The organism is Oribacterium sp. oral taxon 102, from assembly GCF_013394775.1.
Taxonomy (GTDB): Bacteria; Bacillota; Clostridia; order Lachnospirales; family Lachnospiraceae; genus Oribacterium.
Genome location: NZ_JABXYT010000001.1, coordinates 549,419 through 780,104, shown reverse-complemented (window position 1 = coordinate 780,104; position 230,686 = coordinate 549,419). Strand labels below are relative to the sequence as shown.

General features: G+C 54.0%; 209 protein-coding genes, 2 tRNA genes and 8 pseudogenes (2 of these 219 cut by a window edge). 33 read left to right on the top strand and 186 right to left on the bottom strand.

Translation table 11 applies throughout. The features are described from left to right. The 20 genes and pseudogenes from HW273_RS03620 to pflB all read right to left on the bottom strand — a co-directional run. Nucleotides 1-1,660 carry the 5' portion of a heparinase II/III domain-containing protein gene (locus HW273_RS03620; RefSeq protein WP_179010480.1) on the bottom strand. It extends 239 nt beyond the left edge of the window, so the window shows 1,660 of its 1,899 coding nt (coding positions 1-1,660); its start codon is at nt 1,658-1,660; the stop codon falls past the left edge of the window. 2 nt (nt 1,661-1,662) lie between these two features. Then, nucleotides 1,663-2,463, bottom strand: a complete 801-nt coding sequence (locus HW273_RS03615; protein ID WP_243206737.1) for a carbohydrate-binding protein — start codon at nt 2,461-2,463, stop codon at nt 1,663-1,665. Between the two features lie 111 nt (nt 2,464-2,574). Next, nucleotides 2,575-3,315, bottom strand: a pseudogene (locus HW273_RS03610) (N-acetylmuramoyl-L-alanine amidase family protein); the annotation flags it as partial. Nucleotides 3,316-3,521: 206 nt separating this feature from the next. Beyond that, entirely contained in the window at nt 3,522-4,364 is an 843-nt protein-coding gene (locus HW273_RS03605; protein ID WP_179010478.1) for an undecaprenyl-diphosphate phosphatase, read from the bottom strand. A 63-nt stretch (nt 4,365-4,427) separates the two neighbouring features. Next, a complete protein-coding gene (locus HW273_RS03600) occupies nt 4,428-5,096 on the bottom strand; it encodes a uracil-DNA glycosylase (RefSeq protein ID WP_179010477.1) in 669 nt (222 codons plus the stop codon). Then, nucleotides 5,089-5,799, bottom strand: coding sequence for a metallophosphoesterase family protein (locus HW273_RS03595; RefSeq protein WP_179010476.1), 711 nt, complete (start codon nt 5,797-5,799; stop codon nt 5,089-5,091). The genes HW273_RS03600 and HW273_RS03595 overlap by 8 nt, the downstream gene beginning before the upstream one ends. Then, a complete protein-coding gene (locus HW273_RS03590; protein WP_179010475.1) occupies nt 5,796-7,709 on the bottom strand; it encodes a BMP family ABC transporter substrate-binding protein in 1,914 nt (637 codons plus the stop codon). Before HW273_RS03590 ends, HW273_RS03595 begins: the two co-directional genes overlap by 4 nt. Nucleotides 7,710-7,871: 162 nt before the next feature. Then, nucleotides 7,872-9,068, bottom strand: coding sequence for an N-acetylmuramoyl-L-alanine amidase family protein (locus HW273_RS03585; protein ID WP_179010474.1), 1,197 nt, complete (start codon nt 9,066-9,068; stop codon nt 7,872-7,874). Between the two features lie 127 nt (nt 9,069-9,195). Continuing rightward, nucleotides 9,196-11,091, bottom strand: coding sequence for a phosphotransferase (locus HW273_RS03580; protein WP_179010473.1), 1,896 nt, complete (start codon nt 11,089-11,091; stop codon nt 9,196-9,198). A gap of 174 nt (nt 11,092-11,265) precedes the next feature. Then, complete coding sequence (locus tag HW273_RS03575) at nt 11,266-13,392, bottom strand: glutamine synthetase III family protein (protein WP_179010472.1); 2,127 nt, start codon at nt 13,390-13,392, stop codon at nt 11,266-11,268. Nucleotides 13,393-13,505: 113 nt separating this feature from the next. After that, on the bottom strand, nt 13,506-15,962 hold the full coding sequence (locus tag HW273_RS03570) for a glycogen/starch/alpha-glucan phosphorylase (RefSeq protein WP_179010471.1): 2,457 nt from the start codon (nt 15,960-15,962) through the stop codon (nt 13,506-13,508). Nucleotides 15,963-15,989: 27 nt separating this feature from the next. Then, on the bottom strand, nt 15,990-19,238 hold the full coding sequence (gene ileS / locus HW273_RS03565; RefSeq protein WP_179010470.1) for an isoleucine--tRNA ligase: 3,249 nt from the start codon (nt 19,236-19,238) through the stop codon (nt 15,990-15,992). 152 nt (nt 19,239-19,390) lie between these two features. After that, nucleotides 19,391-20,767 carry an MATE family efflux transporter gene (locus tag HW273_RS03560; protein ID WP_179010469.1) on the bottom strand — a complete coding sequence of 459 codons (1,377 nt, stop codon included), beginning with the start codon at nt 20,765-20,767 and terminating at the stop codon, nt 19,391-19,393. 111 nt (nt 20,768-20,878) lie between these two features. Then, nucleotides 20,879-21,277 carry a PTS transporter subunit EIIB gene (locus HW273_RS03555; protein ID WP_179010468.1) on the bottom strand — a complete coding sequence of 133 codons (399 nt, stop codon included), beginning with the start codon at nt 21,275-21,277 and terminating at the stop codon, nt 20,879-20,881. Between the two features lie 12 nt (nt 21,278-21,289). After that, nucleotides 21,290-22,201, bottom strand: coding sequence for a LysR family transcriptional regulator (locus tag HW273_RS03550; RefSeq protein WP_179010467.1), 912 nt, complete (start codon nt 22,199-22,201; stop codon nt 21,290-21,292). Beyond that, nucleotides 22,198-22,953: a cell wall-binding protein gene (locus tag HW273_RS03545; RefSeq protein ID WP_179010466.1), complete on the bottom strand. Its 756-nt coding sequence runs from the start codon at nt 22,951-22,953 to the stop codon at nt 22,198-22,200. Before HW273_RS03545 ends, HW273_RS03550 begins: the two co-directional genes overlap by 4 nt. Nucleotides 22,954-23,046: 93 nt before the next feature. After that, nucleotides 23,047-24,033 carry a diaminopimelate dehydrogenase gene (locus tag HW273_RS03540; RefSeq protein WP_179012418.1) on the bottom strand — a complete coding sequence of 329 codons (987 nt, stop codon included), beginning with the start codon at nt 24,031-24,033 and terminating at the stop codon, nt 23,047-23,049. Between the two features lie 123 nt (nt 24,034-24,156). Further along, nucleotides 24,157-25,515, bottom strand: a complete 1,359-nt coding sequence (gene mgtE / locus HW273_RS03535) for a magnesium transporter (RefSeq protein ID WP_330603921.1) — start codon at nt 25,513-25,515, stop codon at nt 24,157-24,159. A 368-nt stretch (nt 25,516-25,883) separates the two neighbouring features. Further along, nucleotides 25,884-26,618 carry a pyruvate formate-lyase-activating protein gene (pflA, locus tag HW273_RS03530; protein WP_179010465.1) on the bottom strand — a complete coding sequence of 245 codons (735 nt, stop codon included), beginning with the start codon at nt 26,616-26,618 and terminating at the stop codon, nt 25,884-25,886. A gap of 210 nt (nt 26,619-26,828) precedes the next feature. Continuing rightward, complete coding sequence (pflB, locus tag HW273_RS03525; RefSeq protein ID WP_179010464.1) at nt 26,829-29,075, bottom strand: formate C-acetyltransferase; 2,247 nt, start codon at nt 29,073-29,075, stop codon at nt 26,829-26,831. Between the two features lie 408 nt (nt 29,076-29,483). Between pflB and HW273_RS03520 the strand changes: the two genes are divergently transcribed. Beyond that, nucleotides 29,484-29,933, top strand: coding sequence for an RrF2 family transcriptional regulator (locus tag HW273_RS03520; RefSeq protein WP_179010463.1), 450 nt, complete (start codon nt 29,484-29,486; stop codon nt 29,931-29,933). A gap of 166 nt (nt 29,934-30,099) precedes the next feature. Here the strand turns inward: HW273_RS03520 and HW273_RS03515 are convergent. The 7 genes from HW273_RS03515 to HW273_RS03485 form a co-directional block, all read right to left on the bottom strand. Further along, a tRNA-Arg gene (locus HW273_RS03515) sits at nt 30,100-30,173 on the bottom strand. A gap of 64 nt (nt 30,174-30,237) precedes the next feature. After that, nucleotides 30,238-30,801, bottom strand: coding sequence for a DUF5662 family protein (locus tag HW273_RS03510; protein WP_179010462.1), 564 nt, complete (start codon nt 30,799-30,801; stop codon nt 30,238-30,240). Then, nucleotides 30,798-31,469, bottom strand: a complete 672-nt coding sequence (locus HW273_RS03505) for a phosphatase PAP2 family protein (protein WP_179010461.1) — start codon at nt 31,467-31,469, stop codon at nt 30,798-30,800. The genes HW273_RS03510 and HW273_RS03505 overlap by 4 nt, the downstream gene beginning before the upstream one ends. A gap of 98 nt (nt 31,470-31,567) precedes the next feature. Then, nucleotides 31,568-31,993, bottom strand: a complete 426-nt coding sequence (locus HW273_RS11780) for an RNHCP domain-containing protein (protein ID WP_243206822.1) — start codon at nt 31,991-31,993, stop codon at nt 31,568-31,570. Between the two features lie 259 nt (nt 31,994-32,252). After that, the gene (locus tag HW273_RS03495) at nt 32,253-32,855 is read right to left on the bottom strand and encodes an RluA family pseudouridine synthase (RefSeq protein ID WP_179010460.1); all 603 of its coding nucleotides are present in this window, start codon (nt 32,853-32,855) and stop codon (nt 32,253-32,255) included. A 186-nt stretch (nt 32,856-33,041) separates the two neighbouring features. Then, nucleotides 33,042-35,327, bottom strand: a complete 2,286-nt coding sequence (gene lon / locus HW273_RS03490; protein ID WP_179010459.1) for an endopeptidase La — start codon at nt 35,325-35,327, stop codon at nt 33,042-33,044. A gap of 124 nt (nt 35,328-35,451) precedes the next feature. Continuing rightward, nucleotides 35,452-36,060 (bottom strand): cysteine hydrolase family protein, encoded by a 609-nt coding sequence (locus HW273_RS03485; RefSeq protein ID WP_179010458.1) that lies wholly within the window; start codon nt 36,058-36,060, stop codon nt 35,452-35,454. A 94-nt stretch (nt 36,061-36,154) separates the two neighbouring features. Between HW273_RS03485 and HW273_RS03480 the strand changes: the two genes are divergently transcribed. The 3 genes from HW273_RS03480 to HW273_RS03470 all read left to right on the top strand — a co-directional run bounded on the left by HW273_RS03480 (nt 36,155) and on the right by HW273_RS03470 (nt 39,430). Next, nucleotides 36,155-36,757 carry an ECF transporter S component gene (locus tag HW273_RS03480; protein WP_179010457.1) on the top strand — a complete coding sequence of 201 codons (603 nt, stop codon included), beginning with the start codon at nt 36,155-36,157 and terminating at the stop codon, nt 36,755-36,757. Nucleotides 36,758-36,889: 132 nt separating this feature from the next. Next, nucleotides 36,890-37,660: an energy-coupling factor transporter transmembrane component T family protein gene (locus HW273_RS03475; protein ID WP_179010456.1), complete on the top strand. Its 771-nt coding sequence runs from the start codon at nt 36,890-36,892 to the stop codon at nt 37,658-37,660. 72 nt (nt 37,661-37,732) lie between these two features. Beyond that, a complete protein-coding gene (locus HW273_RS03470) occupies nt 37,733-39,430 on the top strand; it encodes an ABC transporter ATP-binding protein (protein ID WP_179010455.1) in 1,698 nt (565 codons plus the stop codon). 47 nt (nt 39,431-39,477) lie between these two features. Here the strand turns inward: HW273_RS03470 and HW273_RS03465 are convergent, their stop codons facing one another. The 9 genes and pseudogenes from HW273_RS03465 to HW273_RS03425 form a co-directional block, all read right to left on the bottom strand. Next, entirely contained in the window at nt 39,478-40,098 is a 621-nt protein-coding gene (locus tag HW273_RS03465) for a uridine kinase family protein (RefSeq protein WP_179010454.1), read from the bottom strand. A 163-nt stretch (nt 40,099-40,261) separates the two neighbouring features. Next, the gene (locus HW273_RS03460) at nt 40,262-41,635 is read right to left on the bottom strand and encodes a sodium-dependent transporter (RefSeq protein ID WP_179010453.1); all 1,374 of its coding nucleotides are present in this window, start codon (nt 41,633-41,635) and stop codon (nt 40,262-40,264) included. A 239-nt stretch (nt 41,636-41,874) separates the two neighbouring features. After that, nucleotides 41,875-44,610 carry an Ig-like domain-containing protein gene (locus HW273_RS11670; protein WP_179010452.1) on the bottom strand — a complete coding sequence of 912 codons (2,736 nt, stop codon included), beginning with the start codon at nt 44,608-44,610 and terminating at the stop codon, nt 41,875-41,877. Nucleotides 44,611-45,059: 449 nt separating this feature from the next. Continuing rightward, nucleotides 45,060-46,622 carry a hypothetical protein gene (locus tag HW273_RS03450; protein ID WP_179010451.1) on the bottom strand — a complete coding sequence of 521 codons (1,563 nt, stop codon included), beginning with the start codon at nt 46,620-46,622 and terminating at the stop codon, nt 45,060-45,062. A 283-nt stretch (nt 46,623-46,905) separates the two neighbouring features. Beyond that, nucleotides 46,906-47,776, bottom strand: a pseudogene (locus tag HW273_RS03445) (KilA-N domain-containing protein). A 67-nt stretch (nt 47,777-47,843) separates the two neighbouring features. Further along, on the bottom strand, nt 47,844-49,532 hold the full coding sequence (locus HW273_RS03440; RefSeq protein WP_179010450.1) for an O-antigen ligase family protein: 1,689 nt from the start codon (nt 49,530-49,532) through the stop codon (nt 47,844-47,846). 57 nt (nt 49,533-49,589) lie between these two features. Continuing rightward, nucleotides 49,590-51,479, bottom strand: coding sequence for an LCP family protein (locus HW273_RS03435; protein WP_179010449.1), 1,890 nt, complete (start codon nt 51,477-51,479; stop codon nt 49,590-49,592). An 18-nt stretch (nt 51,480-51,497) separates the two neighbouring features. After that, on the bottom strand, nt 51,498-52,913 hold the full coding sequence (locus HW273_RS03430) for an undecaprenyl-phosphate glucose phosphotransferase (protein ID WP_179010448.1): 1,416 nt from the start codon (nt 52,911-52,913) through the stop codon (nt 51,498-51,500). Nucleotides 52,914-52,960: 47 nt separating this feature from the next. After that, the gene (locus HW273_RS03425; RefSeq protein WP_179010447.1) at nt 52,961-54,055 is read right to left on the bottom strand and encodes a hypothetical protein; all 1,095 of its coding nucleotides are present in this window, start codon (nt 54,053-54,055) and stop codon (nt 52,961-52,963) included. Nucleotides 54,056-54,299: 244 nt separating this feature from the next. Between HW273_RS03425 and HW273_RS03420 the strand changes: the two genes are divergently transcribed. Continuing rightward, nucleotides 54,300-54,563, top strand: coding sequence for a hypothetical protein (locus HW273_RS03420; RefSeq protein ID WP_179010446.1), 264 nt, complete (start codon nt 54,300-54,302; stop codon nt 54,561-54,563). A 45-nt stretch (nt 54,564-54,608) separates the two neighbouring features. On the opposite strand, the gene HW273_RS03415 is transcribed toward HW273_RS03420, so the two are convergent. The 6 genes from HW273_RS03415 to HW273_RS03390 all read right to left on the bottom strand — a co-directional run bounded on the left by HW273_RS03415 (nt 54,609) and on the right by HW273_RS03390 (nt 59,435). After that, complete coding sequence (locus HW273_RS03415; protein WP_179010445.1) at nt 54,609-54,986, bottom strand: desulfoferrodoxin family protein; 378 nt, start codon at nt 54,984-54,986, stop codon at nt 54,609-54,611. 124 nt (nt 54,987-55,110) lie between these two features. After that, the gene (locus HW273_RS03410) at nt 55,111-55,797 is read right to left on the bottom strand and encodes a YjjG family noncanonical pyrimidine nucleotidase (protein ID WP_179010444.1); all 687 of its coding nucleotides are present in this window, start codon (nt 55,795-55,797) and stop codon (nt 55,111-55,113) included. Between the two features lie 8 nt (nt 55,798-55,805). Beyond that, nucleotides 55,806-57,152 (bottom strand): glucose-6-phosphate isomerase, encoded by a 1,347-nt coding sequence (locus tag HW273_RS03405; protein WP_179010443.1) that lies wholly within the window; start codon nt 57,150-57,152, stop codon nt 55,806-55,808. Nucleotides 57,153-57,209: 57 nt separating this feature from the next. Continuing rightward, nucleotides 57,210-57,914 (bottom strand): 5'-methylthioadenosine/adenosylhomocysteine nucleosidase, encoded by a 705-nt coding sequence (locus tag HW273_RS03400; RefSeq protein ID WP_179010442.1) that lies wholly within the window; start codon nt 57,912-57,914, stop codon nt 57,210-57,212. Nucleotides 57,915-57,942: 28 nt separating this feature from the next. Beyond that, nucleotides 57,943-59,019: an undecaprenyldiphospho-muramoylpentapeptide beta-N-acetylglucosaminyltransferase gene (locus HW273_RS03395; RefSeq protein WP_179010441.1), complete on the bottom strand. Its 1,077-nt coding sequence runs from the start codon at nt 59,017-59,019 to the stop codon at nt 57,943-57,945. Beyond that, nucleotides 59,016-59,435: an HIT family protein gene (locus HW273_RS03390; protein WP_179010440.1), complete on the bottom strand. Its 420-nt coding sequence runs from the start codon at nt 59,433-59,435 to the stop codon at nt 59,016-59,018. The genes HW273_RS03395 and HW273_RS03390 overlap by 4 nt, the downstream gene beginning before the upstream one ends. Nucleotides 59,436-59,781: 346 nt before the next feature. On the opposite strand from HW273_RS03390, the gene HW273_RS03385 reads away from it, so the two are divergent. Then, nucleotides 59,782-59,961, top strand: a complete 180-nt coding sequence (locus tag HW273_RS03385) for a DUF4250 domain-containing protein (protein WP_179010439.1) — start codon at nt 59,782-59,784, stop codon at nt 59,959-59,961. Between the two features lie 18 nt (nt 59,962-59,979). Continuing rightward, nucleotides 59,980-60,435: a D-aminoacyl-tRNA deacylase gene (dtd, locus tag HW273_RS03380; RefSeq protein ID WP_179010438.1), complete on the top strand. Its 456-nt coding sequence runs from the start codon at nt 59,980-59,982 to the stop codon at nt 60,433-60,435. A gap of 88 nt (nt 60,436-60,523) precedes the next feature. Here dtd and HW273_RS03375 read toward each other — a convergent pair whose 3' ends face one another. The 5 genes from HW273_RS03375 to hcp all read right to left on the bottom strand — a co-directional run bounded on the left by HW273_RS03375 (nt 60,524) and on the right by hcp (nt 66,209). Further along, nucleotides 60,524-61,417 carry an LptM family lipoprotein gene (locus tag HW273_RS03375; RefSeq protein ID WP_179010437.1) on the bottom strand — a complete coding sequence of 298 codons (894 nt, stop codon included), beginning with the start codon at nt 61,415-61,417 and terminating at the stop codon, nt 60,524-60,526. Between the two features lie 137 nt (nt 61,418-61,554). Continuing rightward, on the bottom strand, nt 61,555-62,871 hold the full coding sequence (locus HW273_RS03370; protein WP_179010436.1) for a replication-associated recombination protein A: 1,317 nt from the start codon (nt 62,869-62,871) through the stop codon (nt 61,555-61,557). A gap of 196 nt (nt 62,872-63,067) precedes the next feature. After that, the gene (locus tag HW273_RS03365; RefSeq protein WP_179010435.1) at nt 63,068-63,631 is read right to left on the bottom strand and encodes a GNAT family N-acetyltransferase; all 564 of its coding nucleotides are present in this window, start codon (nt 63,629-63,631) and stop codon (nt 63,068-63,070) included. 236 nt (nt 63,632-63,867) lie between these two features. Beyond that, nucleotides 63,868-64,467 carry a uracil-DNA glycosylase family protein gene (locus HW273_RS03360; protein ID WP_179010434.1) on the bottom strand — a complete coding sequence of 200 codons (600 nt, stop codon included), beginning with the start codon at nt 64,465-64,467 and terminating at the stop codon, nt 63,868-63,870. Nucleotides 64,468-64,571: 104 nt separating this feature from the next. Beyond that, a complete protein-coding gene (hcp, locus tag HW273_RS03355; protein WP_179010433.1) occupies nt 64,572-66,209 on the bottom strand; it encodes a hydroxylamine reductase in 1,638 nt (545 codons plus the stop codon). 222 nt (nt 66,210-66,431) lie between these two features. Between hcp and HW273_RS03350 the strand changes: the two genes are divergently transcribed. After that, nucleotides 66,432-67,106: a Crp/Fnr family transcriptional regulator gene (locus HW273_RS03350; protein WP_243206736.1), complete on the top strand. Its 675-nt coding sequence runs from the start codon at nt 66,432-66,434 to the stop codon at nt 67,104-67,106. Nucleotides 67,107-67,116: 10 nt separating this feature from the next. On the opposite strand, the gene HW273_RS03345 is transcribed toward HW273_RS03350, so the two are convergent. From HW273_RS03345 to HW273_RS03335, 3 genes are all read right to left on the bottom strand, one after another. Next, on the bottom strand, nt 67,117-67,746 hold the full coding sequence (locus HW273_RS03345) for a YczE/YyaS/YitT family protein (RefSeq protein ID WP_243206735.1): 630 nt from the start codon (nt 67,744-67,746) through the stop codon (nt 67,117-67,119). 165 nt (nt 67,747-67,911) lie between these two features. Further along, a complete protein-coding gene (locus HW273_RS03340; RefSeq protein ID WP_179010431.1) occupies nt 67,912-69,009 on the bottom strand; it encodes a sugar kinase in 1,098 nt (365 codons plus the stop codon). A gap of 280 nt (nt 69,010-69,289) precedes the next feature. Next, entirely contained in the window at nt 69,290-69,751 is a 462-nt protein-coding gene (locus HW273_RS03335) for a DUF6553 family protein (RefSeq protein ID WP_179010430.1), read from the bottom strand. A gap of 303 nt (nt 69,752-70,054) precedes the next feature. Here HW273_RS03335 and citX point away from each other — a divergent pair, with 303 nt between their 5' ends. Next, nucleotides 70,055-70,564 carry a citrate lyase holo-[acyl-carrier protein] synthase gene (gene citX / locus HW273_RS03330; RefSeq protein ID WP_179010429.1) on the top strand — a complete coding sequence of 170 codons (510 nt, stop codon included), beginning with the start codon at nt 70,055-70,057 and terminating at the stop codon, nt 70,562-70,564. Between the two features lie 7 nt (nt 70,565-70,571). Here citX and HW273_RS03325 read toward each other — a convergent pair whose 3' ends face one another. Next, nucleotides 70,572-71,405, bottom strand: a complete 834-nt coding sequence (locus tag HW273_RS03325) for a pectinesterase family protein (protein ID WP_179010428.1) — start codon at nt 71,403-71,405, stop codon at nt 70,572-70,574. A 669-nt stretch (nt 71,406-72,074) separates the two neighbouring features. Between HW273_RS03325 and HW273_RS03320 the strand changes: the two genes are divergently transcribed. Genes HW273_RS03320 through HW273_RS03310 form a run of 3 tightly spaced genes read left to right on the top strand, consistent with a single transcriptional unit; the run spans nt 72,075 to nt 76,609 of the window. Further along, nucleotides 72,075-72,791, top strand: coding sequence for a response regulator transcription factor (locus HW273_RS03320; RefSeq protein ID WP_179010427.1), 717 nt, complete (start codon nt 72,075-72,077; stop codon nt 72,789-72,791). Continuing rightward, nucleotides 72,792-74,936 carry a sensor histidine kinase gene (locus HW273_RS03315; protein WP_179010426.1) on the top strand — a complete coding sequence of 715 codons (2,145 nt, stop codon included), beginning with the start codon at nt 72,792-72,794 and terminating at the stop codon, nt 74,934-74,936. It begins immediately after the preceding gene. A 20-nt stretch (nt 74,937-74,956) separates the two neighbouring features. Further along, nucleotides 74,957-76,609: a D-alanyl-D-alanine carboxypeptidase family protein gene (locus tag HW273_RS03310; RefSeq protein WP_243206734.1), complete on the top strand. Its 1,653-nt coding sequence runs from the start codon at nt 74,957-74,959 to the stop codon at nt 76,607-76,609. Nucleotides 76,610-76,629: 20 nt separating this feature from the next. Here the strand turns inward: HW273_RS03310 and truA are convergent, their stop codons facing one another. From truA to HW273_RS02990, 64 genes are all read right to left on the bottom strand, one after another. After that, the gene (truA, locus tag HW273_RS03305) at nt 76,630-77,394 is read right to left on the bottom strand and encodes a tRNA pseudouridine(38-40) synthase TruA (RefSeq protein ID WP_179010425.1); all 765 of its coding nucleotides are present in this window, start codon (nt 77,392-77,394) and stop codon (nt 76,630-76,632) included. 187 nt (nt 77,395-77,581) lie between these two features. Beyond that, nucleotides 77,582-78,388, bottom strand: a complete 807-nt coding sequence (locus tag HW273_RS03300) for an energy-coupling factor transporter transmembrane component T family protein (RefSeq protein WP_179010424.1) — start codon at nt 78,386-78,388, stop codon at nt 77,582-77,584. After that, nucleotides 78,373-80,256 carry an energy-coupling factor transporter ATPase gene (locus tag HW273_RS03295; RefSeq protein WP_179010423.1) on the bottom strand — a complete coding sequence of 628 codons (1,884 nt, stop codon included), beginning with the start codon at nt 80,254-80,256 and terminating at the stop codon, nt 78,373-78,375. The genes HW273_RS03300 and HW273_RS03295 overlap by 16 nt, the downstream gene beginning before the upstream one ends. Nucleotides 80,257-80,409: 153 nt before the next feature. After that, nucleotides 80,410-81,714: an N-acetylmuramoyl-L-alanine amidase family protein gene (locus tag HW273_RS03290; protein WP_179010422.1), complete on the bottom strand. Its 1,305-nt coding sequence runs from the start codon at nt 81,712-81,714 to the stop codon at nt 80,410-80,412. Nucleotides 81,715-81,931: 217 nt separating this feature from the next. After that, entirely contained in the window at nt 81,932-82,468 is a 537-nt protein-coding gene (locus tag HW273_RS03285) for a bL17 family ribosomal protein (RefSeq protein ID WP_179010421.1), read from the bottom strand. Between the two features lie 42 nt (nt 82,469-82,510). Beyond that, nucleotides 82,511-83,461 carry a DNA-directed RNA polymerase subunit alpha gene (locus HW273_RS03280; protein ID WP_179010420.1) on the bottom strand — a complete coding sequence of 317 codons (951 nt, stop codon included), beginning with the start codon at nt 83,459-83,461 and terminating at the stop codon, nt 82,511-82,513. A gap of 26 nt (nt 83,462-83,487) precedes the next feature. After that, the gene (rpsD, locus tag HW273_RS03275) at nt 83,488-84,081 is read right to left on the bottom strand and encodes a 30S ribosomal protein S4 (RefSeq protein ID WP_179010419.1); all 594 of its coding nucleotides are present in this window, start codon (nt 84,079-84,081) and stop codon (nt 83,488-83,490) included. An 82-nt stretch (nt 84,082-84,163) separates the two neighbouring features. After that, nucleotides 84,164-84,562 carry a 30S ribosomal protein S11 gene (gene rpsK / locus HW273_RS03270; protein WP_179010418.1) on the bottom strand — a complete coding sequence of 133 codons (399 nt, stop codon included), beginning with the start codon at nt 84,560-84,562 and terminating at the stop codon, nt 84,164-84,166. Between the two features lie 91 nt (nt 84,563-84,653). Continuing rightward, entirely contained in the window at nt 84,654-85,022 is a 369-nt protein-coding gene (rpsM, locus tag HW273_RS03265; protein WP_179010417.1) for a 30S ribosomal protein S13, read from the bottom strand. 22 nt (nt 85,023-85,044) lie between these two features. Beyond that, nucleotides 85,045-85,158: a 50S ribosomal protein L36 gene (rpmJ, locus tag HW273_RS03260; RefSeq protein WP_003022746.1), complete on the bottom strand. Its 114-nt coding sequence runs from the start codon at nt 85,156-85,158 to the stop codon at nt 85,045-85,047. Between the two features lie 114 nt (nt 85,159-85,272). Next, nucleotides 85,273-85,491 (bottom strand): translation initiation factor IF-1, encoded by a 219-nt coding sequence (infA, locus tag HW273_RS03255; protein ID WP_179010416.1) that lies wholly within the window; start codon nt 85,489-85,491, stop codon nt 85,273-85,275. A 13-nt stretch (nt 85,492-85,504) separates the two neighbouring features. After that, on the bottom strand, nt 85,505-86,257 hold the full coding sequence (gene map / locus HW273_RS03250; RefSeq protein ID WP_179010415.1) for a type I methionyl aminopeptidase: 753 nt from the start codon (nt 86,255-86,257) through the stop codon (nt 85,505-85,507). Nucleotides 86,258-86,316: 59 nt separating this feature from the next. Beyond that, nucleotides 86,317-86,958 (bottom strand): adenylate kinase, encoded by a 642-nt coding sequence (locus tag HW273_RS03245; RefSeq protein WP_179010414.1) that lies wholly within the window; start codon nt 86,956-86,958, stop codon nt 86,317-86,319. A gap of 129 nt (nt 86,959-87,087) precedes the next feature. Further along, nucleotides 87,088-88,428 carry a preprotein translocase subunit SecY gene (secY, locus tag HW273_RS03240; RefSeq protein ID WP_179010413.1) on the bottom strand — a complete coding sequence of 447 codons (1,341 nt, stop codon included), beginning with the start codon at nt 88,426-88,428 and terminating at the stop codon, nt 87,088-87,090. Further along, a complete protein-coding gene (rplO, locus tag HW273_RS03235; RefSeq protein WP_179010412.1) occupies nt 88,428-88,871 on the bottom strand; it encodes a 50S ribosomal protein L15 in 444 nt (147 codons plus the stop codon). The genes secY and rplO overlap by 1 nt, the downstream gene beginning before the upstream one ends. Nucleotides 88,872-88,882: 11 nt before the next feature. Next, nucleotides 88,883-89,065, bottom strand: coding sequence for a 50S ribosomal protein L30 (rpmD, locus tag HW273_RS03230; protein WP_179010411.1), 183 nt, complete (start codon nt 89,063-89,065; stop codon nt 88,883-88,885). Between the two features lie 17 nt (nt 89,066-89,082). Beyond that, nucleotides 89,083-89,592 (bottom strand): 30S ribosomal protein S5, encoded by a 510-nt coding sequence (gene rpsE / locus HW273_RS03225; RefSeq protein WP_179010410.1) that lies wholly within the window; start codon nt 89,590-89,592, stop codon nt 89,083-89,085. A gap of 18 nt (nt 89,593-89,610) precedes the next feature. Next, nucleotides 89,611-89,973 carry a 50S ribosomal protein L18 gene (rplR, locus tag HW273_RS03220; RefSeq protein WP_179010409.1) on the bottom strand — a complete coding sequence of 121 codons (363 nt, stop codon included), beginning with the start codon at nt 89,971-89,973 and terminating at the stop codon, nt 89,611-89,613. 18 nt (nt 89,974-89,991) lie between these two features. Continuing rightward, the gene (gene rplF / locus HW273_RS03215; protein ID WP_179010408.1) at nt 89,992-90,534 is read right to left on the bottom strand and encodes a 50S ribosomal protein L6; all 543 of its coding nucleotides are present in this window, start codon (nt 90,532-90,534) and stop codon (nt 89,992-89,994) included. Between the two features lie 54 nt (nt 90,535-90,588). Beyond that, a complete protein-coding gene (gene rpsH / locus HW273_RS03210; RefSeq protein WP_179010407.1) occupies nt 90,589-90,990 on the bottom strand; it encodes a 30S ribosomal protein S8 in 402 nt (133 codons plus the stop codon). Nucleotides 90,991-91,420: 430 nt separating this feature from the next. Continuing rightward, a complete protein-coding gene (locus tag HW273_RS03205; protein WP_179010406.1) occupies nt 91,421-91,606 on the bottom strand; it encodes a type Z 30S ribosomal protein S14 in 186 nt (61 codons plus the stop codon). Between the two features lie 14 nt (nt 91,607-91,620). After that, a complete protein-coding gene (gene rplE, locus HW273_RS03200; RefSeq protein WP_179010405.1) occupies nt 91,621-92,160 on the bottom strand; it encodes a 50S ribosomal protein L5 in 540 nt (179 codons plus the stop codon). 19 nt (nt 92,161-92,179) lie between these two features. Next, nucleotides 92,180-92,485: a 50S ribosomal protein L24 gene (gene rplX, locus HW273_RS03195; RefSeq protein ID WP_179010404.1), complete on the bottom strand. Its 306-nt coding sequence runs from the start codon at nt 92,483-92,485 to the stop codon at nt 92,180-92,182. A 12-nt stretch (nt 92,486-92,497) separates the two neighbouring features. After that, nucleotides 92,498-92,866 (bottom strand): 50S ribosomal protein L14, encoded by a 369-nt coding sequence (gene rplN / locus HW273_RS03190; RefSeq protein WP_179010403.1) that lies wholly within the window; start codon nt 92,864-92,866, stop codon nt 92,498-92,500. Nucleotides 92,867-92,889: 23 nt separating this feature from the next. Next, the gene (gene rpsQ / locus HW273_RS03185; protein WP_179010402.1) at nt 92,890-93,144 is read right to left on the bottom strand and encodes a 30S ribosomal protein S17; all 255 of its coding nucleotides are present in this window, start codon (nt 93,142-93,144) and stop codon (nt 92,890-92,892) included. 17 nt (nt 93,145-93,161) lie between these two features. Continuing rightward, nucleotides 93,162-93,365: a 50S ribosomal protein L29 gene (rpmC, locus tag HW273_RS03180; protein WP_179010401.1), complete on the bottom strand. Its 204-nt coding sequence runs from the start codon at nt 93,363-93,365 to the stop codon at nt 93,162-93,164. Continuing rightward, the gene (gene rplP, locus HW273_RS03175; protein ID WP_179010400.1) at nt 93,365-93,793 is read right to left on the bottom strand and encodes a 50S ribosomal protein L16; all 429 of its coding nucleotides are present in this window, start codon (nt 93,791-93,793) and stop codon (nt 93,365-93,367) included. Before rplP ends, rpmC begins: the two co-directional genes overlap by 1 nt. A gap of 2 nt (nt 93,794-93,795) precedes the next feature. Next, nucleotides 93,796-94,458, bottom strand: a complete 663-nt coding sequence (gene rpsC / locus HW273_RS03170) for a 30S ribosomal protein S3 (protein WP_179010399.1) — start codon at nt 94,456-94,458, stop codon at nt 93,796-93,798. An 11-nt stretch (nt 94,459-94,469) separates the two neighbouring features. Then, nucleotides 94,470-94,859 (bottom strand): 50S ribosomal protein L22, encoded by a 390-nt coding sequence (gene rplV / locus HW273_RS03165; RefSeq protein WP_179010398.1) that lies wholly within the window; start codon nt 94,857-94,859, stop codon nt 94,470-94,472. Between the two features lie 25 nt (nt 94,860-94,884). Next, a complete protein-coding gene (gene rpsS / locus HW273_RS03160) occupies nt 94,885-95,157 on the bottom strand; it encodes a 30S ribosomal protein S19 (RefSeq protein WP_179010397.1) in 273 nt (90 codons plus the stop codon). Between the two features lie 19 nt (nt 95,158-95,176). Further along, complete coding sequence (gene rplB / locus HW273_RS03155) at nt 95,177-96,022, bottom strand: 50S ribosomal protein L2 (protein ID WP_179010396.1); 846 nt, start codon at nt 96,020-96,022, stop codon at nt 95,177-95,179. Nucleotides 96,023-96,098: 76 nt separating this feature from the next. Continuing rightward, a complete protein-coding gene (gene rplW / locus HW273_RS03150) occupies nt 96,099-96,398 on the bottom strand; it encodes a 50S ribosomal protein L23 (RefSeq protein WP_179010395.1) in 300 nt (99 codons plus the stop codon). After that, nucleotides 96,398-97,018, bottom strand: a complete 621-nt coding sequence (rplD, locus tag HW273_RS03145; protein ID WP_179010394.1) for a 50S ribosomal protein L4 — start codon at nt 97,016-97,018, stop codon at nt 96,398-96,400. Before rplD ends, rplW begins: the two co-directional genes overlap by 1 nt. A 25-nt stretch (nt 97,019-97,043) precedes the next feature. After that, complete coding sequence (gene rplC, locus HW273_RS03140; RefSeq protein WP_179010393.1) at nt 97,044-97,673, bottom strand: 50S ribosomal protein L3; 630 nt, start codon at nt 97,671-97,673, stop codon at nt 97,044-97,046. Between the two features lie 43 nt (nt 97,674-97,716). Then, nucleotides 97,717-98,034 carry a 30S ribosomal protein S10 gene (gene rpsJ, locus HW273_RS03135; RefSeq protein ID WP_179010392.1) on the bottom strand — a complete coding sequence of 106 codons (318 nt, stop codon included), beginning with the start codon at nt 98,032-98,034 and terminating at the stop codon, nt 97,717-97,719. A gap of 495 nt (nt 98,035-98,529) precedes the next feature. Then, the gene (locus HW273_RS03130) at nt 98,530-99,759 is read right to left on the bottom strand and encodes a cell wall-binding protein (protein WP_179010391.1); all 1,230 of its coding nucleotides are present in this window, start codon (nt 99,757-99,759) and stop codon (nt 98,530-98,532) included. Nucleotides 99,760-99,904: 145 nt separating this feature from the next. Beyond that, nucleotides 99,905-103,330, bottom strand: coding sequence for a right-handed parallel beta-helix repeat-containing protein (locus tag HW273_RS03125; RefSeq protein WP_179010390.1), 3,426 nt, complete (start codon nt 103,328-103,330; stop codon nt 99,905-99,907). Further along, the gene (locus HW273_RS03120) at nt 103,312-103,536 is read right to left on the bottom strand and encodes a hypothetical protein (protein ID WP_179010389.1); all 225 of its coding nucleotides are present in this window, start codon (nt 103,534-103,536) and stop codon (nt 103,312-103,314) included. Before HW273_RS03120 ends, HW273_RS03125 begins: the two co-directional genes overlap by 19 nt. Before the next feature lie 315 nt (nt 103,537-103,851). Beyond that, nucleotides 103,852-104,856, bottom strand: coding sequence for a class I SAM-dependent methyltransferase (locus tag HW273_RS03115; protein WP_179010388.1), 1,005 nt, complete (start codon nt 104,854-104,856; stop codon nt 103,852-103,854). Nucleotides 104,857-104,975: 119 nt separating this feature from the next. Further along, on the bottom strand, nt 104,976-106,007 hold the full coding sequence (locus tag HW273_RS03110) for an acyltransferase family protein (RefSeq protein WP_179010387.1): 1,032 nt from the start codon (nt 106,005-106,007) through the stop codon (nt 104,976-104,978). 6 nt (nt 106,008-106,013) lie between these two features. Continuing rightward, nucleotides 106,014-107,231 (bottom strand): ribose-phosphate pyrophosphokinase, encoded by a 1,218-nt coding sequence (locus HW273_RS03105; RefSeq protein ID WP_179010386.1) that lies wholly within the window; start codon nt 107,229-107,231, stop codon nt 106,014-106,016. A 173-nt stretch (nt 107,232-107,404) separates the two neighbouring features. Continuing rightward, nucleotides 107,405-108,367: an ATP-binding protein gene (locus HW273_RS03100; RefSeq protein WP_179010385.1), complete on the bottom strand. Its 963-nt coding sequence runs from the start codon at nt 108,365-108,367 to the stop codon at nt 107,405-107,407. Continuing rightward, nucleotides 108,354-109,097 (bottom strand): DnaD domain-containing protein, encoded by a 744-nt coding sequence (locus tag HW273_RS03095; protein WP_179010384.1) that lies wholly within the window; start codon nt 109,095-109,097, stop codon nt 108,354-108,356. Before HW273_RS03095 ends, HW273_RS03100 begins: the two co-directional genes overlap by 14 nt. A 447-nt stretch (nt 109,098-109,544) precedes the next feature. Beyond that, entirely contained in the window at nt 109,545-110,120 is a 576-nt protein-coding gene (locus tag HW273_RS03090) for a TetR/AcrR family transcriptional regulator (protein WP_179010383.1), read from the bottom strand. 200 nt (nt 110,121-110,320) lie between these two features. Continuing rightward, nucleotides 110,321-111,106, bottom strand: coding sequence for a carboxyltransferase subunit alpha (accA, locus tag HW273_RS03085; RefSeq protein ID WP_179010382.1), 786 nt, complete (start codon nt 111,104-111,106; stop codon nt 110,321-110,323). Further along, the gene (locus HW273_RS03080; protein WP_179010381.1) at nt 111,103-111,975 is read right to left on the bottom strand and encodes an acetyl-CoA carboxylase carboxyltransferase subunit beta; all 873 of its coding nucleotides are present in this window, start codon (nt 111,973-111,975) and stop codon (nt 111,103-111,105) included. The genes accA and HW273_RS03080 overlap by 4 nt, the downstream gene beginning before the upstream one ends. A 14-nt stretch (nt 111,976-111,989) precedes the next feature. Then, nucleotides 111,990-113,294 (bottom strand): acetyl-CoA carboxylase biotin carboxylase subunit, encoded by a 1,305-nt coding sequence (locus HW273_RS03075; protein WP_179010380.1) that lies wholly within the window; start codon nt 113,292-113,294, stop codon nt 111,990-111,992. Then, a complete protein-coding gene (locus tag HW273_RS03070) occupies nt 113,269-113,715 on the bottom strand; it encodes a 3-hydroxyacyl-ACP dehydratase FabZ family protein (RefSeq protein ID WP_179010379.1) in 447 nt (148 codons plus the stop codon). The genes HW273_RS03075 and HW273_RS03070 overlap by 26 nt, the downstream gene beginning before the upstream one ends. Next, complete coding sequence (locus HW273_RS03065) at nt 113,712-114,137, bottom strand: acetyl-CoA carboxylase biotin carboxyl carrier protein (protein ID WP_179010378.1); 426 nt, start codon at nt 114,135-114,137, stop codon at nt 113,712-113,714. The genes HW273_RS03070 and HW273_RS03065 overlap by 4 nt, the downstream gene beginning before the upstream one ends. Before the next feature lie 29 nt (nt 114,138-114,166). Then, nucleotides 114,167-115,393, bottom strand: coding sequence for a beta-ketoacyl-ACP synthase II (gene fabF / locus HW273_RS03060; RefSeq protein ID WP_179010377.1), 1,227 nt, complete (start codon nt 115,391-115,393; stop codon nt 114,167-114,169). Between the two features lie 101 nt (nt 115,394-115,494). Next, a complete protein-coding gene (locus tag HW273_RS03055) occupies nt 115,495-116,229 on the bottom strand; it encodes a 3-oxoacyl-ACP reductase family protein (protein ID WP_179010376.1) in 735 nt (244 codons plus the stop codon). A 14-nt stretch (nt 116,230-116,243) separates the two neighbouring features. Then, the gene (locus HW273_RS03050) at nt 116,244-117,155 is read right to left on the bottom strand and encodes an ACP S-malonyltransferase (protein ID WP_179010375.1); all 912 of its coding nucleotides are present in this window, start codon (nt 117,153-117,155) and stop codon (nt 116,244-116,246) included. 47 nt (nt 117,156-117,202) lie between these two features. Next, nucleotides 117,203-118,150 (bottom strand): enoyl-[acyl-carrier-protein] reductase FabK, encoded by a 948-nt coding sequence (gene fabK / locus HW273_RS03045; RefSeq protein ID WP_179010374.1) that lies wholly within the window; start codon nt 118,148-118,150, stop codon nt 117,203-117,205. Beyond that, nucleotides 118,147-118,374: an acyl carrier protein gene (locus tag HW273_RS03040; protein ID WP_179010373.1), complete on the bottom strand. Its 228-nt coding sequence runs from the start codon at nt 118,372-118,374 to the stop codon at nt 118,147-118,149. The genes fabK and HW273_RS03040 overlap by 4 nt, the downstream gene beginning before the upstream one ends. A gap of 325 nt (nt 118,375-118,699) precedes the next feature. Further along, entirely contained in the window at nt 118,700-119,050 is a 351-nt protein-coding gene (locus HW273_RS11850) for an ATP-binding cassette domain-containing protein (protein ID WP_179010372.1), read from the bottom strand. 262 nt (nt 119,051-119,312) lie between these two features. After that, the gene (locus HW273_RS03030) at nt 119,313-121,382 is read right to left on the bottom strand and encodes a hypothetical protein (RefSeq protein WP_179010371.1); all 2,070 of its coding nucleotides are present in this window, start codon (nt 121,380-121,382) and stop codon (nt 119,313-119,315) included. A gap of 138 nt (nt 121,383-121,520) precedes the next feature. Then, complete coding sequence (locus HW273_RS03025; protein WP_179010370.1) at nt 121,521-122,969, bottom strand: serine hydrolase domain-containing protein; 1,449 nt, start codon at nt 122,967-122,969, stop codon at nt 121,521-121,523. Nucleotides 122,970-123,482: 513 nt separating this feature from the next. Beyond that, nucleotides 123,483-124,844 (bottom strand): ABC transporter substrate-binding protein, encoded by a 1,362-nt coding sequence (locus HW273_RS03020; RefSeq protein WP_179010369.1) that lies wholly within the window; start codon nt 124,842-124,844, stop codon nt 123,483-123,485. 30 nt (nt 124,845-124,874) lie between these two features. Next, entirely contained in the window at nt 124,875-125,717 is an 843-nt protein-coding gene (locus tag HW273_RS03015) for a carbohydrate ABC transporter permease (RefSeq protein ID WP_179010368.1), read from the bottom strand. 1 nt (nt 125,718) lies between these two features. After that, entirely contained in the window at nt 125,719-126,597 is an 879-nt protein-coding gene (locus tag HW273_RS03010) for a carbohydrate ABC transporter permease (RefSeq protein ID WP_179010367.1), read from the bottom strand. 170 nt (nt 126,598-126,767) lie between these two features. Further along, complete coding sequence (locus HW273_RS03005) at nt 126,768-128,387, bottom strand: response regulator transcription factor (protein WP_179010366.1); 1,620 nt, start codon at nt 128,385-128,387, stop codon at nt 126,768-126,770. Between the two features lie 20 nt (nt 128,388-128,407). Next, entirely contained in the window at nt 128,408-130,195 is a 1,788-nt protein-coding gene (locus HW273_RS03000) for a sensor histidine kinase (RefSeq protein WP_179010365.1), read from the bottom strand. Nucleotides 130,196-130,583: 388 nt separating this feature from the next. Beyond that, nucleotides 130,584-130,712, bottom strand: a complete 129-nt coding sequence (locus HW273_RS02995; protein ID WP_243206733.1) for a helix-turn-helix domain-containing protein — start codon at nt 130,710-130,712, stop codon at nt 130,584-130,586. A 63-nt stretch (nt 130,713-130,775) separates the two neighbouring features. Beyond that, nucleotides 130,776-131,450 carry a beta-L-arabinofuranosidase domain-containing protein gene (locus HW273_RS02990; protein WP_179010364.1) on the bottom strand — a complete coding sequence of 225 codons (675 nt, stop codon included), beginning with the start codon at nt 131,448-131,450 and terminating at the stop codon, nt 130,776-130,778. A 105-nt stretch (nt 131,451-131,555) separates the two neighbouring features. On the opposite strand from HW273_RS02990, the gene HW273_RS02985 reads away from it, so the two are divergent. After that, nucleotides 131,556-131,849, top strand: a complete 294-nt coding sequence (locus tag HW273_RS02985) for a transposase (protein WP_021667285.1) — start codon at nt 131,556-131,558, stop codon at nt 131,847-131,849. A gap of 32 nt (nt 131,850-131,881) precedes the next feature. Beyond that, nucleotides 131,882-132,766: an IS3 family transposase gene (locus HW273_RS02980; RefSeq protein WP_330603908.1), complete on the top strand. Its 885-nt coding sequence runs from the start codon at nt 131,882-131,884 to the stop codon at nt 132,764-132,766. Between the two features lie 145 nt (nt 132,767-132,911). On the opposite strand, the gene HW273_RS02975 is transcribed toward HW273_RS02980, so the two are convergent. From HW273_RS02975 to HW273_RS02950, 6 genes are all read right to left on the bottom strand, one after another. Beyond that, nucleotides 132,912-133,427: a helix-turn-helix domain-containing protein gene (locus HW273_RS02975; protein WP_330603906.1), complete on the bottom strand. Its 516-nt coding sequence runs from the start codon at nt 133,425-133,427 to the stop codon at nt 132,912-132,914. A 299-nt stretch (nt 133,428-133,726) separates the two neighbouring features. Beyond that, nucleotides 133,727-135,196, bottom strand: coding sequence for a glycoside hydrolase family 32 protein (locus HW273_RS02970; RefSeq protein WP_179010363.1), 1,470 nt, complete (start codon nt 135,194-135,196; stop codon nt 133,727-133,729). Then, nucleotides 135,193-137,670 carry a GH116 family glycosyl-hydrolase gene (locus HW273_RS02965; RefSeq protein ID WP_179010362.1) on the bottom strand — a complete coding sequence of 826 codons (2,478 nt, stop codon included), beginning with the start codon at nt 137,668-137,670 and terminating at the stop codon, nt 135,193-135,195. Before HW273_RS02965 ends, HW273_RS02970 begins: the two co-directional genes overlap by 4 nt. Nucleotides 137,671-137,698: 28 nt before the next feature. Then, the gene (locus tag HW273_RS02960; protein ID WP_179010361.1) at nt 137,699-138,583 is read right to left on the bottom strand and encodes a carbohydrate ABC transporter permease; all 885 of its coding nucleotides are present in this window, start codon (nt 138,581-138,583) and stop codon (nt 137,699-137,701) included. Next, nucleotides 138,576-139,472, bottom strand: coding sequence for a carbohydrate ABC transporter permease (locus HW273_RS02955; RefSeq protein ID WP_179010360.1), 897 nt, complete (start codon nt 139,470-139,472; stop codon nt 138,576-138,578). Before HW273_RS02955 ends, HW273_RS02960 begins: the two co-directional genes overlap by 8 nt. A 107-nt stretch (nt 139,473-139,579) precedes the next feature. Beyond that, the gene (locus HW273_RS02950) at nt 139,580-140,887 is read right to left on the bottom strand and encodes an ABC transporter substrate-binding protein (protein ID WP_179010359.1); all 1,308 of its coding nucleotides are present in this window, start codon (nt 140,885-140,887) and stop codon (nt 139,580-139,582) included. 399 nt (nt 140,888-141,286) lie between these two features. Between HW273_RS02950 and HW273_RS02945 the strand changes: the two genes are divergently transcribed. Both HW273_RS02945 and HW273_RS02940 read left to right on the top strand, forming a co-directional pair. Then, nucleotides 141,287-142,771 (top strand): IS1634 family transposase, encoded by a 1,485-nt coding sequence (locus tag HW273_RS02945; RefSeq protein WP_179010358.1) that lies wholly within the window; start codon nt 141,287-141,289, stop codon nt 142,769-142,771. Between the two features lie 120 nt (nt 142,772-142,891). Beyond that, entirely contained in the window at nt 142,892-144,094 is a 1,203-nt protein-coding gene (locus tag HW273_RS02940; protein WP_179010357.1) for an IS256 family transposase, read from the top strand. A 14-nt stretch (nt 144,095-144,108) separates the two neighbouring features. Here the strand turns inward: HW273_RS02940 and HW273_RS02935 are convergent, their stop codons facing one another. The 9 genes and pseudogenes from HW273_RS02935 to HW273_RS02900 all read right to left on the bottom strand — a co-directional run bounded on the left by HW273_RS02935 (nt 144,109) and on the right by HW273_RS02900 (nt 151,211). After that, nucleotides 144,109-145,122, bottom strand: coding sequence for a LacI family DNA-binding transcriptional regulator (locus tag HW273_RS02935; RefSeq protein WP_179010356.1), 1,014 nt, complete (start codon nt 145,120-145,122; stop codon nt 144,109-144,111). 397 nt (nt 145,123-145,519) lie between these two features. Further along, the gene (locus HW273_RS11845; RefSeq protein ID WP_179009553.1) at nt 145,520-145,813 is read right to left on the bottom strand and encodes a hypothetical protein; all 294 of its coding nucleotides are present in this window, start codon (nt 145,811-145,813) and stop codon (nt 145,520-145,522) included. Nucleotides 145,814-146,176: 363 nt separating this feature from the next. Then, nucleotides 146,177-146,401, bottom strand: a pseudogene (locus HW273_RS02925) (integrase core domain-containing protein); the annotation flags it as partial. Between the two features lie 200 nt (nt 146,402-146,601). After that, nucleotides 146,602-146,763: an IS3 family transposase gene (locus HW273_RS11765; RefSeq protein ID WP_334298199.1), complete on the bottom strand. Its 162-nt coding sequence runs from the start codon at nt 146,761-146,763 to the stop codon at nt 146,602-146,604. After that, a complete protein-coding gene (locus tag HW273_RS02920; RefSeq protein WP_330603874.1) occupies nt 146,760-147,488 on the bottom strand; it encodes an IS3 family transposase in 729 nt (242 codons plus the stop codon). Before HW273_RS02920 ends, HW273_RS11765 begins: the two co-directional genes overlap by 4 nt. Before the next feature lie 32 nt (nt 147,489-147,520). Beyond that, the gene (locus HW273_RS02915; protein ID WP_021667285.1) at nt 147,521-147,814 is read right to left on the bottom strand and encodes a transposase; all 294 of its coding nucleotides are present in this window, start codon (nt 147,812-147,814) and stop codon (nt 147,521-147,523) included. A 91-nt stretch (nt 147,815-147,905) separates the two neighbouring features. After that, nucleotides 147,906-149,240 carry a virulence-associated E family protein gene (locus tag HW273_RS02910; RefSeq protein ID WP_243206732.1) on the bottom strand — a complete coding sequence of 445 codons (1,335 nt, stop codon included), beginning with the start codon at nt 149,238-149,240 and terminating at the stop codon, nt 147,906-147,908. Then, nucleotides 149,146-149,883 carry a CHC2 zinc finger domain-containing protein gene (locus HW273_RS02905; protein WP_243206731.1) on the bottom strand — a complete coding sequence of 246 codons (738 nt, stop codon included), beginning with the start codon at nt 149,881-149,883 and terminating at the stop codon, nt 149,146-149,148. Before HW273_RS02905 ends, HW273_RS02910 begins: the two co-directional genes overlap by 95 nt. Nucleotides 149,884-149,960: 77 nt before the next feature. Then, nucleotides 149,961-151,211, bottom strand: coding sequence for a serine/arginine repetitive matrix protein 2 (locus HW273_RS02900; protein WP_179010354.1), 1,251 nt, complete (start codon nt 151,209-151,211; stop codon nt 149,961-149,963). A gap of 606 nt (nt 151,212-151,817) precedes the next feature. Between HW273_RS02900 and HW273_RS02895 the strand changes: the two genes are divergently transcribed. Further along, nucleotides 151,818-152,051, top strand: coding sequence for a helix-turn-helix domain-containing protein (locus HW273_RS02895; protein WP_179010353.1), 234 nt, complete (start codon nt 151,818-151,820; stop codon nt 152,049-152,051). Nucleotides 152,052-152,054: 3 nt separating this feature from the next. After that, nucleotides 152,055-152,621: a hypothetical protein gene (locus tag HW273_RS02890; protein ID WP_179010352.1), complete on the top strand. Its 567-nt coding sequence runs from the start codon at nt 152,055-152,057 to the stop codon at nt 152,619-152,621. On the opposite strand, the gene HW273_RS02885 is transcribed toward HW273_RS02890, so the two are convergent. The 6 genes and pseudogenes from HW273_RS02885 to HW273_RS02860 form a co-directional block, all read right to left on the bottom strand. After that, complete coding sequence (locus tag HW273_RS02885; RefSeq protein ID WP_179010351.1) at nt 152,604-154,772, bottom strand: TaqI-like C-terminal specificity domain-containing protein; 2,169 nt, start codon at nt 154,770-154,772, stop codon at nt 152,604-152,606. The two genes, HW273_RS02890 and HW273_RS02885, sit on opposite strands and share 18 nt — an antisense overlap. Before the next feature lie 60 nt (nt 154,773-154,832). Further along, nucleotides 154,833-155,117, bottom strand: coding sequence for a molecular chaperone (locus tag HW273_RS02880; protein ID WP_179010350.1), 285 nt, complete (start codon nt 155,115-155,117; stop codon nt 154,833-154,835). A 106-nt stretch (nt 155,118-155,223) separates the two neighbouring features. Further along, entirely contained in the window at nt 155,224-155,523 is a 300-nt protein-coding gene (locus HW273_RS02875) for a hypothetical protein (protein WP_179010349.1), read from the bottom strand. Nucleotides 155,524-155,684: 161 nt separating this feature from the next. Further along, a pseudogene (locus HW273_RS02870) lies at nt 155,685-157,441 on the bottom strand (recombinase family protein); the annotation flags it as partial. Between the two features lie 15 nt (nt 157,442-157,456). Next, nucleotides 157,457-158,674 carry a type IV secretory system conjugative DNA transfer family protein gene (locus tag HW273_RS02865; protein WP_179010348.1) on the bottom strand — a complete coding sequence of 406 codons (1,218 nt, stop codon included), beginning with the start codon at nt 158,672-158,674 and terminating at the stop codon, nt 157,457-157,459. Between the two features lie 18 nt (nt 158,675-158,692). Continuing rightward, complete coding sequence (locus HW273_RS02860; protein ID WP_179010347.1) at nt 158,693-159,868, bottom strand: hypothetical protein; 1,176 nt, start codon at nt 159,866-159,868, stop codon at nt 158,693-158,695. Nucleotides 159,869-159,989: 121 nt separating this feature from the next. Between HW273_RS02860 and HW273_RS02855 the strand changes: the two genes are divergently transcribed. Next, the gene (locus HW273_RS02855) at nt 159,990-160,202 is read left to right on the top strand and encodes a hypothetical protein (RefSeq protein ID WP_179010346.1); all 213 of its coding nucleotides are present in this window, start codon (nt 159,990-159,992) and stop codon (nt 160,200-160,202) included. A 39-nt stretch (nt 160,203-160,241) separates the two neighbouring features. On the opposite strand, the pseudogene lysS reads toward HW273_RS02855, so the two are convergent. The 11 genes and pseudogenes from lysS to hprK all read right to left on the bottom strand — a co-directional run. Then, nucleotides 160,242-161,750 (bottom strand): annotated as a pseudogene (gene lysS, locus HW273_RS02850) (lysine--tRNA ligase); the annotation flags it as partial. Between the two features lie 54 nt (nt 161,751-161,804). Continuing rightward, entirely contained in the window at nt 161,805-162,287 is a 483-nt protein-coding gene (gene greA / locus HW273_RS02845; protein WP_179010344.1) for a transcription elongation factor GreA, read from the bottom strand. Between the two features lie 127 nt (nt 162,288-162,414). Next, nucleotides 162,415-163,422 carry a tRNA dihydrouridine synthase DusB gene (gene dusB / locus HW273_RS02840; RefSeq protein ID WP_279287545.1) on the bottom strand — a complete coding sequence of 336 codons (1,008 nt, stop codon included), beginning with the start codon at nt 163,420-163,422 and terminating at the stop codon, nt 162,415-162,417. Next, complete coding sequence (locus HW273_RS02835; protein WP_179010343.1) at nt 163,419-163,790, bottom strand: DUF6145 family protein; 372 nt, start codon at nt 163,788-163,790, stop codon at nt 163,419-163,421. The genes dusB and HW273_RS02835 overlap by 4 nt, the downstream gene beginning before the upstream one ends. Nucleotides 163,791-163,915: 125 nt before the next feature. Then, a complete protein-coding gene (pfkA, locus tag HW273_RS02830; RefSeq protein WP_179010342.1) occupies nt 163,916-164,893 on the bottom strand; it encodes a 6-phosphofructokinase in 978 nt (325 codons plus the stop codon). Nucleotides 164,894-164,972: 79 nt separating this feature from the next. Then, nucleotides 164,973-168,452: a DNA polymerase III subunit alpha gene (locus tag HW273_RS02825; RefSeq protein ID WP_179010341.1), complete on the bottom strand. Its 3,480-nt coding sequence runs from the start codon at nt 168,450-168,452 to the stop codon at nt 164,973-164,975. 307 nt (nt 168,453-168,759) lie between these two features. Continuing rightward, nucleotides 168,760-169,023 (bottom strand): HPr family phosphocarrier protein, encoded by a 264-nt coding sequence (locus HW273_RS02820; RefSeq protein ID WP_179010340.1) that lies wholly within the window; start codon nt 169,021-169,023, stop codon nt 168,760-168,762. A 34-nt stretch (nt 169,024-169,057) separates the two neighbouring features. After that, nucleotides 169,058-169,678, bottom strand: coding sequence for a DNA-binding protein WhiA (gene whiA / locus HW273_RS02815; protein WP_243206728.1), 621 nt, complete (start codon nt 169,676-169,678; stop codon nt 169,058-169,060). A 74-nt stretch (nt 169,679-169,752) separates the two neighbouring features. Then, entirely contained in the window at nt 169,753-170,589 is an 837-nt protein-coding gene (rapZ, locus tag HW273_RS02810) for an RNase adapter RapZ (RefSeq protein ID WP_207718961.1), read from the bottom strand. Between the two features lie 11 nt (nt 170,590-170,600). Then, the gene (gene murB / locus HW273_RS02805; RefSeq protein WP_179010337.1) at nt 170,601-171,470 is read right to left on the bottom strand and encodes a UDP-N-acetylmuramate dehydrogenase; all 870 of its coding nucleotides are present in this window, start codon (nt 171,468-171,470) and stop codon (nt 170,601-170,603) included. A 308-nt stretch (nt 171,471-171,778) separates the two neighbouring features. Next, on the bottom strand, nt 171,779-172,750 hold the full coding sequence (gene hprK / locus HW273_RS02800) for an HPr(Ser) kinase/phosphatase (protein WP_330603902.1): 972 nt from the start codon (nt 172,748-172,750) through the stop codon (nt 171,779-171,781). Nucleotides 172,751-173,084: 334 nt separating this feature from the next. Between hprK and murI the strand changes: the two genes are divergently transcribed. Beyond that, entirely contained in the window at nt 173,085-173,891 is an 807-nt protein-coding gene (gene murI / locus HW273_RS02795; RefSeq protein ID WP_179010336.1) for a glutamate racemase, read from the top strand. 150 nt (nt 173,892-174,041) lie between these two features. Here murI and HW273_RS02790 read toward each other — a convergent pair. Next, nucleotides 174,042-174,113, bottom strand: a tRNA-Gln gene (locus HW273_RS02790). A 275-nt stretch (nt 174,114-174,388) separates the two neighbouring features. Between HW273_RS02790 and HW273_RS02785 the strand changes: the two genes are divergently transcribed. Beyond that, nucleotides 174,389-174,835: a flavodoxin domain-containing protein gene (locus HW273_RS02785; protein WP_179010335.1), complete on the top strand. Its 447-nt coding sequence runs from the start codon at nt 174,389-174,391 to the stop codon at nt 174,833-174,835. A 113-nt stretch (nt 174,836-174,948) separates the two neighbouring features. Here the strand turns inward: HW273_RS02785 and HW273_RS02780 are convergent, their stop codons facing one another. The 5 genes and pseudogenes from HW273_RS02780 to HW273_RS11840 form a co-directional block, all read right to left on the bottom strand. Next, on the bottom strand, nt 174,949-176,274 hold the full coding sequence (locus HW273_RS02780) for a hypothetical protein (RefSeq protein ID WP_179010334.1): 1,326 nt from the start codon (nt 176,272-176,274) through the stop codon (nt 174,949-174,951). Further along, the gene (locus HW273_RS02775; RefSeq protein ID WP_179010333.1) at nt 176,261-177,799 is read right to left on the bottom strand and encodes a flippase; all 1,539 of its coding nucleotides are present in this window, start codon (nt 177,797-177,799) and stop codon (nt 176,261-176,263) included. The genes HW273_RS02780 and HW273_RS02775 overlap by 14 nt, the downstream gene beginning before the upstream one ends. 4 nt (nt 177,800-177,803) lie before the next feature. After that, nucleotides 177,804-178,880, bottom strand: a complete 1,077-nt coding sequence (locus HW273_RS02770; protein ID WP_179010332.1) for a glycosyltransferase family 2 protein — start codon at nt 178,878-178,880, stop codon at nt 177,804-177,806. Between the two features lie 37 nt (nt 178,881-178,917). Next, a complete protein-coding gene (locus tag HW273_RS02765) occupies nt 178,918-180,279 on the bottom strand; it encodes an exopolysaccharide biosynthesis polyprenyl glycosylphosphotransferase (RefSeq protein ID WP_179010331.1) in 1,362 nt (453 codons plus the stop codon). A gap of 42 nt (nt 180,280-180,321) precedes the next feature. Beyond that, nucleotides 180,322-180,660, bottom strand: a pseudogene (locus tag HW273_RS11840) (IS1096 element passenger TnpR family protein). A 681-nt stretch (nt 180,661-181,341) separates the two neighbouring features. Here HW273_RS11840 and HW273_RS11835 point away from each other — a divergent pair. From HW273_RS11835 to HW273_RS02730, 6 genes are all read left to right on the top strand, one after another. Beyond that, nucleotides 181,342-181,644, top strand: a complete 303-nt coding sequence (locus tag HW273_RS11835) for a UPF0236 family transposase-like protein (RefSeq protein ID WP_179010330.1) — start codon at nt 181,342-181,344, stop codon at nt 181,642-181,644. Nucleotides 181,645-181,809: 165 nt separating this feature from the next. Next, entirely contained in the window at nt 181,810-182,589 is a 780-nt protein-coding gene (locus HW273_RS02750) for an ABC transporter ATP-binding protein (protein ID WP_179010329.1), read from the top strand. Continuing rightward, nucleotides 182,579-184,705: an ABC transporter permease gene (locus tag HW273_RS02745; RefSeq protein ID WP_179010328.1), complete on the top strand. Its 2,127-nt coding sequence runs from the start codon at nt 182,579-182,581 to the stop codon at nt 184,703-184,705. The genes HW273_RS02750 and HW273_RS02745 overlap by 11 nt, the downstream gene beginning before the upstream one ends. A 24-nt stretch (nt 184,706-184,729) precedes the next feature. Further along, nucleotides 184,730-185,410, top strand: a complete 681-nt coding sequence (locus HW273_RS02740) for a response regulator transcription factor (RefSeq protein ID WP_179010327.1) — start codon at nt 184,730-184,732, stop codon at nt 185,408-185,410. 70 nt (nt 185,411-185,480) lie between these two features. Continuing rightward, nucleotides 185,481-186,440, top strand: coding sequence for a sensor histidine kinase (locus tag HW273_RS02735; RefSeq protein WP_243206727.1), 960 nt, complete (start codon nt 185,481-185,483; stop codon nt 186,438-186,440). A gap of 17 nt (nt 186,441-186,457) precedes the next feature. Further along, nucleotides 186,458-186,868, top strand: coding sequence for a hypothetical protein (locus HW273_RS02730; protein WP_179010325.1), 411 nt, complete (start codon nt 186,458-186,460; stop codon nt 186,866-186,868). Between the two features lie 333 nt (nt 186,869-187,201). Here the strand turns inward: HW273_RS02730 and HW273_RS02725 are convergent. The 15 genes and pseudogenes from HW273_RS02725 to mtaB all read right to left on the bottom strand — a co-directional run. After that, nucleotides 187,202-187,372: pseudogene (locus tag HW273_RS02725) on the bottom strand (transposase); the annotation flags it as partial. 76 nt (nt 187,373-187,448) lie between these two features. After that, the gene (locus tag HW273_RS02720) at nt 187,449-188,585 is read right to left on the bottom strand and encodes a cation diffusion facilitator family transporter (protein WP_179010324.1); all 1,137 of its coding nucleotides are present in this window, start codon (nt 188,583-188,585) and stop codon (nt 187,449-187,451) included. 275 nt (nt 188,586-188,860) lie between these two features. Continuing rightward, nucleotides 188,861-190,402, bottom strand: a complete 1,542-nt coding sequence (guaA, locus tag HW273_RS02715) for a glutamine-hydrolyzing GMP synthase (protein ID WP_179010323.1) — start codon at nt 190,400-190,402, stop codon at nt 188,861-188,863. A gap of 315 nt (nt 190,403-190,717) precedes the next feature. Continuing rightward, nucleotides 190,718-191,365 (bottom strand): DNA repair protein RecO, encoded by a 648-nt coding sequence (gene recO / locus HW273_RS02710; RefSeq protein ID WP_179010322.1) that lies wholly within the window; start codon nt 191,363-191,365, stop codon nt 190,718-190,720. After that, nucleotides 191,366-192,274, bottom strand: a complete 909-nt coding sequence (gene era, locus HW273_RS02705) for a GTPase Era (protein ID WP_179010321.1) — start codon at nt 192,272-192,274, stop codon at nt 191,366-191,368. A gap of 25 nt (nt 192,275-192,299) precedes the next feature. Beyond that, entirely contained in the window at nt 192,300-195,242 is a 2,943-nt protein-coding gene (locus HW273_RS02700) for an insulinase family protein (RefSeq protein WP_179010320.1), read from the bottom strand. 141 nt (nt 195,243-195,383) lie between these two features. Beyond that, entirely contained in the window at nt 195,384-196,244 is an 861-nt protein-coding gene (locus HW273_RS02695; RefSeq protein ID WP_179010319.1) for a YdcF family protein, read from the bottom strand. 22 nt (nt 196,245-196,266) lie between these two features. Beyond that, nucleotides 196,267-197,499: a peptidase U32 family protein gene (locus HW273_RS02690; protein WP_179010318.1), complete on the bottom strand. Its 1,233-nt coding sequence runs from the start codon at nt 197,497-197,499 to the stop codon at nt 196,267-196,269. A 50-nt stretch (nt 197,500-197,549) separates the two neighbouring features. Next, nucleotides 197,550-198,200, bottom strand: coding sequence for an O-methyltransferase (locus HW273_RS02685; RefSeq protein ID WP_179010317.1), 651 nt, complete (start codon nt 198,198-198,200; stop codon nt 197,550-197,552). A 16-nt stretch (nt 198,201-198,216) separates the two neighbouring features. After that, complete coding sequence (locus HW273_RS02680; RefSeq protein ID WP_179010316.1) at nt 198,217-198,714, bottom strand: endolytic transglycosylase MltG; 498 nt, start codon at nt 198,712-198,714, stop codon at nt 198,217-198,219. Then, a complete protein-coding gene (locus HW273_RS02675) occupies nt 198,714-200,420 on the bottom strand; it encodes a ribonuclease J (RefSeq protein WP_179012401.1) in 1,707 nt (568 codons plus the stop codon). Before HW273_RS02675 ends, HW273_RS02680 begins: the two co-directional genes overlap by 1 nt. A 229-nt stretch (nt 200,421-200,649) precedes the next feature. Then, on the bottom strand, nt 200,650-200,916 hold the full coding sequence (locus HW273_RS02670) for a DUF1292 domain-containing protein (protein WP_179010315.1): 267 nt from the start codon (nt 200,914-200,916) through the stop codon (nt 200,650-200,652). Nucleotides 200,917-200,922: 6 nt separating this feature from the next. After that, the gene (ruvX, locus tag HW273_RS02665) at nt 200,923-201,381 is read right to left on the bottom strand and encodes a Holliday junction resolvase RuvX (RefSeq protein WP_179010314.1); all 459 of its coding nucleotides are present in this window, start codon (nt 201,379-201,381) and stop codon (nt 200,923-200,925) included. Nucleotides 201,382-201,609: 228 nt separating this feature from the next. Then, nucleotides 201,610-201,873: an IreB family regulatory phosphoprotein gene (locus HW273_RS02660; RefSeq protein ID WP_179010313.1), complete on the bottom strand. Its 264-nt coding sequence runs from the start codon at nt 201,871-201,873 to the stop codon at nt 201,610-201,612. A gap of 41 nt (nt 201,874-201,914) precedes the next feature. Then, nucleotides 201,915-203,291 carry a tRNA (N(6)-L-threonylcarbamoyladenosine(37)-C(2))-methylthiotransferase MtaB gene (gene mtaB, locus HW273_RS02655; RefSeq protein ID WP_179010312.1) on the bottom strand — a complete coding sequence of 459 codons (1,377 nt, stop codon included), beginning with the start codon at nt 203,289-203,291 and terminating at the stop codon, nt 201,915-201,917. A 119-nt stretch (nt 203,292-203,410) separates the two neighbouring features. Between mtaB and HW273_RS02650 the strand changes: the two genes are divergently transcribed. Together HW273_RS02650 and thiI are read left to right on the top strand one after the other, a co-directional pair. Beyond that, the gene (locus HW273_RS02650) at nt 203,411-203,653 is read left to right on the top strand and encodes an HPr family phosphocarrier protein (RefSeq protein ID WP_179010311.1); all 243 of its coding nucleotides are present in this window, start codon (nt 203,411-203,413) and stop codon (nt 203,651-203,653) included. Between the two features lie 86 nt (nt 203,654-203,739). Then, nucleotides 203,740-204,936 carry a tRNA uracil 4-sulfurtransferase ThiI gene (thiI, locus tag HW273_RS02645; RefSeq protein ID WP_179010310.1) on the top strand — a complete coding sequence of 399 codons (1,197 nt, stop codon included), beginning with the start codon at nt 203,740-203,742 and terminating at the stop codon, nt 204,934-204,936. A 357-nt stretch (nt 204,937-205,293) separates the two neighbouring features. Here the strand turns inward: thiI and prmA are convergent, their stop codons facing one another. The 10 genes from prmA to holA all read right to left on the bottom strand — a co-directional run bounded on the left by prmA (nt 205,294) and on the right by holA (nt 216,452). After that, nucleotides 205,294-206,376, bottom strand: coding sequence for a 50S ribosomal protein L11 methyltransferase (gene prmA / locus HW273_RS02640; RefSeq protein ID WP_179010309.1), 1,083 nt, complete (start codon nt 206,374-206,376; stop codon nt 205,294-205,296). 197 nt (nt 206,377-206,573) lie between these two features. After that, the gene (locus HW273_RS02635) at nt 206,574-207,731 is read right to left on the bottom strand and encodes a cysteine desulfurase family protein (protein WP_179010308.1); all 1,158 of its coding nucleotides are present in this window, start codon (nt 207,729-207,731) and stop codon (nt 206,574-206,576) included. Beyond that, entirely contained in the window at nt 207,728-208,516 is a 789-nt protein-coding gene (locus HW273_RS02630) for a 16S rRNA (uracil(1498)-N(3))-methyltransferase (RefSeq protein WP_179010307.1), read from the bottom strand. Before HW273_RS02630 ends, HW273_RS02635 begins: the two co-directional genes overlap by 4 nt. Before the next feature lie 278 nt (nt 208,517-208,794). After that, nucleotides 208,795-209,922, bottom strand: a complete 1,128-nt coding sequence (gene dnaJ / locus HW273_RS02625) for a molecular chaperone DnaJ (protein WP_179010306.1) — start codon at nt 209,920-209,922, stop codon at nt 208,795-208,797. 122 nt (nt 209,923-210,044) lie between these two features. Next, complete coding sequence (gene dnaK / locus HW273_RS02620; protein ID WP_179010305.1) at nt 210,045-211,907, bottom strand: molecular chaperone DnaK; 1,863 nt, start codon at nt 211,905-211,907, stop codon at nt 210,045-210,047. Between the two features lie 44 nt (nt 211,908-211,951). Then, nucleotides 211,952-212,593, bottom strand: coding sequence for a nucleotide exchange factor GrpE (gene grpE / locus HW273_RS02615; protein WP_330603896.1), 642 nt, complete (start codon nt 212,591-212,593; stop codon nt 211,952-211,954). A 28-nt stretch (nt 212,594-212,621) separates the two neighbouring features. Next, entirely contained in the window at nt 212,622-213,650 is a 1,029-nt protein-coding gene (gene hrcA, locus HW273_RS02610) for a heat-inducible transcriptional repressor HrcA (protein WP_442950858.1), read from the bottom strand. Nucleotides 213,651-213,837: 187 nt separating this feature from the next. Next, the gene (locus HW273_RS02605) at nt 213,838-214,353 is read right to left on the bottom strand and encodes a 3D domain-containing protein (RefSeq protein WP_243206726.1); all 516 of its coding nucleotides are present in this window, start codon (nt 214,351-214,353) and stop codon (nt 213,838-213,840) included. 179 nt (nt 214,354-214,532) lie between these two features. After that, on the bottom strand, nt 214,533-215,096 hold the full coding sequence (locus tag HW273_RS02600; RefSeq protein WP_243206725.1) for a 3D domain-containing protein: 564 nt from the start codon (nt 215,094-215,096) through the stop codon (nt 214,533-214,535). Between the two features lie 342 nt (nt 215,097-215,438). Continuing rightward, a complete protein-coding gene (holA, locus tag HW273_RS02595) occupies nt 215,439-216,452 on the bottom strand; it encodes a DNA polymerase III subunit delta (protein WP_179010302.1) in 1,014 nt (337 codons plus the stop codon). Nucleotides 216,453-216,841: 389 nt separating this feature from the next. Between holA and hemW the strand changes: the two genes are divergently transcribed. The 3 genes and pseudogenes from hemW to HW273_RS02580 all read left to right on the top strand — a co-directional run bounded on the left by hemW (nt 216,842) and on the right by HW273_RS02580 (nt 218,903). Next, entirely contained in the window at nt 216,842-218,011 is a 1,170-nt protein-coding gene (hemW, locus tag HW273_RS02590) for a radical SAM family heme chaperone HemW (RefSeq protein WP_179010301.1), read from the top strand. Between the two features lie 111 nt (nt 218,012-218,122). Next, a pseudogene (locus HW273_RS11830) lies at nt 218,123-218,203 on the top strand (BhlA/UviB family holin-like peptide); the annotation flags it as partial. Nucleotides 218,204-218,405: 202 nt separating this feature from the next. Then, complete coding sequence (locus tag HW273_RS02580) at nt 218,406-218,903, top strand: CHAP domain-containing protein (protein WP_243206724.1); 498 nt, start codon at nt 218,406-218,408, stop codon at nt 218,901-218,903. Nucleotides 218,904-218,982: 79 nt separating this feature from the next. On the opposite strand, the gene HW273_RS02575 is transcribed toward HW273_RS02580, so the two are convergent. The 4 genes from HW273_RS02575 to rpsT all read right to left on the bottom strand — a co-directional run bounded on the left by HW273_RS02575 (nt 218,983) and on the right by rpsT (nt 224,955). Next, nucleotides 218,983-220,626, bottom strand: coding sequence for an N-acetylmuramoyl-L-alanine amidase family protein (locus HW273_RS02575; RefSeq protein ID WP_179010300.1), 1,644 nt, complete (start codon nt 220,624-220,626; stop codon nt 218,983-218,985). Between the two features lie 146 nt (nt 220,627-220,772). After that, a complete protein-coding gene (locus HW273_RS02570) occupies nt 220,773-221,831 on the bottom strand; it encodes a branched-chain amino acid aminotransferase (RefSeq protein ID WP_179010299.1) in 1,059 nt (352 codons plus the stop codon). Between the two features lie 181 nt (nt 221,832-222,012). Next, on the bottom strand, nt 222,013-224,526 hold the full coding sequence (locus HW273_RS02565) for a ComEC/Rec2 family competence protein (protein WP_179010298.1): 2,514 nt from the start codon (nt 224,524-224,526) through the stop codon (nt 222,013-222,015). A 165-nt stretch (nt 224,527-224,691) separates the two neighbouring features. Further along, the gene (gene rpsT / locus HW273_RS02560) at nt 224,692-224,955 is read right to left on the bottom strand and encodes a 30S ribosomal protein S20 (protein ID WP_179010297.1); all 264 of its coding nucleotides are present in this window, start codon (nt 224,953-224,955) and stop codon (nt 224,692-224,694) included. A gap of 258 nt (nt 224,956-225,213) precedes the next feature. On the opposite strand from rpsT, the gene lepA reads away from it, so the two are divergent. Further along, entirely contained in the window at nt 225,214-227,028 is a 1,815-nt protein-coding gene (lepA, locus tag HW273_RS02555; protein WP_179010296.1) for a translation elongation factor 4, read from the top strand. Between the two features lie 156 nt (nt 227,029-227,184). Here the strand turns inward: lepA and HW273_RS02550 are convergent, their stop codons facing one another. The 4 genes from HW273_RS02550 to HW273_RS02535 form a co-directional block, all read right to left on the bottom strand. Further along, the gene (locus HW273_RS02550; RefSeq protein WP_179010295.1) at nt 227,185-228,078 is read right to left on the bottom strand and encodes a DegV family protein; all 894 of its coding nucleotides are present in this window, start codon (nt 228,076-228,078) and stop codon (nt 227,185-227,187) included. Nucleotides 228,079-228,139: 61 nt separating this feature from the next. After that, nucleotides 228,140-229,687, bottom strand: a complete 1,548-nt coding sequence (gene gpmI, locus HW273_RS02545; RefSeq protein ID WP_179010294.1) for a 2,3-bisphosphoglycerate-independent phosphoglycerate mutase — start codon at nt 229,685-229,687, stop codon at nt 228,140-228,142. A 184-nt stretch (nt 229,688-229,871) separates the two neighbouring features. Then, on the bottom strand, nt 229,872-230,414 hold the full coding sequence (locus HW273_RS02540) for an NADH peroxidase (protein ID WP_179010293.1): 543 nt from the start codon (nt 230,412-230,414) through the stop codon (nt 229,872-229,874). Nucleotides 230,415-230,535: 121 nt separating this feature from the next. Beyond that, nucleotides 230,536-230,686 carry the end of a Fur family transcriptional regulator gene (locus HW273_RS02535; protein WP_179012397.1) on the bottom strand. The gene runs 236 nt beyond the window's last position, so only the last 151 of its 387 coding nucleotides appear in the window; the start codon falls outside the window, past its right edge; it ends in the stop codon at nt 230,536-230,538.

The following is a 230,686-nucleotide window of genomic DNA, read 5'->3' as shown; positions in this document are numbered from 1 at the left end:
CGCTGCCTCTGTAGTGATCCCGCAGGCAAATCCCCTCTCCCTTTCGAAAGGAAACACTGCGCCGGTAGCTCTGTACCAAAGAACTGCCATAGGCGCCCGCAAGCTCCATAGCAATCCGGCTTTCTGCATCTCCGAGCTGCCATTCTACCTCCCGCGCGGCGAATTCCGCACCAGCTCTTTGCTGAATTTCTCTTTCCTCCGGTGCGGAAATACCGGCATCCTCTTCCCGCAGATAGAAGCTCGGCAGATTATGATATTTCGACTGCATTGTCCAAATCTGATAACGCTCCGCCGAGAAGGTCTTCCGCGTATAGGTCTCTACGCCGATATCGATCAGGAGAGGCTTCCCGTCCCGATAGAGCGTGACTGAGCCGCAGTCATTATGATTGTGCGCATCTGCATTATTCCCCGCCTTCACCGCAAGCGTATAGCGTGCATCCCGTGTGAGGAAGAGCCCAACGCTCTCATAAAAGCAATCTGCCGGAGGCTCTGCCGATTCAGGCGCATATTCGAGCATTTCTCTCTCTGAGGAGAGCTGCAGGAGATGATAGTAGAGGTTTTCCTCATTACAGAGAAGCCTGCCGTTTCTATCCTCTCCCGATGGCTCGAAGCCGCTTCTCCGATAGTCCTCCGCAGCAAAACGGGCATAGCCCTCATTGCCTGTCGCCCGCGCGAAGAGGAAATCCCGCGCAGTCCGAGAGCCTGCATGGGGAGAGCAGTCTGCGAAATTGAAATATCTGCCGGAGCCGACATAGACATTCCGGATATAATTTCCGATCTGGTAGAGCAAAGGGCTGTGAAACACAGGCATAGACGCATCTCCCAGAATCCGGCACAGGAGCCGCAGCGCGCCATAGAGGCAGAGGCCGGCATGACCGTAATACTCCGCACCCTCACTGCAGCAGCCGTCATCCCCGTACTCGTCCAGAAAAAAATCGAGAGACAGCGCTGCCTGCCGAAGCTCTGCCTCTCCCGCCTCCAACCGCTCCCGCGTAAACAATGCAAGCAGCACATTCTGCGTAATCCACGGCGTCCAGTTCAGCATCGGACTCTTCCCATCTCCCATCCACCAGAAGTGATAGCTTCGGTAGGGATGCAGGATCCGCTCCCGGATACGCTGGGAAACCAGCTCTGAAATGAAAGGGCTGATCTCCCGGAGCCTCGGTCGGAGCAGCTGCTCGGCGACTCCTATGATCGCCGCCGTCTCCGCTGCGAAGAGATCGATGACCGGGTGTGCCGCATCCTGTAATGGGTACTGCTTCTCGTCCCGGACATAGGAATTATGCGCCGGAAGGCACCAGCCGGTCTCCTCGAGGAGCAGATAAAGTCCGTCCAGAATCGGGGACAGGAAGCGCCCTCTGTTTTCCATGCACTCCGACAGCACCAGTGTCGTGAGCTTCTGCCGCCTGGAGAAGTATTTCCGTTCAAAGCCCTCCCGCTCCCCGCTCTCTGAAAAGCACAGATAGTCGCTCGCGAGAAGCTGCGCCCACGGCTCTGCCGCCGCTTCCTCCCCCGTGCGGATCTGCGCCGCACGGTATTCCGGCGTAATCCCGTCCCAGAAGCGTCTCTCTCCGATGTCCGGGAAGGAAAGCGCGCGCGGCACGATTTCACCGGAAAGCATATCCTCTGCCAATGTACAGTGCTCTCTTCGATATGGCATACTCAGCCCTCGCTTTCCTCTCCGATCAATTCAATCTGCGTCAGTGCCGGAAACGGACTCGGCTCTGAAGACTGCCTGAGCCCCCGGAGCAAAACCCATTTCACGCGCCGTCTGTCCAGCCCCGAAAAGATGTGCGGTGCTCCGAGGGACTTCTCCATCCTGAGCGCTTCCTCTGTCCCATCGGAAAAGCAGAGACAGGCGGCAGTCCACCAGTTATCATGCGGAAAATCCGCCCGCGTATACAGCCGAGCCTCCCGGATATCCACCGCTCTCCCAAAGTCAATCCGAATCTCCGCATCCGCTCTCCGGTTGATCCCCCACGAGCTGTAGGGCCACTCTCCGTGTCCCTGTACCGCAACGATCCCGTCAATCGCATTTCTTGCCGCAAACACCGCTTCGCCGCGGGTCTCGACATTTGCCGAAGCATGGGGATACACCCCCTCGACTTCATGCCTGTCAAAGGGATTTCTCGCCAAATTCCGCATTCCCCCTGTCTCCCAGCGCTCGGCAAGGCAAATTCGAATATAATGACGACTCCCGCTGAATGCACGCGGGTCATAGCTCTCCCGCTCTTCATAGAAGGGCACCGGATAGCGAATACAGTCCGTCCTCACATAGACCAGCGCCTCCCCGACCGCATTGTCCACTGTGATCCGGTAGAAACGAGCCCGTTCCAGCCCGGAGAATTCGATCACATCATTCCTCCGATACTCCCCTGTGTAGCAAAGGGTAAGCTCCCTCTCCCCCTCCGCGCTCTGCTTTGCGACATTGTCCCATGTATTATAGATCCTGACCCGCAGCATAAAAGCCTATCCTCCCGTCGTTTGCTTCCGCCAATTATAGCGGATGCTATGTGATGGGAACATAGACTTTTTTTCGGATTCGTTATTCTTTTTTTACATCCGGCGCTGGGATCAGAAGCCGTAGTAGCGATTCACGCCAGCAGTCAGCCCCTCCGCGAACTTCTCAAGCCTCGCCCTGCCGTGCTCCGTCGCCTTGTCTCCGAGCTCGATGTCCACCGAGGGAATCGTGGAATAGGCGGTCTGAGTCAAATCCATATCCATGGAGCCGCCGGAAAAGATCTTCACATTCTGCTCGCGAAGCCCCTCCACGAGACTTTCCCCGAGCCTTTCGTGCTTCTTCCAGGTGGAGGCGACCGGCTCCATGCTCTTCAGCCCCTCCGGCACCGACATATAGAAGGCTCCCTTATCCTTTTCGGTCGAGTCGAAGTGAATCGCGATATGGCAGTCTGCCTTGTTGTTGGAAATGACGGTTCGCGCCACATTGTCGAGCTGCACGTCCTCTCCCGTACGGAGCATCAGCACATCATAGCCCTCCGCAAGGAGCTGCTGCCCGAAAATATGCGCCAGCTCCAGATTGACCTCCGCCTCGGTCTTCCCGTCCGGAAAGGTCATCCCGGAGGAAACCGCCACGGCGCTGGTCGCGCCCGCCTTCGTCGTTCCGCCGGTCAGCTTCGCGCTGCCGTCCGGATGGCAGAGCGTCTTCACCGAAGCGCCGCCCTTCGTGCCGTGTCCGGCATTGACAGCGATGGTAATCCCCTTCGGCGCAGCGCTGTCCGTCGTATACAGCACCGCCTTGCCGGTATTGATCTTCGCATTCGAAGCATATTTCCAATCCAAATTCAGCCCGATCTCTGTCGCGGCGAGGCTCTGAAACGCCATCGATACGGAAAAAGCGGCGGCAAGCACCGCCATCGTCCATTTTCTCATTTTATCCTCTTCCCTTAAAAGCCCGTCCCGGATACCGCGGCATCCGATGCTATGAAAAGTCTAGCGCAATTCCCGGCGCAGTGCAACGGACATTCGCTTACGCCGCTCTTAAGGAATTCTTACGACAGCACTCATCCCGTCAGTCGGGAAACCAGAAACCAGAGCAGCACGAGGATGCCCAGCACGATTCGGTAATAGCCGAAGATCGCAAAGGAATGATTCCGGATATAGCGCATCAGGAAGTTAATGCAGTAGAGGCTCACCAGAAATGCTACGAGGCAGGCAAGCAGCAGATACAGCCATTGGCTTCCGGAAAAGAGCAGACCGTGCTTCACCAGCTTCAGAAGACTCGCGCCGAACATCACCGGCACGCTCAGGAAGAAGGAAAACTCCGCCGCCGGAATCCGCGCTACGCCCAGCAGCATCGCGCCGAGTATGGTCGCGCCGGAGCGGGAGGTGCCCGGGATCAGCGCGAGGCACTGGAACAGACCGATCAGAAAGGCAGTTCGGAGATCCAGCTCATGAAGGCTCTCCACCGTGAATTCCTTCGTTTCATTCTGCCGCTCCAGCACGAGGAAGAAGATGCCGTAGAGAATCAGCATCAGCGCCACGACGAAGCCGTTATAGAGATATTTATCGAGGATGTCGTCGAAGAGCAGCCCCAGCACTGCCGCCGGAACGCAGGCAGCGATGATCTTGATCCAGAGCTGCATCTTCGACGGGAGCAGACCGACCCTGCCGCTCCTCCGAGAGCGCGCAAGGGGCCAGAGCTGATGGAAGAAGCGGAACAGCACCGCGAGGATCGCTCCCAGCTGAATCACCACCAGAAAAACCGAGACGAAATCCTCCGGCTGATGCAGATGAATGATCTCATTCACGAGGATCATGTGTCCGGTCGAGGAAATCGGCAGCCACTCGGTGAAGCCCTCTACCATTCCCAAGATGATTACTTTCAGAATCTCAATAATGTTCATATTTTTCCTTCTATAAAAAAGTTATCCGGCAGGACGAGCCTCCTGCCCTCTGAAGCAGCTGCGCTATCTGTTTTCGATCTGCCAGTTGATCGGCGAAAGTCCTTGCTCTGTGAGGTAACGATTCGTCTTCGAAAACGGCTTCGAGCCGAAGAAGCCGCGGTAGGCGCTCAGCGGGCTCGGATGCGGTGCCTTCAGCACCAGATGCTTCGGATTATGAAGCATCTCCGCCTTTTTCTGCGCAGGACTGCCCCAGAGGATGAATACCATCGGACGATCCTGCTCCGCAAGCACCCGGATCGCCGCATCCGTGAACTCCTCCCATCCGATCCCCCGATGGGAATTCGCCTCATGGGCACGAACCGTGAGCACTGTATTCAGCAGCATCACGCCCTGCTCCGCCCATGCCCGAAGATACCCGTTGTTCGGGATATAACAGCCCAGATCGTCATGGAGCTCCTGATAAATATTTTTCAGAGAGGGCGGGATCTCCACCCCCGGCTTGACTGAGAAGCTGAGTCCATGCGCCTGCCCCACATTATGATAGGGATCCTGCCCCAGAATCACGACCTTCACCTCGGAGAGGGGCGTGAAACGGAAGGCGTTGAAAATATCCCCCGCATCCGGAAAGATCCGCCGCGTCTCATACTCCCGCTTCACTGTATTGTAGAGCCGTCGGTAATACGGCTTCGCAAACTCCGCCTTCATCGGCGGCAGCCAGTCATTGTCAATCATGCTCTCCTCCAAAACTTACATGGGAGCTCCTCCGCTCTCTCTGCTGCGAAACCTGCTTGTAGAGGTCATAGAGCAGCGAGCCGGTCTTTCCCTCCGCCGGATATTCGTCCTTTCCGATCTCCAGAATATATTTCTCATAGGCGTTGATAATCCGTGTCCCGCACGAATGTGCCCGTTCCCGCCGGAAGTCCCCGTAGCTGGCATGGACATGCCCGTGCACCATATATTTCGGATGATAGCGGCGTAGAAGCTCCTCGAAGCAGACGAAGCCCTGATGCGGAAGATCCGGGAGATCCCCGTAGCCCTTTGCCGGCGCGTGCGTCACCAGGAGATCGAAGCCATTCTTCAGCGCGATATCCCGCCGAACCCGCTGCACCCGCTTCGCCATCTCCCGCTCCGAATACATGTACACTCCGTTCCCGTAGCGCATGGAGCCGCCCAGCCCGAGGATCCGAAGCCCATGGAAGTCATAGACCCGATCCTCGATGCATTCACAGCCGAGCGGCGGACGGTAATCGTAGCTGCTATCATGGTTTCCATGCACATAGAGCAGCGGCGCTCTCCCCATCGTCACCAGAAACTGCAGATATTCCGGACACAGGTCACCGCATGAAACAATCAGATCTATCCCCTGCAGCTTCGACTTATCAAAATAATCCCAGAGGGACTTGGATTCCTCATCCGCAATGAACAGTATCCTCATGTCAGAAAGCCTCCCGCCCGAATCAGCTCCTGCACCGGCTCCGTAAACTCCGTGAGCTTCGGCAGCTCGCCGATGACATTGTCGTTCAGCCAGCGCATATTCACGATTTCCTCCGCACCGAGACTGCCCGCCGCGTCGTCCTGGATCAGCCCCTCCTGACTGTGCAGCTCGCCATGGAACGGGCTGAGCCGCTCCAGAATGATCTCTCTCCTGAGAAGCTCAATCAGCTTCCGCGAGCTGTAGTTCAGCTCTCCCGAGAGCAGGATGTCGATGACCCCCTCCCGAAGTCCGTACCAATAGTTGAGCGCCTGATGCGATCTGGCGAGCCGGCTCTCCTCGAAGGAGCCCTCCATGACGGAATTGACCAGAAGCTCGTAATACTTCCCCCAGTCGAATACCGGCGCTGCGAGATTGGTCACGAGCTCCCCGTCCACGGAAATATAAAGCCCGTATTCCCGGGAGGGTCTGTCTGCGCGGGAGAATTCCTGCCCGGAAATCGTCGTGATGCCCTTCTCCCGGAAGTACCGCTTCCAGTCGTCGTCCCGCCTGCCTCTCCAGCGGAGGTGCACACGTGCCCAAGGGTTGATCAGCTGTGCACCGAGCGCGAAGGCATTGATATTCGCGAGCGTGCCGTAGAGCGGGCAAAGCTCCGCATAGCCGATGTCATTGCCCTCCGTCACCGACGCCGCCAGCGCGCCCATCAGGTATTTCGCCTCGTACATCCTGCCGTAATAGCTCCGGATCGAATTGTAGGAGGCATGCACCGAACAGTTCAGGATGCGGATGTCCGGATACGCGATCGCCATCTTGACCGCCACCTCCATCATCGTTCCCGCCGTCGTGAAGATAATGTCGGCGCCCCGCTCCGCGGCGTTCCGGATCGCAGCGCTGACCGCCGCTTCATCCCGGCAATTCTCATACTTCCAGGTCTCCACCCGCTCCCGGAATTTCTCATTCAGATAGTTTCTTCCCAGCTCATGCGCATAGGTCCAGCTCGAAACCTCGATGTCCTGCTCGTAGAGAAAGGCGATCCGCAGAGGCTGCTTCCGCACCGCCAGCGGCGCGGACAGAAACGGAAGCGCGCTGCCGCTCCGCCGAACCTCGGTAGGAGTCTGCACCAGCGTGACCTCTCCGGCAGACTTCAGGTACTCCTTCCATACCTTCTCGATATTCTCCTGAATCTCCTGCGTTCCTCCGTCCCGGAGACTGGCGAAGCCATAGACATTCAGATAGATCAGAAAGGCGTCTCCCGCCGTGATCTCGAGCTTCCCGCCGCCCCGCTCCGTATATTGCTCCCGAAAGCGCTCGAAGCTTGCGTGTACATCCTTGCGAAGCTCCTCCGGCCACAGCTCCCCCGGCTCCATGCCGCAGAGCTTCTGGAGCCGCTCGTAGCCTCCCGGCTCGGAGAACGTGATGGAATACATTCGCGCAGCACGAAAAAACTCCACGAATTCATAGTAGAGCCGGTTTTCCTTCTCTTCCGTCCGAACCGGCATGACCCGGATCACATTCGCGGGAATGGAGCCTGCCTTATTGTACTTCATCACGGAAACCCGCTTGTTTCCCTCCTGTACGTAGAACTTGCGTAGATACTCATAGACCAGAATCGGATCGCGTATCCCCTCGTTCACCGCAGACTCATAGAGGTGCGTCCACTTCATCGCGAATTCCGTACGAACCCCCAGAAGCGGCATGAAATTGTCCGCGAAGGCCTGCTGCCGTCCCGCAGTTTTCGTCCCGACGATATCGTCGATCGGGATCTCCAACACGCCCAGCCGGTTCTCCCCCTGTACATCCTCCGGCTTCACGATATCGTCCAATGCCGGCAGGTACGGATATTTCCCGAACAGAACCGCGCGCCGATACGCCCAGTCCCCCAGCTTCTTCGCCTCCTGATATTCCTCCGTCATTTGCCGTCCCCCTCCTGCGGATATATACCAGTATAACACATTTCCGCAGCACAAACGAAAGAAAAAAGGAGAAAGGATCCATTCCTGTATCCCTTCTCCTGCTCTGTTTGCAGCAGTATCGCCCTCTGTCTGAACCAAGGATATCCGCCAGGCTCCCTGCCTTTACTTCGGGCCTGTCGTGCTGCCTTCGATCAGCGCACCGGTATTCCCGCTGTTTCCGGAGCTGCTGTGGATCGCGGGGTTCGTCGTCCCGTTCGGTGCACTGCCGGTATTTCCGCCCGGTACTGTCGTCACATTCGAGCCGGCGCTCGTCCCTCCCGGCACAACGGCTGTGCCATTTCCCGATGCGCCCGGCCCTGTGCGCTGGTCAGCGGCATTGGTTTCACCTGCCCCGCCGGGGGTGACTGTGGTCGTAGTCGTGGTGGTCGTAGTTGTTGTGGTGGTTGTACCCCCGCCGTTTGGCGTACTGCTGCCGCTGCTGGACTGCGGCGCGTTCGCCTGCGTAGAGGAAACATTCGCCGGAGCTGTGATCGCCGCACCGCTGCTGTCGAAGCTGTAGTTCGTACCGCCGATATCCAGCGTCGTGTTCGCCGCCATTTTGCCGTCACTTAGATAGTAATAGCGGCTGCCGTCCTGCAGCCAGCCCTTCACCATCCTGCCATTGCCGGTGAAGTAGTACCAGTCATTCTCGATCTTCTGCCAGCCGGTGCTCATGATCCCGTTGTTCGGGTTCATGTAATACTTATTGCCCTCGGTGTCCGTCTTCCAGCCGGTCTCCATCTGCCCGTCGCTGCCGTTCAGATAGTAGTAGCTGTTGTCCTGCTTGTACCAGCCGGTATCCATCGCGCCGTCTGTGCCGAAATGGTACCACTTCTCCTTCAGCTTGACCCAGGTATTCGAGAGCATCACGCCGTCCTCTGTGCCGAAGTAATACCATTTTTTATTGATCTGCCGCCAGCCCGTCGCCATAACGCCGCTCGCCTTCAGATAATACCAGACGGTCGCACCGTTCCGCTCCGTCTTCAGCCAGCCGGTCTGCATCACACCGTCGGAACGGAGATAGTACCAGTCTGTGCCGATCTGACGCCAGCCCGTCGCCATCAGCCCGGAGTCGCGGAAATAGTGCCAGTTATTGTTGATCTTCTTCCAGCCCGTCACCGTATAGCCGTCGGAGCCGATATAATAGTAGCCGGAAGAGGTATGAATCCACTTCCCGGTAATCCGCTTGTTCGTGGAATCATCGACATAATAGTATTTCCCATTCTCCTGTCCCCAGCCTGCGTACGCTGCGCCGGACCATGCCGACAGCGAAAGCGCCGTACACAGCAGCAGGGCGGAAAGCCGTCTCGAAAGTCTCATCTCATTCCCTCCAAACCATCCAGGAAAGCAACTCCTCAGATTCTGAATTCTCTATTCATAAGATAGCACACTCTCCGCTGTCTGTCCCTTTCTTTCCCCTTAATTTTTCTGATTTTTCTGTAAGATTTCATCCGAGTCTGCCATGCTCCGTGAGCCGCCGGTACGCATTCTTGAAGTAGCGGTACATCCGGAGCGTATACTCCCCGAAGCTCTCCCCGAGGGAGATTTTATACATACCCCAGAGCGCCCAAAGCAGCCCCCCCAGTCCCATATATGCCGTGACGATATCCGACAGCTCCGGAAACGCCGCTCCCTGCACGGCAATCCCCCGCTCGGGGAATGTCTTCTCTCCCGGAAGGGCCGTCTCCGCTGCGCCGGAGAGCGGTGCAGCGAGGTAATCCGCGAGCAGCTCCTCCGCCTCTGCGAAGCTCATGTAGGAATAAATTGCCGACATCGCGATATCGATGAGGGGATCCGCCATACCGCTGTACTCCCAGTCGATCATCCGGAGCCCTTCTCCGGTGAAGAGAAAATTGTCCTGCACCGAGTCGATGTGGCAAATCGTCCTCTCGCGGGAGAGCCCGTCCAGATAGGCGAGCACCGAGTCTGCCTGCATCCGGATCTTCGGATAGTCCTCGAAGCCGATCTCATGTCCGTTTCGGAGACAAAGCGCCTCGTAATGCCGGAGCCGCTCCCGAATATCGAAGGCATGGGGAAGTGAGATGCCGGAATTATGCAGACGCTTCAGCATCGCCATACAGGCGTATCTCTCTTCCGGCTTCGAGAAATCCGCATTCCGCGCGCCTTCATAATAGCGGGACAGCTTATAGCCGCTCTTCCGGTCGAAATAGACAATATCCTCCGTGATGCCGAGCGCCGACACCGCCTCGTAGACCGCTGCCTCCTCCTCCCGCTTGATGAGCTGCTCCGTGCCCGGCCCCGGAATCCGGCAGATATAGGACTGTCCGCGGTATCCTGCCGAGGCGGAACGCTCCGAAACGGAGAAAAGCCACGACTTGTTGGTCATCCCTGCCTTCAGGCAGCGAATGTTGATAATGTCCGATTCGGGAATCCCCATGCCGCGGGACACCAGCCGCATCGCCTCTGAGCCGGAATGATGCAGATACCTCTCGTCAAATTCCCGCAGCTCCTCCAGATTCTCAAATTCATAGATGACGTTCTCCTCCTGCATATTCGCATGAAGCTCCGGCAGTCTCCGGAGATTCCGGATCAGCACATCCTCCCAGTAGAACTGCTCCGTGCCCGGCATCCGGTAATACGCCGCGGCGAGCGGCAGGAACGCCTCCGTGAACTCCCGCGTGAGGTAGACCGGACCGTACATGCACCACTGATTCTCTCCTCCGACCCTTACTTCCCGGATCACCCGATTCTTGCCGAAGTCTATCGCCCACTCCCGGGTCTCTCCCGCCATGAAGCTCGCCGCGTACCAGCTGCAGGGCTCATAGCTATGATAGAGATTCTCCCGCAGCCAGTTGTCGGAGGAGAGGATGTAGCAATTCTTCCCGCGAAGAAAGTCCGCCGCATGACAGACCGTCGCCAGCGTATTCTTCACAGCATACTCCGGATTGTAGATCAGCTTCAGATCATACTTGTCTACAAGATAGTCGAACTTCTCCTTCAGATAGCCGACCATGATCGCGATGTCGGTGATCCCCGCCTCGTGGAGCTGCCGGATCTGCCGCTCGATCATCCGCTCTCCGAGCACCTCCAGAAGCCCCTTCGGCGTCTCATAGGTAAGCGGCACGAAGCGGGAGCCGAAGCCGGAGGCGAGAATCAGGGCGGCATCGACCCGATACCCCCCGAGCAGCTCCCTCCCCTTCGCACTGACACAGAGTCTGCCGCGCTTCGTCCCCTCCTCCCGGAGAAGATAGCCGTCCGCAATACCCGCTGCGACACGCTGGTTCAGCTTTCCCAGAGAGATCCTGAGAAGCTTCGCCAGCTCCCGCTGCGTACACTCCGGCTTCTCCAGAAGCGTCCGCAGTACCATGATCAGCTCATTCATCGCCGTCTCTTCTCCTTGTTTCTGTGTTTTCCTTGTATTTTTGTTCATATTTTATATCTCATCCAACTTTTTGAACATTCTAGCACTGAAAGACCGGAAATGCAAGCGGATGATTTGAAAGCCATATGCGGAATGTGCATGTATACACACAGAACACCCCCCGTATGCTATGTCCTACTGCTCCGAGACCTCGAAGATCAGGTCGCCGTAGGACGGGAAGGGCCAAAGATCCTTGTCCACGATCCCCTCCAGCTGATCTGCCGGCGCACGGAGCGCCTCCATGTCCGCCGCCACAAGGTCGTGGTAGGCATGCGCCCGTTCCTCGGCATCCCGGATCCGGAGGGAGCGCTCCACATCAAAGAGCAGCTGCTCCCTCCGATCCTGCAGCTCACGAAGGAGGCGGGAGGAGCGGGTCAGGAGCCCCAGCTGCACTGACACATCCGCCTCCGCGCAGGCGGCGCGCACCTTGTTGACGGAATCTGCGAGCCGTGTATTGTAGCGGATTACCGCCGGAATAATCTGCTTTCCGGCAATGTTGATCATCGCGCGCGCCTCGATATTGATAACCTTCGCATACTGCTCGAACTCCACCGCGCTGCGGCTCCGGAGCTCGCTCTCCGTATAGATGTCAAATTCGCTGAAAAGGCGAATCGCCTTCTCCGTCGTCAGCGCCGGGATCGCATCCACCATGGAGGGGAGATTCGGAAGGCCTCTCCGTGCCGCTTCGGCGACCCACTCCTCGGAATAGCCGTTGCCGTTGAAGATAATCCTCTCGTGCTTCGACAGGAGCTCCTTGATCAGGTCATGCAGCTCGAGCTGGAAATCCGCCGCGTTTTCCAGCCGATCCGCCGCCGCCTTGAACTGCTCCGCGACGATGGTATTCAGGATCGTATTCGTACTGGCAATGGAGTCCGAGGAGCCCACCATACGGAACTCGAACTTGTTGCCGGTGAAGGCAAAGGGCGAGGTCCGGTTCCGGTCCGTGACATCCGCGTCCAGATCCGGGAGCGTAGTCACACCGGTCTTCAGATTCTTCCCCCGCTTCGAATTCGTCGCATAGCCGGTGCCGATCAGCTGCTCCACGACATCCTCCAACTGCGTCCCGAGGAAAACCGAGATGATCGCGGGCGGTGCTTCGTCTGCGCCGAGACGGTGATCGTTTCCCACATCCGCTGCGGAGAGTCGGAGAAGGTCGGCATGAATATCCACCGCTGCCAGAATGCAGGACAGCACCAGCAGGAACTGGACGTTTTCATGCGGCGTGACGCCCGGATTCAGCAGATTGATGCCGTCGTCCGTCGTCAGCGACCAGTTATTGTGCTTGCCGGAGCCGTTCACACCCTCAAACGGTTTCTCATGCAGGAGGCATTCCAGTCCATGCCTGCCCGCCGCCTTTTTCAGCGTCTCCATCACGAGCTGATTATGATCCGCAGCGAGGTTCGCCTCGTCATAGATCGGCGCGAGCTCATGCTGTGCCGGAGCCGCCTCGTTGTGCTCCGTCTTCGCGCTGACGCCGAGCTTCCAGAGCTCGAGATCGACATCCCGCATAAAGGCGGCGATCCGCTTCCGGATCACGCCGAAGTAATGATCGTCCAGCTCCTGCCCCTTCGCCGGCATGACGCCGAAGAGCGTACGTCCGGTATAGATCAGATCCTTCCGTTTCAGATATTTCTCCCGGTCGATCAGGAAATACTCCTGCTCCGCACCGACGGAGGGCTTCACATTCTTTGAGCTGGTATTACCGAAGAGACGCAGCACCCGGAGCGCCTGCTCGTTGACCGCCTGCATGGAGCGGAGCAGCGGGGTCTTCTGATCCAGTGCTTCACCCGTATAGGAGCAGAACGCCGTCGGGATGCAGAGCGTCACCGCTTCTCCCTCCCGCCGGAGGAAGGCAGGGCTGGTGCAGTCCCATACGGTATAGCCGCGCGCCTCGAAGGTCGCACGCAGCCCGCCTGAGGGGAAGGAGGAGGCATCCGTCTCGCTCCGAACCAGCTCCTTGCCGGAGAACTCCATCATGACCTTGCCCTCGCTGTCCGGTGCGGAAATGAAGGAATCATGCTTCTCCGCCGTGATGCCGGTCAGCGGCTGGAACCAGTGCGTATAGTGCGTCGCTCCATTCTCGATCGCCCACTCCTTCATCGCCTGCGCGACAGAATCCGCAATCGTCGGATCCAGCTCATAGCCCTCGTTCACGGTCTTTTTCAGCCTCCGGTACACCTCCCTCGGAAGCCGTTCCCGCATGACCTTGTCATTGAACACATTCATGCCGAAAAGCTCTGTGACATTCACCCTCTCGCTCATCCTGTTCTCCTCTTCTCGCACAATAGAGACTTTCGGGAATAAATTTTACTTCATCTGCCGCAGTTCTGGCAAGACAAAAGAGGAACCCGCCCCACGGATTCCTCTTTTCACGCTTATTTTTCGAGCTTCAGCCGATCCAGCTTCCAGATGTCCCTGACATACTCCTCGATCGTTCTGTCAGAGGAGAACTTGCCGGCATTCGCGGTATTCAGGATCGCGGCTCTCGCCCACCATGCCTCGTCACCGAAGCGCTCGACCGCACGGCTCTGCGCCTCCGCATACGCCGGGAAATCCCGGAGGATGAAGTAGCGATCCGCTACATCCGACTCATTGGTATTCAGAAGCGAGTTGTAGAGCGGACGGAAGAGCTCCGGGTTCTCCGGGCTGTAATAGCCGTTCACGAGCTGCATCAGTACGCGGCGGATATCCTGGTTGGCATTGAAGATATCCATCGGCTTGTACTCGCCGCTATGCTCCAGCGCGATGACCTCGTCAGAGGACATACCGAAGATGAACGCGTTCTCCTCTCCCGCCTCCTTCACGATCTCGACATTCGCGCCGTCCATGGTGCCCAGCGTCAGCGCGCCGTTCAGCATCAGCTTCATATTCGAGGTGCCGGATGCCTCCTTGGATGCCGTGGAGATCTGCTCGGAGATGTCCGCCGCCGGAATGATGATCTCCGCGGAGGATACCTTGTAATCCTCAATGAATACGACCTTGATCCTGCCATGGATGCTCTCGTCGTTGTTGATGACCTCTGCCACATTATTGATCAGCTTGATCGTCAGCTTCGCAGTCCTGTAGCCTGCCGCCGCCTTCGCGCCGAAGATATAGGTGTGCGGCGTAAACTCCATATCCGGATGATCCTTCAGCTGATTGTAGACGTACATCACATGCAGGATATTAAGGAGCTGGCGCTTGTACTCGTGAAGCCGCTTCACCATGACGTCGAAAATCGAGTTTACATCGACCTGAACACCGTTGTGCTCGAGGATATAGCGCGCGAGCCGCTCCTTATTGTGACGCTTGATCGCCATGAACTCCGCCTGCGCCTTCCTGTCCTCGGCGTAGATCGTGAGCTTCCTAAGGCGCGGGAGATCCGTCACCCACTCTGTCCCGATCTTGTCGTCGATCCACGCGGCAAGCTCCGGATTGGCATGCAGCAGCCATCTCCTCTGCGTGATGCCGTTCGTCTTGTTGGAGAATTTCTCCGGGTAGAGCTCATAGAAGTCCTTGAGCTCCTGCTTCTCCAGAATCTCCGTGTGCAGCTTCGCCACGCCGTTCACGGCATGCCCGCCGACGATCGCCAGATGCGCCATCTTGACCTGCCCGTCATAGATGACCGCCATCGCACGGATCTTCTCCTCCGCATTCTCCGGATACCTCGCACGGATCTCTTCGCAGAAGCGGCGATTGATCTCCTCTACAATCTGGTAAATACGCGGAAGCAGCTTGGAGAAGAGCTCGATCGGCCACTTCTCGAGCGCCTCCGCCATGATCGTGTGATTCGTATAGGCGCAGGTCTTCGTCGTGATATCCCAGGCGAGATCCCAGTCCAGATCATAGTCGTCCATCAGCACGCGCATCAGCTCCGCCACGGCGACCGTCGGGTGCGTGTCGTTCATCTGGAATGCCGCCTTCTCATAGAGCTTCGTCACATCCCCGTTGTGCTTGTCGGCATACTCCTTCACCGCGGTCTGTACGGAGGCACTGATGAAGAAATACTGCTGACGGAGGCGGAGCTCCTTGCCCGCATAGTGATTGTCGTTCGGATAGAGCACCTCGACGATATTCCGCGCCATATTCTCCGACTCGACCGCCTTCTGGTAATTTCCCTTATCGAACTCCTCCAGATGGAAGACATCCTTTGCCTGCGCATCCCATACCCGAAGCGTATCCACGACATGATTGTTGTATCCCACCACCGGCGTATCATACGGAATGGCGATCACAGACTGGTATCCCCTCTGTACGAAGCGAAGCTTACCGTCTTCGTTCACCGTCTCGACCCAGCCGCCGAAGCGCACCTCCTTCGAGAGCTCTGCACGGCGGATCTCGAAGGGGTTTCCATCCTTCAGCCAGTCGTCCGGCTCCTCCTTCTGATAGCCATCCACGATCCGCTGCTTGAACATCCCGTACTTATAACGGATGCCGCAGCCGCATGCCCAGTAGCCGAGCGTCGCGAGCGAGTCCAGGAAGCAGGCGGCGAGTCTGCCGAGTCCGCCGTTGCCGAGCGCCCAGTCCGGCTCCTCGTCCTCCAGCGCATTTAAGTCCAGCCCCAGCTCGGAGATCACCTCGCGGATTCCCTCATGCGCACAGAGATTCAGGATATTGTTGCCGAGCGCACGCCCCATCAGAAACTCCATCGAGAGGTAGTACACTCTCTTGGCATCCTGCTTCTCCGCCGCCCTCTGGGTACGCATCCAGTCATCGATGATCTGATCCTGCACCGCAGCGGCAACCGCCTGAAACGCCTCCTTCTGATCGAGATCCCGGAGATCCCTGCGGAAGAGCTTCCTTGCATTGCTCTCGATTTCCTTTTTAAATGCTGCCTTATCGAAGTTTTCCATGTCCTCGTCCCTCTCCTTCGTTCCTTCTCATGCCCTTCTGACCGTGAGCGTCACTTCCTCGCCGTTGATATCCCAGCTCTTCTGATGGCCCTCGATGCCGCTGTAAACCAGACTGTCGCAGAGCACTACCTGCCGGATCTCACTCTCATGCTTCCGGGAAAGCGCCGCGATTTTCTCATTTCCCGTCACCGATGCCTCGATGTGGTCCATCACCTCGAGACCTGCCTCCTTCCGCATGGTCTGGAGCTTCGATATCAGCTCGCGAACGAAGCCCTCCTCACGCAGCGCCTCCGTCAGATTCGTATCGAGCACGACCGTATAGCCGTTGCCCTCCTCCGTCACGAAGCCGTCTCTCTGGGAAACGCTGATCAGGAGATCCTCCTTCGTGAGCACTACCTCCTCCTGCTCTTCTGTGAAGCGCAGCTCTCCGGTCTCATTCAGCTCCTTCATCGCGCGCGCGCCGTCCATCTCCGTGAGATGAGCGCGGATCGCATTCAGAAGCTTGCCGTACTTCGGCCCGACGGTCTTCAGCTGCGGCTTGAAGCTGTATGCCGTGAAGGCAGAGAGCTCCTCCTCGAAATGAACTCTCTTCACATTGAGCTCAGAGCGCACAATCTCCATGAAAAAGCTGTCGAGCGGCTTCTCCGCCCTGACGTACAGATCTCCCAGCGGCTGCCGGTTCTTCACTGCCGCGGTGTTTCTCGCCGCACGACCGAGCTGTACGAGCTCACGCACCTCCTGCATGGATGCCTCCAGCCCGTCGTCGATCCGCGCCGGATCGGATATCGGATAATCGCAGAGATGTACGGATCTCGGCGCGTCCGGATTCACAGAGCATACGAGGTTCCGGTAGATACTCTCCGTGATAAACGGCACGAGCGGCGCTGCCAGCTTCGCGAAGCTTACCAGTGTCGTGTAGAGCGTCTCATAGGCATTGACCTTGTCCTGCTCCATCCCCTTCGCCCAGAAGCGCTCTCTGGACAGGCGGACATACCAGTTGCTCATATCATCCGCGAAATCCTGCAGCGCTGCCGCCGCCTCCGGTATCCGGAAGCCTGCGAGATCCTGATCCACCTCTCGGATCACGCTGTTCAGCCGGCTCAGAAGCCAGCGATCCATGACAGAGAGCCCCGATGTCTCCAGCGTGTATCTCGTCGGATCGAACTGATCGATATTCGCATAAAGCACGAAAAAGGCATAGGTATTCCAGAGTGTCGAGAGAAATTTGCGCTGTCCCTCCACCACTGCCTTGTCGTGGAAGCGGTTCGGCAGCCACGGCGCGGAATTCGTGTAGAAGAACCAGCGGATCGCATCCGCACCATGCTTCGTCAGTGCATCCATCGGATCGACCGCGTTGCCCTTCGACTTCGACATCTTCTGCCCGTTTTCATCCTGCACATGCCCGAGCACGAGGACATTCTCATACGGCGCCCTGTTGAACAGAATGGTGGACTCTGCCAGCAGGGAATAGAACCAGCCGCGGGTCTGATCCACCGCCTCGCAGATAAACTGCGCCGGGAACTGTGCCTCGAAGAGCTCCCTGTTTTCAAACGGATAATGGTGCTGCGCATAGGGCATGGCACCGGAATCGAACCAGCAGTCGATCACCTCCGGAACGCGGCGCATCTCCCCGCCGCAGTCCGGGCAGGTGCAGATAATCTGATCCACGTAGGGCTTGTGGAGCTCGATATGCTCATAGCCGACATAGTCCCTGCTGTAGCCCTTCTCTCCCTTTGCCTTCCATGCATCGAGCAGCTCCCGATAGTTTTTCCCCTTCTCGGAGAGCTCCCGGATCGAACCGATCGACTCCTTATGCCCGCATGCACTGCACTTCCAGATATTGAGCGGCGTGCCCCAGTAGCGATTCCGGGAAATGCCCCAGTCCTGTACATTCTCGATCCATGCGCCGAAGCGCCCCTTGCCGATCGACTCCGGAATCCAGTTAACGGTATTGTTGTTTCGGATGAGCGCGTCCTTCACCGCGGTCATTTTGATAAACCATGACTCTCTCGCATAGTAGATCAGCGGCGTGCCGCACCTCCAGCAGTGCGGATAGCTGTGCGTAAACTGCGGCGCGTCAAAGAGCAGCTTCCTCTCGGACAGCTCCCGAAGCACGGCAGGGTCGGCGGAAACTGCGCCCCGCGCTGTCTCCTCCTCGGTAGGCTTGCAGCGCATGCCGGCAAACGGCGTCTCCTCTGTCATCTCCCCCTTCTCGTTCACAAACTTCAGGAGCGGCAGGTCATATTCCCGTCCGACGCGCGCGTCATCCTCACCGAAAGCAGGGGCGATATGTACGATGCCGGTGCCGTCTTCTGCGCTGACATAGCTGTCCGCCACCACGAAATGCGCCCTCTTGTGCTGCTTCTCCGCCGCCTCCCGCGCACAGGCATAGAGCGGCACATAGGACATCCCGACCAGATCACTGCCAATACAGGTGGAAATCGTCTCATAGGCGGCATGGTCGTCGCTTGCAAGCGATCCGAGCACCCTGTCCAGAAGGCTCGTCGCCAGCACATAGGTATAGCCGTCGGCAGCTTTCACCTTCGAATACTCCAGCTCCGGATTGACGCAGAGCGCGGCATTGGACGGCAGCGTCCACGGTGTCGTCGTCCATGCGAGGAAGAAGAAATCCCCGTCCTTCGCCTGGAAGCGCACGATCGCAGAGCGCTCGTGCAGCTCCTTGTAGCCCTGCGCCACCTCATGAGAAGAGAGCGGCGTCCCGCAGCGCGGGCAGTAGGGCACCACCTTGAAGCCCTCATAGAGGAGCCCCTTCTTCCAGATCTCCTTCAGCGCCCACCACTCGGACTCGATGTAGTCGTCGTGATAGGTCACATAGGGATTCTCCATATCCGCCCAGAAGCCGACCTTATAGGAGAAATCCTCCCACATTCCCTTGTATTTCCAGACATTCTCCTTGCAGTGATCGATGAACGGCGCAATGCCATAATGCTCGATCTGCTCCTTGCCGTTGATGCCGATCTGCTTCTCGACCTCCAGCTCCACCGGGAGCCCATGCGTGTCCCAGCCCGCCTTCCGCGGCACCATGCGTCCCTTCATGGCATAATACCGGGGGATCATATCCTTGAAGGCACGGGTCTCCACATGTCCGATGTGCGGCTTGCCGTTCGCTGTCGGAGGCCCGTCATAAAATACATAAGAGGGGTCCGCCTCATGTGCCTTGATCGATTCCTCGAAAATCCCTTCGGATTTCCAGAAGTCCTCTACTTCCCTTTCCCTCTCAACAAAGTTCATGTCGGTATCAACTTTTTTAAACATTCCCCTCTCATCTCCCTAATATATAGTACAGTAAATCCGGCTTTGCCGGACACAGACTCCGTCCGTGCCAGATCGTTTCGCAGCTTCCTGACGGAAGCTGCCGCACTCTCGCATCGCTAATTTATATAGTATATCGGCACCTCCCCCAGAAATCAAGCCATACCGTCCTTTCGATCCGTCTGCGGGAAGCGCCTGCGGACGATCCGGAAGGTCAGGAAGTGGCAGAAGAGGGTCAGCGCCCAGCTCACCGGATAGCCGATATAGAGCCACGAGAGTGTATGAAAGAACGGCAGACGGAACAGGGTCATGATGTAGAGAATCCGCGTCCCGCAGGCGCCGAGAAAGCTCACCAGCATCGGCTCGAAGCTGTAGCCCATGCCGCGGAGGGAGCCCACCATCGTGTCCATCGCACCGCAGAGGAAGTAGGGTCCCGTGATGATCAAAAGCCTCTCCTTCCCATACGCCGCCACCGCCGGATCTGTCGTATAGAAGGAGAAGAGCTGCGAAGAAAACAGATTTGCCAGAAGCCCCAGCGCCAGTCCGATCACCGTTACCAGCCCAAGACACCTGTAGAGGATCGGATTGATCCGGCTGTACTTCCCCGCGCCGATATTCTGACTGCAGAAGGAGAGATTCGTCTGGTAAACCGAGTTCATCGAAATGTAGACGAAGCCCTCGATATTGGCACTGGCGGTCGAGCCTGCCATCGCGATGCTGCCAAAGGAATTGATCGCACTCTGAATAATGACGTTCGAAAGGCTGAACACCGTGCTCTGCAGGCCTGCAGGGAATCCGACCTTGAAGATCTCGAGAAGCTTCTGCCGGTTGATATGAAGCCGCCGAAGATCAAGGTGCAGCCGTCCCTCCTCCCGCGTTAGGATCACGAGGAGACATGCCGCAGAGAGCGCCTGCGACACTGAGGTCGCGATCGCAACCCCCGCGACGCCGATCCGCATCCCCAGTACGAAGAATAGATTCAGGAACACGTTGACGATCCCTGCAGCGAGCTGGAAGTAGAGCGGGCGCTTCGTATCTCCGACGGCACGGAAGATCGCGGAAATAAAATTATAGAGCATCACTGCCGGCATCCCGAGGAAGTAAATCCGAAGATAGCGCACAGAGTCCCCGATCACATCCTGCGGGGAACCCATCAGCTCCAGCATCGGACGCGCCAGCGCCGTGCCAAGCAGGATCAGCAGGACGCCGGAGAGTGCCGCCGTCAGCACCGCCGTCGAAATCGTCTCGGAAAGCGCCGTGTCCTTCCCTGCCGCATAATACCGCGCAACGCAGACGTTCACACCAACCGAAAGCCCGATGAAGAAATTGATCAGCAGATTGATCAGTGAGGCGGTCGAGCCGACTGCCGCCATCGCCTGCGGGCCGACGAAGCGTCCCACGACCACCACGTCCGCCGCGTTAAACAGGAGCTGCAGGATACCGGACGCGATCAGCGGCAGGCTGAACAGCACCAGCTTCGGCAGGATCGCGCCGCTCGTCATATCCATCTCATACTTTTTCGTCGCCGCCATCCCGCCTTCCTTTCCTGAAATCCCATGTCAGATTCATCCATGCCGCTGCCGACAGAAGCCGGAGCGGAGGAGATCCTTCGCTCCGGCTTCCGCCTGTCCGCCCTGTCCCGTTCAAAGCCCCGCGGCTTCCCGCAGCTGCTCCGCGAGCTCCCCCGCGCGCTCTCCTACGATGATATGCAGGAGCGTCTTCGAGGGACGGAGCACGCCGCCCACACCGCAATCCCGGAGCAGTGTCTCATTGACCGCAGAATACTGCGCGATCTCGATCCGAAGCCGCGCGCCATCCGCCGTGACGGAGCGGATATTCTCCCTTCCGCCGAGTCCTGGGAGCAGCTGCTGCGCCGTCTTCCCGAGATCCTTCGATTCCAGCGTGACATGCTGCCTTCCGCCCTTCGGTGGAAGATAGCGCCCCCGCTCTCTTCGGCTCCGGTATTTCACATAGAGGAAGCCGAGCAGAAATGCTGCGAGAAGCAATACCGCGAGAATCAGGATTTTCATGCTGCTTTCCATAGCGTCTCTCCCTTACAGTCGTTGATTTTCGTATCTTTGCAGCTCCGAAACATAGCGCCGTCCCAGCTCTGAAAGCGGCATCCTCCGCTTCTTGATGTAGCCGATCGTCATTTTCTCCTTCGTATCCAGCGGAACCGCCGTATACTCCGGACCGTTCAGCTCCTGACAGATGATGCCGGAGCAGAGCGTGTAGCCATTCAGCCCGAGCATGAGATTCAGCATTGTCGAGCGATCGTTGACCTTGATATGCTTCCTGTAATCGTAGGTGCTGAGCACCTCCTCCGCGAAGTAGAAGGAATTGCGTTCTCCCTGATCGAAGGAGCAGCAGGGATAGTCCCGGAGATCCTCCATAGAGATCAGCGCCTTCCCCGCGAGCGGATTGGACTTCGCCAGAAAAACGAAGATGTTGCAGTCAAAGAGCGGGATGAACTCCAGCGAAGCCTCCCGGAGGATCTTGCCGATGACCCTTGCATTGAAGTCGTTCCGGTAAAGCACCCCCAGCTCGCTGGTCTGGTTCTTCACATTCTCGATGACCTCCATCGTCTTCGTCTCATGCACCGCGAACTCATATTTATTGTCCGCCTCATACTGCCGCGCAAGTCGGATGAATGCCTCCACCGCGAAGGTATAATGCTGCATCGAGACGGAGAACTTCTTTTTCTGCGCCGTCCCCGCGAGATATTTGTCCTCCATGAGCTGATACTGCTCGGAGATCTGTCTGGCGTAGCCGAGGAACTCCTCTCCCTCCGAGGTCACGACGATCCCGCGGTTCGAGCGGCTGAAAATCTCGATCCCGACCTCCTTCTCCAGCGCCTTGATCGCAGCGGAGAGGCTGGGCTGGGTGAGGAAGAGCCGCTTCGCCGCCTCATTCATCGAGCCGCAGTCGGAAACCATGATGACCTGCCGAAGCTGCTGCAGCGTCATGGCTTACCCCTCTGCGAAATCCCCGTGATCAGCCCCGCCGGATCGAGGAAGACCCTCTCCCCGAGAAGCGTGCCGTTTTCGAGAAGCTCCGTCGCCCGAAACGTCGTGATTCGGTCACCGTCCCGCCGTTCCAGCACTGCATTCATTTCGAAGGCGCCGTCGCCGCTGTAAAGCAGCGCGCCGCTCTCCCTGTCATAGAGCGACAGGGTCTTGAAGATCAGGAAGCGCTTGCCGTTCCCGTTCTCCAGTACGACCTGTCCGGGACTGCCCAGCTCTGCCCGTGCGTCCGGATGCTCCTTCAGAACCCCGATATAGCGCGCGGTCTTCTCATTCAGCTCCTCTATGCCCTTGCCCCTCCGCATCCTCGATCCATAAATGCTGAGTCTCGTGCCGTCCGGCGTCGTCGTATCCGTGAGTGCTGCGCCATCCTCTCCGAGGTAGAAGCAGCCGACCCACTCGTTCCGCGCCATCCTGCCGTCGTCATGAAAGTAATAGAAGCTGCCATCCACGATCAGCCAGCCCGTCATCATACGGGAAGCCTCGGCATAGTACCATACATCTCCGTCAGCGTGGATCCAGCCGCTGTAGGGCGTCCTCTCATAATTCTCCGGAAGCGTATCCGGCTCCGTATAGAAGTACCATACGCCGTCCTTCTGCTCCCAGACATCTCGCGCGCGTCCCGTCACGGAAAAGAACAGGAGGCAGAGCATACATGCCCCCAGCATTCTCCCGATTTTCCAGCCTCTCTTCATCCTTTTCCTCCTGTCGAAGCATAGCGTATAGATCCGCCTTCCCCGAGAGCTATAGGACAGCCTCTCTTTCCGGAAGCCCCTCATCCTGTCCTGTCACAGCAGGCTGTGTCTCTGCTCCTCCGGGCTCTTCGGACTCAGATACTTCGGTGCAACATCGAAGACAGTGACTGCGCCCCGGAAGCCCTCTGCTGCCATCCTCGCGACCGCTCTTCCGTAGGCGGCGAGCACGGAGCCGGTGAACTCCGGGTTGGAATCCAGCGTCAGCCGGTACTCGATCAGCTCGTGATGCTCCCTCTCGAAGCCGGTCGCACCGGAACGCAGCACCAGACCGCCGTGCGGGAGCCCCCTGTGCTCACGATCCAGCTCCTCCTGCGAAATGAAATGTACGGTCGTATCATAGTCTGCGAAATAGTTCGGCATGGTCTTGATCTCCCGCTCGATCCGGGCAAGATCCGCTCCCTCCTCCGCTACGACGAAGCACTCCCGGAGATGCATCTCCCGCGCCGTAAGCTCCGGAGTCCTCCCGCTCCGAACCGCGTCCAGCGCGGACTCGATCGGAACAGTGTACTGCCGCGCATCCTTCACGCCCGCGATCCTGCGGAGCGCATCCGAATGCCCCTGTGAGACCCCCCTTCCCCAGAAGGTATAATGCTTCCCCTCCGGCAGTACCGCCTCCGCATAGAGCCGGTTCAGGGAGAACAGTCCCGGATCCCAGCCGCCGGAGATCATGGCGAGATGCCCGGATGCCTTCGCCGCCCTGTCCACCCTCTCGAAGTGAGAAGGAATATTGGCATGCGTGTCGAAGGAATCGATGACATTGAAATGCTGCGCATACTTCGGCGTCATTTCCGGAAGATCTGTCGCCGAGCCGCCGCAGAGCAGCAGTACATCGAGCTCCTCCCTGTAGTTCAGAGCATTTTCCGCACGATCAAGCCTCACGCCCTCCGTATGAATCGAAAGCGCCGCCGGATCTCTCCTCGTGAAGATCACGCGGAGCTCCAGATCCGGATTCTGCCGGATCGCGCTCTCCACACCGCGCGCCAGATTACCATAGCCCAAAATTCCCAGTCGAATCATAATGTACTCCTCTCTCTTCCCTACTGCCTGCGGCAAAGTCCGCAGTACCCTGTCGATTTTCTTCCTAAACTTATTCTCTGTCAATGCATTTTCTGCATACAGCTATCGTTTGTGCTTATATCTGCCCTAGCCTGCCCGGTGCAGCAGGAACACCGTCACCAGCTGGAAATAGATCCAGAGAGAAACGGTATCCACAATCGTCGTGATCAGCGGGCTCGCCATCACCGTCGGGTCGAGATGGATCCGATCGGCAAGCATCGGCAGCGCCGCACCGACCAGCTTCGCGAAGATCACCACCATTACCAGCGTCATGCAGATGATCGCAGCGATCAGCAGACTCAGGTGATCAAAGAGCAGGAGCTTCACGAAATTCGCCGCTGCAAGGCCCGCTCCGCAGAGAATCGCGACTCTCCCCTCCTTCCAGAGTACGGAAAAGAAGTCCTTAAACTCGATCTCCCGCAGGGAAAGTCCGCGGATGACCGAGGTCGAGGACTGCGAGCCGGCATTTCCGCCGGTATCCATCAGCATCGGAATGTAGGCGGTCAGCAGCACATAGGACGCCAGCGCATTCTCATAGCGCGAGATGATCGCACCGGTGAAGGTCGCAGAGACCATCAGCACCAGAAGCCACGGCATACGGTTTCGGAAGGTCTCGAGTATCCCCACGCGGAAATACGGCTTATCGGAGGGGATCATCGCCGCCATCTTCTCGATATCCTCGGTCGCCTCCTCCTCCATGATATCCATGACATCGTCGACCGTGATAATGCCGACCAGCCGGTTCTCATTGTCCACGACCGGCATGGTCGTGAAGTCGTACTTCTGGAACATCCGCGCTGCCTCCTCCTGGTCAGTGGAGGTCTTGATGCTGATGACATTCTCATTCATGATATCCCCGATGATCTCACCGGGCTGCTTGATCAGGAGATAACGGAGCGCTACGGTTCCGACCAGCAGGCGCTTCCGATCCAGCACATAGCAGACATTTACCGTCTCCGAATCGAGTCCCAGCACGCGGACGCGGGTGATCGCCTCCTGCACGGTCATATCCTTCTTCAGATCCACATACTCGACCGTCATGATCGAGCCCGCGGAGGAATCCGGGTACTGTAAGAGATGATTGATGTCTGAGCGGGTCTCCGGACTCGCATTCGCCAGGATCTTCTTTACAATGTTGGCAGGCATCTCCTCGAGAAGATCTGTCGCATCGTCCGCCATCAGGTTGTCGACGATACGGGACGCCTCGCTCGTGGACAGCGACATGATGATGTAGCGCTGATCCTCCACCTCCAAAAGCGCGAAGACGTCTGCCGCGATGCCCTTCGGGAGGATGCGGAAGATCTTCAGGCTGTCCTCATCCTCCATGTCATCCATGATCGCAGCGATATCCGCCTCGTTCATCTCCGACAGAATCCTGCGCAGCTTCTTGTACTGCTTTTCCTCTAAGAGCCTCTCCAGCTCCTTCCTGCCCATTTCCATTTCCATGACAAGCTCCTTTCGCGCACCATGAAAACGGCTCAGACGGCTATATGATAGGAAGCATTCCATCCTTGCGGGATCGCCTGCTTCCTATCATTCAGAACAGTCACTGTCCGACGGCTCCGATTTCGGTGCGAAGATAATCTGTGTTTACGCTGCGTTGTCGCGACAGGGGATTGTCACCATCCGCATGTGTCATATCTGTCACCTACCTTTCCCAGTCTTCCCCAATATACCGGCTCTGCTGTACGCAGCCGGAAAATGCTTACAAAAAAGCGACGGAGCCTGCGCTCCATCGCTTACTATAGCATAAATCAATTTTAAAGAAAACCCAAAGCTCCGAGTTTTCCTGATGGAAAACGACCGGAAAACCTCTACGCTCCAAGCAGCTCCCTCGCGCGTGCGACGGATTCTGCTGTCGGCGGCTCTACATCCTTCAGGGTATAGGGAATATGGAGGTTCTCGTACTTGAAGATGCCGAGCGTATGATAGGGGAGCACCTCGACCCTCTTCACCGTCTTCAGCGTGTCAATGAAGGCCCCGGTGCGCCGGAGCTCCTCCTCGCTGTCCGTAATGCCCGGCACGAGCACATGCCGGATCCACATATCCACACCCTGCTCGGAGAGGTAACGTGCACAATCCAGAATATTCCGGTTCGTCCAGCCGGTCAGCCATTTGTGCTTCTCCTCATCGATCTCCTTGATGTCCAGAAGCACCGTATCTGTCACGCGGATCAGCCGCTGAAAGGCCGAGAAAAAGGGCTCCTCCCGCGTGAAGGGCTGCGCCGAGGTATCGAGGCAGGTATTGATGCCCCTTGCCTTCGCCTTCTCGAAGAGCTCCGTCACGAAATCGATCTGCACCAGCGGATCGCCGCCGCTGACAGTGATGCCGCCGTCCTCTCCCCAGTACTCCCGATAGCGCTCCGCCTGATCCAGAAGCTCATCCGCCGTCCGCCAGTCCTTCGATTCAAGCTGCCATGTATCGGGATTGTGGCAGTAGCGGCAGCGCATGTGGCAGCCCTTCAGAAAAATGATAAAACGTGTTCCCGGCCCGTCTACCGAACCGAAGCTCTCGACGGAATGGATCGCCCCCCTGATCTGCTCTCCCATATTCTCCTCCTTACTCTCCTGTCTCCCTATGCCATCTGCCTGCGCCCTGCTGCATCACACGTCGGGAAGCGATGCGGCAAGGGCGCGAAGCAGCTGCCTCTGTTTTTACGAAGAGGAGCCGCCGAATCGGCGGCTCCTCTTCATTTTCAGCAATCAGAGATTTCCCGGCTGCTGCTATGCATTTCAGCTGAATCGGCCCGTATACTGGCCTTATAGAGACTTATGCTCTGTTCTCGAGATAACGTCGAGCTGCTGCTCTCTCGTCAGGTCGATGAACTTCACGGCATAGCCGGATACACGGATCGTGAAATTGGCATACTCCGGCTTCTCCGGGTGCTCCATCGCGTCTCTCAGCTTCTCCACGCCGAATACATTGACATTGAGGTGATGTGCGCCCTTCGCGAAATAGCCGTCCATAACACGGACAAGTGTCGCCGTCTCCTCATCCTCATTGTGTCCGAGTGCAGACGGATTGATGGTCTGCGTGTTCGAAATGCCGTCCAGCGCATACTCATACGGCAGCTTCGCCACAGAATTCAGAGATGCCAGCAGTCCATTCTTCTCCGCGCCGTAGGAGGGATTCGCACCCGGAGACAGCGGCGCACCGGATTTCCTGCCGTCCGGGAGAGAACCGGTCGCCTTACCGTATACAACATTGGAGGTAATGGTAAGAATAGAGGTCGTCGGCTCCGAATTCCGATAAGTATGATACTTCTTGATCTTCGTGAGGAAGGTTCTCAGCAGCTCTACTGCGATATCATCTGCGCGGTCATCGTCATTTCCATAGCGCGGGAAATCGCCCTCTACCTCGTAATCGATCGCCATACCGCTCTCGTCACGGACGGTCCTCACCTTCGCATACTTGATCGCGGAGAGAGAATCCACCACATGAGAGAAGCCTGCGATGCCGGTCGCGAAGGTACGGCGTACATCGGTGTCGATCAGCGCCATCTCCGCCGCCTCATAGTAGTACTTGTCGTGCATATACTGAATCAGATTCAGGACGTTCACATAGATGCCTGCCAGCCAGTCCATCATCTTGTCGTACTTCTTCATTACAACATCGTAGTCGAGGTACTCGTCGGTGATCGGCGCATACTCCGGGCCGACCTGCATCTTCGTCTGCTCGTCTCTGCCGCCGTTGATCGCATAGAGCAGGCACTTCGCGAGATTTGCACGCGCGCCGAAGAACTGCATTTCCTTACCGGTCTGTGTTGCGGATACGCAGCAGCAGATGCTGTAATCGTCGCCCCATACCGGACGCATCACGTCGTCATTCTCATACTGCACGGAGGAGGTCTTCACAGAGATCCGCGCCGCATAGTCCTTGAAGTTCTCCGGCAGCCGCTTCGTATAGAGCACGGTGAGATTCGGCTCCGGTGCCGGTCCCATGTTCTCGAGGGTATGCAGGAAACGGAAGTCGTTCTTCGTAACCATGGAACGACCGTCCTGTCCCATACCAGCGACCTCCAGCGTCGCCCAGACCGGATCTCCGGAGAAGAGCTGATTATAGGAAGGAATCCGCGCGAACTTCACCATACGGAGCTTCATTACGAAATGGTCAATCAGCTCCTGCGCCTCCGCCTCGGTCAGCACGCCGTCCCGCAAATCTCTCTCGATGTAGATGTCGAGGAAGGTGGAAACACGTCCCACAGACATCGCCGCGCCGTTCTGTGTCTTGATCGCCGCGAGATAGCCGAAGTACAGCCACTGCACCGCCTCTCTCGCATTCTTCGCCGGTACGGAGATATCGAAGCCGTAGGCGGCAGCCATCACCTTCATCTGCTTCAGCGCCTTAATCTGCTCCGCGATCTCCTCTCTCTGCCGGATAATGTCGTCCGTCATGATGCCGCAGCCGCAGTTCGCGAAGTCCCTCTGCTTCTCCTCTACGAGGAAGTCAATGCCGTAGAGCGCGACTCTTCTGTAATCGCCGACGATACGGCCTCTGCCGTAGGTATCCGGAAGTCCGGTCAGGATCTTGTTCTTACGGGCAAGCAGCATCTCCGGCGTGTAGGCATCGAAAACCGCCTGATTGTGCGTCTTGTGATATTCCGTGAAGATCTTGTGCAGATCTGCATCCGGCTCATAGCCGTAGGTGCTCGCTGCCTGCTCCGCCATCTTGATGCCCCCGTACGGCATGAAGGCTCTCTTCAGCGGCTTGTCGGTCTGGAGTCCTACGACCTTCTCCTCTGCCTTGGAATCCTCCGTGATATATGCCGCGCCATAGGCAGTGATCCCGGACACGACCTTGGTCTCGCAGTCGAGGACGCCGCCCTTCGCCCGCTCCTCCCTCTGCAGCTCCTGCACCCTGCCCCAGAGCTTGTCGGTGCTTGCCGTGGAAGCCGCGAGGAAGTCCGCATTTCCCTCGTACGGCGTATAGTTCTCCTGGATGAAGTCGCGCACGTTCACGTCTTTCAGCCAGTGACCTCCCTTAAAGCCTCTCCACTCTTCTCTCATCTTATCTTCTCCTCCATTGGCTGCGGTACGCCGATATCCTCCCGTACCGCGGAAGTTTTGTTAAATATCTGTCAACAGCGTGAAGTATACAGTGTACATTTCTCTCCGTCAAGTAGTTAGTCCTAGTAAACTCATATGTTTTTCAATTAAAACACAGAGTTGATTTCAGCCTTTCTTTTCCGATATACACCCTTGAGAAAAGTCTAGTGCTGTGCTAGGATTAAACCATCTGCCCGATGGATTGAGAAGCAATCTCAACTTCATCCTGTAGCTATAGAATACTATGATTTCATTTTATAGGTGTTGCGTATGCAACGATTTTCTATGAAAAATGTTCATATCCCCATACACAGGCGCGATAATGTGATTTTCTTTTCGTCTCTGCGGGGCTGAAACAGGAGGCTACCTATGATGATTTCCACGAAGGGGCGCTACGCCCTCACGATCATGATCGACATCGCCGCGCATGAACATGACGGCAGCCCGATCTCCATTAAAGACATCTCCGAGCGGCAGGGATTATCTGTAAAATATCTGGAGCAGATCATCTCTCTGATGGTCAAGGGCGGCTTCCTGCGGAGCGTCCGCGGCGCGAAGGGCGGCTATCTCCTGACCAGATCTGCCGACATTCTCAGCGTCGGAGACATCCTTGACGCCGCCGAGGGAACGCTCGCACCGGTCGACTGCCTGAAGGACGGCAACCGCTGCCAGAAGTCGGCGTCCTGTCCGACCTTCCCCCTCTATAAGGAAATCGACGATGCCATCTACTCGGTCGTGAACCGTTACCGTCTCTCCGATCTGGTGCAGATGAATCGGAATGTTGAGGAGCTCGAGAACAACTTCGGCGCAGGGATCTGAGGAAACGCTGCTTCTGCTTCTATCCGAGAAGCTGCGCACTATGATGAATAAGCCGACGTTTCCCCGCGCGTTTCCGCGGCTTTACGGTGCATGATCCATCTACGATGAATTTTCGCACAAAAAAACTGCGAAGAAATGAAACTTCATCTCCTCGCAGCCTCTACTCTGCGTGCGACAGGATTCGAACCCACGACCTTCTGGTCCGTAGCCAGACGCTCTATCCAGCTGAGCTACGCACGCAAATGCATCTCTTCAAGACGCAAGAGATATCATAGCAACTCGCTCCCCATTTGTCAAGACATCTTCAGAAGAAATCCCTCTCCCGCCTGCGGCGCTTCACCTCTTCCCGAAGATAGGCGAAGGTTCTGTCCTCCCCCTCCTCCCGGAGCATCCGGAGGAGCTCACTGATCTCACGGTTCGTAATCGGATGGATCAGAGGAGAATCCTTGGTATTCTGAAAATACTCCCATGGGCTGGCATCCGTGTACTGCGCGCCCCTATAAATCTTCGACGCCGCCACCCGGTCACAGAACATCTCTGCCACATAGCGGTAGGGCATCCGGCAGCCGATCAGCTGTCTCGGATCATCCAGCTTGTAGTCGCACCAGTATTCGTAATGATGCTTGTTTCGACCCTTGTGATGCAGCCACGCCGGGGAGACGCCGGTTCGGAGGCGCTCGACGCTGTTCGGGCTCCGCGTTCCCTGATAATAGAGGACGCCTGCCCGGAACTCCTCCCAGCCGTATTTCGAGAGATCATGGAGCAGCCCCTGCCGGTACAGACCGATCCGGAAGCAGCCCCGCAGTACCTCCGCCTTGTGCCGCGTAATCGTCCGAAAGTGCCCCAGCGCATTCCGAAAATAATTCATAGCTTATCCCACTGCGGCTTCATTTCAAATACCGGATAGCCGTAGATACAGCCATATACGATGCTCGCGAGGACGACAGCCCCTCCCACATCGAGCATGGAATGCTGTTTCAGGAAGACTGTCGCGCAGCAAATCGAGGTGGAAAGCAGGAGTGATCCCCACTTTATCCATTTTCCGAAGTGCAGCCTGCCGATATTCCGGCTCTTCGAGATTGCGATATGCATCGCGATGGAATTGTAGACATGGATGCTCGGAAACACGTTCGTGCAGGTATCCGTTCGGTAGAGCCAGCCGACAAGTTTCGTGAACGCATTCTTCCCGGGATCGAAGAAGGGACGAAGATCGGTTCCGTTCGGATAAACGGTGCAGATCAGCAGGCTTGCCGTCATTCCCGAAAAAAGGAAGGTGCATACTCTGTAGTAGTCCTCTCTGTTCACGAAGAAGAAATAGAGCACGCCCGCCGCGATATAGAGGAACCACAGGAAGTAGGGGACGACGAAGTACTCGCAGAACGGGATCCGGTCATCCAGTACGCTGTGAATGATATGATAGCCGGTTCTGACCGTCACGCTTCGCTCCAGAAAACGGAACCACAAAAGGTAAACGATGCCGTAGGACAGAACCCAGAGGTGCCGGTATTCCTTTAAAAAATCCCTGATTCTCCTCATGCGCTCCTCCCTTCCTGTAAATGCCGATGGAAATAATAGAGCATTATAGCACCCATGTTTTACGGAATCAAGCGGAGAATCCGACAGAGGACGCGAAATCAGCCCTCCCTTTTCAGGCAGTCCCGTAGCATCCGCAGCGGAAAGGGCGGGTTCGCCAACGCCCTCACCGCGAGAGACATCAGCTGGAGCGGATCGTCGTCCGCCAGCACCCGGTTCGTGCTCAGCTTCCCGCATTTTTTGCAGCGATGGACGATCGCCCACTCTCCGCCGTCCTTCACCCAGATCGCGATCGGCTCCATATCGCCGCGGCAGTCCGAGGCGCGGTCCCCGGGCTCAACATCGACATGGAGACTGTGCAGGCAATGCGGGCAGTGATTTCGGTGCCCGGAGCCGGCTCCCTCCGGCGAGATCTCCGCGCCGCAATGCGCACACGAAAAATGCTCGCGGCAGGCCTCCCGCCGATAATCCGGACGGATTCTCCCACCCCCGTCCCCATTCCCTCGAGATGCGGACGCACGGAGCAGCTCCGCCGCCTCCTCCAGAATCTCCGGCTCGAACTGCCCTCCGAATTCGCTTGCGAAGCCGAAGTCCTCCGTGTCGGCATCCGAAGCCTCCGCAGCGTGCCGTACAGTCCCCTCCTCTTCCATAGAAAGCGCACCCTGCTCCCGCCGAAGTTCCTTCTCCCGAAGCTTCCGCTGATACTTCGACATCGGCTTCCCGTCAATCTCTACACGGCTGTCCTTCTTCTTTTTCTTCAGCGGCGGTCGATCGCCATAGCTGCTTTCAGCGTACATCTTCCCTCCTCTTCCATGGAAATGCCTCCGGCAGCGGAAGCTCTGCCGTGATCTCCTCTCCGCTCCCCGGATCCAGAAAGCGGAGCCGGTCACAAAGCAGCGCGAGCATCTCCGTCTTCACCCGGGAGCCATACTTCATGTCTCCGAGCAGGGGGAGCCCCCGCGCCGCGAACTGTGCCCGGATCTGATGGAAGCGCCCCGTCTCGAGCTCCACCCGAATGAGGGCTCGTCCCTCCTCCACAGCCAGCACCCGGTAGCAAAGCCGCGCCTCCTTTACGCCTGCCCGCTTCCGTCTGACCGGAAACATCTTCTGCTTCGCGCTGTCCTTATAAAGGAAATCTGTAAGCTCGCCCTCCCGCTCCGACGGGATGCCATCCACCACAATCAGGTAGCTCTTCCGGAGCGTCCGGCTCCTCAGCTGCTCGGACAGCGCCGCGGCTGCCTCCCGGCTCTTCCCGTAAACCAGAAGCCCAGAGGCCGCCTTATCCAGCCGATGCACACAGCGCAGCCCCTCCGGCATATCTCTCTCCGAATCCTCGCCCGGCGCTTTGTATACCACAGCATAGTCCGCCGTCTCTCTCCATCGCTCCATACCGTATCTCCTGTCCCGTTTCCATTGGCTTCCTTCGCGCTTTCATCTTATACTGACGGAAACAGGAAAGAAAGCTGCTATCAGCATAGCAGGAATATCTGCATGAAACAAGAGGCAGGACAGCATTCTCCTGTGACAGTGTTCCTACGATAGCGCCGGAAGAGCACACAGCCTTCCCGGCTCCGATTATCCCTCCCGAACCACTCCGGTAAGCCGCAGCGCTTCGTCCACGGTGGATATCGGCAGGATCTCCAGTTTTTCCCTGACCTCGTCCGCGACATCGATCAGATCTTCTGCATTGTCCTTCGGAATCAGCACCCGCTTCACTCCGGCGCGCTGCGCTGCCATCAGCTTCTCCGGGAGCCCTCCGATCGGATTCACATTGCCCTCGAGAGAAACCTCACCGGTCATCGCCGTCTGCGGAGAAACCGCATTGCCCGTAACCAGGGAGGCGAGCGCTACGGTGAGGGTAATGCCCGCGCTCGGCCCGTCCTTCGGCGTCGCCCCATCCGGCACATGAATATGCAGATCGTTCTCCGAGAGCTTCGCCGCCTCCTCCGGGAACCGCGCCTTCACGAGGCTCATCGCGATCTGGGCGGACTCCTTCATCACATCCCCGAGCCTTCCGGTGATCACCGTCTTGCCGTCACCCCGGGTGAGCAGCGTCTCGATATACAGAATCTCTCCGCCGACCTGCGTCCACGCAAGCCCTGTCACGACGCCTGCATTTCCCTCCTCCTTCACATTCCTATGGTGAAGCGGATGCGTGTCGAGATATTCCCGGAGCGCTGTGCTCTGCACCGTGATCTTCTCTCCATGTCCGCGCACGAAGCGCACCGCGGCGATCCGGCAGAGGGTATCCAGCATTTTCTTCAGCCCGCGCACGCCGCCCTCTCGTGTATAGTCCGAGATGATCGTCTCCAGTGCCTCCTCTGTAATCTCCACATCCTCCGTCGTGAGCCCCACGCCCTTCAGCGCCTTCGGCATCAGATGACGCCTCGCGATCTCCAGCTTCTCGATCGGCGTATAGCCCTGGAACGGGATCAGCTCCATACGGTTCAGCAGCGGTCCCGGTATCGTATCCGTGGAATTCGCTGTGCAGATGAAGAGCACATCTGAGAGATCATACGGCACATTCATATAATGATCCGTAAAGGTATTGTTCTGCTCCGGATCCAGTACCTCGAGCAATGCGGAGGCAGGATCTCCGTTATAGGACCGGGAGAGCTTGTCGACCTCATCCAGCAGCATAACCGGATTCGAAACGCCTGCCTTCCGGATACCGTCCATGATCCTGCCTGCCATCGCGCCGATATAGGTACGGCGGTGTCCGCGGATATCCGCCTCATCCCGTACACCGCCGAGACTCACGCGCACATACTTCCTGCCGAGTGCCTCCGCGATAGATCTGCCAATGCTGGTCTTGCCGGTTCCCGGTGCGCCCACGAAGAGCAGGATAGAGCCGGACTGCTGTTTGCGGAGATTCATCACCGCAATCTGCTGGATGATACGCTCCTTTACCTTCTTCAGCGCGAAGTGATCCCCGTTCAGGATCTCCTCCGCCTGATCGAGATCGATCTCCTTCGGTTCCTCCTTCTTCCAGGAAAGGCCGGTCAGAAAGTCCAGATAGTCATAGAGCATCCCTGCCTCCTGCCCGCTCGTCCCCTCCTGCTTCAGACGGTTCAGCACCTTCTTCGCCTCGCGCTTCGCATCCTCGTTCATACCCGCTGCATCCTCGATTTTCAGCTCGAAGCGGCGAAGATCGGAGACCTTCTCCGGATGCATCTCATCAAGCTCCTTCTGAAGGTAATCGATCTGCTTTTGCAGCGCCTGCTCCCGGTAGAGCTTCTGATAGTCCTCCTGCTGCTGCGAACGCGCATCCGTCGTCACCCGTGTGATTTCGATATACTCGAAAATGATCTTCTCCAGCATTCTTTCCCGCACGGAGAGCCGATCCTCCGCCAGTACCCGGTAACGCTCCTCATTGGAGATGCCGAGCCACGGCGAGAGAATCGCCGCCACCTCCTGGATGGCGGCATACTGGTCGATCATATTCTGCATCACGCTGCCGCCGCGGAAGCGGCCGGCGAGCTCCTTCAGCTCTGCCTTCAGCTGCAGCAGCTTCCGGTGCGCACTGTCTCTGTCCAGATCATCCACATCCATCAGCGAATGATGCGTCACCTCGAGGTTTCCGCCTTCCCCCACCTCGACCCGGTCGACCGCGCGCCGTCCCTCGGTATGAATCAGCACATAGCCCTCTTCGTTGATCTCCGTGACGAGACCCTCCACGCCGATCGGATAGAAGCTCTTCTCATCGAGCTGCGAACGCTCCGTCTCCTCCCGGAGAGGCAGCAGCAGCACCTTATCTCCCAGCTCCACCTTCGAGCCCGCCAGCTTCCGGAAGGTCTGCGTCTGGAAGTACAGGTAAGAATGCGGTAAAAGCATGATATTATATAACGGTAATACAGTCATAATCCCTCCTGATTCCCTCTCACTACTCTCCATTCACATGTTAGCAGTCAGCTTTATCGAGTGCTAATACTTTATCGCAAGAATACCACCGCGAAGGCAAACTGTCAATTGCTTTAGAAAATGTTTAGATTGCTGCGCCGAGCGTCTGCCGCGCGAGGTATTCCTCTGTCGTCAGGATCTCGGCATGAAGCGGACAGAGCCCCTCGATCACGGCGAGCACCGCTCTTTCCGTCTCTTCGCTGATTCCCGCGACTGCGTCCCGCAGATAAATCAGATGGCAGCCCATGTCTACCGCCTGAAAGAAGGTGGAGAGGACACAGCATTCCGCCACAACACCCGCGAGCACAATGCTTCCGCCCGCCCGCGTACACTCTGTCGCCTCCTCCCGGAGCCGCCCCACCGAAAAGCAGGAATACGCCGTCTTGTCGACAAGCTCCGCTTCCCCGCTCTTTATATAAGGTAGAAACTCCGGCAGCACCGCATTCAGTGATGCATCCTCATTGATCTCAGAGTTCACGCTGTTGTAGCGCGCCCAGACATTCTCTCCCGCAGGATCCGCCAGAAAGCGCGTGAAAATCAGCCTGCCGCCTGCCCTCCTATCCAGAAGCAGCCGGATCCGCTCCACCGCCCGCTCGATCCCGGCACAGCCCCAGGGCTTCCCCGGCAGATAGACCCTCTGCATATCGATGAGCAAAAGCATATCCTTTCCTATCTCCATATCCTTTACCCCCATTCCGTTTTCCTGTATAATCATAGCACAGAAACCGCATTTCAGACTGCGGCAAATATAAAATACGGAGCCCTGCTCCGCCTCAAAGGGGGAAAACATGAACAAACTTCTGAAAACAAAGCTGTCGACAAATGTAATCGTATTGATTCCGGTCTGCATCGGGATTAACTATCTGGGGAAAAGCTTCGCCTCGCTTCTGAAGCTGCCGCTCTGGCTGGACAGCATCGGAACCTGCATCGGCGCCGCCCTCGGCGGACCGCTCATCGGCGGGCTCTGCGGTGCCGCCAATAATCTGATCTACGGCTTCACGACCGGAGACAGCATCACCCTCGTCTATGCCCTGACCAGTCTCTTTATCGGGCTCGCAGTCGGTATCATGGCACGGCTCGGCTTCATGGAGACGCTGCCGAAGGCACTGCTCACCGCCTGCGCGGGCGGCTGCGCTGCCGTTCTGGTTTCGACGCCGCTGAACCTGATCTTCTGGGGCGGACAAACCGGGAATATCTGGGGCGACGCACTTTTCGCCGCGACACAGGCTGCAGGGATGCCCGCGCTCCTCGGTTCCTTCCTGGACGAGCTGGTCGTTGATGTGCCGGATAAGCTGCTCACCATCCTCCTCGTCTATGTGATCCTGCTGAGCCTCCCGCAGAAGCTCCGTTCCCTCTACAATGAAAAGGAAGAGATCGAGCGTCTGGACTAGAGAAGCACTGATTGATTCATGATTCACGTGCCATGGGCGTGTGCCTCAAAAGACACTCTCGTGGGACTCGGCTTCGCCCGAGAGGCCTCAGCCGAACCTCCCTGCCCGATTTAAGCGCCGAAAGGAGCCCAGATGAAGTCCATCAGTCTCTATCACGATAATGGCAGCTTTCTGACGAGGCTCCACCCCTTCAGCAAGCTTTTCTATGTTCTTTCTGCTGTGCTCTTCCCACTGCTCGCGGGCGGCATCCCGCCTTTTTTCCTCCCCATATTGCTGAGCCTCGCCCTGCTCGTCTCGGGCAGAATCCTGAAACGGGCGCTGCCGCTGCTCGCATTCTCCCTCACCATCATTGCGACCATCCTGCTGATCCAGGGGCTCTTCGCAGCATATAACCGGACGCCGCTTCTCTCTCTCGGCGGGATGCGCTTCTATCGGGAGGGGCTTCGTACCGGACTCAGAAGCGGGCTGAATATCCTGAATATGCTGCTTAGCTTCGCGGTGCTGGTGCTGAGCACCAAGCCCTCTGAGCTCGTGGAGGAGCTGGAGAAGAAGGGCTTCTCTCCCAAATTCGGCTACATCCTGAATTCCGTCTTCCAAATCATCCCCGAGATGCTCGGCGGGATGCGCACCATTTCCGACGCACAGCGGAGCAGAGGAATGGAGACGGAGGGGAAGCTTTCCGTCCGCCTCCGCGCCTTTCTCCCACTCATCAGCCCTGTCGTAATGAGTGCGCTCACGACGACTCGGGAACGGGCTGTCGCACTGGAGATTCGCGGCTTCAGCTCCGGAGAGAAAAAAACCTATCTCTATTCCCACCCCTACCATACCTCCGACCGGCTGATGAAATGGGGCAGCCTGCTTCTGCTGCCGCTCGCCGTTTTCCTCCGTCTTTTTCCGTTCTAGGGAGTCACCGGGCGATATCTGCCCCGCTGCCGAAGCACTTCCGCTTCACCTGTACTGCGCAAGGAGGCCGTCATGGCATTCGTTTCCGTCCGTAATCTGAAATACCGCTACCCCATGGAGCAGAAGCTGGCGCTCTGCGACATCAGCTTCGAGATCGAGCGCGGAGAGTTCGTCGGCATCATCGGTGCAAACGGCGCAGGGAAAAGCTCCCTTTCGCAGGCGCTGCTCGGTCTGATCCCGCAGTTCTACAAGGGCGCCTACGGCGGCTCGGTGGAGATCGACGGGCTGGACAGCGCGAAAACACCGCTCGGCATGCTCTGCAAGAAGGCAGGGCTCGTCTTTCAGAACCCCTTCAGCCAGCTCTCCGGCGCCAAGGACACGGTCTTCGACGAGGTCGCCTACGGTCTGCAAAATCTCGGTATCCCCCGGGAGGAAATCCTGCGCCGTGTGGAGGAGGTACTGCATACGCTCGATATCTGGGACTTCCGGGAGCGAAATCCCTTCGATCTCTCCGGAGGGCAGCTCCAGAGAGTCGCCATCGCCTCCATCCTCGCCATGCGTCCGGAGCTGCTGATCCTCGACGAACCGACCTCACAGCTGGATCCCGTCGGCTCCGAAGAGGTCTTTCAAACCGTCGAGAAGCTCCGGCACAGCGGCATCACGATCCTGATGATCGAGCAGAAGCTGGAGAAGCTGGCGGAATACTGCGGGCGCCTGCTGCTCCTCAGTGAGGGCAGACTCATCGCCTTCGACCGTACGGAGCGCATTCTCACACGTCCGGATCTCGGCAACTACGGAGTCCTCCCGCCGTTTCCGGTTCGCTTCGCGATGTCGCACGGGTTATGCACTACGGAGGGAGCCTGCCCGCTGACGCTTCCTGCTCTGTACCGGCAAATCCCTCCCGAAAGACAGGATACGCTCCGCGCTGCGCTCGAATATACGCTCCGCAGCGCGCCGTCCGGATCCTCCGCTGATGCGCCGCTCACCGGTGCCGGGGACACAGCAGCTCCCGCTGCCGAGCCGCTCTTCCGCATTCAGGATCTGGGCTTCTCCTATACAGAGGGAGTCCCTGTCCTCCGCAATCTGTCTCTCCGCCTTGACCGGCGTCCGACCGCGATCATTGGACAGAACGGTGCAGGGAAGACCACCCTCGCCCGCCTCATAAAGGGGCTGCTGCGGCCGGAGCGGGGGCAGCTCCTCTTTCATGGCGAGGATATCTCCCGGAAGACAGTCGCAGAGCTCGCCGGTAAGATCGGCTATGTCTTCCAGAATCCGGACGACCAGATCTTCCGGTCCAGCGTGCTGGAGGAGGTGCTCTTCGGCCCGCTGAACATCGGGATATCCCGGGAAGACGCAGTACAGAAGGCACGCGAGGCGCTCCGGCTGGTCGGGCTTGCGGAAGCGGAGGAGAAAAATCCCTATGACCTCGATCTCTCCGAGCGGAAGCGGATCGCGATCGCTTCCGTCCTCGCAATGGAACCGGAGCTGCTGATCCTCGATGAGCCGACGATCGCACAGGACGAAAGGGGCAAAGAAATCCTCCGGCGCATTCTCGCAGAGGAGTCCGCGAAGGGCAGGCTCATCCTCGCAATCCTGCATGATATGGACTTCGTCCTGCATTCCTTCGAACGAGTCATCGTGATGGCAAAGGGCGAAATTCGAAGGGACGGAAGCCCCTTCGAGGTTTTCCGGGATGAAGCGGCACTGACAAGTGCCGCGCTGCTGCCGCCGGCAGAGGTCGCGCTGTATACGATGCTGGATCATAAATGACAGGGACTAATTACAAAAATAATGTGATCTTCCGATCTGTCCCGCTCTCATTCCCCTGATGGGAAGCGGATACGGATCTCGCATCTCTCCTCGATCCCGAAGCGCTCCAGATAACGGTCTGTCTTCGGGATCCACTTATCGATATAGTCGTCCAGCTCCGCGGTTCCCTCACGGTCGATGACATTCCGAAGCTGCACCGCATACTCGACATCCATGAAGATCCGGAGGTCGTAGGGATCTCCGAAGTAGGGGTGCATCGAATACGTCCCCTCGATCAGGTTCAGGCGTTTCGGCGAAATCCTCCTCGCATAGGACAGATCGAAGTCCATCGTCAGATAATTGAAGGGCTGGTAATGCACCGTCTCCCCCCGCAGCACCGGAATCAGAACCTCCTCCCGGAAACGTTCATAGTCCACATTCCCTCCGACCTCCCGAAGCCGCTCCGGCGTCCTCTGATAGCCCTGTAAATAAAAGTCGTCCATGTGGAAGAGATTGCAGGAAAACCGTGCCCGAAGGTACTTCGCGAGTGTCGTTTTTCCGGCTCCGGTTCTGCCGTCAATGGCGACCAGAAGCGGACTTTTCCTCCCCGCACAGAGCCGCTCGACCGCCTCTGCCGCTATCTCGAAGCGCGCCGTGCCGCTTTCCTGCTTTGTCTGACTTTTCTCCATTCTGCTCTGCATGCTCTCCGTGCACATAGCTCCCATGGCAGCACCCCCGTGCTCCGCTGTCCGCGCGGGCAATCCGGCCGAAGCGCCTCCACCCGCAGGACATAGACGTCCCTTCTATTCGACGCATTCCAGGCGGCTTGCCTGCACTGCCGCCGATACGCTCCTAGCCCCAAAAATAGCTGAAAATCCCATAGAAGGCAAGGAAGCCCACCAGCAGAGGCAGAACATAACGAAAATACACGCCGAGCACCCGCGGAACCTTGATCCCCTTCCCCTCATTGACCTCCCGAAGGTAATTCTCGAAGCCCCAGCCGAAGCGGCTGCTGCAGAATAGACAGAAGAGGAAGGAACCCAGGGGAAGGCAGAGATTGCTGACGAAAAAATCCTCGAGATCCATGATATTCCCACCGGGGCGGAGGGGCTGCACCGCACTCCAGACATTGAAGCCCAGCGCACAGGGGATTGAGAGCAGCGCAATGACAACGCCGTTCACCACCCCCGCCGTCCGCCGCTTCATGCCCCGCAGATCGATCAGAAATGCCTGATCGTTCTCGAAGACTCCGATCATTGTGGACAGCGCCGCGAAGAAAAGGAAGACAAAAAACAGCGTCCCCCAGAGCCTGCCGCCCGCCATCCCGCCGAAGACCCTCGGCAGTGTCAGGAAAATCAGGCTCGGACCGGAGTCTGGGGCAATCCCGTAGGCGAAGCACGCCGGAAAGATGATCAGCCCCGACACAATCGCCACCAGCGTATCCAGTCCGGTCACGATCAGCGCCTCCCCGGCAAGGCTTTTCTTTTTGTCAATATAGCTTCCGTAGATCTCCATGCCGCCCATGCCGATGCTGAGCGTGAAGAAGCTCTGGTTGAGCGCCGCATAGACGACCTTGCCCCAGCCCGCCTTCCGGATGCCGGCAAGGCTCGGCCGCAGATAGAAGCGGATGCCCTCTCCTGCGCCCGGAAGCAGCAGGCTGCGGATGCCGAGCAAAAGCATGATCGCGATCAGCGCCAGCATCATCCGCTTCGTAATACCCTCGACGCTGCTCTTCAGCCCGATGCTGCACACAAGCGCCGTGATCCCCACCACGAGCAGCATACAGCCGATCAGGATCTGCGGTCTCGCCATCATTCCGTGAAAGCATGCCTCGATCTCCTCCGTGCCCGCGCCAACGAAGCTGCCGGACGCCATCCTGTACGCATAATACAGGATCCAGCCGGCGATCACGGAATAAAAGAAGAGCAGCACATAGTTGCCCGCCATTGCTGCATAGCCCCATAGATGCCACCTGCTTCCCGCAGGCTCCAGCCTTCGAAGCGCCGGCAGAATGCTCTGCCGCGACGCCCTGCCCACCGCATACTCCATCGTCAGGATCGGGATCCCCAGCAGCAGCAGAAAGACCACATACATCAGCACAAAGAAGCCGCCGCCGTACTGCCCGGTAATGTAGGGAAAGCGCCATACATTGCCGATCCCGATCGCACATCCCGCAGACAGCAGGATGAAGCCAAGCCGCGAGCCGAGGCTCTCCCTCTTTTCCATATCCGAATCTCCCTTCTATGCGCCAAAAGCATATGTAGTATAACACACGAAGGGCTTGATTGCACTAATGATTTAAAGGACAAAAGCAAAAATTCGGGAAGCTATTCCTCTCACGGCAGAAGCCGCGCTGCATTTTCCCCTGTATCCGAGAGCCGGAAGAGTACAGCCCCACGCTGCTTTGAGAGGCAGATATCCTCTCGGATATCTGCCTCTCGAAGCACCTGTTTTTCGCTTTTCTCCTAGCTTCTCCTCTTGCGGAACGCATATGCCGCAGCGAGCGCAGCGGATGCGAGGCTGAAGAGAAGTCCCCAGATATAGATCCGGCTGCTGTCCGCGGTTTTGACTGCTCCGCGGCGGGCTGCGCCGAGAACACTCTCTGCGCCGGCAGGCTGCGAAGCGCCTCTGCGCCCGGCTCCCAGCACTATGCCCGATTCCGGATCCGGCGGGGTTTCCGGGGTCTCCGGTACGGTCGGAGGTGTCGTCGGGGTCGGAGGTGTTGTCGGGGTCGGAGGTGTCGGATCTACCGGAGGCGGGTTCTTGGAGCCGCCGCCTCCGCCGCCCCCGCCGGGCGTCCTCCCCGGCTCCTTCGTATTCGTTACCGTGAAGCCGCTCTCCGCGTCACCTGTGATCGCAGCCGTATACCCGGTGATCGCATCCTCTCTCAGGGTATAGCGGATCGGGGTACCGTCCGCTCTGCAGCCGTCGAGCTCCTCGAACACGCCCTTCCAGCTGTTGCCCTCGTTGAGCGTGATTTGCTTCCCGGTTTCCGCATCGTCTGCAAGAAGATGCACGACAGCCTCTGTCCCCTTGCCTCCTTCCCAGCGCTTCTCGACAGAAATCGTCCGGAGCGGGATATTCGTGATCGTCTGGATCGCCCCATTCTCCGCTGTCACCGTGAGCTCGTACTCCTTATCCGCCAGCTTATAGCCTTTGGGGGCTTTCGTTTCCTTCACGATATAGATGCCCGACACCAGCAGCCCGGAAACCGCTTCTCCGTTCCCATCTGTGGTCAAGGAAAAAGAAACCGATGAATCATCCTTTTTCTCGACCCGGAATTCTGCGCCTGCGAGCCTGGTTTCCGTCTTGGAAGCATCCACCTTGACCAGCTTGATCTTCTTCGCAAGATCTCCGTCTCCGGTTCCGCCGGCACCCTTCAAAATATATGTATTTTTTGTTTCTTTCTGAATATCATTTGCAGTCAACGCAGCGCGGTTTTTCTGCTCCTTCCCGGAGAGCAGGGTCGTTTTATAGTACAGCCGATACTGCTTGGTGCCGATGTCCCCGAGCTCCAGTCTAAAGGATTTCCTGTCATCTGCAATCTTCAGCATCTTTTTCAATTCAGAAGCTTTTATTCGTTCTTTTATTTCTTCATCGTGCCCATAGTCATCATGTATCACCTCCTGAAGTATAAAGCTATCTTCCAGGTATTCTCCATTTTCCGTCTGCAGCTCATCCGTAATCACTACGTCATTCAGATCTTGCCCTTCCCAATTGATCCGCAGTGTCCACTGTACATTGCCGTTTTTACCGGGCGCTGACCATTTCGCCAGTATATCTTTTTTAGTCGGCTTAGGGGGCACAGGAGGTGTATTGATAATAACTCCGCCGTTCTCTTCGCCTCCTAAATGCCATGTCGTTCCATTCACCGTAACGCTGATCTGGTTGTATTCCCCTTCTTTAATCTTCTTTCGGTAAAAAAAGGCATACAGATACATATTCCCCTGAAGATTGTATTTTCCCTCTGCGTCTTTCGTGAACGTAGCACGGATCGTCCCGCCGCCGTCTGCCCCCGGCGTTACCACAGCATCCGCGACCTTCTTCCCATCCGGATCATTGAGGATGAAATTTTTTACAGTATACTCACTGGTAAGGTTTATAATCTCAGGAATCTGAACCTCGAAGTAATCCCCCTCCTTCACCATCTCGCTCTCTGCCAGCTTCCAGTTCATGCTCAGATAAAAGCCGCTGGTAGCCATAATCTCGGAGCCTGCTTCGATCGGTGTTTTTTTACCATCATCTTTCAACAGCTCAAGCTTTGTAATATTGATGTCCGCCTTCTTCGGCATCCCCGGCGCTCTCCGAAGCACCGCTACATACGGAGAGAATCGTACCGCCTCCACGGACAGCGCTGTACCCTCGCCCTCTGCAGGCGCATCCTGTGTGAGAAGCGCCTCGGGCGCTCCCTCCTCCGGAATATGGTAAACGGAAAGCGTCGCATCCTCCGAAGACTCGGACAGCCTGGATTCCGCTGCGAGCTCGAAGGTAACCGCTACCGTCTTCCCGTCCGCGGGCTGTACCTTGTTTCCCTCTCTGTCGAAGAAGCTGATATCGAAGCCGACTGCCTCCAGCTTTTCTTCCCCTTCTTCTGCAATCTGCTCCTTCAGCTCTGTCGTCCGCTGCATCCCCAGCGGCACGATCCGGAGCGTCGTCCCCTCCGGGAAGGACTGCTCAGGCGCACGTACATGGACGCGCACTCCACTCTGCTCCGCGCTTCCGACGAGCTCCTCTGTATTCAGCTTAAGCTCCGCCGTTTCCGCCGACAGCTCTCCCTGTAAAAGGGCAGAAGCCTCACCCTCCTCCGGAAGTGACGGCGTTTCCGCTCCCTCTTCCCCGGATGCCGCTGTTTCCGCTCCCTGCGGCACCGGATTCTGCTCCCCGGGCTGCTCCTGCTTCTCGACTGTCCCCTCTATCTGTTCCAGCTCCGGCACGGCCTGCCCCTCTGCGGGAGCAGAATTCTCATTCTCCGCGGACGGAACCTCCTGTCCCTCCGCGGCTTTCTCCTCTTCAGCGGCGTTTTCCGGCGCCTCCTCCGCGGGGCGCGGCGCTTCCTGCCCCGCCTCCTGCGGCCCGACGCTCTGCGCCGGAACTCCCGTCTCTGCCTGCACGAGCGTCGGATTCTGCGCTGTCATTCCCACAATGAGCAGCATTGCCGTCAGCCATGCGAGCCCTCTCTTCCTCTTTCCGGATTTCTGCATGAAATTCCCTCCTTCGTACTCTGCCATAACTTCAACGTTCCGATGCCGCCTGTAACGAAATGTCTGAAAGCGATATGTATACTGCTGAATTTATGCATATTAACTCTTCTTAATGCTACCCGACCTCTGCATAAAAGTCCACCACTTTCCCTGCCTTCATTCTTTAATTTTCTTAACAACTCATCCACTTTTATGCATTATCCATTATCTTTGCCTCCTGCAATTCCCATCAAACTCGGATGACTCGAGCGGAAAGCATCATAGACGAAGATGATTTTCTGATCGGATTCCAATTGCAGCTGCCAGATCAAATGTATACTACCGCTTCCATTTAATTGAAGCTTATGGCAGCGGGATGAAAAAAATTATAAAGATATCCAAAGGAAAGAGCGCCTCCCCTTTCGGGGAAGCGCTTCTTCCTTTGGATGATACTCACTGACTAAGGTTAATTACTCCGTGTAGTACTTCGTAGTCTTACCGTCTACAGTAAGAGTAACTTCAACCTTGTGATCTTCATTCTTCGTATTGTAGAGCTTCTTCTCGCTCATGTACTTTACATAACCGCTCTTATCGGTTACATAGTATACATCATTGTTGTCCTTCAGGTTGAACTTCTTCTTCTGAACGGTACCGGCATTGTTGATCAGCACATAATCAGCATCTACCAGTCCGCTGTAAGCAACCTTGGTATCTGCAATTGTATTGTCACTGTTGATCTTGACACCAGCATAGTTGGAGTTGTCGTTATCTGCCTTCAGCACGATACCGTGAGATACATACTTCTTGATCTTGGTCACATAGCCGTTCTCAGCCTTGCCGTTGCTTCCGAAGTACATCTGGTATACGTCGTCATCGAAGGAGACATTCTGATAGCCGGTCTTTCTGGAGCCGTCTGTCTTCTCGTTGTCGGAGCAGAAGTAAATCTCAGCATTCTCAGCATCTGCAGCCGCCTTGAAGTCATCACCGCTCAGATCGGTCCAATCCTTATCCATCGTCACGCTGCTGTTGGAGTAATGTCCGCCGTTCTTGGAAACGACACCGCTGAGCATACGTCCGATCTCATCGAAGATATAGGTCTTGCCCTTGATCTTCTTGATGCCGTCCTTGAAGATCTGTCCGTTGGCGTTTGCCCACCACCAGGAGTACTCGTCATCATCATGATCCTTCTGATTGTAATCCTCAGTCGGAACTGCCCAGATCCACTGATTCTTTCTGGCTGCACCATCGCCGTTTACATAAACAATGCTGTTGGTCGGGTTAACCGTGCCGGTGAAAGCAGATCCGCTGGCCTTTACAGCAGTAGACCACTCATCAATCATCAGACCATCTGCATCGAAGTAGTAGGTAGCGCCGTTGATGGTCTTCTTCTTGTTGGTCTGCTTCTTGCCCTCGGTATTGAAGTAGAACCACTCCATATCGGTATCGCCGTCATCCTTTACAACAGAGAGCTGTACCCAGCCGTTCTGTGCGGAGCCGTCGTTCCAGCCGCCAAAGTAGTAGTCAGCGTTCTTCCATGCATCGTCAGAGGTATCAATCGTAAGACCCTCGGAGTTTACCCAGCCGTAGAGCATCCGACCATCCTGGTCGAAAGCGTACTTCTTACCGTTGATGGTCTTCAGATCAGATGTGGTCAGCTTATCGTTCTTATCTCTGTAAGCCTTACCGTCAGCACCGAAATAATACCATCTGTAGTCTGCATCAGCATCGCCGTCGTCATCAGCATCAAGCGCTACCCACTGGTTGGTAACCATTGCGCCGTCCTGATTTACATAGTAGTAATCGCTGTCTCTCTCAACGAGCTGATCTACTGCCATGTTACCGTCGGAGCCGAGGTAGAACCAGTAGTCTCCGGACTTTCTCCAAGCGTCGGTAACTGCTGCGCCGTCATTTCCGAGGTACTGCCAGTTTCCGGTGGAATTGTCCCAGCCTGCTGCAAAGGTCATTGCAGAAGCGCCGAGAGCGAGTAAAGCGGTTGCAGAAAGAGCTGCAACGATCTTCGTCTGCTTTCTCATAATAATGCACTCTCCTTTTAAATTACTGCGGGCTCCCTACAAGCCCAAGTCACGGGGCGATTATACTCTCCGACGGGGAATTATTCAAGCTTTTCCTTAATAATTCCGATATTTTCCATGAAGTCGGAGTGATCTCCCTCTGTTCTTCCCCATAATAACTCTTCGTTTCCGCTTTGTACATAACAAAGTCTTTTCGAATTATTACGTAATTCTTAAGCTTCTTTTTAAGGATTTCCTAAGAATTGATTGTATTGTAGCATTTTCCCCTAAAAATGCAAGTGATTTATTCTCTGTCTGTGGTCTCATTTTCGGCTGATTTCGACAAATACCGGATATCTTCTGCCTCTGTGAGGACACGTAGCTGATACTGCGCAATCTGCTGTAGCATCCCCCAGGCGTTCTTCTTTTTTATATCCCTGCTTAATCAGCTCCGCATTATGTGTTTCCAAATTAGAGAGCACTGTTAACTCTGAAATGGAAGCATAGTCACGAATATTGCTATTCTTTGCCAAATCCGGATTTGCATCACGCCATGCTTTTGCAGTACATCCAAAAAGCACCACGTTCAACAAATCTGCTTCATCTGAATAAGCAAGCCATTCCTTGTCTTTCCTGTAATTATTCCGGGGCAGCACATATCGTTTTACCGCATCGGTATGAATTAGATAATTACTTTTTGATAAAAATCTTTTTGCACTCCACTCCAGTTTAAGCCGATCATTTTCCTCATTCTTTAGCCTCTGATATTCTTTCAGCAGATAAAGCTTAAAAACAGGACTGATTGCAGAACCAAATTCAAAGGCAATATCCTTATGCGCATATGTGCCACCGTACCTTCCAGCCTGTACATATATGCCAATTGCATTTGTACGCTCAATCCATTCCTTCGCGCTGAGAGTAAAGGTATGCAGACCAGCTTCACTTTTAAAGTGGTCGAATTCGACCACTTTAAAATCGACATTATACATGAGCTCCCATGTTCCAAGAAACTCCAAGGTTGCACGCGTTCGCAGCCAGTTTTTTATCACATCTGCCGCCCTTATATCATCGGTGCGTGCTTTCGCCATATCTGTCAGGCTGATATAATCTTTTTGATCAATGTACAGGATCGTCACCGGAACATTCTGCACAGTTATAAGCGCTGTCTTTTTCACCGATTTTATCCCGCCTTTCTTTTCCGATCGAGTCTCCTCAAATAATAGCGTCAAAAACGGCTCTCACTTACCCTTCCCGCGCCCGCAGGCAGATCCAGCTCACGAGCAGGACGAGCGGCAGGACGAAGGGCACGGCGAAGTTTACCAGCGCCTGCACGCTGTAGGCGCAGAGCGCGATCGCTGCGGCGCGGGAGGCTGCGGCACGGTTCCGGAGCAGCTGCCGGATCGTGCAGAGCAGCATGCCGAGATAGGAGAGCATCCCGGAGAGACCGACCGTCAGGAGGAGGTTCAGGTACTCATTGTGTGCATTGTCGAACATGCCGTAGCCATAGGCATTCATCAGCGCCCGGAAATGATCCATCGTTATGATATAGTAGGTCTCGGGGCCATAGCCGAGCAGCTTCTGCCAGAGCGGCATTTCCCTGAAGAAATAGTCAAGTGCCATCGACCAGGCGAGCCCTCTCCCGGTGCCCCAGCTCCGGTTGAAAATCAGGAAGCCCCTGTAGGGCGCCCAGAGCGCAGGGTGTCCGCCTCTGTTGGCGTCCCAGAGCACGAAAATGACTGCGGCAGGCCCGATGAGAAGCAACACCCAGAGCATACGGCGCAGAAGCCGCAGGAGCGGGTCTCCCTTGTCTGCCGTCCTCTGCCCGTCTCCTCCCCGGAAATGCTCCATGGCGGAGAGCCCGAGAGACAGCAGGAGAAGCCCTCCTGCGAGATAGCCGGAGAGCGCCGTCCGCCCGATCCGGAGCAGCAGGCCCATATCTCCCTCCTGTGCCTGCAGATACAGCCCGAGGGTCGTGACCCAGCCGGAGAGCCGCATTGCCGCGAAGAAGACGGCAAGCACGAGGAGGTAGCGTCGAAGCTCGTCCCGCGTCCGGAGGAGGAGGAGCGGAATCGCTGCCAGTGCCGTCCCCATGGAAAGCACCGCATTGTCGCTCATCCCCATAATCGTGGCAGCAGCGCCGATTGCTGTGCCGAGGAAGGGGAGCAGCCGCGCTCTCCAGTCCGATTCGAGGATGAAGAGCACTGCCGAGAGCGAGAACGCGAAGCCGGTCAGCGCGGTATAGGAATTGATATTTCCGATGGACGAGGCGAAGGTCTGCTGCGCGCCCCAGTCCTCCACCTCCCGGAAGAAGCCGAAGAGATCCCTGTGGAAAAAGTCCGTCATGCCCCAGAGCTCGAGCAGGAGCATCGAAGCCAGAAAGACGGAGAGATGCCAGCGGCGGAAGCGGTACAGCCGCGTAAGCATGCAGTATGCGCCGAAGAGCAAAAGCCACATCAGCACGCCCATGTTCCGCCCGAGGCTGCCCCACCAGGTCTCATAGGGATAGCCGGAGAGCGCCATGGAGAGGAGATGGATCAGGAGGAAGGCGGCGAAGAACCTATCTGTTCCCGAGAGGCGCTCCCAGAATGCACGGCAGCGCGGCAGCACCCCTGTTTTCGAAGCGCCTGCGGCTTTCCCTGATTTCGGGAGCTGCCCCGCGCCGTCTGCGGCTTTCCCGCCGGTCCGCCGGTACAGGAGCGCGCCCACCGTAAGAAGCAGGAAAAGGAGCGTCAGCTTCCAGAAAAAGCCGAACTTCGCCGAGAGGATGTCAAAATAATAGCCCTTCCACTCGATACCGAAGCTCGCTGCGATATCGCAGAGGAAGCCGTATCTGGCATAGAGCGGGAAGATGCCGAGCATGAGCAGGACATAGAGCTCTGCCAGCTTCTCCGCAAGTCCTGCCTTCTCTCCCTTTTTCCCTGCTGCTCTCATGTCCTCTTCTCCTCTTTCCTTCCTCAAAGCAGGGCAAATATCCCGCTATGTCATCCTCTACTCGACGATAGTCCCCGGTCCGTTCCCGTCATTCGCTCCCGCAGCAGCCGTACTCCCGCCCGGGCTCACGGGCGCAGCCGCGGTCGTCGTCGTGCTCGTGCCCGGACGCGGCGCTACGGTCTCCGGCTCCGTCGTTCCCGGCGTGCGGTCTCTGCCGCTCTCCCTCTGGCTGTTCGCCGGATCCGCGGCGGTCAGCTCCGCTTCCTTCGTCGTTTCCTTCGCCGTGCTCTCCTTCGTACTGTTCTTCCCGGAGGCGGTCGTTTCCCGGATGATATTGCCGTCCGCATCGATCAGATTCCCGTTCCGGTCTGTCTCGTGCGCTCCGCGGCTCCCCTCGATGAGGTTGCCGTCCGCATCCGTTTCATACGGCAGTCCGGACTTCCTCGTCGTCTCGATCACGTTGCCGAAGCGGTCGGTCTCCGACTCCTTATGCGCCTTGCTGCTCTCTGTTCCGCCCTCCTCGGCAGCCTTCTTCGCGCTCTCCGCCTCACGGCTCTCCTTATCCGCCGCCGCCTTCTTATCCGCCGCGGATGCCTCCGCGCTGGACTTGTAATTGCCGCTGTCCTCGGCGATCTTCTGGCTGTAGGTCCAGACCGCGGAGGAGGGGTTATAGTTCATGTCATTGAAGAGAAAGGCGTGCAGCGCCGTCACATTCGAGGCGAGCGTCGTCGGAATGACGCAGTCTCCCTTCTTTCCCATCATCTGGGTCTTCAGGTCGGTCGGGAAGCCGGTGCTGCCGACGATCGTATAGCGGCTGACGCCCTTCGCGAGCTGCAGGATATCGCCCGCATCCATATTGAAGGAAATCTGCGGCAGTACGGTATTGATAATGGAGGTCAGGGTCGCGAGATCCGCCTTCTTCGCCTTGTCCAGAAGCTGCTGGATGATCGCCCGCTGCCGTTCTGTCCGCTTGAAGTCGGTATCCGCGTGCCGGAGCCGCGCATAGGCCACTGCCTGCAGCCCGTCGAGATGCTGCTGCCCCGTCTCCTTCAGATAGTGCGCCGCCGGATTCTTCGTGATCCCCGCCTCAAGCGCGGTCTCCGTGATATAGGCGTTAATCTCCTTGAGCTCCCCCTTCGTCACGTCCGCCTCGACGCCGCCGAGCATCTCGACCGTATCATAGACTGCCTTCCAGTTGAAGGTCGCGTAGTTCTGGATGTCGAGATCCAGATTCCGGTTGAGGGCGGAAACCGCACCCTCCGGCCCGCCGATGGAATACGCCTCGTTGATCTTCGCGTAGCGCTTGCCGGTATTCAGATAGCTGTCCCGGTAAACAGACGCCATCTTGATCTCGCCGCTTCCCATGTCAATGTTGACGATGATCTGCACGTCCGCGAGCGCACCCTTGCCGAGGTTTCCGTCACGGGAATCGACACCGAAAACCGCTACCGTCCAGTAGCCCTTCATCTGCTGCTGCTTCGTGATATCCAGATTGGTATTTCTGACCTTCTGCACATCGAAGCCCAGATCCTGCGTCATATTCATGTAACGCACTACGAAGCTGATACAGAAAATGACGACCAGCGTCAGGAGCTCTACGACTGCTATCAGAAGAATGCGGCGGAGGCTCTTCTTTTTCTTCGCCGTCCTGCGCACCCGCTCACGCTCGACCTCCGCGCTGCCCTCCTGCGGAGAATTGATCCGCAGGATATCAGGGGACGCCTGCCGCGGCTGTTCGCTGCCGAAAGCCGAATATGTCCCGGAGGGCTCGCTGTTCCATGCCGTCACACGGCGCGGCTTCGCCGCATGCTCCGGAGCGGACGCCTGCGCCGCATGCCCGCCGGCGGAACGGTCATAGCGCTTCTCTGTATCCTGCGGCGGGAGCCCCGCAGACTCCGACATGCCGCTGTAGGGGCGTCTGCCCCCCTTGTTATGATCTAAAGCCATAGATTTCCTCTTCTGTAATCAGTAAGCGTTTTTATTCACAAAGCCTTTCCATACTGTCATAAACAGGATTCGGATGTCAAGTCCCATCGTCCAGTTTTCGATATACCAGAGATCGTAGCGCACCCTCTCATGGATCGAGGTGTCCCCGCGCAGCCCGTTGACCTGCGCCCAGCCGGTCAGCCCCGGGCGCACCTGGTGCTTGACCATGTAGCGCGGGATTTCCTCCTTGAACATCTCGACGAACTGTGTCCGCTCGGGCCGCGGTCCCACGAGGGACATATCGCCCAGCAGCACATTGAAGAACTGGGGGAATTCATCAATGGAGGTACGCCGGATGAATCTGCCGATCCGTGTCACCCGCGGATCATGGGGCGTCGTCCAGCCCCTCCTCTCATCCTCCGGACTCTGCTGCACCATGGAGCGGAACTTATACATCATGAAAGGCTTGTTATGCAGCCCGACCCGCTCCTGCCTGAAGATGATCGGCCCCGGCGAGCTCAGCCGCACGCAGATTGCCGTGAGCAGCATGAGCGGGCTGAAGAGGAGAATGCCGAAGAGCGCGCCGGCGATATCCACCAGCCGCTTCATCAATGCCTTCTGCGGCTCGGTCAGCGGGACATTCCGGATATTCACGACCGGAAGCCCGTCCATATCCTCCGGCACCGGTCTGGAATGGATGACATTCAGATAGTCCGGGATGAACTTCGTATGCACGCCGGACTTCTCACAGACCGAGACAATGCCGGCAAGCTTGCCGTATGCCGCGAGCGGCAGGGTAATGACGATCTCGTCGATGGTATTGTGCGAGAGCAGCCCCTCGAGATCCGAGATCCGCCCGATCACACGGATATCCCGGTAGGCACTGCCGCACTCGGTCAGGTCGTCTACGATGCCGTAGATGTGATAGCCCCAGTCCGGATTTCTGCGGCAGGCGTCGATGAAGCGATCCGAGACATCCGAGAAGCCGACCAGGATGATGTGCTTCTGATTGAAGCCCCGCCGCCGGAGGTTCGAGAGAAGGAAGCGGATGCCGAAGCGCTCCACCGTGAGCAGCACGGTATTGAATACCGCGAAGGCGGCGATCATCCGCGTACTGAAGTTGCTGAAATAGCCGGATTTCCGGAAGATGAAGAGCACCGAGGTGATAAGCAGGAGCCCTGTGAGATTCGACTGCAGGATATGCCAGAGCTCCCGCCGTTTCGAAACCGTCCGCTTCGGGACATAGAGCCGGAAGATCCAATAGAGAAGCAGGTAGGCAGGAACGATCGGCAGGAGAGCAGTAAAATAAACCCGGGCAGGAAGGACGCCGTGCCCCTCCGGGAAGATCCGGGTTTTTATCAAGATATACCACGCCAGCAGGTAGGAGAGTGCCAGCGTCAGCGCGTCCAGCAGAACATGAAGCCGGTTCAGTTGTTTTTGCATATCCTTAATCATGCTAAGGATTATACAACAGTTACAGGGGCATGAAAATAAAGGAATTCTTAAGAAAGAGGAGTGTCCAGCTTCGTTACGGCATCGATCAGAGAAACTGCCTGCCCGTTCACGAGCATATCGCGGATACGCCCGATGTCCTTCTCATTCATATGCGTCTTCCCGAGATACTGCTCATAGTCCCGGGAGAGGCGGATCGCGCGCTCCTTCTCGTCCCGCTCCAGCTCTGCGCGGAGGGACTGCGCCTCCCGCAGCTTCTCCGCAAGCTCCTCCGCCCGCGGACGGCCCGCTGTCTCGATCTCATCTGTAATGATATTCTTCGTCACACTCTCGAAGGTATTCTGCGCACTCTGCTTCTTCGCGATGACCTCGCTGCGGTCCTGCTGTCCCCGGGCAAGCTCGTCGTCATACTCCTCGAGATGATAGCCCTCCTCGCTGGCATCGCCCCGAATCCCCCGGATAATGCCGCGGATGCTTCGCCGGTTCAGCCGGATCCGCTTCCGGATCTCCTGCCCCTGCCGAAGCGCCGCAGCATGCTTCCCATTGGTGCGGTTCCCGATCAGGACATAGAGCCCGCCAAAAAAAAGAATATCCACGAGATAAACCGCCGAGAACCAGAGCATCCGTCTCTCCGGAAGCAGGAAGAGGTAGATGCCGATCGGAATCACTGCGAAGAAAAACAGAAAGGCGAGCAGCAGCCCCAGGAGCTCCGGGAGGCTGCCCGGGCGGAAAAGCGTGTAGAACAGCCCCGTCCGGCAGAATACCGGCGCGCCGTCCTTCTTCAGTATCGCCGCGAGCTGCCGCCGAAGATCCTTATTCTCCTGCCGGAGTTCCTCCGTCTCTGCAGAGATCCGTCCCTTGATCCCCTGGCTCTTCGCCCTGTCCCTCTGCTGCTGCACTCTCCTCAGCTTCGTATCGATCTGGGAAAGCTGGCGGTTATAGGTCGCCGCGATCTCCTCTCCGCGGGCGCGAACCGTCCGCTCGATCTTCTCCCGCGTTTCCCTCCGCAGCGCCTCCAGATCCCGCTCGAGCTGCTTCTCCTGCTCACGCTGTGCAGACAGCCTCTCCAGTGCCGTCTGATACTCTGCGACCGCAATCTGCGCGTCTGTCAGAAATGCCTGTGGGTTCTCCAGCTCCTGTCCCATACCATCTCCCCTTTGCCCAGGATACAAGCTATCCTATATACAATGTGTTTCAGTTTACCTGTTTTTTTTTAATAAATTATGAACAAAGAAATAAATTTCCATGAAACTTGCAAAAGCCTCGGGATTCGTATATATTCGTAACAGCTTCAGCTAAGCCATAAAGATCTGCTTAGCTGAACCTGTCAGATATATTCCTGAGAAAATTGAGAAAAGCAGCGAACAGACTGTGAGAGAGGGGGCTTCCATGTTTCGAATGAGCGGCGCACTATATCAGGACGGAAAACTGCTTCGGAGCTGCGTCTCCCGGCAGTCCGGCGGACTGTCCCGGACGCAGAAGGTCTTCGCTGCCCTGCAGGAAATCTGCGAGTATCTGGATCTCGCCGTACCGATCTGGCTGGAGAGCAATATACGGGAATTTCAGCAGAAGAGCAAAACGGACTTCCGCGCAGACAGCTTCGTTGAGCCAATCCCCTTTGCCCTTCTCCGGATCGAGGTGATCGAGGAATAAAGAAAAGAGGGCTGCGTCGAAACGATACAGCCCTCTTCCTTACGCTTAAAGCTCCGCCCTCCAGAGCCCATGAAGATTGCAGTACTCATATGCCGCTGTCGGCTCCTCTCCCTCTGCCAGCGCAAACACTGCGCAGGGCGCCTCATTCGGCTTAAGGTCTCTCTTCTGGTACCCCTTGTTCGTTTCCAGGATAATAAACCGGATATAGTGTGCGTCAAGCATAGGATGCGCAGCCGAGCCGACTCTCACGGTCACCGTATTCCCGCTCCGCTCCAGCACCGGAACATGCTTCTCCTGCGCCGCATCTGTCGTATTCGCCGTGAGCTCCGTCATGGTTTCCCCGCAGCATACCGGCGTCACTGCCGTCTTCTCCGTCAGAAAGGTAATGAAATTGCCGCAGCGGCTGCATCTGTAGAATAACATCGTGCTCGTCCTCCTTCATGAAATAAGACTTCCCTGTGCGAAGAAGCGTTCTCCTGCGCGCTTCTTTGTACAGACTATAGCATTCCTTACGCTATATTACAATCCCGTCCGACAGGATGCCGCACTACAGAAGCCCCCAGACTTCCCAGAGATTTCCAAGCTCCGCATCCGGCAGGATGCCGCTCTCATTCGGCAGCCGCTTCGGGTTGTACCATGCAGCACGGATCCCATGCAGCACACCGCCCCGGATATCACTCGTGAGGGAGTCGCCGACGAGCAGCATTTCCTCCGCCGGAACGCCCCTCAGTGTGCGGAAAATATGCTCGAAGAAGCCATCCGTCGGCTTCTCATAGCCGATCCGGTCGGAAATGAAGGCGCCGTCCAGAATTCGATCCAGTCCGGAATTCCGCAGCTTCCGCTCCTGTGCGGTCAGCGTACCGTTGGTTGCGGCGTACTGCCGATAGCCGCGCTCCTTCAGCCTCCGCAAAAGCTCTCCCGCATCGTCCATGAAGACGCAGGTATCGCCGAGACGCCGCTGATATTCTTCATTGAACGCCGCGGCGCGTTCTACAGGGAACCCGCATTCCGCGAAGAAATCCTCGAATCTCCCGATCAGCGCCCGCGGCTTCTCGAGCTCGCCTCTCTCCAGCCGTTCCCAGCAGCGCCGATTGATCTCCGTGTAGCGCCGAAGCAGCTCCTCCGTGAGCGCCCCGAAGCGCGCCGTTTCAAAACAGGCTGCGAGCGCCGTGCGCTCCGCAGCCTGAAAGTCCAGCAGGGTATTGTCGATATCCCACAGAATCGTCGTAATCATATCCGCTCCTACAGCCGCTTCCGAAGCTCTGCCGAGAGCGCCTCATAGCCCGGCTTCCCGAGGAGCGCGAACATATTCCTCTTGTAGCTCTCCACGCCCGGCTGGTTGAAGGGGTTCACGCCGTTCAGATAACCGGAGACACCGCAGGCAAACTCAAAGAAGTAGAAGAGCTCTCCGAGATGATATGCGTCCTGCTTCGGGATCTCCACCACGAAGTTCGGAACCTGTCCGTCCGTGTGCGCGAGGATGGTACCGTTCATCGCCGACTTGTTGACGAAGTCTACGGTTTTGCCGGCAAGATAGTTCATGCCGTCGGTATCGACCGGCTCCTCCCGGAGCACGAGCTCCTCCGGGGACTCTTCGATATTGAGCACCGTCTCGAACATGATGCGGGAGCCGTCCTGAATGAACTGCCCCATAGAATGCAGGTCTGTCGTCAGATCCGCCGCGGCAGGGAAGAGGCCTCTCTGATCCTTCCCCTCGGACTCTCCGAAGAGCTGCTTCCACCATTCGGAAACATAATGCAGGCTCGGCTCATAGTTCGCCACGATCTCCACGGACTTGTTTTTCCGAAGCAGGATATTGCGCGCCGCGGCGTACTGCAATGCGTCATTTTCCTCATACGGTGCGTGCAGGCAGTTCTCTCGCATCGCCGCCGCGCCTGCCATCAGCGCGTCGATATCTGCGCCGCTCGCCGCGATCGGCAGCAGTCCGACCGCAGTAAGCACGGAGAAGCGTCCGCCGACATCATCCGGCACCACAAACTCCTCATAACCCTGCTCGTCCGCGAGCTGCTTGAGCGCGCCCTTCGCCCTGTCTGTCGTCGCGTAAATACGCTTCGCCGCCGCTTCTTTTCCGTACCTCTCCTCGAGCAGCTCCTTGAAAACGCGGAAGGCGATCGCCGGCTCGGTGGTCGTTCCGGACTTCGAGATAATATTGATGGAGAAGTCCCTCCCCTCGAGAAGCTCCGCGAGATTCCGAATGTACTTCGAGGAAATATTATTCCCCACATAGTAGATCTCCGGCGCATTCCGCTTCTTCCGCGGGAGCTCATTGTAGAAGCAGCTGTTCAGGAATTCATTGGCTGCGCGCGCGCCGAGATAGGAGCCGCCGATGCCGATCACGAGCAGAATCTCCGAGTCCCGGCGGATCTTCTCCGCCGCCGCCTTAATGCGGGTGAACTCCTCCTTATCATATTCTGCCGGAAGGTCGATCCAGCCGAGGAAATCATTTCCGGCACCGCTCCGCTCCAGCAGCGTCCTCGCCGCATTCTCGGTCTGCGCCTTGAAATTCCGAAGCTCCTCCTCGGAAATGAACGGTCTCGCCTTCGTTACATCAAACTTTACTCCACTCATCTTTTCCTCCTCCGTTTCCCGTGTTTGTGAAAAGAATAACATCAGAAAAAGCTTTTTTCAAGCATAATCAAACCTTGCAACGACCGCCTCCGTCAGCCGCACGCAGTGTGCGATCGCCTGCCTTTCGAAGCTCGGGTAGTCCAGCAGCGCAGAATTGTCTGCCTTGTCCGAAATCGCACGGATAATGACGAAGGGAACCTGATTCTGCGTCGCGACCTGCGCGATCGCCGCCCCCTCCATCTCGACGCATCTCCCCTGAAAATGGCGGCGTATCCAGTCCTTGGTCTCGGCATCAGACACGAAGCGGTCTCCGCTGCATACCCTGCCGATAAAGGTATGGATCTCTCTGTTGATGCGGCGGTTCTCCTCCTCCACCGCGGCGATCAGTCTGCCGTCCGCCGGGAAAGCGAGTCTGCCGACCCGCGGGATCTCCCCGAGTGCATAGCCGAAGCCCGTCGCATCCACATCATACTGTACCGCATCCTCCGAGATGACGATATCTCCGATGTCGATCGCCGGATCCAGCGAGCCTGCGATGCCGGTATTGATGACACAGTCCACCTGAAAGCGATCGATCAGAAGCTGCGTGCACGCACCCGCATTGACCTTGCCGATGCCGGAGCGAACCAGCACCGCCTCCCTGCCGGAAAGCTTCCCGGAGAAGAAGCGGAGCCCGCCCCTCTCCTCTTCTGTCCCCTCCGAGAGCGCCTCTCTGAGACGGCTGAGCTCCTCCTCCATCGCGCCGATGATTCCTATTTTCATACTCTTCCCCCCTGCGGCGATACGCCGACTATCCCGCGGTCTCGCAGAGCACCCGGAGCACCGCCGAGACCCCGTTTGCGGCATCTGCGTGCGCCATCGTCTCTCTGTACATATCCCGTCTCTCATATACGGCACGCACCGCCTCCGGCAAAAGCCCAGCCTCCCTCTCCAGCGCATGCTGATCGAGCACGAGGCTGAAGCCCTGCCGCTCGAAGGAGCGGGCATTGAGGATCTGATCCCCGCGGGATGCCTCCAGCGGGAGCGGGATCAGGATATTCGGCTTCCGGAGCGCGAGCAGCTCACAGATCACATTGGCGCCGGCACGGCTGATGACAAGCTCTGCCATCGCATATACGTCGCGAAGCTCCTCTGTCAGGTACTCGTACTGCCGGTAGCCGGGACGGCCGTCCGGCGATGCTGCGAGATTCCCTCTGCCGCATAGGTGGACAATATCGAAGTCCGCGAGCAGCGTATCCAGATTTTTCCGCACCGCTTCATTGACCGCGACCGAGCCCAGACTTCCGCCGATGACCATCAGCACGGGCTTCTCCCCGGTGAAGCCGCACCTACGGAGCCCATCCTCCCGGCTCCCCCTGAGGAGCTCCTCCCGGATCGGAGAGCCGGTCAGCACCGCCTTCCCCGCGGGGAGCCGCTGCACCGTCTCCGGGAAGTTGCAGCAGATCCTCGACGCGCAGCCGAGCGTCAGCCGGTTGGCGAGCCCCGGCGTCATATCCGACTCATGGCTCACTACGGGAATATGCAGGAGCCGTGCCGCCCAAACGACCGGAACCGCCACGAAGCCCCCCTTCGAGAATACGAGATCCGGTCTCCATTCCCGAAGGAGCCGCCGTGCCTGAAAAACGCCCCGGAGCACCCGGAACGGATCCGTCAGATTACGAAGATCCCGGTAACGCCGGAGCTTCCCGGTATCGACGCTCCGATAGGGAACGCCCGCCTCTGTGAGCAGCCTCCGCTCGATCCCGTCATGGGAGCCGATGTAGCGGATCTCACAGCCCATCTCCCGAAGCCGCGGCAGCAGGGCGAGATTCGCCGTCACATGCCCGGCGGTGCCGCCTCCGGTCAGTACGATTCTGTGAAGGCTCATCGAAGATATTCCCCCATCCGCGAAGAGAGTGCCTCCCTTTCCTCCGCCGTGGACTCTCCCGGCTTCCAGAGCAGCAGCTCCTCTCCCGCGCCGTAGCGCGGGATGATGTGCAGGTGGAAATGCCGCACGGTCTGTCCCGCTGCTTCTCCATTGTTCTGCACGAGGTTGAAGCCCGCCGCGCCGAGTCCTGCCTTCATTGCCCTGCCGATCCGTGCGGCAAGCGGCAGCACCTCCCGCGCCGTCTCCGTGTCCAGCTCTGTCAGATCCGCGTAATGCTCCTTCGGGATAAGCAGGACATGCCCCCGGGTCGCCGGGCTCAGATCGAAGATCACGCGGAAGCGCGCATCCTCATAGAGCGTCGTCGACGGAATTTCTCCGTTTGCGATACGACAGAAAATACAATTTTGCTCTCTCATATGTTATACTCCTCATTGTTATATCATTTCTGTTGTCCCGTCAGATGCCGGATCTTCCGCTCGTGTAAACACGGCGGCTGTTCCGGCGTGCTACCGCGTGCATAAGTCCCTCACGGCACTCCGCTGCTTTCGCAGCTTTCGTGCCGACAACAGCAATTCGCAAATCGCATCGCTCTCTTCGTTCGCGCTGCTTTTTTGCTCATCCCTGTTGTCCCGTCAGATGCCGGATCTTCCGCTCGTGTAAACACGGCGGCTGTTCCGGCGCCTGACGGGGGACTTATACACTGATTATACTTTCTCTGCTGAGATGAAACAAGTCTTGACCGCAGGTATTCGGAGGTGAATCATGTCTGCTATCCCCAAGGATCCCTTTCTGCTCCTGAGCTTCCTGAATTTGAAGCTGCGGGACTGCTATCCGAGTCTCGATGCGCTCTGCGAGGATCTCGAGCTCGACAGAGTGGCGCTTACAGAGAAGCTCGGACAGATCGACTATCACTATCAGGCGGAGCAGAATCAGTTCCGCTGATTCGGGAAGGGAGGAACGATGCGTTGTTTGGTACAGAGGGTGCGCGAGGCGAGCGTCACCGCAGAGGGCGAGCTGCTCGGCTCGATCGGGAGGGGGCTTCTGCTCCTGTTAGGGGTGAGTGCCTCGGATCATGAGAAAATCGCCGATCAGATGGTGCGAAAGGTACTCGCCGCACGGATCTTCGAGGACGCGAACGGCAAGACCAATCTGAGCCTCGCGGACGTCGGCGGACAGCTCCTCGTCGTCAGCCAGTTCACGCTCTACGCAGACTGCCGGCGGGGAAACCGCCCCAGCTTCACGGGGGCAGGCGCTCCGGAGCACGCCGAAGCGCTCTACCGGTACTTTCTCGAGCGCTGCCGCGCGGAAGCAGGATCGGTCGAGGCAGGACGCTTCGGCGCGGATATGAAGGTACGGCTCCTGAATGACGGCCCCTTCACCCTGCTCTATGACTCGGAGGAGCTGGGTTACCGCTAGCTGTCCGGAGCGAAAGAGCCGCCGAAGAGGGCATGCCCGCAGGCAGCCCTCTTCGGCGGCTCTTTCGCATCCGTATCGAACGAATGATCTACACTTTGATTTCCTCGATGCTGTCCGCAGTCGCGACTCTCTGCCGGAGGGAATCCGAGAAGTTCAGCACGACCTCTCTGCCCTTAAGCATGTCCGCCTGCTTCAGCAGCTCTTCGTTCCCCGCGGTCGTAAACCTGAATTCCGTATCCTCCGACGCTCTGAGATAAATCACGCCGTCTTCGACCTTCTCCACCTTTCCCCTGATTCCGATACGCTCCGCCGCCGGATCCTCCTCCATGTCCTCCGTGCAGATCCGGAAGCAAACCGGATCCTTCGTCAGCTCGCCGAGGTAGCTGATCTGGGCATAGGCTCCCGGCTTCACGCCATCCTTCGTCACTGTCGTCTCATACGGCGCACGCGCGAAGGTGTAGCTCTCCCCGAGGAAATCCTCCTCCGTCACAGATGCTGTATCCTTCGTCTCCGGAGCGCCCTCTTTCCTCTCATCCAGAAGCTCCCGCACCGTAATGCTCTTCTCATCCACTGCCTCAATCCTACCGTAAAGCGTGCTGTTCTCCGTGTAGCCCTCGGTCACATACTCGAACGGAACAGATACGACGACAGACCTCACCGCCATCCCGTCCACCGGATCCTCTCCGTCATAGCCGATATCTACCTGATCCCCCGGCATCAGCTCCCACGCCTTGCTTACCGCCGCGCCGGAGATATCGAAGCTCATAGACTGTCCGTCATCCAGCTCTACAGAAAGCGTATCTCCTGCCAGCTTCTGCACCGTCGCCGTCAGCACGCTCTCTCCGACCGCCTCCGAGGACTCGATCTCAGCGCTTCCGGCAGCCGTGGACTCCACGGACTCCGCGGGAGCCGCCTTCTTTCCGCAGGCAGCGACGGTCATCGCCAGCATTGCCGCCATCCCTATCATTAAAATCCTTTTCATCTTCTCTCCTCTTTACTCCGGCTCATTCCGGATTCTTCTGCCGTTTTCGACCTCGAAAGCTTACCACCGTTTCCCGAAAATGTCTCGTCTTTCCGAGAATATTCCGTCTTGTGTAATCATTTCCTAAGAAAAAGGCACTATACCTTTTCCTGACGGGATCCGCTCCGCCTCCGGCAGGCATCTGCGCGTTCCGGCGCTTCATAGAAGCTCGTACCCTTCAGCGCATCCGGCAGATACTGCTGCTCCACCCAGTGCCCCGGATAATCGTGCGGATATTTGTAACCGATCCCCCGCCCGAGCGCCGCATGCCCCCGGTAATGTGCATCCTGCAAATGCGGGGGGATAGGCAGACTGCCATGCTTCTTCACCGCCTCCTTCGCAGCATAGATCGCCGTGGTGCAGGCATTGCTCTTCGGCGCAGAGGCGATATAGCAGACTGCCTGCGAGAGGATCAGCTCCGCCTCCGGCAGCCCGACCCGTTCCACCGCGAGGAAGGCACTGGTCGCAACGCAGAGCGCATTCGGATCTGCATTCCCCACATCCTCCGATGCACAGATCACGATGCGGCGCGCGATGAACCTGATATCCTCTCCGGCATAGAGCATACGGGCAAGGTAGTAGACCGCCGCATCCGGGTCGGAGCCGCGCATCGACTTGATGAAGGCGGAAATCGTGTCATAATGGGCATCTCCGTCCTTGTCATAGCGCAGCGCCCGCTTCTGTATGCACTCCGCTGCGACCTCCGTTGTAATGTGAATCTTCCCATCCGCGGCGCGCTCCGTCGTCAGCACGGCAAGCTCGATCGCATTGAGTGCTGCGCGGGCATCTCCGTCCGCTGCCCGTGCGAGAAACTGCCGCGCCTCCGCCTCCATAACGGCATGATACGCTCCCACACCTCTTCGGCTGTCCGAGATCGCCCTGTCCATAAGCACACCCAGATCTTCTTCGGAAAGCGGCTTCAGCTCGAAGATCCGGGAGCGGGAAAGCAGCGCGGCATTCACCTCGAAGTAGGGATTCTCTGTCGTCGCCCCGATCAGAATCACCGTGCCGTCCTCTACGAAGGGCAGGAGGTAGTCCTGCTGCGCCTTATTGAAGCGGTGAATCTCATCCACGAAAAGAATGGTTTTTCGCTGATAGCCGCCGAGATTGTTCTTCGCCCGCGCGACCACCTCCTCCATATCCTTCTTCCCTGCAGCCGTCGCATTGAGCTGGCAGAAGTCCGCCTTCGTCGTATGCGCAATCACCCTCGCCAGCGTCGTCTTGCCGGTGCCCGGCGGTCCGTAGAAGATGAGGGAGCCGAGCTGATCCGCCTGAATCGCCCGGTATAGCAGCCTGCCCTTCCCTATGATATGCTGCTGTCCGACGAGCTCGTCCAGCGTCTCCGGCCGCATCCGGGAGGCAAGCGGCGCTTCCTCCGCCTTCTTCTGTTCAGCCATGTATTCAAAGAGATCCATAGCCATTCCCATCCTTCTGCGAAAGCCGCTGCGCTTATGCGCCCCGCAGTCCTTCGCGATCCTTCTGCCCCCCCGATTTCGGATCAGGGGAGCCTTCTGCCTCTTAAGCGCCCTTTCTTCGGACACTATTCCGTATCTGTAGTTTTCGGCAGCGTGAGGAACAGAGTCATCAGGTATTCTCACCTGCCGAAGCTTGTCAGCCGAGCTTTTTTCTCCATTCCTCCCGCAAAAGACCATACATACAGGCATCGACGATGCCTCGATTGCTGTAATCTGCCTGTCTGCGCGTTCCCTCGTATCTCAAACCGCATTTTTTCATTACATTCCCCGAATTAGGGTTATCCGGATCATGCTGCGATTCGATTCTGTTCGCTCCGACCGTTTCGAATAAATACGGAATAATGGCGGAAAAGGCTTCACTGGTAATCCCCCGATGCCACCACCTGCTGCCGATACAGTAGCCGATATGAAGCATATTCAGCCGTTCGTTTCTGTCTACAACAGAAATAGAGCCGACAGGCTCCCCAAGCTCCTTGAATTCGATTGCCCATTGGTAAAAATCTTCCCTTTCGCTGTTTGCCGCCCATTCCTCCAGAACCCTTCGAGTGGTTTCCATGTCTTTGTGCGTTGTCCAGCGAAGAAACTCGGTGACTTTATCATCGGAAGTCCAGTTGCGGAAAACGGCTGCCGTATCCTTTTCCGTGAATTTCCGAAGAATGAGTCTCTCGGTCTCGATTCTAACCGTTCCTCTGTGCTTCATCTCATTCCCCCCTGCATCCTTCACACACAGTTTATATAGCAAAAGTCCCGACGAGATCTCGTCGGGGCTTCTGCCGTATAGAGTAGTAAGGGTCGATTAAACCTGTTCGCCGAATTTAAAAAGTGAATCCAAACATGGAACCATAATACTACAATGTAGAATTTTTGTCAATGGTGGAAATCTTTTTCTGTGAAATCGCAGGAAAAGATTTCATCCTCCGGATACAGCGCCCCGCCCTATGCTTTTTCCTCCTGCAGGATCTGCCCGACCCGCTCCCGCAGTGCCGGTATTACCTCCTCCAAAAACCACGGATTCTTCCTCTGCCAGCGGAAGTTCAGCGGGCTCGGATGCACGATGGGGAAATACGCCGGCAGATATGCCCTGTAATTCCGAACCGTCTCCGTCAGATTCCGCTCCGCCCGCTTTCCCAGATAATACCTCGTCGAATAGCTGCCGATCAGGATCTTCAGCCGGAGCCCCGGCATCAGGGACAGGAGCTCTTCATGATATTCTCTGGCGATGAAGTCTCTCGGCGGGAGGTCTCCGGTTTTCCCCTTACCGGGATAATAGAAGTCCATCGGCAGAATCGCGATCCTGTCCGAATAGAAGGTATCCCTGTCGATCCCCAGCCACTGCATCAGCTTTTCTCCGGACTTGTCGTTGAAGGGAATGCGTGTCTCCTCCACCTTTTTTCCGGGCGCCTGCCCTACGATCAGGATGCGCGCCTCCGGGCTGAGCTGAAAGACAGGCGGGATTCCGCGGTCTGTATAGCTGCGGTTCCGCGGGTCAGCCTCGAGTCTTCGAATGATTTCCTCAATTTTACCAGCTTCTCCCATACTATTTCCTCCTTCGCTCCCTGCCCTTAAGCAGCTTCAATCGCAGGCGATTGCCCTGAACCGCTCCAAGCTCTCCTCACCGGAGAGGCACCACAGGGGGAGCCTCAGGCTACACCGAAGAGCTTCAGATCCTCCTCTACCGTACCGATGCCCGCGATGCCGAAGTTCTCTACCAGCACCTTCGCCACATTCGGGGAAAGGAACGCCGGAAGCGTCGGACCGAGGTGGATATTCTTCACGCCAAGGTAGAGAAGCGCAAGGAGAACGATAACCGCCTTCTGCTCGTACCATGCGATATTGAATGCGATCGGGAGCTCGTTGATATCCGAAAGCCCGAATACCTCCTGCAGCTTCAGGGCAATCAGCGCCAGAGAGTAGGAGTCGTTGCACTGTCCTGCATCCAGCACTCTGGGAATTCCGTTAATGTCTCCGAGGTTCAGCTTGTTGTACTTGTACTTCGCACAGCCTGCGGTGAGAATTACCGTATCCTTCGGAAGCGCCGCCGCGAAATCGGTATAGTAGTTCCGCGCCTTCTGCCGTCCGTCACAGCCTGCCATGACGAAGAACTTCCGAATCGCACCGCTCTTTACCGCTTCTACGATCTTATCCGCGAGGGCGAATACCTGCGCATGCGCGAAGCCGCCGACAATGCTGCCGGTCTCGATCTCTGTCGGAGCCGGACAGGTCTTCGCCTGCGCGATCAGCGCGGAGAAGTCCTTCTTCTCACCGTACTCTCCGGAAATATGCCGACATCCCGGGAAGCCTGCCGCGCCGGTCGTCCAGAGCCGATCCTTGTAGCTTGCCCTCGGCGGCACGATGCAGTTCGTGGTCATCAGGATCGGGCCGTTGAAGCTCTCAAACTCCTCCTTCTGCTTCCACCACGCATTGCCGTAATTTCCGGCGAAATGCGGGAATTTCTTAAAGAACGGGTAATACTGTGCCGGAAGCATCTCGGAATGGGTATAAACGTCGACGCCGCTTCCCTCGGTCTGCTCCAGCAGCATCTCGAGATCCTTCAGGTCATGCCCGGAGATCAGAATCCCCGGATTTTTGCGCACGCCCAGCTCTACCGTGGTGATCTCCGGGTTGCCGTATGCGCCGGTATTCGCCGCATCCAGATCCGCCATGCCCTGCACGCCGAACCTGCCGGTTTCCAGCGTCAGCGCCACGAGCTCCTCTACAGAGAGGCTGTCATCCAGCGTCTTCGCCAGCGCCTCCTGCATAAAGGCATCCACCGCCTCATCGTCCTTCAGCAGCGCATTGGCGTGCTTGGTATAGGCGGACAGTCCCTTGAGCCCATAGGTGATAAGCTCCCGCAGGGAACGCAGGTCCTCATTCTCCGTCGCGAGCACGCCTACGTGCTTCGCCGCCTCTCTGTACTCCGCCTCCGTGAAATCCGCAGTCGCAGCCTTCGGAAGGGAAGAGGTATCCGAAAGCTGAGAGAGCAGTCTCTGCTTCTCTTCCAGCGTCTTCCGGATCCGGGCAATGATTGCAGCATCATCGAAGTTCGCATTGGTGATCGTCGTAAAAAGGTTCACCGATACGATGTGATTTACCGCAGCAGAAACCTCTTTTCCCTCCCTGCGAAGCGCGGTCGTCACCGCGGAAAGTCCCTTGGTTACATAGATCAGAAGATCCTGCAGTCCCGCCGTCTCCGCCGTCTTTCCGCATACACCCTGTACCGTACAGCCCTTGCAGCCAGCGGTCTCCTGACACTGGTAGCAAAACATTTTGTTCTCCATCTTTTCCTCCTGTTTTCGACGCAATGAAGCTCTGTTCGCCGGATGCAATACGGACTCTTCGCAGCTCTCCGGCGAATCCTTGCATAGAATAACACGGATTTTATATTTTAATGTTGCGCAGGCAACATGTTTTGTCCTATACTATCTATACTATGTTTGGCAGAACAGTATCCGCGCACGAGGCGATGCAAAGGACAAAGGATACAGGCAGGAGGAAAAGAAATGACGAAGGCGGCACAGGATACGTCGATTAAATATAGGGATGTCCCGCTTTTTAAGGGGATAGCTCTCGAAAATCTGGATGCACTGCTGTTCTGCATGCGGAGCTATGTGCATTCCTATAAAAAGGGCGAGCATATCCGTCTTAGAAGCGAAAGGGGACAGCATGTCGGCATCGTGCTGAAGGGAACGGTTCACATGCTGAAGACCGATGTCTGGGGCAATGATACTCTGCTCACCTATATGTCCGAGGGCGAGATCTTCGGAGAGAGCCTCTCTGCCCTGCAGGAGGAGGATTCCTATGTCACCTTCGTGTCGAGCACTGCCACCGAGGTGCTCTTCCTCTCCTTCGACAAGGCGATCCACGTCTGCAAGAACCGCTGCGTCTTCCACTACCAGCTGATCGAAAACCTCTTCGATCTGATCGGCAGGAAGAACCGGCAGCTGATGGAAAAGATCGAGGTCACTTCACAGAGCTCCCTCCGGGAGAAGATTCTTGCTTACCTCTCCATGCAGGCGCAGAAGCAGAACAGCCGCTATATCACGCTGAGCCTGAGCCGAACCGATATGGCGCAGTTCCTCTGTACGAACCGGAGCGCCATGACCCGGGAGCTCTCCAATCTGCGGGAGCAGGGCATCATTGACTTCGATAAAAATACCTTCGTTCTGAAAAAATAAGCGAAATACTTCATTCCCATGCCGCCTGATAGCGGAGCAGCCGCTCCGACAGCACCCGGTTAAAGAACTGGATGAAGGGGCCGAGCCCCAGCGAGCAGACCACCGTACCCAGTCCCACGAGCCCCACGCCGCATCCGCCGAGCAGGAAGCCTAGCAGCGCGCAGCTGCAGTCCGTCCCCATCCGGCACCAGAAATACGGCAGCGGCGTATGATCGCGAAGTCCGATCGAGAGATAGTCGTATGGCGCAACCCCCAGATCCGCCGTCTGGTAGATCGAAACGCCGACGGAAATCACCAGCACGCCCAGCAGCACGAAGAGCAGTCGGAGCGGCATCGAATCCAGCACCCCGAAGAACGGGACGATGAAGCCCTCGTAGAAAAACTCGATAATGAAGCCGCAGCCCACGCCGTTGACCACCGTTCCCAGCCCGATATATCTTCTCCCGAAGAGGAACTGCAGGAGGAAGAAGACGGAATTCGTGATCAGATTCATGACTCCCAGCCGCAGCCCGAGCAGCGCTGCGATCCGCATATTCAGTCCGCTGATCGCGTCGATGCCGAGCATCGCTTCCTTAAAGATCGAGATGCCCATCGAAATGATAACCGTCCCCACTATACTTCCGATGATTCTCCTTGTCATAGCACTCTCCCTCTCACAACGTTTTCTCATCATAATACAGAAGTGCCGGATTGTCCAGAAGCACAGAACGATGCGATTGATGGCACCCAGGCTTTCGGCATGGAGGCAAATTAAGAGAGCCCGTCTCCACAAAGACAGGCTCTCTTTCCTCCCGGTCGTTTTCTCTTACCTCTGCACTCTCGCGCCGGCGCCGCCCATGATCGCCTCGACCTCGCTCTTCCGCGCCATGGTCGTATCGCCCGGCGTCGTCATTGCAAGCGCGCCATGCGCCGCACCATAGTTCACCGCGAGCTCCGCATCTCCGGTCGTCATCAGCCCGTAGATCAGCCCGGAAGCGAAGGAATCGCCGCCGCCGACACGATCCATAATCTCGAGCCCCTTGTAGTCCTTCGCCTTATAGATCTCACCGCCTGCCCAGCAGAGCGCCGACCAGTCGTTCACGGTCGCCGTCTTCACAGTACGGAGCGTCGTCGCCACTGCCTTGAAGTTCGGATAGGTCTTCGCCGCCTCGTTGATCATCTTCTTGTAGCCCTCGAGATTCAGCTCCTTCAGGTTCTCGTCCTGCCCCTCAATCTGGAAGCCGAGACAGGCAGTGAAGTCCTCCTCATTGCCGATCATTACATCGACATACTTCGCGATCTCCTTATTCACCGCCTGTGCCTTCTCCTGTCCGCCGATCGCAGACCACATGGACGGGCGGTAGTTCAGATCATAGGAAACGATCGTGCCGTACTTCTTCGCGGTCTTGATCGCCTCTACCACAGTTGCGGAAGCCTGCTCGGAGAGAGCGGCATAGATCCCGCCGGTGTGCAGCCAGCGCACGCCGAGCTCTCCGAAAATATAGTCGAAATCGAAGTCCTCCGGCGTCGCCTTGGAGATCGCGGTATTGGCTCTGTCAGAGCAGCCCTTCGCACCGCGGATACCGAAGCCTCTCTCCGTGAAGTTCAGACCGTTCCGGCAAACACGTCCGATGCCGTCCGTCTTCATCCACTTCACCAGAGAGACATCTACGCCGCCCTGCATCATGAAGTCCTCCACGAGATAGCCCACCTCATTATCTGCCAGCGCTGTGAGAACCGCTGTATTCAGTCCGAAGCACTTACGAAGTCCGCGGATAACATTATATTCTCCGCCGCCCTCCCACGCGCGGAAGGCTCTCGCGGTACGAATCCTGCCCTCGCCCGGATCGAGCCGGAGCATCACCTCTCCGAGAGAAACCGCATCATACTTACATTCGCTTGCTGGTCTTAAATTCAAATCCATACTATCCTCCAAATGATTTCAACGAGGCAGATGCCGGAATTCCCGACGATGCCAAAATGTATTTGTGTAAGCGCTTACGCGCCGTTTTTTGAAGTATAGCACAAGCCTAAAAAGCCTACAAGCCTAAAAACTGACGAAAGCACCGCCTCCCCAATGCAACTACCCTGCAACCATTCCGCCAAGCAGATCTTCAGACGCAGCCGTTCAGGTTGCGTCTTTCGCAATCCGCTGAAACAGAAACGATTGCCATGACCGCTGACAAGAGGATAACTGCGAAGGCCTACGAGAACTGTTCCGATCCCTCGGGGAAATTCTCCCTCCCCTGCGGAATCATGCGGAGATACTGTCCGATAAATATGCGGCGGAGCTCCCTGCACCGCTCCTCCATGCCGAGTCGGGCAGGGATCTGCCGCGTCACCTCGTCGATCTCTGCCGCGATCTTCCGAGCCAGCGTCTCGTCCTTCAGATGAAACATCCCAAAGGCGGCGGAGCTGTAGGTTCTGTCCCGCACACAGGTCTCGATCCAGAGCGCCGCGAAGCGCTCCCAGCGCTCCCGCCGCGCCTCTGCCTCTGTCTCTTCCTCGAGATCCAGCTCCGCGTAGAAGCTCTGCAGCCGCCTCTCGACCCGTCCCCGGTTCAGGAAGCTCGTTCCCATGCGCCCCTCGATCAGGATGTTCATCCATGCAGCGATATATTTCTTCTGGTAATCCTCTATTTCCGTCCTCTGCGGCTCCAAAAGCATTTCTTTTCCCTCCCGAACTCTAATGAAATACTGATATTCATGACTCCCGTGCCATGGGCACGCAGCTTTCCTGATTTCATCAAGGTTTCTCTAAAAAATCACAGTTCTTCCGCCATAACGGTCATGAAGATCTGCTCAGCTGAACCGTTATCCCAAAAATCGCAAGTATTCAGCTAAGCCATTCGCAATTCGCTGCTCTCTCTTATGATAACGTCTTTTCCGCGTCTTTACAAGGAAGGAAAATCCGTCTAAACTTTAGGCGAATGCCGCTGAAAAAGTCACGTGACGAAAGAGGAGGAAGTCATGACCGGAATCGAAGTGATCCTGACCGATATGCTGGAATGCCGTGAGGCGCGCGCTGCACGGCAGCGGCAGTTTCTCATGGAAACCGGCTGCCCCCTGCTGTCCTTTTCCATGAACATCCCGGGGCCGGTGAAAACCAACGCAGCGCTTCTCCGCGCCTTTCTCTCCGGAAGGGAGGCGCTCCGCACCGCGCTGCACGAGCAGGGCCTCCCGATCCGAAGGGAGGCGGAGCGTCATGAAAAGACCGGAGACGAGCTGCTCTACGCCGTCGATGCCGAACCCTCGGCTCTGAAGGCATTGTCCGTCCGAATCGAGGAGCATCATCCGCTCGGACGGCTCTTCGACATCGATGTGATCGATCGAAGCGGAAGGAAACTTTCCCGTCCCACACAGCGCCGTTGTCTGATCTGCGGCGGCCCGGCGCAGGACTGCGCGCACTCCCGCCGCCACAGCGTCGCGGAGATGCAGGAACGGATCGAAGCCCTGCTCCGGGACTTCCTCCGGGATTGACCTTCCATTACCCGACACCCGGGACTGCTGCGGAAATCCCCGCAGCAGCCCCGACGGCAGGAGAGTGCGCGTGCATACAGCTCTCCGATCTAAGGATGTAATCCGGTCTGTCTGCATTTTCCGCACCGGGTCCGTAGGAGCCGATCTCCTCGAAGCGCACGGTCGCGTGACATTCCGCCCTTCCCCAGTCGTCGAAGCCGCGCGGATGGATATGCCGTCCCAGCTCACAGTGCTCGAGGCGAAGCCGTGCATGCTCCCGCCACGGACGTCCGATATAGCAGGAGCGGTCCGGCACCGTCTCCGTACAGGTAAAGCGGCAGTTTCTCGCGACGAAGCCGGTCTCCTGTCCCTCGGGTGTAGAGGGCGCAAAAACGAAGCCCGGCTCCACGGAACGGAACTCGCAGTCATCGAAGTACGCCTCCGCGCCCCCGAAGATGAAGTCTACACCGCCCTCGATCCGGCAGCGCCGGAAGCGGAAGACCCGGGGCGTCCGCGGCAGAAACTGCTTCGGTCCGAGGAAGCCGTCCTTTTCCCGCTCCCGCTCCGGCAGCGGCGCCAGAAAGAGCGTATCCTGATGCCCCCGCAGGATACAGTCCTCCAGCACGATCCCGTCTCCGTCCAGATAGAGGGCGATCGCCTGTCCCGCCTCTATGCCCCGCCCCGCTGTATTCTCGATCCGACAGTGACGGAAGGTCAGATTTTCTCCGTCCGCCAGCACTGTATAGCTCCGGAAGGTATGATAGGGTCTCCCGTCCGGATGCGGCAGGTACGCAGACAGGGCTCCGGTATACTGCATCCCCTCGATAATTCTGTTTCTCTCTGAAATCACAATCTGCGGCATAGGCAGTCCCTTTCCGTTTCCCACCGCGCTTTTCTGCGCTGTCTTCGTACAAGCTTCTTTTCCTTACTGTATAAGTCCCCTGTCAAGCGGACGAACGCGAGGCAAGCTTGCTTGCACGGGCATTCGGACATTTGACAGGACAACAGGTGCATGTGCGTTTAGACTTCTTTCCTGCTGCATTTCAGCCCCGCTGCGGTCTTTCCGCCAATGTCAGAATTCTGCAGCTCTTTTCCGGCGTCACGCTGTCTGCGGCCATGCCTATGCGCAGCCTCTTTCTCCCTGTTTTCCGTCTTCAGAATGAAATACCGGCTATAGCAATGCACTTGCTCACCTCGCTATAGCACCCACTTCACTATAGCGCCTACCTCACTATAGCACCTCTGTATTTGCCCGGCAACTTCATTTTCCTTTGAAAAATCCTGCCGGAACCTCATCATGGAGAGCGAGCTCTCCGGTCTTCCCCGCAGGATGGCAGCCGTTCAGCTAAACAGGATGCGCTTTCACGACTGGTTTTCCGGCAGGAAATAATGTAGAATAAAGGATAAATTAATGTTGACGAAGCAAGGGCGCTCTCGTTTCGTCGCGAAAGTTGCACTCCAGCAGTATGTGAGTCATGAATAAATCAGCGCTTCTTTCATTGATGAGGCGTCAGCCAGTATGGAGGATACAATGCAGACCATTTTAGTTTGTGACGACGATAAGCAGATCGTGGAGGCGATCTCCATTTATCTCACCGGCGAGGGCTTCCGTGTGCTGAAGGCCTACGACGGCTACGATGCGCTGGACATTCTGGAAAAAAGCAAGGCAGATCTCCTCATTCTGGATGTAATGATGCCGGGACTCGACGGGATCCGCACCACGCTGAAGATCCGGGAGCAGAGCTCCGTGCCGATCATCATTCTCTCCGCGAAGGGAGAGGACAATGACAAGATCCTCGGGCTCAATATCGGCGCCGACGACTATATCACGAAGCCCTTCAACCCACTCGAGCTCGTGGCGCGCGTGAAGTCTCAGCTCCGCCGCTATACCCAGCTCGGGAATATCGGGGAGGCGCGGGACAGCGAGCATATCTTCCGAAACGGCGGGCTCGTCATCAATGACGACACCAAGGAGGTCACCGTAGACGGAGAGCTCGTGAAGCTCACCCCGATCGAATACAACATTCTCCTGCTGCTCGTGAAAAATGCCGGCAAGGTCTTCTCCATCGACGAGATCTATACCTCGATCTGGAACGAGCAGGCGATCGGCGCCGACAATACGGTCGCCGTACATATCCGGCATATCCGGGAGAAGATCGAAATCAATCCGCGCGAGCCGCGCTATCTGAAGGTCGTCTGGGGCGTCGGCTACAAAATCGAGAAGCAGGGCAGCGAAGAGGGCAAATAAATGAAAAAAATCCTTGCCGCCTCTCTCCACACGCTTGCGCTCCTGCTCCTGCTCCTTAGCCTGATCCTGCTGCATTTCTCCTCGGAGGGCAGCCTGCTCTCCGTCCTGCGGCAGCCGGATTACTTCCGCTCCGACAGCTTCGAAAGCGAATTCTCCGAAGCCGTGAGCGATATTTTCGATTATATCGATCTTCGGGCGCTCTTCGAGAAGAACGGGGCATTGAACCTGAATCAGGTCGTCGCGCAGGCAGAGGAACGAGGGACTCCCGTCTCCTATACGCTGAACTACCTGATCCGGTACGCCCGCTCCATGGGCTATTACCTGAATGCCAAAAACGAGATCCAGCTGGATGAGCGAAGCGCGACCATCAGCCCGATGGAGGACGAGAAGGAGCATCCGATCCGCATCACCTTCCGCGCCTATATGCCGGACTATAAGCCCCTGAGCCCCGCGGACGGACTGAGCAGCCTCGGGAAGCTCGCACAGGAGACGCTCGGCTATCTTGCGAAATACTATGCCGCCCGCGCCGAATTCTTCGATCAGGACAGCAATCTGAAATTCTCCGTCCGCTATACCTCCGGAGAGAAGTCCATGCTCTACACCAACGCTGCGGATATGACGGAAGCGGAGATCTGCGCCCTCGGGAGCTTCCTGTCGACGGACTCCGACAGTCTCGCTGTCCGCAGCAATCTCCGTACCGCCCCTGCCAACATTCCCCCGCTTTTACAAGCGCGGAACCCCTATGCAGACGGCAGCTATACGATGGCGGTCGGCGTCAATCGGACGCTTCCGGCAGCGGACGCCTTTTCCGATGCCGCGCAGCGCTATGAAAGCAGCCGTATCCTCTCCGCGGCCGGTCTTTTCCTCCTGCTCGGCTCTCTCCTCCTCGCGGGGGGCAGCTATGTCTGGCTGCTTCTGCTGACCGGAAAATCTGCGGAGCGGAAGGGCATCGTGCTCTATCCGGCAGACCATGCGCCGCTGGAGCTCCTCCTCCTGCTCTTCCTGCTCTGGTTTCTCTGGACGAATCGTCTCGCGCCGGTCTTTCTCGATTCTCTGGTGCTCGTGATCGGGGAGCTTCGCGATACAGACTTCTGGATCGCGCTTTTCCGCTTCCTCTTCTGCTACCTGCTCTTCGTACCGCTCAGCCTCTCCCTCGTCCGGGCTTACAAGGCGCGGACGCTCTGGAAGGCTTCGCTGCTGCGCCGGCTCTCTGAGCTGGTACGCTGCTATACCGAAAGCGCGGCGCAGACCGCCCCGCGCTTCTACAGCCTCCTGCTCTTTGTCCTGCCGAACCTGCTGGGTATCCTGCTCTTCCTTCTGCTCTTCCTCCACTTCCTGCAGAACCGGAGCCTCCGCGCGTTCTTCACCGCTCTCGCACTGCTGTGCATTCTGGCGCTGATCGACTTCTACAGCTGGCGCATCACCGCGGGGCTGAGCGAGGCAGTCGGCAGGCAGGTAAGGGCGGAGCGGCTCCGGACGGATCTGATCACCAATGTCTCGCATGATCTGAAAACGCCGCTCACTTCGATTCTCAACTATGTCGAGCTCCTGAAGCGGGAGGAGCTCGACAATCCTCGTGCGCAGGAATATCTGGAAATCCTCGAGCAGAAGTCCGGACGGCTGAAAACCCTGACCGAGGATCTCGTGGAGGCGAGCAAGGCGAGCTCCGGCAGCATTACCATGAATTTCACGGAGCTCGACTACGGAGAGATGATACAGCAGGCGCTGGGCGAATTCGAGGATAAGCTCTCCGCCGCGAAGCTCACCATCGTAGAAACGCTCCCGCCGGAGCCGCTGATGATCGTTTCCGACGGACGGCATCTCTGGAGAATCATCGAAAATCTGCTGAACAACTGCTGCAAGTACGCGCTCCGAGGCAGCCGTGTCTATGTCGATGTTTATCGCGACGAGGACTGCGCGGTCTGCACCATCAAGAACATCTCTGCATCACCGCTCAATATCACGCCGGAGGAGCTTACGGAGCGATTCGTCCGCGGCGATGTCAGCCGGAGCACGGAGGGCTCCGGACTCGGGCTCTCCATCGCGAAGAGTCTGAGCAGCCTGATGAAGGGCGAGCTCCGGATCGAGATCGACGGCGACCTCTACAAGGCATCTGTCCGTCTGCCTCTGTCCGTGGAATCCTGAAGAAGGGGAGGTATATTCGTTTGATTTTATCCCTATGCAGTAATCCCCCTGTGCGGAAGCACAGCGCATGCCGCAGCAGTCTGCGCGCCGCTTCACAGCTTCGCCGCTTTCGTGCTGCGGGCAGATATCACTTCCTTGCGCTCCTGCTCGTGCTCCTGCTGCTCCTGCTCCCGTCTCCCGCAGGCACAGTCTTCGGAGAGACACTCTGGCCGGAGCCGGACGGCGACGTACAGGCGGAGGGCGCGTTGCTGATGGATGCGGATTCCGGCACCGTGCTCTACCAGAAAAACGAGCACGAGCACTATTTCCCCGCCTCCATCACGAAGGTGCTGACTGCCGTCATCGTACTGGAAAAAACAGAAAATCTCGACGAAATGGTGGAATTCTCTGCAGATGCCACAGGGAAGAATCTCGAGCCGAACTCCACTGTCATTGCTGCCTCGGCAGGCGATCAGCTCTCCGTGCGTGACTGCCTCTACTGCCTGCTGCTGCATTCGGCAAACGACTGCGCCAATGCGCTCGCGGAGCATGTCGCCGGCTCCAATGAGGCCTTCGCCGAACTGATGAATCAGAAGGCGGCGGAGCTGGGCTGTACGGATTCTCATTTCCGGAATCCCTCCGGTCTGAATGATCCGGAGCATTATACCAGCGCCCACGATATGGCGCTCATTCTGCAGTACGCCATCCGAAATCCGGTTTTCCGGCAGATCGACGCAGTGCAGGCATACACCCATGCACCGATCAGCCGTTACCCCGATCCCGCGTCTCCTGAGAATACCGTCTACGCACACCACCGCATGATGCGGAAGAGCTACCGCGACTACTATGAGGGCGTCTTCGCCGGAAAAACCGGCTACACCACCCTCGCCGGCAATACGCTGCTCACCGCAGCGGAGCGGGACGGTATGACGCTGATCGCCGTGATCCTGAATGGGCACAATACCCAATACAGCGATACCAGAAGGCTCTTCGACTTCGGCTTCGAGCATTTCCACTCCCTGTCCGCAGCAGAGCAGGATCAGAGCTATACCGCGCTCTCCGACAACTTCCGCATTCAGGGCATCTCCATGGTGGATATGCTGCAGTTCCGGATGGATAGTGCGCAACGTGTCACGCTCCCGAAGGAGCAGGAGCTGCGCGACGCCCAGTCCATTCTCAGCTATTCGCTCAGTGAAGCCGAGCGGAAGAACCAGACCATTGCCCGCGTAGACTACAGCTTCGCCGGACGAGCGGTCGGAAAAGCATACATCCGCCTCGTCGATGAGCGTGCTGTGCGGGAGCAGCAGGCGAGGGATGCCGAGATTCTTTCGCAGAAGGTGCTGGAAACCGTGCCGGAGCGGATCTCTGTGCAGGAGACGCCGCTGCCGACCGTCGCGGGACAGCTCACGCCGGAAAGCAGCGAAAACCGCGCCCCGATCATCCTCGACCGGGAAAGCGGCAGCATCCGCATCCAAAAGCCGATCCTGCGGCTCCTCCAAATCCTGGCGCTGCTCGCTGCGGCTGTGCTCCTCATCATGGGCATCCTCTATCTGATGCAGCGCCGGGAGGAATTCCTCCGGAAGCGCCGCCGGAGGCGGATGCTGAAGCATACGAGAGATCTGACGCGGGCGCAGAAGGCGCGGCGCGACCTGATGCTCGGCAAGAAGAAAAGCGGAAGAGCCCGAAGAAGATGAGCGATCGGAGCTAAGTTTCCTTAATACCTCAGTTCCGCGAGGCAGAGTCCCTTCGCCGGGACAGTCTGTCCGGCGGCTCTCCGGTCTCGCGCCGAGAGGATCTCCGGCATCTCCTCCGGGCATCGTCTGCCTCGCCCTACCTCCAGAAGCGTCCCGACAAGGATACGGATCATGTGGTAGAGGAAGCCGCTGCCGCTGATCCGGAAGACGAGCTCCCCCGCCTGTCCGGGCGCGCTCTCCTCCTCGATCCGGATCGCATAGATCGTCCGTACCGCATCCCCTCCATGCCGGAAGACCTGCGAGTCCGGATTCACGAAGCTTCGGAAATCATGCTCCCCCTCAAGGTATGCCGCTGCCCGCCGCATCGCTGCGAGGTCGAGCGGAAAGGAAAAAGCATAGCAGTAAAGCCGCCGCTCCGGAAGCGGGATCCTGCTTCGGTCGATCCGATAGAGATAATGCTTCTCATGCGGGGTAAAGCGGGGATGAAAGTGCTCCGGCACCTCCTCCCCCGACAGCACCCGGATATCCTCCGGGAGATAGCGGTTCAGCGCCATCGGGAAACGCAGCGCAGGGATGGAGGAGGCCGTGTCGAAGCAGGCGACATTCCCCAGCGCATGGACGCCGGAATCAGTTCGGCTCGCCCCGACGACCTCGGGGCGCTCCTCGGGCAGCAGCATAGAAAGCGCGCGATTCAGCTCCCCCTCTATGCTGCGCCGCCCCTCCTGTCTCTGCCAGCCCTGATAGTTCGTGCCGTCATAGCTGACGACCAGCTTGATTCTCCGCAAGCTTCCTCCTCTCTCACTCTCAAAAGTCTCCCCCCTCCGGGACGTCCTTTCCTTTTCTCGCCTTCGCCGCCGAACAGATAGCTTTACCCGAATTTTCAACTGCAAATGGAGATGCAGCTTTCCTTGCCTTCGCTGCCGCCGGACACATCGCTTCCTGCTCTTTCAGGGAGGCTCTGCGTCTGTCCCTCTACGGCAGCGGCAGGAAGCGTATGCCGATGCAGCACAGGAGATAGAGAGCAAGCAGCAGGTAGGCATTCCTGTCTCTTCGCTCATAGCGGAGCGGCTTCAGCTTCGTCCTGCCCTCGCCGCCGTGATAGCAGCGTGCCTCCATCGCCATCGCGAGCTCCGAAGCGCGGCGGAAGGCGCTGATAAACAGCGGCACCAGAATCGGCACCAGCGCACGCGCGCGCCGGAGGAGGCCTCCGCTCTCGAAGTCCGCCCCTCTCGCCTGCTGCGCCTTCATGATCTTGTCGGTCTCCTCGATCAGGATCGGAATGAAGCGAAGCGCAATCGACATCATCATCGCGATCTCATGCACCGGAACATGCAGAAGCCGCAGAAAGCCCAGTCCCTTCTCCAGCCCGTCCGTCAGCTGATTGGGCGTCGTGGTCAGCGTCATGATAGAGCTTCCTATAACGAGCAGAATCAGACGAAGCGCCATCATAATGGCGATCCGAAGCCCCTCCCGGCTTATCTTCAGGATTCCCAGCTGCACCAGCACGGTTCCCGGCGTCAGGAAGAGGTTGAAGCTCACGGACAGCAGCAGGATGAAGAGGATTCCCCTGAGCCCCCTCGTAAGGAAGCGAACCGGCACCCTCGAAAGGCGGATCAGGAGACAAAGCACCAGCGCCGCGAAGGCATACCCGCTCCAGCTCTGCATCAGAAAGAGGGATAGCAGGTAGAGCAGCGTGGCAAGCAGCTTCACACGCGGATCCAGCCGATGCAGCACCGAGTCCACCGGATAATACTGCCCTATCGTCACCTCTCGGAGCATGGCTCACCCTCCTTTCCCTTCCTTGATTCGCTGTCCCCGCCGTTGTCTCTGTCAGGCAGCAGCGCACCGCCGGCTCTTCGGTACAGCGAAAGGATCGCCTCCGCAGCCTCCTCCACGGTATCGGGCCTTGATTCGAAGCGAATGCCCGCCTCCTTCAGCTCCTGCACGAGATAGGTCATCTGCGGCGCGCCGAGTCCCATCGTCTCCAGCTCCCGGTATCGCCGAAAGACCTCCTCCGGCGTCCCCGACATCCGAAGCTCCCCCTGATCGAGCACGAGCACCTGCTCCGCATAGCGTGCTACGTCGTCCATGGAGTGGGATATCAGAAGGATCGTCATCCCCTCCTGCCGGTGAAGAGATTCGATCTGCCGGAACATATCCTCCCTGCCGGCGGGATCCAAGCCCGCCGTCGGCTCATCCAGAATCAGGATCTCCGGCTTCATCGCGAGTACGCCCGCGATCGCCGCGCGACGCTTCTCGCCGCCGGAAAGCTCAAAGGGTGACTTCTGCCAGAGCTCCTCCGGAAGCCCTACCATTCTGAGCGCCTCCTCCGCCCGTTCCTTCGCCGCCGCCTCCGAAAAGCCCTGATTCTTCGGCCCGAACATAACATCCCGAAGGACGTCGATTTCGAAAAGCTGGTATTCCGGATACTGGAAAACCAGCCCCACCTTGAAGCGGAGCTCCTTCATCGGGAAATCCTTCGCATAGATATCCGAAAAGCCGGAAGCGCCTGCAGGAATCGGCTCCCGGAACCGCACGAGTATCCTGCCCTCCGTCCCCCTGAGCAGCCCGTTCAGATGCTGTACCAGCGTAGACTTACCGGAGCCGGTATGCCCGATGATCGCCGTGATCGAGCCGCGCTGGACGGAGAAGCTGAGCTGCCGGAGCGCATGGCTCTCCATCGCAGTCCCCTGCTGGTAGACCTGCGACAGTCCCTCCACCCGGAGGATCGGGTCGGTGATTTCCTCATGCTTCGGTGCCCGCTTCACGAAGTCCGGCTCGAACTCTGTCTGCTTCGGGAGAAGCCCCCGAAGTGCATCCACCAGCTCCTCCCGTGTCAGAACCGGTACTGTCAGCGGCATCCCCGATCTGTGCAGCCGCCACGCAAGCTCCGTCACCGCCGGTACGTCCATCCGATAAGCCTTCAGCCGCTGCACCTCCGAGAAGATTTGCCGCGGACTGCCATCCATCACGAGATGCCCGTTATCCATCACAAGGAGACGATCCGCGCGAACCGTCTCCTCCATATAATGTGTGATCAGGATAATCGTGATCCCCGCCGTGCGATTCAGCTCCTCTACCGTACGAATCACCTCCGCCCTGCCGCTGGGATCCAGCATCGCGGTCGGCTCATCCAGCACGATGCAGCGCGGGAGCATGGCCATCGTCCCCGCGATCGCTACCCGCTGCTTCTGCCCGCCGGAGAGCCGGTTCGGACTTTTCAGACGGTACGCGCCCATCTTCACCGCCTCCAGCGCACGATTCACCCTCTCCCAAAGCTCTGCGGTCGGCACACCGATATTCTCCGGCCCGAAGGCGACATCCTCCTCCACTACAGCACCGATGATCTGATTGTCCGGATTCTGGAATACCATGCCAGTTTCTCTGCGGATGTCCCAGAGCTGATCCTCCCGCCTCGTGTCCATCCCGCCGACGAAGACCGTTCCCTCAGTCGGCAGATTCAGCCCGTTCAGAAGCTTCGCGAGTGTGGATTTCCCGGAACCGTTATGTCCCAGCACGCAGACGAAGCTTCCCTCCTCGATCTGAAGATTCAGATCCGAGAGCGCCCGGTTCTGCTCCGCGACCTTATCGTTTTCATCCAGCCGTATGTAGTCATAGGCGAGATGCAGAATATCTATGATTTTCAAATTTTACCTCTTTTCAGATTTTTGAATCCCTGAAAGTATAGCCTGAAAAGCAGCAAAAAACAAGGAAGCAATCGCCCTGCGCCTGCTTCCTCCCCTGTAAAAGCATAAAAGCCCGAAGAACCCGAGGCTCACTCCCCGGGTTCTTCTCCTTCCCTAGTGTATCCACCTGCCGTTCCCATCGAGACGGAAGCCGCTGACCTCCGTATTCCTCGCCATCCGTCCGTCCTCATAGAAGTAATAGTACTGTTCGACACCGCTGCTGTCCTTGACCGATACCCAGCCGGTTCGCATCGCGCCGTTCTGATCGAAATAGTAGTAGTCGTTTCCGATCCGTCCGAAGGTGTTCTGGAACATGACCGCCTCGCTGTCACCCTTCGCGGTATTGAAATAATACCAGACATTGTTGATCTGCTGCCAGCCGGTCTTGGCATAGCCGATACCCGGATCGAGATAGAACCAGTTCCCGTAGGAACTCTTGTACCAGCCGGTTTCCATCTGCCCCTGGCTGTTGAAATGATACCACCTGTCCTTCCAGCTCAGCCAGCTGTCGCGGAGGAGCTGCTGATTCGGATAACGGAAATACCAGCCGCCGCTGCTCTGGAACCAGCCGACCGTTCCTGTCCCATTGGGCACAGAAGTGCCGCTGCCCGCATTGCCGGACGTATTGCCGCTGATCTGCGTCGTCCCGTACTTCCCGTCTCCGTTGGAGCGGTTATCGGAACGGATCGTCTGGTAATCCGACTCTGCCGTATCCGACTTCTTTCCGTACTTCTTCTGCTCCTCGGTGTAGGGGATCGTCACAACCGTGAAGCGGTAGTCGCCCTCTTCCGTCATCCACGGATAGAGATTCAGAGAGCGCGCGTCCGTCGTAATCGTCACAAGCCGCCTCGTATCCCGGTACAGGCTTACCTCATAATAACCGGAGCCGTTCGAGGGCGCATCCCATGCAGCGTAGCCGAGGCTGCCCGCAGACCAGCTCAGATTCTCCGCCATGTCGTAGTCTCCCTTGACAGCGGGCAGGGTGAGCAGCAGCTCCATGTCATAGTAGCCGTTTCGCTTCACGCTGAGCAGGCTCCCGTTCACAATGCGGACATTCGAGCTTCCGTAGGAGCCGCTGAAACGGTAAACAACCTCGTCGCCGCCGGATTTCTGTTTCGTCCGCGCCTCCAGATAGACCCGAACCTTCGCGGTATCGCCGACCCGCATCTCGGTCCGCATATTATTGTCGTACCACTGTACGCTGTCCACAAAATACTTCTCGGAATCTCCTACCTCGAAGTCGCCCTCCGAAAGGCTCGGCCAGGGGTCTCCCGCCTCCAGCTCCTTGAAGCTGTCGCTCAGGCGAAGCTTCACCCCGGTAATCGTGCTGTAGCTGTCCCTGGCAAAGGTCTGCACCGAAAAAAGCAGGCTAAGGAATATCGCTGTAACTATCGCCGCCCTGTATGCTTTGCTTCTCATAATCCGCCCCCAATCTGCCGTACTGCCTTTAGTATAATAATTCCCAGAGATCCGCGCAAGACAGCAGCGCTTACATTTCCTTTACGAAAGAGAGGAGAGAGCCGTATGACTCTCTCCTCTCCTTCGCAACTTTATCTGAATTCTGTAGTGCAGAGTGTTCGAAGCCCTGCACTGCCTGTTCCGTAGCGCCATGCTCCGCGTCCGCCCGATCCGGGGATCAGACAAGCTCGAGGAGAACCTCCATCGCTGCATCGCCCTTTCTGAGGCCGACCTTCACGATTCTGGTATAGCCGCCCTTACGCTCCGCGTACTTCGGACCATACTCCTCGAAGAGCTTCTTTGCAAGGTCTATCTTCTTCGTATTCCTCTTTCTGCCGGAATTCTCCGCAGGAACAGAGGTCGGAACATAGGTCATCGCGAGAATCTGACGACGTGCGGCAAGCCGTGAGGGCTTATCCTTTTTGATTGTCTTCTCTACCTCGTCGTAAACCGTGACCTTTTTGCCGTCTACGACCTCCTTGACACGCTTGCCCTCCGCATCCTTACGGGCAACCTTCGCCTTGACGGTAACCTCTTCGAAGTTGTCCCTCTCTCTTGCGCCGAGTGCGATCAGCTTCTCAACCTGCTTGCGGACTTCCTTCGCTCTCGCCTCGGTCGTGAAGATCCTGCCATGCTCCAAAACTGCGGTCGTCAGAGCGCGAAGCATCGCCTTTCTCTGAGAACTTGTTCTGCCTAACTTTCTGTACTTTGCCATTTTTGATTTCCTCCACCGTGCTTTTCAGTCTTACCGGTTTCCTTACTCTTCCCCATTGGAAAGCGCCAAATTTAATTCCTTCAGCTTCGCCAGAACCTCCTCCAGAGACTTCCGGCCAAGATTTCTCACCTTCATCATGTCCTCCGGGGTCTTCGAGCAAAGCTCCTGAACTGTATTGATTCCCGCTCGCTTCAAGCAGTTATAGGAACGGACGCTCAGCTCCAGCTCATCGATATTCATCTCCAGTACCTTGCCCTTTTCATCGTCCGGCTTCTCCACCATGACCTCCGCCACGGCAGCGTTGTCGGAAAGATTGACGAAGAGAGAAAGGTGCTCGTGCAGCAGCCTCGCCGCCATCGAAACCGCATCGTCCGGCATCATTGTCCCGTTGGTAAAGACGTCGAGCGTCAGCTTATCGTAATCGGTCATATTCCCGACTCGGGTATTCTGGATCGACATATTCACACGCTCGACCGGCGTGTAGCCCGCGTCGATCGCGAGCACGCCCGCCTCGGACTGCTTTGCCCTGTCTGCGCCTACATAGCCTCTTCCCTTGGTGATATGAAGCTCCATATAGAGCTTCGCATCCTTTCCGGAAAGGGTAGCGATCGGAAGCTCCGGATTCATGATCTCGATCTCGGAATCCGCCTTGATATCCGAAGCAAGCACTGTACCCTCTCCGGAAAAATCGATATACGCTACCTTCGGCTCGTCGGAGGCAGCGGAGTTCTTAATCGCCAGACTCTTCAGGCGCATGATGATCTCCGAAACCTCCTCCTTCACACCGGGAAGCTCCGAGAACTCATGGTATACGCCGTCGATCTTCACAGCTGAGACAGCCGCACCAGGAAGAGAGGAAAGCATGATTCTGCGAAGAGAATTCCCGAGCGTATTGCCATAGCCCCTTTCCAGCGGCTCACAGACAAATCTCCCGAACCTTCCATCCCCTGAGATTTCACTGATCTCAATGTTTGGCTTTTCAAAATCGAACATGCAATGCCTCCTTCATACGGGGTTCATTACTTAGAATACAGCTCGACGATCAGCATCTCGTTTACAGGCACATCGATATCCTCTCTGTGCGGGAGCTGCTTCACGGTAGCCGTCATCTTCTCCTGATCGGCCTCCAGCCATGCCGGAATCATCCTGCCGTTTGTTACCTCAAGGATGTCCTTGTATCTCTGTGCGGTCTTCATCGACTCCTTGATCGCGATGACATCGCCGGCAGAAACGAGGTAGGACGGGATGTTCACGATCTTACCATTCACAGTAACGTGTCTGTGTCCGACCACCTGTCTCGCCTCTCTTCTCGTACGGGCAAGTCCCATACGGAAGATCACACTATCCAGACGGGACTCCAGAAGAACCATCAGGTTCTCACCAGTCTGTCCACTCATCCTCTCTGCCTTCGCATAGTAGTTCCGGAACGGCTTCTCCAATACGCCGTAGATGAACTTCGCCTTCTGCTTCTCGCGAAGCTGCAGGCCGTACTCAGACATCTTTCTTCTCTGGTTTCTCGGCTGTCTGTTGGACTTCTTATCTACGCCTAAAAATACCGGATCAAGTCCCAGTGATCTGCATCTTTTAAGTACAGGAACCTTATCTACTGCCATAATTTCCTCCTAATATCATATTGTTTCATGTGATACGCCCTTTACGCGCTTCGCTTCCTCGGGCTGAGCTCTCGCTCCGTGCTTATACTCTTCTACGCTTCGGCGGACGGCATCCATTGTGCGGTACCGGCGTTACGTCCTTAATGGAGGTAACCTCGAGTCCGCCTGCCTGAAGTGCGCGGATCGCAGCCTCTCTTCCGGAGCCCGGACCCTTGACCATTACATCCACATACTTCAGCCCATGTACCAAAGCCGCCTTCACAGCAGTCTCAGCAGCCATCTGTGCTGCATATGGAGTAGATTTTCTTGAACCTCTAAAACCAAGACCACCGGCACTTGCCCATGAAAGAGCGTTGCCCTGTGCATCCGTCAATGTAACGATCGTATTATTGAAGGATGACTGGATATGTGCCTGTCCACGTTCAACGTTTTTCTTTACGCGCTTTTTTGTCACTCTCTTAGCAGTTGACTTATTCGCCATATTAAACTAACCTACTTTCCTTTTCTGTCTTCCTGTGTTTAAAACATGAAGCCCACTATAGTTACTTCTTCCCGATATCTCCGTCCCGGAATTACTTCTTCTTGTTTGCGACGGTCTTTCTCGGGCCCTTGCGTGTTCTTGCATTGGTCTTCGTCTTCTGTCCTCTTACCGGAAGTCCTCTTCTGTGACGAATTCCTCTGTAGCAGCCGATCTCCTGCAGTCTCTTGATATTCAGCGCGATCTCTCTTCTGAGGTCGCCCTCTACCATCTGATTGTCTGCGATGTAGTTGGCAAGCGCCTTCACCTCATCATCTGTGAGATCCTTGACACGAGTATCCGGGTTTACGTTGGTTGCCGTGAGAATCTTGTCCGCAGAGGATCGTCCGATACCGTAAATGTATGTAAGACCGATCTCGATGCGCTTCTCTCTCGGTAAATCGACACCTGCAATACGAGCCATTTCTGTTTCCTCCTGTTAAAAATTAACCTTGTCTCTGCTTATGCTTAGGGTTTTCGCAGATAATTCTGATAGAACCTTTCCGCTTAATGACCTTGCACTTTTCGCAGATCGGCTTTACTGATGATCTTACCTTCATAGTAAATTTCCTTTCTAAATACGAATTCGAACAAAGTTGCCGTATAATTTTAACAAAACCGGCAGGTAAAGTAAACCTGTCGATTTTTTAATATTGTTTTTTTTAAAGTACAATTTATTTATCTCTCCAGATGATCCTTCCCTTGGACAAATCATACGGAGAAAGCTCGATCGTGACCTTGTCTCCCGGGAGGATTCGGATGTAGTTCATACGAAGCTTCCCGGAAATGTGGGCGAGCACCTGATGCCCGTTCTCGAGCTCCACCTGAAACATCGCATTCGGAAGCTTCTCGATCACCTTCCCTGTGATCTCAATTACATCTGTCTTTGACATTCGATTACTCCTTCTATCTAACCAGGCTCAGAATCTCCGGCCCGTTCTCTGTGATCAAAATGGTGTTTTCATAATGACAGGAAAGCTTTCCGTCGATCGTCACGACAGTCCAGTCGTTATCCAGCACTCTGACCTCCTTCGAGCCGACGGTAATCATAGGCTCGACCGCGAGCGTCATGCCTGCCTGCAGCAGCGGCCCCTTCCGCCTCATCGGGAAATTCGGCACATCCGGATCCATGTGCACCTCGTGCCCGATGCCGTGTCCGATATAATCCTCGAGCACGCCGTAGCCTAGGCTGTAGGCATAGTTTCCGATGGCGCTGCAGATGTCGTTCAAATGATTGCCCGGAACCGCGTTCCTCGCTCCCTCCCAGAAGGACTGCTCGCATGCCGCGATCAGCTTCTCTGCCTCCGAAGAGATCCTGCCGACCCCCCAGGTTCTCGCTGCGTCGCTGTGATAGCCCTTGTAGCAGGTACCAATATCGAAGGATACGATATCCCCCTCCTCGAGGATACGATGCTTATCCGGAATCCCGTGAATGACCTCCTCATTCACAGAAATGCAGCACGCTGCCGGAAAATCGTAGAGGTGAAGGAAACTCGGCGTACAGCCCAGCTTCCGGATGAGCCCCTCCGCGTAATCGTTCAACTCCTTCGTGCTGCGGCCCGGTGCGACTCTCTCTCCGACCCTCTCATGCACCTCCGAGAGCACCTTCCCCGCCTCTCTCATCAGCTCGATCTCACGCTTTGACTTGATTTCTATCATTATAATACTGTCCTTTCACATACGGTAAGGACTCACTTAAGTGGTTCTTGCCGGCTCCGCTACCCCAGAACCTCGACGATGTCCTGAAAAACCTTTTCCAGCTCCTGTGTCCCGTCGAACTCTCTGAGTATATTCTCCCCGCGGTAATACCGGATCAGAGGCTCTGTCTGTCTATGGTAAACATCCAGCCGCTCCTGTACCGTCTCCGGCTTATCGTCCGCACGAATCATCAGCTCTGCGCCGCATCTGTCGCAAATGTTCTCCATAACCGGCGCGGCATAGACGACATGATAGGTATTCCCGCATTTCGGACAGGCGCGTCTCCCGCTCATCCGCTCCACGATATTTGCGTCCGGCACCTCGATGTCGAGCGCATAGTCCACCTTCTCGCCGCGTTCCTCCAGCGCTCTGGTCAGACTCTCCGCCTGCGGGATCGTACGCGGGAAGCCGTCCAGTACATAACCGGCCGCGCAGTCCGGCTCCGAGATCCGGTCGAGAAGCATTCCGATCGTCACATCATCCGGAACGAGCTCTCCTCTGTCCATGTAGCTCTTCGCCTTTTTCCCAAGCTCCGTTCCGCTCTTGATATTTTGGCGGAAGATATCTCCGGTAGAAATATGCGGAATCCCGTACTTGTCCGCGATCTTGATCGCCTGCGTCCCCTTGCCGGCGCCCGGCGCCCCCAACATGATAATTTTCATCTCCGCTCTCCCTGATATGTCCCATGAAAGCAGGCTTTCCCTGTCCGTTCCGGCACAACGCCGCCTGCCTGAACCGTTACCCAGAATCACATACAGCCTCCTAAGCATGGCACTTAGGAGGCTTACTTATCAATTCTCCAGGAATCCCTTGTAGTTTCTCACGATCATCTGCGAGTCGATCGACTTCAGCGTCTCGATCACGACGCCGACGATAATCAGGAGAGAGGTTCCCATGAAGGAAATCCTTCCCACATTGAAAACGCCGGAAACGATGATCGGCACCAGCGCGATGATCAGGAGTCCCGTCGCTCCGATGAAGATGATATAGGTAAGAATCCCGTCCAGATAATCGCTGGTCGGCTTACCGGGGCGAATGCCGGGGATGAAGCCGCCCTGCTTCTTCATATTGTTCGCAACCTCCAAAGGATTGAAGGAGATCGAGGTGTAGAAGTAGGCGAAGAAGTAGAGAAGCAGAATATAAATCAGAAGTCCGATCGAATAGATCGGCGCATCCGGCTTGCACCAGCTTCCGGAATTCAGCGTCAAAAGAATCTTGCCTGCTACCGTGCCGTAGTCCACCTTCAGGATCTGCCCGATGATTACCGGCATCGTCAGAAGCGAGGATGCGAAGATCACCGGCATAACATTCGCGGTATTGACCTTCAAGGGGATCTGCGACTGCTGGCCGCCGACCAGCCCTCTGCCCTGCACCCGGCGGGAATACTGCACCGGGATCCGGCGCTCCGCCGCCTGCAATACGACGGTGAAGCCTACCAGCACGAGCAGAACGGCAACGATCAGGATCGCGTAAACCACCATTGCCGCCACGCTCTTCCCCATCAGGAAGCGCTCATAGAGCGTCATGAAGTCCTGCGGGATGGAGGAGAGAATATTGAAGAGCAGCACCAGCGAGATTCCATTTCCGATGCCCTTGTCCGTGATCTGCTCGCCGATCCACATCAGGAGGGCGGAGCCTGCCGTCATCGCAACCACGCAGATCATGATATCCGCAAGCTTACGGATCACACCCGCCTCCGCGAAGCCGATCAAGAGCCCGTTTCCCCCGAAGCCGACAGCCATCGCCAGCGACTCTATAAGCGCCAGCCCGATGGTCATCCACCTGGTGTACATCGTCATCTTTTTCCTGCCCTCTTCCCCGTCCTTCTGCATTTCCTCCAGTGCAGGGATAGCAACAGTCAGAAGCTGAATGATAATGGAGGAGGTAATATAGGGGGTGATCGAAAGCGCAAAGATCGAAAGCTGCTCAAACGAGCCTCCCGTCATGGTATTGAACCAGCCGAAGGCATCGTTGTTTGCCATCTTATTAAATAAATCTCCAAAATATCCCGAGTTTACACCCGGGATAGGAAGATTGGATCCAAACCGAATTACTACTAACATCAGGAGGACATAGAGGAAGCGGCCTCTCAGATCCTTAACCTTGAATGCATTTCGTATCGTTTGAAGCATTAGATCACCTCGCAGGTTCCGCCGACAGCCTCGATCTTCTCCTTTGCACTTGCCGAGAACGCGTTGACCTTTACGTTGAGCTTCTTGGTGAGCTCGCCGTTGCCGAGAATCTTCACGCCGTCGTTAACCTTCTTGATCACATTCTTCTCCAGAAGAGAGAGCAGCGTTACGTCTTCGCCGTCATTGAAGCGCGCCTCGAGAACGGAAAGGTTGATGCCTGTGATCACCTTGGAGTTGGGATCCGTGAAGCCCCTCTTCGGAATGCGCCGGAACAGAGGCATCTGGCCGCCCTCAAAGCCGGGTCTCGGTGCTCCGGAACGAGCCTTCTGTCCCTTATGTCCTTTACCAGCGGTCTTGCCGTTTCCCGAACCATGTCCACGGCCACGTCTGAAGTTCTTGGACTGCTTCGAACCATCAGCCGGTCTTAAATTAGCTAACTCCATTGTATGCCTCCTTAGATTTCTTCAACTTTTACAAGGTGGTTGACTCTCTGAATCATACCCTTGGTGGCCCCGTTATTGGGGAGCTCTACAAACTGCCGGATCTTCTTGAGCCCGAGCGCCTGCACTGTTGCTCTCTGCTTAGGGATAGCGGCGATTGGAGACTTCACTAATGTAATCTTTAACTTATCTGCCATTTCATTACCTCCCTGTATTAACCTGTGATCTCTGCGACGGACTTACCGCGCAGAGCCGCGAACTGCGCCGGGGTCTTCATCGAGGTGAGCCCCTGAAGCGTCGCATAGACCACGTTGGTCTTATTGTTGGAGCCCAGAGACTTGGTACGGATGTTGCGGATGCCTGCCAGCTCGCAGACCATACGCGCAGGACCGCCGGCGATGATGCCGGTTCCTTCCGGAGCCTTCTTCAGAAGGACGGTGGAAGCGCCGAACTTGCCGATGAAGTCATGCGGCACGGAACGCTCTTCATTTACCGGAATCGTAATGATATTTCTGATCGCCGCTTCCTTCGCCTTGCGGATCGCCTCCGGAACCTCCAGCGCCTTGCCGGTGCCGCAGCCCACATGTCCGTTGCCGTCACCCACTACGACAAGCGCAGAGAAACGCATGGTGCGTCCGCCCTTCACGGTCTTGGAGACACGCTTGATGGAAACGACATTGTCGTTTAATTCTAACTGATTTGCATCAATTTTATCACGCTTCATTGTCTTTACTCCTCCCGATTAGAACTTAAGCCCAGCTTCTCTGGCAGCATCCGCCAGTGCCTGAACCTTACCGTGGTACAGGAATCCGCCTCTGTCAAAGCAGACCTGTGTGATTCCCTTGGCCAGAGCCTTCTCGGCGATTGCCTTGCCGACATACTGCGCTGCTTCAACGTTGTTCGTCTTCGCAAGCCCGGCATCCTTATCAAGAGTGGAAGCTGCGCAAAGCGTATTGCCAGCCACATCATCGATGATCTGTGCATACATATGCTTATCAGACCGAAAAACCGCAAGACGTGGTCTCTCTGGAGTGCCAGCGAAACGGTTTCTGAGTCTCATATGCTTTTTACGACGAAGTTCAGCTTTGTTTTTCTTGCTAACCATTCTACTTTTCCTCCTGTATTACTTCTTACCGGTCTTACCAACCTTACGGCGGATCACTTCATCAGCATACTTGATGCCCTTGCCCTTATACGGCTCCGGTGTTCTCTTGCCTCTGATCTCCGCAGCGTACTGCCCGACCTTCTCCTTGGAGATACCTCTGACAAAAATGATATTCTGCCCCTCAAGGACGGTCTCGAGTCCCTCCGGATCCTCCATGGTGACCGGATGAGAATAGCCGAGGGTCAGGGTCAGGGTCTTGCCCTGCTTCGCCGCTCTGTAGCCGACGCCGTTGACCTCCAGCTTCTTCTCGAAGCCCTCCGTAACGCCCACCACCATATTGTGGAGCAGCGCTCTGGTCAGGCCGTGAAGGGACTTCTCCTTCTTATTATCATTCGGTCTCGTAACGACAATCTCACCATTCTCCTGTGTAAGGGTCAGCTCCGGTGCGAAGCTTCTCTCCAGCGTACCCTTCGGCCCCTTTACGGTAACCGTATTGCCGTCCTTGATCTCAACAGTGACACCTGCCGGGATCACAACCGGTAATTTTCCGATTCGTGACATAATATGTCTCCTCTCTTAAATTGTCAGTATAAAACTGTTTTCAGAATCAGCTGCTTACCAGACGAAAGCGAGAACCTCTCCGCCCACGCCGAGCTTCCTTGCCTGCTTATCTGTCATCACGCCCTGATTGGTGGATACGATCGCAATGCCGAGTCCGCCCAGTACACGAGGCATATTCTCCTTGCCGGCATAGACACGGAGACCCGGCTTGGAAATTTTCTTGATTCCGCCGATGATCTTTTCGTTCTTGGATGCGCCATACTTCAGGCTGAGCTTGATGTCCTGGAACTTGCCGTTCTCCACCAGCTCGCACTTCTCAACATAGCCCTCATCCACGAGAATATTGGCGATGGCAAGCTTCATCTTCGATGCGGGAATACATACTGTGTCATGCTTTGCAGTGTTCGCGTTACGAATTCTCGTAAGCATATCTGCGATTGGATCACTCATACTCATGATTACGGATATCCTTTCTTTGCTAAAATAGTTTATTACAACGAAATGCCACTCAGACCGGTTACGGCAGAGCGACATTCACATTATAAACAATTTATCCGGATTTTCAACCCGGTCTGGCGTATCTTCAAAAAAATTCAGTATTTTTTTCAATACAATCCAGAAATTGTCGCCCTTCACGATATTCCGCTCTGTGAAACATCGCAAAGGGCTCTGCCCTGCCTCGCGGCAGGGACCTCTCATCGAGGTGCGCTTTGTTACTTTCCCACGCTCCGCAATTTTCCTGATGGAAAACCCGGCATGATCGTCTCCCCCGGGACTCGCACTTGCCTTTCGGAAGGCTGCGTGCGATCCGGCTCTGCCGGACACTTTTCTTCGAAAAGTGGTCATGTACATTCCGCAATTTTCCTGATGGAAAATTGCTGCATTCTTACCAGCTTGCTTTTCTTACGCCGGGGATCTCTCCCTTATATGCCAGCTCACGGAAGCAAACACGGCAGATGCCATACTTACGAAGAACGGAGTGAGGTCTTCCGCAGATCTTGCATCTGGTATACTCTCTCACAGAGAACTTAGAGGGTCTCTGCTGCTTTAACTTCATTGATAACTTTGCCATATCTTCTCCTCCGATTACTTCGCAAACGGCATATTGAACAGCGTGAGAAGCTCTCTCGCCTCCTCGTCCGTCTTTGCGGTCGTGACGAAGATGACGTCCATACCTCTTACCTTATCCACCTTATCGAACTCGATCTCCGGGAAAATGATCTGCTCCTTGAGTCCGAGCGCGTAGTTCCCTCTGCCGTCGAAGGCGTTGGGATTCACACCGCGGAAGTCTCTGACGCGGGGAAGTGCAAGGTTGATGAGTCTGTCCGCAAACTCATACATTCTCTCGCCTCGAAGCGTCACCTTACAGCCGATCGCCTGTCCCTCTCTGATCTTGAAGTTCGCCACAGACTTCTTCGCCTTGGTGGTCACCGCATGCTGGCCGGTAATGATCTCCAGATCTCTGACCGCACTGTCGAGAACCTTGGAATTTTCCTTAGCTTCTCCGACGCCCATGTTGATCACGATCTTCTCCAGCTTCGGAATTTCGTTTACATTCTTGTAACCGAACTTCTTCTTCATAGCTTCCTTGATCTCACTGTTATACTGCTCTTTTAATCTCGCCATGTGAAATTCCTCCTTTCTCTCAGTCGATAACCTTGCCGGACTTCTTCGCCACTCTGACCTTCTTGCCATCGCGGAGCTCGAAGCCGATTCTGGTTGCCTGCCCGTCTACCACCAGCATCACATTGGACGCGTCGATCGACGCCTCTTTGTGAAGGATCCCGCCCTGCGCGTTCGTCTGGTTCGGCTTCTGGTGCTTAGTTACCATGTTGCAGCCCTCAACGACTACTCTGTTTGTCTTCGGGTCGAAGGAAAGAACCTTGCCCTGCTTGCCGCTGTCCTTTCCGGCAATGATCTTGACGATATCATCCTTCTTGATTCTACGCATCTCCGTCCCTCCTTATAATACTTCCGGAGCCAGAGAAACGATCTTCATATAGCCATGATCTCTCAGCTCTCTGGCAACTGGTCCAAAGATACGGGTTCCCTTTGGAGTGCCATCTTCCTTCAGGATAACAGCCGCATTCTCATCGAAGCGAATGTAGCTGCCATCCTTTCTGCGGATGTCGTCAACCGTTCTCACCACGACTGCCTTTACGACATCTCCCTTCTTCACCTGTCCGCCCGGAGTAGCATCCTTTACAGAAGCCACAATGATATCTCCGACAGCGGCATATCTTCTGGTAGAGCCGCCCATAACACGGATGCAGAGAAGTTCTCTTGCGCCTGTGTTATCAGCAACCTTAAGTCTTGTTTCCTGCTGAATCATTTCATGCTCCTTCCCTGCTCCTCTTATCTAGCCTTTTCGATGACCTGAACAAGTCTCCATCTCTTGGTCTTAGACAGCGGTCTGGTAGCCATCACCTTGACGGTGTCGCCCTCTCCAGCCTCATTGTTCTCATCGTGTGCGTAAATCTTCACGGTACGCTTCACAATCTTACCAATCAGCGGGTGCTTCACGTGATCTTCGATAGCGATTACGATGGTCTTATCCATCTTTGCACTTACGACCTTACCGATACGGGTCTTTCTAAGATTTCTCTCCATTATTTCGCTCTCCCCCCTCACGCGTTCTTCTTCTCAGTGATAACTGTCTGAATCCGGGCGATGTTCTTGCGAACCTCGGTGATCCTGGCGGTATTGTCCAACTGATTGGTCGCATTCTGGAATCTCAGATTGAAAAGCTCCTTCTTCGCAGAGACCAGCTCCTCATTGAGCTGCTCAGCAGTCTTTGCCTTAAGCTCCTCTAAATAGGTATTCTTCTTCATTAGTTGTCACCGCCTTCCAGATCAGCCTTTGCAACGACCTTGCAGTTGCACGGAAGCTTGTGAGATGCAAGTCTCAGTGCCTCTCTTGCCTGCTCCTCGGACACGCCAGCGATCTCGAACAGAACTCTGCCTGGCTTCACTACAGCTACCCAGTATTCTACGGCGCCCTTTCCGGATCCCATTCTGACGCCGAGCGGCTTCGCAGAAATCGGCTTGTCCGGGAAGATATCGATCCATACCTGACCGCCACGCTTGATATATCTGGTGAGCGCAACTCTGGCTGCCTCGATCTGATTGGAACGGATCCAGCATGGCTCCATCGCTACGATACCGAACTCGCCGTGAGAGACTCTGTTGCCTCTCGTCGCCTTGCCGGTCATTCTTCCACGCATCTGCTTACGGAACTTCGTTCTCTTTGGCATTAACATAGTTATTTCTCGCTCCCTTCCTTATTTTTCTTGGCAGGAAGTACCTCTCCCTTGTAAATCCAAACCTTCACGCCGAGCTTGCCGTAGGTTGTATCTGCCTCAGCGAAGCCGTAGTCGATATCTGCCCTCAAGGTCTGGAGAGGAATTGTACCCTCACTGTAGAACTCGCGTCTCGCGATATCCGCACCGCCGAGACGTCCGCCCACTGCCGCCTTGATGCCGAGCGCACCGGACTTCATCGTCCTCTGCATTGCCTGCTTTAATGCACGGCGGAAGGATGTACGGTTCTCAAGAGACTGCGCAATGGACTCTGCAACGAGCTGCGCGTCGCGATCCGGTCTCTTGATCTCCTTAATGTCAATGAAAACGTTCTTGGAGGTAAGCTTCTGCACTTCCTTCCTTACCTTCTCGATCTCCGCGCCGCCCTTGCCGATGACAAAGCCCGGCTTCGCGGTGTATATGATGACGCGAACCTTGTCGTTCGCCGCTCTCTCGAGCTCGATCTTGGAAACGTTAGCGGAATAAAGCCTCTTCTTGAGGTATTTTCTGATGTTGTGATCCTCAACGAGGGTATCTCCAAAAGTCTTCTTATCGGCATACCACTTGGAGCTCCAGTCTTTAATGACGCCGACTCTCATGCCATGCGGATTAACTTTCTGTCCCATTCAATGCCTCCTTACTTTCTCTCATCCAAAACAACGGTGATATGGGAGCTTCTCTTCTCGATGCGGTAAGCTCTGCCCTGCGCTCTGGGATGAATTCTCTTCATGGTAGGAGCCGCATTCGCATAGCACTCTGCCACATAGAGGCCGGAACGATCCATATTGTTGTTATTCTCCGCATTGGCAGCCGCAGATTCGAGAAGCTTCTTTACAAGCGTGGAAGCATATCTGGGGTTGTAGGTTACGATACCAAGCGCTTCTTCCAGATTCTTGCCTCTGATGGCATCCAGAACGAAGCAAGCCTTCTGAACAGAAACTCTCGCATAAGAAAGCTTCGCGGAAGGTCTTCTGTCTACGTTTGCATTTCTCTCTCTCTTAATCTGAGATCTATGACCCTTTGACATTAAAATGTCCTCCTTTCAAATGCGATTATCCCTTACGCTCGTTGTCCTTGTGGCCACGGAATGTCCTCGTGGCAACGAACTCGCCGAGCTTGTGTCCGACCATATCCTCTGTGATATATACAGGAACGTGCTTTCTTCCGTCATGTACGGCGATCGTGTGGCCTACAAACGACGGGAAGATCGTAGAGCGGCGAGACCAGGTCTTGATCACAGCCTTGCTGCCCTGTGCATTCATCGCGTCCACTGCCTTCAGGAGGCTCTGATCTGCAAATGGTCCCTTTTTAACTGAACGTGCCATATTTCTTTCTCCTCCTCAATTATTTGATGGCCTTACCATCGCGTCTTCTCACGATAAGCTTGTTGGAAGCCTTCTTCTTGTTTCTGGTCTTCAGACCAAGAGCCGGCTTGCCCCAAGGAGTAGAAGGTCCGGAACGTCCGATCGGGGCGCGTCCCTCTCCGCCTCCGTGCGGATGGTCGTTCGGGTTCATAACGGAACCGCGGACGGTAGGACGGATTCCCATATGTCTCTTTCTGCCCGCCTTGCCGAGATTGATCAGGTTGTGCTCGCCGTTGCCTACGACACCGATGGTCGCGCGGCACTGGATCGGAACCATGCGCATCTCGCCGGACGGAAGACGAAGGGTCGCATACTTGCCCTCCTTCGCCATCAGCTGCGCGGCATTGCCTGCGGAGCGAACCAGCTGCGCGCCTCTGCCCGGGATCAGCTCGATCGCATGAACCTCAGCACCGACAGGGATCGCGGAAAGCGGAAGGCAGTTGCCCACTCTCGGCTCTGCATCCGCACCGGATACGACCTTCATTCCGTCGGTCAGGCCGTTCGGAGCGAGGATGTACGCCTTGCTGCCGTCTGCGTAAGCAATCAGGGCGATATTCGCCGTACGGTTCGGGTCATACTCGATGCCGATCACCTTCGCGACGATGCCGTCCTTGGAATTTCTCTTAAAATCGATGATTCTGTACTTCTGTCTGTTTCCGCCGCCGTGGTGGCGAACGGTGATCTTACCCTGGTTGTTTCTTCCGGCGTTCTTCTTGTTGGTAGCGAGAAGAGACTTCTCCGGACTCTTCTTCGTCACCTCCGAGAAGTCAGAGCCGGTCATGTTTCTTCTTGACGGCGTATACGCCTTATATGTCTTAATGCCCATGCCTGTTTTCTCCTTTATCTCCCGCTGCGTATAATTGAGAATTCATCACGCAGCGCAACTCTTCGTTACCCCGATATCAAAGACCGCTGAAGATCTCGATTTCCTTGGAATCCGCGGTGAGCGTAACGATCGCCTTCTTCTGTGCAGAGGTTCTTCCGAAGGTCATGCCTCTTCTCTTCACCTTGCCGTCCAGATTCATGGTGTTGACAGCCTTCACCTTCGCACCCTCGAACATCTTCTCTACTGCCTCCTTAACCTGAGACTTGGTAGCGGAGGGATTCACGAGGAAGGTGTACTTTCTGGAAGCCATCTCTCCCATGGACTTCTCCGTGATAACCGGACGAAGGATCACGTCGTAATATTTAATGTCAGCCATTATGCGTATACCTCCTGAACTTTCTCAAGAGCTGCCTTGGTGGCAACCACGGTCCCGAACCTCATCACATCGTATACGTTCAGCTCATTGACCTGCGCCGTCTTGATGTCTGCGATATTTCTCGCAGAAAGGACGGTGTTCCGGTCGTTGGAATCCAGAAGCACGAAAGCCTTCTGTACCTTCAGAGCGTCCAGCATCGTCTGGAAGTTCTTCGTCTTGATCTCATCGAAGCGGATCTCGTCCACGACGATCAGCTTGTTGTCGGCTACGGCATTGGAAAGTGCAGACTTAAGCGCCGCTCTCTTCTCCTTCCGGTTCATGCTGATGCTGTAGTCTCTCGGAACCGGCGCGAATACGACGCCGCCGCCCTTCCACTGCGGCGCGCGGATCGAGCCCTGTCTCGCATGGCCCGTTCCCTTCTGTCTCCAGGGCTTCCTGCCGCCTCCCGAAACCTCCGAACGAGTCAATGCCTTCTGCGTTCCCTGTCTTTTATTTGCAAGCTGTGCAACTACCGCGAGGTGAAGAAGGTGCTCGTTAACCGGTGCCGCGAAAACCGCGTCGCTCAGCTCCATGCTGCCGACTTCCTGCCCCTGCATGTTATATACAGATACGTTAGCCATTTATATGTTCCTCCTCTCTTCCGTCTCAGGCCTTGACAGACTCTTTGATCGTGATCAGAGCCTTCTTCGGTCCCGGTACCGCACCCTTTACCAGGATGAGGTTATTCTCCGCGTCTACCTTCACCACGGTGAGGTTCTGCGTCGTAACCTTCACTGCGCCCATGTGAGAGGGCATCCCCTTGCCCGGAAGCACTCTGGACGGTGTCGCAGACGTACCGTTGGAACCCTGATGACGGTGGAACTTGGAACCATGTGCCATCGGTCCTCTGTGCTGGCCGTACTTCTTGATCGCGGACTGGAAGCCCTTACCCTTGGAAATGGCGGTAACGTCTACCTTATCTCCCTCCGCAAAGATGTCAGCCTTGATTTCATCCTTTACCTTGTACTCCCCGGCGTTCTCGAAGCGGAACTCTCTCAGGAATCTCTTGCAGGACACGCCCGCCTTGTCGAACTGCCCCTTCAGCGGCTTGTTGACAAGCTTCTCTCTCTTGTCCTGGAAGCCCACCTGTACCGCGCTGTAACCGTCGTTCTCAGGGGTCTTCACCTGCGTTACCACACAGGGCCCCGCCTGAAGCACAGTTACCGGGATCAGCACGCCGTCTTCATTCCAGATCTGCGTCATCCCAACCTTTGTTGCAAGAATAGCTTTCTTCATTTGTTCTCCTTTCTACAGCGGAACCTCTCGGTTCATACTAGAATCATTTCTTCTTCATCTTGATGTCGACGTACACGCCTGCCGGCATCTCCAGTCTCTGCAGCGCATCCATGGTCTTCTGGTTCGGGCTGATGACGTCGATCAGTCTCTTGTGGGTTCTCTGCTCGAACTGCTCACGAGAGTCCTTGTACTTATGCGTGGCTCTCAGGATGGTTACGATCTCCTTCTTCGTCGGAAGTGGCACCGGACCGGAAACCTGGGAACCGGTCTTCTTGCAGCTCTCCACAATCTTTGCAGCCGACTCGTCCACGAGTGCGTGGTCGTAAGCCTTGAGTGTGATTCTCATTACTTGACTTGCCATAAAAAAAGTCGCCTCCTATCGGAAATTTGACGATAAGTTGGTGACTGTACACGAAACCGGGTGTGTCCTCATGGATCTCACCCCAAATCCACCTGCTGTCTGATGGACTTAAATTGTAGTACAGTGACCTGCCGTCAGTTTCTAAAACTTGACATTCGCTCCATGAAGTTCTCCCGCAAGACTTATACTTGGTTGCCGGTTTCCCGGGGCTTGGCTTTCGACCTTGCGAGCAATCTTTCATTTCTACGCTATCATGTCACAGCGTAGTATACGATAGCACAGGAGCTGCACGATTGCAAGGCATTTTTCATTTTTTATGTTCGGAATCAAAAACATCTTCGCAAAAGTTCACGGGATCGGACGTTGCTTTTCCACCCAACCGTGTGTGTCAAGACCGTATTCTAACGCATCCCCGCAGGAAATGCAAGCGTTTTCTTCCGGAATCAACGTATTATAAAAGGGAGTCCCGTACGGGACCCCCTCTCATCGTCTGTCTCAGTCGTTCTCCGAAACCTCGAGCTCATTTTCCTTGTCCTGCGTATCGATGGTATCCAGCGTACCGCCATCCGGATACGTCACCTTCCTTCCGGAGGAATCTACCGAGAACTTCACACCGTTCTTATCCTTCAGGTTCTTCCGGTTCTTGACCACGCGTCCGGAGGTATCGACCACATAGCCGTCGATCACGCTGCTGCTGCTCTGAATCTGCATATACTTGCTGTCGGAGCCTGCCGCGAGGAGCTTACCCTTGAAGTAAACGTAGCTGTCCTTCACGCCGGTTACGCCCTGCCCGTTCGTACCGAAATATGCCGTGACTCTGTCTCCGTCGTCCTCTGTGAGCGTCAGTCTTCCGGTTCTCACGGAGCAGTCGGTCTTCGAGCTGCCGCAGTAGTAATAATTCCCCTCATTGTCCCTCTGTATCCCGTACATCGGGTTTCCCTTCTCATTGAAGAGGTAACGCTTGCCGTTGATCTTCTGCAGCTCTCCGCCGCCGGCGCTGCCTGCGGCGGGATGTCCGCTGCTCTTGAAGTAGTACCATTCCACGCTGCCGGTGGAAAGCCCGTCATTGCCGCTCTCCTCCGGACCTATGACCGCGAGCCAGGTATTCGAGAGACGCTCTCCCAGCTTGAACTTGCCGGATGTCGTCGCGAAGTACATATAGTCCCGGATGTCGCCGCTGCTCCCCTCCGTGCTCGCCCAGCCGGTCTGCATCACGCCATACTCGTCGAAGCCGTAGTTCACGCCGTCGATGCTCCTGACCTTCACACCGCTGCCGTTCGCATGAAACTTCTCGCCGGTGCTGGTATTGAAGTAGAACCAATAGGACTCCCCTGCGGAACGGTTCTCGGTGCCGTCAAAGAAGTCAGACGGCGGCGTCAGCTGCTTCCAGCCGGTTTTCATCACACCGTTCTCATCGCAGTAGTAATTGTTATTGTCTACCCAGCCGGTCTGCATCACGCCGTTTCCGTCGAAGTAGTACCAGTAGCTGCCGACTCTCTGCCAGCCGTCCATACGGAGCGAGCCGTCATTGGTCGCATAGTACCAGATCGTCCTGCCATTCTCCATCGCCTTGATCCAGGAGTTCGTCACGGTAGAGCCGTCGTCATTCTGGTAAACCTGATAGCCGTTCTGGTTCGTCGCCCAGCCCGCTGCCTGCGCACGTCCCCCGAAGAGCAGCGCCGACGCACCGACTGCCAAAAGAAATCCTCTAAGCTTCCCTCTCATTGATCTATCCCCTCCGACACCCTATGCGGTGTGCTGAAAATCTTTTTCGCCTCCTATCATACCCTGTGGGAATTTAAAAAACAACACCTATTTCCTTAACCCTGTCGAAGATTTCTTTACATTTCTATGACAGGCACGCCCGGATTCAGCCCTCCAGACTGCCGCTGTCCGAAAATACATACCACTTTCCTTCTATATATTGTCTGCCGGTGAGCATCCTTCCGAGGCTTCCGTCCTGGAGCGGGCTGAAGTAATACCAGTCCCCCTTCTCCTCTCTGTACCAGCCGGTTCGGAGATACCCCGCTTCATCGAGGCTGTACCATGCCTTGATGCCGTTCCACTCGAGCACCTGCCAGCCGGACGTAAGGGGCTTGCCCGTGCTGTCCAGGAAGCGCCAGCCGTTCTCCTGCTTCTGCCAGCTTCCCCTCACAGCCTCCGGAAGCTTCTCCTGTGCGGGTGTCGTGCGAAGCACCGTAGCGCTCGCCGCATACTGCGCGGGCCCCATTTCCGGGCTCCATGCGACTGCCGTTCCGTTCTCCGCCTTCCCTGCTGCCGCCGTTTTATGAAAAGCGCCTCCGAAAATCGCAGGAAGCACCGTATGACTGCTCCGCTCTATGCTGCGGGAGCCGCTGCTCTTCCCCTCCTGTCTCGGTCTCTCCGGATTTTTTTCAGGCTTTTCCGGCTTCTTCGGGTCTTCAGGAGCCTTCGGCTTTTCCGGCTTCTCCGGTTCTTTTTCAGGCTTATCGGGCTTCTCCGGTTCTGTCTCTCCGTTCACCAGATCATACAGCTCCTGCAGATTCTCCACCGCATCATACTGCCCATCCAGCTTCGCGCCCGTGGTCTCTCCCTCCGGAAGCTCCGACGCGAGCTTCTCCTCGGCACTTGCGGAGAGCCGCAGGAAATCTCCGAGATCGACTCTCCCGTCCTCTCTCCGGAGAAGCGCGTCGATCTGCGCCGGCCGCGCCGCCTCCGGCAGCGTCGCCTCCAGCGAAACGAACCAGTTCCGATCTGCCGTAAGATGCCGCTCCTGCCGCTCCGGATCATAGTTTGCGGAGCTGCCGTCCTGCCAGAAGAAATTGGAGCGCCGGTAGAGGTTCTCCTCCTTCGCCGTCTTTGCCTGCGACTTCTTGCCTGCCAGCTCCTTTTCCCTGAGCGTCTCCGGCGTATTGCTCTCCGTCCGGAAGGAAAGCAGCCCCGCCGCGCGGAATGCAGTGCGCTTCGCGTCATTGGTATAGAAGGCGATATTGGAGCCGCCGTTCTCATAGGAACTGGAACAGTATGCCGCAATGTCAGGACAGCTGTTGGAATCAATGCCCTTCGCCTTGTTCAGGTATGCCGCGCTGTTATACAGCTCGTGCCTTCCGCTGATGCTGGAGCCGCCCATCTTGAAGCCGTTTCCGTTGCCCTGCTCTGTGCCATCCAGTCCATAGCCGTTTCGGAAGGCAAGGCTGTTCCGAATCCGTACCTTTCCGATTGCCCCGGTCTCCACCTTGGCGAAGAGATCCCAGCCGTCGTCGGCATTATTGAAGGCGATACAGCCATCGAAGACGATGCCCTCGCCGCAGGTGAGCTTTGCAGCGAAGCCGTCCGCATCCTCATGGCCGCTGTCCGCATTGGCATAGGAGGTACAGTTCAGAATCAGATCGTAGGAGGGCCAGAGCTCTTTTCCGTCGCTCAGGAGATAGCGGCTTACCTGGATTCCTGTGTTACCGTTTTCATAGGTACGGATGCCCTCGAACACATTGTGGCTGCCGGAAATCTGGATGCCCTTCTGTCCGTTCGCGGAGCGGCGCACATCGATGTCCCTGACCTCCCAGTAGTTCCCCGCGAAGATCATTCCCGGGCACTTCTCCTGAAAGTCAAATATCGCTCTCCCGCCCTTCTCCGCCGGCTCCAGCAGGATCGGCGCTTCCTCCGTGCCGTCGATGCCCCTGTCTGCCACTACCGTCCGATCCAGCAGATAGGTTCCGGAATGAAGCAGGATACGCTGTCCCGGCTGTACGAAGCGAAACGCGGTGTAAATATCGACCGGCGACGCGCTTTCACCGCTTCCCGCAGGACTTCCGTCCCGCGATACATAGATCCGGTCTCCCTCTCCCAGCCGCTTCAGCTCTACCGTATGGGAGAACTCCTTCGTCCCGTAGTCGCTCAGCACATAGTTTTCCTTCCCCTTCGGATGGAAGTCTCCGTCCGGCGTGAAGGAGAGTCGGAATACATTCTCGCCTGCCGCAAGCTTCGCCGGAATCCGGACGGGAGCATCTGCCTGCACAGAAACAGTTTTCGTCCCTCCTTCTGGAAGCTCCGCCTGCAGCGCTCCGTCGGCATTCGCCATGAAGCTGAGCGTATAATCCGGGCTGTTCGCGGTTACAGCGGAGAGCACGCGGTAATCCGGCGTCACCTCTACAGTCGGCTTCTCCTCCTTCGGTTCATCCTCCTCCGGAGAGAGCAGCTGCAGCTCGATATCCGAGAAGTTTACCTTGAAGCTTCGCGCCGCGAAGAAGCCGACATATACCGTATCCGCATCCAGCACGGACAATGCCTCCGGCTCATAGTATTTGTTGGTATGCGTCTCCCCCTCTGCGTCGATATAGCTCACAAAATAACCGGTATTGTTCTTCTGGATGGAGAGGCGGACCTCCTCCAGCGGGTGCTCCACTGTACCGCTCGCTTTCCCCTTTTCCCTTCCGATCAGATTGTAGGTTCCCTCCTTCTTTTCTCCGCAGCTGGTCTCCAGCGGCAGGATGGAGGTCTGGAACGCCGAGGCGATCGTCTTGCTGTCATTCCCCAGAAGCTTCGGCAGGTTTTCCCTGCTGACGCCGATTTTTTCCTGCGAGCCGATGCCCAGCTTCATCATAATGTGCTTCTGCAGCCTGTCGTCCGTCGGCTCATGCTTTTCCACATCATAATAATAGTCCAGCTTGGTCACCGTCGCCATATAGGAATTGTTCCAGAAAGCACTGCCGTCCCCATTTGTGCCGACCCGATCCGCCGCCATCAGCCCGAAGCCCTCCTGCCCATTGGTGAAGGTCCACGCCTCCGGAACAGCAGTCGCAGTCAGCGTGAAATTCTGACCCGCCGGGATCTCCGTATAATAGAAGGAAAGTCCGTCCGTGGAGGCAGGAACCAGCTTGCCCTTGTTATTCAGGTTCCAGACCGTCACGCTGCTGCCCGCCTCTGTAAGCGCACCGCTGCCGCTCCTGCTGTATCCAATGTTTTTCCCCTCCGCTTCCGCGTTTAGGCCGAAGGCGGAAAAGCTCCACGCTCTCCCCTTCGGAAGCTCCGAGGGACTGGCGGATCCGGGGAGCTCCGAGGGACTCGCAGCCTTGGAGGGCACCGAGGAAGCAGAGCCTGCCGCAGCAGCTGCGCCGCTTGCTGTTTCTTCCCTCAGCTCCGATGGACTCGCCTTCTCCGCGGCTTCCCGCTTCTCTTCTCCGCTTTCTTCCTTTTCCGGCACGCTTTCCGTATGAAGCGGCTCTGCCCCGTCTCCGGGCGACGCAAATACTGTCCCCGGCAGCAGCAGACTCCCGCACAGAAGCAGCGCCAGGAGACGTGTCATCCTTCCCTTCCGCATTTTCTCCTCCTTTTCCCCCTGAACCCCTTCTCGTTTACTGCCGCAAGGGTAAACCGGTTTTTGTAAACGCTTTCACAAACGAAACAAAGTATATCATTTCTTTTTTTGCGAAATCCATTCACATTTGGCACATAATTCCTTGTGAAAATTTGGAGGATATTTTTTTCTCTTCTTATTTTTGTCTTTTTATTATCAATTTTCCACAAAACACCGTCGTACTTTTCTGCATAAGTCCCCCGTCAAGCGCCCGAATGCCTGTGCATGCTTGCATGCACAGGCATTCGGGCATTTGACGGGACAAGAGGAATGAGCAAAAAAAGCGACGCGAACAACGTGAGCTGCGCGTTTTGCGAATACCTGTCAGCGATGCGCGAGCTGCGACGCAGCGCGCAGGACTTATGCAGAATGCGCTGGAGCTGTGAAAAAACAGGAAGCCCCGCCGCATATCGCGACTCAAACCGCAAATGCATCGCACGATACACGGTCTCTGGTCTTCGTTTTTTCACAGCCCCTAAGGACATTTAATCCATACTCCGGAAGCTGCATCTCGCACTGCAGCCGCATGGGAGCATCAGCCCGTTTGCCGCAATCGGCAGTCCGACCTCCTCCGCACAGACCCTTCCTCTGCGATCGATGCAGAGCGTGCTGTGCAAAAGGTAATGCATCACCGCGGGCTGCAGCCCTGTCGTGTAGGAATTCAGCAGGAAGAAGAGCGGCTTCTCCGAGAGCAGCTGCGCGCTCAGCTTGAGGAACCCGCCGATGTCGTCCTCAAGCTTCCAGATCTCTCCCTTCGGTCCTCTGCCGTAGGAGGGCGGATCCATAATGATCGCGTCATAGCGGTTTCCGCGGCGAAGCTCCCTCTCTGCGAATTTCACGCAATCGTCTACCAGCCAGCGGATCGGCGCAGCGGAAAGCCCGGAGCTCTCCGCATTCTCCTTCGCCCACTGCACCATCCCCTTCGAGGCATCCACATGCGTCACTGCCGCACCCGCCTTCGCCGCCGCAAGCGTCGCGCCGCCCGTATAGGCAAAGAGGTTCAGCACCTTGACCGGCTCTGCATTGCCCTCACGCACTCGCCGTGCCCGCTCCGTAAGGATCAGGTTCGCGCACCAGTCCCAGTTCGCCGCCTGCTCCGGAAAAAGCCCGGTATGCTTGAACGAAAAGGGCTTCAGATGGAAGCGGAGCGTCCGTTCCGCCGCGGGAAGCGCCGAAAGCGCCGCATTCTCCGGCACACTATAGCCGTAGCTCCCTGCCGTCTCCACAGGAAGCCGGGAGCTGCCATCCCCGCCCAGCGTATAGGAGATCGTCCACTGCTCCGGGAGCTCAAAGAACTCCCATTCTCCGCCGCCCCTCTGTGAGCGGTGATAGTGCCCGTTCGGCTTCCTCCACCCCCGGCTGCTCTTCCGAATCTCCCAGATCACCTGCGGATCCGGACGCCGAAGCAGATAGCTGCCCCAGCGCTCCAGCTTCTCTCCATTCCCCGTATCCAGAACCTCATAATCCTTCCAGTTCTCCGCTATGAACATCTTTCCCCTCTCCGTTCTCCCTCGCTGCCTGCCCCTATGCGGCGAAGCACCGCCAAAGCCATCTGCCCCTCACCGGATCGCTCCCCTCCCGCACAGCGCGACTGTGCTGTACATAAGCCCTAGCGCCCGCCGGACAGAAGCGAGAAGAGCAGCGGCAGCCGCTTCCGGAGAAAATCCGTCAGAACCGCAGATAAAAAAACGCAGAGCGGCGGCAATAAAAAATAAACCAGCAGCAGTATTCCGCTCTGTAAGGGAGACGCCGGCGTGAGTCCGAACGCACGAATCCCCCATGAAACAGCACGCACGACCGGGTAATGCAGCGCATAGAGGAAAAAGCTGTTCTTCATCCAACCCGGCACCCGCGGAAGCTTCTCCATAGGAAGCAGGAGCAGAAGCAGCAGTGGAAGCAGCAGGCGATACAGCACCGTCAGCAGCACAGAAAATCCCGCATTCCCCGACATGACCGGCACTCCCCGAAGATACAGCAAAAGGGGAAGCAGCAGGAGCAAGCCCCCTGCAAGCCGTCCATCCCTTTCTTCATAGAAGCGTCCGCCATAGCGCCCCAGCAGCGCGCCCGCATAGTAATACAGCAGCGCGTCCGCATTGAGATAAGGCAGGCTGCATCTGCTGTAGATCAGCCCCAGCAGGCAGAGGAACGCAAAAAACGCCGCAGTCCGCCGCCGAAGCAGCAGATAGAGAAGCGGCGCCGAAAGCTGCAGCAGCAAAAGCTGATAGAGATACCAGAAAACCGGATTCCAGCGGTAGTGTATGACTGCATCCAGCCACAGCGCTCCGGAAAACGCCGTCCTTCCCAAAAGCACGAAGAACAAATAGCAGAGGCTGTTCCATGCACAGTACGGCAGCAGCAGGCGGTACGCCCTTTTCCCCCACTTCCGGGGCAGCTCCCCAAGGCTCCCGAAGCTCCGAAAGAACAGACAGCCGCTCAAGAGGAAGAAGCCGGGCACCGCCGCTTGCCCGAGCGTATTCGAAAAGAAATTCTCTACGGAAACGGCAGACAGCAGCGGCACGCCTGCCGCAAGCTCCTGAAGCCCCAGATTGTCCGGCGCGAGGTTCTCGGCATGGACGAGGATCACGAGAAGCGACAGCAGGAAGCTGTAGAAATAAATTTTATTGGACAGGCGCTCCGGCATACCGTCCTACTTCAAGTCGAGGCTGAGCTGCGCAGTCTCCTCCTCCCGCTTCTTCCGGTATGCCGAGATCTTCGCATTGATCTTCGCCACCGGATCGAGAATGCCGGAAATCGACATATCATGGTTAATGTTGTCGATCAGGAGCGCGATATACTTCGACATATCCACATTGAAATACCATTCTCTCTCCAGAAGCTCCGGTGTCTGATAGATCAGATTGGTCGTCAGCACGCCATCGAGAACCCCTGCGGCATACGCGCCGTCGAAGCGCTCCAGCCCGTTCGTGAAAAGCCCAAAGGTACAGCAGGCATAGACGCGGCGGGCTCTGCGCTCCTTCAGCTCCTTCGCCGTATCAATCAGCGACTCACCGGAGGAGATCATGTCGTCGATAATCAGCACATCCTTCCCCTCCACATCCGTGCCGAGGAACTCATGCGCCACGATCGGATTGCGCCCGTTCACAACCTGTGTGTAGTCTCTCCGCTTGTAGAACATACCCATATCGATGCCGAGCACGTTCGCATAGTAGATCGCACGGTTCATACCGCCCTCATCCGGAGAGATGACCATCATATGGTTCTTGTCAATGTCCAGATCGCCGACATGATTCAGAAGCGCCTTGATAAACTGGTAGGTGCAGGAAACGTTGTCGAAGGAATCCCGCGGGATCGCATTCATTACACGCGGATCGTGCGCGTCGAAGGTCAGGAAATTCTCGACACCGAGATCGTGCAGCTCCTGCAGCATCAGGGCACAGTCCAGCGACTCTCTGGAGGATCGCTTGTGCTGACGGGACTCGTACATGAACGGCATGATGACATTGATCCGCTTCGCCTTGCCGGTCGTCGCCGCGATCAGACGCTTCAGATCCGCATAGTGATCATCCGGAGACATATGATTGACGTGTCCGAAGATAGAGTAGGTGATCGAATAGTTCATCACATCCACCATAAGGTAGATGTCCTTGCCGCGGACACTCTCCAGTATCGTCCCCTTGCCCTCGCCGGAGCCGAAGCGGGAGATCTTCGTCGGAACAATGTAGTTGTCCTTCTGGTAGCCGTTGAAGGCGATCGTGTGCTTGTGCTCGCTCTCCCTCTCCTTCCTCCATTCCGCAAGATACGCGTTGACCTTCTGCCCCAGTCCCTCGATGGACTTCAGCGGCATCAGCGCCAGAGGTCCTACCGGGATCTGCTCAATGAACTCCGACGTTCTCGAATCTGACATTACCATCCTCCTTCTCATTAAGCCTCATATGATGATATCAGGGGCAAACAGGGACAAAAGTCTAAGCCCATGACAGGCCTGTCGCATAGGTCTGTGCCCCGCTTCACAGTCCTCGCAGCGCTACGCTCCAAACCATACCCGATTTCCCCGAAAAAGTCCAGCGAAAATCCGTTCTACAGTCTCTGATCCCTCCCGTAGAGCGGAATGATTTCATAATCGGACATGATCCGTGAGACGATACGATCCGAATAGCTGTCCTGCATCGTCCGGAAGGAAAGGTTCGTCGAGATCAGCACCGACCTCCGCATCACCATTCGCTGGTTGATAATGTAGAAAAGGCGCGAGGTCGTGAAGGAATTCACGAATTCCGTGCCGAGATCGTCAATCACCAGCAGCTCCGTCTCCATAATCGCCTCCGAAAGCGCCTGCTCCTGCTCTTCCCGTCCCCCGGGGTGCAGGCTCTCGAAGAGGTCTGTGCTGCTCAAATAAATGACGCTGTGTCCCCGGTCGAGCAGCTCCTTCGTCACGCAGTTGATCAGAAAGGTCTTGCCGGTGCCCGGATTCCCCATCAGGATCAGGTTTCCCCCCTGCTTCGAAAAGTTCTCACACCAGCTCCGCAGATATTTCCTGACCGACTCCATATACGCACGGTTGGTCTGTCCGCCTGCCTGCGGCAAAGGCTCCCGGTTGTCAAAAATCAAGGGATTAAAAGAAGTGAAATTTTCCCGCTGCACGATATCCGTGACATTGGACTGCCGGTACAGAAGCCGGAGCTGCATTGCCCGGAAGCAGTGGCACTTCTGCCCGTTTACGAAGCCGGTATCCTTACAGTCCTCGCAGCTGTACTGCTGCTCCAGATAATTTTCCGGCAGTCTGTGCTCCCGGAGCACCCGGCGCTTCTCCGCGCTGATCTCCCCTATCCGCTCCGGCAGGCGCTCCTTCCGACTGCGGTCGCCGTTCCGCAGCGCCTCCGCCGCCTTCACCGACTCCGCTACGATTGCCTGATCCAGCGTGCGAAGCTCCGGGATATCCCGGTATGCCTGCTCCTGCCGCGCGCGAAGCGCACGGTAGCTTCGGAGCTGCCGTTCCCCGTAGACCCGCATGATTTCATTGAATTGAGAATTACTTAATGCCATTCATCCGTTCCAGTACTTTCTTCTGTGCGATGCTGTCATAATCAACCTCGCTCTTTTCCAGATTCATAAAGCGATTCGGCTTCGTCACGGACTTCCGCGGCTGCGATTTCCTGCGCTCGAACTCACGGATCAGCTGCTGCGCCTGTTTTACTGTCCGGATCCCCTGCTCGTGCCAGTTGATCGCTACCGTCTCCATATAGCGGGAGGAGGTCTTCTCCAAGCCCGCACAGTATTCCAGCAGAAATTCGATCAGCTCCGCATTCATCCCAAGCTGCCGGTACATATATTCCAGCGTCTCTACCTGCTTCTGGGACGGAAGCCCCGGAAGTACATGCTTCGCCACGAAAAGCACGCCGGCGAACTCCTCCTCTGACTGCACCCGCTCTGTCTGTGCCTCCTCGGACACATCCTCCGACGCTCTCTCCGAGAGCAGCTCCTCCGACCGCGCAAAAGCCGCCTCCGTCCGAATCTCACTCTCGACACACTGTCCCGCACCGTCGGAGAATACGCCCATCTTCTCCCAGTAGCGAACCGCCCGCTCGATATCATTGTCCGTAAGCATCAGGGCGTCCGCAGCCTCCTTGATATTGAATTTTTCACCGCAGTGACGGAGCATATAGAGATAAACCTTCACATAGTCCCCGTTCGCCTCCGCCATAAATTTATCCAGAAATTCATTCGAAATGCAGGTCGCCTTTACAGCCAGCTTGTCCTCGATATTCGTCCCCATAAAATCCCCCGAAATCTCTTAACGTGTTCTGATCATAGCATAGTCATTTTCCAAGTTCAACGGCACTGCTCCACAACTTTATCCACCGGAGCTGTCCACATTCCTGTGGATAAAGTGGACTACTCAAATGTCAATAGGGTGGATAAAATTTCATCAGGAAAATGATTTGGGGAGAAAAGGCTTAAATTCTGAATTTTTTATAAAGATCGAACTGTTTTTCGAAGATATTTCGCAGAAATTTCCGTACTTATCCACATTCCCCCTGTGGAAGAATCGCAAGAACTTATCCACAGAGGGTGCAGAAAAATATTTGTCCCAAACGCTGCGGCATACAGGCAATCCTCATGGCAAAAGCTCCGGAACCGAAGTTCCGGAGCCGATATCCAGATCGTTTCCGCTCCTGTTTTTCTGCCGGAGCGGCGCTTTCCCGAAGGGCAGCGCCTCCCTCTACGGCAGATCCAGCTCCCGTTCCGCAGCGCGGCGCACGAGCGCTATCCCCTTTTCGTCATATTCCATCTCTCCGTTCCCGAACATCAGGGCAGCGCCGTACATATAGGAGCGCAGAATGAAGACCTTCCGGTAATAGACCTCCTCCTCGATTCCGAACTGCACGCAGTATTTCCGTGCGATGCTCTCCGTCAGCTTCGTAAGCCCTCCGCGCAGCCCCCGGTAGCTCTCGTCGAAGCGATCGTCCTTCACCATCAGGAGCGAGCGGAAGTGCGGATGCTCCACCAGAAAACGGACATAGGAAATCAGAAGCTCTACGATCTGCGCGCGATAATCCCTCGGATGCGCAGCGATGATTTCCCGAAGCTCGGCAAACCAGCGGTCATAATTATAGCGGATAATCTCAGCGATAAACTCATTCCGGTTATGAAAATGCTTGTAGGGAGCGCCCGGCGAGACATGGCACGCCTCCGCGATCCGCCGCACCGAAAAATTTATGATGCCGTAGCGATCCAGCTCCAGTACCCCCGCCTCCAGCAGCTCCTGCCTCTTGCTTTCCCGAATTTCCTCTGCCATGCCTCTTCCTTTGCGAATTTTCCTCGGCCCCATGTCCGAGGCTGTTGTGCTATCCATGTACACGCTGTTTCAGTATAGCATAACCCCTGCTGCGGATACCAGCCCCGCGCTGCAGGTCTTTCCTGCGGAAGCGCTGATCGAGCCCTCATGGAGAACGTTAAGCTCCGGCGGGTGCAAATCATGAATGCATCAGCATTTCCTTAATACTGCCGGAATCTGCGGTAACGTTCCTCCCGGAGCATATCTCCCGAAGGGAGCGCGCGGAATGCGAAAAGCAGCCTTTCCCGAAGGCCTTCGAAATACCTTGCCTCCTCGTCCCCCTCTTTCCGTTCCGAGAGCGCCTCCTCGATGATCCCGAGCCGTTTCGCATCCTTTGCCGTAAGACACAGGCTCTCCGCCGCGCGGGGCGCCTCCTGCGCATCCTTCCAAAGTATGCTCGCGCAGCCCTCCGGCGAGATAACGGAATAGACCGCGGAATCCAGCATGAACACCCGGTCTGCGACGCCGAGCGCGAGCGCGCCGCCGCTGCCGCCCTCCCCGATCACAACGGAAATAATCGGGGTTTTCAGACGCATCATTTCCATCATATTCTCCGCGATCGCCTGTCCCTGCCCCCGCTCCTCCGCACCGATCCCACAGTAGGCTCCCGAGGTGTCAATGAAGGCAAGCACGGGTCTTTGGAATTTCTCCGCCTGCTTCATCACGCGGAGGGCCTTTCGATAGCCCTCCGGATGCGGTGCGCCAAAGTTCCTCCTCTGCCGCTCCGCCGCACCATGCCCTTTCTCGATCGCGACGAAGCTGACCGCCACTCCACCGAGCAGCCCGAGACCTGCACAGACCGCCGGATCGTCCGCGAAGCGGCGGTCACCGTGCAGCTCGACAAAATCCGAAAAAAGCCGCCGCACATAGTCCATGGAGGTATACCGCGCCCCGTCTCTCGCCGCCCTCACAATCTCATAGGCAGTCCTCTCCTTCTCTCTCCTCATCCCTCTGTCCTCATCTCCGTGAAAGCGATTCCCGCCGCGCCGGCATGCCAGCGAAGCAGTCTGCCGATCAACTCCTTTTCCTGCCCTCTCTCCACGATTTCATCCAGAAAACCGTGCTCCAGCAGAAATTCTGCTGTCTGAAAGCCCTTCGGGAGCGGCTTATGCAGCGTTTCCTCTATGACACGCGCGCCGGCGAAACAGATCGTCGCACCCGGTTCAGCCAGGGTGATATCCGCCCCCATCGCAAAGCTCGCCGTGACGCCCCCCGCCGTCGGATTGCAGAGCAGCATCAGGCTGAAGAGCCCCGCATCACTGTGTATTTTCAGTGCCCCCGCAGTCTTCGCCATCTGCATCAGAGAGAGGAGCCCCTCCTGCATCCGTGCGCCGCCGGACATGGTACAGCCTACAAGCGGAAGCCGCTCCTTCGTCGCCTCCTCCATAAGTCTCGTGATCTTCTCTCCCACGACACTGCCCATGGAGCCCATCATGAACTCCCCCTCCATCGCGAAGAGGAAGCAGGGATTCCCGTCGATCTCCGCCCTGCCGCAGACCACGCCCTCCTCCTCTCCCGACAGGAGCCTCGCCTTCTCCAGCTTCTCCGCATAGCCCGGAAATCCCAGCGGATCCTGTGCGGAGAGCTCTGAGAAATATTCCCGGAAGCTCCCACTGTCCGCAAGGAGCTGTATTCTCCGGCGTGCCTTCATTCGAAAATGATACCCGCAGTCACAGACGAACTGGCGCATGGACAGCACCTCCTCCGAGAGGAAACGATGGCAGTTCGGACAATCCCTGCCGCTCTCCCGCTTTCTACGTCGTCCGCCCTTCTCCAGCTCATTTTTCGCCCGAAGGCGAAATTTCAAAAAAGCCATGCGTTTTTCCTTTCTCAGCCTTCGAGAAAACGAAGGTCATAGTTTCCGCTCACGAATCGCGGATCCTCGAGGAAGCGAAGCTGCTCCTCGATATTGGTCTCTACGCCCTCGATCACCAGCTCGCAGAGCGCTGCCTTCATTTTCCGAAGCAGCTCCTCGCGGCTTACGGCACAGACCATCATTTTTCCCAAAAGAGAATCATAGAAGGGCGTTACGACCGTGCCCTGCATCAGTGCCGTATCGAAGCGGATAAACGGCCCGCCCGGAATATGCAGGCGCTGCACCGTCCCCGGAGAGAGTGCGTTGATGCGGCACTCCAGCGCATATCCCCGCCCCCGCGTCTCCTCCTCCGAAAACGGCAGGGAGACGCCCGCCGCTGTACGGATCTGCCATTTCACGAGGTCAAGCCCGGTATACAGTTCTGTAATGCCGTGCTCCACCTGCAATCGCACATTCATCTCCATGAACCAGAGCTTCTGCTGCTCATCCAGCAGAAATTCCAGTGTGCCGACACCGGTATACTGCATGCTGCGCACCGCCTTCGTCACCTTCTGGAAGAGCTTCCTTCTGGATTTCTCATCCAGTCCGGCGGAGGGGGTCTCCTCGATCAGCTTCTGGTGCCGCCGCTGTACCGAGCAGTCCCGTTCACCGAGACAAAGCACATGCCCCGCCTCATCCGCTATGACCTGCACCTCGATATGCCGTGCCGGGAAGACATACTTCTCCAGATAGAGAGAGGGATCGCCGAAGCTTGCCTTCGCTTCCGCCTCCGCAAGCGGGTACGCCTCCCGAAGCTCCCCTCTCGAGTAGAGCAGGCGGATGCCCTTTCCGCCGCCGCCGGAAACCGCCTTCAGCATCACCGGATAGCCCATCTTCTCCGCAACGCGAATCGCCTCCTCGCGGCTCTTCAGCGTATCGGAGCCGGGAATCGTCGGCAGGCCTGCCGCCGCCATCTCCTTCTTCATTTCCGCCTTATTCTCCGTGCGGAGCAGGAAATCCGCCGGCGGTCCAATAAAGGCAATTCCGTTTTTGCGGCATTCCTCCGCAAAATGCGCATTTTCAGACAGAAAGCCATAGCCCGGATGAATCGCCTCCGCCTTCGTCATCAGTGCCGTGCGAAGAATCTGCGCCTGATTGAGGTAGCTCTTCTCCACCGAAGCCGGACCGATGCAGTAGCTCTCGTCGGCGAGTGCTGCGGCGAGACTGTCCCGGTCTGCCTCGGAAAAAACCTGCACGGTCTTGATTCCCATTTCCCGACAGGCGCGAATGATGCGGACGGCAATCTCGCCGCGATTAGCAATCAGTATTTTTGAAAACATCCTTCTTCTCCACGATGGCAAAGGAAAACTCTGCGCTGATGCAGAGCCTGTCCCCTACATAGCCCTTTCCTTCTATAAAATAGAAGTTTGCCCTGCTCCGCGTGATCCTGCACCTCGTACGGAAGCAGTCCCCCGGATAAACCGGAGCGCGGAAGCGTACCTTATCAAGGCCCGTATACATCGGAATCCTCGCATTGTCCTCGGAAAGTGCCGGGATCAGCGCGCAGGCGGACTGCGCAAGGATCTCACACTGGATCACGCCGGGAACGACCGGGAACCCGGGGAAATGACCGTTCAGAAACCATTCCGTCCCCTGAATATCCAGCTCCCCCTCTGCATAGTCCCCGTTTCTCTCGAGCCGGTTCAGCAGCAGCATGCTGTCCCTGTGGGGGAGCAGCCTTTCAATCTCTTCCCGTCTCATCCCTGCTCCTCGATCCGGAACAGCGTGCAGCTGTAGTCCACTGCCTGCCCGTTCTGCACGCAAACCTCGCGGACGATGCCGTCCACCTCCGCGGTGATCTCATTCATCAGCTTCATCGCCTCGACGATTGCGAGAACATCGCCCTTCTTCACCTTATCGCCGACCTTGACGAACGGCTCCGCGTTCTCCATCGACGCCTGATAGAAGATGCCGACAATCGGGGACTTTACCTCCGTATAGGAGGACGCCACACTCTGCTGCGCCGCCTCCAGCTCTGCCGGAACAGCTGCCGCTCCCGCTCCGGCTCTCCCGCCTTCGTTTCTTTCGAGGCGAATCGAGCCCTTCTGTTCGTTGATCTCGAGACCGGTCAGCCCGAGCTCTCCCATAAGCTCCGCATACTTTCGGATATCTGTTTCTGACATTGTTTTCTCCTTCGATATGGTCAGCGGATTTAAGCCCTTCGGAAGGCAAGGCAGACATTGTGTCCACCGAAGCCAAGCGAGTTGGAAAGCACCAGAGACGGCGACGCCTGTATCGCCGTATTCGGAATATAATGCAGGTCGCACTCCGGATCCTGCTCCAGCAGATGGATGGTCGGCGGGAGGATTCCTTCATTCATCGCATAGAGCCCCGCGATTGCCTCTACCGCACCCGCCGCACCGAGCATATGCCCGGTCATGGACTTCGTCGAGCTGATCAGCACCTCCTGTGCCCGTTCTCCGAATGTCTTCTTGACCGCCAGTGTCTCGAGCTTGTCATTCATCGGTGTCCCCGTGCCATGTGCATTGAGGTAAACCAGCTCCCCCTCCTGGTACCCGGCCTCCTCCATTGCCTCCCGCATCGCGCGGGAAGCGCCCGCTGCATCCGGCCGTGGTGAGGTAATGTGGTAGGCATCGCAGCTCACGCCGTAGCCTGCGACTTCACCGTAGATCCGCGCGCCGCGCGCCTTTGCGTGCTCATACTCCTCCAGCAGCAGCGCCGCCGCACCCTCTCCCATGACGAAGCCGCCGTGCCGTCTGTCAAACGGCAGAGATGCCGCGTTCGGATCCTCTGCGGAGGACAATGCCTGCATATTGGAGAAGCCTGCCACTGCGATCTCGCAGATGGATGCCTCGGCACCGCCGCTGATCACCGCATCCGCATAGCCGTGCCGAATGGCGCGAACCGCCTCTCCGATGGCGCTGGCGCTGGAGGCGCAGGCAGTCACGGAGGGCTGCACCGCCCCCTCGCAGCCATGCTTGATCGCGATCATCGCCGCCGCCATATTTGCGATCATCATCGGGATCAGAAACGGAGAGACTCTGCGGTTTCCGCGGCTGATCAGCTTATTCTGCTCCTCGCTGTAGGTGAGAATGCCGCCGATGCCGCTGCCGAAGTAAACGCCGAAGCGCTCCCGCTCCACCTTGCCGCAAATCCCGCTGTCCTCCACCGCCTGCGATGCCGCCGCCACACCATACTGCGTAAAAAGATCCGCACGGTGAATGTCCTGTCGATCCATGTAGAGACTCGGATCGAAGCCCTTCACCTCCGCATCGACCTTTGTCTTGTAGTCCGTCGTATCGAAACGGGTAATGCGGCCGATGCCGCACACGCCCTTCTTCATGCTCTCCCACGCTTCTCCTGCGTTGTTGCCGATCGGTGTGATCGCACCCAGCCCGCTGACTACCACTCTTCTCATCGTTTTTCCCTTCCTCTTTCCCTCTCAAAACTCCCTGCCGGGCAATACCGCAGCTCTGCACCCTGCAATTGTTCTGAACCGCCCTAAGCTCTTCGCCGCATTCACATCGCGATGCCGCCGTCTACGCGCAGTGTCTCTCCGGTAATATAGCTGCTGCCGAGCAGGAAGGCGACCGCCTCCGCGACCTCCTCCGCTCTCCCCATGCGCCGAAGCGGGATACTGTCAATGAGGGCGCGCTCCCTCTCGCTAGGCTCTGCCGTCATTTTCGTCTCAATAAAGCCCGGTGCGACAGCATTGCAGAAAATGCCTTTCGGCGCGAGCTCCCGCGCGACCGCCTTCGTCAGCCCGATCAGTCCTGCCTTCGAGGCGCTGTAGTTGGACTGTCCGGCATTGCCGAAGAGTCCGGAGACCGAGCTGATATTCACGATATGCCCGCCTCGGTTCCGAAGCAGCAGAGGACTCACATGACGGATCATGTTGAAGGCGCCCTTCAGGTTGGTATCGAGCACCGCATCGTAGTCCTCCTCCCTCATCGTAAGGATCAGCCTGTCCCGTGTGATACCCGCGTTGTTCACGAGACAGTCGACGCGTCCGAAATCCTTCCGGATCTCCGCAGCGATTCTGCCGCTCTCCGAAAAATCAGAAATCTCGCAGCGATAGCAGCGTGCCTGCACGCCGAATCGCTCCGTAAGCGCCGCCGCGAGCGACTCCGCCGCCTCCCTGTTTCCCCGGTACAGCATCGCGAGCTGCGCGCCCTCCGCTGCGAGTTTCTCGCAGATCGCCGTGCCGATGCCGCCGGAGGCGCCCGTAACGATCGTTACCTTATCCTTTAACATAGCTTCTCCTTTTCTCATCGCAGAGCAGAAACCGTACTGCGCAGGCTCTCCGCATCCTCCACATGAAGCGTCCGCACCGTTCTGTCGATCCGCTGTACCATGCCGGAGAGAGTGCTTCCCGGTCCCAGCTCCACGAAGGTATCGATGCCGGAGGCGAGCATCTGCCGGATGATGCTCTCCCAGCGTACCGGCGAGCAGATCTGCGCAGACAGCAGCTCCTGCGGCGAGCTGTCATACCTTCGTCCCGTCAGATTCGAGTAAATCGGATACTGTAGCGCAGCAAAGCTCTCCTCAGACAGCAGCGAAGAAAAGGCTTCGGCTGCCGACCGCATGAACGGGGAATGGAAGCCGCCGCTGACCTTCAGCGGGACGGCTCTGCCGCCTGCCTCCCTGACTGCACGCAGAAAATCGTCCTCCTCTTCCTTCGCGCCGGAGACCGTGAGCTGCCCCGGACAGTTATAATTCACCGGATAGACCGCCCGAAAGCCTGCCGCAAGCTCCTCCACCCGCTCATTCTCCAAGCGGAGCACTGCCGCCATGAAGGCGGGCTGTGCCGCCGCTGCCTTCTCCATCAGCTCACCTCTTAAAAGCACCAGCGGGAGGGCGCGCTCCAGCGGGAGCAGCCCTGCTGCACAGACTGCGGACAGCTCCCCGAGGGAAAAGCCCGCTGCCGCCGCTGCCTGAAATCCCGCCTCCTCAAGAGCCCTCGCCGCCGCAAGCTCTGTAAGAAAGAGACAGGGCTGCGCATTCCTCGTCTGCCGGAGCTCCTCCTCCGTGCCATGGAAGCAAAGCTCCCGTATCCCCGGCCTCAGCTGCTCTCCTTTGTCAAAGACCGCTGCCGCCGCGGGAGAGGATACCGCAAGCGCTTTTCCCATCCCGCTGTACTGCGCGCCCTGTCCCGGAAAGATAAATGCCGTTTTTGCCATCCTGCCCCCTTTTCTCCGATTCTTGCATCGGGAAATCCTGCGGCTTATCACAGCCCGCAATCCCCGCGGAGCCGCACCCCTCTCTGCTCCGCATCCCGAACCAGATCCTCAATAATCTCCCGTGCGGTCTGTGTCTTCGTAAACATTGCCGCAATCTCGCCAGACATAAAGCAGCCCTCCTGCACATCTCCGTCCTGTACTGCCTTCCGGAGCGCGCCGCTGCCAAGCCTCTCGAGCTCCACAGCCTCTGCACCGCCGTACTCGCGTGCCTCGTACTCTCTCGTAAACGGCGTCCGCAGCGCACGCACCGGATGTCCTGTCGTCCTTCCGGTCACGACTGTGCTGCGATCCGTTGCCTTCAGGATCTTCTCCCGATATTCCGGGTGGATCGGGCACTCCCTTGCAGTCAGGAAGCGGGTACCGAGCTGTACGGCAGATGCGCCGAGTGCCCATGCCGCCGCGATCCCTCTGCCGTCCCCGATGCCGCCCGCTGCGATCAGCGGAAGGGTCGTCACATCAGAAACCAGCGGCAGCAGTACCATGGTACTGAGCTCCCCGACATGCCCACCGCTCTCTCCGCCCTCTGCGATCAGTGCGTCCGCTCCCGTTCTGCTCATCAGCTTCGCCATCGCTGTGGATGCAACCACCGGAATCACCTTGATCCCCGCCTGCTTCCAACGCTCCATGTAGCGCGCCGGATTACCCGCACCGGTTGTCACGGCAGGGACGCGTTCTTCACAAACCAGCTGTGCGATCTCCTCCGCGAAGGGACTTTGCAGCATGATATTCACCGCGAAGGGCTTCGAGCTTCTCTCCCGAAGGAGTCGAATCTGCTCCCTGACATAGTCTGCCGGTGCGTTTCCGCCGGCAATGATGCCTAAGCCGCCCGCCTCGGAAACCGCCGCAGCGAGTCTTCCGTCTGCGATCCATGCCATCGCCCCCTGAAAGATCGGATATTCGATCTGAAGCAGCTCGCAAATCGGGTTTCCGCTCATGCCTCCGCCTGCCTGCTCTCGATAAACCGCACGAGCTCTCCGATGGTATCAAGCTTCTCTTCGAGCTGAATCTCCATTCCGATCTCATCCTCGAGATCCATCAGCAGCTCCACGGTATCGAGGGAATCGATCCCCAGTTCCGCGAAGGTCTTGTCCTCCGTGATCTCCTCCGCCGGGAGATCCAGCCGTTCCGCCACGATTTTCTTCACACTGTCCAGTACCATCCTATCCTCCTTTAAACATTCCTGCCCCGCGGGAAACACTTCTTCGGCTTTCTGCCTTATCCGCCGCAGCCCATGGTAATCATCGATTACCTATCTGCAAAAAAGAAATGGGTCTCGGTAATCACCGCTTACCCATGAACGGCATTATAGAGCTGCCGGAAATATTTGTCAACAGTTTTTTGAAAAATGTTGTTTAATTCAGAGATGATCGATGCCATGAAGAATGATTCTTCACAGCCACTGCTCCGCAAAAAATTCGAAGTATCAAGAAAGAGGATCTGCATTTCGTCTGCAAATATAGTCCTGCGATGCAGCCCATGACAAATCAAAGTAATTCCGGCATTGAACCAGGCAACATTCCGAATGGCGGACAGACGATGTGCAACGAGGTTGCTTCATCCCAGAGAATGATATCTGGATTCCGCAGGAGAGAACAGGCAATACTAATCCGCTGGCGCTGACCACCGGATAAACAGCCGCCGTGTTCTCCAAGATTCAGATAATATTCTCCCTGACAGTACCGGAAAATAAAATTTTCTCCTGAGGCACCAGCCAAACGTCCATGCCCTGCTTCGCAGGGCTCCACCAAATATATACGTCCCGACGGATTGCTTCTCTGCTTTGCAGTTCTCGCAATCCTACAGGCATTCGCATTCTCATGCCGCTTGCGCGTCATTCCATGCTCATACCTGTTATCGCTGCCATAAATCAAATGCTAAAAAATCATACCATACTCCGTCTTATTTCCGGACACAGCAATATCCATAACTTTTGCCGTTACGATGGGAAAAATCCACGCTGGCGAAAGTTTGTTTACATAAAAAAGCAGAGATAAAAACAAATATCCATAACTCCTCCGATACGGGTCAAACAACAGTTTCAAGGAATGATTGCCACATTTCTCATATAATTCTTCAATCCGTAGTTCTTTGGACCGGTTAATCAGGAAATGTTTCATTTCTCCCTTTCATCTTTTCCTTATCTGCATGAAAATCCAGGTAAGAAGCATCCGGATAAGAATACTCACCACGATAGTTGGAAGCGTTGTAGATTGGGAATTGTACAGGATGGTAAGTCTGGGTCTTCGGACAATCGTTCTGAGTATAAATGTACATGGAATGATAATCCCATACTACCAGCTCATCTCTCTCATCTCCGGTCAAATCCAGTGACTCGCAGCACAGAACCGGATGTCCATCATCCGGGAATTCCACCGCACGAACACCTTTGCCATTTATCAAACCACCCTTTTGTGCCTCCGCATTCGTCAAGATCAACTCAGTACCATCACCATCCCAGTTTACAGGAGCCAGAATGTTGCCATTCATCTCATTTTCCATCTCCCAGATTTGATTGCCGTAACAGTCATAAAGGAAGATAACACCCTGATGACCCCAGAAGTTGGTAACCACGATTTCTCTTCCCTCCAGCTCTTGACAATAGTTGGCAATGGACACACGTTGCGCATGCCCGATCCTATCTCTTGCCACGATATTTCCATAGAAATCCCCGATAAAGAAGCCCTCTGTACCGGAAACGCAGGCAAAATGGCCTTCATCCTCGCCCGGCATCCATTTTCCTGCCACGATCTCATCTGTGTGGTCCTCGAAAATCGGATAACTCCACAGCAGTTGTCCATCACTGTCTAACAGTTTATAACCTACCAACAGCTCGTCCTTTCCGTCTCCATCAATATCGATCGGAAGCGGGCAGTGACCAGTGTTGGTCGAGCTCTTAAATTTCCACATGACGTTCAGATCTTCGTCTAAAGCATAAATCCGGCAGTAACGATCTTTGATCAAAATATCCGCCGGCTTCTCTTTACCGCGGAAGTTGCAAATACGAATGCCATCCGGGTTAATCCGCTCAAAAGCGTATATCTGATAAGGTACGCCTATCAAATCCGAGTCTTCCTCATCGGAAAATGGCGTTTTAGCAGATTTCCTGATGGTTCCTGTCTCACCATCCAGAATTCGAATCTCGAAATCCCATCCCACGATGACTTCGTCTTTTCCATCTCCATCGATATCATAAACCTGGAATGCCATATCCGCAGATACTTTACCCAGTTCTTCTGCCTTATCCGAAGGCTCTCCCAACTGCCACAATACGTTGCCATCTAAGTCAATAGCAGTCATACAGCTGATAAATCCATAAGCGTCGCGGCTGACTCTCTTCTGCATCTGTGCCAGAACCACATGCCACTCATCCGTTCCGGTCAGATGGCCGAACCGGATCTGACGACTGGTGCCGAAATTTTTCAGGTCAATTTTTTTCCAAAGTTTCATCTTTGGATGTTTCTTCATTTCCTCATTTTCTGATTCTTTCACTGCAAGTTCTGCCGCTTCAATTTCATGTTTCGTTTTCTCAGATACACATGCCTTAAAATCAGCAAATCTGGATGGGCAATCTGCCGTAATACCAACCTTTCCACCTCTTGCTACCAAATCATCCTCTACACGAAACAATTCCCGGTTATCTACATAAATCTTAGCAGTACGACCATCACAATCCACTTTCAAACGATATTCCCGGTCACAATTATGTGGAAAAGAAACATCTTTCAAGACCTGAAGTTCTTCCTTATGGCGGTAAGCCACTGCTGCTTTATCTTTGCCCTCAAGGTAAAATACCAGAGTATCAATACTGTGATTCATACTGAACACCAGCCCTGCCATACCCTTTTGAGAGAGTCGTCTGAGAGAAACTGATACCTCATAATTCTTCCACTGGTGTTTTCCGGTTTCCAGTGTCGGAAACATCCGATGAGGCCGATTTTTCTCGATTCGCATAGACTCCATAAAATGTCTTCCGTCTCGCTCTGTAATCAGCCAGGTCGGACCGGTTCCGTTGTAGGTATAATTACAGACCATATCTACCCAGTTGCCATGATAGCCACCCTCTACCACATATTGGTATTCTCCCATGGCTGTGTGATCTTTGTCATAAGGGAACTCCCCAATGGGAAAATCCTTAAAATCTTCGTTGCTCAATACTACATTTTTCATTGTATATTCTCCTTGTATATTCTCCCTGTCATGTATTTATGTCTTTTTTCACCCTTTCCCGGCAAATAGGCGCACTCTCCATCTGTCAGTTGCTTAATATTCCTATTTTTATATTCCATGATCTCATGGAATCGTTTTTCAACACCATACTGCTGTATAAACGCCCTGAAACTCGTCGAACCTTGTTTCTTCTGTCTTACGCATAAGAACCGTCATGGTTCCGTCTTCCGTAAATACAAGCTTAAAATGGACCGAAGCCACAGATTCATCAATCAGCTGGCAGTATACGTAGAATGTATCTCTGCTGCACCAAGCGCCAGATGAAGCGCATAGCTGGTGATACTCTGGGAACATTCCAACCAGATTATTTCCCATGCCAAATAGAATTTGGTGGGTTCCGCGCTCATTTTCATATTCCAGAACGCCGGTCTGATTCGTTCCAATGCATAAACGCATCCGATAGAAGCTTTCTTTATTTACATAAAATTTGTAATCTTTTCCATTTATCATCTCGGCTACATTTTCTCCACCCCAGTCTTCAAGAGCAGAAAGTGCCAGATTCTCAATCTTATCTTTCCATACCTTTTGGTCTGTTTCTTCTAACTCCCGAAGCGGCTGATCGGATAGTTGCTCAAAGATTTCTGTCTGAATCAGATTCAGAATCATATCACTTCCATTGGGAATACCTTGAGTATCCGCAGTCAGGGAGATCACCATATCCTGCTCCGGGAAGCACATGGTATCCTGGCTTCCCATGCCAATCATGGCAAAACTATCTCTTGGCATTTTCCAGAATTGGAATCCATAACCCCAGTCTCGTAAAGAACCCATAGCCGTCGGTGTCTGAAATCTAAGTGCCTGATCCAAGTATTCTTTCGGATAAATTTGTCTGCCATTCTCTTTTCCATAATCATCAGGATGCTTTCCACCGTTTAGCAGCATCAAACCCACTTTTAACATATCAGTTGGTTTTGCCATTAAACCGCTGCCTCCCATGGAAACCCCAAATGGATCTTCCATAATATAGCTTTCTTCCGAAAAGCCAATCTGCCGAAGCGCTCGATCCTTTAAGAAATCCAACAATTTCTGTCCCGTCAGCTTCTCAACCAACGCACATAAAGTATGAGATGCAGAAGTGTCATACATAAATATCTGTCCCGGACGATGCGTCGGTAACGTCTGAAAAAAGCTTCCGACCCAGTTTTCTGTGGTGCTGGTCTTCCTATAAGTAGTCATATTGTGACAGGTTTCCATCTGTAGCATATCTTTGATCGTCATCTCCTCCAGCCACGGATGTACTGTCCCCGGAAGATACTCTGGAAAATACTGACATATTTTATCATCTAAATGAATCAAACCATCAGAAACTAAAAGTCCTATACCAAGAGACACATAGCTCTTAGTTTCCGAAAACATCCGATGCAATTTATTTTTACCATACGGCTGGTAATAAGCTTCCAGCACCATATATCCATGTCTGGCAACCAAAATACTGTGCACCGGTATCTTCTGCTCTTTTAATTTATCAACAAACTGCTCTAATGCTTTGCTTGGAATTCCCTGTTTTTCCGGTGTGCTGATTTTCATTTGTTTACACTCCTATCTTATAAACTTCAAATCTCTTCCGGTATACGGTTCCGTCTTCATGGGCAAACCCAAAGTATGGTGTTTCTGTGCTGACATTCCGGGAAGCATATACCTGCCCTTTGGAATTGGAAATCGTTCCATCATGACCAACTCAACGGTTATCAAAAATAATATCTCCTTTCTGGGATCAGAACTCATGCCCAACACAATCATCTTCGCTTTGTCGGAAACATGGTCAGAAATCTCCAGTCTTCATACTAATCACCCAGATCCTCTGCTGAGTATAATTCCATGGACCTTCATGGCAGAACATTGCAATTTCTAAATCATCCGGAGAAAACTAAAAATGACTCATCCAATGTGTATCCCTGAACACATCATAAAATCCACTGCATGTCACAGCTAAAGGACAGATTATGCCGGAACTATAAAAGACAGAAGCACATGTTATATTGGTGTGCCCCTGCCTTTCTTCATTTATTTTTAATTGCTATGTCTGGCACCTATTCTGTTTTAATTTGCCATATAGTTCGCATATGCCGCATTCAGATATTCAGCCCACATATCAAGCAATTCTTTTGCTGTCATATCACCAGACATAACAGACTGGATACCCGGCTCAATATAAGTAGAATTGATGCTGCCCCACTCAGGAAGATATGCCGGGGAAGTGTAGGTCAAGCAATTGTCCTGGCTGGTTGTTTTGATTGCACACTGTATAGGCTGCATATCCTTCATCCAGTCATCATTATAGCATGCGGTGTTGGTTGGAAGCTGACCGATGGATTTGTTCCAGTAGCTGTTTGCGTCCTGACCACACATATAGGTGATCCATTTCCATGCAGCTTCCTGATTCTTACAGGTATCAAACATAGCTAAGCCAGTTATCGCTCCGCCATAGTTTATATATTTTCCATTTGTTGCTGTTGGAAGTGGATTTGCCGTAAATCCTGTTGTTCCACCAAATGCAGTCACATGGCTACCGTAAGATCCGAGGTTATGAGTAAGCATTGCTGATACACCAGAATCAAAGTTTGCGGAAATCTCTTTGTAACCTGCGGTAATATCACTCTCTGGAGTGTACTCGCCATATAGACCAAGGTATTTTTCAAGGAACTCGACCGCCTCATCACAGTTAAGGGTAGTCTTACCATCTTTATCAAATACTTCATCGGTTCCTAAATAGGAATAGATAAAATCAATTAAAATTGCCGGAGATGCAGAACCGCCACGAATTGTATAACCATACTGCCCATTATCTTTATCTGTTAATAATTTGGCATCTTCAAAAAATTCATCCCAGGTTTTTGGTGCTTCTAAACCAGCCTTTTCAAACATTTCATCATTTGTCCACAATGTAATAAAGTTGGCAGAAGTTGGCATCATATAAATTTTTCCATCTTTATTTTGTGTACGGCATATCTGCATATAGCCATCTTCCATATCTTTGGAACCATCCCATGCAGCAAGCATATCATCCAGTGCCACACAATGATTCTGACCAATTACTGTTGCTGCCCAACCATTATTTAAACCACCAACATCCGGTGTCTCTCCTGCAGCGATTGCAGTCTGATATTTAGAAAGCGCATCCCCGGAAGAAAGCCCTAAATACTCAATGTGAATATCCGGGTTTTCTTTTTCGAAATTCTCAATAATATCCATGTAATACTGAGTTCTTTCATCACCGGCATTCTCATCCCAAAAGGTAACAGTTACTTTATCTCCAGCTGCCTCTGTTGTATTGGCTTTCACTGCCTCTGTTGATGCCGCAGCCGTTCCCCCTGCACTGTCTCCGGACCCACCGCAGGCTGCCAACGAAGCTGTCATTGCTGCTGCTACTGCACATGCCAATACTTTTTTCATTTTTTTCATGATTCTTCTCCTTTTTATACCTTTAAGGGATTATCCCTTTACTGCTCCAGAACTAAGTCCGCCAACCAGGTTTTTCTGTACATAACTGAACAAGATTAATGTCGGCAGAACTGCAATTATAGCACCGGCTGCCAACTGACCATAATTGATACTAAACTCACCAACCAGGTTCTTTAAGCCAACCGGAAGTGTTAGTTTGTCCTGTTTGCTGATAAACATGAACGAGAATAAGAACTCATTCCAACAGGAAATAAATCCGTATGCCGCGATGGTAGCAATACCAGGTTTTAAAACCGGCAATAATACATGCCAGATTGCTCCCAATCTGCTGCATCCATCTATCTGTGCCGCTTCTTCAATAGTGTAATCAATACTGCCGATAAATCCCCTCATTAAAATCGAATTAAATGGGAAATGAAACGTAGTATTAACTAAAACCAGGGCGAACAGCCTGTTTAACATATTCAGATTTTTGAAAATAATAAAGATCGGAGTGATCAGCATTGCTCCAGGAATAAACTGAGTACAAAGTAAAATCAGCATGAATGCATTTTTGCCTTTGAACTTAAAACGTGCCAGCGCATATCCGGTAAGAATAGAAAGTATTACAATAAATACCACTCCGAATATGGCAATAAATAAGCTATTCTTGAAATAACTACTGAAACCACTTCTTGTCCATGCCTCTACATAGTTTTGCAATGTAAAGGTTTTCGGCCAATAAGTTACAGCTTTTGATGTAATTTCCACCGAAGGCTTAAAGGATGTCGCAAAACACCAATAGATTGGAAAAAGAATAAAAAACAGGATTACGAACAGCGCAGTCGCAAACAGAACGCCAGAAAACACTTTTTTCCCTTTGCTATGTTTCATTCTATTCATCTTCCTTTCCATAGCCAGAAGCCTTCAGATAAATTCCGGCAAATATCAGTAAAATGAAGAATGCGATGACTGCCAATGTAGAACCATATCCATAATTTCCGTTCTTTACCGAAGTATTGGTCATATACATAGTCAATGTTGTTGTCCGATAAGATGGGCCACCGCCTGTCAAGGTAAAGATCAAATCTACGTTATTGAACTCCCAAACTGCCCTTAATAAAGTAGTCAGGATAATGGTATCTTTCAAAATCGGAAGTTTGATCAGGAATATTTCCTGCATGGTATTTGCTCCGTCCATAACACACGCTTCATGCAGATCACTCGGAATATTCTGTAATGCAGCTAAGATGGTGATGGCGAAGAATGGAATACCTCTCCATAATTCTGCAACAGCTGTAGATTTAAATACCGTCTTCATATTGCCAAGCCATGCTGCATTCTTGGTAATCAGCCCAAGATCTTTACAAATAGAATTTAAAAGACCAATATTTTCATTGTAGATCAAAGACCAAAGCATGGAAGTCAGTACCCCAGATACTGCCCAAGGGAAGAATACGATGCAGCGATAAATTCCTCTCCCCTTAAATTTCCTATCCAAAAGTAGTGCCAGGATCATACCTATCACAAGCTGTGAAACCACCTCTGTCAAAACCCATTTCACCGATACGCCTAATGAACGGTAAAAAATTTTGTCTGCAAATAGTTTTTTGAAATTTTCAAGCCCTACAAAACCCTGGTTTGCAATTTTGGTTACATCATAGCTTTGAAGGCTGTAATAAAACACTGTCAGCAAAGGATAAGCTAAAAATGCCAAAATAAAAAATGCAGCCGGTGCCAAGAATAAATATGGCATCATTTCTTTCTTTCTCATCTCTGTTCCTCCCTTCCGATAAAATTATATGGAATCCGCCTTCACTTTTATAGCCAATTTTTTATACTAAATGTTCAAATTTTTATATAAAAGGCGCCAAAAAAGGCAGACCATCAAGTCTGCCCTTCAACAAGGTCACCCCCCTCATGAAATTTGATGATCCCAAAAGTTTAATGATTCCAAATGTCTTTTGCTTGATCCCTATAAGCTCCTGGTGATATTCCCATATATTTTTTAAAGCACACAGTGAAATAATTAGCTCCACTATATCCCGTTTTTTCTGCAATCTCACCAATGGTATCACTTGTGGTACGAAGTAACTCTTTAGCTTTTTCCATACGTATTCCCAACAGGTGAGCACCAAAATTCTGCTTTGTCTCCTGTTTGAATAAAACTGCCAGATACGGGACGCTGATATTTAAGCAATCCGCTACTTCATTTAAATTCAGCTCCACCTTCATATAATTATGTTTCAGATATTCCAGCGCTGCTTCTGCAGTTTTCTTCTTATGGTTTCCACCCTTCTTACGCTTCTCCGTAATATTTTTAGCGAACTGCAGGATATCTTCTTCCATCTCATCCAAAGTTGTCAATTGCTGGATATGGTTTAGATAATACAAATAACTGACTGACTCATCCTGAAAAGCCACTTCTCCCTTAAATGCCGTAATTGCCAGCTCTGTTGTCACCATCTTCGCCGATTCCAGAGAAATATATTCTTTATTCCGGAACGGTTCATAGATTCCACGAATATCCTGTTCTACCTCATCAATCATTCCCAGGCGAATATGATGCAACAGCGTGTCCGTAGGCAGTACTACCTGAAGTTCTTCTTTTTTATCCCAAAGATAGTCAGAGGTATGTACAACTTTCCAGTCATTTCCCTTTAAAATGTGCCGGTTATCTGCCACATGACGCACTCGTTCAAAAGACTCCGGAAGTTCCTCAATGGAACATTTGCTTCTTCCGACAGCAAATGTCACCCGATATTCTGGCAATTCTTTTTCCAAAGCCACCAAAGAATCTGTAAAACCATGAATAAATTCCAGTGTAAACAGCCCTTTTCTCCCAGAGGTCAATACCATCTGCAGATGAATGCTGACTGTCCTGGCAAAATAAACCTGAAATGACGCTCCAACGAGCTCTTCCATTTTCTGCTTTTTCTCTAAAATTTTCTCTTGGAGCAGACGCTTCACCTCGCCGCCTTCTCCCTCCGGAATCTTCTTTCCCTCTTTCGTGTCCACTGCAGCCAGCATTACCAGCCAGCTGACCTGATCTACTGGTATTTTAACCTTCCTTGCTTCTTTCTGAATCTCAGTCTTTTTTATTCTTCCATACAAAAGCTGACTGATAAAATGGCCTTGTAAGAATTCCTGGTTCTTTCCTACAGCCTCTTCTGATAATTCTTCCTTTTCAATATCAAGAGCAGCCCTCTGTACTGCTTGCAAGAGTATTTCCGGTGTTACTGGCTTTAATAAAAAGTCAAATGCCTTCAGCTGTACCGCCTTATGGGCATACTCAAAGTATTCGTATCCCGTCAAAAACAGTACTCTGCTTTTTAAACTGCGTTCCCGGATATGTTCCAAAAGACTGATTCCATCCATAGATGGCATATTGATATCCGTAATAATAATATCTGCCGTATGATTCTCTAAATATTCCCAAGCGTTCTCTCCATTTTTAAAGATTCCTGTCACATCAAACCGATGAGCGTTCCAGTCAACCAGTTTCTGAAAACTTTCCCGCATCAATTCCTCATCATCAATAAATAAAATACTGTACCTTCTCATCTTTTCCTTACCGGCATTTTTTAAGACGTCTCTTCATTTTCCCGTTTCATTGAAAAACAAATTCTTACACAGGTATCCTGACTGACAGATTCAATTTCAACACCTGCTTCCTGACCAAACTCTAATTTCAATCTGGCATTCACATTTTTCATGCCGAAACTTGCCGTCTTCTCCCCTGGTTTTCCATCTTTCAAGTAAGTTCGGATTTCTTCCAACTGTTCCGGTTCGATTCCCGGTCCGTCATCATGTACTTCCAGGCAGGCATGTTTTCCATCATAAGTTCCACCAAGAATACAGATATTTCCAAATTCATGTTTCATCTTAATTCCATGGTAAATTGCATTTTCTACTAATGGCTGCAAGGACATTTTAGGAATCAGACAATCCAGAATTTCCTCATCACAATCGATCGTATAATCAAACAGATCCGAATAACGAAAATGTTGGATAAATAAATAATTTTTCACATGTTTTAATTCTTCTTTTACAGTGATGATTGTCTTCCCCTTACTTAATCCGATCCGGTAAAATGCTGCCAAAGCGAGCAACATTTCACTTGCCTTTTCCGTCTTTTTCAGTTCACACAACTGACTAATCGAGTATAGCGTATTATAAAGGAAATGCGGGTTAATCTGTTCCTGTAAAAGGGCAATCTCCATACGTTGCTTCGCACCCTGTTCCTCTTTTATCCGCTTTAAAAGCCGGTTAATATGAACCCTCATTTTCTCCAGATTTTTACTTAAGGTTGTGATTTCTTCATAAGAGTGCACAGATATTTCACGTTCCAGAATATCTTCTGCCTCCACCTTCCTTGCCAATTCTCGGAGTGAATAGCTGATTGCATCAGACAAAATTCCAAGAATCACTGCCGATACTGCCACTGCTATCGCTACCAGCACCATAGCATCCCGAATAATATAGTGCGCATTGGAAATACTGCTTTCTTTTACATTATACACCAACTTCCACCCAGTCTGCTTAATAGACTTGGACATGAAATAATAGCCATCTAAAATATTTGTCCGGACTTCTCCATCAGAGCATTCATGATTCACCAAATATTCCCGCTTATCCTGTACCGCCTTCCAGGCATCCGGGGAACCAAAATGCATGATTCCATAATCCGTTAAAATGCTCAAAGCTGCATCTTGATCCAAAGCTGTTACATCCAGAATATTTTCAAAAAAATCTTGTTTTAATGCGATCAAAATAATTCCGCTTCTATTATTATTCTCTCCATCATATAGATGAAACAGCACCGCTCCTACTTCTTTATCCGGAATTAGATCTCGAAAAGAATCTGCATCTACCCAGTAATAGCTATTATCCGGAAATCGTTCTTTCCAGATCCCATAGGTATAATTTATTTTCAAAAGATCCTGCTCATAAGCCTGCTGAAGTACTTTTCCATTGCCGAAATTCAGATAGACATTACAAACACTGGTCTTATTTGCATTAAATAATTGCTTCAACAGTCTGTTTAAATACACATAATTAGCTGCTGCATAAGGAAGGCTCTGATTTCCTTCTCTCATGTTTCGCAGCTGTAGAAGATTCTGATTAGATTCCAATGTCAAAAATGCCGAATAAACATTTGCAATATAATTATCCAGATATACATTAAATTGTTTTACCACTATGGACATATTGTCCTTCACATTCTGCCGAATCTTATTTTCTGACAAACTTGTCAAAATAAGGCTGAAACAGATAAACAGCACACTTAATAAAGTCACCATCGACCAAGTCAATAACTGACGAAACGTTCTTTTTTCATACCATACCTGGAAACCCTTTAACTTCTTCATCTTCTCTGTCATACCCGCCTACAAGCGACCGCTGCCAATCCGGTCTCTAAAAGGACTTATGATAAATATCTAACATCTGCGCCGTGTTTTTCATCACAGTGTCTACATCATATCCTCTACAACAGAATCACCGATTTCTATATTCATATTTCAAGTTTGCATGCCAATCAAATATCATCAATGGGCTTTTCTTTATCGAAACCACCTGTCAAACATGTGGTTTTTGAAGCAGGAAGCCAAAACAGGTGACACACCCAGTGGCATGTCACCTATATGATCTTTTATAATAGCATATTTCTCTTCTCCTCTGCAAGTATCTTACAACAACTCGACCGGAAGCGCAAATGCCGCGATATAATGCGACCCAGTCTTTTAAGCCGGAAAGCTCTCATCTAAATATATATAAAGTATTCTTTGGGATTCCTAACTCTCTGGCAGCTTTTGCTTGCCCTATTTCCTTGGCAAGCTTCACTGACTGTACCTTAAACTCGTGATCGTATTGCCTGTTTCCTGCCATTTGTTTATCTCCTTCTCCTCTTGGATTATATATGTTCCCTTGAGGAAAAAGTGTCAACTTTATTTATACAGGATCATAATTTAAATACTTCATCCAAACGGCCATTTCCCCCGGAACTCTGTTGCACCAATACGCATATGGAATAGCTTTAAGCTCAACGCTTTCACACTTAGTAGAAGTTAGAAGAAAATACAAATCCCTTTCTTCCATTATCATTCGTTTTCCTTTCACATAAAGCGCTATACACTCTGTCGGAACCGTTACATATTTTTCTTCTATTGTTGAATGTGCATCTACATAAACAGATGCCAAATTACTTCCATTGTCTGTCTCTTCAAAGCAATATACAATAGGTCCCTTGACTAATGCAGCTTTTCCAATGTCTTCACGTATATTAGAATTTGCCGCTACCCAAACTGCTTTCATATCAAAGCTAATGGAAAATGACGTATCGCTATTAAGATCAATTACTGCATAATGATTTTCTTTCTTATATTTTATATTTTTCTCACCTTGAATAACAAAATTTATAGCATAATCAGGGATCCGGATATGCAACTTCAAGCCGTCCTGCGCTTTTACAAAAATATTCATCCGGCTCTCCCACGGAAATTTTGTCTCAACCTTTATTTCAGCAGTTTTGCCATTCAGATCAAGTTTTGTCGTATTTGATATGAAAAGATTAAGATAAACATCGTTCCGGTCTGTATCAAGAATATACTGTCCTAAAGAGGCCAAGGTACATGCTACATTAGGCTGGAGCTAGCATATAAATAGTACAAAATAAGAATGACCTTTTCCTGATAAATCATGTACCATGAAAGAACAGGAGGGAAAAGAGTCATGGCAAAAGGAACGGTATATACCCAACAATTCAAGGAGGATGCAGTTCGCTACAAAAAGGAGCATCCGGAACTATCTTACCAGGCAGCAGCCAGTAATCTCAATGTCAGTATTTCTGCGTTAAAGTCCTGGATCAAGAAGGCAAAGGAGAATGATGGTGAGGTCCCAACCCGCGGAGCCGGCAATTATTCCAGCGACGAGGCAAAGGAAATCGCCAGGCTTCAGCGAGAATTACGAGATACAAAGGACGCACTTGAAGTATTAAAAAAAGCCATCGGTATCCTGGGAAACTGACACTGGCCATATATACAGCAACTGCTGAATACGTGGAGGAAGTTCATCAATTTCCGGTGAAACACCGGGTCTCTGTCAGCGGGATACTGAAATATCTGGGTGTTTCACGATCCGGTTATGCTTCCTGGAAGAAGCGTGTCCCTTCCGACACAGAGAAGCGTCGAGAAGCGATGAAACAAAAAATCCAGAGAATATATGATAAATCCCATCAAAACTACGGGGCACCCAAAATCACGGTGCAGCTTCATAAAGATGGTGAATCCATTTCCGAGCGGACTGTGGGCACCTACATGCATCAGATGGGTATCAAGGCTCAATGGATAAAACCATATACCCGGACAACCATAGATTCTGACTTCAGTACAAAATTAAAAAATATACTGCAGCAGCAATTTAATCCGGCAGAGCCAAATGCTGTATGGGTTTCCGATATCACTTATATTGTTACTGTGATTGGTTTTGTGTACCTGACTAGTATTATGGATCTGTTTTCACGGAAAATCATCGCCTGGGTCCTCAGCACGACCCTGGAAGCGCAGCATGTTGTCGACTGTGTCAATCTGGCAAAGCAAAAGCGTCATGTTGACAAACCGCTTGTATTTCACAATGATCGCGGATCACAGTATGTTTCGGATGCTTTCAAAGATGCAACTGCAAGCTTTATTAATAGTTATTCCCCAAAGGGATATCCTTGGGATAACGCATGCATCGAATCGTTCCATGCACTCATTAAGAGAGAATGGATCAATCGATTTGTGATACTTGATTATCAACATGCTTATCGTCTTGTATTTGAGTATATTGAAACTTTCTATAATACAGTGAGGCTCCATAGTCATTGTGATTACTGCTCACCGGGTCAGTATGAGGAGCAATACCTGGAGAAACTGGAGGAGTCTCTCAAGCTCGTAAGCTGAGAGATAATCCGGTGTGTAAGTCACTGATACAGAGCATTTGAAACTGTTAATGCTGTTTAGCGGGAATTATTGTACTCATACACCAACCGGAATGACAGTCTGATCTGTGACTGTCATGAAGGGCGGTAGGATAAACAGCGGAGTATCAGCGAAAAAGGTTATTTTTAACTTGTACTTTTTCTTGACATAGGACCACTTTGGCTTGGTTAACCAGACAGACTGCCGGAACGTATTTTACATCAATTTGGAACCGCTGGCCGGGATAGAGCATTTGCTCGTAGGGCTTAGGTATATACTTAGGGTTCTGCGGCTTGACTGCCATGATTCCCCGACGCCTGAGAACGCGATAAAGGCCGGTAACAGAGCGTTTGTAGCCGCGCTGCATGAGCTTTATCCAAAAGGTGACAAGGCCGGCGCTTTGGTTCCTGCGGCGCATGTCGGAGATGAGTTTCAACTCCTCTGGGGTATGCTGGTTGGGATGACTGTGGGGGCGCCTGGATCGGTAACTGAGAGACTCCCAGGAGCCGTCATAGCGTTTCATCCAGCGGTAGATAAACTGTCGGTTAACGCGATAACGGACCGCAGCTTTGGTGACACCATGTTTTTGTGCGTAACGGATAAGAGATAGCCTAAAGCGCATATCCTGTGTTATAGTAGTCACAACGGAAGACCTCCTTATGTTTGGATTTGTTTGTAGTGAACTAACTTTAACACAAGACAGGCTCTTCCGTTTTTTTATTTAGTTGTGATGTAACACATGTATTGTAATCCTACATTCTCACAGTAATGTACCGTATTCGATTCAGTTATAAACAACTCCATAATCTGTCATATGATATATCGTAAGGCAAATCATGGTTCCCACAGTCATAAATGCTGCACATTCAGATAACAATTTTATGGCTCTTCTCACATCTCTGAGGGTAAGATATGCAGAAGAGTCAGGATTATTTTCTTAGGTCAATCCCATATTCCGTCAAGTGAACTCACTGTGATTTCATCAATCACGGCTTCCTTATAAGGTGTCCTGATCCAACACTCTGTCTGATCCGGCGCCGGATATACATTGCTTGTTATACAGTATCTTCCACGTTCCGCATAAACTTCCACACTGCTACAATCGACAAGAATCATTATTTCCATTCTGTTGTCTTCTCGGTGAAAAATACGGTTCATTCTTCCCCTACCATAAAGATCTCCGTTGTTTTTGTCGACACTTAAAATATTTTCCAGCAAGTCGACGGAAATCACCGTCGCATGGTCATCCTTCCCGAGCATGCCGATTTCCAGATACCGCGACCGGATTTTTTTTACATCCAGTCGGATCAGCAATCGAAAACTTTTCGGCACCTCTGGAAAGATCATATATTTTTCTCTGGTAACCCGTACTTCTTTCAGCACTTTTTTGCTCAACACAAGAGTTTCCAGTTCTTCCACGGGATACAGGCAGATCTCATCTTCTTTGTTCAAAGTGACAACACGCGGAATACTCAAAGTGCCTCTCCAGTTTTCCACGCTAGTCGGACCCCAGCCCTCACACCAAGGCATCCACAACCATCCGTTCTGCCATGCTACCATAACTCTGTTTCCGTGTTTATCAAGAAACGTCTGTGGCGCATAATAATCAAACCCTGTATCTAGAGTGCCGATTTTTTCGATTTCATACTCGCCCTTCTCAAAATTCATCTGACCGACGCAGTACAGCGCCTTGTTCAGTGTGGGATGATTCATCGGCGAACATGTCAGCACCCACTTTCCGTTGATTTCATAGAGGTCTGGACATTCAAACATTGTTCCCATCCTCCCGCCAGAGACAAGGATTACTCCTTTATATGACCAGTCAAAAATATTTTTTGATTCGTATAGGAACACTCTACCGTCGCCACCGCTATCTGCCCCTCCGATCGATCCTCCAACAACCATATACCATTTTCCCGCATGTTCAAACACTTTCGGATCTCGGAAATCATCCGACACCTCCGGATAGGGCTTTTCTACGACCGGATTTCCTGCATATTTCTGAAAATGGACTCCGTCATCGGAATACGCGATGCACTGTGTCTGTTTTGTTCTTCCGTTCTTTTTTATTGTAGCCGAATAGAACAGATACATCGTCCCGTCCTTCTCAACGGCGCTTCCAGAAAAGCAGCCGCCTTCCGAATGATTGTCATACGGTTGGTCGGGTTTTAACGCAATCGGCATATCCTTCCAATGTATTATATCCCTACTGACTGCATGTCCCCAGTGCATGCAGGCCCAGTCACAGTTTTTCGGATTGTACTGATAAAAAAGATGATACCATCCCCTGTAATAAATCAACCCGTTCGGGTCATTCATCCAAGAAACGGGAGCCGTAAAATGATATCTCGGCCTCCATTTCTCATTTTTTTTATCCGTCTCCCGGTTCTTCACAATATATCTTTCAATCATACATTCTCTACCTGAATTCCATTCAGATCTCCGTATAATACCTGAATATCCGAATGTGTTTTTCCTTCATTATCTATTGTTTGATGGTATGTTCCCCATGCTTTTCCATTAATCCAGAATGTTGTGTAATTCTTCTGATTGATAACCGGATGGAACGACATGGTCTTCTTCACCATATCACACTCATAGCCTGCGAATGCAGGAATCAGGGTAAAACTTGACATCGGGCGAATGTAGTGATGTCCTGCCTCTGTCTCACTCCACGGACACCTTTTATATCCGTCATATCTATCTCTAATTGCCCGGATTATTGTAAATGCCTCTTCAATCATGCCCTCTTTCACCATATTGACCGCTACCGTATACTCTACGCCGCTCCACACTTCATCGCAGTACGCAAACGGGAATCTCGGTCTTCCTCCGTGTGGCCATGAACAGAGTACAAGACCCGCCTCGTCGTTGAGCGCATACGTTCTCTGCACGTTCGGGACATCGTCCATGCAATCGCGAAAATTATATTTGTAAATAGATTCCAATGCCTTTTTCACATGTTCTTTTGGAAGCACATACCCAAGACCCGCGGCATGCACCATGAACTGTCCTAACAGCTGATCCGTAAGACAACCTTTTCCATACTGGTAGCGGTATGCGTCCACATCCTCAAGTTCCTGAATGTAGTATTCTCCGTTGAACAGCTTCTGATCCACAAGCAGAGCAGCTTTCTCATATAAAGCGCTGCATTTTTCTGCAATGGCTTTCTTGCCAATATGTTCTGCCATTTCCGCCACACCCTTGAGCGCTCCAAGATAAATCGTATTGGTCATTGTATTCGGGCCGTAGAACTCAATATCGTAAGTCACATGCTGTTTTCCGTCAAGAACACCATCGCCGTCCGTATCCCACTCCTTAACGGAATACTTGAGTGCTTTTATCATATTATCCCATATTCCTTTTAAGAACTCATCATCACCAGTATATTTCCACTCTCTGTAAATACGCAGAATGGCGCCAAACTCCCCATCACATGCGGGAATCATATCCCACCTGCTTTCTCCAAGAACTTTTCTCGCACGGAACGGCATGCATCCGTCTTTATCCAGTTCAATATTAAATTCCACATTCCGCATCGTGATCTCAAGATCCGGGAACAAACATGCAACCGCTGTGGCATAATTCCATACATGATTTACATTTCCCTGTCCGCACCCTACATAATCACGGATTCCTTCCCAACCGAGGAAATTTCCATTCTCAATACGAAAACAACATTGGCTCTTCATAGACATGATGTTGGATGCCACAGCATCAACAACATATGCGGGAAGTGATGTATTAAACAGCGCATTTTCAAAGGCACGAGAATTCTTCTCAAGATAATCCATCTTGTTTACTACATAATTTGTCACATCCCACGCATCTTTCCATTTTGTCGCATAGTAATTTCTGATAGAATCATATCCGCCTTCGCGATATCTCTTGAGATCTTCATCGTACTCGATCCATCCCTTCGGTCTGTTCGGAAAGTACCACGAAATAAGGAATTCGAACGTCTTTGCCTCGTTAGGACCAATTGTCTCATAGCTACTGATAGAGCTGATTCTCTCCTTCAGATTCAGGAAGCTAAAATCATAGTGTGAAAGGAGATCACATCCCTTTGCCTCGATTTCTTCTTCCTCGGTAAGCATTCCATCTTCAGTAAAATCATCCCAGAAATCTTGCGCATTGTCTGTCCACTGTCCGTGCAACCATCTTTTCTTTGTAATTCCACAGCTGTTTGTCGTAGATATGGACATACTGCCGAACTTCATATCCGTCTCTTTTAAGTGCTTTGCAGTATAATACCATCCTCTAACTCCATCTTCCTCTCTATATTCGTTCTGTACTTCATCCACCAACTTCACATTATTGAATACATCGTATCCGTCAAATCCTACTACGTTTGCCATCGTTCCGACTACAGAGACGTCTACCGGATGATCGGTTGGGTTTTTCACCCTGTACCGAATTACTGCCACAGGGATACCAGAATCATCCGCATTCAGCGGGATAAAAGGTGTAAACGCTTCCATCCTTACCTCTACTGGAACTTTGCTGTCTTTGAGATTTACATAAACAAACGGCTGTTTTCCCACCATCTCTGACTCTTCAAAACGCGGAATGCCTGCAAGTTCTCCGTTCAGAAAACCGTGGGATTTATAAAACGGCGAACACAGCTTTGATTCCAGAATCCTATTGACCGGCTCCTTGCCCTCTTCCTTAGTCCAGATCGCAAAAAATGAAAACGGTACAAACTGTCCCTTTCCTGGCCAGTTAAAAATTTCCCAGTCTCTTAATTCACCTCTTGCCCCGACAGAAATATTTCCTGTTCCGATACCTCCCAAAAGAAATTTTGCAACTGATGCGTCCTTCTTATATGAAATTTTTCCTCCTGTCTCAAACAGATCAACTTTGGAATGTAGCTTCATCGTATTCATTATATAATCCTCCTGCTATCTTTTTTATTTATCCTTTTACACCCACGTGAGTCATACTCTTTACAATCCATTTCTGCCCAATAATAAATACAACTAAAACTGGAATTACCGCCAGCACAACCGCCGCGAACTCAACATTGTCGCCTGTCGCATACGGCTGTCTAATCGAGAGTATACCTACAGGAAGAGATAACTTATCTGTGTCATTAATCATAATAAATGTCGTAAAATAGTCATTCCAAGAAAATGTAAATACAATAATTGCAAGTGAAGCAAGCGTCGATTTTGCCATCGGCAACATAATTGAAAAGAATATCCTTATCGGTCCTGCTCCATCAAGTGCCGCCGCCTCATTTAATTCCTTTGGAACGCCTAGAAAGAACTGACGCATCATAAATATACCGAACGCCCCTGCAAGTCCCGGACATGTCGCTCCGAATATAGACGGTAAAGTCACCGCCCAAGATGTATTGATAGCCCCGAAAAAAGTCATAATTCTGTACAGTGCGACAATCGTTACCTGCACCGGAACCATCATTGCGATCATCATAAGGAAAAACATGAAATTTTTCCCTTTAAAGCTAAATTTCGCATATGCGTAACCTGCCAAGGCGCCGTGTACTACCATTCCGATTGTAATAATGGTACTCATAAACAAACTGTTTTTCATGAATGTGAAAAACGGAATGGAATCAGAGAAGAGTTTCTTGAAATACTTCAAATTCCACTCGGAAGGAGCAGGAGGCAGCCACTTCGGCGGCAGTGCAATTGCCTCATTGTACGGACGGAGAGAGGCTGAAAATACCCATAGGAAGGGAGCAATCATGAAGAAGGCAATCACAGCCATTATAATAGCTAGCACAATATGACTTATCTTAAATGAATGTCCAAATATATGTATTTTTTTACTCATAATGTACCCACCACCTGCTTCCTACAAACTGGATAAATGTTACTATACTAATCAATACGAGTAGCAACATCGATAGTGCTGATGCAACTCCGTAATTGAATGAAGTAAATCCTTTCTCCGCAATCAACATAACAAGGCTTCGAGACGAATCTCCTGGGCCTCCACTGGTCAACACATAAATTGATTCGTAAATTCTGAGTGCTCCCGTTACATTCATTATTAGCACGAAAAAAATCTGTGGAGACGCTAGTGGCACAATAATCTTCCAAAATCTCTGGAACGGTCCAGCTCCGTCAATTTCAGCAGCCTCAAGGAGCCCTTTGTCCACATTTTGAAGGCCTGCAAGGATCAGAAGCATTGACATACCTGCATTTTTCCATATATCAAGGATCAGTACGGCAATCTTAGACATTGCTTGACTATTAAGCCATGATACTTCGGGGATACCCACCAGACCGAGATAATAGTTGATTAGTCCTGAATTCGTCTGGAAAAACGCCTGCCAGATAATTGACACAAAAGTCAGTGCGCAAAGAGACGGGAAAAAGTATATCGACCGAAAAAAGACATTTGCTTTTCTCGGAAGAATATCATCTACCAAAACAGCTAACACAAGCCCGAAACCTGTGTTCCCAATGGAACAGAATATTGTATACCATATTGTATTTTTAAGCGCAGTCAACGACCGAACATCTCTTAAGATTTCTTTGTAATTTTGGAGTCCGATAAAGCTGGACTTCCCTGTAAACAGGTTATACTTCTGAAAAGAAATGATCAGCACCCATATTACCGGAATCATAACGAATGCTAAAAAGCCGATAAAAGACGGAAGCGTAAACAAATATGCAGCTCTTGCTTCTTTTCCGTTCTTTCTTTTCTTACCCGACATCACTAGCTTCCTTCCTGTATCAGACCGCACACAAGGAATCCTACCATCCCTGTATGCGATCCTGCATTGATTGTTTTAAAATCTTTTATCTCACTGTAATCATACGGTCAGTCGATTGCACTCTCCACCTGGGACTGTGCTGAATCCAATGCAGCCTGCGGATCCTGTGCTCCTGAGAATACATCCTCCATTGCTCTTGTAACCGTAGTCTGAAGATCACCGAAATAAGTCGGCGCACATACTGGCTTTGAGATTGTGATTGCTTTCCACAAACCTTTGATGTTATCCGGGGCAGTTCCCATAATATCAGTATCTGTAGCGAGTGATTCCGTCGGAGGAATTTGCTGTCCACCTGCCGCATTTGCTTTCATTGTCTCGCTTGACACCATCTCTTTCAACAGGTCCACTGCAAGCTCCTGATTCACCGGATTCTTTCCTAAGCACCATGCGGAGCCGCCATATACGGAGCTTTCCTCTTTGTTAACCGGCCACTGTACGCAATCAAAATCTTCATTTGTCAGTCCCGCATCCATCCATGCATCAAGCGGCCATCTTCCCGCTCCTACCATCGCCAGCTGTTTGGAAGAGAACATTGTGTATACATCTGAACTAATTGGGTCAGGAGTTATCTTCTCGTCTACTAGTTTTCTCAAAAAATCAACAGACTCCACCATATCTTTACTGTTGACTGTCGGATTTCCTTCGTCATCAGTCAAATATGTGCCGTTTGATGTCCACCACGGTGTCAACTGGAAATACGCACTTGACAATCCGTATCCATATACGGAACCATCATCTTTTGTGAGCTTCTTTGCGATATCATAAAACTCATCCCATGTCCATCCATCCTGCGGATACGCAATTCCCGCATCGTCAAACATATGCTTGTTATAATACATAACCATTGTCTGTGTACCGCTCGGAAGCCCGTACAGTTTGCCACCTACCGAAAATCCAGAAAGAAGCGATTCCGCATATTCTCCCTTCAACTGCGTCAGATAATCGTCCTCGCTTACAAAATCATCCAGTGGCTGTATCAGGTCATTCGATACCGCCATCTGCGCCGCCTCAAGTCCAAGATTGATGACATCCGGCGCCTCTCCGGAAGTCGTCATTGTAATCCATTTCTGAATGAAATCAGACCACTCCGTGACTGGCACACATGTCTGTTTTACCTTCACGTTCGGATGTTCTTTGTTAAACCGGGCAATCGCATCATTTGCAATAGATTCTTCTACCGTACTTCCCCAGTTGAGAACTCTAAGGGTTGTCTCCTTCCCTGATGAAGAGTTCTCAGATGAAGATTTTTGGGCAGAAGGCACATCAGGGCTTCCGCCAGACCCGCATGCAGCTATGGAAAACGCCATTGTCCCTGCAAGTACCAGTGCAAACAACTTCTTCACTCTGTTTTTCATAGTTTCCCTCCATTATCTTTGTGTATTTGTGGAACGCGTTCCATATCTTCCTAAAAATATATTTATACCTTATATCTGCTTGGGTAAAATGTCAATGTTTCCCGATAATATGAATGTAATTTTAGCATTATTGACGAGAACTGTGTCTCAATTTTGTGCGTAATTACTTAATCCATCGTGTATGATGAATGATTGATAGTGTAACACTAAAACCACAAATTTTACGTTAATAGAAACTTGGCTAAATTAGCCGTTTTATTGTTCTCACTAGCCTATGGATTGTACCACGCACCTTGAAAATACGCTGTTTTGACTATATTTTGCTGCTCCAGCTATTGATTTAGAGGCACATAGGAAGTATAATTATTACGTAAATTACGTTAATACAAAGGACTCCCTATGAGCATTCCTGAATCAATCAAAAGCAAACGTCCTACCCAGTTCGGAGCGATTGAGATTCGTTACATTGGCGGTCATTATTACGCTTACCAGGTATCTTCTCGATGGGATGCGGCAAAGGGCAGACCACAGAAAGTTACCGGCAAGAGCATCGGAAAAATTACGGAAGCAGACGGCTTCATCCCCAATGCAAATGGCCTGCGCCTGATGCAAGAAATGCGCATCACTCCTGATGTTGCTCCATCCGTTAAGAACTATGGTGCCTATGAACTGCTCCAGCAGCTTACGCCTGAGATGGATCAGAAAATCAGGAAATATTTCCTTGGTTCCTTCCGTGAGATTCGTACCATTGCCCTTCTTCGTCTGGTAGACGGGATTTCTTCTGTGAGGATGATCCAGCCCCTGTTCCTTGACTCCTACATGAGTGACATCTGTGGGGACATTGCTGTATCTGAAGGATCTGTCAGAAGGTTCATTTCAAAGCTCGGTTCTGAGCAGGATACGATCGACGCTTTTATGAAGTCACAGGTCATGCCGGGGATGACACTTCTCTTCGATGGAACCTCCATTTTTACAAAATCAGCAGATTCCCTGGCTGCGAAGGGATATAATCCTGATCACAGCCTTGACCCGCAGGCGAGACTTCTTTATGTCTTCGAAAAGGATTCACACAAGCCTGTTTTCTATCGTGTTGTGCAGGGGTCGATTGTTGATAAGGCGGACTTTATGGATACCGTCAATGCCGCAGGATGCAGGGACTGCATTATCATTGCCGATAAGGGATTCTATTCCAAGCAGAATGTATCAGCACTCCTGAATGCAGGAATGAGATATATCCTTCCTCTTCGTGAAGAGACCGTCAATGTTGAGACAGAATTCTATAAGAATACCGATGACAACAAATGGGATGGTGTATTCACATATAACAAAAGAGCCGTATGGTACCGCAAGCGTTCCAGCAGGAACAAGGGAAACTTCATCTATACATTCCGGGATGATTCCCGTCGGGCCGAACTGGTCGGTCACTACGTTGAACAGGTCGAGAAACATTATGGAGAAGAGGAGCATGAGCCCAAGGATGTCATAAAAGAGATCCGAATGGGATACTTCTCTTTCTGCAGCAATCTTGATCTGGAGGCCAAAGAGATCTACCTGGATTACAAGGAGCGCTGGGATATCGAGCAGTGCTTCGACTACCTTAAAAACAGCGTATCAACAACTGCATCACATGCCCATACGGATGAATATTTCCGCGGATGGGCATTCCTGAATCATGTCAGCCTGCTATATTATTACGGGTTGCTGAATGCCCTCAGGAACACGAAACTTGATGAAAAGTATTCTGCCGAAGATGTCCTGAAGCTGACTAAGAACATCTACAGAGTAGATACCGGAGACAAAGAGGGGATCCGTATATCAGCAATCCAGAAGAAGACACAGAATGTGCTGGATATCCTCGGGGTCAATCTATTACGTAAAATTTAAAGTTACAGTGGTGTAAAATATCTTGTGTAAACGGTAGTTCCTCAGATATAGAAAAAGAAACCGATTTCCTGTAAAGTGTTAAGCACCACACAAAACACGCACAGAGAAAGGGGTTCCTCTATGTCACAGCTTAACACAGAACTGGCTACAGCGCTATTGAATCATGAATCTCTGGATGAGTTCTTCCGGGCTCATCTTGAGGAGGCCATGAACAATCTCCTCAAATCCGAATTGACGGGCTTCCTGGGCTATGAAAAGCACAGCGTTCAGGGGTACGGATCCGGGAATAGCCGGAACGGTTACTATCAGCGGGAGCTCGATACCCGGTATGGAAAGCTTCACCTTCTCATTCCAAGAGATCGCCAGGGGCGTTTTGACAAACAGCTGATCCCTGATTACGCTAGAAGGACGGCTGATCTGAAAACAACGATTATCACCCTCTACAGGAAGGGCATCACTACAAGAGAGATTTCCGATCTCATCGAGAAGCTCTACGGGCATCACTACAGCCCGGCAACAATGTCAAACATCTCAAAGGCAGTCGCCGAACAGGTAAAGGAGTTCCACTCGCGTCCCCTGTCAGATAAATATGTCGTCATTTTTATGGATGCCACCTATCTGAACATACGCCGCGACAGCGTCGCCAAGGAGCCTCTTCATGTGCTGCTGGGCATCACACCTGATGGAACGAGAGAAATCCTTGATTACGCCCTGTTCCCGACGGAATCTGCGGCGAACTACGAGGAGATGCTGACCTCCATCAAGGCCAGAGGCGTCAAGCAGGTCTTGCTGTTTGCCTCCGATGGTCTGGAAGGTATGCGCGATGCTGTAAAGCGCCAGTTCCCGGAGGCGGAGCATCAGCAGTGCTGGGTTCACTTAAGCCGCACCGTTGCCAGATACATCCGCAGCAAGGACCGCAAGACCGTCTTGGGCGACCTGAAGAAGGTGTATCAATCAGGCTCTGCCGGAGAGGCGGAAAAAGCACTCCAGGAATTTTTGAACAAGCATACCGAGCGGTATCCCAGGCTGACCGGCATCTTTGAGCGGGCAAAGGCGAGCCTGTACTCGTTTTATCGGTTCCCAGAGGCTATCCGGTCAACGCTGTACACAACGAACCTGATTGAACGAAGCAACAAGGGACTGAAACACAAATCCAAGCTCAAGGAGCAATTCCCCAATGAGGATGCACTGGAGCGCTTCGTCTGCTGCCACTACAGTGATCTGAACCGTACATATGCGGAAAGGATACAGCGAGGATTCATGAAGGTATCCGCCGAGATACTGGAGATGTTTGAGCAGCAAGCTCAGGAATCAGCCGCATAACCTATTGGCACAGATCAGGAAGTCTGACCCAGTTTACACAAAATACTTGACACAATCGTTCCGCGCTTTTTCAAGCTTGCTTTCAGGACTATTTTCATCTTTTCCGGTTTTTTCCCTGCAATAAGAGCGGTAATCGTCTTCGCCGCTTCCTTCGCAAGGAGTTCTATTGGCTGAACCACCGCCGTAACTTTGGGCTCGACAATATCGGTAATATATGTTCCGTCGTATGCGACGATTTTTACATCTTCGGGAATTCTCCTGTTCTGCTTCAGACATCTGTTCATGCACTCTATCGCAATTCGATCGACAGCAAAAACTCCATCAAAAACAAACCCTGATTGCATCGCATTGTCTACGGCTTTGATGTAATATGCGGAATCCATCCTGTCCCAGGCAAGATCATAGCAATAGGTTCTTATATTGTTCTCATCCATTATTCTCTGGAATTCAGAGTGACGGTCATAATAAGGTGTATCAATATCTCCCGCGCCTCTGAAGTGAAGAACATTCCTGCATCCATTCTCGATCAGAAGCTCCGCCGCCATCCTTCCGCCTTCTCGGTGGTCTACGGTAACCACAGGAATATTATCTCCAAGGTATCTGTCTACAGCCACTACCGGCTTTTTGATTGATGAATAATATTGCTCTCCAAGAGACGAAACACATGAGATAACGCCATCTACAATGTGTCTTTTCAACATATCAAGATATTCCGCCTCCGCGCCGGAATTCTTGGCGGTATTGCAAAGCATCACCTTGAAACCGTCCATATATAATTCTTTCTCGATGCAATCAATAAATTCAGCAAAGAAAGGATTCGACACATTGGGCACAAGCACAGCGATAATGCCGGACTTTTTTCTGTACAGGTTTCTTGCCAGCTCATTCGGTGTATAGTCAAGAGCTTTCATCGCCACCTGTATTTTTTCTCTCGATTCCTCTGACACATAGCCACTCCCATTGATCATTCTGGAAACCGTTCCCACTCCTACTCCTGCATATTTAGCAACATCTTTTATCCCTGCCACGACAGATTCTCCATTCAATATTTGTTGATAAGTAAATATACTACCAGAGTATCACAATCGAAGCCAAAAGTCTTACGGGAGAGGGAGTGTAAGGTCGCTTCTTATCTTCTCTATGCATTCACTCTGATGTTTCTTTAGCTACGGAAGCGCGTCTTCAATGGTTCTTCCATCTACTCCGGGTGCTCCACTGTTTGCCTTCGCCCTCTTACAGGCACTGTTAAGGTTATCCTTATCCTGTATCTTTCTTTCCGAGAATATCCAGCTCTGCACGGTTCTTTTTCTTCCATATCCGGTTGAAAGAGGGGTGCGCTTCTCACATACCCCTTGCGTTCTTGTCACTCTCCTTCTTGATTATTCGTCTCGGATCTTCCGGTTTCTTCGCTTCTTTCGGAATCAGTCAGGTTTTTCCTTTTTCTCTGCTCCAGGGACACGGCCCTCGCTGCAGAGCAGTGATACTCTCCGGCTGGATATTCCCCAGACCTTTGACATTTCCACACTGGTTAGGTAATCCATTTCTCCATCCTCCAATAGATGTGAAGATAATGTTGTTGGTTTCAATATAATCATGTATCTGGATAGACGCAACCTTTTTCTTGACAATCCTGACGCTGGAAAAACCTGCAAAATCGCTTTTCAGCATCTCCACCTGACCATAGGGTGCATTATAGCCATTCCACATTACATCTTTCAACAGAGCCTTATCAGCCGCCTTACTATTGATTCCTGAAAACACATAAACGTTTTTAAAGTATTGCTGGCTTTCGAATATCTCTCTCCGAATTTTCTTCGTGGATCCATCATGTCATTTTTTGAGGCAAATTGACAGACACTTTCGGAGAAAGACATGAGTTTTTGATCTGTGGTTCTATGTGCAAGACCAAATTGTCTTCCTTAATCCTAAGAAGACTTGTAGCATTATATATGAGAGGTCATGTGAAAGTGACCTGGTTATATCAAAAATCCTGATTGACGATTTTGATTTATATGATAATATGATGCTCTATAGTCAAGTAAGTAGACACGAAATGTGAAAATAATATTCCGGAATCAAGCGTTAGTCCTGACTCCAGAATAGTTCTTCCTTTTCGTTAGGTGTTAGCATTTCAAGAGATCCATGAGGCCTTCTTGAGTTATAAAATCCTTCAATATATTCGAAGACAGACATTTGTAGTTCATTCAAAGAGTGATAGGTTCTACGATTGGTTTCTTCCTTTTTGAGATATTTGAAGAAGCATTCACAACATGCATTATCGTATGGGTAACCTTTCTTAGAGAAAGATTGAATGGTCCTATGTCAAGAAAAAGTACAAGTTAAAAATAACCTTTTTCGCTGATACTCCGCTGTTTATCCTACCGCCCTTCATGACAGTCACAGATCAGACTGTCATTCCGGTTGGTGTATGAGTACAATAATTCCCGCTAAACAGCATTAACAGTTTCAAATGCTCTGTATCAGTGACTTACACACCGGATTATCTCTCAGCTTACGAGCTTGAGAGACTCCTCCAGTTTCTCCAGGTATTGCTCCTCATACTGACCCGGTGAGCAGTAATCACAATGACTATGGAGCCTCACTGTATTATAGAAAGTTTCAATATACTCAAATACAAGACGATAAGCATGTTGATAATCAAGTATCACAAATCGATTGATCCATTCTCTCTCTTAATGAGTGCATGGAACGATTCGATGCATGCGTTATCCCAAGGATATCCCTTTGGGGAATAACTATTAATAAAGCTTGCAGTTGCATCTTTGAAAGCATCCGAAACATACTGTGATCCGCGATCATTGTGAAATACAAGCGGTTTGTCAACATGACGCTTTTGCTTTGCCAGATTGACACAGTCGACAACATGCTGCGCTTCCAGGGTCGTGCTGAGGACCCAGGCGATGATTTTCCGTGAAAACAGATCCATAATACTAGTCAGGTACACAAAACCAATCACAGTAACAATATAAGTGATATCGGAAACCCATACAGCATTTGGCTCTGCCGGATTAAATTGCTGCTGCAGTATATTTTTTAATTTTGTACTGAAGTCAGAATCTATGGTTGTCCGGGTATATGGTTTTATCCATTGAGCCTTGATACCCATCTGATGCATGTAGGTGCCCACAGTCCGCTCGGAAATGGATTCACCATCTTTATGAAGCTGCACCGTGATTTTGGGTGCCCCGTAGTTTTGATGGGATTTATCATATATTCTCTGGATTTTTTGTTTCATCGCTTCTCGACGCTTCTCTGTGTCGGAAGGGACACGCTTCTTCCAGGAAGCATAACCGGATCGTGAAACACCCAGATATTTCAGTATCCCGCTGACAGAGACCCGGTGTTTCACCGGAAATTGATGAACTTCCTCCACGTATTCAGCAGTTGCTGTATATATGGCCAGTGTCAGTTTCCCAGGATACCGATGGCTTTTTTTAATACTTCAAGTGCGTCCTTTGTATCTCGTAATTCTCGCTGAAGCCTGGCGATTTCCTTTGCCTCGTCGCTGGAATAATTGCCGGCTCCGCGGGTTGGGACCTCACCATCGTTCTCCTTTGCCTTCTTGATCCAGGACTTTAACGCAGAAATACTGACATTGAGATTACTGGCTGCTGCCTGGTAAGATAGTTCCGGATGCTCCTTTTTGTAGCGAACTGCATCCTCCTTGAATTGTTGGGTATATACCGTTCCTTTTGCCATGACTCTTTTCCCTCCTGTTCTTTCATGGTACATGATTTATCAGGAAAAGGTCATTCTTATTTTGTACTATTTATATGCTAGCTCCAGAGTGTCAATTATCAAAGGGAGTCGTCTCGCCGATGGTCAGTTGATGAAACTCCTCATCTGTTGACACCCCTTCGTTGGCATCCTGAACCCTTTCCCATCCTTTTTGAGTGCCATAATCCGTTCCGGTAAAACGGCGGGGACTGTCGAAGTATCGCCATCCGGCGAGTGTGCCGTCCCTGATGAGCTGGTTCATGATGTCGTTGATCTCGTTCGTCTGCCACCTCTGTGGTTTGATGAGATCATTTCCTAATGCTTCTTTGAACAGTTGCTTGGAGCAGACCATGTTGCCGTCATATTCCTGCATGAACGCGAGGATCAGTCCGGCATCCACATCTTCCTGCATGAACTGTCTCTGGCGGTTCCTCACCTCGGCGGCCATCTCCGGTGAGAGCTTCAGCTTCACCTTGCCGGATTTCCAGATCGCCATCACCTCAGCCCACATCTGCCTGATATACGCTCTCGATTCAGCCTCGTTGTCCAGAATGAAGACCTCGGCCTCGCTTTCCTGACACGCTATCGGCAGGAAGCGGCGGTTTCCGGTCCGGTCACTGGGAAGGAAGCTGATCTTATTCGTCGTTCCGGCAAAGACACACTGCCTCGGCCTGTCTTTCGGATACCGCTCATACGGAGTGCGGTAGATTTCTTTCTGACGGCTCAGGAAGCTCTTGATCGCCTCATTGCTCTTGGCATTGTTGGTCGCAAGCATCTCGGAAAGCTCGATGATCCAGTGGCCTTGGAGCTTCTCATAGACCTTGTTGCTTTCCAGATCCTTCAGGTCGTCCGTAAACCACTCGTCCTCGACTGCCAGAAGGCGGAAGAAGGAAGATTTGCCGGCTCCCTGATCCCCGACCACACAGATGATATAGTCGAACTTCACTCCGGGCCGGAACACCCTCGATACCGCGCCTAACATAAAGAACTTCAGGATCTCATACGTGTAGTCACTGGTATCGGCTCCAAGATATCGGTGGAGAGCGTAACGGACACGTTCCTGACCGTCCCATTCCAGACTGTTCAGGAAATCGCGAACCGGATGGTAAGCGTTCCTGTTCGCCACCATGTGGACCGCTTCCTCGATAGTCTTCAGGGCAGTGATTCCGTAAGTCCTCTCGCAGTAGTAGTGGATGTTGTGCAGGTCATTGTCCACCAGAGCCTTTCCGTCACGGCGTTCCCATCCCAGATCCTTCACAATATCGACCCTTTGTGTCAGCTCGTTATAGCGGACCGAATCTCTCAGGAGAGGGTCATAGGACAGGATCGTTACGGCGTTTGTGAAACAGCTTTTGATCTGGCCTTTCTCGGTCATTTCCAGAAGCTCCTTCACATCCTCGACCGTCATCTCCGGCGATGCTTCCGACAACGCTGCGTGAAGAGCGTTCTCTGTCGCCGGACTTAAATTCTCGGATTCGTCTTTCAAGATCGTTCACCCCCTTTCCTTTTTCGATCACGACGGATGCCTTGTCTTCCTTTGAACCATAGAGCAGAAGATCCAGAAGGTATTCCACATAATCCCTCTGATGCATCGCCTCGACGAAAAGCGGATGAAACTCTTCGGTAGGAGATCGCGGCGCATGGACCTCGGCCCACTCGTTCAAAAGATGGAAATAATCGCAGTAGACGTTGTAGATCCGGCTCACTGCATGCTCGAACTGTTCTTTCTCCAGACGCTCCCGCTTGGCTCTCTGGCGAGTGCCAGGCGGAGCTTTCGGTATGTCGTCGCTCGTCACCGTCAGGCCCATATCCGCGATGAGCTTTCCGGCGGCATCATAAGGACTCAGGCCAAATAGCTTCGCTGTGAAGTCGATCACGTCGCCTTTCTCCTGACAGCCAAAGCAGATGAAATTCTGATCGACCTTCATGCTCGGAGTCCTGTCATTGTGGAACGGACAGCACATCATGCCGGTCCGGCTGACTTTGTATCCGTAGCGCTCAGCAGCCTTGCGGGTGCTGACCTGTTCCTTGATCTGGGAATAGATCCCCAAAGTATCACCTTCTTTCTTTTCGGAAATGAAAAAAGCGTCTGTCTTCATCGGTAAAACTGATCAAAAACAGACGCTTCTCAAAGCTCGATATTCTGTTGTTTCCTCTTCGGCGGTACTCCGCGTTCTGCCCGCCTTCTGGCGTTCAGCTCGTCCGCCCTTTTCTGATTTCTCGCAAGCCTGTCTCGGATGGATTCTTTGATCGGCTCTTTGATCTCGGCCTTCTTTTCCGGCGACCGGAAGATCGCGGCCATCCTCTCGGAGATATGCCGTGTCATTCCCTTGAACCGGTTCATAAGTCCGGCGAAGATCCGGTGGGCAAAACTACGTTCCCTGTCAGAAAGCTCCGCGTTGTTCAGGATGATCCTTCTGTGTTCTTCGATAAGATCGAAGTCTTCATTCCGGATCTCTTCCTGAACCGTCTTGGTCACGACATCGACCGCCTGCTCATAGGCGGCATCCGCCACTTCTTCCACAAAGGCTTCCGTGTCTTCGATGCGGATCGTGATCGCTTCCAGTTCCGCTTCCTTCGATTCGATCTGCTGATCCTGAACCGCCATTTTTTCTTTTTGCTTCATCAGGATATAATCCTGTTTTTCAAGATAGGCCCTTCCGCCATATTCCGGTTCTCGGTCCAGATGCAGACCGTGCCTTTCGCAGATATCGAAAAGCATCACTCGGCACGCGGCGTCGAAAGTGATCTTCCGGCTGTTCAGCTTACTCGCTTTCTGGTTCGGATGCGGCCTCTCGAACCCCAGAGCTTCCAGAGCTTTTTCCTGTTGCGGCGCAATCTCACCATAACGGTTTTCACAATCAAAGACATGCCGCTCATGGATGTGCGGAGTCGCTTCATCCAAATGCAAGGCCCAGTCCAAGATGTGGATGTGCTTTCCGAAGCGGCGGTCAAATTCTTCGAAAAACTCAGCCGCGATCTCTGCCAGAACAGCGGGAGAGACTGACTTCTCCATCGTCCCGATCTGGATAAGCGATTCTTCGGGGCAGGTCTTCTTGTCTTCCCAGAGGTCCTTCGTTGATCGGTCGCGGCCAGTGTGTCCGGTCTTACGGTTTCGCTCATGCTGTGCTTCGCAGAAATCGTCATACCGCTCGGAATAAAAAGCCTGCTCGATCTGCTCGAAGGAATAAGTGATCTGGTCTTCCTGAGCCTGATCCGTTGGAAAGCGGTATCCCTGATAGCAGTCCCAGTAGACATTCTGCTTCGCTCGTTCCTGATCGATGTGGTCACTGTTGGCAACATCGAACTGGCGGTCATTGTGCTTCGGATTGTAAGCTCCGTTTTTTCCCGCTCGGCCATTGTGCCTTGTCAGTTTCAATAAGCATCACGCTCCTTTCTTCATTTTTGGCAAAACATGCTTTTCCCCTGCCTCAAAAAACAGCGAAAACGGTCTCCGTGTCGGCAGGTAATACCCAGTACTAAGTGACGGTTCCCATCACTTAACTGGGCGGGGCCTTGCCCTCGACCCGCGCCGGACGCTTCGCCCCAGCACCCAGATAAGAGACTGCCGCCTCTTAACTCCGCCAAAGGGAACCGCGTTCCCCTTGACCCCTTGCTCCGGCATTCCTGAATCTCGCCGTTTGCCCGACAGCTCGTTTCAGTCATTCCGTTTTTTGCGGAACCGTTCGCCGGACGTTTCCACAAAAATAGCCGCTGATCGTTTCGCTGCCATCCGCGAATGAGCGGGGGAGCGAAGTCTCAACGGCTTCCTCATCTGACTCAGCCAGGGCGATGCCTTGGCTGAGTCAGATTCGGTTTTCACAGAATCGCCGCGTGGTCGATCCTGTCAAATGGGCAAAACAAAAGCCCTTAACTTTTTCACAGTTAAGAGCCTTTGGCTTGCTCATTTGTGTTTATTGTTACTCATAGTCCGTTGTCTCAAAACCCGTGTACTTGTATAATGCCATTTTGGAGGTGTTTGCCTATGGCAACGACTATACAAAAGGCCTTTGGTGCCTGTGTTCGACGATTCAGAACCGAAACAGGTTTGAGCCAAGAAAAGTTTGCGCTTAAGATCAACATGGATCGAACTTATTTCGCATCTGTTGAATCAGGCCGAAGAAACATTTCTATCGAAAACATCAAGAAGATTGCAGACGGTCTTGATCTCTCATTATCGGATCTATTCTCTGCTGTCGATAACTACAAGGAGGATTAAAACATGGATTATATTGTTAACGATTCCGTAATTGAAGAGTTCCGTGATGGTATTTTCGCGCTTAGGACACGCCGTTTCGGTACTGTTGCTGAAATAATGATCAAGCGTCTCTATGACCTCGATGAATCAGGGTCTCTTGCTTTTGATAAGCGTGATCGTAGTTCTGATGATCGGATCGAAGTAAAGTTTTCCACTGTAATGAAAGAGAACGATGACAAGATTAGAGATGATAACGTCATCGAACAATGTCAAAAAGCCAATCTCGCCAATCGAGCTATGCGATCTTCAGATACAGGGCGGTATAGCTTTGATTGTAATATCCAGCAGGTTAAACGCAGAGAGTTTGACGTTTTATACTATGGCTTATTTTTCGCTGACCAGATCGAGATATTTAGAATGGATAGTGATGAGGTTCTAACCTGTCCAGGCTATTCTGATAAGCAGCATCGCGGAAATGAAGGCGAAGGCCAGTTCCATCTGAACGAAAGCAACATTGAATATCATCGCAGTCATTTTCGTCAGAGAGTACTGACCTATGCCGAACTATTCCGTTTATTGAATCAAAAATAAGTTTTCCGCATCAACAAAAGCACAAATCGTTTGATACTCAGTCTCTGTCATCCCATAGATGACAGAGATTTTTTTATCCAATTCATTATACTGTTTAAGAATAGCTTCCGAACTATCCGCTTCAAGCAACACATTAACCATAGAGACTATCTCTTCTTGCTCACCCATCTCTGGACACGCTATGGGAATCTGTTCAATGTGAGATCGAAGAATCTTTACGGAGTTAAACTTCTTTTTAAAATAGTATTGAGCAACCCTTGAATTTAAAATCGCTAAGATATACTTGATACTCATCCTAGGAACTTCTGGAATAAGGATGTTACAACTATTTAGCGATAATGTTTGATTGTTATCATAGGCAAATACTAGCTGATTGCAGATGAATCTGTACAGCAGTTTTTCTGGACTTCTGTAAAAGTCTATGGGTGCTACTTGCTGAAAAGTTTCTGGCTTGAAAACGATATAGTTTTGAGTCGGGACAAAACGATATTTTAACAAGTCTGAGCCCTTCAGAATCATCTCGTTCTCATCTGTCTTTATCTGAGAAATATATTCTTTGTTGTTTCCGGTAACAATGCCTAGTGCGAATCTTGCTTGTCCCGCAAGATGCTCTACCGGAGACACATGTTCAATCTTCTCAAGAATGCTGTATTCTTCATCAGTCATTGTGAAACTAAAATATTCTGGATCTATTTCTCTTTTTTGAAGAATATCAAATGACTTATCATTAAGAGAAACGGTCATCCCAACGGTTGATATCTTTTCTTGCGTCACTCGTAATTGAAGGATAATGCAAGGACACTGAACTCCATCAAAAGCATTTCCAAGATATTCCAAAAACTGAATGGAAGCACTTTCAGTAATCAGCTTTCTTATTTCGAAATGCGACTTTACATTCAAGATAGCTTCAGGAAGAACGAATGAAACGACGCCATCTTTTCGCGCAGTGTTTAAAGCATGTTCCGTAAATACGTCGTATGACTCGGTTTTTGTTCCACGCGCTGAAGTATACTTAAAGTTTAAACAGACACCCTCTTGATCTGTATATTCATAACCCCACGGAGGATTTCCTATTACATAATCAAATCCTGTCGTGCTGTAGTCCATGAGATAATCCGAATGGGTTATATTCTCGACAACAACGCTAACATCGTTCAAGCGGAATTTTAAGGCAACGTTTATCCTTGCTATAACAACTGAAAGTCGGTCAATATCATTACCATAAACATCCTCCACAGCTACGACGTCAGGCAATTGAAGAAGGAAATTACCTGTTCCGCAACAAGGATCCAACACCTTTTGTGTGGAGTTAGTATTATCAATTCTCAGTCTTTCAATAAGTTTTTTTACAACTTCAGTTGGCGTATAGTATGAGCCTGTGGCCTTGCGATCTCCAATATTGAGGCATGAAATATATAGAAGTCCAAGAACATCCTCGTTCTTTTCCCATTTAAATGGAATACGAAATAGATCACTGTTTTCTTTACAGGTATCCTTTGCAGACAAAGGATTTTCAATTAGATCTTGAATCAACCGTGTGTATGACCCAATAATCTCTGGATTCTCCAAATAATCAATCAAGAAAAATGTGTGGTCAAATAGCCTTTCAGAGATCATCTGAATTGCCGCATTAGCAACAACAAGGCTAAGCAATTCCTCATCAACCTCAATAGACATAGAAGAAACCATTTCAAGGGTTGTCTCTACAGACCTTACTCCTGCGCAGTCATTTGATACGTACGAGTTATACAGTCCTCTTCCTGAAACATATTTCTTATTCCTTCGACTTTTCAGAGCCTGATTTTTCCCAGATGCGATATCTTTCTTAAGGGATGAAACATAACTAAGGCTAAAATACGGCGATCTTCCTTTCATTCCTGTGGGAATCAATTTCCCCAGTTTAATCCAATTTCTTCCTGTGGCCAATGAGACGCTTAACTGAGAGCACACTTCTGCTAAAGACAATACATTCTCAATCTCAGAAATTGTACTAACCCTATCATCTGTGGGTTTTTCCGCTTCACTAGGGATGATCCAAACACCACTTATCCTTTCAGCGCCTTCTATCCTCTTCTGTTCGCAAAGCTTCTGAACCCTACGTTCAGATAATCCATATTTCGAAGCTGCTTCCTTAACGGATATAAAAGACATATAATCGCCTCCAAATCTTTAATATATATATCGTACTCGCCGCAGCGAATACTGTCAATATTAATGTTTGCTTGAGTGATGTTGTTTTGCCCTCTCTTTCGCAGCATTGCGCCTTTCCTCACTGTATGGAGCAGTAAGGCGAATCGACAGCCTCGCCTTGCTGATCACATAGCTCTGACAGCCGATCTTCTTGTCCTCGCATTCCAGTCGGCAGAGATCCGGATACCTTTTTGCAAAGTCCGCCAGTCGTCTCTTCAATGCCGCGTTGAAGGTATAGACACTGTAAGTATCATCGCCTTCACTGGTCAGGATGATGGTTTCCTTCTCATATTTCGTAAGCCTCATACATTGCTCGTCCTTTCATTTTCTACAAACGAAAGCCGCCCCTGTGATAAAAGGACGGCTCAGGCATAAAGTATCAGCGATACTTTTTCGTATTCAGTTTTTCGGTTCAAGACCTGATAAAATTACGCATCCTCATGTTCAGCGCAGTGATGGCAGTCACGATCCATTCTCCTGCGACCGGAGTCATGAATACAATGAATCCAGCGACAATCATCTTTACTGCCTCAGCTCCGGCGGACAATCCCATCAAATACGACAGGACAGCCACCAGAAGGAACAGTCCGGCAAGGACATTGAAGACCGCGGAAGAGAATCCAATGATGAAGGCTCCGAACCACTGGATCACAGTCACGATCAGCATTATCGGAAAGACCACCATCTTCAAAAGAAACCGGATAATCCTCATATCGCCACTGCCTCCTTCTCGTCTTTCGCAGCATTCGCCTTGCGGACCACTTCATCGGCATCATATCCGAGCATCCCTTCCGGCATATCCGCTTCCGTTCTGGTAACGAGCCGCATATCATAAAACTGGGATCTGGTGTACTTCGCGCTTGTAGCGTCAAGCTCCGCCTTTTGCTTCGCCTTCTTCGCTTCCCTGATCGGCTTGTACTTTTCTTCCCATTTCTGCTGTGAACCGTCAGCCTTCCTGCGCAGGTAGTTCTGATGCAAACGGTCCTTCCTTTCCTCGATCTTGCGGCGTTCTTCTTCCTGAGCGGCGGCCACTTTCGGATCGACAGGCTCCGCAGGAGGGACAAAGTTCCCGATGAAAGAGAAGTAGATATCGACCCGCTGTGTAGTCTGAATGCTCCCCTTACGGTCACGTTCGTAGACCACGATCTTATCGACCAGCTCGTTCAGCATGGCGGCAGTTAAGTTCTCGAAGTCTTGATACTTGTTGATCAGTGCCATGAACTTCTTCGCTTCACTGGTGCCGTCGGTGTAACTTGCGATGGAACCGGAAAGCTCGCTGATTTCCTGTTCAAGAGCCGTACTTTCGCACTCATATTGGTTACTGAGCATCTGATACCGCTTGTCCGGCAGTTTCCCAAGGATATTGTCCTCATAGATCTTGCAGAGAAGCGTTTCCAGTTCCTGCGCCCTGTACTGACACTCGGTAAGCCTCTTTTTCTGAGTCTTCACGTCCTGCGTCTGTTGACTGGTAAGCGATTCTTCCACGGTCCTGATGAACTGACTGTTGTCCACTTGAATATAATCATGGACAGCTTTCAGGGTGCGGCCTACGGCCTGAAGCAGGTCGTTGCCATCAATCCTGTGGCCGGACTTACACTTCTTAGAAGGATAGTTGCCGCAGGTGAACTTATCAACCCGCTTGCCGTTGTCGGTCCTGTGGCAGTAGAGCTTGCCGCCACAGTCAGCGCAGTAAACAAGTCCAGTCAGCGGATGCGCAGGTCCCCATCCGTTGGGCCATCTGGTCACATTGCTTCGGATCTTCTGGACCAGAGCGAACGTTTTCTGATCGATGATGGCGTCCTGTGTGTCCTCAAAGATCACCCAGAGATCATCGTCCACATAGTGGCTGTGAGAGTCCTTGAAGTGCTTTCTGGTCTTGAAGTTCACGGTATGGCCGAGATACTCACGGCGTTCCAGAATGCCTACCACGGTCGCGCTTGACCAGTTATAGGGATCTTTGATCTCTCTGCCTCGATGGTTCCCGACTCCGAACTTATTCATGTGGATAGCCGGAATCGGGACTTGATCATTCTTCAGGATCTGTGTGATCTGATAAGGACCGAGGCCTTCCAGAGTCATTTGAAAGATCCTGCGGATGATCTTCGCAGCTTCCTCATCCACAACCCACTGGTTCGGATCGGCCCTTTGCCTGAAAGACGGACTTGATCTTCTTACTGGTGTCCTTGGCGTACCATTCATTCATGATGTTTCGGAACGGCACAAAGTCATCGTCGCCTTTGGAAGTATCTACGCCGTCATTGATGGCAACGAGCATCACACCCTTCTGGCGGAGCATTTCCATAAGCTGACCGACCTGCAGATAGTCACGGCCCATGCGGCTCATGTCCTTGATGCAGATCTGGGAGATGTTGCCTTGCTTGACCTGCTCCATCATGGCAAGAAAGCCAGGGCGGTCGAAACGAGTGCCGGAGATCCCGTCGTCGGTGAAATGGCGGTAGTTGGTTATGCCATGGTTTCTGGCATATTCTTCGAGCATTTCTTTCTGGTGAGAAATACTGTTGGACTCACCAAGCTGTTCATCATCATGGCTCAAACGCTCATACAGAGCCACATATTTTTGCTGATGTTTCATCGCTTCCTCCTTCCTTCGGCTTAAGCATATTCTCGATAAAGAAGAGAACCGCCTAAGCAGTTACATATCGGCGATTCTCAGGTGATTCGATATGTAATTGATTAGATTGTTCTCCCATAGTAGCGTCACCGGCAGCCACCTTGAAGTTCTTGTAGTTCATCAGGGCAAAGTCCTCATCCGGGGAAAGCCCGCCGCGCTCAGCCGGGCGGACGCCATCATAGTTTCGGCGGAACCGGGAGGACTGCCACGACCATCCGGTGTCCGCAGTGAAGTCGCGGGACAGCCCGCCCTTCTTGGGGGTCTCGTCCACAGGCCCGACATTTCTGGCAAATCGCTTTCCGGTTTCAATCTGGTAAAAGATAAGGTCCAGCGCCGACATGAAGTTCTCTTCCTCTTCCCTTGCTTCCGCAAGCGAGAGGAGTGTCAGGAGACCGGAGAGGGCGTAGTCCTCCTTTGGGAACCAGTCGCGCAAAAGCGCGATGAGCGCCGTATAGAGCATCTTTTCCGCATTCTCCCAGAACGGGTCGCTGGCCTTGCCCTCGCCGTTCGTGTTCATGATGAAGCAGTTGACGAACGAGAGGATATCCGTGTCGGTCCTCACGTACTTGAGCGGGTTGTAATGCATACTCTCGTCAAGATTGATGGTGTTGAAGCTCTTCACCTGATAGCCGTTGTCGGTGAACAGATAGCCCGCGTCTTTCAGCAGGGTTCCCTTCGGGTCAGTAATGAAATAGTTCGTATTGAGCTGGCAAATGTTCGGCGTCACGTAGTTGAACGTCTTGCCTGAGCCGGACCCGCCGACCACAAGCACGTTGAGGTTACGGTCCAGCTCCGGGTCATACTTTGGACGGTGCAGTGCCAGTCCATACTTTTCTGTAAAAATGAGATTATTGTCCGGGTTGCTTAGGTCCCGAAATCTCTTCCCTTCCTTCACGGTCCCCCAGCGGGCGGAGCCGCTTTCTTCTCCGGAGCGGTAATTCCCGATATAAACCACGTGCCTGAGCCAGACCATCCACACAACCAGAAGCATGCAGAAGCCGACAAGGAGCGCCTTTTTGTCCATGTCGAGGTAGAACGGATTTTCGTGGATGCGCGGCCACATGGTCAGGAGTGCGTCCCCGCAGTGGTCGAGAAACTGTCCCGGATAGGACGCCAGCGCTTCAAAGTACCGGTTCCCGAGATAGAAGCCTGCTATCGAAAGAGCAAGCGCGACAAGAGCCGACGTGGCGATGCGCCGGTTGACTTCCGGGTTTCCCTTCTTGTCTGCCATTTTCTATCCTTCCTCCTGCTAGCGCCCCGGCTTCATTCGATTGGAAATGTCCAGCGCATGGGAAGGTGTGCCGCTCTCGGCTTCGAGTTCGGTCTTCGCTTCGCGCATCTCCCGCGTTACGCTGCTCAGGGAATAGCCGCTGTCAGAGCTTCTGGCCGCACGGTCCTCCGCGTCCCGCACCATGGAAGGCGAAATATCCGTCCCAACTCCCTCATGCTCAATCCGAGCCGTATGGTCATCCGTGTCAATGCTGTCATGGGACTTCACGCCTTGGTCGAGATCTGGCGTGGCCCCGTCGTTGTCCAGCGCGCCATCGACGGTCCGCTGGCTTTCGCGTTCCTGCCGCCAGCTTCTGTCCCCCACTTCCTTCCCGGGCGCGGGACGGTTCTTCTCAAACCAGTCATGCGTGGCATCCACGTCCCATTTCCGGCTCAGCGTGTCCGCGCCGACCGCCCAATCCGTCCTTCCCTGCGCGTCCTTTCCGAACGGAAGAAGGCTCCCGTCCTCGCCCCGGCGGGCTTCGTAAAACATGACCTCGCCCTTGCGGGTTGTTATGATTCCGATTCCCTGCCGAGCCAGAATCTGCTCGAAGTCGTTAAAGTCGGTGCAGCGGTCCCTTGCGTCAAGAACTTCTTCCCGAATGGCTTCCGTGTGGTTGAGACCTCCGTCGGAACGGTCCGTGCGGACCGCTTCCCTGCTCTTTGTTTCCTCCGGATGCCGGAAAGAAAGGTCCGGAAGTCTGGTAATTTCATTCAGTCCTGCAAGCTGCTCCGCCGTGACGGGACGGCTGTTTTTGAGACGTTCCACGATGGACTGCTCCTGCCGCATGCTCATCACTTCGGCGAACTGCGGCGCGCACTCTTTAATCGCTTTGATATCGTCCTCGGCAAATTGAATGAATCCGTTTCCCTCCCTGTCGGTCAGTGCGGATGCAAACGTTCCGTTCTCGTGGCAGACCTGCGCGAAATAGGCAGCGTCGTTGGATGTTCCGAACGGAAGGCAGATTTGTTCGCGGGACGCGAGGGCTTCCGCTTCAATCTCTGCTTCTTCCTCGGACCTGCCGCTTTCCATCAGCCGTTCCTTGTGCCAGTCCCTTGCCTTGTTGTCGATGAACCTTTCCAGCGCCCTGCCGGTCTGGTTCCCGATTGCCTGCATCAGCATCTCGCCAACGTCTTCCCCGTAATCCTGAGCCATGCCGTCTCCTTTCCCTGCGGGTTGAAGAATGCGCGAATCCCGTCGGGCATTCTTGACTTGGAAGTATATCAGCCGCGCCGCAGTTCCTCCCGCAGTACCTTACACGTCAGCGGAAAGGATTTTGCCAAACGGCTCCATCCGGCCGATGAATGATGCAATTTTCAAAAAACCGGAACTGCGCATCACCTCTTTTGCCGTTCCCAAAGCTCTAAACGATTCCAAGCCGGATTTTGCCAACAAAAAAAGGCGCCCCGAACGGAGCGCCTTCATCACAGGTCAATATCCTGCTTTACTGGTACGTGCTTCTGTCAAACTGTTGGTAAATCGTTGGTAAATTGGTGCGTTTGCACATCAGAAACCCTTTGTTTTAAGCGTTTTTTTCGTCTTTGGTCTTCATTGTCGGGAACAACAGCACATCCCGGATCGCCGGGCTGTCGGTCAGCAGCATCACCAATCGGTCGATGCCATAACCGATGCCGCCCGTCGGCGGCATACCGATCTCCATTGCATGCAGGAAGTCCTCGTCAGTGTGATTTGCCTCCTCGTCTCCAGCCTCCGCAAGTGCATCCTGCATCGCGAAGCGGCCTCTCTGATCGATCGGATCGTTCAGCTCGGAGTAGGCATTACACATCTCTCTGCCATAGATATAGAGCTCGAAACGCTCCACCTTCGACGGATCGGAGGGCTTCCTCTTCGTCAGCGGCGAGATCTCGACCGGATGATCCATGATGAAGGTCGGCTGGATCATCTTCTCCTCGCAGAATTCCTCGAAGAAAAGATTTTCGATGTCACCAGCCTTATGATGCGCCTCGAATTCGATGTGATTCTCCTGCGCGAGCCTGCGTGCCTCCTCAAGATCCCGCACCTGATTGAAGTCAATGCCGCATTGCTCTCTGATCGCATCGGTCATGCTCAGACGGCGGAACGGCTGCCCGAGGTCGATCTCGGTCCCCTGATAGCTGATCTTCGTTGTACCGCAGACCTTCTCGGCAAGGTAGCGGAACATAGACTCCGTGAGCTCCATCATCCCCTCGTAGTCCGTGTAGGCCTGATAGAGCTCCATCAGTGTAAACTCCGGATTGTGGCGAGTGTCTACGCCCTCGTTTCTGAAAACGCGTCCGATCTCGAAGACTCTCTCCAGGCCGCCGATAATCAACCGCTTCAGGTAAAGCTCCAGAGAGATGCGAAGCTTCACATCCTCATTCAGTGCATTGTAATGCGTCTCGAACGGGCGTGCTGCGGCGCCGCCGGCATTGTCCACCAGCATCGGAGTCTCTACCTCCATGAAATCGCGCGCCGCGAGGAAGTTCCGGATCTCCCGGATGATCTCGGAGCGCTTCATCAGCACCCTCTTCGAGTCCTCATTCATAACGAGATCCACATAGCGCTGGCGGTATCTGGTATCCGTATCCTGAAGTCCGTGAAACTTCTCCGGCAGCGGATAAAGAGACTTCGAGAGCAGAGTGACCTTCTCCGCATGAACGGAGATCTCCCCCATCTTCGTCATAAAGACGTAACCCTCTACCCCCACGATGTCCCCGAGATCGAGCTTCTTAAAGCGCCTGTACTCCTCCTCGCCAAGGGAATCTCTCGTCACATAGGACTGGATTCTGCCCTGCCGGTCCTGGATGTGCATGAAGCTCGCCTTCCCCATCACACGCTTCGACATGATGCGCCCTGCAATTGAAACGTGTCGATTCTCGAATTGCGCAAAGTCTGCCTTGATCTCCTCAGAATGCTGTGTCTGCGCATACTTCGTGATCTCAAACGGATCTCTGCCCTCTGCCTGAAGCTCCGCAAGCTTATCACGACGCGCCTGCAGAATATGGTTCATGTCCGCCGGCTTCGTCGCCTGTACTTCCTTATTCTCGTTCTCTGCCATCTTTACCCCTTTATTTCCCCGCGGCAGTACACGCCGCCGCTCTTTTTTCTCCCGTCATGCCTCGGAGCGAGTGACGGAAAGCACCTTGTACTGCACGTTTCCCGCCTGTGTCTCCACTGTGACCGTGTCGCCCTCTCTGTGATGGAGCAGCGCCTGCCCGACCGGAGACTCGTTGGAGATCAGCCCCTTCAGAGAATTCGCCTCTGTAGAGCCGACGATCCTGTACTCTACCTCCTCATCATATTCCACGTCCAGAAGACGGACATCGCAGCCGAGGTTGATCGTCCCCTCCTCCGCGTCATCCACAACCTCTGCGTTCTTCAGGAGAGATTCCAGGTATACGATCCGCTCCTCGATCTCCCGCTGCTCATCCTTCGCGGCATCATACTCCGCATTCTCGGAAAGGTCTCCCTGCTCCCTCGCCTCCTTGATCTTCTGTGCGATCTCCTGCCGGCGATTCACCTTGAGATCATGGAGCTCTGCCTCATATTTGTTCAGTCCTGCTCTCGTCAGGAGATTTTTCTTGCCCTCAGCCATATTTACCTCTTTCATACGGAAATGCGGCTTCTGGAACTCCAGGAGCCGTTTTCTCTTACGTTCTACGTAGCAAGGCAGATACCCCTGCTGCACTAAATTGTCATTTTAAACACTTTACAGCGCTTTGTCAATCCATTGACGGTGCTCTGCCTCTTTTGTCTTCCTGCGAAGCCCCCTCTAAGAGAGAACAGAGCGCGTACAGCTCTTCCGTCGATGCCGCATGGTTTACGCGATCTCTTAATATAGAAGAATTCGGCATTCCGACGGTGTACCAGGAAAGGTGCTTCCGCATCTCCAGCGCTGCGGTATGCTCTCCCTTGTACTCCACCATCAGAGCGATATGGCGCCGGATCACAGAAAGCTTCTCCGGAAGCGTCGGCTCCGGCAGGAGCTCTCCGGTATCCAGATAATGAAGCGTCCTGCCGATCAGCCATGGATTTCCCTTCACGCCCCGCGCGAGGGCAATGCCATCCACACCGGTTTCCTCCAGCATCCGCTTCGCATCCTCCGGGCAGAAAACGTCGCCGTTCCCGAATACCGGAATGTGAACCGCCTGCTTCACTTCGCGGAGGATATTCCAATCCGCCTTCCCATGATAAAACTGCTCTCTGGTTCTGCCATGCACGGTAATCGCCGACACGCCGGCATTCTCCGCCATCCTCGCAAATTCTGCGGCATTACGATGTGCGGCATCGAAGCCGGCGCGGAATTTCACGGTGACCGGCTTCCGGCATCTGCGGACCATCATGCGAAGGATCTCATAGGCGCGTGCAGGCTCCTGCATCAGGGCAGAGCCCTCCCCGTTCCGAACGATCTTCGGAACCGGACAGCCCATATTAACATCGATCAGTGAGAAACGCTCTTCGAGCTGCGCGGCGATCTCCCCCATGAGCTCCGGCTCGGAGCCGAAGAGCTGTACCGCCAGCGGCTCCTCTCCCGGTGCCCTCCGGAGCAGCTCCTCTGTATTTCGGTTGCCGTAGAGAATCGCCTTCGCACTGACCATCTCTGTGCAGGCAAGCCCAATCCCCTGCTCCTCGCAGAGCAGACGGAAAGGCAGATCCGTCACCCCCGCCATCGGCGCGAGAAGCAGATTGCTTTTCAGCCTGAGCGTCCCGATTGTCACTTCTCTTCTCAAACTCCCTCTCCCTGCCGCAGCGTTTTTCTGCTCGCCCTCTCTGCACGCCGGATACTCTGCAACCCCTCATAATAGAGCTCCAGCTTCTCAAAAAGTTCCCCGTACCTCTTCTCAATACTTCGGATTTTCAGCTCTGCCCCGATTTCGTCATAGAGATAGTCTCCATCCTCCGTGATTGTTTCGAGCTGCAAATGTCCCTCCTCATCGAAACGAAGCAGCAGGATGCCGCCGACCTCCTCCGTATATTCCACACAGAGGATCTGCAGGGTCTTCTGCACCTCCTCCGGCAGCTTTCGGAATTCTTCATTCAGATAAAACTTCTCGATATAGGAATTCGCCGCGCAGAGTACATTCTTCTCATTTTCCATCTCTTCTCCCTTCCCCGCAGCCTGACATCCTGAGCGCCGCTTCAGATGACAGTTTACACCCCGATCAGAGGAAACAGGAAAGAAAGAAACCGGCTCCTGCGAGTCGGTTTTCTCTCCCTCATCCGTCAGCGTACCAGCATATCGGCAATGCGGAACTGATCCTCCGGTATGTCCTTCGTCATGGCGAGCGCTTCCTTGATGTCGTAATCCACGAACTCGCCGTGCTTGTATGCCACAAGGCGGTTGGATTTGCCCGCCAGCAGCAGCTCTACCGCCCGCGCCCCCATGATGGAAGCATAATAGCGATCCTTACAGGTTGGCGAGCCGCCGCGCTGCATATGCCCGAGAATGGTCGCCCTCGTTTCGATCCCCGTCGCCGCCTCAATCCGCTTCGCCATGGAGGAGGAATGTCCGATTCCCTCCGCGTTGATGATGATATAATGCTTCTTGCCGCGCTTTCTGGACTCGATGATGCGGTTGATGATCGCCTGCTCGTCGCCGTCATAGCGCTCCGGAAGCAGGATCTCCTCCGCACCGTTCGCGACACCGCACCAAAGCGCAATATAGCCCGCGCGCCGTCCCATAACCTCAATGATCGAACAGCGTTCGTGAGAGGTAGAGGTGTCCCGGATCTTGTCGATCGCCTGCATCGCAGTGTTGATAGAGGTATCGAAGCCGATCGTATAGTCGGTGCAGGCAATATCAAGGTCGATTGTCCCCGGCACGCCGATCGTGTTGATGCCCAACCCGGAGAGCTTCCCTGCACCCTTGAAGGAGCCGTCGCCGCCGATGATGACCATGCCGTCGATTCCGTGCTGCCGGCAGATCTCCGCGCCCTTCTGCTGTCCCTCCGGCGTTGTAAACTCCCTGCACCGCGCCGTGTACAATACAGTACCGCCCCGGCTGATGATATCAGACACAGAGGTGGTGTTCATGTCCACGATCTCCTCCTCCAGCAGACCCGCATAGCCGCGCATGACTCCCTTTACCTGGAGCCCGTTATGAATCGCTGTTCTGACAACGCTTCGGATCGCTGCGTTCATCCCCGGAGCGTCTCCTCCCGATGTCAAGATGCCAATTGTTTTCACAGCTTTTGCGGCCATAGTTTTCTCCTCCCGTGTTCCTGCTCCGTTTGAAAGCCCGGATGCGAAATCCCCTTAAACTTTCGGAGCTAATTCTAATTCATCTTTGCTCTTTTTTCAATACTTTGAAGACAACTTTGATATTTTTTTCACTAAGTAACGTTCCAAGCTCCGCGAGGCATTCCCCGCTTGCCTCAACCCGCTCTGCATTCCCGAGCTTCTTGACCGCCTTTTCGTTCCGAAGGTAAATGCAGACCTGCGCGCTGCCGGGATGCTTCGCGAGAAGCGCGGAAAGCGCAGGCTCCTTTCCCCTGAATTCCTCCCTGTTGCCAAACTGCAGCCAGAGCTCCCGCGGAACCTCCGAAAACGGAATGCCGCCCTCGAAGATCAGCTTCGCATCCTGCTCATCGCTTTGCTGCACGCGTCCGCGGATCAGCATACGGCGATCCTGCCGAAGCTCCTGCCGCATCCCCTCATAGCTTCGCGGGAAGACCGTAACCTCGATCGTACCCTGCCGATCCTCCAGCATCAGAAATGCCATCTGTTCATTTTTTCGCGTGATCTTCAGCCGGATCTCCGTGAGAATCCCTCCCACCGTCACCCGCTGCCCGTCCTGCAACTGACAGCGGTTCGTCTCCGAATCCAGCCGGAAATCCGCAGTTGTCGCCGTCACGCATGCCCTCAGGAGCTCTCTGTCTGCATCCAAGGGATGCCCGGAGAGATAAATGCCGAGCGCCTCCTTTTCAAGCTGCAGAAGCTCTCCCTTCGGAAGCTCCGGAAGCTTCGGCATGGTCAGACGAAACTCCTGCGCATCCCTGTCCTCCTCTCCAAGAAGATCCGCGAGAGACATCTGCCCGGCGAAGCTGTCCTTCCGCGCTCTCGCCTGCTGATTAAGGATACTGTCCAGCGCCGTCAGCTTCTCATGCCGGTTCCCAGGCAGACTGTCCATCGCGCCCGCACCGATAAAGGACTCCATCGCACGCTTGTTCATCCCCCGCGCGCTCATGCGGGCTACGAAATCCTCATAATCCTTGAAGGGAAGGCTGCGTCTCTCCTGCAGGAGCTGCTCTGCCGCGCTCCTCCCCACGCCCTTTACCGCACTCAGCCCGTAACGGATCTTCCCATCCCGCACGGAGAAGCCGCTCTCCGCTGCATTGACGTCCGGCGGCAGAAGCTCTATCCCCATATCCCGGGCGATCTCGATATATTCCGCGGTCTTCGTGATATTGTCCATGAAGGAGCTCATCAGCGCCGCGAAGAATTCCGCCGGATAATAGCAGCGGAGGTAAGCGGTCTGATAGGCGACGACCGCATAGCATGCCGCATGGGACTTATTGAAGGCATACTTCGCGAAGTCGATCATTTCGTCATAGATATGATTCGCCACTGTCTCCGAAATCCCCCGCGCGATACAGCCGGGAATGCCCTCCTCCCGGTTACCGTAAACAAAGTTCTGCCGTTCCTTCTCCATGACCTGAGTTTTCTTTTTGGACATGGCGCGGCGTACGAGATCCGAGCGTCCCATAGAATAGCCTGCGAGATCCCGGACGATCTGCATGACCTGCTCCTGATACACGATACAGCCGTAGGTCGTGGCCAGAATCGGCTCGATCTCCGGGCACTCGTAGCGGATCTGCTCCGGATGCTTCTTGCCCTCGATATACTTCGGAATGAAATCCATCGGTCCCGGACGATAGAGGGAGACGCCCGCGATGACATCCTCCAGACTCCCGGGCTTCAGCCGCTTCATAAAGCTGACCATGCCCTGCGACTCGAGCTGGAACACACCGGCGCAGTCGCCGCTCGAAAGCATCTCGTAAACCCTCGGGTCATCATAGTCCATCGCATCGAAGTCAATCCGGACGCCATGTCCCTCCTCCGCGAAGCGAACCGCATCCTTGATAACTGTCAGGGTGCGGAGCCCGAGGAAGTCCATCTTCAGAAGTCCGAGCTCCTCCACCGTCGTCATCGTGAACTGCGTGGTGACAGCGCCGTCTGCACCGCGAGAGAGCGGAATATATTCCTCCACCGGCTTTCCGGCGATCACGACCCCCGCCGCATGCATAGAGGTATGACGCGGCAGTCCCTCCAGCCGCTTCGCCATGGTGATGATGCGCTTCGTCTCTTCATCCTTCTCAAACTGACTGCGAAGCTCCGGATTCGCCGCTATTGCCTTGTCCAGCGTCATTCCCAACTCATTCGGGATCATCTTCGAAATGCTGTCGCACTTTGCATAGGGGATATCCAGCACCCTTCCGACATCCCGGATCACCCCCTTGGCGGCAAGCGTACCGAAGGTCACGATCTGGCAGACCTGCTCCTTCCCGTACTTTTCCGTCACATAGTCAATGACCTCCTGCCGCCTCTCATACTCGAAGTCCACGTCGATATCGGGCATGGTGACTCTCTCCGGGTTCAGAAAGCGCTCGAAGAGGAGCTGATAGCGCATCGGGTCGATATCCGTAATGCCGATGCAGTATGCGACGATGGAGCCTGCCGCAGAGCCTCTGCCCGGACCGACCGCGATGCCATGGGTCTTCGCGAAGTGGATATAATCCCAGACGATCAGGAAGTAATCCACGAAGCCCATAGAGCGGATCGTCTCCAGCTCATAGCGGAGACGATCTCGATACTGTTCCTTCCCCGCACCATAATGCCGGTTCATCCCCTCCTCACAGAGCTCTGAAAGATAAGAAAAGGCATCATAGCCCTCCGGAACCTGATACTTCGGCAGGTGATAATGTCCGAATTCGATCTCCACCCTGCAGCGCTTCGCAATCGCCTCGGTATTCTCCAGCGCCTCCGGCACATAGGGAAAGAGTGCCCGCATTTCCTCCTCGGACTTGATATAGAACTGTCCTCCGGGATAGCGCATTCTGTCCTGATCCATGATTCGTTTCCCTGTCTGCAGACAGAGCAGAATGTCGTGCGCCTCCGCATCCGCGGCATTGGTATAGTGAATGTCATTGGTCGCTACCAGCGGAATGCCGGTCTCCTCATGCAGCCGGAGCAGCCCCGCATTGACCTTCTTCTGGTCCGGATAGCCATGATCCTGCAGCTCCAGAAAGAAATTCCCCTCCCCGAAGACCGCGAGATAGCGGTTCGCTGCTGCCTTTGCCTCATCATAAAGATCTCTCGTCAGATTCTTCGCCACCTCTCCCGCGAGACAGGCGGAAAGCGCGATGAGCCCCTCATGACACTCCCGCAGCAGATCCATGTCCACACGCGGCTTATAGTAGAAGCCCTCGGTGAAGCCCTTCGATACCAGTTTCATCAGGTTCTGATAGCCTGTATTGTTCTCCGCGAGCAGCACCAGATGGTAGTATCTGTCCTCATTCCGCACCGACTCCTTGTCGAAGCGGGAGCCCGGTGTCAGGTAGATTTCGCAGCCGAGCACCGGGTGAATCCCCTGCGCCTTCGCTTCCTTATAAAAGTCGATCACGCCATACATGACGCCATGATCCGTGATCGCGATCGCGTCCATCCCCAGCTCCTTCGTGCGGGCGATCATCTCCGGAATTTTCCCAGAGCCGTCCAGAAGACTGTAGCTCGTATGTACATGAAGGTGTGCGAAGCCCATGCTGTAAACTCCTTTCCTCCGCAAAATGATGGCAGTTTAGTTAAGGAAGCTCTGATTCATTCATGACGCACGTACCATGGACACACAGCCTCCCTGAATTCATCAGCGCTTCTCTAAAGAGCAAGACCCCTGTTCCGCTCTGCCGCCGAGCGGAGAACTCATGCAGGAAAGGGGCTGTGAAAAAACAGGAAGCTCCCGCCACATATCGCAGCTCGTATCCCAAACGCACCGCACGATATATGGTTTCTGGTCTTCGTTTTTTCACAGCCCCTTCCGCGAAGGGTCTCTTTTGTCAAAGGATGCTGCGTCAGGAAGCCTGTGTACCGGTGAGATAGGCGGAAAGCGCCTGCACCGCGGCATCCTCGTCTTCCCCCTCTGCGGACACGACGAGCTCTACTCCATTGCTCACGCCGAGCGCCATCATTCCCATGATCGACTTGGCATTGACCCTGCGGCTGCCCTCCGCCATATAAATTCTGGAATTGTATCTGCTGGCAATCTGCACGAGCATCGCTACCGGATGGTCATCCGTCTTCTTCGGAAGATTCACTGTCACATTTACATTTTTCATAATCCCTCTCCTTTAAAGAAAAGCCTGTCCCGCCTTATTTCTCCTCCCTGCTGTGATCCGTCGGCATAGCCCCCTCTCTGAGCTCCGCAGCAATCTGTGCAAGCTTCCGCATCCGATGGTTCGCCCCGCTCTTCCCGATCGGGGGGCGCAATGACGCCGCGAGCTCCTCCAGAGAAGCGTCCTCCCTCTCGAGCCGCGCCTCCGCGATCTCACGAAGCCCTTCCTCCAGCTTCCCCAGGCCTATCCGGTCCCGAATCAGCCGGATATCCTCAAGCTGCCTGAGACTTGCCCGCACTGTCCGGTGGATATTCGCCGTCTCGAAATTCACTCTGCGGTTGACGTTCTCGCTGACCTCCTTCAGGATACGGACATTCTCAAACTCCATCAGCGCGTCATGCGCGCCGATGATATTCAGTACGTCCGAGATTTCCTCCCCATCCTTCAGATAGACCAGAAGATGCTTTCCCCTCTTCGTCGTCTTCGGATGCAGAGAGAAAATCTGAAGCTCTGAAGAAAGCCTCTCAAGCTCCACGTTGTCCCGGCAGATGAACTCGAGATGATAATCCTTACTCGGATCCGTCACCGAGCCGCAGTGCAGGAAGCGCTCCCGCAGGCTCTGCCGCGTCTCCTCGAAAAGGGTCTCATTGTCACCCATATTATATGTTTTTCCAGAGACTGTAAAGCCCTTTTTCAAAAGTTCATCCTTGACTCTTCTCGAAAATGACATTCCTACCTCTCAATGTCTCTGTGGTCGATCCGAAGCCCATAGTCCGCCTCCTGCCGGAGCCTCTCATACAGAAGCTCAGAGACCGTGACGGAACGATGCCTGCCGCCGGTACAGCCGATCCCGATGACAAGCTGGTTCTTGCCCTCTGCGATATAATGCGGAATCAGAAATCGAAGCATCCCATGCAGATGCTCCAGAAACTCCGCTGCGACACCGCCCTGACAGACATAGCTCCGGATCTCTGCTTCCTTTCCGGTATGTTCGCGAAGCTCCGGAAGGTAATAGGGATTCGGCAGGAAACGTACATCAAAGAGCAGATCCGCGTCCTCCGGAATCCCATACTTGAAGCCGAAGGACAGGATCGTCACCTGCAGATTCTCATATTCACGGTTCTTCAGAAAGATCTCCCGAAGCTGGCTGCGAAGCTCCCTCGTGAGCAGACGGGAGCTGTCAATGATAATGTCCGCCCGCTCCCGGAGCCATATCAGCTCCTGCCGCTCTGCATGGATTCCCGTCTCTATCCGCCCGTCCCTGCTGAGCGGGTGTGCGCGACGGGTCTCCTTATAACGTTTCAGGAGCGTCTCGTCATTGGCATCCAGAAAGAGAATCTCATATGATATCCTGCCGCGGATATCCCAGTTGTCGAAGATCTCCTTCAGCGCCGGAAGCTCCCCTCCGGAGCGGATATCGATGCCAAGCGCCGCCCTCTCGATGCTTTCATTTCCCTCGAGAATCAGCTCTGCAAATTTATCGATCAGAAGGATCGGGAGATTGTCCACGCAGTAATAGCCCATATCCTCCAGAGCCTTCAGCGCGACGGTCTTGCCTGCGCCGCTCATCCCGCTTACGATCAGAAGCTTCCCCACATCTTCACCTCCGGCTTCAATACGACAGAGGAATGCGCCTCCACTCTGCGGATCACCTCCGAAATCAGCGCGTACAGCTCTGCCGCACTCGCCGCCCCACGGTTCACAATAAAGCCGCAGTGCTTCTCCGAAACCTGCGCGCCTCCGAGAGAGAAGCCGCGGAGCCCCGCCTCCTCGATCAGCTTCCCGGCAAACTGTCCCTCCGGGCGGCGAAAGGTAGAGCCTGCCGAGGCGAGATTAAGCGGCTGCTTCTCCATACGCCGTGTCCGGTAGTCCTGCATCCGCCCCGCGATCTCCGCCGCCGCTCCATGCCGAAGCCGGAAGGTCGCCGAAAGCACCGTATAGCCCTTCTCCTCGATGCAGGAATGCCGGTAGGAAAGCGCCAGCTCCTCCGGCGAGAGCCGCAGCCGCTCTCCGGTTCTCGTAAGCACCTCACAGCTCTCCAGCACATCCCGGATTTCTGTGCCGTAGGCACCGGCATTCATCACCAGCGCGCCGCCCACCGTTCCGGGGATGCCATGCAGCGCCTCCATTCCCTCGAGTCCCTGCTGCTGCGCGAAGCGTGCCGCTCTGGCAAGCTGCGTCCCCGCAAGCGCCCGCACCCGCTCCGCATCCAGCAGCTCTACCCCCTCCAATCTGCCCCGAATCTCAATGACATCGAAATCGACACCCGCATCGGAGACGAGGAGATTACTTCCATTTCCGAGGATGCGAAACGGAACGCCGCTCTCCCTGTGCTCCCGCAGCAGCTCTATGAGCTCCTCTATGCTCTCCGGTATATAATAGCGCGGCGCCGGCCCTCCCACACGAAAGGTCGTGTGCTCCCTTAAATACTCATTTTCTTTGATCTGCATAAATCCACATACCAAATGGCTTCGGTATCGCCAATCCTATAAGTGCCGTGCTTCGCTTCTCCGAAGCTTCCGCATCGCTAACAGGGAAGCAATCGCAAGCGATTGCTTTGAACCGCTCTAAGCCGCGTGGCTCCCCCGATCTTCGATCAGGGGCTGTAGGGAAGTAATCGCAAGCGATTGCTTTGAACCGCTCTAAGCTCTTCGCCAGAGAGGCATCGCAGGGTCAAGCCCTGCGATAAACCGCGTGGCTCCCCCGATCTTCAATCGGGGGCTGTAGGGAAGCAATCGCCCTGCTGATACCGGAGCGCTCAGACTTTTCTGTCCCCTCCGGCATTCATATTGGCGGTCACACGATCATAGAGCACCTGCGCCGCGTTATAGCCCATCTTCTTGGCGCGGTTGTTGACCGCCGCACACTCCACAATAATCGCAACATTCCGTCCCGGGCGGATCGGTATATCGTAGCTGATGACCCGATTGCCAAGAAATTCTGTGTAGTTGTCCTTCAGCCCCAGCCGGTCATAGTCCTTATCCTTTTCCCACTCCTCCAGCTTGATGACCATGTTAATGGTCTGGGTGTCCTTCACACTCTCGACGCCGAACATCTGCTTGATATCGATAATGCCGATTCCCCGAAGCTCAATGAAGTTTTTCGTAATATCGGGCGCAGTTCCCACCAGTGATTCGTCCGAAACCCTGCGAAGCTCCACGACATCATCCGAGACGAGCCGGTGCCCCCTCTTGATGAGCTCCAGCGCCGCCTCAGACTTCCCGATCCCGCTGTCGCCCATAATCAGCACGCCCTCGCCGTAGACATCAACCAGCACGCCGTGTACCGTTATCATCGGCGCCATCCTGACCTTCAGCCAGCGAATGATCTCGCCCTCCAGCTCCGTCGTAGGTCTCAGACTGGACAGAAGCGGGATACCGGCCTCCTTGCAGGCGCTGACCATGCAGGAATCCGGCTCGATCCCTCTCGCATAGATGATGCACGGAATCGGATACTTCGTGATCTCTGCATAGCGCGCCCTCCGCTGCGGCTTGTCCATCGTCATCAAATACGCTGTCTCCACATTCCCGATGATCTGCACCCGCTCGGAATCAAACTGGTCGAAAAATCCGGTCAACTGCAATGCCGGCCGGTTCACATCCGGGATCGTCATATATGCCTCATCCGTATTGATCTCCGGCGTCAGGTTCCGGAGACTCTCCTTCCGAATCAGCTCCGTCACGCTTATCCTCTCTGCACCCTTCACCGCCGCACCTCCGTAAACGTTCACTTCTACCGTGTCATGATAAGTATAAGGAAACCCACCTGAAATTGCAATAAAATAGTTGGGGTGGTATAATTGCTTACAGGCTCAGGAAGTCATATCGACACGCCATGCTCTCCCGGGCGCGGAGATATGACCTTCTGAGCCGCCCCTCAATGAGGAGGAAGTGACGCAAAGCGGCACGGAAATCCGAATTGAGGCAGGATTGCGAAAGCACGAAGTGCGAAGCAATCCGTAGGAAGCAATGACTCGTTCCTATCGAATTCTGCACAGGATTGCAAAAGCGCAAAGCACGGAGCAATCCGTGGTAAGCAATCATGCGGATAATTGGGGGAATCTTATGATTACAGAAAATTCGCCGATCGGTGTATTCGATTCCGGCGTCGGCGGCATCAGCGTCCTTCGTGCGCTCCGGGAAACGCTCCCGAAGGAAAATTTCCTGTTTTTCGGAGACAGCCAAAACGCCCCCTATGGTGAAAAAAGTCCAGCGCAGATCAGGGAGCTCGCCGACCATTCTCTTCGCTTTCTGCGGGAACGCGGCGCGAAGGCGGTCATTATCGCCTGCAATACCGCAACCTCCGCTGCCGCGGACTACCTGCGAAAAAAATATCCGGAGATGATCCTCATCGGCATGGAACCGGCGATAAAGCCTGCTGCCCTCGCGATAAGGAACGGCGCGAAGCCATGCGTTCTCGTCATGGCGACTCCCGCAACAATCAGAGGGGAGCGACTGCACCATCTTCTCAGCCGCTATCATGAGGATGCGGACTATCGCCTGCTTCCCGCGCCGAAAATCGTGCGCTTTGTCGAAGCAGGGCAGGAGCAGAGCGACGCACTCCGAGACTACCTCCGGGATATCCTGTCCCCCTACCGCTCCATTGACGACACTACGCCACCCGCGCTGAAGCTCGACAGCATTGTCCTCGGCTGCACACACTTTCCCTTCATCCGGCAGCAGCTCCGGGAATGCATCGGCTATCCCGTAGCGTTCTTCGACGGTGCCCGCGGCACCGCCCGCGAGACGCTGCATCGTCTCGCGGAGCGGAAACTGCTTCGTGAAACTGCCGCCCCCGGCAGTATAGCGCTCTTCTCCAGCAGCGGCAGTACTGCACTTATGGAGCGCCTGCTGCAGCTTCCAATCGAATAAAGCAAATTCGTAAGTGTAAGTCCTCATAACAGAGGTGCCGACACCGCGTACTGTATAAGCCTATTCGTCATCTCGCTGCTTCGCAGCCTTCGTGCTGCTGACTTATACAGAAAAAGAGACCGAATTCAAAGAACCGGTCTCTCTCAAAAACAGGGCTACAAGGATTCGAACCTTGAAATGACGGAGTCAGAGTCCGTTGCCTTACCGTTTGGCGATAGCCCTAAATACCTGCCGCTTTTAAGCGACTTCCATATAATACAAAACTTCATTTCCTTTGTCAACAGGTTTTTGCTCATACAATCAAAAAAGATGCCTGAGACGCTGACATCAGCACTGTATAAATTCCGCATGCCCCTCGTTTTCACTTCCTTGAAGGCTTCACATCATGAACAGGAGGATTTCATTATGAGATAAATCAATCACATGCTGTATGATAATAGTGCAGACAATAATAAAGGAAATCATTTATGAATATGCAATGCAAGGAAGGACACATTATGAAAACAGCAATCTGCTTTTATTCGAAGCATCACGGAAACACAAAGAAGCTGCTGGATGCCATTCAGACAGCGGATCCAGAGGCAGAGCTCATTGATGTGACAAAACGGGAAACCGTAGATTTGTCCGACTTTGAACGAATCGGCTTTGCCTCCGGCATCTATTACAGCAGCTTTGCGAAACCCTTGATCAGATTTCTGCGAGAAAATCTGCCGGAAGGGAAGCCGGTTTTTTTCCTCTATTCCTCGGGAATGGGAAGCGGCAAAAAATTTACCAGTGCGATTACGGAAGCTGCCAGGGAGAAGAACGCGCAGCTCCTCGGAAGCTATGGATGCTTCGGTTTTGATACCTTTGGTCCATTCAAGCTGCTGGGAGGCATCCGGAAAGGACACCCGAATACGGAGGAGCTTCAAGCGGCAGTTACATTTTACAAGGGACTGCAGTAACCCTCATGCCGAGGAGCGCTTTGAAATATTAGAGAAAGGCAAGGCGGAGATGCTTCGCCGTCTGAACCTCTGCGATTGCCATTTTCATACGGAATTCCCCTTCGCCGTATCAATTATAAAGCCCTGCCTGAACTGCTGCAGAACGCCAGCATCAGCAGAAAATTATAAGAAAACTCGCACAAATGATGCTCCATGACCCCGGATACCGCCGCAACGGCGAAAATCAGGATCAAATATATGTTTCCTTTTTTATACGCCCGCTTCACAATCCCCAGCATCAACAGAAGGAAGGAGAGTGTCATGACCCAGCCAATCAGCATCGGAAAGCGAATGTAGGAGGAATCCAGATAAAAGTAGGGAATGCTCTCATCCACCACACCTCCCGCGCCGCGCTCCCTGATCGCATTTCCCCAGAGCGTGAATACAGGATAATTCTGCATTGCCTCATGGTTCATGGAGAGCCGCGCCTTCATTGTCCGCAATGCACTTCCCCAGGACGCCGTCATCTCCTCCCTGTAAAAAAAGGCAGCAAGCTGACAAAGCAGAAGCAAACCGGGGCAGGCAAGAATCCCGATCAGATAGGACAGCCGCTTTATAAGTGCCGAAAACGTAATTTTCCCTTTTCCGCCCTCCTTATCATACGTTCCCGTTTCATGACCGGCTCCGGGAAGCACTTCCTGCCCAGAGCCCAATATGCCAAAGTCATAGAGCAATGTCAGAATTATCAGCAGCAGCATACATACAAGGTTCGACCTCGCGCCGATATAGCGATAATTAAACAGGGTACCTGTCCCAAGCAGGAGGAGATCCAGCGCCGCGAGGCGCCAGCTGTAACAGCTCTTCAGTATACAGTATGCCATCATCAGATAAAAGATATGCGCCGCACAGTCCGTACTGTATTGTATCCCAAACGCATGCTTTGTCCCATTTTCGAAGGTCAGATACTCTATGATCCCATGCACAGACGCCTGATAAGCCAGTATCATTCCCAGCGTGCCGACCGCAATGTATATCCAGAGAATTTTCTTTAAGGATTTCCCGCTTGCCGCCAACGCAAACACGAAAATCACCACGCTGCTGAGCATGTGGCCGAAAACGATCTGAAGCAGTATCATCAAAAAAAGCACTGCCGTCTTCCACCTGTAATCTCGATCCCTGCTCAGAATCCACTCCACGGCAAATTCCATACAGGCAAGTCCCAGCAGCCCTGCCATCGCATAGAGAACAAGCTTATTCACTCTATCTGATACGATATAGACAAACATTGTCGTTTTATAAAATGCAAGGCAGGAATACAGTGCAAAGCTCAGGTAAAATACAGCATTTATCCCGTGCCGGTATTGCGCAAGCCATAGCTCTATTCGCTCATTTACGGAGGCGAAGGCCCTTCCTATGCCTGCGCGGTCTATCGTATCAGGTTTTTCTTCATTTTTTCCCATTTGCCCCCTCTTTCCCTCCTGTCTTCATCCACTCAAGGCACTGCATCAGCAGCTTCTCTCGTAAAAGCAGGAGCCCCAGCAAATAAAGTGCCGTAAAAAGCAAAAATGCCCCAAACAGCCCCACCGTCAGAGAGACAATAGAAATTTCCTCGCTTTTCAACAGCAGATTTTCAAACAACCTGCCTGTGAGCAGCACGCTCAATATTGCCGTTATGACAACTCTTCCGATGTTATCCCATTCCCAAAGCCCAAGCATGCGTGCAAGTGCATCGCTCCTATTGGAATTCTGCCAGGAATTCAACGCTATCCTGTGAAGCGTCCATAGCTGGAAAAGAAGTACCGCAAGCTCCGCAGCCACAGTACCAACCGCAGCTCCCGCAGCTCCATACTGCGGAATCAGAATGAGGTTCATGCTTAGATCCACGCCGGCGCCGATCAGCTCTGCGATCAACACTGCCTTTTCTCGTCCCAAGGGAACCAATATCTCTATTCCTATCAGATTACTCATTCCAATCGGAAGCAGCGTCAGCAGAATCCATCGCATAGCCGGGACCGCCGGAAGAAAGCGCTCACCGGACAGCAGCTGCAGCGTCGGTCTTGCAAAAAGGATGAAAAAAACGGTCATCGGAACGGAAAAGTCCCAGACAAATCGTCTTGTCGTATCAACCAGCCTATGGCAGACTGCCAGATCCCCCTTTTTCAAGCTCATCGTAATTCTCGGGAGCAAAACCGTACCTATGGAGGTGACAAGCGATACCAGCAGAACCTTGATTTTGATTGCGGCATTGTAGAATCCGAGCTCCATATTCCCGGAAATGAATCCGAGCATCACTGCGTCCAGATGCGTATATACCGTGGTCGCACAAGCCATCGCAAAGAAAACAAACACCGCCGGAAAATGCCGGGATATATTCAGCTTATGTATCGGCTCCCCAGTGCCAAGATACTTCCTCGCACCGATAAAATTCAGAATCCCCGCACCGTAGATCGCTGTCATATAAAGGCAGGCAAAACGCAAAACTGCCGTAGTATCTCTGACAGACAGAAACACCAGAACGAAGCATACCGCCTTTACCGAAAAGGAGCGCACCGCAATCGGCACATACAGTTCCCGCCCCCTATAGAGCCACTCCATTCCAAGCGCATTCAGAAACAGGCCTGCTCCTGTTATCAAAAATAAAGCGCGATCTTCCCGAAACCGCGGGATAAAGCAGGTGCCTGCAAGGAGCAGCATGAAGGATATCGCCGCCATGAGCAGATTTAAGCCAAACAGCTCTCCTGCGATTCGTGCAGACTCCTGCCGATCCTCTCTCGCCCTTGAAATTTCCCGAACCCCATAGGTCGGAATCCCCAGCTGCGACAGCAGCAGAAAGTAGGCAATCACACTCTCCGCGAAGCTTACCCTCCCGATGTTCTCCGGCTGAAGCACTCTTGCAGCATAGGGAAACAGCAGGATCGGAAATAAAAGCATGGAAGCTGCCAGCAGCAGATTCATAATCAGATTCCATTTCAGAGAATTTTTCATTGCCCTATCCATGCCGCCCTATCGACGCAATCCGATTTTTCAGCCGCAATGTCCCTGATGCCAGAGGATACAGTAAATATCCGCTCCTCCGAAGCAGCTCTACCGCACGATTCCCATTAGAATGATAGATTTCCGGATAATCACGCCGCAGCTCCCGCTCCCTGCTCTGCAGCTTCTGTTTTTTTCCTTTGGAAGCCGGATAGCTCAATAGGATCTTGACCCACCCTGCATAAACTCGGGCGAGAAAATTCGCTATATAATGCAGCTTCTCCGGCTCCATGGCATTGCTCCGGACTTCTCTCCCACACTCTGTATAAAAGTCCAGAAGCCGATGCAGCACTCTCTCGAACTGTTCCTCATTCCTCTGCATCCGCTCCGGGCTCATACTCTGCCCGCTTCGCCCCAGACGATACATATAGACATAGCGATCCAGAAAGAGAATCGTCCTCACCAGTGGAATCGGGAACAGGACAAATTCCGTATCTACATAAAAGCAATGCTCGTCGATGCTTCGATTCTGTGCCCGCAGAAGCTCCGTGCGTATCGTCATGGAATGCATCTTAATATATAAGCCTTCGCATATCTCTGAAAAGCGATACTTCACCCCGTAGCGAGCACCGGAAAATGGCTCCCTAAGCTCCGCCTTTAAGTGAAACGTCTCAGGCGTCCCTGTCTCCCTCGCCCAGTAAAAATTACTGTATACAATATCTGCATCCGTCTCGTCCAGCCGCATCAGAAGGTTGGCAAAGCCCTCCGGATCCACCCAATCGTCTGCATCGATCACCTTGAAGTATGTTCCCAGCGCAGATTGAATCCCCGTATTGATGCCGGAGCCGTGCCCTCCATTTTCCTTATGAATTACCCGGATAATGCCCGGGAACCGTTCGCAAAGCGCGTCTGCGAGCTGCGGCGTTCCATCTGTAGATCCATCATCTACGATCAGTATCTCCAAAAGCGAAGAAAGTTCTTTGCCGCCGAGGTAATGCGCCGCCCCCAGCATAGAACATACATTCTTTTCCAGATATGCCTCCGCATTGTACGCCGGTACGGTAACTGTCAGATGCTTCTCTTTTTTCTCCATTTCCCCACCGTCCCTCTCTACAGTCCATTCCGCCCCCCTATCTCATGGCATTTGTCTGATCATCCGCAATTCCCTCGGTGCTTTCCGGCTTGAATATGACCTTCAGCGTATAAACCATGATTCGAAGGTCGAAGAGGATCGAACGCTGCGAGATATAAATGAGATCAAGCTTCAGCTTATCCAAAGGCGTGGTATTGTATTTCCCGTAAACCTGCGCATAACCGGTCAGCCCCGCCTTCGTCTTCAAGCGAAGGGAAAATTCCGGCAGCTCCTTCTCATAGTCTGCCGCGATCTCCGGACGCTCCGGCCTCGGCCCCACAATAGACATATCCCCCAGCAGTACATTCAGAAGCTGCGGCAGCTCATCTACCCGAAACTTCCGGATAAGCTCTCCAACCGGTGTGATGCGCGGGTCATGCACAGTAGAGAGCTGCGCGCCATTTCGCTCGGAATCTGTACGCATGCTCCGGAATTTATAAATCCTGAAAATCTTCCCCTGCTTCGTCAGACGTTCCTGACTGTAAAACACAGGTCCGCGGTCATAGACATAGATTGCTGCAGCGGTTACCAGCATCAAAGGGGAAAGGAGAAGCAGCGCCATCAGAGAGAGGAGGATATCCATCGCCCGCTTCACAATCGGATAGTACCAGACTACAGGGATTTTTCTGTTTCGCCAGAACGGCGTATCAAAGGAGTGGGAAACCTCGTTCCCCATCAGGAGAATGTCTCCAAGCTCCATAGAAGCATGAACATCCTTATGCATGCGATCACAGGCAATGATGAGCTGCTCCTTCACACCTGCCGTCACCTCCCATAGATAAACATCCTCTGCATCGGGAAGTGACTCCGGAAAGCTGCCCGCGATTTCCTTTTCCGAAATAATCGAAACGATCCGGTAGCGTCGTGTAAATACACGCATCTTCTCCACAAGCCTCTGATAGCCCTGTGCCCCATATACGATCATGATTTTTCTGGGCTCGTCGAAGTGCGCATAGAAGCGGTTAAAGAGAAAAGTAATCCCCAGCATGAACAGCAGCTGAAGGAAGAAGATGCCTGCAAAATAGCAGAGATTTATCCTGCTGAAATTGTGGAACCAGAAGAACATCGCTACCAACAGAAAGAAGTCAGCGACCAGATACGCCAGCATCTGCGAAAAGATCAGCTCCCGCAGACGAAAAATCCCGATCTTATACGCCTCATACATTTTCGCGAAGAAAAAGTATACCAGCACGAAAAGCAGTCCCACCGTTACCAGTGTCCTGCTGCCGAAAAATCCCTCACTCCAGTACGGCGCTACATTCAGGTACCAATTCCCCGAGGCCGATGCGAAGGCGCTGAGGAGACAAAGTGCAATATAGATATATCTGAGGCTGTGTTTCCAGCGTTGTTTTGTATTCATGTATTCTCTATATCATCTTCCTCTTCATATTCATACATCTCATCATAATCGGGATATTGTTCGATTTCCCCCTTTGCTCCTGACAATGAGTGCCGTCATTCTCTCCTTTTCCTCGGAAATCTTCTGTACATGGATGGCAAACATCCAATCATCGCCAAAATCATAGTGGAGGGAAAACGTCTGCCCTTTAAAATCCCAACTTCTCCGGTTTGTTCGCTGTCAACGGGACACCGTTCTCCGGGTCAGACCGGTAAGCGAAGTCGCTGTACACCCCCTATTATCTATGCAAAATTCATAAAGATGCCCGTCTATAAAGCCAAAGCTCTCCAAAATGATAGCACACAACTGATCGAGCGTATTCTTTTCTGATATTTCGATCATTTTGTACACTTCCCGTCCCTTGCCTGTCAGGTACACCTTCAGTGTGTATCTTTTCATGGCTTTTCCTTCAGGTGGTCATATTGTGCCATATTTCGACCTCTGTCGTCAAGGCTGATCAGAATTCCGGACAGAGTAAGCTTACCGGAAGTCTCCAAAGGTCTGAGGATGCGGTTCCTTGACCGAAAGACGGACGGCGGCCGGAGAAAGGGAAAGATCGCGTTTTATTGCAGTGTGCTTCATATTTCCCGGCAGGGCTTCTACTGCTTCTTAAAGCACCGGGATACCTACGGCCGCAGCCGGATGCATGATGCACCGAAGCTAAAGTATCCAGAAGCAAAAATCCCCGGCGAGAGGAGCGTCTACAGGATCATGGATGGGATCGGACTACGCCACAGAGCGCAGCGGAAAGCAAACGGGATCACGAAGACGGATAAAAATGCCAGGAAGTCCGATGATCTTCTAAAACGCAATTTTCGTTCTGAGAAGCCGCTTAAGAAATGCGTCACGGATATTACTAAGATCCCGACGAAGGATGGCAAACTCTATGCATCGGGAGTATGCCAGCGTAAAGCTTTTGCAGGATAGGTCCAGCCAATAAAATAGAAAACGGCCATTTGGTTTGAAACGGCAGGCATTAAAAATCTCAGAAAAGCCGAGGATGAATTCATCAGAACCAAAGATATGGCGGATTTCATTTATGCCATCAAAGAGATTGTGCTCCGTCCGGGGCTTGATGTAATTACTGAAACACCGGAAAACTATGATGAGGCTATCCGAAAAAGTCCGAAGCGGTCTGAGAAATGGAACGTTGTCCGGAAGGATTCGAAGCAGCTGGTCACTTCTTTGGGTACTGTCCAGTATCGTAAGACCTTATTCATCAACAAATCGACAAATTTCCTAAGGCTGCCGGTGCTGAAGATACATTCATCATTGATCCTCACAAGCTTGGAGAAACGATTTACAGCGAATGGGGAAAGTACATAGATCATGCGAATCATGAGGTCAGCAAAATCGCGCAGAAATTTGTATACATTTTGAACACATATCACCAGTCCGTGAAACCTTACAAACATTGTAAGTGGCTAAACAGGTCCCTGTGAAATATACTCACCTTATTAAGAACAATAAATATCGAAAGAGAGGCATTTTATGAATCAGGAAAAGTTGTTAGAAGTACAGAACCTGCATAAATCATATGAGAAAGATGGAGTTTCAGCCAAAGCATTAAAAGGGATTACCTTTAATGTTTTGCAGGGGGAACTGCTGGGAATTATGGGAGCAAGCGGTTCTGGAAAAACGACATTGCTGAATTGCATCGCAACAATAATCAGACCTACATCAGGACAGATCCTGCTCTCTGGAACAAGCATCAGTGCGTTTGATGAAAATGATCTTGCAGAATATCGGGGAAATAAAATTGGTTATCTGTTCCAGGATTTTGCCCTTCTTGATAACCTGACCGGAAAAGAGAATATCCTTCTTCCTCTCTCCATTCACAATACAGAGGTATCCGAGGCAGAAAAAAAAGTAATCGAAATTGCTGAATTTTTAGGAATCAGAGAGGTTCTTTCAAAATTTCCATCTCAAATGTCAGGAGGACAGAAGCAGCGGGTTGCGGCAGCACGCTGTCTAATTTCTGACCCTTCCATCATTCTGGCAGATGAACCAACAGGAGCTTTGGATACAAAATCGGCCAGACAGCTTATGGAAAAGCTGCATGAAATGAATCAGAAACGAGGATGTACGATTCTGATGGTGACTCATGATCCCAACGCGGCCAGCTTTTGCAGCAGAATCCTATTTATCCAGGATGGAATTATTTTCCACGAACTCCGGAAACAACAGCCGGAAGAGTCGCGCGAAGATTTCTATAAACGGATTATGCAGGTGATGGCTCAAATGGGAGGAGGGAGTGCAAATGTCCTTTAAAGTAATCTTGAGAAATGTCAAAAAAAACCGTCATGACAATCTGATTTATTTTCTTACCATGGTCATTGCCATTGCTGCCTGTTATATTGCATTATCTCTTGGGCGTCAGGATGTCATGCTGTTTCTCCGTAAGTTTGAAAGCAGCGCAGTGAATCGACTCCTTGCTGCAATTATGCCTGCGGTATATATATCAGCCTTACTGTTTGTTCTTTTTCTGGTTATTTTTGCCAATAAATATCAATTAGAATGCCGAAGCAGAGAATTAGGTCTTTACCTTCTCTTTGGTATGAAAAAGAAGCAGCTGTTTTTATATCTTATGGAGGAGGCACTTTTATCCGCAATATTCTCCATTTTTCCAGGAATTATCTGCGGGGGATTTTTGTCTGAAATAGTCAGTCTGGTAACATCGCGTCTGATTGGTCAGGGAATCATTTCACACCAATCCAGTTTCTCTATATCAGCAGTTCTTTGGACAACGATCGGTTTTCTTGTGATACAGGCTGTTGCTCTCGCTTTTTTGGGCAGTCGCCTCTTTCATCAGGAACTGTTTTCTCTGCTTTACGGGAACGCAGAGAAGAAACACAAAACCGGAAAAATCAAGGAAAATGCCTTCGCGCTGATCACAGGTATTGCTTTGCTGCTTATAACTTATTGGTTATTATGGAACCATCTGACAGATGCAGGTGGAATGATCTTTTTGCTTGTTGTATTAACAGGGATTACCGGTACGATACTTTTGATTTGCGGATCTTCAAGACTGCTAAGCCTGCTTGCAACTTTAAAAAGGGAAAAATCCACGCATGGGCTTTACACGTTTACTTTGCGACAGCTTCAGGAAAATGTCACCAATAAATATATCTCTATTTCGGCAGCTTCTATTCTGATGGCGCTTACACTGATGTTCATTTCCGCATGCCCCATGTATTTATCCATCTATAGAAATGCGCTTGACCGCAGCACGGATGTTTATGATTTTACGGTATATGGGAATGATAAAGATATAAAAGAATATTTGTCCTCCGAAAAAATGAAGCCATATGTGTCCGGATTGAATCAAATGGAAACTGGCCAAATAAAGAGCAGTCTAACCGTTGATTGGTCAGAACTGCGTAAACAGGTTGTTTCTGCACTCCCAAAGGGCGCAGTAGATCCCAACACAGCTGATTCAAACGGCTATTATACAGGACCTGATCAAGCAGCAGAACTAAATCTTTTATCCATTATAGATGAAACAGGATCTTCTCCAAAGCTGATCCCGATTTCAAAATACAACCAGCTACTGGACTCTGCCGGGGAACAAATGCTTCAACTATCTGATCATGAGTGTGTGCTTTATATAAATCCGGATTTTTCCGAATCAATATTAGATGATGTACAAAAAAAACTGACACAAATCGCAACAGATTCAGAGAAAGAATCTCAAATTAAAATCGGGGAAGATGTTTATTCCGTTGTGTCATCCGTTCCAATGAAGGGATTGACGGCGGACAGGAACGCCAGGGTAAGCACTGCTTTGATTGTTCCGGACAACGTATATCAGAAATATGTAAATTCTGATACCGTTGAAATTTATTGGAATTTCTGTGTACCGAAAAGCCTTTTTAAAACTGATGGAATGATTTCTTCCATTATGAAGGTCAATAATATTTTGTATTCCTCCGGATTCACATATGAGAGTTATCTGAATAACTTTGGCAGACAATTATTCCGTGCCGTCACAGGAAGTTATATCACACTGTATCTGGGATTTATGTTGCTGATCATTGCGTGTGCTTTGCTTGCGTTACATTTTCTGACACAAATGCAGACAACAAAGCAAAGGTATTTGATCCTTTCCTTCCTTGGAACAAGGCGTAAACAGATAAAAAAATCCATCTATAAGCAGGTTCGGATTTATTTTATGATTCCTTTGCTGCCTGCCTGCGTCAGTGGATTTGTCGGAATGAAGCTAATGGAAAAGGATATGGCTCCTGTGAAGAACCAGACCGCAGCAATGAACCGGATGAATCTGCTTCTGTTCGGAATCGTCATTCTTGTACTTACAATCTATGCATTCGTGATTGCAAAAACGGCAGACAAAGAAATAACCGAACTGAAGTGGAAACCCAATTCCTGATGAAATTTAAGAAGGTGGTCAATTTTGAAGCGCATTGTAATTGTTGAAGATGATATTTATATGAGAGAGGAACTGGAGCGGCTTCTGAAAAAAAGCAACTATGAAGTGGATTCTATAACGGATTTCAACTTGATTTCGGAACAAATTAAAAAAAGGTCTCCAGATTTGACATTACTGGACATTAACCTTCCTGTTCAATCTGGTTTTGAAATATGCAGGAAACTGAATGGAATTGGAATTTGGCCTATTTTGATATTAACGGCAAGAGACAGGCTGCAGGATGAGTTACACGCTCTTGGGTTAGGCGCTGATGAATACCTTACAAAGCCTTGTAATTCCAGACGTTTATTAGCACGTATTGAAAATCTTCTAAATAGAGCTGATCAGGTGAAGCGGAAAGGGCTGGTCAATGGCGGTGACTTTCATCTGGACTCCTGTACCTTTACTGTTTACACAAAAGAGCATTCCTTTGTTCTTCCTCCAAATGAAGGGAAGCTGCTTCTTTCTTTGTTGAAACACTTCCCTGATATGGTTGTCAAAGATATACTTGCAAGAGAATTGTGGGGGACGGATATATATATTGATGAAAATGCACTGCAGGTTAACATTACCCGTCTCCGAAGAGACATGAAAGATATGGGATTGGATGATCGGATTGAAACCATACGTGGGAAAGGATATCGTCTGAGAAAGAATGAGGAATAAATTACGGGTTATCAGGGACTATTTTTCGTCCTATAGGGAATGGATATTTGCCGTATTGTGGATGGACATCATGTTTATTCTGTTTGCATGGCTGGCATATCCGAAATCATTTGCGGTTTTAATCAGGTTGATGCTGTTGGTTTCTGCCATCACTCTTTTAGTCCCGGTAAGCATATTCCTATATCAGTATAAAAAGCGGGAAAATGCTTTCCGACATTTTTTACCGGAACCGGATGATGAAAATGAATATGCATTATGTGAAAGTGCACCGGAAATTCTTCATCCATTTATTCATATCCTTGGGACACATTTGCGAAAACAGCATGATAAACTTGCCCAGAGCAGGAATCAGATCGCGGATTATGAAGAATATATCGAAAAATGGGTTCATGAAATAAAGGAGCCATTAGCTTTAATGGCGTTGGTGCTGGATAATCGAAAAGAAGAAATGACACCTGATGTATTTGAGAGAATGCAATACATTAAAGATCATATACAGCAGAATGTAGAACAGATCATGTACTTCTCTCGTCTGGGAACTGATCACAAGGATTATTACTGGGAGTCTGTCTCTCTTCTGTCTATATGCAAAGAGGTGACAGAGGAACATCAATCGCTGCTGACAGAAGCCGGATTTGATATAATATTTCCTTCCGCTGATTTCAAAGTTTTATCCGATAAAAAGGGATTATTGTTTCTTATCGGTCAGGCAATAAATAACAGTGTTAAGTATGTAAAGAAAGAGGGAACACCAACTCTGACTTTTCAGATTTGCCATGATGCGGAAAGAAAGCAAATTATCTTATCTATCATAGATAATGGACTGGGTATTCCAAAATCAGATCTGCCGTTTGTCTTTGATAAAGGTTTTACCGGAGACAGAGGAAGCTATATCAATCGTTCGACAGGAATGGGACTGTATCTTGCAAATAAAATGGCAAAAGATTTATCTATTGATTTGGCAATTCAATCTTATTCAGGAAGCGGTACAATAGTCATTTTATCTTTTCCGGAAATCAAAAAATGTTAACAGAAAGGAGCGTATGTGTGAAAAGAGTAACCGCAGAACAGAATCATTTCAAGAAAATGCTTATGAGCTGGATAATCATTCTTTTAATGTATCTTCTTATTGGGATAATCTTTATTACGTTTGGCTTTTTGAACGCCACTATATCGGGAGTTTGTTTATCGGTTATTCCATATCTTGCATGTGCAGTATATCTCATCATGTCGCCAGAAAGATATAGTGGAATTTTTTACATTTCAGCATTGATCATCCCTTGCTGTATTGAAAAAGTTTTATTAAAAGGGTTGAAGGCCATGCATACGGAGGGAAAATTGGCCTTACTATTAAATCAGTACCTTTCATTTTATAACGGGGTATATATCATGGCCAGCGTTGGCATCAGTATTCTTTTAGTCATCATTGTGATAACTGCCAAAAAGAAAAAGTTTTAATGCCAATCATTTATCGAGATGCAAAGTAATAAGAATATTTGAGCATATTGAGGGAAATCAAATGAAAAATAAAGAGACAGTTTCAAGTTTTGTGTAAACCCTAAAAACTGATATAAGATTTGTCAATTGATACACTGGGGCAAGACTGATGATATCGGCTTTGCCCATTATCCGCATTATATCGCGGCATTTGTGCATGTCAATACAGAGTCAGGGGCTGCGCGCCTCAGACCCCTGTGTTACGCCATTTCAGCCATCCCGGAGATGTCAGAAATAACGTCTGGATTCCAGCCGTTATTCAAAGTAGATCTCCAGCCGGGAACGAATCTGACCTCAATCCTGACAATGCCCTGTCCATTTCTTCGCGATATCAATCATTGCCGGATACAGTATTTTCAGGAGACTGTCATCCGATGGGAAGATGGTTTTGCTCTTGGTCACTTTCCGCAGCTGGCGGTTGAATCCCTCGATCGCGTTTGTCGTATAGATCAGCCGACAAACCGGTTTAGGATACTCCCTCTTAACATGTGCTTTTGCTATATAATTTTTCGAATGAGCCCGACAAACCGGGCTTTGTCTTTTAGTCAGAAACATCCACATCCAGTGCGATCTGAATATCGTACTCTGGATAAGCCTTCTTAATCTCTTCGTATATGATTTGAATTCCTTCCTTTGGCTTAATATTGAAGTTCATTACAACATCAAAGGTCATTTCCTTTTTTTCTACATCGACATAGAATCCATGAAACTGAACAGCCCAGTCATGTGCCATAACTCGCTCACGGACATCTTTCTGGATATCTGCAGCTTCATCGTTGCCAGTATTATAAGAATACAAGCCAACGCTGGCAAGAACAACGCCGGTTTCTCTGTAAATTTTTCTTTCCAGTTTTCTTGTCAGCTTATCGATTTCTTTTGCTGTCATCGTATCGGGTAATTCAAGATGAACAGAAGCGAAATCTTTATCAGGACCGTAATTATACATGATCAAATCGTAGGCGCCTCGTACCTCCGGCTCATCAGAAAGCAGCTCTTTGATCCTGTCTGTTTTTTCTTTATCTGCCCTTACACCTAAGATTTCATTCAGTGTTTCAATCATCATCTCAATCCCAGCCTTGATAATGAAACCTGCTATGATAACGCCTACATATGCCTCAAGTGAAAGACCGCTCAGCATATAAATAATTGCAGAAACCAGCACGGAGCCAGATAGGATGGCGTCAAACATTGCGTCGGAACCGGACGCAACCAGAGACCCGGAATTGACTTGCTCGCCTTTTGCTTTCACATATCTTCCGAGAATAATTTTGACAATGACGGCTACGGCAATAATAACGAGTGAAATGATACTGTAATCCGGCTTTTCCGGGTGAATAATCTTTTTGACTGACTCTACCTCGGACGTGATGCCTGCATAGAGTACGATTCCAGAAACAATCATTGCACTGATATATTCTATCCTGCCGTATCCGAGCGGATGTTTCCTGTCGGGAAGCTTCCCGGCGAGTTTCGTCCCTATGACCGTAATGATAGAGGACAGGGCATCCGACAGATTATTCACGGCATCTAAAGTGACGGCAATGGAATTGGATAGAATGCCAATTACCGCCTTAAAAACGGCAAGCAATATATTGGTCAGAATTCCTATGATACTGGTGCGAATGATTACTTTATCGCGATTTTCTTCTAAACTTACTGGCACTGTCTTATTCTCCATTTTCAATCCTCCTTCACAAATTCTAATTTACCACCTGCTATTTCCACAAAAGCCTCCCACCAAAACGATGGAAGGCTTCCTATTATTTCTTACCTTATTGCCCTTTGAACAATAAGTATCGCTTGTAAAGCTCGCTCAATTCAACAACTCCCTTTCAGACTTACTTTTTCTTACTTTTAGTATCAAAACAGTATCAGTCAGGAGATTTTTGTTTTCTCGAGCCGTTAAAATGCAGTATTTTCAACGATTTTACAACAGAAACATATTTGTTGCTGTTACTCGAGCTCTATCGTCCCGGGCGGCTTGCTGGTCAGGTCATAGAATACGCGGTTGACGCCCTTCACCTCGTTCACGATGCGGTTCATCACCCTCTGCAAGAGTTCGAACGGAATGTCAGAGGTCTCCGCTGTCATGAAATCGTCTGTCTCCACGGCGCGGAGCGCTACGGCATAATCATAGGTTCGGAAATCTCCCATGACGCCGACGGAGCGCATATTGGTGAGTGCGGCGAAGTATTGGCTGATCCTCCGATCCAGACCGGCTCGCGCGATCTCCTCGCGGTAAATGAAGTCTGCGTCCTGTACGATCCGCACCTTCTCCGGCGTGACCTCCCCGATGATGCGGACGCCCAGCCCCGGCCCCGGGAAGGGCTGACGGAATACGAGGTAGTCCGGCAGTCCGAGCTCCAGACCGACTCTGCGAACCTCGTCCTTGAAGAGCAGGCGGAGCGGCTCTATGATCTCCTTAAACTCGATGTTTTTCGGAAGCCCGCCGACATTGTGGTGGGATTTGATGACCGCCCCCTTGCCCAGACCGGACTCCACGACATCGGCATAGATCGTGCCCTGGCAGAGGAAATCCACCGCGCCGATCTTCTTCGCCTCCCGCTCGAAGATGCGGATGAACTGCTCGCCAATGATCCTGCGCTTCTGCTCCGGCTCCGAAACGCCCCGCAGCTTCTCGAAGTATTCCTCACCGGCATTGACACGGATGAAATTCAGCTCATAGCTGCCGTTCGGGCCGAAGATCGCCTCGACCTCATCGCCCTCATTCTTGCGAAGCAGCCCATGATCCACGAAGACACAGGTCAGCTGCCTGCCGATCGCCTTCGCCATCAGCGTCGCCGCCACGGAGGAATCCACGCCGCCGGAGAGTGCCAGCAGGACTCTCCCGTCTCCGACCCGCTCCCGGATTGCACGGATCTGATCCTCTACGAAGCTGTCCATCTTCCAATCGCCGCTGCAATGACAGACATCATAGAGGAAGGCGTGCAGCATTTGCCGCCCCTCGGCGGTATGCTGCACCTCCGGATGGAACTGCACGGCATAGATCTGCTTCTCCGGATTCTCCATCGCAGCAACCGGGCAGTTCGGCGTACGGGCGGTCACAGTAAAGCCCGCCGGAGCCTCCGCGATATAATCCGTGTGAGACATCCAGGTCTTCGTTATCGGAGATACCTCCCGAAACAGCACCGAAGCGGTATCCACCGTAACGTCCGTCTTGCCATACTCACTCACCGGCGCAGTCTCCACCCTGCCGCCGAGTTCATAGGCGATCAGCTGTGCGCCGTAGCAGAAGCCGAAGATCGGGATCCCCATATCGAAGACCGCCGGATCGATATGCTGGCTCTCCTCCTTGTAGACAGACTGCGGTCCGCCGGTGAAGATGATGCCCTTGGGCTTCATTTCGCGAAGCTTGTCCAGTCCGATGTCGGAAGAATATACCTCCGCGTAGACCCCCTCGTCACGGACCCTGCGCGCAATCAGCTGATTGTACTGCCCGCCGAAATCCAATACTACTATTCGTTCCTTTGTCATTCTGCATCCTCCGAATCGGAATCCTCTCCGATCAAGTAAATCTCCATGCCGAAAAGCCTCGGCAGCACCAATCGTATCCTTCTCTCGCGATGCTTCGCTTCTCCGAAGCTTTCGGCATGGAGGTTCAAATTCCTAGCAATCGTTTCTGTTTCAGCGAATCGTGAATGGCTTGCCTAAACGGTTCCCGTACTTTTCGCAGCAGCCGCTTTATCCCACACCCTGCACAGAGCGCATTTCAGCTGGACTATTCCCACATTATAGAGCGGAATGCGCGCCGCTTTCAAGCGGAAATCCGACGAAATGCCGCACCGCGTCTCAGACGATGGCGCGCAGAACCTCCAGACTCTTGAAACGGTACGGCAGCAGCTCCCGCAGCAGCACATCCACATTATCGGAAAGCTCCCTCAGCACCTCCTCTGTCAAGGTGAAGGTATAGAGCTTCCGGAGCGGGCTTTCCAGAATATACCTCCACGCGTAGGCACACGCCTCGCTGGACGGATTCGGCGGCTTCTCCGTGTATTCGCCGTTCAGATAGAGCAGGCGAAGCTCGAAGATCCGGCGGATCAGCTCGTCCGGCAGGCTCGGATTCAGGATCGCACGAAGGGAAAGGTAGAGCAGATTCACCATTTCCTCTGCCGGCAGCTCCTCCTGCGCGATGAAGTCCAGCAGCTCCAGCAGGTAGGAGCCATAGCAGGCATTACGCAGATCCAGCGCAATTTCCGTAAAATATTCCCGCACCCCGACGCTTTGCAGATTATAGCCGTTTTTTCCTCTATGCAGGAAGAAGGTGCCGAACACGAAGTTTCTCGTTCCTGCCATCAGCGGCGAGCCAGGCTTCTTGGCACCGGATGCCCAGACCGTCAGCTTACCGGCTTCCTTCGTCAGAAGCGTCAGGCGTTTGTCAAATTCTCTCACAGGCCGGGAGGAGAGTACCAGCCCGTGAAGCTCCAGCTCCTCCCTCATTCAGTACCGCTCTTTGTCCTCGCGGTAGCCGTATTCCTTCAGATAAGAACTGTTCTCCCGCCAGTCCCTGCGCACCTTCACGAAAAGGCTCAGATTCACCCGGTTTTCGACGAGCTTTTCGATCTCCAGACGCGCACCGGTACCGATACGCTTCAGCATAGCGCCGCCCTTTCCGATAATGATGCCCTTGTGCGCCTCCCTCTCACAGATAATGCTCGCCTTGATATCCCAGAGACCGTTCGGGCGCTGCTTCATCTCCTCGATCAGCACCGCTATGCCGTGCGGAACCTCATTATCCAGCTTGTACAGCGCCTGTTCCCGGATCAGCTCCGCAGCGATGTCCCGCATGGGCATATCCGTCACGGTATCCTCGTCATAATAGCGCGGCCCCTCCGGAAGGAAGCGATAGATCAGATCCTTCAGCTCCTCCATGCCCTGCTTCCGGTATGCCGATACTGCGATCACATCCGAGAGCTCCAGCAGCTGCCGGTAGCTCCCGATGATCTCATCGAGCTTCTCCTTATCCTTTAAGGTGTCGATCTTGTTGATGACCAGCACTTTTTTCTTACGGCTGTGGGAGAGCACCTCGGCGATATGCCGCTCTCCCTCTCCGATGAAGCTGCTCGGCTCTACCAGCCAAAGCACGAGATCCACATCCCCGAGCGCCTTCTCCGCGACATGATCCATATATTCCGAAAGCTTGTTCTTCGCCTTATGGATGCCCGGCGTATCATGAAAAACGATCTGTCCGCGCGCATCATCATAGACCGCCATAATCTGATTTCTCGTCGTCTGCGGCTTCCGGGAGGTAATCGCGATCTTCTGGCCCACGATCCCATTCATAAGCGTGGATTTCCCTACGTTCGGGCGTCCCACCAATGCCACGAAGCCTGATTTTGTCATCGGCATTTCCTTCTCCTTCTCTCCTTCATTCTCAGCTGAAGAGCGCTTCGACGCTGTCAAAGGCGCTTCCTGCATCCCTGACCGCTGCGCTGCCGCCGATCGTGCAGGACGCCCCATCCGCGAGGATCGCCTCCACATATGGAACCAGCGCCCGGATATCCGCGGCAGTACAATGCAGAAGCTCCTCCCGCTCCCGCTGCAGCAGCTCCTCCGTCACACCGGAGAGGTAAGCACTCAGATTCAGAAGCGACTTCGCATGGTTCGTGCGGGGCGTATCCAGCTCGGAAATCGCGCCGATAATGTACTTCATCATCGTCCGATCCGTCGCCGTAAAGCTGCGGATATAGTCCGGCAGCCTCTCGTAAACCTCCAGCGTTTCCCGCAGCTTCGGATCCCGATAAGAGACGAGATAGCCCTCACCACTCCGTCCGAAGCCTGACATACAGCCGTACGCGCCGCCCTTCTCCCGGAGATTCTTCCAGAGGTATTCATAGTTCAGGATTCCCTTCAGCGCCCGAAGCGCGCCGGTATAGGGCAGCTTCTCCGTGTCAAAGCGGCCCGTCTGCGCCACATAGTTGACCTGTGAGCTCATGCCGAAGCCCTCCCTGCGGCTTCCGGAAAGCAGGAGCTGCGCCCCCGCGGGAGCTGTCTCTCTCCGCCATCCCATGCCGGATACCATACTGTCGTAGCTCTCCTCGAACGCCCGCTTCCATTCCGGCAGGAGCGTATCTAAGCGCATATGGCAGCTCTTTTCTCCGCCCGCAGAAAGGAAGAGATTCTCCATTCGGAACAGCTTCGCGCTGACCTCCCGGAGCTTCGCTGTGAGCTTTTCCGGCGCCCTCCGGTAGCTCGCCGCGATTTCCTCGACAAACCATAGATATGCGATCCCGCCGCAGAGCTCCTGATAGCGTGCCGTCCCGGAGAAGCCCGATGTTGCACGGTTGACCGCATAGGTATGACTGCTCTCCTGCGCGCGCATCCGTTCCCTCGAGCGGCTCTCATTGAGGATCTCCATCATCCGCTTCTCCGACGCATATCTCGTCTGATGCAGGATCTCCTGCGCCAGAGAAAGCCCTGTTCCGATCTCCTCCCGGAGGAGCTTCAGATCGACGCTGAATACACCGGTATAATGCTCATAGCTTCGAAGGTCCGGATATGCCGTCATATCGAAGCTGATCCCGCCGGTATGGAGCAGGATCTCAGAGCTCAGAGCCTGCAGGCTGTGCTTCCCGGTATCCATGTAGCCGAGCACGGTCTTCAGCAGTGCCGCATAGGGAAGCTCTTCCTCCGTCAGGGCAGCGGTATTGAAATTCAGGCGAAGGTAAAGTATGCCTCTGCTCGGAAGCTCGGAGGAGAGCAGCGGGATGCCTGACGCCCGGGACACCGTATAGCGGTATTCCGCCGCCTTCGGATCGATGTCCTCTCGGGACAGGATCGGCAGCGTCCGAAGTGCTGCCTCGCTGTTTCCCTCCTCCTGGTAACGCCGGAGCGCACCGGTATCGTCGATCAGCTGCCGAAGCGCCTGCTCGGACAGCGCCGCCTTTCGCTCCGCGAGCTGTTCCCGAAGCGCCTGCTCCCGCTTCTCATGAAGCCCCCTCTCCGGTGATACGACGACCAGAGAGCTGTGCGGGTTTCTGAGCAGATACTCCCGGATCAGCGCCTCGAAATATCCCTGCTCTGCCGCCTCCCGAAGCACCGCATAGAACTGCTCCGTCTCGATATGAAGCCACGGCTTCTCGCCGTAGATCCAGCTATCCAATGCAGTCAGCCCGTAGATAAGCCCCTTCGGCGTTCTGCCATAGTCCGCTTCCCGGCACCGGAACTCATCATGGTTAATCGCCGCAAGCAGCGTCTTCCTGTCCAGCCCCTGCTCGGAAAGCGCCCGGAGCTTCTCCGTAATCAGCTGCACGAAACGCTTTTCGTCCTTTTTTGCCGCATTCTTCGCCGTAATGGAGAAATACGGCTGCAGGATTCCATCCTCGAAGCCGCCGAAGATATCCTCTCCGATTCCCGCCTCGAGGAGCGCCTGCTTCAGCGGCGCGCCCGGTGCGGAGAGCAGCGCGTAATCAAGCACAGAGAATGCCATGTTGCGCTTCGCATCGAGATTGTCCCCGATCACGATATTATAGGAGAGATAAGTGCTCTTCCGCACCGGCTCCTTCTCCCCGACAGAATACCGGATCTCCTCCCGGATCGGCTTCGAAAAGGCGGTCTGCCGCCGAAGCTCCGACGCCGGAGCAATCGCCGCATACTGAGAAAGGTATTCCCGATCCAGCCATTCCAGCCGCTCCTCCATGTCCAGATCGCCGTAGAGCACAATATAGGAATTGGATGGGTGATAGTAGCGCGCATGGAAGGCACAGAACTGCGCATAGCTCAGCTCCGGAATCATCTCCGGATCGCCGCCGGATTCGTTGCCGTAGCTCGTATCCGGAAAGAGCGAATGCAGGATGTAGCGCTCCAGCACCGACTCCGGACTGGAAAATGCACCCTTCATCTCATTATACACGACGCCGTTGATGCGAAGCTCTGATGCCGCATTCTCCAGCTCGTAATGCCATCCCTCCTGCCGAAAAATGCGCTCGTCCCGAAGGCAGTTCGGATGCAGCACCGCGTCCATGTAGACGTTCATCAGGTTTTCGAAGTCCTTCTCATTCGTGGATGCCACCGGGTAAACCGTCTTGTCCGGGTAGGTCATGGCATTCAGGAAGGTATTGAGAGAGCCCTTCGCCAGCTCCACGAACGGATCCTTCAGCGGAAAGCGCTCGGAACCGCAGAGCACGGAATGCTCCATAATGTGCGCGACGCCCGTGGAATCCTCCGCAGGCGTTCGGAAGGCAATGCTGAAGACGCGATTCTCATCCGCATTCTTCATTGTGAAAACCTGCGCGCCGGATCTTTTGTGGCGGTAAACGCACGCCTCGCTGTCGATCTCCGGAAGCCTCTTTTCTTCGAGCAGCTCATAATTCTTCATATTTTCTTTCCTCTGCAATACCTTTCCCACTCCCAAGGAAGCGCTGATTTATTTATCATTCCCGTGCCATCGGCATGCACCCCCAAAAGGCGCTCCCGCAGGCAATGCCGTCGCAGTCATATGCGCGTCATATGGAGCGCATCATATATTTCCGACCAGACGATCCTTCAGGATCGCCGCCGCCTCCCTGACGGAGAGGTGCGGCAGCATCAGCTCATCGCTGCGCGCCCCGATCGGATAGGTCGTTCCGACCCCATAGCGCTCCGCCATACAGGAGGCGCGATAGAGATTCCATTCCGAGGTCAGTATCCCGATCCGGAGCGGACGATCCTCCGCAAGGATCACCTCCGTATCCTCCGGATACAGCGCTGCATCATCGCCGATGCCTCTGCCCCTATCATAGCTGGACTCTCCGGAGAGGAGCTCCCTCTGATCCTGAAGGATCGTCTGCATCGAATACCCTACCTTCTCCTGCGTCGAGGCGGAATAGAACTCCATCAGCAGCTTCCGCTGCGGCACCTCGTGCTGTATCATGTAGAAATACATCACGCCCGCCTCTGTGCTGGTATTGTAATCGCCATGCCCGCCGGACAGCACGAACACCGTCTTCGGATTTTCTCTGTGGTACTCCAGCGCACGATCCAGCCGCGCCCGCAGCGAATTCGTTAGGCGATTGTTACGGAGATCGGTTCCCAGTACGATCACATAGTCGAGATTCCGCTCCTCCGTCGTTCCTGCGTGGGAGAAAATCAACGCCAGCGTTGAGAGCAGAACCAGCATCAAAAGCCCATAGCTCGTATACAGAAATACCGCCGGCGCGAGCCGGATTTCCTCTTTTCGCCGCTTCTTCCGCCGGATTACCCGGGTAAGTGCCAGCAGCAGAAAATGCACTGCCGAAAGCAGCGGCCAGAACCACAGAAAGGAGCAGATCCCATTGTAAAACAGAATCAGTATGAAATACGACAGTGCGGCGATCCCGCAGATCGCAAAGTACAGCTCCATACTCTCCTCCTCTTCGGAATACTCAGGATGCCCCTCCGGCACGAAGCAAATTGCCGGGCACAGGGCAGACGCTCAGCCTGACCTTCAGCCGCTGCCGGGCATGCGGGCAGGATGCCTGCGGGAGATCTGTCTCGCTGTCCCGGATTTCCAGCACCTCTGCGAGGATATCCGTGCCGTCCGGCTGCATGATCTCGAGCTGCTCTCCGACAGAAAACTTGTTTTTCTGCTCGAGATAGCACCACGCCCCGTCGCTCTCCTGCACCGTGCCGAGGTAAGTCGAGCCGGTCACATAGGTACTGGAATCATAGATATGATCCTCCGCCTGCGGCTTCCCATAGTAGAAGCCGGTCGTAAACTCGCGGTGGGTGCACTTCCCGATCTCCGTCTTGTACCACTCCATATTCGCGCAGTACCTCTCCGGGCTCTCCAGATAATCGTCAATCGCCCTCCGGTAGGTTCTCGCCACCGTCGCACAGTAGAGCGCGGTCTTCATTCTTCCCTCAATTTTCAGGGAATTCACGCCCGCCTCGATCAGCTCCGGAATATGTTCGATCATACAGAGATCCTTCGAATTGAAAAGGAAGCTTCCCCGCTCGTTCTCGAATACCGGGAAATACTCTCCCGGACGGCTCTCCTCCTGCACGCTGTATTTCCAGCGGCAGGGATGCGTACACTCTCCGCGGTTCGCGTCTCTGCCGGTCATATAGTTCGAAAGCATGCAGCGTCCGGAATAGGACATGCACATCGCGCCGTGGACAAACGCCTCGATCTCCATCTCCTCCGGAACCCGTCTCCGAATCTCCCGAATCTCCGAGAGACTCAGCTCCCGTGCACAGACCACGCGCTTCGCGCCCAGGCGATGCCAGAAAAGGAAGGTTTCATAGTTCGTGTTGTTTGCCTGCGTCGAGATATGAAGCTCTATCGTCTCCGGAAGCAGCTCCTTCGCGAGCATGAATACACCCGGATCGGCGATCAGCACCGCGTCAATCCCGGTATCCCGAAGCTCTGTGAAATATTCCCGCACACCCGGCATATCATAGTTATGCGCCAGGATGTTCGCGGTCACGAAGACCTTTACCCGCTTCTCATGCGCGATCCGAACCCCCTCGCGGATCTCCTGTATTGTGAAATTCTTCGCATTCGCGCGGAGCCCGAATGCCTCCCCGCCGAGATAAACGGCATTCGCACCATAGTCCACTGCCACCCGCAGCGTCTCCAGCGATCCCGCCGGAACCAAAAGCTCTGTTCCCCTCAATTCTCTATCATTCCTTTCCCTGCTGCTCTGTCCTTACCTCTCTCCGCCGCTCATTTTTTCACGGAAACGGAAAGCCCGTCTCCGATCGGAATGACGGCGCTTTCGAGACCCTCCTCATGCTTCAGGCGGAAGAGATACTCCCGCATCCTGCTGTGAATCGTCCGCTCCCGCCGCTCAATCTGAAAGCGGCTCTCCGCAATACTGCCGCCCTGCAGGACATTGTCGCTCAGCAGTACGCCGCCCGCCGGAAGCAGCCGGAGGAGCTCCGGCAGCCACAGCGGATACTGCGCCTTCGCGGCATCCAGAAAGATCAGATCAAACTTTTCCCCCTGCTCTGCATAGCTCCGGATCCATCCTCCGGCATCCCCCTCGAGCAGATGGATGCGGCTGCCATAGCCCGTTTCCGTAAAGTTCCGCCGCGCCCGCATAATCCGCTCCGGATAGTTCTCGATCGTCCAGAGCGCGCCGTCCGACGGCATACACTCTGCCATGGTAAGCGCGGAATAGCCGACGGCGGTTCCGATCTCCAGAATCCGCTTCGGCTTCTTCATCCGGATGAAACACTTGAGAAGCGCCGCTGTCTCGTCCCGAATGATCGGGACTGCCGCAGCAGACGCTTCTCTCCGTATTTTCTCCAGAGCCGGACTCCGATCCGGCTCCAGGGAATGTATGAATTTTACCAGCTTTTCTTCTGTGATCAAACAGCTTACCTCTTCCCTAGGAGACATCCTCGTTCCCGCCGATGACGTCCTCATTTCCGCCGATCACCTCCGCCTCCTCCGTCGTCTCTATGGGAGAAACGCTCTCGGCTACAAGCTTCTTCTCCTTCAGCTCCCTCTGCTTCTGCCCCTCCTCGCTCAGGTAGCTCAGGAGCTCGCTCAGCGTCATCGAGGTATTCAGCGTATAGCTGCCCGGCTCGAAGTCCGTCTTGTAAAGCCGCGATTGAAGAGAAAAGGCAGAAAGGTTGTCGATCAGTCCCTCCGATTGGAGCCGCGCACCGATGCTGTCCCGATCGTCTGTGAGACGAATCTCAAAATCGACATCCGTCCCCGGAGGTGCCTCCATGGCATGGTCGTAGAGCAGACCATGCCCAAAGCTGTACACCCTCGTGATGCCCAGCATCGTGAGGTAGATCACGCCAGAGAGCATGATCACCCGCCAGGCGATCTCGATCATCGCCTTCGACATGCTCTCAACGGAAGACTGCCTTTCCATTATACCTCCATGATGACCGGCAGGATCACCGGATTCCTCTTGATCCGCTTCCAGAGGAAGTCCGTGAGGCTGTCCTTGATGATGTTCTTGATCTTGCCCCAGTCGTTCACATGCCGGACGAGGCAGTCATCCACGGCGTTCTGCACATGCACCCTCGCCTCCTCCAGAAGATCCTCCGACTCGCGGACATAAACGAAGCCGCGGGAGATCAGATCCGGTCCGGAGATCAGGTGTCCGCTGTATTTCTCGAGCGTCAGCACGACGACGATAATGCCGTTCTGCGCGAGATTCTGCCGGTCACGGAGCACGATGTTCCCTACATCTCCGACACCGAGCCCATCTACGAAGATGCCGCCCGCCTGCGCACGCTCCTTGACGCTCGCCTTGATGTCCTCCCCGTCCGCATCGAACTCGAGGACATCTCCATTCTCCAGCATCAGGCACTTGTCCTTATCGACGCCGACCGCCTCGCAGAGCTTCGCTGCAGACCGCCTGTGATGATACTCTCCGTGCACCGGGATCGCATAGCGCGGCTTCACCAGCGTATACAGCAGCTTCAGATCCTCGGCGCAGGCATGTCCGGAAACATGGGTATCCTGCACAATAACCTCGGCGTGCTGCTTGTAGAGCTCATTTACAACGCGGTCAACCGCCTTCTCATTTCCCGGAATCGGATGAGAGGACATCACGACGACATCGTTCGGCGAGATGCGAACCTTGCGATGCATCCCGTTCGCCATACGGGACAGCGCCGCCATCGACTCTCCCTGCGAGCCGGTGGTAATCAGAACCGTCTGCTCATCCGGATAGTTCTTCAGATTCTCTATGTCAATGAGGGTTCCCTCCGGAATCTTGATATAGTCAAGCTCCGAAGCGACGCCGATGACATTGACCATTGAACGCCCCTCGACCACGACCTTACGGTTGTACTTCGCCGCGGTATTGATGACCTGCTGCACACGATCTACATTCGATGCGAAGGTCGCGACGATGATACGGCTGTGCTTATGCTCCGAGAAAATCATATCGAAGGTATGCCCTACCGTCTTCTCGGACATCGTGGAGCCCGGCTTGCCCGCATTGGTCGAATCGGACAGCATCGCGAGCACGCCCTTCCTGCCCAGCTCCGCGAAGCGCTGCAGATCGATCGGATCTCCGAATACCGGCGTGTAGTCTACCTTGAAGTCTCCGGTGTGAATGATGACGCCTGCCGGTGTGTGGATGGCAAGCGCCGCCGCGTCCTGAATCGAGTGGTTCGTCTTGATAAACTCGACCTTCAGGTCGCCGAAGCTGACAGACTCACCGAACTTCATCGTTTTCAGCTTGACCTTCTTGTCTATACCCCGCTCGACGAGCTTCCGCTCAATAAGGGCACAGGTCAGCTTCGTGGCGTAGACCGGTACATTGATCTGCTGAAGCACATAGGGAAGCGCTCCGATATGATCCTCATGTCCATGGGTAATGACGAAGCCGCGGATCTTCTCCATCCGGCTCTTCAGATAGCTGATATCCGGAATGACAAGATCGATGCCCAGCATATCGTCGGACGGGAAGGACAGTCCGCAGTCAATGACGAAGAGATTCTCATCCGTCTCCACCGCCGTAATATTCATGCCGATCTGATCCAGACCGCCCAGCGGGATCAGCTTCACCCTGCCGCGGCTCGTCGCCTTCGGCGCTCTGCGGCTGTGCGCACGGCTCTCCATCTGCTCCTCCGCCCAACTCGTCTCCCGCGGCGTATGATCCCTTCCGTTTCCGCTTCTCCGCACTTCCCGACCGCTCTCGCTACGGCGCTCCTCCATGCGGCTGCTCTCCGCTCTGCCGCTCCGTCTGCCGCCCTTCCTTACCGTGTTCTCCGCAGTGCGTACTCCGCTCTGCCGCTCTGTCGGCTTCTCTCCGCGCCTTCCTGCCGTATTCACTGTATTATTTACTGTATTATTTCTCAATGGTAATTCCTTCTCCTTCTAGAATCTTCGCGAATACGTCCATAATGGCATCCGCCTCTTCCTCTTCAACAAACTCATAGTCCGCCTCGGCATCCTCCGGCGCGGACATATCCCTCATTACATAGCAGACACCGTCTGCATCCTCCGGCGCGTCCGTTACCAGAATGTAGTTTACGCCCTGTACCGTCGTCTCTTCGAGGATCTCCAGCTCCAGACTGCCGTCCTCGGACTGCAGCCTGATCGTGCTTGCACTCATATTATCCTATTCTTCCTTTCCCGAAATCGGCTGCTTCGCCTCCTCCATAGCCCTCTCGTGCAGATACGCCTCGAGGATCAGCTGCGCCGCCACCTGATCGATAACCCGCTTCTGCTCTGCGCGCGGAACCCCGCTCTCATCCAGGATCTCCCGCGCCTCCATCGTCGTCAGGCGCTCATCCATAAGCTCCACCGGCACATTCACCCTGGCACTGAGCAGCCTGCGGAAGGCTCTCGTCTTCTCTGCCCGCTCACCTTCCGTATCGTCCATGTTAAAAGGAAGTCCCAGAATGATCCGCTCCGCCTGATACCGCTCTGCCAGCTCCGCAATTTCCTTCAATGTCTTCCGGAGCATCGACTCCCGTTCCCGCTTCAGGGTCACGAGGGGCTGGGCGATCAGTCCCGTCGGATCCGTGATCGCCACCCCCACTGTCTTGGAGCCATAGTCCAAGCCTAAAATACGCATAGCCCACCCTTTTCGAGACAGGGACAATCCGCCCTGCCGTATCCGTCCCACGCACAGCTCACCCCGGATCAAAGTCTTCCTGCGTTACGCTCTGCCCGGAAGACATCGCGTAAAGCGAATGGCTTACCTGAACTGCTGCCGCAATCTCGCCGCACTGATGGCGGGCCTCTGCGTCTCATACAGAAAAAGTCCGTCCCGCTCACGCCAGGACAGACTTCCGCGCTCTCTTCACTTCAGCTTCGATTCCACATAGCTACGCATCAGCTCCTCCAGAATCTCATCCCGTTCCACCTTCATAATGAGACTTCTGGCGCCCTTGTGGCTGGTGATATAGGTAGGATCCCCGGACATAATATATCCCACGATCTGATTCGTCGGGTTATATCCCTTCTCCGTCAGCGCCTCGTAGACCCTCCTCAGAACCTCTTTTACGTCGAGACTGTAGTCCTGCATCGGGCGAATAATCTGCGTACTCGTAAAATCATTATTCATGCTGTCACGTCCTTCTAACAACTTTATATATTTTATCCTATTTATACCGGCTTCGCAAGTACATAAGTCTTACATATTTTCCTGCCGGAGGCTCGGATTATTTCGCCAATTTGACCGGAGGCATCCGGAAAGCACTCCGCCGGAATCCGGAATCGCACATACTGCCGGTTTAAGCCTGTCAGGTATGCCCTGCCCTCCTCCGTCAGCAGCTCCTCCAGCAGGATTTTCTCCTCCCGGTGCAAAAACCTTGTCCGGAACCGTTCAGAGCATTCCTGCTCAAGCTCGAGCAGCTGCTGGGAGCGCGCCGCCTTCACCGCCTCCGTAAGCTGTCCCGGCAGCTGCTCCGCCGCCGTGCCCTTCCTCTCTGAATATTTAAACACATGAAGCTCATAGAAGTCCATCTCCCGTATGAAATCGTAGGAATTCTTAAAGTCTTCGTCCGTTTCTCCCGGAAATCCCACGATCACATCCGTCGTGAGCGCCGCCTCTGGGAAGCTCTCCCGCAGAATATGCGCGCTCTCCCGAAACGCCGCCGTATCATAATGCCGGTTCATCGCACGGAGCGTCCTGTCCGAGCCGCTCTGCAGGGAGAGGTGGAAATGCGGGCAAAGCGCCGGGATCTCGCGAAGCGCCATGACGAAATCCTGCGTAATGATCCGCGGCTCCAGACTGCCGAGCCGCACCCGTTCCACTCCCGGAACTGCGGCGACCGCCCGGATCAGCATGAGAAGCCGCTCCGACGGAAATGCACTCCGCACCGCATGTTCATAGCTCTGCCGCTCGAGATCCAGCCCGTAGGAGGAGAGATGAATGCCGGTCAGCACCATTTCCCGGCAGCCCTCCGCTGCGAGCTTCCGCGCCTCCCGCATCGTATCCTCCATGCTCCTGCTCCGGATACGCCCCCGGACATAGGGAATAATGCAGTAGGAGCAGAACTGATTGCAGCCGTCCTGCACCTTGAGAAAGGCGCGCACCCGTCCGCTGCGTTCCCCTCCCTCCATCCGTTCGAACGCGCATTCGCTGCGGAGATCGGGCACGAAGGAACGCGCAGCCGCGCAGTCCTCCCGTCGGTAATTCCGAAGGATCGATACGAGCGCGCTCTTCCGGTTATTGCCGATCAGGATATCTACCGTCGCATCCCCTTTCAGCTCCTCCTCTCGTGCCTGCACATAGCAGCCCGCCGCGACCACTACCGCAGCTGGATTTTTCGCCCGCACCCGGTGCAGCATCTGCCGTGACTTCCGATCCGCGATATTCGTCACAGAGCAGGTGTTGATGATATATACGTCCGCGGGCTCCTCCCAGTCTACAACCGCCGCCCCCGCGTCCCGAAGCTCCCGGAGCATCGCCTCCGCCTCGTAGAAATTCACCTTGCAGCCGAGATTATGCACCGCCACTCTCAGATTTCTGATTTCCATTTCTTTCCCCTTGCCGCTTGACTATCTCCCCCCATATTGATAAATTATATAGTATGTATACGTCCTGCGAGCAGGGCGCTGCCACAAATATAAATCCTATTTTTAAGGAGGAATCAAGCGTGAAAACTGTTCGTATCTCACTGAATTCTATTGATAAAGTCAAGTCCTTTGTGAATGAGCTGGTTCGCTTCACCGACGTTGACTTTGACCTCGTATCCGGCCGCTATGTCATCGATGCCAAGTCAATCATGGGCATCTTTTCCCTCGACCTCTCCAAGCCGATCGATCTCAATGTGCACGCCGACCAGAACCGCATGGAGGAGATCCTCAGCGCATTGACGCCGTACATCATTGCCGAGTAATCATTCTATCTTAAATATGAGAGATTCACAAGACGAAAGTGTATGCGGAGCTTCCCTGCACTTTCGTCTTCTGTTAAAGGAGTTTTATGCTTTATCACAGTTTTCTGATTAAATATGCCGAGATCGGCACGAAGGGCAGGAACCGCTATGTCTTCGAGGATGCACTGGTGCACGACATCCGCATGAAGCTGCGGAAAGCGGAGGGAGAGTTCTCCGTGACCCGCGAACGCGGACGGATCTATGTCAATGTAAAGAGCGAGCGCTATGACTATGACAGCGTCGTTGATGCGCTCCGGCATGTCTTCGGCATCATCGGCATCTGCCCGATGGTACAGCTTGCGGGCACGCATGATATTTCCGTGCTCTCCGAACAGGTCGTCTCCTATTGGCGGCAGGTCTACGGAGACAGGATCGTCTCTTTCAAGGTAGAGACCCGCAGAGCCGACAAGGGCTTCCCGATGCAGTCCGGAGAGATCGACGCAGAGCTCGGGCATCAGATCCTCTCTCATTTCCCGAATACCTCTGTAGATGTGCATCATCCGGAGATTCGTCTCCATGTCGAGATCCGGCAGTTCATCAATCTCTATTCCGAAATCCTCCCCGGCGCGGGCGGTATGCCGCTCGGCACCAACGGCAAGGCAATGCTGCTCCTGTCCGGCGGGATCGATTCCCCGGTCGCCGGCTATCTCATCGGTAAACGCGGTGCACTCATCGAAGCGACCTATTTTCATGCGCCGCCCTACACCTCTGAGCGAGCAAAGCAGAAGGTGATCGACCTCGCGAAGCAGGTCTCGAAATATACCGGCCCGATCGCCCTGCATGTCGTGAACTTCACGGACATCCAGATCGCGATCTATGACAAGTGCCCGCACGAGGAGCTGACGATTCTGATGCGCCGCTATATGATGCGGATCGCAGAGCGGATCGCGAGGGACCGCGGCTGCATCGGGCTCATTACCGGAGAGTCGATCGGACAGGTGGCGAGCCAGACGATGCAGAGTCTGGTCTGCACCAACGAGGTCTGCACCCTTCCGGTCTACCGTCCCGTTATCGCCTTCGACAAGCAGGAAATCATCGACCTTTCCCAGCGGATCGGCACCTACGAAACCTCCATCGAGCCTTACGAGGACTGCTGCACGATCTTCGTGGCGCGTCACCCGGTAACGAAGCCGATTCCGGAGAAAATGCGGAAGTCCGAGCAGAATCTCCTGCCGGAGATCAGCGAGATGGTCGATAAGGCGGTCGAGAGCGCCGAGCTGATCTGGTGCGACCCGTTCCGGTAGGATACAACAGAGGGAACAAATGGAGAAAATCAAGGCAAGCGGTAATGCCGGGCGCGTCATTACCATGGGCTTCTCCACCACCCCCACGAAAACCACGAACTTCGACATCACCGCCAAGGAGCTGGACATCCGAGGCTCGCGACTCCAGAACCACAAATTTCAGGAGGTCATCGATCTGGTCAATGCAGGCAAGGTCGACCTCGATCACAAGATCTCCCATGTCTGTGATTTCCGCGAAGCGCAGAGCGGGTTTGACTTCAACGATACGCACGACCCCTCCATTCGAAAAATCGTATTCACGATGGAGGGAGCCCCCTATTCCGTGCGCAAAGACATATCATTTTCTTTCTATACAGCTCAGGCGACTTCCCTCACCTTTTTTCTCGCAATGACACTGACCCACTCTCCCTGCCGCCCAACCGAAAGGAGCTCGAGCTCCTCCTGCGCCCGGAAGGCGGCGAGCACCTCCTGCTCCCGTGTGTCGAGGATTCCGGAGCTGATGAAAATCCCGCCCGGCTTCAGAAATGCCGGCACAACCCCGGTCAGCAGCACAATCACCGGCGCGAGGATATTCGCCGTCACGAGATCATAATGCCCATAGCCGAGCTCCCGCCGGAGCGCTTCATTCTCCGCTCCGATCACATTGCCGATATACATCGAAAACATAGAGGCAGTGAGACCGTTCTTCGCAAGATTGTCTCTAACCGCCGGGAGCGCCTCCGGGTCGAGGTCAGTTCCTGCGACATGTCCCGCGCCAAGCTTCAATGCGGTGATGCCGAGGATACCGGAGCCGGTTCCCAGATCCAGCACCTCCATCCCCTGCCGCAGATACTGCTTCAGCCCGCGGATGCAGAGCTGTGTCGTCTCATGCATTCCTGTCCCGAAGGCAGTCCCCGGGTCGAGCTCGATCAGAAGCTTATCCTCCATGCCCGCCGGAACCTCCTCCCAGCTCGGCTTAATCAGGATATCCTCCACCACGAACGGACGGAAGAAGCTCTTCCAGTTATTGATCCAGTCCTTGTCTTCCGTTTCGGAGCTCTCTATGCTGCCATCTCCCACCTCACAGTAGGCGCGCATCCCCTCGATTTCCTCCCGGACGGCACGAAGCAGCCCATCAAGCTCTGCCTCCGTATAGAGGTTCGCCGTATTCGGCATATAGCTCATGTCCACCGAGGGATCGCTGCGGAGCCGCTCTGTCTCTATGAGCCGCGCCGCCTTCTCCTCCTCCGGCACGACCTCCACATAGAAGCTGACCTCCGCGGTTCCGTCATCCGGCCCGAGCTCCGGCAGGATATCGATGAACATCCCTTTCGTATCCTCCTCGGACAGCGGAACACGATCCGAGATCTCTACTCCCTCGATGCCGAGCTCCATCAGATTCGAGACGAGGATCTCCTCTGCCTCCGTGGTCGTATGTATCGTGAATTTTCTCCAGATCATTCTCTTCTCCTATCGCTTCTGCATCTGCCCGGATGCAATGAGGTCTGTAAGACCGCAGCAGCCCAAGACAACGTCCCCTAAGCTGCACAGCAGCGCACGGAACTCATGCGGCATATGCGCTTCTTGCCGGATCATCCCACGCTTTTTTGGCTCTGCGCCTGCCGGCACATAGCCTTTTCGATTTCATCTGCGCTTCCCTAGTGTCTTTGGAAGCGGCGCAGCATCGGCAGCAGCTCCCGGAGCGCATCTATACAGAGATCCGCCTCCTCCTTCTCGTTGAAGAAGCTGAAGGAGAAGCGAATGGTCGAATCCAGCAGCTCCTGCGGCACACCGATCGCCCGCAGCGTCCCGGAAATGCCCGGATGATTCGAGGAGCAGGCGGAGCCGGAGCTCACATAGATGCCCCTCTCCTCCAGCGCATGCAGCAGCACCTCCGCGCGCACGCCCTCGAAGGACGCAGAAACAATCTGCGGCGCACCCGCCTCACCCTTTTCCGAATGCACCGTGACTCCCGGCAGCTTCTCGAGCTCCGTAATGAAATAGTCCTTCAGCTCCCGGAGGCACGCAATCTTCTCCGCATGATTCCGGTATGCCAGCTCCGCGGCGAGTCCCATTGCGGCGATCCCCGGAACATTATGCGTTCCGGAGCGCATATCCTCCTGCTGCCCTCCTCCGTAGAGCAGAGGTCTGATATGCACCCTCTCATCAACATAGAGGAAGCCTACGCCCTTCGGCGCGTGCAGCTTGTGCCCGCTCACGGAAAGCAGATCGATTCCCTCCTTCTTCGGGCGAAGCTCATACTTGCCATAGGCCTGGATCGCATCCGTATGGAAGAGTGTCGCCGGATTGCATGCCTTTACCAGCCGCCCGATCTCCGCAATCGGCTCCAGCGCACCGATCTCGTTGTTCACATACATCACAGAGACGAGGATGGTGTCCGGACGGATCGCCGCACGCAGCTCCGAAAGAGAAATATGCCCCCGCCTGTCTACCGGCAGAATCGTGATCTCATATCCCAGCTCCGCGAGGAGCTCAAGCGGCTTATACACCGCCGCATGCTCCACATTGCTCGTAATGATATGCTTTCCCTGCCGCCTCTTCGCAAGCGCTGTCCCAAGCAGCGCTGTATTGTCGGACTCCGTCCCGCCGGAGGTGAAGAGGATCTCCCGCGGCTTCACGCGAAGCGTCTCCGCGACCCGCTCCCGCGCCTGCCGGAAATAACGCTCCGCCGTCATTCCCATCGTATGCTTCGAGGACGGATTGCCATAGTCCTCCGTCATCGTCCGCCGCATCAGCTCTATCGCCTCCGGATAAACCCGGGTCGTTGCAGAATTGTCAAAATAAATCTCTCTCATCCTATCCCTCTCTGCCCATCCTCATAGCTGCGCTCCAGCGCCGTCATCAGGAGGCTGAGCGTCGTGATCGCCGCCGTCTCCGTGCGAAGGATCCTCCTGCCGAGGGAAACCGGCTGCACCCCATGCGCGAGTGCTGCCTCGATCTCCCCCCTGGAGAAGCCGCCCTCCGGCCCGATAAAGACCGCGATTCGCTTCTTTCCGGCTCTCTGCGAATCCCAGGGCTGCGCGAGATCCCGGAGCACCGAAAGCAGCGCCGTCATTCCCTCTGCATTCTCATAGGGAATCATACGACAGTCAAAGTCCGCCGCCAGCTCCATCGCCTCCCGAAAATCCATCGGCGCCGCGACCTCCGGGATGATCGAGCGCTTCGACTGCTTTGCCGCCGCCTCCGCAATCCCCTGCCAGCGCATGACCTTGGCTCCGGCTCTCTTCTCATCCAGCCGCACTACCGCATTCTGCGTCCGCAGCGGAACAATGCGGAATGCGCCCAGCTCCACCGCCTTCTGCACGATCAGCTCCAGCTTATCTGATTTCGGAAGACCCTGAAAGAGGTGAATCTCCGCCGGGAGCTCGTGCATCCGCTCCCGAAAGCAGATCCGAAGCAGGAGCTCCCCCTCTGTGATCTCCGTAAGCTCGCACACATAGTCTGTCCCCGTCCCATCCGAGATCAGGATATGCTCCCCAAGCTCCGCCCGAAGCACCGTTCTCAGATGCCTGTAATTCTCGCCTGTGATATGCACCGTCCCGGATACGATCTCGGACGGCTCGACAAAAAAATGATGCACGCTGCCCCCCCTTATAAAATGTCTCTGCCGATACCGCACTCTGCACAAATTTCACACGTAACTTCGCCATATCGCAGCGCGCATGCCGCATTTACCTGCATGACAGAGGCTTATCCGGCAAGCTCCATCAGTCCCAGATACTATATATCAAACGAAAAGGGAATTCAATGGCGGGGAAAGCAGGGCACGACAGCGAAGCAGTGAAATACACGCCAAAAGGAGGCACCCCACACCGCTGCGGACTACCCCCTCCCTTTATAAACCGTTTTGTCTTTCCCTCAACAGTCCCTATATTCATCCCGCTCGCCGCACGCCTCTGCGTACTTTCGGAGTGCATCCTTCTGCGCCTTCGTGAGCCTCTCCGGAACCGTTACGACAATGGTCACGAAGTGGTCGCCGCGCAGGCTCGGGTTCTGGAGAGAGGGCACGCCCTTTCCCCGAAGGCGCATCTTCGTCTCGGACTGTGTCCCCGGCTTGATGCTGAGCTCCACCGGCCCATCCACGGTTTTCACGATGGTCTTGCCGCCCAGCGCCGCCTTCGCGAAGCTGATCGCCTCCGCAGAGTAGATATTATTGCCCTGCCGCTTAAAGAGCGGATGCTGGGATACGGCGATGTTCACCAGCAGATCTCCTCTCGGTCCGCCGTTCGTGCCCGGATCGCCCCCTCCGGAGCGCCGGAGCGTCTGTCCGTCGTCGATCCCCGCCGGGATCGTAATCTCGATGCTCTTCTGCGTCGTGATATAGCCCTCGCCGCGGCAGTCCGGACACTTCTCCCGAATGATCCTGCCGGTTCCATGGCAGTCCGGGCAGTCTGTCACCTGCTGCATCGTACCGAACATACTCTGTCTGGTCATCACGACCTGTCCCCGCCCGTTGCACTTCGGACAGGTTTCCGGACTGCTGCCCGGCTTCGCGCCGCTGCCGCCGCAGGTCTTACACTCCTCCTTGTAACGGATCTTCACCGTCTTCTTCGTGCCCTTGATCGCCTCGTCGAAGCTGATCCGGACAGCAGTGCGGATCGAAGCGCCGCGGGTCGGCTGGTTCGAACGCCCGCCGAAGCCCCCGAAGCCGCCCCGGCTGCCGCCGAAGCCGAAGAGGTCTCCGAAAATATCGGAGAAATCCATATTTCCGAAGTCATAGCCGCCGAAGCCGGAGCTTGCTCCCGCCGCGGAACCTGCCTCGAACGCCGCATGACCGTAGGTATCATACGCCTTCCGCTTCTCAGGGTCCGACAGAACCTCGTATGCCTCGGAGCACTCGCGGAACTTCTCCGCCGCGCCCGCGTCTCCCGGATTCGCATCCGGATGATACTTCTTCGCGAGCTTCCGGTAAGCTCTCTTGATAGCTGCATCATCCGCATTTTTTTCTACGCCGAGAACCTCGTAATAGTCTCGCTTTTCTGCCATTTTCTCTCCCCCAGAACCAAGGCGGCGCCTCCTCCCGGAAGCCATCCGCCTGTACAATACCGGAAAACTTCACAGCGGATTCCGCTGTGAAGTTTTCGAATTTCTATGTCGTGACCGAAGACTCAGACCTCCTTGAAGTCGCCGTCCACCACATTATCGTCGCTCGCGCTGTCCTGCTGCGGCGCGCTGCCCTCTGCCTGCTGCGCTGCACCCTGCGATGCCTGCGCCTGCTCATACACCTTGGCAAACAGCGCCTGCGAGGACTTCATCAGGGTCTCCTGCGCCGCCTTGATGCGCTCTGCTCCCTCCTTCGTGATGCCCTCAAGCGGGTTCGCTGCGAGCACATCCTCCAGCGCCTTAAGATCCGCCTCTACCTGAGACTTGTCGGAATCGGAGATCTGTGCTCCCACATCCTCCAGCGCCTTCTTGGTCTGGAATACGATGGAATCTGCACCGTTTCTGACCTCGATCGCTTCCTTCTTCTCCTTATCCGCCGCCTCGAACTGCGCCGCCTCATTAACCGCCTTCTCGATGTCCTCCTTGCTCATACTGGAGCCGGAGGTAATCGTGATATGCTGCTCCTTGCCGGTGCCCTTGTCCTTCGCCGATACGTTTACGATGCCGTTCGCATCGATGTCGAAGGTAACCTCGATCTGCGGTACGCCTCTCTGTGCCGGCAGGATGCCGTCCAGCCGGAACTGTCCGAGGGTCTTGTTGTCCCTTGCGAACTCTCTCTCTCCCTGCACCACATGGATATCTACTGCGGTCTGATTGTCCGCTGCGGTAGAGAATACCTGCGAGATTCTGGTCGGAATCGTTGTATTCCGCTTGATCAGCGGAGTCGCCACGCCGCCCAGCGTCTCGATGGAGAGGGTCAGCGGTGTGACATCGAGCAGGAGCACATCGCCCGCGCCTGCGTCTCCCGCGAGCTTACCGCCCTGGATCGCCGCACCGATCGCTACGCACTCGTCCGGATTCAGCGTCTTGGACGGCTCCTTACCGGTCAGCTGCTTTACCTTCTCCTGTGCCGAAAGCATACGGGTGGAGCCGCCGACGAGCAGCACCTTGGAAAGCTCTGCCGCAGTGAGTCCGGCATCGCGAAGTGCATTCTGTACCGGAACAGCGGTTCTTTCTGTGAGATCTGCGGTGAGCTCCTCGAACTTCGCGCGGGTCAGGTTCATATCGAGGTGCTTCGGTCCCTCTGCCGTCGCAGTGATAAACGGGAGATTGATCTCCGTCGTCGCCGCGGTGGAGAGCTCCTTCTTCGCCTTCTCTGCCGCCTCCTTCAGTCTCTGGAGCGCCATATTATCCTTGGAGAGGTCTACGCCCTCCATCTTTCTGAACTCGGAAACCATCCAGTCGGTGATCCGGTTGTCGTAATCGTCGCCGCCGAGGTGCGTGTCTCCGTTGGTGGACATAACCTCGATGACGCCGTCTCCGATGTCAATGACGGATACGTCGAAGGTGCCGCCGCCCAGATCATAAACCATGATCTTCTGCTCTTTATCCTCATCAAGTCCATACGCCAGCGCCGCCGCCGTCGGCTCGTTGATAATTCTCTTCACATCGAGTCCGGCGATCCTGCCCGCATCCTTCGTCGCCTGCCGCTGCGCGTCATTGAAATACGCAGGAACCGTGATGACAGCCTCTGTCACCTTCTCTCCGAGATATGCCTCGGCATCCGCCTTCAGCTTCTGGAGAATCATCGCGGAGATCTCCTGCGGCGTATAATTCTTGCCGTCGATGGAAACCTTGTAGTCCGTCCCCATGTGTCTCTTGATCGAGGAAATCGTCCTGTCTGCGTTGGTTACCGCCTGCCGCTTCGCCGGCTCTCCGACCAGTCTCTCGCCGCTCTTCGTGAACGCTACGACAGACGGTGTCGTCCGCATCCCCTCTGCGTTGGCAATGACGGTCGGCTTGCCGCCCTCCATAACCGCTACGCAGCTGTTTGTCGTACCTAAGTCAATTCCGATAATCTTTCCCATATTGTCTCCTTTTCCGCCCGCTGTCCGGACTGTACTCTATACCTTTATTTCTTCACCTTCACCATGGAGTGCCGCACCACCGTTCCCCGGAAGGTGTAGCCCTTCTGCAGATCCTGCGTGACTGTATCCTCCTCCGCGTCGCTCTCGGTGTCGGTCATCACCGCGTTGTGCTTCGCCGGATCGAACTTCTGTCCCTCCGCCTCGATCACGGCGACATCCAGATCCGCAAAAAACTTCTGGATCTGCCTGTAGATGCCCTGCACGCCCTTCGCGAAGGCATCCTCTGTCTCCGCCGGCACCGCGGCGAGCGCACGTTCGAAATTGTCCACGACAGGAAGCAGCTTTTCGATGACATCCCGCGCGCCCAGCTCGAACATCTGGGACTTCTCCCTGTCGGAACGCTTCCGGAAGTTGTCGAACTCGGCGTAGAGCCGTGTATACTTATCCGTCATTTCCAGGAGCTCCTGCCGGAGCTTCCGCTCCGCAGGGCTGCCCGCCTCCTCTGCATGCTTCCCGGCATTCTCCTCCGAAGAGCCCTCAGCATCAGAGCTCTCCTCTGCGGCCGCTGCGCTGGCCTCCGTCTCCGCCGGCGCGTCGTTCCCGGCTGTATTGCCTTCCTGCCGTGCATCCGCCCCGCCTGCCCTCATTTCCTCGGTACCCTGCACCTTTTCGTCCTTCTCTTCCACCTTTCGCTCCTTTCTCCCTGTGCTCCCTCTATCGGAAGGCTCCGTCCATCTCATTCATCAGCTTCGAGAGGATCTCGAGCACTCTCTCATAGTCCATCCGCTTCGGCCCGATGACGCCGATCGTGCCCTTCATGCCGTTTCCGAGCCGGTAGCTCGCTGTCACCACCGAGCAATCCGCCATATTCTGTAACGGCGATTCCTTGCCGATATAGACCTGAATCTGCCGCTTCGTCGCCTCCGTATCCTGCTCGACGCCCTGTATCAGCTCGATCAGTTCATCCTTCTGCTCCAATGCGGAGATCAGCTTGGACGCATTGTCCGAATCCGTCAGCTCCGGATACTTGAAGATATTGGTCGCGCCGGAGGTATAGATCTGCAGGTCGCTGCCGTCATAGCGGAGCGTCTCGACGATGCCCCTGAGGATCTCCCGAAGCGTCTCCCGGAACTCGGAGCGGGCGAGGATCTTTCCGCACCGCTCCTCCGTCAGGCTCTCCACGCTCAGCCCGGAAAGCTCGTCATTGAGAAGAAGATTCAGGGAGAGTATCGCGTTCGAATCCGGATGCTCGCTGCCGCCGAGGAGAATCGTCGCCGTCTTTATGATATTGCCCTCCAGCATGATAACCAGAAGGATCCGCAGCCCGTCGACGAGGGAGACCTGAATGAACTTGATCCTGTTCTTCTGCAGACTCGGACCCGTGACCATCGCCGCGTACTCGGTATTCTGTGCGACAGTACGCACCAGCGTCTTCAGCGTATTCTCCAGCTTGTCCACCCGTTCAAACATACTGGACTTGACCTCGTCCAGCTCTTTCCGCTGATGCTCCATCAGCTGGTCTACATAGAAACGGTAGCCCTTGTCGGAGGGAATCCTGCCCGCTGAGGTATGCGGCTGTAAAATAAAGCCCATCTCCTCCAGGTCGCTCATCTCGTTCCGAATCGTAGCGGAGCTCAGGTTCAGTCCGGAATACTTGCTGATCGTCCTGGATCCGACCGGCTCTCCGGTCTCCAGATAGTTCTTAATGATGGTCGTGAGGATCACTACCTTACGACTGTCCATCTCCATCTGCCCGCCCCCTTTCTGAAGAATCCGCCTGAGCCTCTCCTCTTCATTAGCACTCGAAATATATGAGTGCTAACATCTACTGCATATAATACTCGTACAGCGGGAGAGTGTCAAGGTGTTTCTGTTAAAAAAATCCCTGCCCTCTTTAATGGGCAGAGATGGAATAAAAATACGGTGTTTCTCATTGTATCAGGTAAACCTCCGCATTCGTCAGAAAATTCGCGGCCTCCCTGTGGGAATTGAAATAGATATCGATATGCCGGTTCTTCACCGCACCGCCGCAGTCCTCCGCGACATACTCATGTCCATTGATCAGAACATGCGTCCCGTACGGAATGACGCGCGGGTCCACCGCGATGGTTCTGCCCGCCGCCGCGTGTCCGCCTGTCGCGGTGCGGCTGCCGTAGCCCTCCGAGCATTGATAGCAGGAGCAGTAGCCGGTCAGCCGGAATGTGCCGAGCAGCGTCAATGTCCGTCCGTCCGCCATTTTCAGCGTATTCCCATTCTCCTCCACGTTTTCCTCCGGCTCTGCCGATGCCGCACTCTCCGCCGCGTTCTCCTCCGCCGGGCCCTTCGCATCCTGCTCTCCGCTGTGGAACACCACCGCCCGCAGCACGGTCGCTCCCGCATAGACACTGTGCATCGGCTTCCCGAGCACGAAGCTGCACGCCAGCAGCAGACTCAGACATAGACACATCCTATTTCGTTTCTTCCCTGTGAATCTCAAAATTTTTCCTCCAAAAAACAGAAAGCGGCAATTTCCCATTCCGGTTATATGCCGCCGGGCAAAACAGCGGGGGAGCACGCGCACTCGAAGCCCTCGCGTACTCCCCATCTCAGGCTGCTTCCTGCAGCCTCCGTATCTCTCGCGAAGCCCTACTTCGCGATGGCAGCATAGACCTCCGCAGACTTCGCGCCGCTTCGGGTTACCCCGACTGCCTCCTCCCTCGTATCGAAGTAAATGTCGATAAGCTTCCCCACGACCTTACTCCCCTTATCCTCCACCGTATATACGGTATCTCCGATAAAGACCCTCGTCCCGAGCGGCAGCAAGCTGAGATCTGCCGCGATCGTATGGTTCGCGGTCGGCGTCGCGCCGGAATAGGTCTTGCCGTCTCCGTAATAGCCGACGATCCGGAAGCTCCCCAGCGATTCGCCCTTCTGATACCGCTTCGACTCCTCGGTCACGACAATGCCGAAGGGCGTATCTCCTGCCCGGAAGCTCTGCCGCTCCTTCTCCGGCGCTTCCTCCGCCTCCACGGCTTCCTCCACCGGATGCTCCGTCATATCCTCTCCCGTCCCCTGCATCAGATTACCGGAACGCACGGCGAGCGGCTTCCCATCCCGAAAGCCCGGTCCTGCCTCCTCCGCCAATGCCGGTATGCTCCAGAGTGCGGACAGGCAAAGCAGCAAAAGAAGCTTCCTTCCCATCTTTTTCATTTCGTACCCCCATGCCGAATGCTTCGGCGCCGCTGGTCTTACAGATCCTGCACAATGCCTGCCGCGGTTCCCTGATGGAACCTGCTGCACTCTCGCACCGTTAACAGGTATTCGGCAGCCGCGCTTTCATTCTCTTCGCACATTTGTTCTCCGATTTGTCCGAACTTTTGTCCAACATAGCCGATTTCGGAGGGATTGTCAAATTACGTTTTTCTAACCGAATTGGTCAGAATTCTAAATTTTTTATAAAATACTGCATAAGTCCCCTGTCAAGCGGACGAACACGAGGCAAGCTTGCTTGCACGAGCATTCAGACATTTGAATTGCAAACAAAGATGTCTCTCAGCTCGTCAGCAGCAGCTCCACCGCCATCCGATCGCGCAGGTTGCCGTTCTTGATACCTTCGTCGTAGAACAGGCAGCGGCTGAGGTAGCCCTGCAGGCTCTCCATGGTATAATGCTTCGCCTGCTCTGTCAGCTTCGGCACCGCCCACGGGCTGACGCCGATGTACTTCGCCGCATCGTTCCTCGCCATCCCCTGCCGGACGCACTCCTTCGTGAGGAGCAGCTGGTTGAAGCTCCGGCGCAGCAGCGCGAGGATCTTCATCGGCGCCTCCTGCAGGGTCAGCAGATCGCTGTAATGCCGCATCGCCCGTTCGGTATTGCCGAGGCTCAGCTCCGTAATCATGTCAAATACCCGATCCTCGACATTCGCCGTGCAGATCTGCCCGACATCCTCGTCCTCCACGATCTCCCGCTCCCCGGTATAGGCGATCAGCTTCTCCAGCTCCCCGGAAAGCCGATCCATGCTCCTGCCGCTCCGTTCGATCAGACGCTCCATCGTCGAGGAACGTACCTTCTTCCCTGCCTTCATCAGATAACGCGCCGCCCAGCCGGAGAGCATACGCACATCCTGCTCCGCCAGCTCACAGACGAAGCCCTTCTTTTCGACCAGCTTATAGAGACGGTTCCGCTTATCCGCCGCCTCCTCGATCAGCATAAGACAGCTCGTGTCCGGCAGCCGCTCCAGATAGGCGCAGAGCCTCTCCGGCGCCGTTCTTCTCAAAAGCTCCGAGTCCTTCCAGACGACCAGCCGCTTCTCCGCGAAAAACGGCATCGTATCCAACGCGGAAATCAGCGTATCGAGATCCGCATTCCCCTCGAAATAGCTGTAATTCATCCCGTCCTTCCCGCCGAACTTCTCCCGGAAAAGCCGTAGATAAGAGCGCTTCAGATAATTCTCACTCCCATAGAGCAGATAGATGGGCGAAAACTTCCCTTCCTTTAAATGCTGATTCAGCTCCTGATACCTAAGCTGCTCCTCATCCCGCTGCTGATATGACCTATTCCCCGCCAAAATCCCTTCCCTCCCGTTCCCCACATCCCTGCTGCTCCCTCCCCTGCACTTATGCCCTGTATTCCCGGCAGTACAGGAAAGCCCTTCGCAATTCGTCGGAATAAAATCTGTTCACATGAGCTGCTGCCCCCATTTTATCCCGGCACATAGATTTGCACAAGCTCCCTTTCCGGAATACTCTGCTTTTGCGCAGCCGTTCAGCTAAGCAGAGCTTTATGAAAAATCCGTTGAATTCCCATTTCAAATCCACAGCATTTGTTTCTGTTTCAGCGAATTGCGAATGGATTACCTGCACTGTTCCGCTTTTGCCCTGCTTTTTCGCGCGTATCGCGCGCTCCCACTGGAGTACGGCAGCGAATCGTGTTATAGTGTATCGAATGGAGAAGCTTATGAAATTCGAAAACAACTGTCTGGAGCTCTATATCCACATCCCCTTCTGCACGAAGAAATGCAGCTACTGCGACTTCCTTTCCTTTCCGGTCGGAATCCGGGAGCACGAGGGATACGTTCGCAAGCTCTGCGAGGAGCTTCGGTACCGGAGCGGGGATGCAGGCGGTTATACCGTAGGGAGCGTCTTCCTCGGCGGCGGCACGCCCTCCGTGCTCGCGCCGACCCTCATTGCCCGGATCATGGAGACCGTATACGCGAACTACGCGGTCGCGCCGGACGCGGAGATCACCATAGAGTGCAACCCCGCCTCCACGCTCCGCTACAAGTTCTCGCTCTACCGGGAGTCCGGCATCAACCGCCTCTCTCTGGGGCTGCAATCCGCGAATAATTCCGAGCTCCGGCGGCTCGGCAGACTCCATATCTTCGAGGACTTCCTGAAAAGCTACCAGAATGCGCGGCTCGAGGGCTTCCGGAACATCAATATCGACCTGATGAACGGCATCCCGGAGCAGACGCCGGATTCATGGCGGAAGACCCTCCGGAATGTGCTCATGCTGAAGCCGGAGCACCTCTCTGTCTACAACCTGATCCTCGAGGAGGGCACGCCCTTCTACCGGCTCCACCGTGCCGGTACGCTGGAGCTCCCCACGGAGGACAGTCTCGTCGAAATGGACAATATCACGAGGGAGCTTTGCCTGAAAAGCGGCTATCTGCGCTATGAAATCAGCAATTACGCCCGTCCCGGCTTCGAATGCCGCCACAACTACGGCTACTGGTCAGACGTCCCCTACCTCGGCTTCGGGCTCGGCGCCTCCTCCTATTTCAATAAGAAGAGATTCCGAAACCTCCGGAATTTCGCGGAATATCTGGCGCTCGACTTCCAGACGGAGGCGGCGGCGCAGTTCCCGCAGCTCTATGCCGAGCAGAGGGAGCTGTCCCGCAAGGAGCAGATGGAGGAATTCATGTTCCTCGGGCTCCGCCGCGTCTCCGGCGTCTCCGAGCTGGACTTTACCGCCCGCTTCTCCGTCGAGCTGCAGTCCGTCTTCGGGGAGAAGCTCCGGCAGTTTGTATCCATGGGGCTGATGCGGCACGAGGGCTGCCGCTACCGCTTCACCGAGCGCGGCATGGATGTCAGCAACCGCCTGCTCAGCGAATTCCTGCTGGAATAAGGTTGCTTTTTCGTCCGCTTTTTCCTTTCTCCTCGATGCAGGCTGCCGCGGAGAGGCGCATTTCTACATTCTTACATTCAAGACTTCTCCGCAGCCTTTCCCAAACTGTAAATGAGGAGGAAACACATGGAAAATCTACTGGTCAACGTATTGGAATCGCAGGGCATCTGGACTGTTCTATTCGTTTTTCTGCTGCTTTATCTCATCAGAAAAAACGACAGCATGGATGAAATGCAGGAGAGGCGGGACATGGACGGCGCTCTTCCAGTCCTACCGTATCCCCTGCTCCGGAGCCGGTGTCGAGCGGCTGATCGAGGCGGCGCGTCACGAGCTGGCATAGGGCTTCGCAGAGGACAATGCCAACAATATCACGCCTTACGGGCAGTGGTACGGCATGAACGGGAGCTCCTGGTGCGCCATGTTCGTTTCCTACTGCGCCTATCAGGCGGGTGTTCTGGATGAGCTCGTGCCCCGCTATGCGTGGTGCCCGTCCGGAATGACATGGTATAAGAATAAGGGAAGATATCATAAGCGAAACACCGGCTATATCCCCAGAAAGGGCGACATTATCTTCTTCTACAGCAATGCGCAGGGAAGAGTCACGCATACAGGCATCGTCGTAGACGGAGATGCCAAAACCGTCATCACCATCGAGGGAAATACCAGCAAGGAGAAGGTCGCCATGAAATTCTACGATCTGGACACGATCCGAATCGATGGCTACGGAGACAACGGCGGAGAAAGGATCTACACCAGCACCGCACCTTCGCAGGAAATTTCCCAGAAAACCTTCCGTCTGCGGGAGGACTATGAGAAGACCATCCGCTACGGCACCACGTTCTGGATCCGTCTCAACAACCCGAATCCGAACCCCGTTATGGATCGGCAATAGATTTCCTATGTAAGGCTCATTTCAATGCGCAAAGAGCGCCGGAGCCTTTCCGCCCCTGCGCTCTCTGATTCCCTTGACTTTACTTCATCCAGACACCGTCCGCACCGACCTTATGCCCGTCAGAGGTCATCTCATTGACAGCCATGCTGCCGTCCGCCTTCAGGAAATACCACTTGCCATCCTGATTGAGCCAGCCTGTCCGCATCGCTCCGGAAAGCTCATCAAAATAATACCATTTGTTATTGAAGCTAAGCCAGCCTGTCTGCATTGCCCCCGAAGCATCAAAGTAATAACTTGCGTTGTTTGCCCTGACAAGACCTGTACACATATACTCGTCCTGCCCGAAAAGATACCACTTCGAGTCAAGCTTCGCCCACTGCGCGGATGCAAAGCCCGCTCTTGTCCCGTCAGCGGCACGCAGCTCCAGCCTCCACTTTCCGTTCACATTGACCCACTTCCCTGCATTCAGAGAAGCCCTGTTCGTCATGACCGTCTGTACAGGCAGAATGCTGCTGCCTGCCTGCCGGGCGCTCCCTGCACTTCTTCCGGAACCGCCTCCGCCGGATCTGTTGCTTCTGCCGGATCTGTTTCCTCCTCCGGATTTCCGGCTGCCATCCGGCTTCCCACTGCCGCCATTCTGCTGATTTCCGGCATTGCCGTTCTCATAGAGTGCACGCAGCGCCTCCTCTTTCTTTTTCAGCGCCTCTATATTTTTATCGGTATCCTCCTCAGATGCCCACTCATCCTCCTGTACCGCCCTCGCCGTGCGCAGCGTCTCGTCATAAGCGCGCTGAAAATCTTTCCCCGCGTTTTGATACTTTTTTCCGCTCTTTGCCGTCTCGGCTTCGCTGATCTGCTTCTTCAGCTCCTCTGTCTTCGGAGAGCTTCCTGTCAGGGCATCCCTTGCACTCACGACGTGAGCAATCTCTTCCTCAATCGTTTTCTTTCTCAGGGGCGCCGGGATATACTCCGGATTGTCCCGGGTCTTCTCCAGCAGCTCACCGGCATCCTTCAATGCTTTATCATAGCTCTCCCTTTCCTGCTCCGGAGCCCGCTTATATCGGATGCTCCTCTTAACGAGCTCTCCCCTTTCTATTTCCTTCTGCAGATCCTCTGATGCCCTGCCATTCAAGGCACTTTCCGCATCCTTCAGATCCTGCATCGCCCGATCCGCATCCCTTGCCGGAAGATTGGGCAGCTTCAACATTCCTTCAGCCCGCTGAAATGCATTGAAAAAACTCTCCTGCACTTCCTCATCTGCGTCCAAAAAAATATTCTTATAAAATATTTCACGCGCTCTGCTGACCGCATTTTTCAGCTCCTTCAGCTTTTCCTCCGAGGCAGGCGCATCCACATCATCAAAGGCTTCCTGCTCCAAAGATCCGTCCTCCGGAGCCTGTACATCCTCCGAGGTCTCCTGCGGCACAGGCACAGCCTGCCTTTCCTCCGGAGCCTGCTCCTCCGCCGCGATCTGTCCATCCTCTGAAGCCTCTTCCTGCACGTTCGCAGCCTCTTCCGTCACTGCGCCCTGTCCTGCATCAGACGCATCCGCCGCCGCCTGCCGTTCCAGCCCATTCGTGTCCTCTTGAACCGTCTCTTCCGCAGTCACCTCCGCTGAAACCTCTTCTACGGCAGCTTCAGCATACACGCTGAGCGGCGTGATCGTCCCCATCGCCAGCGCCGCGCTCAAGCCCGCTATAAATACCACGTTTCTTTTCCTCATACTCGTCATATTCTCCTTTTCTGATATCAAATAGACAATACCATACGTTATGTTAATTTTTTGTTAAGAAAAAGGCTTCCTGCGCCAGATTTTACTCTGACACGGGAAGCCCCGTCTGCCGCTATTCTGTTTTCTGTCCAAGGTCCTTATCTCACGTGGCGGATCCAGCCCTCCGGTGCAGCGATTCTGCCGCTTTGGATGCCGCTCAGAGTCTCATAGAGCGCCGCTATTACCTCTCCTGCCCTCTCCATGCCGCTCGGGAAAGCAATCGTCTCCTCATGCGCTGCGATTCTCCCGACCGGAGAGATCACCGCGGCGGTTCCGCAGAGTCCGCACTCCGCAAAATCCCGAAGCTCTGTGAAGCGCACCGGACGCTCCGCTACATTCAGGTGGAGATAATGCTCCGCTACATAAGCGACGGAACGCCGCGTAATCGATGGGAGGATGGAGGGAGACCTCGGAATGACGAGATTTCGCTCCTTATCTACGAAGATTACATTGGAACCGCCGGTCTCCTCGACATAGCTCCTCGTCGCCGCATCGAGATAGAGGTTCTCCGCATAGCCTGCCTCATGCGCAAGCACAGAGGGATGCAGACTCATCGCATAATTCAGTCCCGCCTTGACCGCGCCGGTTCCATGCGGCGCGGCGCGGTCGAAGTCCGAAACCTGCAATGCGATCGGACTCGCTCCGCCCTTATAATACGGACCGACCGGCGTCGCGAAGAGCCGGAACTGATAGCGATCCGCCGGTTTCACACCAATCACCACACCTGTTGCGAACTCATAGGGACGGAGATAGAGTGCCGCGCCGGAGCCATAGGGCGGCACCCAGTCCATATTCGCACGTACGACCTGATCCACCGCGTCCAGAAATCTCTCCTTCGGAAAGGGCGGCATCTCGATCCGCTGCGCGGACGCATAGATCCGCTCTGCATTCAGATCCGGGCGGAAGCAGACGATAGAGCCATCCTCCCAGCTGTATGCCTTCAGCCCCTCGAAAACCTGCTGACAATACTGGAGGATGCCCGCGGACTCGTTCAGCACTACATTCGCATCGTCGGTGAGCGCTCCCGCGTCCCATTCGCCGTTCTCCCAGTTTGAGACATATCTTCTGTCGGTCTGCCGATATTGAAAGCCGATATTGCCCCAGTCCAGATCTTTCTTTGCCATAGCTCGCTCCTCTCCCTCACGGCGCTGCCGCATTTACCATAACATCAGGTTATGAATTTTTCATCTAGTATAGTCCCGAATTTTAGTAAATGCAATTGTTTTTTGCAGCAGTTCAGGGAAGCAGATCTTTATGTGACGGATATGACAGCGGGAAAAAGCTTGCCCATAGCGATCGTTTCTGTTTCAGCGAATTACGAATGGCTTACCTGAACTGTTACTTATATAGATTCTTCGGGCCCGGCGCAGAGATCTCGTAGCGCTCCCCATCGCTCACGATCCGTATCTCCCCCAGCCTTCCTGTCTCCAGTATGCGCACCGAATGCCGGTCAAGCAGCCGGAGCGTCTCCCGGTGCGGATGCCCGTAGGAGTTGCCTCTGCCGTAGGACAGCAGCGCATACTCCGGCCGGCAGCATTCCAGCAGCACTTCCGAGGTACTGGTATGAGAGCCGTGATGTCCCGCCTTCAGGATATCGAGATCCGGAAATTCACCACATGTCTGCATTACCTGAAGCATGACCGCCTCCTCTTCCTTCGGCATATCTCCGGTAAAGAGCATATGGAAATGTCCGTATTCAAGCAGCAGCCCGCTCGAATGCCGGTTCGCGTCCTCCACGAAGCCCGTACCCAGCGGGAAATAGCAGCGGAGACAGAGCTCCGGGCTCCCGTCTGCTGTCCGAAGCAAAACCGCGTCCCCCATCCTGACATAGCGAAGCTCTGTCCCGCGAAGCGCCGAAAGCTCCCGCAGGCTGTCATAGCGGGCATCCCCCTCTGCTGCCGCGGGAAGAAGCAGCCGCCGAACCGGCAGCTCCCCCTCAGTCAGCAAGGCAAGTATCCCGCTGGTATGGTCGCTGTCCGAGTGACTGATCACAGAGAGATCGATACTGTCTATCCCCTGTGACAGGAGATAGGGTGTGAGGACATTTTCTCCGAAGTGCCGATTCGAGCCGGAACCGCAGTCGATCGTGATGACCCGCCCTCCGGAGCGGAGCACGAAGCCGTCTCCCTGCCCCACGTCGAGCGCAGTGATTTCCAGCCCCGCAGGCGCCCGCCTCGGAAGCCGGAGGAGCGCTGCCGCAAACAGCAGAAAAAACAAAGGAAGCAGCAGACTCTCCCATCTTCCCCCCGCATTGCCCTCCCTTTTCTGCCCTGCCTTCCGTACAGAGCACCGCCGTCGGGACAGAAGGCCACTCAGGGCAAGCAGCGCCGCATAGTAATGAAGCATTTCCCGCAGCCCCGGCCTGCCCGGCGTCAGATACGCACCCGGAAGCCGCGCCGCGAACGCGCAGAGCCGGTCATAGAACGAGAGCACATTGTGTCCGGAGGACAGGAGAAGCCGCGCTCCCAAAGCGAGCCCCTCTGTTACGAGCCCCGTCGGCGGAAAGTCCCTCCGGAGGAAAATACAGAACAGCAGCTCCGGAAGCGAGGCAAGCAGCAGTCCGACAAGTCCCGAAGCAAGCAGGGCAGAGAAGAGAGGGAGCACCAGCAGGTTCAGCAGCAGCGCATAAAGGGGGATCTGAAAGAAATGGAAAAGCGTCAGGGGAAGCAGGAAAAGCTGTAAATAAAATGCACCGAGAAGCCCCCGCAGCCCCCCTCCCTCCGGCATCGGCAGCATTTCCGTGAGTCCCAGCGCCAGCACCGCAAGGAAGCTGAGCTGGAAGCCGGAATGCGTGAGCAGCAACGGATTTTCGAGGAGCAGGATAATAGCGGAGAGCGAAAGAGCGGAGAGCATATCGTAGCTGCGCCCGAGTATCCCCGCCAGGAAGCGAAGCTGCAGCATCAGCACCGCCCGCAGCACGGAGGGAGCGCTGCCGCAGAGGATGCCATAGGACAGGATCACAAAGATACTGAGGAGATTTGCCGGAAGCAGCGGCAGCCCCAGCATGCAGAGCAGCCGGTGGAAGCCGAGCCCGATCAGCGAGAGATGCAGTCCGGAAACCGCAAGGATATGGGCAATCCCGTTTTTCCGATACTGCTTCTGTGTTTCCTCCGAAAGCTCCCCCCGATTGCCGAGGAGAATCGCCTGATACACGCCGCTCTCCTCCTCTCCCGCGAGGGAATGCAGCTTCTCCTGTAAATATCTCCGGAGCCTCTGCAGGCTTCTTCGATACGGAGAGCCCTGTCCTGTGGCGGCAGAAAGCGCGGTTCCGGAGAAGCTGCCGCTCAGACCGAGCGAACGGGAATAATCCAGAAAGCTGAACTCTCCCTCATTCGTCGCAGGCTCCGCAGGGAGAAGGCTGCCGAGTACCTGCACCTGCTGCCCCGGGAAGCAGTCCGCCGAACCGTCCAGATAGACGCGCAGGCTGCCGCAGCTTCGGTGATAGCGTTCCCGAAGCTTCGGATCTGCCGTCTCCGGAAGCGATTCCAGACTCCCATAGGCGCTGGATACGAGGCAGCGCCGGAGCTTGAGTTCTGTCTTTCCTGCGGCGAAGCTGCTGTCTGCGACCGTACCCTCCAGCAGGAGCCGCTGCCTGCCGAAGGCTGCAAGCGTCTCCTGATACGCCGTGAGATGTGCAGAAACCATGCGGAAGCGGACAGCGGAGCCGAACAAAAAAAGGAGCAGCAGGAAAAACAACCGTGCAGAAAGCCGGTTTTTACGGAAATGCAGGAAGAGGAAGAGGAGATAGAGAAGAAGCGGCAGGCAGCGAAGCATGCCGGGAAGCGCCGGAAATACCGCAAGCTCTCCCAGCAGGACGGCGAGCGCCGCCAAAAGACAGGGACGTTTCAGCATAACAGCTCCCAAGAGAAGACAAAAGTATTTTCTACAGCATAGCCCGAAACCGCGTCTAATGCAAATGAAAAGAATATAAACAGAGAGATCGGCAGGCGGCAGAAATCGGCACAATAAAAGCCTCCCGTTTAAAACGGGAGGCTGCTCTGTCCTTAAACCCTTAAATTATGCCATTGTACCGACAGCCTTGTAGAGCTGACCGATCTTTCTGGAAGCGTTGTTTGCCTTGTAAACGCCCTTGCTCTGCGCCATGGAGATCTTCTTCTGCGCCATCCGAAGCATGGTATTCGCGGTCTCCTTGTCCCCAGCCTCCACCGCAGCAAATACCTTCTTCATATAGGTCTTGACCTCGGAGCGGATCGCTCTGTTCTTCTCATTCTTCGCCTGTGCGATTGTTACTCTCTTCTTCGCGGATTTAATGTTAGCCATCTTAGCCACCTTTCCAAACTGAAATCTGCATTACTAATTACTATATAGTATGGAAACGGAGCGCTCCGCTTCCCTCGTTTCGACGCCTGGACACGGACGGCTCGAAAACATTCTTTGTTATCATATATAAAAGGGATATCCTTGTCAATACAAAACGCCGATTTACGGCGGAAAAATCACCGGAAATCGCTGGAAAAGCACGCCTCCGCATGGTATAGTCTAAACGACATTCTACACACAGGAGATAAGGGAACGCGAATGGCAAATATCGACCGGAGTAAAATCAGAAATTTTTGTATCATCGCCCACATCGATCACGGCAAATCCACGCTGGCGGATCGCATCATCGAGAAGACGGGCACCCTGACCGAACGCGAAATGCAGTCACAGGTGCTCGATAATATGGATATCGAGCGTGAAAGGGGCATCACGATCAAGTCCCAGAGCGCCCGCATCGTGTACAGGGCGCAGGACGGCGGGGAATACCTCTTCAACCTGATCGACACGCCGGGGCATGTGGACTTCAACTACGAGGTCTCCCGTGCGCTCGCTGCCTGCGACGGAGCGATTCTGATCGTCGACAGCACACAGGGCATTCAGGCGCAGACTCTGGCCAATACCTACCTCGCGCTGGATCATGATCTCGAGATCCTGCCGGTCATCAATAAGATCGATCTTCCCTCCGCAGACCCGGAGCGGGTCGCGCAGGAGATCGAGGATGTGATCGGCATAGAGGCAATGGATGCGCCGCGAATCTCCGCGAAAACCGGCCTGCATATCGAAGAGGTACTCGAGGCAATCGTCCACAGGCTCCCCGCACCGAAGGGTTCTCCGGAGAATCCCCTTCAGGCGCTGATCTTCGACTCCCTCTACGATTCCTACCGCGGCGTCATCATTTTCTGTCGTGTGAAGGAGGGTCGGGTCGCGAAGGGCAGCAATATCCGGCTGATGGCAACCGGTGCGGAATTCACCGTGACCGAGGTCGGCTATTTCGCGCCGGGACAGTTCATCCCCTGCGAAGAGCTCAGCGCCGGCGCGGTGGGCTATCTCACTGCCTCCATCAAAAACATCCGGGATACCCGCGTCGGAGATACGGTCACGACTGTCGAGCATCCCGCCGGAGCCCCGCTGCCGGGCTACAAGAAGGTGCAGAGCATGGTTTTCTGCGGCATCTACCCTGCGGATACCCAGCGCTATCCGGAGCTCCGGGACGCGCTCGAAAAGCTGCAGCTCAATGATGCCGCACTGAACTATGAGCCGGAGACCTCCGCTGCGCTGGGCTTCGGCTTCCGCTGCGGCTTCCTCGGACTGCTGCACCTCGACGTCGTGCAGGAACGGCTCGAACGGGAATACGACCTCGACCTCGTGACGACCGCCCCCTCCGTTGTATACCACATTTACAAAAATGACGGATCGATGATCGAGCTGACCAACCCCTCCAACCTCCCCGATCCGGCAGAGATCGATCATATCGAGGAACCGGTCGTGACGGCGGAGATCATGGTGACACCGGACTATCTCGGTTCCATTATGACCCTCTGTCAGGAGCGGCGCGGCGTCTACCTGTCTACCGACTATATCGAGCAGAGCCGCGCGGTTCTGAAATATGAGCTGCCGCTGAACGAGATCATCTACGACTTCTTCGACGCGCTGAAGTCCCGAAGCCGCGGCTATGCAAGCTTCGACTACGAGCTCAAGGGCTACCAGACCAGCAGGATGGTAAAGCTGGATATTCTCGTGAACCGGCAGCAGATCGATGCGCTCTCCTTCATCGTCCACGCAGACTCCGCCTATGAAAGAGGCAAGAAGATGTGTGAGAAGCTGAAAAACGAGATCCCGCGTCAGCTCTTCGAGATCCCGATTCAGGCGGCGATCGGCGGACACGTCCAGGCACGCGAGACCATCAAGGCGCTCCGCAAGGACGTCCTCGCGAAGTGCTACGGCGGCGATGTCTCCCGTAAAAAGAAGCTGCTCGAGAAGCAGAAGGAGGGAAAGAAGCGGATGCGTCAATTCGGCAATGTCGAGATCCCGCAGAGCGCCTTCATGAGCGTGCTGAAGCTCGATTCGGAATAAGCTTCGTTTAAGAACAATAAAAGATAAGTAAAAGAGGAGGGACTCCGACCGGAGCCTCTCCTCACACTGTATAAGCACCCTGTCATGCAGTCAAATGCGATGCAGGCTTGCTTACGTAAGCATTTGACTATATGACAGGACATTCCGGCAGCGGATTTATCGTTTTTCCAGCTCCGGCATGCGCTCGATCAGCGCGCCGCCGAGCCCATTCTGCCCGATGTGACAGGAAATCAGAAGCGACAGCGGATTCACGACGATCTCCGATCCGAGCCGGTTCGGAAATGCCTCCCGCAGCTCGTCCGCAAACGCCTCCGCCTGCTCGCGGTTGTCGGTATAGGCGACAGCGATATAGCAGTTCTTTCCCTCCGGATCCCCGTGCTTCTTCGCGAGATCCTCCCGCAGTCCGGCGATGATCGCCTCCTTCACCTGCCTCGTGGTTCGCACCTTTGTATAGGAATCGAGCTTCCCGCCCTTCACGATGGTGAGCACCGGCTTGATATGGAGCAGCGTCCCGATCGCTGCCGCAACCGGCGTGATCCTGCCGCCCTTCTTCAGATACTTCAGTGTATCCACCCCGATAAAAATACTGTTCGAGGATGCCTCCCGGTTCAGGATGTCCCGGATCTGATCCGCCGGATACCCCTTCTCCGCCAGCTCCTTCGCGAAGAGGCAATGCTGCCGCTGCACGACCGAGACACCGCGGCTGTCCGCTACGAAAACCCTTCCCTCATACCGCTCCTCCTGCGACAGCATGATCGCCGTCTGCGTAGAGCCCGAAAGCCCCGAGGTCAGCGGAACATGTACGATCGCATCGCATTCCCTGAGCAGCTCGTCCCAGACCCGCATCACGTCCTCCATCGAGGGCTGCGAGGTCGCGACCTCCGCACCCTGCTCCAGCCGCTCGAAGAAGTCCTCTCTCGTAATATTGATATCTTCGAAAAATTCCTGCCCGTCGATACGAAACGGCATCGGCACTACCCGGATGCCCAGCAGTCTGCTCTCCTCCTGCGATATCCCGGAGCCGGAATCTGTGGAAACCTCTATTTTCATATCTGTTCCTCCAATTTTCCATTTGATGATATCGAAAAAGGGGAGCTCTGTCAATTCGGAATCATTTCTCTATAAGGAGAGACTTTCCGGTCATTTCGGCAGGCTGCGGCAGCTCCATGAGCTGGAGAAGCGTCGGCGCGACATCCGCCAGACAGCCGTTTTCCCGGAGCGTATACTTCGGATCGGCGTTCACGAGAATGAACGGAACCGGATTCGTGGTATGCGCCGTGAACGGCTCGCCGGTCTTCTCGTCGATCATCTTGTCCGCATTGCCGTGATCCGCTAAGATGAAGAGCTGCCCATCCGCCTTCTTCACCGCCTCTACCACTCTGCCGACCGCCTCATCGACCACCTCAATCGCCTTCACCGCCGCCGGGATCACGCCGGTATGTCCGACCATATCCGGATTCGCGAAATTCGTGATCACGAGGTCATATTTGCCGGAGCCGATCGCCTCCACCATACGGTCGCAGACCTCCGGACAGGACATCTGCGGCTTCAGATCATAGGTCGCTACATCCTTCGGAGACGGTACGAGGATTCTGTCCTCGCCCGGATTCGGCTCCTCTACGCCGCCGTTGAAGAAGAAGGTCACATGCGCGTACTTCTCCGTCTCCGCGATCCGTACCTGCCGGAGTCCGAGAGACGCCACATACTCTCCGAGGGTATTCGTGATACTCTGCTTCTTAAATGCGACCAGCTTGTTCGGAATCAGCGGGTCGTAGTCAGTGAAGCAGACGAAGCAGGTCTCGATACGGTGCGGCCTCTCAAAGAAGCGGAAATCCGTATCACAGAAGCAGTGCGTCATCTCCCGGGCACGATCCGGACGGAAATTAAAGAAGATTACAGAATCGCCGTCCTGAATGGTCGCGGTCGGCGCGCCGTCCTTCTGAATGACGGTCGGCTCCACGAACTCGTCCAACACCTCTCTCTGATAGCTTGCCTCGATCGCCTCCGATGCAGAGGACGCGGTCACGCCGACCCCCTTCGTCATCGCGTCATACGCCCTCACGACTCGGTCGTAGTTCTTGTCACGATCCATCGCATAGTAGCGTCCGGAGATTGTCGCAATCTCTCCGACCGAAAGCTCCGCCATCTTCTCCTCTACCGCCCGGAGGAAAAGCCGCCCGGAATCCGGCGGCGTATCCCTGCCGTCGAGAAAGGCATGGAGATAAACCCGCTTGAGCCCATTCCGCTTCGCAAGCTCCAGCAATCCGAAGATATGCTCCAGATGAGAATGCACGCCGCCGTCGGAAACCAGCCCCATCAGATGCAGGGCAGAATCCTTCTCCTGACAGTTCCGCACTGCCGCGAGCAGCTCTGCATTTTCAAAGAAATCTCCGTCCTGAATCGACTTGCTGATGCGGGTCAGCTCCTGATAGACGATGCGGCCGGCGCCCATATTCATATGTCCGACCTCAGAGTTCCCCATCTGCCCGTCCGGAAGTCCGACCGCGAGCCCCGACGCGTAGCCGGGAACGAACGGGCACTCCGCCTCGAGCCGATCCATGACCGGTGTCTCCGCCATCGCGATGGCATTTCCCTCCTTCTGTGGGTTCAGTCCGTATCCATCTAAGATCAAAAGTACAACAGGTTTTCTATTCGTCATTTTTTCCTCCGAATCTGTCGCAATGTACTGAAATTTAAACATTGTTCAGTTTATTACAAAGCAGCCCCATAGTCAATCGCTGCACCGTCGGGATTCGGGAAAACTCCCATGTCGGGGAGGATTCGGGAACTTCTGCCAATAACAAAGGAGAGCCGCAGAAGCAGCCCTCCCTGTATTCCCTGTATCAGCCGAAGTATCTCTTCAGCAGTCCGGCAAACGCCTTGCCATGTCTTGCCTCATCGCGTGCCATCTCATGTACAGTATCGTGAATCGCATCGAGGTTCAGCGCCTTTGCCCTCTTCGCGAGGTCGGTCTTGCCCGCGGTAGCGCCGTTCTCTGCCTTCACACGAACCGTAAGGTTCTCCTTGGTGGATGCGGATACGCACTCGCCGAGGAGCTCCGCGAACTTCGATGCATGCTCTGCCTCCTCGAAGGCTGCGGTCTTCCAATACTCGCCGATCTCCGGATACCCCTCGCGGAACGCCACTCTGGACATCGCGAGATACATACCGACCTCAGAGCACTCTCCCTCGAAATTTGCACGGAGGTCAGCCTTGATATCCTCCGGCGCGTCGGAAGCCACGCCTACGACGTGCTCTGCCGCCCATGTCATCTCTCCGCCCTGCTCGATGAACTTCGAAGCCGGCGCCTTGCAAACCGGACATACCTCCGGAGCCTGCTCGCCCTCGAACACATAACCGCATACCGAACATACCCAAGTCTTCATAGTCTTCTCCTTTTCTTTTGAAGTTCAGGCACGGCTCCTCCCGTCCCTGAACAGACTCAACCTTCCCGATTTCCTGTAATCGGTTTTCCCGCCGCAGGGGAACGATGCGGCGTCCTGTCTCCTACACCGCCTGCTTCTCCCTGCAGTCGTCGCAGATTCCATGGAATACCAGCTCATGTCCCGTGATCTCCGCAGGGAGAAAGTCCTCCGCCCGCATGTCCAGATCCTTCGTCACCTCTATCGGCACATCGAATATCCTTCCGCAGCGGTCG

What these genes read in the sequence shown, in the direction of transcription:
- rplR (WP_179010409.1), bottom strand. Translation starts at nt 89,973, where the DNA reads ATGGTTAGCAAGAAAAACAAAGCTGAACTTCGTCGTAAAAAGCATATG.
- HW273_RS02700 (WP_179010320.1), bottom strand. Translation starts at nt 195,242, where the DNA reads ATGAAGAATTATGAGCTGCTCGAAGAAAAGAGGCTTCCGGAGATCGAC.
- HW273_RS03320 (WP_179010427.1), top strand. Translation starts at nt 72,075, where the DNA reads ATGCAGACCATTTTAGTTTGTGACGACGATAAGCAGATCGTGGAGGCG.
- HW273_RS03580 (WP_179010473.1), bottom strand. Translation starts at nt 11,091, where the DNA reads ATGAATGAGCTGATCATGGTACTGCGGACGCTTCTGGAGAAGCCGGAG.
- guaA (WP_179010323.1), bottom strand. Translation starts at nt 190,402, where the DNA reads ATGACAAAGGAACGAATAGTAGTATTGGATTTCGGCGGGCAGTACAAT.
- HW273_RS03460 (WP_179010453.1), bottom strand. Translation starts at nt 41,635, where the DNA reads ATGGAAAAGAGGGAGAGCCTCGGCTCGCGGCTTGGCTTCATCCTGCTG.
- HW273_RS03570 (WP_179010471.1), bottom strand. Translation starts at nt 15,962, where the DNA reads ATGGAAAACTTCGATAAGGCAGCATTTAAAAAGGAAATCGAGAGCAAT.
- HW273_RS03510 (WP_179010462.1), bottom strand. Translation starts at nt 30,801, where the DNA reads ATGAATTATTTTCGGAATGCGCTGGGGCACTTTCGGACGATTACGCGG.
- HW273_RS03005 (WP_179010366.1), bottom strand. Translation starts at nt 128,387, where the DNA reads ATGAGAAGGTACAGTATTTTATTTATTGATGATGAGGAATTGATGCGG.
- rplC (WP_179010393.1), bottom strand. Translation starts at nt 97,673, where the DNA reads ATGAAGAAAGCTATTCTTGCAACAAAGGTTGGGATGACGCAGATCTGG.
- HW273_RS03475 (WP_179010456.1), top strand. Translation starts at nt 36,890, where the DNA reads ATGAAGTCCATCAGTCTCTATCACGATAATGGCAGCTTTCTGACGAGG.
- HW273_RS03400 (WP_179010442.1), bottom strand. Translation starts at nt 57,914, where the DNA reads ATGAAAATAGGAATCATCGGCGCGATGGAGGAGGAGCTCAGCCGTCTC.
- rplW (WP_179010395.1), bottom strand. Translation starts at nt 96,398, where the DNA reads ATGGCTGACATTAAATATTACGACGTGATCCTTCGTCCGGTTATCACG.
- HW273_RS02945 (WP_179010358.1), top strand. Translation starts at nt 141,287, where the DNA reads ATGAGCATTCCTGAATCAATCAAAAGCAAACGTCCTACCCAGTTCGGA.
- rpmC (WP_179010401.1), bottom strand. Translation starts at nt 93,365, where the DNA reads ATGAAGAAGAATACCTATTTAGAGGAGCTTAAGGCAAAGACTGCTGAG.
- HW273_RS03415 (WP_179010445.1), bottom strand. Translation starts at nt 54,986, where the DNA reads ATGTTATTCTACAGATGCAGCCGCTGCGGCAATTTCATTACCTTTCTG.
- HW273_RS03020 (WP_179010369.1), bottom strand. Translation starts at nt 124,844, where the DNA reads ATGAAAAAAATGAAAAAAGTATTGGCATGTGCAGTAGCAGCAGCAATG.
- HW273_RS02635 (WP_179010308.1), bottom strand. Translation starts at nt 207,731, where the DNA reads ATGAGAGAGATTTATTTTGACAATTCTGCAACGACCCGGGTTTATCCG.
- HW273_RS02915 (WP_021667285.1), bottom strand. Translation starts at nt 147,814, where the DNA reads ATGGCAAAAGGAACGGTATATACCCAACAATTCAAGGAGGATGCAGTT.
- pfkA (WP_179010342.1), bottom strand. Translation starts at nt 164,893, where the DNA reads ATGGCCGCAAAAGCTGTGAAAACAATTGGCATCTTGACATCGGGAGGA.
- HW273_RS03290 (WP_179010422.1), bottom strand. Translation starts at nt 81,714, where the DNA reads ATGAGAAGCAAAGCATACAGGGCGGCGATAGTTACAGCGATATTCCTT.
- HW273_RS03435 (WP_179010449.1), bottom strand. Translation starts at nt 51,479, where the DNA reads ATGGCTTTAGATCATAACAAGGGGGGCAGACGCCCCTACAGCGGCATG.
- HW273_RS03040 (WP_179010373.1), bottom strand. Translation starts at nt 118,374, where the DNA reads ATGGTACTGGACAGTGTGAAGAAAATCGTGGCGGAACGGCTGGATCTC.
- HW273_RS02580 (WP_243206724.1), top strand. Translation starts at nt 218,406, where the DNA reads ATGAACGGGAGCTCCTGGTGCGCCATGTTCGTTTCCTACTGCGCCTAT.
- HW273_RS02910 (WP_243206732.1), bottom strand. Translation starts at nt 149,240, where the DNA reads ATGACGGTCGAGGATGTGAAGGAGCTTCTGGAAATGACCGAGAAAGGC.
- HW273_RS02890 (WP_179010352.1), top strand. Translation starts at nt 152,055, where the DNA reads ATGGATTATATTGTTAACGATTCCGTAATTGAAGAGTTCCGTGATGGT.
- HW273_RS03395 (WP_179010441.1), bottom strand. Translation starts at nt 59,019, where the DNA reads ATGAGCCTTCACAGAATCGTACTGACCGGAGGCGGCACCGCCGGGCAT.
- pflB (WP_179010464.1), bottom strand. Translation starts at nt 29,075, where the DNA reads ATGAGAGAAGAGTGGAGAGGCTTTAAGGGAGGTCACTGGCTGAAAGAC.
- HW273_RS02995 (WP_243206733.1), bottom strand. Translation starts at nt 130,712, where the DNA reads ATGGCAGGAAACAGGCAATACGATCACGAGTTTAAGGTACAGTCAGTG.
- HW273_RS02570 (WP_179010299.1), bottom strand. Translation starts at nt 221,831, where the DNA reads ATGCGGCAGCGCCGTGAGGGAGAGGAGCGAGCTATGGCAAAGAAAGAT.
- HW273_RS03590 (WP_179010475.1), bottom strand. Translation starts at nt 7,709, where the DNA reads ATGACGGAGGAATATCAGGAGGCGAAGAAGCTGGGGGACTGGGCGTAT.
- mtaB (WP_179010312.1), bottom strand. Translation starts at nt 203,291, where the DNA reads ATGGAAATCAGAAATCTGAGAGTGGCGGTGCATAATCTCGGCTGCAAG.
- HW273_RS03365 (WP_179010435.1), bottom strand. Translation starts at nt 63,631, where the DNA reads ATGAAGCACAGAGGAACGGTTAGAATCGAGACCGAGAGACTCATTCTT.
- HW273_RS03410 (WP_179010444.1), bottom strand. Translation starts at nt 55,797, where the DNA reads ATGATTACGACGATTCTGTGGGATATCGACAATACCCTGCTGGACTTT.
- ileS (WP_179010470.1), bottom strand. Translation starts at nt 19,238, where the DNA reads ATGTTTAAAAAAGTTGATACCGACATGAACTTTGTTGAGAGGGAAAGG.
- HW273_RS02820 (WP_179010340.1), bottom strand. Translation starts at nt 169,023, where the DNA reads ATGAAAAATGTAAATGTGACAGTGAATCTTCCGAAGAAGACGGATGAC.
- rpsK (WP_179010418.1), bottom strand. Translation starts at nt 84,562, where the DNA reads ATGGCGAATAAGTCAACTGCTAAGAGAGTGACAAAAAAGCGCGTAAAG.
- rplO (WP_179010412.1), bottom strand. Translation starts at nt 88,871, where the DNA reads ATGGAGTTAGCTAATTTAAGACCGGCTGATGGTTCGAAGCAGTCCAAG.
- HW273_RS02875 (WP_179010349.1), bottom strand. Translation starts at nt 155,523, where the DNA reads ATGAGGATTATCCGGTTTCTTTTGAAGATGGTGGTCTTTCCGATAATG.
- pflA (WP_179010465.1), bottom strand. Translation starts at nt 26,618, where the DNA reads ATGGGAGAGCAGATCAGGGGGGCGATCCATTCCGTCGAGAGCTTCGGT.
- HW273_RS02605 (WP_243206726.1), bottom strand. Translation starts at nt 214,353, where the DNA reads ATGTGTCTATGTCTGAGTCTGCTGCTGGCGTGCAGCTTCGTGCTCGGG.
- HW273_RS02680 (WP_179010316.1), bottom strand. Translation starts at nt 198,714, where the DNA reads ATGGAAAGGCAGTCTTCCGTTGAGAGCATGTCGAAGGCGATGATCGAG.
- whiA (WP_243206728.1), bottom strand. Translation starts at nt 169,678, where the DNA reads ATGGGTGACAATGAGACCCTTTTCGAGGAGACGCGGCAGAGCCTGCGG.
- HW273_RS03300 (WP_179010424.1), bottom strand. Translation starts at nt 78,388, where the DNA reads ATGCTCCGAGAGGTGACGATAGGGCAGTATTATCCGGTGGACTCGGTG.
- HW273_RS03030 (WP_179010371.1), bottom strand. Translation starts at nt 121,382, where the DNA reads ATGAAAAATGTAGTATTGAGCAACGAAGATTTTAAGGATTTTCCCATT.
- rpsJ (WP_179010392.1), bottom strand. Translation starts at nt 98,034, where the DNA reads ATGGCAAGTCAAGTAATGAGAATCACACTCAAGGCTTACGACCACGCA.
- ruvX (WP_179010314.1), bottom strand. Translation starts at nt 201,381, where the DNA reads ATGCGTATTTTAGGCTTGGACTATGGCTCCAAGACAGTGGGGGTGGCG.
- infA (WP_179010416.1), bottom strand. Translation starts at nt 85,491, where the DNA reads ATGTCAAAGACAGATGTAATTGAGATCACAGGGAAGGTGATCGAGAAG.
- HW273_RS03055 (WP_179010376.1), bottom strand. Translation starts at nt 116,229, where the DNA reads ATGTTAAAGGATAAGGTAACGATCGTTACGGGCGCCTCCGGCGGCATC.
- HW273_RS02675 (WP_179012401.1), bottom strand. Translation starts at nt 200,420, where the DNA reads ATGGAGAGCCGTGCGCACAGCCGCAGAGCGCCGAAGGCGACGAGCCGC.
- HW273_RS02960 (WP_179010361.1), bottom strand. Translation starts at nt 138,583, where the DNA reads ATGAGTAAAAAAATACATATATTTGGACATTCATTTAAGATAAGTCAT.
- rpsQ (WP_179010402.1), bottom strand. Translation starts at nt 93,144, where the DNA reads ATGGAGAGAAATCTTAGAAAGACCCGTATCGGTAAGGTCGTAAGTGCA.
- HW273_RS03070 (WP_179010379.1), bottom strand. Translation starts at nt 113,715, where the DNA reads ATGAGACGGGAAGAGATTGAAAGGCTGCTCCCCCACAGGGACAGCATG.
- fabK (WP_179010374.1), bottom strand. Translation starts at nt 118,150, where the DNA reads ATGAGCGGAAACCCGATTTGCGAGCTGCTTCAGATCGAATATCCGATC.
- lepA (WP_179010296.1), top strand. Translation starts at nt 225,214, where the DNA reads ATGGCAAATATCGACCGGAGTAAAATCAGAAATTTTTGTATCATCGCC.
- HW273_RS03520 (WP_179010463.1), top strand. Translation starts at nt 29,484, where the DNA reads ATGATGATTTCCACGAAGGGGCGCTACGCCCTCACGATCATGATCGAC.
- HW273_RS03090 (WP_179010383.1), bottom strand. Translation starts at nt 110,120, where the DNA reads ATGGCAGAGGAAATTCGGGAAAGCAAGAGGCAGGAGCTGCTGGAGGCG.
- accA (WP_179010382.1), bottom strand. Translation starts at nt 111,106, where the DNA reads ATGAGGAGAGAGAAGGAGAGGACTGCCTATGAGATTGTGAGGGCGGCG.
- HW273_RS03350 (WP_243206736.1), top strand. Translation starts at nt 66,432, where the DNA reads ATGACGAAGGCGGCACAGGATACGTCGATTAAATATAGGGATGTCCCG.
- HW273_RS03105 (WP_179010386.1), bottom strand. Translation starts at nt 107,231, where the DNA reads ATGTCAGATTCGAGAACGTCGGAGTTCATTGAGCAGATCCCGGTAGGA.
- rpsS (WP_179010397.1), bottom strand. Translation starts at nt 95,157, where the DNA reads ATGGCACGTTCAGTTAAAAAGGGACCATTTGCAGATCAGAGCCTCCTG.
- rapZ (WP_207718961.1), bottom strand. Translation starts at nt 170,589, where the DNA reads ATGAGCGGCGCAGGCAAGACCGTCGCGCTGAAGGCTCTGGAGGATATG.
- rplP (WP_179010400.1), bottom strand. Translation starts at nt 93,793, where the DNA reads ATGTTAATGCCAAAGAGAACGAAGTTCCGTAAGCAGATGCGTGGAAGA.
- rpsC (WP_179010399.1), bottom strand. Translation starts at nt 94,458, where the DNA reads ATGGGACAGAAAGTTAATCCGCATGGCATGAGAGTCGGCGTCATTAAA.
- HW273_RS03075 (WP_179010380.1), bottom strand. Translation starts at nt 113,294, where the DNA reads ATGTTTTCAAAAATACTGATTGCTAATCGCGGCGAGATTGCCGTCCGC.
- rplB (WP_179010396.1), bottom strand. Translation starts at nt 96,022, where the DNA reads ATGGGCATTAAGACATATAAGGCGTATACGCCGTCAAGAAGAAACATG.
- greA (WP_179010344.1), bottom strand. Translation starts at nt 162,287, where the DNA reads ATGGCTGAGGGCAAGAAAAATCTCCTGACGAGAGCAGGACTGAACAAA.
- rpsM (WP_179010417.1), bottom strand. Translation starts at nt 85,022, where the DNA reads ATGGCTCGTATTGCAGGTGTCGATTTACCGAGAGAGAAGCGCATCGAG.
- HW273_RS02660 (WP_179010313.1), bottom strand. Translation starts at nt 201,873, where the DNA reads ATGAATAATGATTTTACGAGTACGCAGATTATTCGCCCGATGCAGGAC.
- dnaK (WP_179010305.1), bottom strand. Translation starts at nt 211,907, where the DNA reads ATGGGAAAGATTATCGGAATTGACTTAGGTACGACAAACAGCTGCGTA.
- HW273_RS02765 (WP_179010331.1), bottom strand. Translation starts at nt 180,279, where the DNA reads ATGAATACAAAACAACGCTGGAAACACAGCCTCAGATATATCTATATT.
- HW273_RS03440 (WP_179010450.1), bottom strand. Translation starts at nt 49,532, where the DNA reads ATGAGAGCAGCAGGGAAAAAGGGAGAGAAGGCAGGACTTGCGGAGAAG.
- HW273_RS11850 (WP_179010372.1), bottom strand. Translation starts at nt 119,050, where the DNA reads ATGACGCGCAAGCGGCATGAGAATGCGAATGCCTGTAGGATTGCGAGA.
- HW273_RS02745 (WP_179010328.1), top strand. Translation starts at nt 182,579, where the DNA reads ATGTCCTTTAAAGTAATCTTGAGAAATGTCAAAAAAAACCGTCATGAC.
- rpsH (WP_179010407.1), bottom strand. Translation starts at nt 90,990, where the DNA reads ATGAGTATGAGTGATCCAATCGCAGATATGCTTACGAGAATTCGTAAC.
- HW273_RS02670 (WP_179010315.1), bottom strand. Translation starts at nt 200,916, where the DNA reads ATGAGTGCAAGCACGATCAGGCTGCAGTCCGAGGACGGCAGTCTGGAG.
- prmA (WP_179010309.1), bottom strand. Translation starts at nt 206,376, where the DNA reads ATGATCTGGAGAAAATTCACGATACATACGACCACGGAGGCAGAGGAG.
- HW273_RS03605 (WP_179010478.1), bottom strand. Translation starts at nt 4,364, where the DNA reads ATGAACATTATTGAGATTCTGAAAGTAATCATCTTGGGAATGGTAGAG.
- HW273_RS02825 (WP_179010341.1), bottom strand. Translation starts at nt 168,452, where the DNA reads ATGGGCTTCGCACACCTTCATGTACATACGAGCTACAGTCTTCTGGAC.
- HW273_RS02865 (WP_179010348.1), bottom strand. Translation starts at nt 158,674, where the DNA reads ATGGCAGACAAGAAGGGAAACCCGGAAGTCAACCGGCGCATCGCCACG.
- HW273_RS03360 (WP_179010434.1), bottom strand. Translation starts at nt 64,467, where the DNA reads ATGGGAGAAGCTGGTAAAATTGAGGAAATCATTCGAAGACTCGAGGCT.
- gpmI (WP_179010294.1), bottom strand. Translation starts at nt 229,687, where the DNA reads ATGACGAATAGAAAACCTGTTGTACTTTTGATCTTAGATGGATACGGA.
- HW273_RS02550 (WP_179010295.1), bottom strand. Translation starts at nt 228,078, where the DNA reads ATGAAAATAGAGGTTTCCACAGATTCCGGCTCCGGGATATCGCAGGAG.
- HW273_RS02965 (WP_179010362.1), bottom strand. Translation starts at nt 137,670, where the DNA reads ATGAATACGATGAAGCTACATTCCAAAGTTGATCTGTTTGAGACAGGA.
- HW273_RS02880 (WP_179010350.1), bottom strand. Translation starts at nt 155,117, where the DNA reads ATGAGGCTTACGAAATATGAGAAGGAAACCATCATCCTGACCAGTGAA.
- HW273_RS03285 (WP_179010421.1), bottom strand. Translation starts at nt 82,468, where the DNA reads ATGGCAAAGTACAGAAAGTTAGGCAGAACAAGTTCTCAGAGAAAGGCG.
- hcp (WP_179010433.1), bottom strand. Translation starts at nt 66,209, where the DNA reads ATGGAGAACAAAATGTTTTGCTACCAGTGTCAGGAGACCGCTGGCTGC.
- HW273_RS03095 (WP_179010384.1), bottom strand. Translation starts at nt 109,097, where the DNA reads ATGGGGACGAATATCGAGGACAAGCTGGCTGTAAAGGCGACCTGCATT.
- rpsE (WP_179010410.1), bottom strand. Translation starts at nt 89,592, where the DNA reads ATGAAGCGTGATAAAATTGATGCAAATCAGTTAGAATTAAACGACAAT.
- HW273_RS03280 (WP_179010420.1), bottom strand. Translation starts at nt 83,461, where the DNA reads ATGTTCGATTTTGAAAAGCCAAACATTGAGATCAGTGAAATCTCAGGG.
- thiI (WP_179010310.1), top strand. Translation starts at nt 203,740, where the DNA reads ATGCTTTATCACAGTTTTCTGATTAAATATGCCGAGATCGGCACGAAG.
- HW273_RS03065 (WP_179010378.1), bottom strand. Translation starts at nt 114,137, where the DNA reads ATGTCAGAAACAGATATCCGAAAGTATGCGGAGCTTATGGGAGAGCTC.
- fabF (WP_179010377.1), bottom strand. Translation starts at nt 115,393, where the DNA reads ATGAGAAGAGTGGTAGTCAGCGGGCTGGGTGCGATCACACCGATCGGC.
- HW273_RS03390 (WP_179010440.1), bottom strand. Translation starts at nt 59,435, where the DNA reads ATGAGAGAGCAAAATTGTATTTTCTGTCGTATCGCAAACGGAGAAATT.
- murI (WP_179010336.1), top strand. Translation starts at nt 173,085, where the DNA reads ATGATTACAGAAAATTCGCCGATCGGTGTATTCGATTCCGGCGTCGGC.
- HW273_RS02565 (WP_179010298.1), bottom strand. Translation starts at nt 224,526, where the DNA reads ATGCTGAAACGTCCCTGTCTTTTGGCGGCGCTCGCCGTCCTGCTGGGA.
- HW273_RS03015 (WP_179010368.1), bottom strand. Translation starts at nt 125,717, where the DNA reads ATGAAACATAGCAAAGGGAAAAAAGTGTTTTCTGGCGTTCTGTTTGCG.
- rplF (WP_179010408.1), bottom strand. Translation starts at nt 90,534, where the DNA reads ATGTCACGAATCGGAAAATTACCGGTTGTGATCCCGGCAGGTGTCACT.
- HW273_RS03465 (WP_179010454.1), bottom strand. Translation starts at nt 40,098, where the DNA reads ATGGAGAAAAGTCAGACAAAGCAGGAAAGCGGCACGGCGCGCTTCGAG.
- murB (WP_179010337.1), bottom strand. Translation starts at nt 171,470, where the DNA reads ATGCAGATCAAAGAAAATGAGTATTTAAGGGAGCACACGACCTTTCGT.
- rplD (WP_179010394.1), bottom strand. Translation starts at nt 97,018, where the DNA reads ATGGCTAACGTATCTGTATATAACATGCAGGGGCAGGAAGTCGGCAGC.
- HW273_RS02885 (WP_179010351.1), bottom strand. Translation starts at nt 154,772, where the DNA reads ATGTCTTTTATATCCGTTAAGGAAGCAGCTTCGAAATATGGATTATCT.
- HW273_RS03420 (WP_179010446.1), top strand. Translation starts at nt 54,300, where the DNA reads ATGTTTCGAATGAGCGGCGCACTATATCAGGACGGAAAACTGCTTCGG.
- HW273_RS03080 (WP_179010381.1), bottom strand. Translation starts at nt 111,975, where the DNA reads ATGGCTTTTTTGAAATTTCGCCTTCGGGCGAAAAATGAGCTGGAGAAG.
- HW273_RS03370 (WP_179010436.1), bottom strand. Translation starts at nt 62,871, where the DNA reads ATGGATCTCTTTGAATACATGGCTGAACAGAAGAAGGCGGAGGAAGCG.
- HW273_RS11670 (WP_179010452.1), bottom strand. Translation starts at nt 44,610, where the DNA reads ATGCAGAAATCCGGAAAGAGGAAGAGAGGGCTCGCATGGCTGACGGCA.
- citX (WP_179010429.1), top strand. Translation starts at nt 70,055, where the DNA reads ATGACCGGAATCGAAGTGATCCTGACCGATATGCTGGAATGCCGTGAG.
- HW273_RS03550 (WP_179010467.1), bottom strand. Translation starts at nt 22,201, where the DNA reads ATGACGCTGCAGCAGCTTCGGCAGGTCATCATGGTTTCCGACTGCGGC.
- HW273_RS03315 (WP_179010426.1), top strand. Translation starts at nt 72,792, where the DNA reads ATGAAAAAAATCCTTGCCGCCTCTCTCCACACGCTTGCGCTCCTGCTC.
- HW273_RS02780 (WP_179010334.1), bottom strand. Translation starts at nt 176,274, where the DNA reads ATGGGAAAAAATGAAGAAAAACCTGATACGATAGACCGCGCAGGCATA.
- HW273_RS03450 (WP_179010451.1), bottom strand. Translation starts at nt 46,622, where the DNA reads ATGAGAAAGCAGACGAAGATCGTTGCAGCTCTTTCTGCAACCGCTTTA.
- HW273_RS02695 (WP_179010319.1), bottom strand. Translation starts at nt 196,244, where the DNA reads ATGGAGCTGTACTTTGCGATCTGCGGGATCGCCGCACTGTCGTATTTC.
- HW273_RS03375 (WP_179010437.1), bottom strand. Translation starts at nt 61,417, where the DNA reads ATGAAAAGGATTTTAATGATAGGGATGGCGGCAATGCTGGCGATGACC.
- hemW (WP_179010301.1), top strand. Translation starts at nt 216,842, where the DNA reads ATGAAATTCGAAAACAACTGTCTGGAGCTCTATATCCACATCCCCTTC.
- dtd (WP_179010438.1), top strand. Translation starts at nt 59,980, where the DNA reads ATGCGTTGTTTGGTACAGAGGGTGCGCGAGGCGAGCGTCACCGCAGAG.
- hrcA (WP_442950858.1), bottom strand. Translation starts at nt 213,650, where the DNA reads ATGGACAGTCGTAAGGTAGTGATCCTCACGACCATCATTAAGAACTAT.
- HW273_RS02770 (WP_179010332.1), bottom strand. Translation starts at nt 178,880, where the DNA reads ATGGAGAAAAAAGAGAAGCATCTGACAGTTACCGTACCGGCGTACAAT.
- HW273_RS03405 (WP_179010443.1), bottom strand. Translation starts at nt 57,152, where the DNA reads ATGAGTGGAGTAAAGTTTGATGTAACGAAGGCGAGACCGTTCATTTCC.
- HW273_RS03125 (WP_179010390.1), bottom strand. Translation starts at nt 103,330, where the DNA reads ATGCGGAAGGGAAGGATGACACGTCTCCTGGCGCTGCTTCTGTGCGGG.
- HW273_RS03385 (WP_179010439.1), top strand. Translation starts at nt 59,782, where the DNA reads ATGTCTGCTATCCCCAAGGATCCCTTTCTGCTCCTGAGCTTCCTGAAT.
- secY (WP_179010413.1), bottom strand. Translation starts at nt 88,428, where the DNA reads ATGCTTCAAACGATACGAAATGCATTCAAGGTTAAGGATCTGAGAGGC.
- dnaJ (WP_179010306.1), bottom strand. Translation starts at nt 209,922, where the DNA reads ATGGCAGAAAAGCGAGACTATTACGAGGTTCTCGGCGTAGAAAAAAAT.
- rpsD (WP_179010419.1), bottom strand. Translation starts at nt 84,081, where the DNA reads ATGGCAGTAGATAAGGTTCCTGTACTTAAAAGATGCAGATCACTGGGA.
- HW273_RS03495 (WP_179010460.1), bottom strand. Translation starts at nt 32,855, where the DNA reads ATGGAGCGATGGAGAGAGACGGCGGACTATGCTGTGGTATACAAAGCG.
- HW273_RS03000 (WP_179010365.1), bottom strand. Translation starts at nt 130,195, where the DNA reads ATGAAGAAGTTAAAGGGTTTCCAGGTATGGTATGAAAAAAGAACGTTT.
- era (WP_179010321.1), bottom strand. Translation starts at nt 192,274, where the DNA reads ATGCCGATGACAAAATCAGGCTTCGTGGCATTGGTGGGACGCCCGAAC.
- HW273_RS03425 (WP_179010447.1), bottom strand. Translation starts at nt 54,055, where the DNA reads ATGGGACAGGAGCTGGAGAACCCACAGGCATTTCTGACAGACGCGCAG.
- HW273_RS03585 (WP_179010474.1), bottom strand. Translation starts at nt 9,068, where the DNA reads ATGAGACTTTCGAGACGGCTTTCCGCCCTGCTGCTGTGTACGGCGCTT.
- rplV (WP_179010398.1), bottom strand. Translation starts at nt 94,859, where the DNA reads ATGTCAAAGGGTCATAGATCTCAGATTAAGAGAGAGAGAAATGCAAAC.
- map (WP_179010415.1), bottom strand. Translation starts at nt 86,257, where the DNA reads ATGATAGAAATCAAGTCAAAGCGTGAGATCGAGCTGATGAGAGAGGCG.
- lon (WP_179010459.1), bottom strand. Translation starts at nt 35,327, where the DNA reads ATGACTGTATTACCGTTATATAATATCATGCTTTTACCGCATTCTTAC.
- HW273_RS03480 (WP_179010457.1), top strand. Translation starts at nt 36,155, where the DNA reads ATGAACAAACTTCTGAAAACAAAGCTGTCGACAAATGTAATCGTATTG.
- HW273_RS03600 (WP_179010477.1), bottom strand. Translation starts at nt 5,096, where the DNA reads ATGATTGACAATGACTGGCTGCCGCCGATGAAGGCGGAGTTTGCGAAG.
- HW273_RS02895 (WP_179010353.1), top strand. Translation starts at nt 151,818, where the DNA reads ATGGCAACGACTATACAAAAGGCCTTTGGTGCCTGTGTTCGACGATTC.
- HW273_RS02735 (WP_243206727.1), top strand. Translation starts at nt 185,481, where the DNA reads ATGTTTATTCTGTTTGCATGGCTGGCATATCCGAAATCATTTGCGGTT.
- HW273_RS02985 (WP_021667285.1), top strand. Translation starts at nt 131,556, where the DNA reads ATGGCAAAAGGAACGGTATATACCCAACAATTCAAGGAGGATGCAGTT.
- recO (WP_179010322.1), bottom strand. Translation starts at nt 191,365, where the DNA reads ATGAGGGAGGAGCTGGAGCTTCACGGGCTGGTACTCTCCTCCCGGCCT.
- HW273_RS11835 (WP_179010330.1), top strand. Translation starts at nt 181,342, where the DNA reads ATGGCGGATTTCATTTATGCCATCAAAGAGATTGTGCTCCGTCCGGGG.
- HW273_RS02750 (WP_179010329.1), top strand. Translation starts at nt 181,810, where the DNA reads ATGAATCAGGAAAAGTTGTTAGAAGTACAGAACCTGCATAAATCATAT.
- HW273_RS03340 (WP_179010431.1), bottom strand. Translation starts at nt 69,009, where the DNA reads ATGGATTTGAATTTAAGACCAGCAAGCGAATGTAAGTATGATGCGGTT.
- HW273_RS03470 (WP_179010455.1), top strand. Translation starts at nt 37,733, where the DNA reads ATGGCATTCGTTTCCGTCCGTAATCTGAAATACCGCTACCCCATGGAG.
- HW273_RS02955 (WP_179010360.1), bottom strand. Translation starts at nt 139,472, where the DNA reads ATGTCGGGTAAGAAAAGAAAGAACGGAAAAGAAGCAAGAGCTGCATAT.
- HW273_RS03010 (WP_179010367.1), bottom strand. Translation starts at nt 126,597, where the DNA reads ATGAGAAAGAAAGAAATGATGCCATATTTATTCTTGGCACCGGCTGCA.
- HW273_RS03115 (WP_179010388.1), bottom strand. Translation starts at nt 104,856, where the DNA reads ATGTTCATAGCGGAGAACTGGAAGGATTATGAGGTTCTGGATACGGGG.
- HW273_RS03575 (WP_179010472.1), bottom strand. Translation starts at nt 13,392, where the DNA reads ATGAGCGAGAGGGTGAATGTCACAGAGCTTTTCGGCATGAATGTGTTC.
- HW273_RS03245 (WP_179010414.1), bottom strand. Translation starts at nt 86,958, where the DNA reads ATGAAAATTATCATGTTGGGGGCGCCGGGCGCCGGCAAGGGGACGCAG.
- mgtE (WP_330603921.1), bottom strand. Translation starts at nt 25,515, where the DNA reads ATGGAAATGGAAATGGGCAGGAAGGAGCTGGAGAGGCTCTTAGAGGAA.
- rpsT (WP_179010297.1), bottom strand. Translation starts at nt 224,955, where the DNA reads ATGGCTAACATTAAATCCGCGAAGAAGAGAGTAACAATCGCACAGGCG.
- HW273_RS03505 (WP_179010461.1), bottom strand. Translation starts at nt 31,469, where the DNA reads ATGAGGAGAATCAGGGATTTTTTAAAGGAATACCGGCACCTCTGGGTT.
- HW273_RS03345 (WP_243206735.1), bottom strand. Translation starts at nt 67,746, where the DNA reads ATGACAAGGAGAATCATCGGAAGTATAGTGGGGACGGTTATCATTTCG.
- HW273_RS03325 (WP_179010428.1), bottom strand. Translation starts at nt 71,405, where the DNA reads ATGCCGCAGATTGTGATTTCAGAGAGAAACAGAATTATCGAGGGGATG.
- HW273_RS02720 (WP_179010324.1), bottom strand. Translation starts at nt 188,585, where the DNA reads ATGGAGAATAAGACAGTGCCAGTAAGTTTAGAAGAAAATCGCGATAAA.
- HW273_RS02835 (WP_179010343.1), bottom strand. Translation starts at nt 163,790, where the DNA reads ATGGAAAATGAGAAGAATGTACTCTGCGCGGCGAATTCCTATATCGAG.
- HW273_RS02860 (WP_179010347.1), bottom strand. Translation starts at nt 159,868, where the DNA reads ATGGCTCAGGATTACGGGGAAGACGTTGGCGAGATGCTGATGCAGGCA.
- HW273_RS02575 (WP_179010300.1), bottom strand. Translation starts at nt 220,626, where the DNA reads ATGAGGAAAAGAAACGTGGTATTTATAGCGGGCTTGAGCGCGGCGCTG.
- HW273_RS03595 (WP_179010476.1), bottom strand. Translation starts at nt 5,799, where the DNA reads ATGAGGATACTGTTCATTGCGGATGAGGAATCCAAGTCCCTCTGGGAT.
- HW273_RS03560 (WP_179010469.1), bottom strand. Translation starts at nt 20,767, where the DNA reads ATGGCGGCGACGAAAAAGTATGAGATGGATATGACGAGCGGCGCGATC.
- HW273_RS02775 (WP_179010333.1), bottom strand. Translation starts at nt 177,799, where the DNA reads ATGAAAAATTCTCTGAAATGGAATCTGATTATGAATCTGCTGCTGGCA.
- HW273_RS02600 (WP_243206725.1), bottom strand. Translation starts at nt 215,096, where the DNA reads ATGAAAAAGATGGGAAGGAAGCTTCTTTTGCTGCTTTGCCTGTCCGCA.
- HW273_RS03050 (WP_179010375.1), bottom strand. Translation starts at nt 117,155, where the DNA reads ATGGCAAAAACGGCATTTATCTTTCCGGGACAGGGCGCGCAGTACAGC.
- HW273_RS02940 (WP_179010357.1), top strand. Translation starts at nt 142,892, where the DNA reads ATGTCACAGCTTAACACAGAACTGGCTACAGCGCTATTGAATCATGAA.
- HW273_RS03430 (WP_179010448.1), bottom strand. Translation starts at nt 52,913, where the DNA reads ATGATTAAGGATATGCAAAAACAACTGAACCGGCTTCATGTTCTGCTG.
- rplN (WP_179010403.1), bottom strand. Translation starts at nt 92,866, where the DNA reads ATGATTCAGCAGGAAACAAGACTTAAGGTTGCTGATAACACAGGCGCA.
- HW273_RS02950 (WP_179010359.1), bottom strand. Translation starts at nt 140,887, where the DNA reads ATGAAAAACAGAGTGAAGAAGTTGTTTGCACTGGTACTTGCAGGGACA.
- HW273_RS03130 (WP_179010391.1), bottom strand. Translation starts at nt 99,759, where the DNA reads ATGAGAGGGAAGCTTAGAGGATTTCTTTTGGCAGTCGGTGCGTCGGCG.
- HW273_RS03485 (WP_179010458.1), bottom strand. Translation starts at nt 36,060, where the DNA reads ATGGGGGTAAAGGATATGGAGATAGGAAAGGATATGCTTTTGCTCATC.
- HW273_RS03615 (WP_243206737.1), bottom strand. Translation starts at nt 2,463, where the DNA reads ATGCTGCGGGTCAGGATCTATAATACATGGGACAATGTCGCAAAGCAG.
- HW273_RS03100 (WP_179010385.1), bottom strand. Translation starts at nt 108,367, where the DNA reads ATGGCATTAAGTAATTCTCAATTCAATGAAATCATGCGGGTCTACGGG.
- HW273_RS03335 (WP_179010430.1), bottom strand. Translation starts at nt 69,751, where the DNA reads ATGCTTTTGGAGCCGCAGAGGACGGAAATAGAGGATTACCAGAAGAAA.
- HW273_RS02970 (WP_179010363.1), bottom strand. Translation starts at nt 135,196, where the DNA reads ATGATTGAAAGATATATTGTGAAGAACCGGGAGACGGATAAAAAAAAT.
- HW273_RS03545 (WP_179010466.1), bottom strand. Translation starts at nt 22,953, where the DNA reads ATGAAGAGAGGCTGGAAAATCGGGAGAATGCTGGGGGCATGTATGCTC.
- HW273_RS03205 (WP_179010406.1), bottom strand. Translation starts at nt 91,606, where the DNA reads ATGGCAAAGTTATCAATGAAGTTAAAGCAGCAGAGACCCTCTAAGTTC.
- HW273_RS02540 (WP_179010293.1), bottom strand. Translation starts at nt 230,414, where the DNA reads ATGAAGACTTGGGTATGTTCGGTATGCGGTTATGTGTTCGAGGGCGAG.
- HW273_RS03555 (WP_179010468.1), bottom strand. Translation starts at nt 21,277, where the DNA reads ATGGAAAGCAGCATGAAAATCCTGATTCTCGCGGTATTGCTTCTCGCA.
- rpmD (WP_179010411.1), bottom strand. Translation starts at nt 89,065, where the DNA reads ATGGCAGATAAGTTAAAGATTACATTAGTGAAGTCTCCAATCGCCGCT.
- HW273_RS02785 (WP_179010335.1), top strand. Translation starts at nt 174,389, where the DNA reads ATGAAAACAGCAATCTGCTTTTATTCGAAGCATCACGGAAACACAAAG.
- rplX (WP_179010404.1), bottom strand. Translation starts at nt 92,485, where the DNA reads ATGCGTAGAATCAAGAAGGATGATATCGTCAAGATCATTGCCGGAAAG.
- HW273_RS03110 (WP_179010387.1), bottom strand. Translation starts at nt 106,007, where the DNA reads ATGCCGGAGCGCCTGTCCAATAAAATTTATTTCTACAGCTTCCTGCTG.
- rplE (WP_179010405.1), bottom strand. Translation starts at nt 92,160, where the DNA reads ATGGCGAGATTAAAAGAGCAGTATAACAGTGAGATCAAGGAAGCTATG.
- HW273_RS03025 (WP_179010370.1), bottom strand. Translation starts at nt 122,969, where the DNA reads ATGAAAATCAGCACACCGGAAAAACAGGGAATTCCAAGCAAAGCATTA.
- rpmJ (WP_003022746.1), bottom strand. Translation starts at nt 85,158, where the DNA reads ATGAAGGTAAGATCATCAGTAAAGCCGATCTGCGAAAAGTGCAAGGTC.